Here is a 230686-nt window from a genome sequence, read left to right as displayed (position 1 = left end):
ACTGTTCAAATGAAACACTGGTTTTTCTTTTAATCCATATTGCAACAATATTTCAAAGAATCTTACCATTATATATGCAAGACTTGTTCTTGGCAAATATGTCTTTACTTTTGGGTTTCCATTGATGGTTCAATTTAGTCAGGATCGTTTTGGTTCAGGAGGACCACAATGCGGGTTCCATGAAAAAGAAGCAAATTATTCAGGATAATCAACCCTAGTCTCCGGCAAAAAAATGATATTTTTTAGAATAATGGTCAATCCATTTTGCTGAGGCTTAAAAATAAATGAGCAGGTATAATTCAAAATCCTTTGATAAATCATTTAAAATCAATTCATAAACACTGATATAACATCTATCAAATTGATGGAAAGGATCATTTCATGATTGTTATAAAATTAGCACTAAAGCAAAGAAATTAACCTCATTCATTCCCAACTTTCTTAAAGGAACGTACAAAAGAACCTTGGGTATTGCCTACTTCTTTGAGATACCTTTCGAGCAGTTCTTGACTGATTTGGGAAGAGTCGCCATATTTAATTCTAAGGGCTTTCAATTGTCCATGAAGCGTCTTTTTTATAGAAGCATAGGCAGGATCTTCATAGACGTTTTTCATTTCCTTTGGATCATTTTTCCTGTCATATAATTCCCATTCATCCACATCATAATAAAAATGGATCAACTTATACTCCTTGGTCACAATGGCGTAATGCCTTTTGACCATGTGGATAGAGGGGTACTCGTAATAATGATAGTACACGGCATCCCTGTCCCACTTATCCGACTGCCCTATTAGCAAAGGCATCAGACTTTCTCCTTGCATGTCTGATGGTGCTTCGATATTGGCTGCTTCGAGAAAAGTCTGAGCAAAATCAAGGTTCTGAACCATTTCATCTGACTTGCTTCCAGGCTTGATTTTTCCATGCCATGAGATCATCAATGGGGTTTTGAAAGACTCATCATAGACAAACCTCTTATCAAACCAACCATGTTCTCCTAGATAAAATCCTTGATCCGAAGTATAGACGATGATGGTGTTTTCCATCAAACCATTTTCCTCAAGGTAGTCCAAAACCCTTCCGACATTTTCGTCGACAGCGGCAATGGTTCCAAGGTAATCCTGCATGTACCTTTGATACCGCCATTTCATTTTATCTACCTCATTCATAGAGTGATATGATTTGACAAATGAATCATTCATTGGGCCATAAACTTTGTCCCAATTGGCTCTTTGAGCAGGACTCATCCTCCCAACCTCTCTTTGAAAAGCTCCTTTGTCCCAACCCGATGCATCCGGAATTCCCAACTGATCCATCACTTCCGGATACAATTTGGAATCCCCTGACCAATTCATATGGGTCAAAAGATTCATTTCAGCCTCTTTTGCAGCAGAACCTCTTCCAGAATAATCATCAAAAAGGGTGGCCGGCTCAGGAAATGTTTTTTTGGAGAATTCCTCTAGATGGCGCTCAGCAGGTAGCCACTCCCGATGAGGGGCCTTGTGGAGATACATCAAAAAAAACGGATCTTCCTCCTTCCTTTCATTCTCCAACCAATCCAAAGTAAAGTCTGTAATCAAGTCAGTGACATAGCCCTCTACCTCGATGGTACCTTCGTTTTTGGTGATAAAAGTCGGATTGTAATAAGCCCCCTGTCCCGGCAAAATCTTGAATTGATCAAAGCCCTTTGGATTGTTACCAAAATGCAGTTTCCCAAACATGGCAGTCTGATAACCATTGGCTTTTAGCAGTTGGGGAAAAGTGACCATGGTCGTATCAAAGGGGAAATGGTTGTCAGTTTTGCCGTTGAGATGGGAATGCTTCCCTGTCAAAATCGTCGCACGAGAAGGTGCACAAATGGAATTTGTGACGCAGGCATTGGAAAAAAGCATTCCATTATTGGCAATCCTGTCAATATTTGGGGTCTGGATCAGCCTGTCATCGTAGGCACTGATGGCCTGATAGGCATGGTCATCCGACATGATAAAGATGATATTTGGTCTTCCTTTTTCCTGATTGGACCCAAGGCTGTCCATCTTTGCGGTTGTTTCCGTTACCATCAAGACTACAATCAACAAGGCAAATATTTTATTCATAGCATCTTTTGTTTTTTTTCAATCCACTCTTTTCAAAATAACTGACTTTATCTCAAGGTTGGCATCCGCTCCGCCTTTTGTCCCTAAGGCAAGTTTCAGCGGTCCTTTTTCAAACCTCTTTTTACCTAAAGGGACAAGAGGCCATTTTTTTTCTGTTACTTCCCCCCGGGGAACTCGGTCCGGACTCGAAATTTCTTCAGCAAAATAGGCTTTTGGCACTTCTATTTCCCATTCATCTTCATTCATTTCAAGTATTATTTGGAAAGGAGCTGCATTTGAAAGTTGGAGATAAATCTCATAGTCACTGTCCTGCACCGTCTCAATGTCCCAAGATACCCGATCGGCTTCTGATGAAAATCCCACAAACCAATCATTGGCCCAACCCATTTTTCCTTTGAACATGACTCCTCCCTCCATTTTTCCATCCGGTGCAGGGAGTTCTATTCGGGGAACATGCGCATGTCCCACTTGGATCAAAGGCGGAGTTATTCCTTTTTTTGTTACATTTTGAAACCAAGCCAAATATTCCTTCTCCATCAATTCTGCCAATTGGGTATTTTCAACAAGGATGTTATGGTTTTGGGAATAATCATTTTCCAGATCGTAGAGCTCTTTTTTGTTTTTTTGCAGGGTCAAAAGATACTTTTGATTTCGAATCGCTCCAGGAATCGTATCAAAATCCTGATTGACATGATGAGTAAAAAAGTACCTGTCCTCCCATTGCGGATTACCCTTGATCAACGGCAATAGACTTTTGCCGTGAACTTCAATTTCTTCAGCGATCTTTATTTCCAAAATATCCATCAAAGTCGGAAGCACATCAATGTGTGCTGCCCAAGGTTTGATCACTTGAGTATCTTGACCGGGAATCCGCATAAAAAAAGGAACCCTCACCCCTCCTTCATCCAAATGGGCTTTGGTCCCTTTCATGCCACCGTTGAATCTCACGCCATTGGGTCCATTGTCTGTCATAAAGATGACTATGGTATTGTCAAGTTTCCCGCTTTGTTTGAGAAAAGACATCAGCTTACCGATGTTGTCATCAATATTCTCAACCATTCCGTAAACCGCAGCGTCCTTGTCACTGAGGCCTTTGACTTTGTATTTGTCAAAATAACTGTCAGGAACCTGAAAAGGACTGTGGGGAGTATTAAAAGAAATCATCGCAAAAAAAGGAGCTTCTCCTTCCATAAAATCCACCGTTTTGTCAGTCAGGAAATCCGGCAAATAACCTTCAAAAGGGACTTCTTCAAAATTATGGGTGAGTTTGCTGTCAAAGTAATTGTTGAGATGGCCTTCCGTAAATCCCAAAAACTCCTCAAAACCCTGACCGATAGGGTCATGGGGGAATTGTTTCCCCTGATGCCATTTACCGAATAAGCCTGTCCTATACCCGTTGGACTGAAGGATCTCAGCAATGGTCAATTCTTCCTCCCGCATCACTTCCATTCTGTGTGTCACCCAAGTGGTGCCGGTTGCAGGATGATATCTTCCTGTAAGAAGACTTGCCCTTGTAGGTGCACAGACCGGGGAAACATAAAACCTGTCAAAAACTATAGATTGGGAAGCCAAAGAATCAATATTGGGGGTTTCAATCAGCTTATTGCCATGGAATGATAAATCTCCCCAACCTTGGTCATCCGTGATGATGAGTAAAACATTAGGTTTTGGAGGGGTGGGTTTTACCTGACATGAACTGAAGAATAACCAAGCAAACAAAAGTAAAAAACATAATGAGGGCGTGAATTTCATGGTCATTCAGGTTTTGGATCTTACAATCAAGATACCTGAAATTATTGAAAAACATCAAAGAATATCAATGCTTATCCCTATTTTTAGAGGTCAAAAAACCTATAACCTATGAAAACAAGATTAGAAAAAACCCTTCTACTTACCGCTTTACTTCCTTTTGTGATTTTTTCTTGTGGACCAAAAACAGAAGAAAAGGCGGTAGAATCAACAGAAACCTCCAAATTTTTAAATCCACCATTAATTAGTGATTTGTTTACCGCTGACCCTTCTGCCCATGTATTTGAGGGAAAAATCTACATTTATCCTTCCCATGATGTGGAATCTGATGTAAAAGAGGATGATATGGGTGCTCACTTTAACATGGTGGATTACCATGTATATTCTATGGAAAAGCCCGGTGGTGTGATCACAGATCATGGCAAAGTATTGGATGTGGCAGACGTGGCTTGGGCAAAAAGACAAATGTGGGCCCCTGATGCAGCGGAAAAAGACGGAAAGTATTTTCTCTATTTTCCTGCAAAAGATGCCAATGACATATTCAAAATCGGAGTCGCAGTTTCTGATGAACCTTATGGTCCTTTTGTTGCCAATCCCGAACCGATGAAAGGTACCTTCAGTATAGACCCTGCAGTTTTCAAAGATGACGATGGCAGCTATTTTATGTATTGGGGAGGAATCTGGGGTGGACAATTGCAGCAATATCGGGACGGTAAGCACCAACCTGTCGGGGCAGGACCTACAGATGGAATTCCTGCTCCTGACCAACCTTCGCTCATGCCCCAAATGGCAAAGTTGGCTGATGACATGATGGAACTAGCAGAGGCAGCAAAACCTGTTCAGATTTTGGATTCCTTGGGAAATCCAATTTTGGCAGGTGATAACAACAGAAGGTTTTTTGAAGCAGCGTGGATGCACAAGTATAATGGGAAATATTATCTCTCCTACTCAACAGGTGATACCCATTTCATTGCCTACGCAACAGGTGACAATCCTTATGGACCATTTACTTACCAAGGAGTGGTTCTTAATCCTGTTCAGGGATGGACCAACCACCATTCGATAGTAGAGTTCGAAGGCAAATGGTATCTCTTCTACCATGACACCGAACTCGCAAACAAAACTCACCTCCGCAATATCAAAATGACCGAATTGGTACACAATGAAGATGGCACGATCCAGACCATTGAGCCGATGAGGAAGTAATGGAGATTTGAGATGTGAGACGTGAGATTTGAGAAAAAAACACCGTCAAGTGATTCTTGACGGTGTTTTTTTATTTATGATTGCACTTTTCAACAATCAAATGGGAGGGAAATATTCTGATTTTAGCTCCTTCGACAAACAGCCCCGAAGCGGGCGGAATATCAGTAGCCCCGTGCAAGGCGCTTCTCTGATTTTTATACCCAAACAAATTTCCATGCACCGCAGCTCGGGGTTTCAGAAAATGAGTTGCCTTTGGTTTTTGGAAGCAAAAAAGAAAATATTGGAATTGGTTTCCCACCAAAAACAGGGAAGGTTCAATTAATTTGGAAGGTCGTCTTTCTCTTTTTCAATTATTTGACTAAATCTCGACGATCTTTTCTCGTGTCACTTTTTGTCCCCGATAAATACGGGGCAGGCTTTACCACAAAAAGTAACCAAAAAAAGGCAAGTGGGCGGAATCCTATCCGCGCGCAGAGCCACCGCCGGCCCGGTCCGCCGACCTCCTCCCCACAGTTGTTCCAATAAAAGATTTCTCTGAAGTATAAGATTCTTTATTAGTAAACCATTTAAATTTCTATTCTAGGGTCTCCTTCGACCAACAGCCCCGAAGCGGGCTGAATAATATTAGCCCCGTGCAAGGTGTTATAGAAAATGGATGTCGTTAGTTTTTGGGAGCAAAAAGGGAAAGTCAGGAATTGGCTTCGCACCAAAAACAGGGAAGGTTCAATTAATTTGGAAGGTCGTCTTTCTCTTTTTCAATTATTTGACTAAATCTCGACGATCTTTTCTCGTGTCACTTTTTGTCTTACCACAAAAAATAACCAAAAAAGGCAAGTCGGTGGAATCCTATCCGCGCGCAGTGCCACCGCCGGCCCGGTCCGCCGACCTCCTCCCCACAGATGTTCCAATAAAAGATTTCCCTGAAGTATAAGATTCCTTATTAGTAAACCATTGAAATTTCTATTCTCGGGGCTTAATTGCATCCCGCAATTTTCGCGGATCCGCCTATCGGTTACGCCTAGCACCAAATAAAAAAACCGTCTAGTTGACACTAGACGGTTTTTTCATGTATGATGGGTTAAATCCTAAATGAATTCATTCAGGATATTTTCGTACAATTCCTGCTTGCCGCTTGTTTGTTTTGGTTCGCCGTTGGCAACTGCCAAGCTTCTCAAATCCTCCAAAGTCAGCTTTCCTTCTTCGAATTCTTTTCCTTTTCCTGCATCAAATGAAGCATAACGCTGCTTTCTCAGATCTAGGTAAGCTGAGTTTTCCAAAATATCATTTGCGATCAACATGCCTCTTGCGAAAGCATCCATGGAGCCAATATGTGCCAAGAAAAGATCTTCAAGGTCTGTGGAATTCCTTCTTACTTTCGCATCAAAGTTTACTCCTCCACCTTGTAAGCCTCCGCCTTGAAGGATCACCAACATCGCTTCAGTCAATTCCTGAAGGTTGATGGCAAATTGGTCGGTATCCCATCCGTTTTGCGCATCTCCTCTGTTGGCATCGATGGAACCCAACATCCCTGCATCAGCTGCTACCTGTAGTTCATGTTGGAAAGTATGGCCCGCCAATGTCGCATGGTTGACTTCGATATTCAATTTGAAATCCTTATCCAACCCAAAATGTCTCAAGAAACCGATCACTGTGGCGGAATCATAGTCATATTGGTGTTTGGTAGGTTCCATCGGCTTTGGCTCGATAAAGAACGTTCCTTTAAATCCGTTCTTTCTTGCATAATCCCTAGCCATGGTCAAAAATCTGCCAAGATGCTCGGTTTCACGTTTCATGTCGGTATTCAAAAGAGACATATAACCTTCTCTTCCTCCCCAGAACACATAATTTTCTCCGCCTAATTTGATGGTGGCATCGATCGCATTTTTCACCTGAGTTCCTGCCCAAGTCACGACATTGAAGTCGGGATTGGTAGAAGCACCGTTCATATAGCGTGGATTGGAGAATACATTGGCTGTCCCCCAAAGCAACTTCACCCCGGTTTCACTTTGTTTTTGCTTGGCATAATCAGTGATGATCTGCATCCTGTTTTCGTATTCGGAAAGGGAATTTCCTTCATCTATGAGATCGATGTCATGGAAGCAATAGTAAGGAGCTCCGATTTTGGTGATGAATTCAAAGGCCGCATCCATTTTGTCTTTCGCTCTCTGAACCGCATCTGGATTGGCGTCCCAAGGTCTCTCCATCGTGCCCGGTCCAAAAGGATCAGCACCTGTGGCACAGAAGGTATGCCAATAGGCAATTGAAAACTTAAAATGTTCCTTCAGGGTCTTCCCTCCAATGATTTTATTTTCATCATAATATTTGAAAGCAAATGGATTTTTTGAGCCTTTTCCTTCAAACTTGATTTTGTCGATGTTTGGAAAATAGGTTTTTGACATGGTATTTATAGGTTATTTTTAGATTTGAGATTTGAGATGTGAGATTTGAGTAAGCAGTGTTCGGTATTCAGTGGTCAGTTGGCAGTGTTCAGTAAGCAGTGTTCAGTGATCAGTAAGCAGTATTCAGTGTTCAGTAAGCAGTATTCAGTAACTGGTATGTACTCAATATACGCTGGGACTGCACACTGTAAACTATGTACTGTAAACTGCAAAAACCGATCACTGCACTTTTTTTAATGCATCCAACCAACTTTCATAGACTTCCTTATAGGCAATGACCAAAGAAGGGTCAGGTTCTTTTGATGCTAATTTTTCAAGACCCTGAAATGCTTCTTTTGGAGAGGCATAAATTCCAGCCCCGATCCCGGCACCTCGGGCTGCACCTTGCGAACCGTCAGTATCATAGAGTTCTAGAGTGACATCGTTCATATTGACAAAAGCCTCTCTGAACAATGGACTCAAAAACATATTTGCTCTTCCCGCTTTGACAGTGTTGAGATTTAGGCCCATGTCTTTCATGATGCTAAAACCATAAGTCAGCGAAGCAACTATCCCCTCTTGCCCTGCCCGGAGAACATGTCTCTTGTCATGCTTGAGAAGATTGATGCCTGAAAGATGCGCATCCACGGATTTGTTTTCCATGATCCTTTCCACACCGTTTCCAAATGGAATGAACTTCAGACCTTCAGATCCTATCGGAACCTGCGCTGCCATGTCATTCATTTCAGGATAGGAAATACTTTCACCTCCCAGTAGTTTTTTGAGCCAGGAATTCAAAATTCCTGTACCGTTGACACAAAGCAAAACACCATATTTTGGATCTTCCTGCTTGTGATTGACATGGACAAAGGTATTTACTCTGGATTTCGGGTCATATACCGCTCGTGTACTTACTCCATATACTGTCCCGCTTGTACCTGCAGTCGTTGCCAATTCGCCTTCTTCCAATACATTTAGAGAAAAGGCATTATTGGGTTGGTCGCCGGCCCGGTAGGTAATCGGTACGCCCGTTTCTATTCCCAAAATTTCCGAAGCTTCGGAATTCACCTTTCCCTGAAAAGAGAAAGAAGGTACCACGTCTGCGATCAGGGATTCGTCGATCCCGTAGTATTCCAATAGCTTTTTAGACAATCCATTTGATTTGAAATCCCAGAAAATCCCTTCTGAAAGACCTGTCTCCGAAGTTTTGATTTCACCGGAAAGCTTCATGGCGATGTAATCACCGGGAAGCATGATTTTATGAATTTTGGCAAAAAGCTCAGGCTCGTTTTCCTTGACCCAATTCAGCTTAGATGCCGTAAAGTTTCCCGGAGAATTCAACAAATGGGGAAGGCAATATTCCTCTCCCAATTCCTCAAAGGCTTTGTTTCCTATCCCTACAGCCCTGCTGTCACACCAAATGATGGAAGGACGGATAACTTTTCCATTTTTATCCACACAAACCAATCCATGCATCTGATAGGAAATTCCGATTGCTTTCAGTTCTCCCTTTTGGATATTTCCTCCCTTGACTATGGCATGGGTGGTATCAATAATATACTTCCACCACATGTCAGGGTCTTGTTCCGCCCAGTCTTTTTGAGGGGCGGAAATGGTCATTTCAACTTTAGGCAAACCTTCTGAGGCAACGACTTTGCCTGTATCCGCATCCAGAAGGGTTGCTTTTACTGAAGAACTTCCAATGTCATACCCAATCAATAATCTTCTCATACTTTATGGTTTTTACCAGAATACAGTGTAAAGAGCTGCTAAGATTCCCACTATAAGTATTGCACCGATTTTAAAGGCCATACTTGTTCGGAAAAGTTCCTTGTTAATCTCAATACCTTTTGGATGGTCTTTTCCTTTACCCTCTATTAAGCTGATAATAATAATCAAGGCAGAAATAATCAAAAACACCACGCCCATTCTATCTAAGAATGGAAGGTTTGGCATTCCAAATTTCAAAGCAGTGGACAATGGAATAGTCAGAACAGCTGCTGTCAATGCTGCATTTGAAGTGGCTTTTTTCCAGAAAACACCAAAGAAGAAAATCGCCAAAACACCCGGAGAAACAAATCCTGTATACTCCTGGATAAACTGAAATGCCTGATCAAGTGTCCCCAATGCCGGGGCCACAATGGCAGCTATCACAAACGCGACCAAAGCAGTTATCCTGCCGACCTTCACTTGCTTGGTTTCAGATGCACCTTTATTAATATATTGATTATAGATATCCATCGTAAAAATCGTCGATGTACTATTGGCCATAGAAGCCAAGGAAGAAACAATAGCTGCAGTCAATGCTGCAAATGCCAAACCTTTCAAACCAACAGGCAAAATCTGAAGCAAAGTAGGATAAGCCCTATCTGATTTGATCAACCCTGTAACAGGGTCATTCATAGATGCAATAAAATCTGCATCAATTCCATTCTTTACAATTACCCAAGCAGCGATTCCAGGAATCACCACGATCAATGGCATGAGTAATTTAAGAAAACCAGCAAAAATCATCCCTTTCTGGGCTTCATCAAGATTCTTTGCTGCCAAAGCACGCTGGGTGATGTATTGGTTAAATCCCCAATAACTCAGGTTGGTAATCCACATTCCACCTACCAAAACACTGATACCTGGAAGATCAAGATAAGCATCTCTCATGCCACCTTTTCCATCGGAAACCATCATTTCACCTTCGGACAAAATCATGGAAAAATGACCTGGGACTTCTCTTCTCAATAAACTCAAACCGTCCCATGCATCACCGCTCCCAACGATTTGAAGGGCTATATAAGTTGTGGCAAGACCACCTGCGATCAGGAAAACTACCTGCACCACATCTGTCCAAGCAACCGCTTTTAATCCCCCATAAATAGAGTAGACCATTGCAAACAAAGCCAATCCTATAATTCCATAGGTCATAGGAACGTCAAGGATGGTATTCAAACTCAAAGCACCCAGATAAAGTACTGTAGTCAGGTTAACGAATACATACAACAACAACCAAAATATGGCCATGGTGGTCCTTACCCTGGTATCATACCTGTCGAGCAAAAAGCCCGGCATGGTATAAATTCCTTTTTTGATATATACAGGTAAAAAGAAAATAGCCACTACCACGAGTGTAGCTGCAGCCATCCATTCATAGGTGGATATTGCCAATCCCAAAGCAAATCCAGAGCCTGACATACCGATAAACTGCTCAGCAGATATGTTTGAGGCAATAAGGGATGCCCCTACCGCCCACCACGGCAGCGCTTTGGAGGCAAGAAAATAATCTTTTGAATCTTTGATATGGCCTTTCTTCTCCCGGGAAACAAAAAGGCCCATGCCAACTATCAGCAAACAATATCCGATAAATACGGCGAGGTCTAAGGGTTCTAATAACATAGGTTATGGTTTATTGTAAATGATTTTTATTCGTAATCGATTGCAGAAGATAATTTCAATTTTTAAGCGAATTAATTTCAAATATAATGTTTTCGGCCAATCTCAATACTGTTTTTGAATATTTATACCTGCGGCAAAAGGAAAGGTTAGGTTGTCTGTTTCTTCCTCCTTTGTCAAAAAATGAAAAGCTTTTGGAGACCGAAGTATTAAAATTTCCATTAGCTCTAAAAAAACTAATTCTTAATTTTATTTTTTTTATCAATAAGAAAAACGGATAACTTGAAATTTTATTAGAATCCAAATTCAGACAAAAATATCTCTTATTTTTCTTTTTGTGTACATTTTTGCCTATTTGGTTTGGTAGAAAATCATTTTAAACTAAATAATTTAAATAAAGAATTAATTTATTGTTTAGAAACCCGAGAATTTTTTTGCAAAATTCAATCATTTTTTTGCTTTAAGGGTATAGAACTTTAATAAAATATTTATAGTTTTAAGGGAAGCCTGAAATACTCTTTTAAAATTTTGGGAAATTAATAAAACCAAATCACCATAAATTTTCATAAGGTGAAAACAAATAAATCTGAGGTGAATTTTGAATTACTTTTTCAAGACAACCCTGCACCCATGTTTATATGGGAATTTTCTTCAGGCAATTTTATGGAATGCAACCCTGCAGCCCTATTCCTTTACGGATATCAAAAGGAGGAATTTTTGTCTTTGAACGTGAAAGACATCCGTCCAAAAGAGGAAATTAATAAAATTGAATCCATTATTTCTGATGAATCAGCCTTTTCAAACATGGGCGGTTTAGCACATAAAGGATATTGGACCCATCAGAAAAAGAACGGACAAAAAATCCGGGTAGAAATAAAAGCAAACATCATTGAGTATAATGGGGTAAAATCCTGCATTGTTGTAGTCAACGATATCACCGAGGCAAAAAAAATAGAGGAGGCCTTAAAAACATCAGAAAAAGAATACAAAAGATTATTCAATGCAGGCCCTCTCCCCAAGTGGATTTATGATCCGGAATCTTTGCGGATTCTCACAGTAAACGATATTGCAATAGCTCATTACGGTTACAGCAAAGAGGAATTTTTAAATATGACACTTTTGGATTTGAGACCAAAAGAAGAATACCCAAAGCTTTTTTCAGCTATTCAAAATAGAAATGGAGAAGGGGACAACAAAAATTTTGGAGTATTTACCCATATAAAAAAAGATGGCAGCAAGATCAAAGTTGAAATTAGCAGCCAATATGTAGAATACCTGGGTAAAAAATGCAGGATGGTTTCCTGTCATGATGTCACCAAAAAGGAGCGTCAGAAAAATCTTAACAAACTTGAAATGGATCTTTTGGAGAGGTCCATTTCCCAAAAATCAAACAATGAAAATTACCTTTTTGATTATCTGGCAGGATTGGAAATCGAATTCCCTTACATCAGGGCATCTTTACTCAAAGTAGAAGATGGAAAAGTATGGAACCTGGTGGCTCCAACATTACCAAAAGCTTATATGGATGCCATCCATGGGGCACCGATTGGCCCAAAAGCCGGTTCATGCGGTACAGCAGCCTACCTAAAAAAGAGAATAATTGTATCTGATATCAGCAAAGATCCACTTTGGGAAGATTACAAAGATTTGGCTTCGTCTTTCGGTTTGAAGTCCTGTTGGTCTCAGCCTGTTTTCAATTCTGAAGATAATGTAATAGCGACATTTGCCTGCTATACCTCCGAGGTATGGACCCCATCCGAAGAAGAATTGGATATTTTGAGCCGCTCTGCCTCTTTACTGAGCCTGATATTGGAAAATCACCAAAAAACCAATGAGATTAAGTCAAGCAATGAAAGATATAAGTATGTCACCCTTGCTACAAAGGACGCCATTTATGATTGGGATATTTTGACCGGCAACATTCTTTGGGGTAAAGGATTCCAAGACCTGTTCGGATACACTTTAGATTCTACACCTTTTGAAATCAACCAAAAAGAAGACCTGATTCATTCTGCAGATCTTGATGAAGTCAACAGATCATTGAAAAGTTTTTTTTCAGATAAAAAGCAGGAAAACTGGAATTCAAAATACCGGCTCAAAAAGTCTGATGGTGTATATTCCTTTGTGGAAGAAAGAGCCTATGCCGTAAGAGACCCAAAAGGCAAGGTAGTGCGAATGATCGGAGTTTTGAGTGACATTACCAAGGAGACCTTGGAAGAACAGCAGTTGAGATTGGCCGAAAGTGTTGTCAAAAATACAAGCGATGCTGTGGTGATCACGGACGTAGGAGATTATGAAGGAAAAGATATAAAAATCATCTATTCCAATATTGCTTTTACCAAAATGACCGGATATTCCTCAGAGGACGTTATTGGTAAATCACCAAAATTAATAATAGATAAAGGTCTCGATCAGTCGGAAGAAGAAACATTAAGGGAAATGTTGAAAAGTGGGGAACCTTTCGAAACCACTATAATTTCATTTAAAAAAAATGGGGATGAATTTTGGAATAACCTTTCTGCCAGTCCTGTAAGGGATGACAGCGGTAATATTTCCCAATGGATATTTATTCAAAGAGACATTACAGAAACTCAAAACGAACTCATTCAAAAAAGCTTGTTTTCAGAACTTGGTCTTATTTTTAATAAAAATGAAAATTTGTTGATTACCCTCAACATGGTTTTGGAGCACCTTACAAATTTTGGAAATTTTGGCTATTCTGAAGCTTGGCTGATTTCATCAGACAAACAAACAGTAAATCTCGTGTCCACCTTTCCTATAAAAGATGAATATGACATATTCCGGGAAGATACCAGAAAAATCAAATCTTTTGATTTTGGTCAAGGATTACCGGGGATAATCTGGAAACAAGGAAAATCAGAAATTTGGGATAATCTAGATAAGCATCCAAACTTTGTAAGGAAGGAAGCGGCGCAAAAAACAGGTTTGAATAAGGCATTGGGAATCCCGGTAAAATTCAACAACGAAGTTATCGGTGTGATTCTGTTTGCCGGGGGTGAAAATTTTAAAAAAATCACATTTTTTACCTCTTTGTTCGCAAAATTAGAAACTTTTCTTGGATCTGAGCTTAGGAGAAAACAGGTTGAACATCAACTCAGCGGGGTATTCAATGCTTCCCCAGACATCATTTGTATTGCGGGTACAGATGGGTATTTCAAAAAAATCAATCCTGCAGCAGTTGAACTGACCGGATACACCGAGGAAGAATTATTGGCAAGACCTTTTGTAGAATTTGTTTATCCCGAGGATTTAAAAATATTCCAAAGTGAATTTGAAGGTTTATATAAAACAAAAACGAATCCATATTTTGAAATCAGGGTAATTTCAAAATCTGAAAAACCAATCTGGCTAAGTTGGTCTGCGATACTTTCTGAGGAAGAGGGTCTTATATACGCTGTCGCCAAAGACATTTCTAAGCAAAAGGATCTTCAGGAATTACTTGAAAATGCCACCAAATTATCAAAAATCGGGGGATGGGAGGTAGACCTGATCAAGCAAAAAATAGTATGGTCATCAATGACCAAAGAGATCCACGAATTGGAAAGTGATGATGTACCTCCGACCATTGAAGACGGTGTCAATTTTTATCATCCTGCCTATAGGAAACAGATTTCTGAAATATTGGAAGAAACTATAAAAAATGGCATACCCTTCCAATTTGAATTTCCATTAATTACAGCCAAAGGAAATGAAAAATGGGTACGTGCGATAGGAAGACCTGAATTCAAAAATGGAATATGTGTTAGGTTATTGGGAAGTTTTCAGGATATCCATACTCAAAAAATGGCTGAAATCAATCTTAATAAATCCATACAAGCCATCAAGGATTATAAAACTGCCCTTGACCAATCCTTCAACGTAACCGTAACGGACCTTCAGGGAATTGCTCTTGAGGTAAACGACCATACATGCACACTGTCAGGCTATACCCGTGAAGAGCTCATCGGAACCCATACCCGAATCAATAAGTCCGAATACCATCCCAAGTCCTATTACAAAGAGATGTGGCAGACAATCTCGAAAGGAGAAATATGGCGGGGAGATTTGAAAAACAAAACCAAAAAGGGAGATGAATATTGGGTAGATACCATTATTGCACCCTTGAAAGATGAAAAAGGAAAGATCAAGCAATACCTTGCTATCAGGATAGACATTACCGAAAAGAAAATAGCAGAAGAATCTCTTTTGAAATCCTATGCAGAAAAAGAAGATATTCTTGAAAGTATCGGTGACGCATTTTTTAATTTGGACGAGGATTGGAATATTACTTATTGGAATAAAAAGTCAGAAGAAATTTTCTCAGTCAAAAGGGAGGAAATCTTGGGTAAAAATATTTTTAGTGAATTTCCGGATGCACTTGATCTGGGAGTAAAAGAAAAACTAAAGGATTCAAAAAATCAACAACAAACCTTTCATTTTGAACACTTCTTCCATCAATTAAATTTATGGATTGAAGTCAGTGTCTATCCAAACAAGAAAGGACTTTCTGTCTACCTTAGGGATATTACCCCACAAAAAAATTATCTTGAGGAAATCAAAGAGTCAAACAGCAGGTTTGAAAAAGTTGCCGAAGCAACTAACGATGCTGTTTGGGATTGGGATATTGAAGGTGGAAAAAGGTTTTGGGGAGAAGGATTTAAGAAACTTTTTGGACAGGAAACTGCAAGGGATAAGATAAAAGTTGAAAATTGGATCAATAGTATTCATCCTGTTGATTATTCCATTGTTCAATCAAGTCTTAAAAATGCACTCGACGACAAAGATGTCTTCAAATGGAAAGAGGAATATCGATACAAAAAGAAAAACGGAAAATATGCCTTTGTAGTCGATAGAGGAATAATCATCAGAAATCCGAAAGGTAAGGCAATCCGAATGGTCGGAGCGATGTCGGATTTGACCAAACAAAAAGAATATGAAGAATCATTACAACTATTAAATGAAAACCTGAAAAAACAAGCCAGAGACTTGGAAGTTTCAAATTCCGAGCTTGAACAATTTGCCTATATCGCATCGCATGACCTTCAAGAACCCTTGAGGATGGTTTCGTCGTTTTTGACCCTATTGGAAAAAAAATATGCCGATACACTTGATACCAAAGCACTACAGTACATATCTTTTGCTGTAGATGGTGCAAAGCGGATGAGGCAAATTATCCTTGACCTTTTGGATTATTCCAGAATAGGAAAGGAAGACACCAGGCTGCAGAAATTTGACTTGGATGATATAGTGAAGGAAGTTATATTGCTTCAGAAAAAAATCATCAACGAAACCCAAGCCACGATTATTACTACAGACCTTCCTTCGTTGACTTTCTATCCCTCACCTTTTATCCAGGTTTTCAATAACCTGATCAACAATGCCCTTAAATATTCCCGTGAAGGAATTCGGCCTGAAATACATATTTCAGGAGAAGAGTTTGAAAATGAATGGGTTATTTCTATTAAGGATAACGGTATCGGCATAGAAAAAGAATATTTCGATAAAATCTTTGTCATATTTCAGAGGCTTCACAACAAAAACGAATATGCAGGAACGGGAATAGGTCTTTCAATCGTCAAAAAAATAATCGAAAACCTCGGCGGGAAAATATGGGTGGAATCAACCGGTGGTGAAGGAAGTACTTTTAAATTTTCCATTCCAAAAATCAAATAAAATTTATTACCCAAATATAAAAACCTAAAACAAAATGAAACCCATCCACATACTATTAGTCGAAGATAATGAAGGGGATATCTTTATGACTCGGGAGGCATTTGAAGACTTCAAAATAAAAAACAAAATATCTGTAGCCCGTGATGGGAAAGAGGCTATTGATTTTCTTTTGAAAGAGAACAAATACAAGGAAATTGAAGATCCGGATTTGGTAATTTTGGATATAAATCTGCCTAAAAAAAGCGGGCATGAAGTCTTGAAATCCATAAAAGAAAATCCAAAAACCCAGCACATCCCTGTTATCATGCTATCGACATCCTCTTCGGAAAAAGACATTACATTATCTTATCAAAACCGCGCGAACTGTTATATTACCAAACCGGTAGAGGCAGATGAATTCATGAAAGCCATCACTTCCATAGAGGAGTTTTGGTTGAGTATTGTTTCCCTTCCTCCCGTTAAATGATTTAAATGGAAAAGGACAAAAAGAAATATCGAATCTTGTTGGTTGAGGACAATCTTGGAGATTATGTACTTGTCGAGGAGTATTTGGATGATATGATTTCTGATCCACAAATCTACAGGACAGAAAATTTTAAAGAAACCAAAGAGGTTTTGACTGATAATCAGAAAGTATTTGATGTCATTCTTCTCGATATCACCCTACCCGACAAAAGCGGTGAGCAGCTGATTTCTGAAATGATGGACATAGCAGTACATGTACCTGTCATCGTGCTGACCGGCTATTCTGACGCCAAATTTGCCATCAAGTCTTTAAATATGGGGGTTGCGGATTATCTGCTAAAAGATGAACTGAACCCACCCATTCTCCACAAAAGTATTGTTTATAATATCGAGAGAAACAAAACAATTGTCAGGCTGCAGGAATCCGAGCAAAGGTACGCTGACTTGTTTCAACTTAGTCCCCAACCCATGTGGGTTTTTGATATGGAGACTTTGGTTTTTTTGAATGTCAATCAGGCTGCAATCCAACATTATGGTTACAGTTTGGAAGAATTTATGCAAATGACTATCATGAATATAAGGCCTGTGGAAGAATGGTCTTTTACAGAAAAAATTCTGAATTCTATCCGAATTGAAAATCCCAGCCACTTAAAATATATTCTCAATCACATTAAAAAAGATGGGACAAAAATAAGGGTTGAAGTTCTTTCCAATCCAATAGAATTTCAGGGACGAAAATGTAGAATCATTTTAGCCAATGATATCACATCCAAGCTTAAATACCTTGAAGCCATAGAAACCCAAAATGAAAAACTCAGGGATATAGCCTGGGTCCAATCCCACATACTAAGAGCGCCTCTTTCGAGAATGATGGGCATCATAGAAATGATAAAAAGGGAAGATATGGAGTTATCGGAGATCAAGGAATATCTAGGTCATATTATCAATTCAGCATATGAACTGGATGAAATCATCAAAGATGTGGTAGATAAAGCGCAGCAAATCAATTTTCAGGACGTATCAAAGCAAAACTGAATCAAAAAGATATTTTTTGATCCAGTTTTTTCATTTTTAAGCCTTCTCAAACACGATAAATTTTTAAGGTTTAAAAATCATTGAAAGCAATAGATATTTTACCCCAAATAATTTTTACTGGTTACGATTCAGGTTAACTTTATACTAACCCTCTGCCACAACTTTTTGCATCTTTTTCCAAACCCAAAATACCATGAGAGATTCAAAAAAAGTCAACATCATAGGCGGTGGTGTCGCAGGCCTCGCTGCCGGAATTTACGGAAGGCTAAACGGATTCGAAGTTACCGTTTTTGAAATGGGAAAGCGTACCGGCGGGGTCTGTACTTCTTGGAAAAAAGCCGGATTTAAAGTCAATGGGTCTATTCATTGGCTGATCGGTTCAGCTCCAGGGATTGATTTTTATAGTATGTGGTCCGATCTTGGAGTTTTGGATGAAATTGACTTTTATTATCATGATAGTTTTATTGAATTCAAAGACATTGATGGTGTCGAGGTTCATTTCTATACCGACCCAAACAAACTTCAGCAGCATTTATTGAGTATTTCACCTGTAGACTCAAGGTTGATCGGAGAGTTGATCCACCATATCAAATTACTGTCAAATGCCAATTTCACGATGGATAGGGCATTTGGTTTGCTGCATGCATGGGATTGGAGCAAAGTCTTCATGGACAACATGCCTGCAGTGGTTGCTTTGGGAAAATACAACAACATGTCGGTATGGGAATTTGCAAAAAAATTCAAATCCAAAATCCTGAGAAAAGCTTTCCGGAATTTTTGGTCACCCGATATGTCTATGAGTTTTTTGTTGCTCCAGCTGAGCTATGCGGCAAACAGAATTGGAGGGTATCCTATCGGAGGTTCCGGTAAATTTATGGATGCACTTACCAAACGTTATTTGGACCTTGGGGGCAAACTGGAATTGGGACAAAAAATCAGCAAGGTCATCGTTGAAAAAAATAAAACCGTTGGTATCCAAAGCGCTGATTCAAAATTCCATTATTCTGATTTTGTGGTCTCTGCCTGCGATGGATACAGTGTACTGTTCAAGTTGTTGGATCCGGGCTATATTGACAATGAGACATTGGACGCCTACAGGACTTTAGAAACTTTCCCATCTCTGGTATTTTTTTCCGCAGGGTTAAACAGGACCTTTGAGGATCTTAGATCATCTATTATTGGACTCAACATCCCGTTTGACAAAAAGCTTCAGGTGGGGAATTTTCTGCACGAAAGGGTCTCTTTTCAGATTTATAATTTTGATAATACAATATCTCCCATTGGAAAAACTTTGGTTACTGCCATGCTTGATACCGATTTTGAATTTTGGCAAAAACTCCATCAAAAGGGAGAAAAACCTTACAGGGAGGAAAGGTCACACATCGAAAGGGAATTACTAAAAACTTTAGAGAAAGAATTTCCCGGAATATCAAAAAATGTGGACTTCATGGATATTGCCACTCCCATTACTTTTGAAAACTGGACCGGAAATCACAATGGCAGCTATAAAGGTTGGCTTCCTACCCCCGGGTCTATCAAAACCAAAATCTCAAGCCATTTTGAAAACCTTAAGGGATTTTATATGGCAGGGCATTGGGTAGCAACAGGAGGTGGCTTGCCACCGGCTGCTTATTCAGGCCGCGAGGTCATTAGACAAATATGTGCATCGGAAGGAATAAATTTTGAACATGGACAATGAGTATCCAGAGACAAAGACTCATTTGGCCGGATAAAATGAACTCCGCTTATCAAGATTGTAGATTTCTTTTGTGGGATTTTTTTTAGCTTTCTATCCAAGAAACCAATTAAACCTATTATTCCACAAATGAGCATCAAAAAATCAGGGGCCACGATTATATTTTTTATATTGATAAGTGTTGGCTATGCCAATGATGGCTATAAGCTTTGGCTTCAATACCTTCCATTTGAAAATAAAGCAGTCAGTGACTATTACAGAGATTACCTAGAAAACATATCCATATCAGGCGAGTCCCCTACCCTAGACATCATACAAAAAGAATTGATTATCGCATCAAAAGGTTTTTTTGACCAACAAGTCCTACCCGAATTTTCAAAAACCACGGATTCCAATTTGACTTGGATCATCCGGTCAGAAGATTTGCCCGAAGAAATCAAAGGTAAGCTCGGGACCAAACTTTCTGAAGTCAAAGAAGAAGGATATTGGTTGAAATCCTATCAGGGAAAAATCATCATCACAGCCAAAACTGATATCGGATTGCTTTATGGAACATTTGCTTTTTTGAAGGCCATTCAGACAAGAGAAAAACTGGAAAACCTTGACCGGCTAGAAAATCCAAAAATCCAAAAACGGCTTCTCAACCATTGGGATAACCTCAATAGGACGGTAGAAAGAGGATATGCAGGATTTAGCATCTGGAACTGGCACAGGCTACCCAATCATATCGACCAACAATACATAGACTATGCCCGTGCAAATGCATCGATTGGAATCAACGGGACTTCGATCTTCAATGTGAATTCCAATGCATTGATTTTGACGCCTGAATACCTCGAAAAAGCCAAAGCCTTAGCAGATGCATTTAGACCATATGGTATTAAAATATACCTAACAGCAAGGTTCAATGCTCCAATGATCTTGGACAGTTTGCCCACTGCCGATCCTCAGGATCCGGCTGTGCAGGTCTGGTGGAAAAAGAAAACCAAAGAAATATATTCCTATATCCCTGATTTTGGAGGATTCTTGGTCAAAGCAGATTCCGAAGGACAGCCCGGTCCTCATAATTATGGGCGTACCCAAGCAGACGGAGCAAATATGCTGGCAGATGCTGTCAGACCTTTTGGAGGTATTGTGATGTGGCGTGCTTTTGTTTATAATGAAAAAACGCCTACAGACAGGATCCGACAGGCTTATGATGAATTCAAGCCTTTGGATGGAACGTTTAGGGACAATGTAATCGTGCAGGTCAAAAACGGTCCTCTGGACTTCCAACCACGAGAACCATTTCATCCATTATTCGGAGCCATGCCTAAAACCCCTTTGATGATGGAATTCCAGATTACAAAGGAATATCTAGGCCAAGAGACGCATTGGGTCAATCTCGCTACCATGTGGAGAGAAATCCTACAATCTGATACTTATGCCAAAGGAAAAGGAAGTACCGTCAGCAAAGTGATTGACGGAAGTCTTCACGGATATAAACTCACAGGAATAGCCGGCGTTGCCAATATAGGAACAGACAGAAACTGGACAGGGCATCAGACTGCACAGGCGGATTGGTATGCCTTTGGCAAACTCGCTTGGAATCCTGATGCAAACATTGATGAAATCGCTGAAGATTGGTTAAAAATGACATTTTCCAATGATGTTGATTTTGTCGCCACCTCCAAAGAAATCATGCTCCGATCCCATGAAATCCTAGTCAATTACATGACTCCTTTGGGATTGCACCACATCATGGCAAGAAGCCATCATTGGGGTCCCGGTCCTTGGGTTACAGGCGGCGGAAGAGAAGATTGGACAGCCACCTATTATCACAAAGCTTCTGAAGAAGGGATAGGATTTGACAGGACCGAAAAAGGCAGCAATGCATTGGCCCAATATGCGCCTGAATGGAAAAAAACATGGGGAGATGCCGACAAAATTCCATTAGAATATTTGCTATGGTTTCACCGTGTTTCTTGGGACAAAAAACTTTCGACAGGAAATAACCTTTGGACAGAAATGGCTTTGCGTTACCAAAAAGGAGTGGAAGGTGCTAGGTGGATGCAATCCCAATGGGCCAAAATGGAAGGAAAGATAGACCAGGAAAGATATGAACACATCAGTTCATTTTTTAAAATCCAGGTATCCGAAGCAGAATGGTGGAGAGATTCCTGTCTGCTTTATTTTCAGCAGTTTTCCAAAATGACATTACCTCCAGGAGTTGAAAAACCAAAACATGACCTGAAATACTATCTGAATTTTAAAAGAAATTTTGTACCCGGAATCTAAACCATTTTGCCATGAAACCAATACTTTTAATTTCGATCTTCTTGTTTGTCTTTCATTTATCCTCCCATGCCCAATCGGGAATGAAGGATGCTTTTGAAAAATCCTTTCATATCGGTGCCGCCCTCAATTACAGACAAGTCAATGGACAGGAAACAAAAGCTTTGGATGTTTTGGAAAAGCATTTTAACAGCATTACAGGAGAAAATCTCATGAAATGGGGGCCCATTCACCCTGAGCTTGATAAATTTAATTTTGAACCGGTGGATAAATATGTGGCCTTGGGAGAAAAATTAAATGCCTTCATCGTGGGCCATACCTTGGTATGGCACAGCCAAACTCCAGATTGGGTTTTTGAAGATTCGGATAAAAATCTCCTAGAAAAAGATGCCTTAATAAAAAGAATGGAAGACCATATTGAAGCGGTGGTTGGCAGATACAAAGGTAGGGTCAACGGTTGGGATGTAGTCAATGAGGCTATTTTTGACGATGGGAATATGAGAACCTCCAAATGGTACAATGCAGCCGGAAAGGATTTTATAAAACGTGCTTTCATAAAAGCTAACCAAATAGATCCTGAAGCAGAACTGTATTATAACGATTACAACATGTGGAAACCTGAAAAAAGAAACACTGCAATCGCACTGGCAAAAGAACTCCGTGCCGAGGGGATTCGGATAGATGGGATAGGTATGCAGGGACATTATGGACTTGAATCTCCGACCATTGAACAGATAGAGGCTTCTATCATAGCAATTTCTGAAGCGGGATTTAAAGTGATGTTTACAGAATTGGACATCGATGTGCTACCCAATCCCGCCAACAGATCCGGTGCCGACATAGACGCTACTTTTGCTTCAGATGAGAAATACAATCCGTTTAAAGATGGTCTTCCACAGGAAATGCAGGAAAAACTTGCCAAGCGATACGGGGAATTGTTTGCACTTTTTAACAAACACAGTGACAAAATCACCAGAATAACCTTTTGGGGAATCCATGATGGAGGAAGTTGGTTAAATAATTGGCCAATGAGAGGAAGAACTGCCTATCCCTTGCCATTTGATAGAAATTATGATGAAAAATCTGATGTTATCAAGGAAATCATAGAAAGCAGATCGGTCCGCTGATCGTAAATTACCAATTCTCCTATTGGAGGAATTCAGATTAGGTACAAATTTTTAGAAGGGATTTGGCAAAATCAATTTTGCCAAATCCCCATTTTTATGCAATCAATTGAAGATTAAACAAAACAATACATTTTTAAGTACTAGGAATAATCAAATTTTATTCTGATTTTTTCATTAAAGTAACACTTTACAATAAGGAACTTTAACTCTGATTCGAATAGTATAGCCAACTATTTAGAATTATGAACTTAAGCAATGATTCCAATCCGTTCAAAAAAATGAAAGATTCTCTATGGTCTTTCTTCGACAAAGCTTCAATCGATTTTTTTCACTAACCTTTTCTATTTAAAATTTATGGAAGAAAATGACTCAAAAGTAGGTTCGATCATCGAAACCTTTCAATCCGGAAGTCAGCTCATTACTGGAGGAGAAAATGCAGAACCCAGGAAAATGACTTTCCTGAATGCCTTTTCGGCAATATTCAATGGATTGGGAATAGGCCTGTTGTTGGGAATATTGTTGTCCACCACTTTATCGCCTGTTGTCAGTGGAGTCATTGCGACGGTTTCTTCTCTATTGGCAGTTTTGATAGGATTAAACGAGAAATATTTGGATCCGGTCAAAAGCCTCAGGATAGGGTCTTTTGGGCTTTTCACGGTAGCGGGGATCATTGCGGGACTTTACCTGAGGGCAAACAATCCCTTTGCCCCAACCCTAAAAGACAAAATGGAGGAATACAAGTCCATAGGATTCTCGGACGAAGAAGCACGAAATCTGATTATAGGATTCATCAAGTCCGATACCTCCAAAGCCCAACGAGAGGCAAGTCTCTTGTATTCGACCATTGTCAATTCTTCGGATTGCGACGTACTTTACTACATGACAGCTGAAACCCCCGTACCGGAAATGGTCAACACATTCAGGTCAACTGAGGGGATTTGGAGAAAATTTGCTGATACTTTTCAAACCGAACTTCCGGATGAAATGAAAGGGAAATCTCTTCTATTGGTCAGAGACAGTTTTTGTAATTCTTCTTCTTCAGAACCATACACGATTTCAAATACTGAGAAAATCAAAGCAATCAATCCAAAATTTTCACTTGAAGAAATGGAAACACAAATTTCAGCTTCCGGTGAAAATTGGAAAAACCTTATTTTAATGGCCCAAAGTCAGTTTTCTGAATCCGAAAGACTCCAAATTTATAAGGCAATTCTAAAAGTTTTTGAGTGATGAAAAATGCAACACAAATTTTCCTGATCCTCATGTCCTTTTCATTTTTTTCCAAGGGACAACAGTTTGATCCTGATCAGATCAAAAATTCCCTTGTGAGGGTGGTGGTCACAGTCAATGAACGAGAATCTAAAGTATTGACAGGCTTTGTTTGGAAAACACCCAACCAAGTCGTGACCTCTCTTCATGGGATGAGCAAGACAGGGAGTATAAAAGTGCTTTATATGAATCAGGCCTGGAGGAAAGTCAAAATAAAAAAGGTATACCAAAAAGCCGATTTGGTATTGCTTGAAGTACTGCCAGGCGAGCCTGCCGTCCCCATCGGGGTAGCTCCGATCAACAATTTCCACGTTGGACCCATCAAATTTGGCTCAGACGTGTATGCTTTTGGATATAACAGTGGAGCTCCGGGAAGTTCTTCGAGAATTCTCAGGAAAGGAGATGTCAGTCCCGAAACATTAAATAGTCTCATACCGGCAAAAGATAAAGCTGCCTTGGCAAAAATTGGATTTCCTGCTTTGGACCTCAACATTCTCTATCTTGAAGGAAGTTTATTACCCGGATTTTCAGGAGCACCTGTATTTGATTCTCAGGGGCGGTTGATCGGTGTTGGAGACGGAGGTTTGGAAAAAGGTGCAAGCAATGTCAGTTGGATCATTCCGGCAAAATACATTTCCGAACTTGAAAGTTCTACGATCACTTCCCTCCCTCCTAATTTTGAGACTTTGTCACAGTTGTTTTCTGCAGATGTGAGGATTGAAACGGTTGCTGAAAACACTGATATTGTTGAAGAAAAATTGTTCAAGCAAACTTATGCAGAACCTGTAGAAACGGATGAATTTGAATTTTATCCTACCAAAAACAGGTCGTTGATGGAAATGGTCGAAACTTCTGATGATCCCGAAAACCTGATGAAATTTGCGGATGAGTTGGAAGATGATATCAAAATAACCTTGGACTATGAAAGCATGCGGTTCAATATATTTGAGGACATCAATAACGGCGTAGTATTGGCTATTCCGGAAGAACAGGAACTGATCTACAGTAATGAGGAAGAAGCTTTTCAGGTTGTTTCGGGAATTGATGACGGCATCAATATTTATCATATAGGCTTGAAAGATGATTTTTCAGAGACTGATTTCGATGAATTGCTTACTTCTGTCGGAGCGCTGATCAATGCAAATTTTGCGGAACGGTATGGTTTGAGCGGATTCACAATAGATGAAGAATATTCCTATACCTTGGATTTTGGCCCTGACAGAAAAATCGCTTGGGTGCTTTCTGCAGCTAATGAAGGAATTACAGGGCAGGATGGGCTCACCTACGTTGTTTATGTCTATATGACTGTATTGATGTCAAGGGAAAAAACTTTTATGTCCATAGCCACAATCCCGATTCCTGCGGAATTTATCATCCTCACAGCTACATTGGGAGGTTTGGACTGCACCAATCCGGGCATCTATGGGCAACAATGTGAGTATATGGAAAAAGTGTTCGAAACATTTTCAGCTACGCATTTGACCACCTTTGCCTATTAACCTTCAATTAATTTTGATTCAGATTACCTGAACCTTCCTTAGGAATTTTCCTATTTCAGGTTACCTCAGATCAATTGTATGATACCACCACCATTTCTTTTTGCCCGTTTCTAGTGACATTGATCCAGAAGCTTTTTCTGATATCCATGATTGCGTTTGCGCTTGGCAAATCTTTAAACTCTTGGGTCAAAATAGCCTCAAGTGCGCGCTGAAGGTAATTTTCAGGAAAATATTCTTCCAGTTCCCCTTTTTGATTCATCAACACATATTTCATAAAATAGGGAATTTCTGCGATATCACCGTTGGGATAGGATGCACTAATTGTTTGTATTTTCTTCCTTGAAGTGACAAACTTGTTTTCAAATTGATGATGAGTTGTCAAAGTCAGTTGATATTTTTCAGGCTTTAAAAATTTCTTTTTTTCAATTCCACGAACTTCATATAATGCAAAATCATTTAGTGAATAATTGCTGAGAATGGAAATGTCTTCGTTCTTATCATCCAATATGACTTCCACATTTTTAGACTTTATCCAATTGGTCCAAACCTCGTCAGGAATGCTCATTTTTTTGGGAGGGGGCGAAAAGTTGATTCTAACCTTGATGCTGTCTTTTGCATTCTGAAGTCCTATCAAATAGGTCAATGCGCCATCTTCTAAGATTGGAAACTCGGTAACTTTGGCTTTTTCATCTTCTGTCAATTTCAAATAAGCCGCTTTGGCACCTTCTATGTCCAATTTTTCCAATTCAACAACAAAGTCAGATTCTTCGCTCAAAGCCTCAAGTATATAACTTTCAAAATCTTTAACAGGATAGCCCTGAGAAAAAAGATTGTTGCTTTGGCTTGCGGTGGTTTGACTGAAAGACCCAAGCAAAAACCCAAAAATTGGAATCAGGGATAAGCGAAGCAGAAAGGATTTTTGTTTTGAAGTGGATTTTTTCATCATGATCAACCTATTCTTTGTCACCGAATAATTGATCGGGCTACTTAGATTGTACACAAATTCTTTTCCCAAAACCTTTGAAATCAAGAGTTTTTGGTAAGGAAGCACATCATCAGAACATGCAACAACTTCTCTATCTGCCAAAAACTCATGGTTAAGCTGAATGGCTTTTTTGTAGAAAAGAAAAATTGGATTAAACCAGAAAATGATTTTTAAAGCCTCTACAAAAAGAATATCTATGCTATGCTTTTCCTTAATATGGGTCAATTCATGTTGGAGAATTTCTTGCTCTAAGCCATCAGTGAGGTAGGTTATTTCATTTACAAAAAGGTAATCCAAAAAAGTAAAGGGCATAGTTTCAAGGCCAATTAAAACCAATCGATACCTTTCTTTTTGGATTACTGCCCCTTTTTTTACCAATCCGGATAAGCTGAAGATTTGAAATATGAACCTCATTATAAAAAACACCAAACCAACCAGGTAAACCGAAACCAAAAACCAAGACCAATCTAGAACTTGCTTTTCATGTTTTGGCTGAACAGAATTTGGTGCGATGACAGGATTTTTTTCATCGGAAGGCTGAATAACTGGTTTCAAAAAAGCCTGTTGAATTTCGACACCTGCATTTTGGCTGGAGGAATTTAAGGTTGGAAAAATAGGAGCCAAATTAATCAAGGGAATCGTCAAAGAAAAAACCAAACTCCCAAGGAGAAAAAACCTATTGAATACAAACATGCTTTCCTTCCTTAGCACAAAATGATAAAAAAGAAGCAAAACTGAAAGACAAATCGTCGAGCTGATGAGAAAAGAAATCATGGTGTTTTGTTTTTAAGTTGATCCTCAATTATTTTTTTCAAGGATTCTAATTCCTTTTGTGACATATCAGTTTCTTGGGTGAAGAATGAGGCAAACTGGGAAGGGGAATTATTGAAGAAGTTTTTTACCAACTCATTAACTTTAGTCGAAAAATAGGTCTTCTTCTGGATGAGGGGATAATATTCTCTCGAATTACCAAATACGGTGTATCCTATTGCTCCTTTGTCAGAAAGTCTTTTGAGAAGGGTAGCAACAGTAGTAACTGCTGGTTTTGGTTCAGGAAGGGATTCCAAAAGATCCTTCATAAATGCTTTTCCTTTTTCCCAAATTATATTCATCAATTGTTCTTCACCGTTGGAAAGGTTCATGTTCTATATATATAGAGGTTATTCTACAAATATAGAATAAAAAATAAAAATTCATAAGAATTTCAAAAACACTGTCACAATTTCCTTTAGTCCCACCTTGGATTCAGAATAGAATTCACGTTTATAACAATTTTTCAAGGCTTTCTTTGAGCAAAATAAAAATCATCAATAAAAATCATTATTCATCAGTAAAATCAGGAGATCAAAAAAGATCAAATACTTGGATATTAAATTTTAATACTTTTATTTTTATAAAAAAACTTACTAACATTTAAAAAAACTACAACCAAATGAAAAAGACATTACTGATTCTTGCATTATTCTGCTTTTCAAGCATTGTAAAAGCACAAACTGTCGATGAGATCATTGCACAATATCTTGAGAATACAGGAGGTGCATCAGAATGGGCCAAATTATCCTCAATAAAAATGGAGGGCAAGGTAAGCACCCAAGGAATGGATATTCCGATAGAAATTGCCCAAACCAAGGAGGGTAAAATGTATATGAAATTCCAGCTTCAAGGCCAGGAAATGGTTCAGCAGGCTTTTGATGGCAAAGAAGCATGGGGAGTCAATTTTATGACAATGAAACCTGAAAAAAGCGACAGTGAAACTACCGAAAACATGAAGCGTGAAATAGGCGATTTCCCTGATCCTTTTTTGAACCTTAAAAGCAAAGGATACAAAGCCGAATTGTTGGGAAAAGAAAATGTAGAGGGAACAGAATGTTTCAAAGTTAAATTGACAAAAAAACCATTATTGGTGGATGGTGCGGAAGTTGAAAACATCTCGTTTTATTTTTTTGATACCGAAAACTTCGTTCCTATCATGGTAGAAAAAGAAATGAAAACCGGTCCTGCAAAAGGTATAACAACCCAGACTTTGATGAGTGATTATCAAGAAGTCGAAGGATTATATTTCCCTTTCTCCATCACAGAAAAAGCTAAAGGTACACCTCAAGGTCAGGCCATTAATATCACCAAAGTAGAATTGAATCCCACTTTGGATCCTTCTGCATTTGCCTTCAAGGATTGATCTTATTAATTATTTGAAGATATATCATGACAAGGAAATTTATTTACAGTTTCTTATCGGTCTGCTTTTTCATAATTGCGAGCATTTCATATGGGCAGGAGAGCATTACTTTAAAAGGAAATGAGCTATTTGGGTCTTTGTCAGCTAGACAAATCGGACCTGCTGTGATGAGTGGGCGGATCACTGACATTGCCGGTCACCCTTCCAACAACAGAATTATCTATGCAGGTACAGCAGGTGGCGGAGTCTGGAAATCAACAAATGGTGGTGCCAGCTTCAAATCAATTTTCGATGATTACAATCAGTCTGTTGGAATTATTGAAGTTGATCCAAACAACCCTGATAATGTGGTATGGGTTGGAACAGGTGAAACATGGGTAAGGAACAGTGTTTCGTACGGAGATGGCCTTTACAAAACTGTCGACGGAGGAAATACCTGGAACAAAATAGGATTAGAAAACTCCGATAGAATCAGTGGTATTGCCATCAATCCCAATAATTCAGATGAGGTTTATGTGGGGGTGTTGGGAGCTTTATGGGGTGACAGTGATGACCGTGGTGTATACAAAACCTCCGATGGAGGTCAGACTTGGACCAATATCCTCGCAGGAATGAAAGATACCGGCTGTTCTGATTTGTTTATGGACCCAAAAGATCCCAACACCCTATATGCTGCTTTCTGGCAGGTAAGGAGAACGGCATATTCCTTTAGTTCGGGAGGACCTAAAAGTGCCCTGTACAAAACAACAGACGGGGGCAAAACCTGGGACAAAATCCACAATGGTTTCCCAAGTGGGGATTTGGGAAGAATAGCAATTGGAGTAGCACCTTCAGATCCCAATATTTTATATAGCGTCATTGAATCCAAAGAGAAAAAGGGCCTATACCGCTCAGAAGATGCCGGTATATCCTGGACATTTATGAACGGGGATTTTGAACTTGCTGTCAGGCCATTTTATTTCTCAAGAATAGTAGTTGACCCTAAAAACTCTGATGTACTGGTCAAAGCAGGTTTGTCAGGAAGTATTAGCCGAGATGGAGGAAAAACTTTCAAGAATCTAGGTGCCATGCACTCAGATATTCATGATGTATGGTTTGATATCCATGATTCTGACAGGTTTTATGTAGCTACCGACGGTGGATTGTATAGGACATGGGACGGAGGAACGACCATGGAAATGGTCGAGAGTTTGCCGGTTTCACAGTTTTATCATGTCAGTTTGGACAATGATGAGCCTTATAAGATTTATGGAGGGCTTCAGGATAATGGTTCATGGTTTGGCCCATCTTCAAGTCCCGGAGGAATTGAGCCAGGAGATTGGGTGTCAGTGGGCGCAGGGGATGGATTTAGAGTGTACAGACATCCAACCAAAAAAATTGTTTATTCCGAAATGCAGGGAGCTGACAATATCTGGCGCTATGATGTTGAAAAAAACACCATCAAAAATATCAGACCTTTTCCAGGAAAAGATGAGCCTAAATACCGCTTCAACTGGAACACACCAATACAAATAAGCCCCCATCATCCAGATCGGATTTATGTCGGCAGTCAGTTTTTGTTAAGGTCAAATGATATGGGAAACAATTGGGAAAGGATATCTCCCGATTTGACTACGAATGATCCTACTAAACAAAATCAGTCGTCTTCAGGGGGGATTTCCACGGATAATTCAGGTGCAGAAAATCACACCACCATATTTACCATTGCAGAATCACCAATTGACGAAAATATTATTTGGGTAGGCACCGATGATGGCAATGTACAGGTCACTCAAGATGGGGGTAAGACTTGGACAAATGTTGTTGCCAATATTCCGGACTTACCAAAAAACACTTGGGCTTATCATATCCAGCCTGGAAATTTTGGTAAAGGAACTGCTTATGCGGTATTTGATGGACATGCCCAAAATGATTTTAAGCCTTATGCTTACAAAACGACGGATTTTGGATTGACCTGGACTTCTGTGATCAGCAAAGATATACATGGTTTTGCAAGACATATCCTTGAAGATCTTGAAAATGAAAACCTTCTGTTCTTAGGAACTGAATTGGGCCTTTTTATAAGTATTGACGGAGGAAAAAATTGGTCAAAATTTACCAATAATATGCCTTCTGCTTCTGTACACTATATGGCCATTCATCCAAAAACCAATGATTTGGTCTTAGCCACTCACGGTCGAGGAATCATTATTATAGATGATATCAGCCCATTAAGGCAGATTAGGCCCGAAATGCTTAATGAAGAGGTTTATTTTCTCAAATCTCCTTCTATGGTGATGTGGGAAGAAAGTGATTTCGGTGGATCAAGTCAGGCCGTCACTTTCGTTGGGCCTAACCCTGACAAATCCGGGAAAATCATCTATTACCTCAAGAAGCGACATACGTTTGGAGCAATGACGCTTGAAATCTTTGATGAAAATGATAGTAAGATCATCAGTCTGGACCCGGGCAAACAAAAAGGGATAAACATCGTCAGGTGGGGTTTTACAGGAAAAGCTCCCAAAGTGGCCAAAGGAAAAACTTTCTCTTTTGGAGGATTTGGAGCACCAAGAGTACCTGCAGGCACCTATAAAGTTGTGATGAAAAAAGGCAAGGAACAATTTGAAACCACCCTAGAACTGGTTTATGACGAAAGGGCAGGGATTTCTCTAGAAAGTAGAAAAGCCCAAGGGAAAATGGCCAAGGAACTGTTTGATATGACTCAGGATCTGGCTTATTTGGTTTATCAAGTGGATAGTTACTTGGATTATGCAGAAAAAATCAAAGCTTCAGATATAAAATCAAGCAAATCTATGACTGCATTCATCAATGAACTAAACAAACTCAAAGAAAGATTGGTCATTACAACCGGTGATAATTATGTAGATACTGCAGAACCTGAATTAAGGGAAAAAATATCGCAATTGTATGGAATAGTGATTGCCAATTATGACCGGCCATCTGCGATTCAGGAGGAAAACAAAAATACCTTGAATGAAAAACTGAAAGAGTCGCAAAATAAATTCACTTCCATCATTTCCAAACACGAAAAAAATCTCCTTAGATATGCCAAAAGTGCCAATATCGAAAATTTGATTTTGGATGATTTCGCAACATTTATTGAAAAATAGCTTTCCGAAATATCATACCGATTTTTGAAAAAAGTCTCTGAATAAAAATTGTTCAGAGACTTTTTTTATTCATTGTTTTTACAGCCCATTCTCAAGCTCCTTAACCGAAAATCACTATTTTAGCCCTAAATAAGCAAATCCAATTTTCAAAAATTCGGAATAAATCAAGCCATAATTAAATAATAAAATGTTTCGAAAATTTTGAATCTGCTAAAACCCAAATTATACCAAAAAGAGAATGATGATGACCAAATCCGACCTTGAAATTGCCCATGCATCCAAAATGCAACCGATTTCCAAAATTGCTGCCAAGCTTGGTATCCAAGAAGATGACCTTCGCCCCTATGGGAAATATGTAGCCAAACTTCCTCTCAGGCTAATCGATGAATCCAAAATCAAAGGAAAGAAACTGATCCTTGTCACTGCCATTACCCCTACTTTGGCCGGGGAAGGCAAAACTACCGCAAGTATAGGGTTGGCAGAAGGACTCAACAAAATCGGTGTAAAAACAGCAGTCGTACTCCGCGAACCCTCTTTAGGGCCTGTCTTTGGGATGAAAGGTGGAGCCGCAGGTGGCGGTTATGCCCAAGTGCTGCCTATGGAATCCATCAACCTCCACTTTACAGGTGATTTTGCTGCTGTCGAAAAAGCACATAATCTTTTGTCAGCTCTGGTGGACAACCATATCCACAATCAAAAAAACACCCTGAACATTGATCCTAGAAAGATAATCTGGAAAAGGGTAATGGACATGAATGAGCGTGCCCTGCGGGACATTGTGATTGGACTTGGAGGATCAGCACAAGGAATTCCAAGAGAGTCGGGTTTTGACATCACCGCTGCTTCGGAAGTTATGGCTGCTTTATGTCTTTCCAATGACCTGATGGACTTAAAACAGAAACTTGGAAATATCATCATAGGTTATACTTATGACGATGAACCGGTTCGGGCCTATCAACTCAATGCACAGGGTGCTATGACTGCATTGATGAAGCATACCATCATGCCAAATCTTGTCCAAACCATCGAAGGCAATCCTGCAATTATTCATGGCGGACCATTTGCAAATATAGCCCAAGGTTCTAATTCGATCATTGCGACTAAAATGGGGCTTTCTCTGGCGGACTATGTCGTGACCGAAGCCGGTTTTGCCTCGGATCTTGGAGGTGAGAAATTCCTTGATCTGAAATGCCAATACGGAAACCTTAAACCCGATGCTGTAGTAATTGTGGCAACGATCAGGGCCTTAAAAAGCCATTCGGGCATCCCTTTCCCAGATCTGAAAATCCCGAATGCTGATGCAGTTGCTTTTGGTCTCCCTAACCTCGAAAAGCACATTGAAAACATGAGGCATTTTATGCTTATCCCTGTGGTGGCGATTAACAAATTTGCAACTGATTCAGTAGAAGAAATCCAGGTGGTTATTGACCGATGTGAAAAATTAGGTGTAAAAGTTGCTCTCTGTGAAGCTTGGGAAAAAGGCGGAGAAGGTGCAACAGATCTTGCATTGGCCGTAAAAGAAGCTGCAGAATCAGGAAAAAGTAACTTCACTCCTCTTTACCGATTTGAATGGAGCATAGAGCAAAAAATAGAAATCATAGCAAGAAAAATCTATGGCGCTGCGGAGGTTGAATATAGCGTAAAAGCAAAACAGCAAATCAAGCTTTTCAAAAAAATAGGATTGGATAAGCTTGCAGTTTGTATCGCCAAAACTCAATATTCCCTATCTGATGATCCTAAACTCACCAACCGGCCTTCGGGGTTTACCATAAAAATAAGAGAATTCGACATTGCGGCGGGTGCCGGTTTTATCATTCCGATCGCCGGAACGATCATGAGGATGCCGGGTCTTCCTTCCAAACCTGCCGCAGAAAGTATTGATATTGACGCAGATGGAAATATTACAGGTTTGTTTTAAACTTTGCATTTTGGAAAATTTAAACACAAAAAATCAACTATTATGAAAAAAGTATTGATTTTACTTTCGATGGCCATATTCATAGCATCTTCCATTTCCTGTAGTTCAGAAAAATCAATCGAGCAGGGAGAATCCGTGGAAATATCTTCTTCGATTCCATTAGGTGACAACAGTCAAACAAGCCTCGATTGGAAAGGCGTGTATAAAGGAACTTTGCCCTGTGCAGATTGCGAAGGAATAGAAACGACTATCATTCTGAAATCGGATGATACTTTTAGGAGATCCCTAAATTATCTTGGAAAAGAAAATGGGGTTTTTTCAGACGAAGGAGCATTTAAGTGGAATGAAAATGGTTCGAAAGTTTCACTACAGCCTGAAGAAGGAGACAGCCAATTGTATCTTGTAGGTGAAAATGCATTGTACCATTTGGATAAACAAGGAAATAGAATTACCGGCGATTTGGAAGATAAATACCGCCTTTTAAAAAATCTGACTGACCCTAGGCTTGAGGATAAAAAATGGGTTTTGGAAGAGGTAAGGGGAGTTCCGGTAACAAAAGGACAAGGTTTAAAAGAAGCTTTTATATTATTTGAAATGGAAACTGCATCATTCAATGGCAACGGATCCTGTAACAATTTCTTTGGTCCTTATGAACTTTTGGAAGGCAACAAGATTGCCTTCGGAAATACAGCCTCAACCATGATGGCTTGCCTGGATATGCAGGTTGAAAAGGAATTTTTGGAAGTTTTGAGAATGGTAGACAATTATAGTGTTGGAGACAGTACATTGTCAATTCAAAAAGCCAAAATGGCACCATTGGCACGATTCACACTAGAAAAACAGGAATTACCGAAGTAAATCAATTAAATATGAAGCAGTTGGGGTGTTTTTGTGAATTTTTAAAAAAGTATTTTTTTGTATTTCAGAAAAACACTTTTGTATGTTAATTCGAATTTTCACTCAGGGGTTTACATTGATAAACCTAGCCTTAGCGAACTACTTTGGATTATGAAATTCAAATCTTGTATATTCGTGGTCAAAATCAACATGAGGTTATTTATGCCAAGAATTCTTTTTACTCTTATTTTAAGTTTTTCTTTTATTGGGTTGTTAAGTGCCCAAGGCTCGCGTGACAATATCACAGGCGGATTTGGTTGGGGAATGATTTATGCCGAAAACGCAGGAATTTACAAATACATGGAATTCAAATTGGAGCCGACATTTTCTTTATCTTACAGCAAAGAACTTTCTGAACGATTTGATCTCAGGGCCACTGCCGGTGCGCAAATGTTAAATAGCGGTGAATTTAGACCTTTAAACAATCCAATCATTATCCAATGGGGAGATAATGGTCAAGCGTATTACTTCAAAGGTGTGGGATATTTTCTAGATGTGATGCCGGTTTATTATTTCAACCCCAATACTTCAGGCGGAGTGGGTGAGCCGGTTAATTTTTATTTTGGATTGGGTCTTGGTGCAATGTATTCAGAAAGAGCCCAAAGAGTAATGCGAGATGGAGTTCTTGAAAACGGAATGTATGTTCAGGGATTTGTAGAAAGAAGCACCCAAAACACCGTGGCAGCTTATGTGCCATTGAAATTTGGTTTTATTTCCAATTTTGAATATGAATGGGATTTGGGTCTTGAGGTCTCATCAATGTTCCTTACAAACTCAAATGTGGATGGAAACAACATGCAAAACAAATTAATCTATCCTGATGTAATGGTCAATTTTCAATTCATTGTCAGAAGATACATCAATAGATAAATGAATCATTTTACCAAAAAAAAGCCATTGGAAATTTATCCAATGGCTTTTTCGATATCAGGAGTAGGCAACATTCTAGTTTCCTGAAAGCTCATATTTTAAGGTTCTACCCTTTTCTACTGCTGGAAGCCCTTCAGTCATCCAAAGCGGTGCCGGGGCTCCCTTTAAATAATAATCAAAGAATTGGGCCATACGGATGGAAAGGTCTTTTCTGTTTTTTCTCAATCTGAGGTTATGATCTTCGCCGTTGTATTGGAGTAGCCAAGCAGGCTTATTCAATCTTTTCAAAGCCATAAACATTTCTATACCTTGGTACCATGGAACTGATCCATCTTCATCATTATGCATGATAAGAACAGGTGTATTTACCCTATCCATAGTAAATAAAGGAGAATTTTCAATGTAATAAAGTGGTTTATCCCAAAGGGTCCCACCTATTCTGGATTGGGTTTGCTCGTATTGAAACATCCTGCTCATTCCGGTACCCCACCTGATGCCACCATAAGCCGAAGTCATGTTCACAACAGGTGCTCCCGCGCCTGCGGCTTTGAACATATTGGTCCTGGTAATTAAATAGGCGACTTGGTAACCTCCCCAAGATTGGCCTTGAATGGCCATATTTGAGGCATCCACGAATCCCCTTGATACCAAAGCCTGAACGCCCGGAATGATGCAATTATAAGCGCTTGGTCCCGGTAAGCCCAAGTCATACTTGATATCCGGTACAAAAACCAAGTAATCATTACTCACAAAATAAGGGATGTTGATGGTCGATGCACTTGGAGCAGGGGCTCTGTAGGAGTGCAATCCGTCAGAATTCCTTTCATAGAAATAAACCAACATGGGATACTTTTTATTCGGATCAAAATTTTCCGGTTTGAATAGGAGGCCTTGAAGCGGAACACCATCATTTGCGAGGTAATTGACCAATTCTACCGATCCCCACTTAACTTGGCTTTGTTGAGGGTTGGCATTCGAGACACGATTCAAAGAGGTCAAGTTCAAATCAGAAGCATAGATATCCGGATATTCCCTGAACGTAGATCTCCTGATGATAATATTGTCTGTTTCCTCTGCCTTGGTCAGACCTGAATACCTATGGTCTGAGAAAATGATCGATTGTGGAGAATTTGTTCCGTTGATATCTCCTTTAAAAAAACCGTTCTTTTTGTTTATTTCATGAAAAGCAGATAATATCAGAGGCTTTGTGGGATCAATGCTTTCTTCCTCATTGTCAACCTGTTCTCTTCTGAAAATAATCTTTTGCTTTTTTCCCTCACCTTTTGTCAAATTGATGGGGGCCGACTTGCCTGTTGGATCAATTTTCCAAATATCATATCTGTCATATACCAAAAAAGCCAAATCGCCTTTGACCCATCCCGCCGCACCATTGCTGGAAGGCAAAGACGGGGAATCATGGAGTTCATCATAAAAATTGCTTTCAATGGTTTGCGTCAGGTTACTGAAAGATTTTAATTTGATATCGTATGCCACCCAAGAACTGTCCCGCTCATCATACCAATAGGCATATTTACCCTCAGGAGAAAGCCTTGGATTTCCGGGTACATCTTTTTTAATGAGACTTTTGGATCCTGTCGTCAAATCCACCAAATACAAATCACTTCCTATCTGGATGTCCCAACTGTAATTTCTTCGGTATGGGTTATCGTCAAAACCGAGTGCAAATTGATTTTTAACTTTTTTATCAATAGCAAACTGAGAAACGGATTCATCCCCAACCGCTGTGATAGACTTGGATTTAATGTTATAAATAGTGAGAAAAGATTTGTTCTGATCTCTGTCTTTATTCTTCAACTGCATTGGCTGAATCTCGTTGTCTTGCCATCCCCATATATCCAAACTGACTCTATCCTCATCCAAAATGGTAATGTCATCTTCATATTCAAAAGCTAGGTAATCCGGTGCACTACCAAAAAACAATCGTTTTTCATCACTTGAAAAGAACAATCGGCCATTTTTACTTACCATTCCATTGATCCCGGTCATTCCTTTTGATGCAATTTTCTGATTCTTTTCCTTGACAATATCAAAAAGATAAAGGTCGTAATATGGCTTTTTGGATTTGGCGGAATCCTCAGTTGTCAAAAATGCCAAGTACTTGTTTTCGGGGGAAAAAACCGTAGAAACATATTCTGTTTTTCCTTCATCTATTAATTTAGAAACGCCGGTTTTTAATTCCAGCAAGAAAATCCCTGCATTTTTCAGGGTATCTTCTTGGGCTTTTGTATAGAATAGATAATCACCGTTTTCAGAGAAACCGTAAGATTTAATCCGGTCAAATTCATAAGATTGACTTCCGTCAAGATCTTTTACCAATAATTTTGTGCCATCAGTTTTCTTAGGCTTTTCGGGTTTTGGCCCATCTACTTTTGTGGTATCGCCTGTCTCTTTCTTTTCTGCTTTTTTTGGCAAATCCTTTTCAAAGTGGACAGCTACCCAATTTCCTTTCTTCGAAGGAATAGCGAATGATTTAACCCGAGCTAGTTTATCTAATTCCCCACTTGCCAGGTTCATAATAAAAACACTGTCCTTAGGCAATTCATCTGATTTTTTCTTCTTCAACTTGAGAAAACGTACCGTATCCGCTTGTGGGTTGATTTTGCCTATGGCAAATTGGCTATTATTAGAAAAAACCCACTGGCTGCCTCTTGGAACTATGAATCTTTGATCCTGATTTTGGTGGGATACGATTTCCAGCCTGCCATCACCATCTTGAGGATTAACAGTATAACCTATCCATTTGCCAGATTTGGAGATCTTTTCAGAAGAAACTGATTCCCATCTATCATAATCCTGATGGTTAAGAGCTCTTTTTTCCTGAGCTAAAGCAAAAGCTGAGATGCAGCAAAGAAGTATGGTGAAGTGAAATTTGATAAGGTTTTTCATTATAATCGAAATTTGATTTGATTCAAATAAAAGAAAGAACAAGAAAGGATTACTTAAGTTTTATTCCAATGGAATACTGATGTTATAAAAAAAGCCACAAATCAGATAATGAAGCAGAGAAAACCTCTAATTCACTCGTGATTTGTGGCAATTTAAACTCTAATTAAACTAACTGTTAGTTCCCTAAAGTAAATTCTCTTTCAAGGTATCCTCCTCTGGTTGACATCAGTTTCAACTTTCCTTTTACAGGCTCTTTTTGGTTGACTTTTACTTTAAATACTGCTTCTTTGGTCTCTCCTGGCTCAGTATATCCTGAATAAATTGTTTTTTCATAAAGTTCAGGGGTCGTTATCTGAACTTTTGCATTTTCAAAACCCTTTGTAAGCTCTTTGTCAAACTCTAACAACAACCTATCTTCCTGTACGATTTTGACCCTTTTTGCCTGATCCAATGCCACAGGAAGTTTGCCTGAATTGGTCCAGGAAACTTTGATTTCAAAGACATCTCCGGATTTTGAAATATTTACATTTTTGATTTCAATCTGAGGAAGGTCCATCGCCATCGCAAGATTGAAAAGAGATTGCTTTTTGATCCAACTTTCAAGTTGCCAAGGAGGTCCGTTTTGGCTGAAAAACTTAGGATGAGATCCCCCTATTTCAACTTCGCCTAGCTGAGGATGGTTGAACTTTTCCCAATTCTTGAAACCTTTGGAGCCGTTTTCTTCATCATCCCATCTCATCCCGTCATAGTCATCCCGCTGTCCATCACCGTCATAATCTTTCATGGCCCCGTTATTCCACAACTCATCACCATACCAGACAGCACCATAATAGAAGTAACCAAAGTCAGGTCCATGGCCAAACAAAGGAGTTGGCTTCAAAGGATCTCCTGTGAGTCGGTTTGTACCGCCACGTGTGCTATATGTTTCGTATACATCACCTGCCCAAGGATACCCTGTTATGGTCATTCCAAGGCTGTCATAATATTCATAAATCAACCTGTCCTTGAGGAACATAGACTCTACACTTGAAGAGGTGGAAGGTGGTCTAAGGTGCATAGGAACCCTCGTATCCAAGGAATTGACCACAGAAATGTTTGGATGAGAAAGCAACCAAAGTACCGTTGAGCGGGTCTCTATTTCGCTTAATGGATATTCACCTGCCCCAAACTGTGTATATCCCCTCCCCGTCTCATCACCGCCCGTGTCAGGTCTCCAATTTTCAGGATAATTTCTGTGCAAGTCCAATCCACCAATACCATCTTCATTATATTTACCATCTCCGTCATTGTCGATTCCTTCGGTATACATCAGGTATTCACCCTTGCCTTCAAAAACCCTTTTCATTAGGCGCCCTTTTGGATCCCTTGGGTCAATGATTAAGTTTGCCTGTTCCTTTTCCTTCTCAGTTACAGCTTTTTTTCTCATCATATGGATAATACCGTCACCGTTTAGATCTTCTTCAGGATCTTCATCCAGCAGACCATCGCGATCTGTGTCATGAGGACGAACAGTACTTCTGTTTCTCTGCTCAGAAAAGAGATACATATTGGTCCCGTCAGGGTTATTTTGAGGCCTTACATAAACAGTTTTTGTATCTATGAGCTTCGTGATTGCCGGGTTTTTTCCATAATTCTCAAGAAGATACTGTGTCAACCAAAAAACCGATTCACTAGCGGTCACTTCCCCACCATGCCTTCCTCCTTCAAAGTATGCCGCTGGTTTGTCGGTGTGCTTTCCTGTTTTTTTGTTAGTAATGGTCATTTGAAGAATTGGCCGTCCTTCGTAAGATTTAGCCACTTCGTAGAGTTCTGTAATTTCAGGATATTTTTCAGACCATAATTTGTACCAATGATACATTACATCCGGAGTGTGATAGATATCGAAAGTAAGTTTTTCGCCCGGGATATATTGTACCTCCGGAAACTCATATTTCTTAAAAAAAGACTGTCCATGTCTTTCTCCGGAAATTGTATAGGATTTTGACTTTTTATCCTGTTCAGGCCATTTTTTTTCAGGGGACAGAGATACCTCCTGTGCCATCAAAAAGCCTGTCAAAACAAGCATCCCAAAAGCAAGCATGAATATGTTCTTTTTCATTTCTAATTAAGTTGATGATCAGGTTAAAATTAGGATATGAAGCACCCCATTCCTAACCGCTCAAAAAAAATCCCCGTCAAATAATTGACGGGGAAAAATTAACCGAAGAGTTAATCTGAACAAATATCAATAACCCATGACAAGCTCAAATTCCATAGATTCATATGAATTGAATCCGGGAACAGGTATGGCATCAGGCATTTTTCTTACAACGTGGGCAACCCTTTCTCTCAACCCTTTATCAACTGACTCATTGAGGATTTTGTAGGCAATAACTTTTCCAAATTCATTGATGGTAATCACAACTCTCAGTTCATCAATCGCAGATGAACTCTTTTTTGTCCTAAAAATAAATGGAGCATAACCATCGAGCATTGAAAATGTCTCTTCGGACCAAAACCAAGGGGCATAGTCAGAACCGAATCCTTCAACAGGATCAAGGACATCTATAATCAAATCACTAGACAATCCTGAATTTTGATTTTCTCCGGAAACCCCAACAAAAGGTTTTAAAGTGACAAGAGCCTTTTCATTTTCTTTTGCAAGGCTTTTTATTTCTTTATCATTTTCTTTTTCAGAAAAAAGAGATTCGGCTTGAACCTGTGATCCAACTAGTGAAACACTTACGAATAATGCGAGGATGAAAGAAAGTCTGTACATATGCGAGATATTTTTTTCAAATATACAGATAAATATTTTTCATATGCAAATTTTTGCATTTTAAATTTTTCTAAGGGCACAAAAAAGTCTTGCCATCAGCAAGACCCTTTTCAGAATATAAACCCAAATATAACTTTAGAGATTAAAAGTTTCGATGTGAAGATTGTTCGAAATAAAGTAAAACTTATATTTTCAAACATTTATTTGATCAAAGGATATAATAACCAAATATTATATAACTTGTAATCGAACGCACCAAAGTAACCTCATTTTACCGAATTTTACAAATTGAAAAATTTATTTTGCAATTTTTTAACTATTTCATAATTTGTGACCACATATATTAACATAGCCTCAAATTAACCCGAAAAAAATGGACAAAATTTTAGATATTGACAATGTTGACCTTAAGATTATTTCATTGTTGAATGATGATGCCAAAACCCCATATACAGAAATAGCCAAAAAAGTTTACGTTTCTTCGGGAACAGTGCATGTGAGAATGAGAAAACTTGAGGACATGGGAATCGTGAAAAGCGCCACACTCAATATTGATTTTTCAAAACTTGGATATGATATTTCTGCCTTTTTGGGAATTTACTTGGAGAAAAGTTCTCTATATGATACTGTCATAGGAAGGCTCAAAGAAATTTCGGAAGTAATCAATGCCTATTACACTACGGGAAACTATAGTATTTTTGCAAAAATTATCTGCAAAGACACGAATCACTTAAGAACCGTATTGGACAAAATCCAAAAAGTTGATGGGATAGACAGAACAGAAACCTTGATTGTCTTGGAAGAAAGTATCAATAGGCCAATTCAGTTTTTTGAAAAATAAGTGCTAAAACACCCAAAAAAATGATATTCCTCATATAAATTGATTATTTAGATTAAATCCATTTTAATAAAAATTATAACTTAAACAAGATATACTTTGCTTTTTATCATATAGCTGAGAGGGTAAATCTCAGCTATATTTATTTTTAAATAATTGAATTTCTGAGAAATAAGCTCACTATTCAGCTTGAATGATCAATTTTTCATATTGATTTGAACATTATATTTTGGTTTAATGTTGTATCTTCGCCTCACAAACTATAATTAGTCTAAATTACTCAAACAAATGAGCAAGGACAATAAGATATTAGAAGAATTAACCTCCAAAGACTACGAACACGGCTGGTCGGTCAATCTAGAAGCGGATGAAGCTCCAATTGGTTTAAATGAAGATATCATTCGTTGGATTTCTGCAAAAAAGGAAGAACCGGAATGGCTTCTCGAATGGAGGTTAAAAGCTTTTAATAATTGGTTGACAATGACCGAACCGGTATGGGCCAATGTGCATTATCCCAAAATCGATCTTCAGGGACTCAGATATTATTCTGCACCTAAAAAAAGTAACAAGCCAAAAAGCTTGGATGAAATTGATCCTGAACTGCTTCAAATCTATGAAAGGCTCGGAATCAATCTCAACGAACAAAAAAGACTTCAGGGAATTGCTGTTGATGCGGTATTGGATTCGGTTTCGGTGGGAACGACTTTTAAAGAAACGCTATCCAAATTGGGAATTATTTTTTGTTCATTCAGCGAAGCTGTCCATGAACATCCCGAACTGGTCAAAAAATATTTGGGATCAGTAGTCCCAATGACAGATAATTATTATGCAGCCCTTAATTCTGCTGTTTTTTCTGATGGATCTTTTTGCTACATCCCTTCAGGTGTAAGATGCCCCATGGAACTTTCTACATATTTTAGAATCAATGCTGCCAACACCGGACAGTTTGAAAGAACGCTGATAGTGGCAGACGAAGGTTCTTATGTTTCCTATCTAGAGGGATGCACAGCACCAAAAAGAGATGAAAATCAACTCCACGCAGCAGTGGTTGAAATATATGCTGCCAAAAATGCAGAGGTGAAATATTCCACAGTCCAAAACTGGTATCCCGGTGACAAATCAGGAAAAGGCGGTATCTACAATTTTGTAACCAAAAGAGGAATCTGTGCGGGTGACCATTCCAAAATATCTTGGACACAGGTTGAAACAGGGTCTGCGGTAACCTGGAAATACCCCTCTTGTATTTTGAAGGGAGATTATTCTATCGGGGAATTTTACTCAGTAGCAGTCACAAATAACTACCAGCAGGCTGATACAGGTACCAAAATGATCCATATCGGAAAGAATACAAGATCAAGGATCGTTTCCAAAGGCATCTCAGCAGGTAAATCACAAAATTCTTACAGAGGTCAGGTTCAGGTAATGAAAAGGGCATCCAATGCTAGGAATTTCTCCCAATGTGATTCATTATTAATGGGTGACCGTTGCGGGGCGCATACATTCCCATACATAGATATTCAAAATCCGACAGCTAAGGTTGAGCACGAAGCTACTACATCCAAAATCGGAGAAGATCAATTATTCTATTGCAACCAAAGAGGAATTAGTACCGAAGACGCAGTAGCCCTCATTGTAAATGGTTATGCAAAAGAAGTGCTAAACCAACTTCCAATGGAATTTGCAGTAGAGGCACAAAAGCTACTTGCATTAACTTTAGAAGGAAGCGTCGGATAAAAGATTTCAAATTTCAAACTTCAAATCACCAATGTTAACAATCAAGAATTTGCATGCCTCTATTGAAGGCACTCCTATATTAAGAGGTATAAACCTGGAAGTAAAAGCAGGTGAAGTTCATGCCATCATGGGTCCAAATGGTTCAGGAAAATCAACCTTGGCTTCTGTTTTGGCAGGAAGAGAAGAATATGAAGTAACCGAAGGTGAGGTTATATTTCAAGGTAAAGATCTCCTGGAATTGGCTCCCGAAGACAGGGCAAGGGAAGGTGTTTTCTTAGCGTTCCAATATCCTGTTGAAATCCCGGGAGTGAGCACAACAAATTTTTTGAGAACTGCTGTCAACCAGGTTCGTGAATACAGAGGCTTGCCTGCTTTAGATGCAGTCAAGTTTCTTTCTGTAATGAAAGAAAAAATGAAATTGGTAGAAATAGATCAAAAACTATTGAGCCGTTCTTTGAACGAAGGTTTTTCCGGAGGCGAAAAAAAGAGGAATGAAATATTTCAAATGGCCATGTTGGAGCCGACACTTTCTATATTAGATGAGACTGATTCCGGACTCGATATTGATGCATTGAGAATTGTTTCTAACGGTGTAAATAAATTAAAATCAGATAAGACCGCTACTATAGTTGTAACTCATTACCAAAGGTTGTTAGATTACATTGTACCTGATTTTGTCCATGTTCTTTACAATGGTAGGATTGTAAAATCAGGAACCAAGGAACTGGCGATGGAATTAGAAGAAAAAGGGTATGATTGGATCAAAGAGGAAGTGAATGCCGCTTCTGTTTAAATCCATTTTTTTACCAAAATCTTTTAAAATCAATGACGACAACATCAAAAAATAAAATACTTGACACTATTTTAAGCCAAGTATCCGGCAAGCCATCTTTCATGGATATGAGAAATTCAAGTATCGAATCACTCCAAAGAACAGGACTTCCGGCTATCAAAGATGAGGAGTACAAATTCACTTCCATCACTAAGAAATTGGAGAATTCAATCTCTGATTTTTCTGTTGCAAAAAAGACCAATTTGGATTCTGACCTTGTAAAATCACATGTTTTCGAAGGATTTGAGGGAGATCTTGTTGTGTTTAACAATGGTTTTTTCGAAACGGAGCTTTCCTCCCTCTCTAATAAAGGCTATGTACTTTCATTGATCAGTGAATCCAATCCGAAACTATTGGGAAAAATTGCCTTTTCAGAAAAAGACCCTTTTGTAGCACTTAATAACATTTCTTTTGAGGACGGTATTTATATTAAAGTTCCAAAAAACCAAAAAGTAGAAAAGCCGATCATGTTTTTTTTCCTAAACCAATCAAATGAAGGTCAGGTTATTCAACCAAGGATTTTGATTGAAGTTGAGGATAATGCTGAGGTGACATTCTTGGAGGACAGCATTTCATTGGATGACAATGTTTATTTCAGCAATACAGTGACTGAAATTAAAGTTGGACAAAATTCACAAGTCCATTACAACAGGCTTCAAAATGAAGGCAAAAACGCAATTTCTGTGAATAATACTGAAACTGATATCCACCGAGATGCAGTTTTTACTTCTGTGGTTATTTCCCTTTCAGGAGATATGGTGCGAAATAACCTCAGTTTAAATCTTCTCGACTCAGGTTGCGAAGGAAATATGTATGGTCTTTATCTTTTGAATGGGAAAACGCACGTAGATAACCACACAAACGTGGATCACACCAAGCCACATGCCCAATCTAATGAATTGTACAAAGGAGTATTGGCTGATAGTTCAAGAGGGGTTTTCAATGGTAAAATCTTCGTAAGACAGGATGCTCAAAAGACAAATGCCTTCCAGCAAAACAACAATATCCTTTTGTCAGAGGATGCAATTGTCAATACCAAGCCGCAATTGGAAATCTGGGCGGATGATGTCAAATGCTCTCATGGCTGTACCACAGGTCAATTGGATGAAGAAGCTTTGTTCTACCTAAGAGCAAGAGGATTGGGAAAAGAACAGGCTAAAGGAATGTTGCTATATGCTTTTACAGGTGAAGTCATGGACCATATCGCAGATGAAGCTTTTCAAAACCATATTGTAAGTATCGTTCAAAATAGGTTGGGCAGTAACTTCTAAATCAATCCATGTCATTGAATATCGAAGAAATCAGAGCAATGTTTCCTGTCCTCCATCAAGAGGTCAACGGCAAACCTTTGATTTATTTTGACAATGCTGCCACCACCCAAAAACCCCAATCCGTATTAGATGCACTTACGGGATATTATGAACATGACAATTCCAATATCCATAGAGGTGCACATACCTTAGCAGATCGTGCAACAAGGTTTTATGAGGAAACAAGGGAAGGTGTAAGGGATTTTATCAACGCCAAAGAAACAGCGGAAGTAATTTTTACAAAAGGTACTACAGAAAGTATCAACTTGGTCGCTTCCTCTTACGGTAGAAAATTCATAACCAAGGGAGATGAAATCATTATTTCTACTCTAGAGCATCACTCCAACATCGTTCCTTGGCAAATGCTATGCGAGGAAAAAGGAGCAATATTGAAAGTAATTCCGATCAATGATCGAGGCGAAATCCTATTTGAGGAATTTGACAAAATGCTTTCTGACAGGACAAAATTTGTCAGTATTGTTCATGTTTCCAATGCTTTGGGTACAATCAATCCAGTCAAAAAAATAATCAAATTGGCGCACCAAGTTGGTGCAAAAGTGCTTTTAGACGGTGCTCAATCTACCAATCATTTGGAAATTGACGTTCAGGATTTGGATTGTGATTTTCTTGCATTTTCTGCACACAAATTATACGGACCAACAGGATTGGGGATTCTATACGGAAAAAGAAGTATTCTTGAAACAATGCCTCCTTATCAAGGTGGTGGTGAAATGATCAAAGAAGTCACGTTTGCCAAAACTACATACAATGATATCCCTTTCAAATTTGAAGCAGGAACCCCAAACATAGCTGATGTAATAGCATTTCAGAAAGCTTTGGATTTTATTTCCTGCTTTGGAAAGGCAAATATCAAAAAGCATGAAGATGAACTTCTTGACCATGCTAATATTGCTTTTGGACAGATTAAGGGATTTGTTCCTGTGGGAACAGCTGCTGAGAAAGTAAGTGTCTTGTCATTCAACATAATGGGGATGCATCCTTTTGATGTGGGGGTGATGTTGGACGCTAATGGAATCGCTGTGAGGACAGGACACCATTGTACACAGCCGTTAATGCAGAGATTAGGTTTGGAAGGAACTGTCAGGGCCTCTTTTTCTGTTTACAATACCAAAAAAGAGATTGATCAAATGGCGATAAGCCTTTCCAAAATAGCCAAAATCAAAAATAAATGAGTAGTATAAAGGAAATACAAGACGAAATCATAGAAGAATTCGGCATTTTGGGGGATGACAAAGAATCAACCATATACTACATCATGGAACTCGGCAGCCAACTTCCTGAATTTCCGGAAGATCAAAGGGTGGAAGAAAATATCATCAAAGGATGCCAATCCAAAGTGTGGCTGACTACGGTGGAAAACGGAGATAAAATCAAGTACTTGGCTGATTCAAATACCGATATAACCAAAGGATTAATCAGTTTATTGATAAGAGTTCTTTCGGATAGGACTCCCCAAGAAATCATTAAGGCCGAACTTGCCTTTATTGACAAAATAGGAATGGGAAACATCATTGGTTCCCAAAGGTCCAACGGCTTAACAGCCATGATCAAACAGATGAAATTATACGCTTTGGCTTATCAGGCGAAGCAAAATGTATAAAAATATGTCAGAAACCACAGAAGAAATAAAGGAAATACCTTCGCAAGAACTTAAGGATAAAGTAATCAATGCCATCAAGCAAGTGTATGATCCTGAAATTCCTGTAGATGTTTACGAATTGGGACTGATCTATGAAATCAGTGTTTATCCTGTCAACAATGTATATATCATGATGACACTTACTTCGCCCAATTGTCCATCTGCTGAATTCATTCCTTCGGAGGTAAAAAATAAAATCCAACAGATTCAGGGCATCAACCATGTTGAGTTGGAGCTGACTTTTGACCCTCCTTATTCTCAGGACATGATGTCCGAAGCAGCAAAACTTGAATTAGGTTTTCTTTAAAATAAAAAATCAAAACATATGTACCCAGAGGAATTAATTGCTCCCATGCGTTCTGAATTGACCAACGTTGGCTTCCAAGAATTCAGAACAGCCGAAGAAGTAGAAAATCATTTGAAAGACCACAAAGGAACTACTTTCATTGTTATCAATTCAGTATGTGGATGCGCAGCTGGCGCAGCTAGACCAGGTGTCAGATTTGCATTGGACCAAAGTGACGTCAAACCGGATGTGCTCGCCACGGTATTTGCGGGTAATGATGCCGCTGCTGTCGCAAAAGTACGTCAACATCATTTACCTTACCCTCCCTCCTCACCTGCTATGGCATTGTTCAAAGACGGGGAGTTAGTACACTTCATTGAAAGACACCACATCGAAGGAAGAAATGCCAAAATGATAGGCGAACACCTCGTTGAAGTTTTTGAACATTTCTGTAAATAATAATTAGCCCTTCGGGGCTTTTTTTTTGTTAAAAAAAATGACCTTCAAACAAAGTGAAAAAAATATTAATTTGAGTAATATATCATTGAGCAATAAAAATTACGTATTTCGAATATAAATTTAAAAAAACCTTTGAAGTTTTTAAATTTCAAAAAAGAAAGCATCTAATAAACTCATAATCTTTAATTCGCTATTGATGTAATTAAACATGTAAAAAATACACGTTTTTACTAACTTAAGCGCAGTAAAAGAAGTTAATCACTTTGAATCTATAAACAGATAAATTAAAAACAATACTTATGTCCGAAACCGCTAAGTTTTCATACGGAGGAAAAGATTTTGAACTCCCAATTATTGAAGGAACTGAGAATGAAAAAGCTATTGACATAGCAAAATTGAGGGCTCAGACCGGATTGATTACAATAGATCCAGGATTTAAAAACACAGGTTCAACAACCAGTTCGATCACTTTTTTGGATGGTGAGCTTGGCGTTTTAAGGTACAGAGGATATAATATTGAAGAACTTGCTGAGAAGTCTACATTCCTTGAAGTAGCTTATCTGTTGATCTATGGTGACCTTCCTACACAGCATCAATTCGAGAAATTTACAAGAGAAATTACTACCCATACTTTGGTACATGAAGATATCAAGAAAATCCTTGATGGTTTTCCTTCCAATTCTCATCCTATGGGGGTGCTTTCTTCATTGATTTGTTCTTTGACTGCATTCTATCCTGAATCCTTGGATCCAACTAGAAACGAAGATGCAGTAAATCTGAGCATCATTAGGTTATTGGCTAAAATGCCAACCTTTGCAGCTTGGGCATTTAAAAATGAAGTGGGACATCCTGTAAACTATCCTGACAATAGCCTTGATTATTGCTCCAACTTCCTAAAAATGATGTTCGCATTGCCTGCTGAAAAATATGATGTGGACCCAATAGTATCAAAAGCATTGGATCAACTCCTTATTTTACATGCTGATCACGAGCAAAACTGTTCAACTTCAACAGTGAGAATTGTAGGTTCATCACAGGCTAGCATTTATGCTTCTATTTCTGCCGGGATCAATGCCCTTTGGGGACCACTTCATGGTGGTGCCAATCAGGCTGTAATTGAGATGCTGGAAGCCATCAAGGCGGACGGAGGGGATACCAAAAAATTCCTTGACAAAGCAAAAGACAAAAACGATCCTTTCAGATTGATGGGATTTGGCCACAGGGTTTATAAAAACTTTGATCCAAGGGCAAAAATCATCAAAAAAGCGGCTGATGATGTACTTGCTAAACTAGGGGTAAAAGATCCGGTTCTGGAAATTGCCAAAGAACTTGAATATGCAGCGCTAAATGATCAATATTTTGTAGAGCGAAATCTTTACCCGAATGTTGATTTCTACTCAGGCATTATATATAGGGCATTAGGCATTCCTACAGATATGTTTACAGTGCTGTTTGCCATGGGACGTCTACCGGGTTGGATTGCACAGTGGAAAGAAATGAGGCAAAACGGTGAACCTATCGGTAGACCACGTCAAATCTATACCGGTGCTGTAGATAGAAATTATGTTTCTATGAATAAGAGAGGTTAACAATCCCTCTTAATTATTAAATAATCCAGACTTAGGTTTTATCCCTGAGTCTGGTTTTTTTTTGAGAAAAATCAAATTGTTGTTACGTCAAATTTTCCAAATCACCTCTCAAGTATAGATTCTTTAATTATATTTGGAAACTAAAAATCAAAATTGAGTTTACATATGGAAGCAAATACCTTAGAATCAGCGATCGCTTTGACCAAAAAATTTACAAGTAAACCTTCAAATGAGGAATTATTAAAATTATATAGCCTGTATAAGCAAGCAACAGAAGGAGATAACCATGAAGACCGTCCCGGAGGATTTGACTTTGTAGCTGCTGCTAAATATAATTCTTGGTTGGCATTAAAAGGAAAATCAAAAGACGACGCCTCCTTAGAGTATGTTAATTTAGTAAATCAGCTTGCAACAAAGTATATGTAACGGATAAGAATAACTCCAAAAACAGAATAAAAAATTAAAAAACAGTTGATTTTTTTAAGGATATTCTAAAAATATTCAATCCATCCTTGCAAATCAATATTATTTATTTTACCTTTGCACCCGAATTAATTATATAACATTTTTCTAACCGTGGGTTTCCTTACTGTCGCTTGACTTGGGTTGCTTCAAAGAAAATCATGGTCTAGAAGAAGTAAGGAAACATTTCATGGAAAAAGAATTAACATTCTCAGACCTTGGGATTTCAGAAGAAATCCTCAAGGCGGTGGAAGACATGGGTTATACCCAACCTTCTACAATTCAATCACAATCTATCCCTTTCTTATTAGAAGGTAAAGACGTCATCGGACAAGCCCAGACGGGAACCGGTAAGACAGCGTCTTTTGGTATTCCAATAATTGATAAGGTTGATGCAAGCATTAAAAAACCACAGGCACTTATCCTTTGCCCAACCCGTGAGCTTGCTGTTCAGGTGGAAGGTGAAATTGTAAAACTCGCCAAATACAAAAGAGGTATTTCCTCAACCTGTATATATGGTGGAGATTCAATGGATAGACAAGTAAGAGACCTTAAAAGAGGTGTTCAGATTGTCGTAGGTACTCCCGGAAGGATCATGGACCACATGGACCGTGGAACTTTAAAATTAGAAAACGTGGGAATCATCGTTTTGGATGAAGCGGATGAAATGCTGGATATGGGTTTCAGAGATGATATCGAAAACATCCTAAGCGAGTGTCCTGAAGAAAGACAGACGATCTTTTTCTCAGCGACAATGCCAAAGCCTATCATGGACTTGACGAGAAAATATCAGAAAAATCCTGAAATCGTCAAGGTTTTGAGAAAAGAACTGACAGTAGAAAACATCTCTCAGGTCTATTACGAAGTAAAATCACCCCTCAAAATTGAATTGATGACAAGGTTGATTAGCTTGAACCAATTCAACCTTGGCATAGTATTCTGTAATACCAAAAGGGTAACAGACGAAGTTACTGAAGAACTTTTGGCCCGTGGGATTACAGCTGAAGCACTACATGGAGACCTTTCTCAAGCACAGAGAACCAAAGTAATGAACAAGTTCAGAAAAGGACAGGTTTCTGTTTTGGTGGCTACAGATGTGGCTGCAAGAGGAATTGATGTAGACAATGTAGAAGTTGTCTTCAATTTTGACCTTCCTTTGGATGAGGACAATTACGTACACAGAATTGGAAGAACAGGCCGTGCTGGAAAGTCGGGAGCTGCTATCAGTTTTGTAACAGGCCGAAAAGACATGTTCAGGATACGTGATTTGGAAAAATTCATCAAAACCTCAATCACAAAAATGGCTCCGCCATCTGTTGCTGATTTGGTCGAGTTGAAAAAGAACCAATTGATCAAAGACGTATACCGTCAGTTAAATAAAACTGAAGACAATAGCTTCTATGAAGATACTATTGGTCAGATGCTCACTGAAGGCTTAACCATGGAGCAGATTGTCCTTGGTCTTGCAAAAATCCAAATGGCAGATGCTGTCCATGAAATGGAAGACCAAAACTTCGATCTTGACCTCGGAAGAGGTGGCGAAAGAAGTGGTGACAGAGACAGAGGAAGAAGAGAAGGAAGAGATTTTGGTAGGGATTCAGGAAGAGGTAGAGAAAGAGATTCAGGAAGAAGCGGCAGCAGAGAACGTGGAGGAAGATTTGAAAGAAGCGAACGCGGAGACAGACCTGAAAGAGGCGAAAGAAGCGAAAGATCTTTTGACAGAAGTGACAGAGGCGAAAGAGGTGCTTCAAGAGAAAAAGGAGTTAGAGAGCCGGGAATGGCCCGTCTTTTCCTTAATCTTGGTAAGAAGGACAGAATCAGACCAAACGATATCGTCGGTGCCATTGCAGGTGAAACCGGTGTTCCGGGAAGAAGCATTGGTGGAATCGATATATTTGACAACTTCTCTTTTGTAGATGTACCTTCTAAGGATGCAGAACACGTAATCAAAGTGATGAAAAACAATACCATCAAAGGTATTACTGTTAATATGGAAATCTCTAAAGCTTAATTATTCAATTAATCAAAAGCTTTAAATTCAAAAATTGAAAGCGCAGTCTCCACGAGACTGCGCTTTTTTTATGGATATTTATAAAGCCCACAAGATGAATATGTATTTTAGCAAATAATTCTAAACTTATTCAATGCAGTTGTTTTTCCACGAAAATATCGCCGAAGATACCTTCCACCTAGATCAGGAAGAATCCAAACATTTGATCAGGGTATTGAGAAAAAATCAGGGAGACAAAGTGGTATTCACAGATGGACTAGGATTTTTGTATCACTGTATCATATTGGATGCTAACCCAAAAAAAGCAAGGATTAAAGTTGTTGAAAGGTTTTTTGATCCGGAAGATGATTATTATATCCACCTGGCAATCTGTCCTACAAAAAATCCAGATCGAATGGAATGGATGATTGAAAAAATAACAGAAATAGGAGTCCACGAAATCACCTTGATGGAATCTGAACATTCAGAGCGGTCCTTTTTAAAACTTGACAGATTAGAAAAAAAAATTGTAGCGGCTTGCAAGCAAAGCTTAAAAACAAGAATCCCAAAATTAAACCCCATTTGTAAAATGGAAGATTTGGTTGTAGACAAAAAATTTGACAGTTACCAAAGGTTTATTGCATACGTAGATAAGGAAAACCGCCAACATTTGTTTGAAAAGGCCAAATCAAATTCAGCTTATATAGTACTCATTGGGCCTGAGGGGGATTTTTCGCCAGGAGAAATCGACCTTGCATTTAAAAATTTCTTTCTTCCCTGCTCCTTGGGAAAAAGTAGATTGAGGACAGAAACTGCAGGTTTAACAGCTGTACATACTTTGCAATTACTCAATGGAATTGAAACAAAATGATCAATTCCAATCTCAATATCCGATAAAATATTTTGAGTGAAAAGGAAGAATTCTATACAAGAAAAATGAAAATTCTTCTTTAATTGCCCCATTCAAAAACCTATTTTTACTAATTTAGATCAAAAGAAAATAATTAAAACAACTCGGATGGAGTGTGATGAAAATACGATAGTGAAGAAGGAAGAAGCCAAAGAGTTAGAAGGCCTGACGATATTACTCTCAACGGATGAAGACGATGACCGGCCTGTATACCTTTCAGGGAATTTCAACCAATGGATAACCCAAGACAGGAAATATCAGATGTCAAAACAGGCAAAAGGAAAGTATACATTCACCTTTCCTGCCGACTTTTCGTACCCTGAAGAACTGATTTACAAATTTACCAAAGGGGATTGGTCAGAAGTCGAAATTGATAAATTCGAAAACAAAACCCCAAACAGGCATTCTAAGAAAAGATCAGGAATACAAAAAGAACATGTGTCCAAATGGCGTCAAAACTGGCTTCCCTACCGACCAAGCCAACTGCCACAGGTGCACTTGATTTCAGAAGAATTTGAGATTCCTCAGCTCAATAAAACCAGAAAAGTATGGGCTTTACTACCCCATGATTATAATACATCTGAAGAAACATACCCTGTCCTATATCTTCAGGATGCCCAAAATCTTTTCAATGAAAAATCACCTTTCGGCAATTGGCAAATCGACAAAAAGCTCGCTGTGATGTCTGATTATGGTATTGGAAAGATCATAATCATTGCCATAGAACATGCTGAAAAAGAAAGGGTTTTGGAATACAATGTAGGCAAAACATTACTTGGTGAAGGCCAAGGAAAACAATACATCCGGTTCCTGACAGATACTCTCAAACCATTCGTTGACAAAAACTTCCGGACCAAACCTGAAAGGGAATTTACAGGTATCGGAGGGAGTTCTATGGGTGGTTTGGTAAGCCTTTTTAGCGGCCTGATATACCCCGAGGTATATGGAAAACTTATGATCTTCTCCCCTTCTCTTTGGGTAATTCCAAAGATCAAATTTTCATTTTTGGATTTTTTCGAACCTAAAGAAACTAAGATCTACTTATATGCAGGAGGAGAAGAAAGTGCTACAATGGTCGCTCATATAAAAAAATTCAAAAAAAGACTCCTCAAAAGAGATTCCCTCCGTGAAAAAATGGAAATACAACTCAGTATCAACGAACAAGGCCGGCACAATGAAACCTACTGGAGTGATGAATTTCCAAAAGCAATAGAATGGCTCTTCTTCAGCAACCGAAAAGGGGATGTTTAGGAAAGCTTAAAAAACGGTATCAGAATAAATAATATTGAAGAATTACTTGAATATTTTATTATCCTGAAAAATCAATTTATCTTGTTTCTATTGTTCAAAACAAAACTGACATCAGATTTTCCTAAAAAATCCTCTATTTCCATAATCATATTTTTCCCATTTACATATGAAAATATCCCCAATAAAATCTCCTGAACAATTTAAGGGCTTGGTAGTCATCCCTTTTTTTGAAGTAGGAGAACGTGATCCTGCTATTAATTTTGAATCATACTCCATTTCAAAAAATCTGTTTTTGGGCAAAAAAGACAGTCAGTTCGTTTTTGAGGATAAAGATTCAGATAGGATTTTTCTTTTGGTAGGACTTGGAAAAGAGCCTAGTTACAAGACAGTCAAAACATCATTTCGCAGACTGACTGCCAAACAGGAAATGCTTTTTGAAAAAAAAGTTTTGGTTTGGCTGGAAGACAAAATGGATGCTGACTTATTAGAAGCTGCAGTTTCGGGATTATTGCTTGGCACTTACCGCCTTGGACATTACAAAACTCCAGATAAATCCCCAAAAAACTGGTCAAAGGTCAACATCTCAATATTGTCGGGAATTAAAGAACCAAAAAAAACCATCGAAAAAGCCCAAAAAATTGCGAATGCTCAGATTGAGGCTTTCCAATTGGTAGATCTTCCACCCAATAAAGTAACACCTAAATACCTTGCTGATTGGGCATTTGATGCGGGAAAAAAATTTGGTTTCGATGTCAAAGTCTTGGATAAAAAGAAAGCAGAAAAAGAGAACCTCAAGGCATTTTTGGCTGTCGGTCAGGGAAGTCAAAGGGAACCCCAGTTTATTGTCATGAAATATAGGTCCAAAGCAGCTGAAAAGCATGTTGGCTTGGTTGGAAAAGGAGTCACCTTCGATACCGGAGGTCTAAATATCAAAACCCAAGGGATGGTCCATATGAAATGTGATATGGGAGGCGCCGCTACCGTTTTGGGCGCTATGCAGCTTATCGCAGACCTTGGATTGGATATAAACATTACTGCGGTAGTTCCTTGTGTTGAAAACGCAGTCGATAACCATTCCTTTTTGCCCTCGGATATCATAGGTAGCTACAGCGGCAAAACCATAGAAGTCATAGATACAGATGCAGAAGGAAGGCTGATTTTAGCAGACGGCCTCTCCTACTTGATCCAAAATTTCAAACCTGACACTATTATTGATTTTGCAACTTTGACCGGAAGTGCAGTGGGGACATTTGGCTATGAATGCGCGGCTTTATTTTCCAAAAACGAAGAACTTTCAAAAAGACTGCAACAAAGCGGAGAATTCATCGGCGAAAGATTATGGCCCCTTCCGATGTGGGATGAGTACAAAACTGAGATGGATTCAGAAATCGCTGACATCAAAAACTACCATGGAAAACCCTTTGCCGGTGCTATCACCGCAGCGAAATTTCTTGAGTTCTTTACTGAAAACCATCCCTCATGGGCCCATATAGACATAGCAGGCACCGCATTTGGAGATTCTGAGTTTGCAAAAACAAAGCATGCCACCGCTTACGGCGTACATTTATTGATTAAATTGATAGAAAATCTTTAAACTATGGTAGATAATCACAAAACCTTTTTGTGCATTTCCAATTATTTCAAGGGAAGCGCTTTTTTGATTGCTCTGAAAAAAGCCGGTAATCAGGTGTATTTGATCACTTCAGAAAAACTGAAAGAAAACAATTGGCCGAGGGAATATATCGATGAGATTTTTTTCATGCCCGGACAAGATCTTGATTGGGATCTTGAAACATTATTGGTTGGGGTAGGCGGATTGATGAAAGGCGTAAAAATAGATGCCATTGTTGCTTTGGATGATTATGATGTGGAAAAAGCTACCTTTTTGAGGGAAAATCTCCGCATTCCGGGAATGGGCCAGACTACAGGAAGGTATTTTAGAGACAAACTTGCCATGAGAATGAGAGCGCAAGAAGCCGGGGTCTTGGTACCTTCTTTTTCAGCTCTATTCAATGATGAGGAAATCAACCACTTTGCCGACACAGTGCCTCCACCCTGGGTATTGAAACCTAGATCCGAAGCCTCTGCGCATGGAATTATTAAAGTATACGACAAAGAAAGTCTTTGGCAGAACATCCATGAAATGGGTGATAATAGATTAAGGTACCTTGTAGAACAATTTAAACCCGGAGATGTCTACCACGCTGATGGACTGAATCTTGACGGGAAAAACCTTTTTTGTACAGTTTCAAAATACCTAGCAACACCAATGGAAATCTCTCAGGGAGGAGGAATATTCAGAAGCGCCAATGTTCCTTATGGCTCAGAAGATGACAATTCGATGCGGGAAGCCAATCAAAAAGTAATGAAGGCATTTGGGATGAAAAATGGAGCAAGCCATACAGAATTCATCAAAGGGCGGGATGATGGCCAAGTTTACTTTCTAGAGACCTCTTCAAGAGTAGGCGGTGCCCACCTTGCCGAAATGGTAGAAGGAGCTACCGATATCAACCTATGGACTGAATGGGCAAAAATCGAAGATTCTGTAGTTAAAGGTCAAAAATATACTTTGCCAAAAGTGAAAAAAGGTTATGCCGGAATTGTACTGACATTATCCAAGTTTCAGGATCCGGACCTTTCCTCATTCAACGATCCGGAAGTTTGCTTTAGAGTTCCCTTAGATTACCATGCAGGAATGATAGTCAAATCAGAAAAACATGCCCGGATAAGGAAATTGCTGGATGATTATGCAGAAAGGTTGAGCAAAGGTGTTTCTTCGGTGGCCGAACAAGAAAAAATCAAAAAATTCCATTAAAAACTTCACTTCAGCCTCAGGAAACCATTTTAGATCCTGAGGCTTTTTTCTTTGTTTTTATTTTTGATTTTACTCCTTATGTAAAATGTTTTTGATTTTTTGGTTCTCTAAGGTACTTTTCAGAAAAACTACCCATAATCATGATCAAAAAAATTTCTTTGACAAGCTGGATCTTTCTCCTTTTCCAAAACATTCTTTTTTCACAGGTTGACACCATTGAGGTCTTTAGCCAGGCAATGAACAAATCACTTAAAGCTGCTGTCGTTAAGCCTGAAGGATACTCAGAAAATAACAAATCATATCCAACAATATTTTTACTACATGGAGGTTCCGGAAGTTTTTCTGATTGGCATAAAAAAACGACTGAGCCCAATCTCTTGAACAAGCTGGCAAATCAATATGAAGTGATTATCGTGACTCCGGGTGTAGGTCCTTCATCCTATTATTATGATAGTCCGATTCTTGATTCTGTCAAATATGAAACTTACTTCATTGAGGAACTGATCCCATTTATCGACAAAAACTATAGGACAATTAATAACCGGAATTCACGTGCCATTACCGGCTTGTCTATGGGAGGCCACGGTTCCTTGATGCTGAGTGCAAAACATCCGGAGTTATTCATTGCAGCAGGAAGTATGAGTGGTGTAATGAATATTGATACGAGGATGTGGAAGGTAAGTGATGAATTCAGAAAACTTAGGCTTTCAGGTCAAAAAGCAATGTTGGGGGAAATCAACTATGATTCCCCCTTCACTGAGTACACGGTGGTAGGCTTGGTAGAAAAAATGAAAGACAATGGGATCTCTTTGATAATCGATTGTGGGGTGGATGATTTTTTGTTGGAAACTAACAGACAGATTCATCAATTGCTTCTTCAAAACCAAACTCCTCACGAATATACCGAGAGACCTGGCGCACATACCTGGCAGTATTGGACCGAGGCCTTACCTTACCACTTATTATTCATCAATCGGGTATTGATTAAGCAACCATAGCTGCGTTTTGTGATTCTTTTTCTGCTGATATACTATGCAGCAGATCAGGGATTTTATCAAAATCATTTACCTTGTCTATCACGAAGTCAAATCCTTGGTGGAGGTAAAGTTGCCTCAATAAGGGACCTATATGTGATTTGCAAAGAATGATTTTCGCCAATGGATTCAGTGTTTTAATTCTTTCGATAACCTGATCCGGTGAAAATTTTCCTGATCTCATTTTGTAACATATATTAACAAAAACCAGATTGGCTTTATGCTCAATTATTTTTTCTTCAATAGAATCCTGAGAGTAGACTGTCCCCAGATTTTCCACAAAAGGCAAATTATTAATCATGTCCAAAATTTTTACCGTATTGCTTGGGGCAAAATCATAAACAATTGCTTTGATGCGAGATTCGTTGGCTTGTAACATATGAGCTATTTTATGAACTCAAAATTACGCCATGACCTAAGCCTACATTATAGTTAAAAAAGCTATTCTTATGTAGTGGTTTGTACTACAAAAAATTACTTCAGCCCATTTTCAAAAACATACCTCAAAATTTCAGCATTATTATGAAGGTGGAGTTTATCCAAAATCCTCAATCTATATGTGCTTACTGTACTGACACTTAGATTAAGATCACTGGCGATATCTGACACTGCTTTTCCGGAAGCTATAAGCATCATTACTTCCATTTCCCTATCAGATAATTTTTCATGGATAATTTCAGGCTCCTCCCCCAGGTTTTCCGCGAGAATTTCAGTTACTTTTGGGCTGATGTATTTTTTACCTTTCATCACCCTTTCTACTGCCTTTACCAATTCATCTCCGGCACTTTCTTTACTCACATATCCTGAAGCTCCGGCTTTTAATGACCTCAATGCATAATGCTCTTCTGCCTGCATACTCAAAATAAGTATTGGAGTCTTGACTCCCGAGTTTCTGGCATGTTTCAAAACTTCGATTCCATTTCTTCCCGGCATGGAAATATCAAGAACAATAAGGTCCCATACTTCCCCATTTATCTTTTTGACAGCTTCAATACCGGAATTTACTTCTTCGGTTTTTATCTTTGGAAAAGCATCTTTCAACAATTGTACTATTCCTTTTCTTACTATCGGATGGTCGTCTGCGATCAATGCTTTCATTTTTGAATATTAATAAGGTATGGTTAAAATGGTTGTTGTTCCTTTACCGGGAGCACTTTGAATATTGAAATTTCCCCCAAAACTTTCCGTTCTTTCCCGCATTCCCAAAATACCAAGTGATTTTGTGTTTTTTAGGATTTCTTGATCAAAACCTGCCCCATCATCTATAATGGTGATCATTATCGATTCAGAATCAAATACCACCTCGACATTAACATGGGTACTTTTTGAATGTCTCATGATATTGGTCATGCATTCCTGAAAAATCCTGAAAACCGCAGTTGCTTTTTGATTTTCCATTGATCTTTCTTCACCCTTATATTTAAAGAAAACCGGAATACCTGCTGATTTGGTAAATTCATCTGCCTGCCATTCCAATGCTGCCAAAATACCAAAATCATCAAGAATGCCTGGACGCAAATTTCTTGATATATTCCGGATAGTTCCGACGGTCCTTTCTATCTGCTTGAGGATTACCTGAAGTTTCTCTTTTGCAAAATCATCCAGATGGTTACTTTTTTTCAAAATATATTCAACTTCCATCTTCATCCCCGTAAGCCGTTGCCCTAATTGATCGTGAATCTCACGCGAAAGTAAAGACCTTTCATCCTCTCTGATTTTTTGGGAATGAGAATTCAGATTTCTGATGGATTCGTATGAGGCCTTATACTTTTCCTCAACTTCCTTTCTTTTTGTTATGTTCCTTAAATAAAGAATCAAAGCTTCTTCCTGACTATGGATTTTAACCTCAATCCAAAATAGATTTTGATCAATTTCAATCTGAAGCTCAGTACATGAAGGCAAAAAATCTCTTTTAAATTCTTCAACCAAATTATAGATCAACCCATTTATTTTCAGGGTATTAAAATCCAAACCACGAGAAGATATTGGATCAATCCCCAGAAAAAAAGCAGCTGTTTTATTGATGTAAATAATTTCCCCTATGTTATCCAACAACAAAATTCCACCCGACAAATTATCCAGTAAATGAATCACATCAGAACTTCCTTTTTTAGCTTTAGCCATATTTTTTGTTCGTTTTTAACTGATTTCCTCTTAAGAAAACGATCTCATCATCATTGATTTTAAATGATAATTTAACTATTAAATTGATTATATAAAGTAAAAAATTAACAAGATTAATTTTATCAATCGAACATTTATTGTTTTTCAAAATTTCTCTCGCAAATGTTGAATAATTTTGAAAGTAACAAAAAAAGGTTTTTCGCATTCATACATTTTATCATTGATAGAAAAAGTCAATTACCTATTTTAGCTTTTGTAAAAATAAACCCCAAAATGATAAAAAAAGCAATACTGATTATTTCCCTCTTTGGGCTTTATTTTAATTCTTTCTCCCAAAACGATATTTCAAAATGGCAGCTTAGGGCCCAAAATACTGAAATCATCAGGGATCAATGGGGCATTCCGCATGTCTATGGAAAAACAGATGCAGATGCGGTTTTTGGGTTGGTTTATGCCCAATGTGAAGACGATTTCAACCGGGTGGAAGTCAACTTTATCAATGCCATGGGAAGAATGGCGGAAGTGGAAGGAATCAACCTGCTTTACAATGATTTTAGGATGAAACTGTATATTGATGAGGAAGTATTAAAATCAGAATACCAAAACTCCCCTGATTGGCTTAAGGAATTGATGAATGCATGGGCTGCCGGGATCAATTATTTTCTCCACACCCACCCTGAAGTCAAACCAAAACTGCTTACCAAATTTGAACCTTGGATGGCTTTGGCATTCAGTGAAGGCAGTATCGGAGGTGATATTGAAACCATTTCTACCAACCAACTCAAGGCATTTTACGGGAAAGAAATGCTTTCCGACCTTGTGTTGGAGGAAAGGGATTGGGATACTGAACCAAGAGGCAGCAATGGCTTTGCTATCGCACCAAAGCTTTCGAAAAGCGGAAATGCGCTGTTTTTGATCAATCCACACACTTCCTTTTATTTCCGTCCTGAAATACACATGGTCAGCGAAGAAGGACTCAATGCCTACGGCGCGGTGACTTGGGGACAGTTTTTTATCTACCAGGGATTTAATGAATACAACGGTTGGATGCATACTTCCAGCAAAGCAGATGCGATAGACCATTTCGCTTTAACGGTGGAAAACAGAAAAGGAAAATACCATTATCAGTTTGGTAAAATGTGGTTGCCATTGACTGAGAAAGAAATCAAACTCAAATACAAAGAAGGTGATCAAATAAAGGAACATTCCATCACCGCTTACTATAGTCATCACGGTCCTGTCATTCGGGAAGAAAACGGAAAGTGGATCGCCATCGCCCTGATGGTAGAAAGGCAAAAGGCCCTGATTCAATCATTTTCAAGAACAAAAACCAAAAACCACCGGGAGTTCAAAGCTACCATGGCACTTAAAACCAACTCTTCCAACAACACGGTCTATGCCGATAAGGATGGAAATATCGTCTACTACCACGGCAATTTCATCCCAGAAAGAGACCCTAAATTTGATTGGAGAAACACAGTGGACGGCAGCAATCCGGCCACAGATTGGAAAGGCCTGCATGAAGTCGACGAAATGCTTTTGATTGAAAATCCTGAAAACGGATGGATCCAAAACTGTAACTCAGATCCTTTTACTGCCGCAGGGCCCTTTTCTCCAAAGAGGGAAAGCTTTCCTGCCTACATGGCATGGGATGTGGAAAATGCACGGGGACTGAATGCTGTTCGGGTTTTGACTGGCAAAAAGGATTTTACCCTAGAATCATTGATAGCCACTGCCTATGACCCCAAGTTGATGGCATTTGAACCATTGATTCCTTCGTTGGAGCAGGCTTATGGGAAGTTGCCGGAAACAGATCCCCGAAAGGGAAATCTAAAAAAGCCTATGGAAGTCCTTTCCGATTGGGATAGAAATACCGGAGTGAGTTCTGTGGGAACATCCTTGGCGGTATTATGGGGAAACCAACTCCTGATGGAAGCCCGAGATATGGACAGACCTTGGGATGTTTATGTTTTTGATTTTCTCGCAAAAGAAACTTCAGACAATATGAAGATCACTGCTTTTGAAAAAGCCGTGGACAAATTGACAGAAGATTTTGGAACATGGAATACGCCTTGGGGAGAAATCAACAGGTTTCAGCGGGTTACCAATGACATCCAAGGAAGGTACGATGACAACCTCCCAAGCCTCCCCATCGGATACAATTCATCCCTTTGGGGTTCCTTGGCGGCGTATGGCAGCAGGGCATATCCCAATACCAAGAAATGGTACGGCAATGTCGGTAACAGCTTTGTGGCAGTAGTTGAATTCGGACCTAAAGTCAAAGCCAAAAGCCTCCTTGCAGGTGGCCAAAGCGGCAATCCCTTTTCTCCGCACTTTGTAGACCAAGCCGAAAGATATAGCAGGGGCGAATTCAAAGACGTCAGTTTCTATCGGGAAGATGTATTGAAAAATGCAAGGAAAAGGTATAGACCGGGTGTGAGGGAGTAGTTATCAGTTATCAGCTGCCAGTTGCAGTTGGCAGTATCTTGACAATTCCTCATCTAACTTTAAAAAATTGGATTAAAACTAAAAAAGATAGCAAGGCGTATTTTCATATTTCGCCAAGTGCTTGATTAATCTTTTGTCAGTCAAATAATTCTTCCAAATCAAAGTCTTGGAAACCCGTATTTAAAGAAGGCAGCTTTATCAATTTGGATGAAAAATTTAACATCAGAATATTTCTATCTAGGAACCAATAATTCTATATTTAGAACAAAATCAGACTTTTATGAACCAAAACTTCACCTCCACCACCCTGACGGAGTCGGCGGCATTTGACACCGCCACGGTCACCCGAGTGATTCCGACTTATGTCTATGCGACCGTTTTTGCTTCCCTGTGCATCGCGGTGGGATTGCAGTGGGACATTTCATGGCACATGAGTGTGGGCCGGGATGGCTTGTTTTCTCCGCCACATATCCTGATTTATTTGGGTGCAGTGATTGCGGGGGTGTTTTCGGGGATCAAAGTGTTGAAAACCAGCTTTTGGGGTTCCAAAGAAGAAAAGTCCCAAAGCATCAGATTTTGGGGGATATTCCATGGATCCTTGGGAGCGATGTTTTGCAAATGGGGGGCATTTGCGATGTTGACCTCCGCTCCTTTTGACGATTGGTGGCACAATACCTATGGTCTTGATGTAAAAATTCTCTCTCCTCCCCATGCTTTGTTGGGACTCGGGATGATGATGATTCAATTCGGCGCCATGATTTCAGTGATTGCAGCCCAAAACAAATTGGGAGAAAAAATGGATGCCCGCACCAAATCCCACCTCCAATGGATGTACGCCTTGTCCGCAGGGTTTTTGTTGGTGATGGTCTATACCTTGGTGTCTGAGTATTACTTTTTGAATATGCTGCATGGGGTCTTGCCGTATCAGATCGCCGCTTTGATGTTTCCGCTTTTTTTGATTTCTATATCATTTGCTTCCCCTTATCGATTTGCAGCAACCAAAATGTCATTGATTTATACTTTGGTCATGGCTGCTATGGTATGGATTATGCCTTTGTTTCCTGCCGAACCCAAACTCAGTCCGGTCTTCAATTACATCACACGGTTCCAGCCTTTTCATTTTCCTATCCTCCTGATTGTTCCTGCTGTGGCAATCGACTTTGCCATTGAAAAGTGGCGGAATTCCAACAAGTGGCTTTTGGCAGTCCTGCTTTCCCTGATCTTCGTGGTCAGTTTCACCCCTGTACAATGGTACTTTTCTGAAGTTTTGATTTCTGAGATCGGTAGAGGTTGGTTCTTTGGGAGGTTCTCTTGGCCTTATTTTGCCAATCCGGATTATGAATTCAGGTTCCGGTTTCATCCCGATTCCATATCTCAGGGTTGGGATTTGATCAAAGGTTTGTTGATAGCGGTAGGGATAGGAACGTTGACTTCAAGGGTTGGACTTTCATGGGGAAATTGGATGAAGCAGGTCAAGCGATAAGATATGAAAAAAAGAATCCTTTTGCCTTTTTTATTGCTACTTTGGTTTACTTCGAGCAGCCATATAGGAAGTCCCGGAGTCATCTATGAAGGTCTTTTGGGACCCTACAGAATTCTTGCCAATATCATCCCGGCTGAAGTTGTCCCAGGAATAGCAAAGGTGACCATCATCCTTCCCGAAAACCCTGAAAACATCACTTTGGAAGTCCGTCCTGTTTATTGGTCCGCAGGCCTAAAAGGTACCCCCAAAGCAGATCCGATGTTTGCCGTACCTGGTGAACCCGGAAAATATGAAGGCGAATTGTGGTTTATGAATTCGGGAACTTCGAGTGTTCAGGTGATGATGCAGGCCAATGGGCAAATTTTTGAAGCAATCGTTCCGGTTATGGCTTGGCCTACAGCCAAGAATTCCATGACCTCCGAATTGGGCATTCCGCTGACAATCCTGGGAATATTTTTGGTCATCCTGATGGTGACCATCATCTCTTCCGCCATGAGTGACAGCATCAATGATCCTGGTAAAGAAAGAAACCCTGCAGCTGACAAAAGAAGAAAAATTGGCATTATCATCGGATCCACAATCATGCTATTGATCCTTTGGGGCGGAAAAACCTGGTGGGACACAGAATCCGAGCAGTACAACAATTTCCTGTTTAAACCGATCGAAGCCAAATCACGCCTTAAACCTGAATCCGATGGAAATTACCTTCACCTCGAAATAGATACCAATACACTCAGCCAAGGTCAAACAACACGAAAACTCAGCTTTATCGTGCCTGACCATGGCAAGTTGATGCATTTGTTTTTGATCAGAAAGGGAGATTTGGATGTGTTTGCACACCTGCATCCGGAGCGGATTGACTCCCTAAACTTCAAGGTAAAATTGCCTTCCATCCCTGCCGGGGATTACCATGTGTATGCAGACATTACTCGCTACACAGGTTTTTCAGAGACGATCATCTCAGATTTTACCATTCCTGAAAATTCAAATTTCCAGCTCATATCCAATACAGATGTCGCATTGGGACGGGACGATACCTATACCTTTTCCAATCCTATTTCGGGCAAAAAGACCTCCTTGGATGGAGATATCATGATCTGTGGCAAGCCGGGAATCAAAACCGATTTGCCTGAAGGATACTCGGCAGTTTGGGAAACTGATGGAGAAAATTTTGAAACCGGCACCCTCTACAACCTTGATTTTGCACTTTTTGATGCCGAAGGAAATCCGGCCTTACTTGAGCCTTACCTTGGGATGATGGGTCATGCTGTGGTTTTGAAACACGACGGATCTGTTTATATCCATCTCCATCCCACCGGTAATTATTCCATGGGTTCGCAGCAGATGTTGCTCGATAGATTTGAATCAGGCAAAATAGGCTTCCAAAACTTGCCGACAGGGCTAAGCTTTAAGGACAGCATTGACGGCGTAATCAAGGTTTTGAACCAATTGCCTGAACAGGAACGTGACAGTCTTCTGATGGGAAATATGGTCCACCTTGACCCTACCGATCCTGAACATATCGAACACAGCATGGTAAGCTTCCCCTATGCCTTTCCCCAACCCGGCAATTACAGGATCTGGGTACAGGTAAAAATCGATGGAAAAATCGTCAACGGGGCTTTTGATGTGGAAGTGGATTGAGAAATTTAAAAATCCAGCTCAACCCATCAAAACCTGTTTGTCCCAAGCAAACTTTACCAATTTACTTCCGAAGAAAATCAGGATAAATCCTACCAAGATATTGAGCCTGAACATCAGTTTTGGGGTGACAAAACCGGAAAGCTGCTTGGCAATAAAGGATTTTAGCAGGTCAATGCTGAATACCGTAAGTAAGATCCCTGCATAGTAGAACCAAATATCAATCCTCCTATACTCCTGTTTGAGGTTGACAAGACTGGCAATCGAGACCCAGAAAAGTAACACAAAAGGATTGATGCCGTTGATGCCAAAACCCTTCATAAATCCGTTTCTTTTTTTGGCTTTGGGCAATGGAATGCCTCCTGTATTGGGCCGGTTTTGGTTTTTTTTCAGGATACTGGAAATTCCAAAGCCTATCAACACCGTCCCACCGGCATAACCGAGGATGATTTCGAAGTAAGGATATTGCGCAAAAAAAGAAACACTGAAATAGGTAATCAACACATAAATCAAATCTGAAAGCAGAATTCCCAGCGCCATGATAGCTGCATACCTAAAGCCGTTTTCAAGGCTTTTTTGGACCAAAGCAAAAAATACCGGACCTATCATTGCCGACAATACCAGCCCCATGCTGATGCCTTCCCAAAGCGCCTGACTCATTTTATGATGCCGTTTTCTTTTAAGAAACCCATCCATTGCTCCGCCTTCTCCCCTTTCAATACTCTCGGAAATTTATTCTGTCCTCCTTCTTTTCCTTTGGATTTGAGCCAGTTGTAAAAAACAGAAGGAGAAAGCACCGTCAGCTTTACATCCTTCAATGCATGCTTCCGCTCCACCACATAGTCATCGTTAAGTTGCTTGAGGCTATCATCAATCTTTTGGAGAAGCAATGCCTTATCTATCAGGTCATCAGTCCCCACAAACCAATGGTGCATAAAGAGCGAACCATGTGGCAGACCGATCACGGTAAATTCTCTGATATTCAAGTTGAGTTCTTCGGAGACCAATTCTACGGCCCTGTTCATATTGTCCATCGAAAGGTGCTCCCCACAAAGGCTCAAAAAATGCTTGGTCCTACCTGTGATATAAATTTCACATTCATCTTTGGACGCGAAGCGGATGACATCACCGATCAAATAACGCCATGCACCGGCGCATGTGCTGATGAGCAAAGCATAATCGACTTCCTCTTCTACTTCATCGATTTTAAGTGTTTTGGCATTTGGAAGTATTTCTCCGTCAGCATCAAAATTATCTTCGTTGAAGGGTATAAATTCATGGAAAATCCCATTGTTCAGGACCAGCCTCATTGTTCTCCTGTCGGGTAAAGCCTGAAAAGCCAAAAAACCTTCAGAAGCCAGATAGGTCTCCATGTATATCAAAGGTTTCTCAAGAAGTCTTTCAAACCCGTGTTTGTATGGCTCAAAGGAAACCCCGCCATGAACAAAGATTTTGAGGTTTGGCCATAGGTCATGTATGGTCTTGAGCTTATACCGCTTGATGATTTTTTCCAGTAAAATCTGAAGCCAAGCTGGCACACCTACGATGATACCAATATCCCAATCAGGCGCTTTTTCTACTATTTGATCGAGCTTATCACCCCAGTTTTTATTTTTGGAAATTTTTTTTCCGGGTTTATAAAAGCGCTGAAACCATATCGGCAACCTGCCTGTCGTGATTCCGCTGAGGTCTCCCGAAAAGTAAGTGCCGTTAAACTCCAGGTCAGTACTGCCACCCAACATCAAAATCCCTTTGGTAAACAATTTGTCAGGAAGGTCATATTTGGAAAGGGATAAAATCTGCCGGACTCCGGTTTTCCTGATGGCTTTTACCATATCCTTGGTAATCGGGATATATTTGGAGGCAGCACCCGAGGTTCCTGAAGTCAACGCAAAATGACGGATTGCTCCAGGCCAGGTGATATTCTTCTCCCCTCCTTTGAGCCTGTACCACCATTCATTGTATATTGTATTATAACTGTAAATAGGAATCTGCTTGGAAAATACGCTGTAGAAATCAGTATCCCCTTTTTTAAACTCCCTCAAAATGAGATCAAAATTTTGTTTTTGTCCAAATTCGGTATCCTTGGCTTTGATCAGTAACTTTTTCAGTTCTTCTTTTTGAAGGTCAAGAGGAGAGCTGTATTCCTGAACCAAAGATTCCCTTAATCTGATACCTTTTTTTAGCAATGTACCCAATATCGCCATATCTTTGTTTGAGTTGAATAGTCCAAAAATACAGAATGAGTATCAAAGAAAACCTCCTATCATTAAAAAATACATTTGTCAATCCACATTGTCTTTTGGTGGCAGTCAGTAAGACCCATCCCGTAGATGCCATCAGGGTAGCATATGACCTTGGAGTTAGGGATTTTGGGGAAAACAAAGTACAGGAACTGGAAGAAAAACAAGCTGTGCTTCCCAAGGATATCCGTTGGCACTTTATCGGACACCTTCAGAGCAATAAAGTAAAGTACATTGCCCCGTTCATATATCTGATCCATGGCGTGGATTCCCTGAAGCTCCTCACAGAAATCAACAAACAGGCTGAAAAAGCAGACAGGGTTATCCATTGTCTACTACAGGTTTACATCGCAAAGGAAGATAGCAAGTTTGGCCTTGACGAAAATGAACTGGAGCAACTCGTCCAAAGTGAGGAAATAAAATCCCTTTCCAATGTGAAAATAATCGGATTAATGGGCATGGCAACTTTTACAGACAAGGAGGATGTTATAAGGCAGGAATTCCGGTTTTTGAAATCAATATTCGACAAATTAAAATCCAAGGAGCTTCCGTCAAACTTTGATTTGAAGGAAATCTCCATGGGTATGAGCGGGGATTATATCATTGCGCAGGAAGAAGGGAGTACCATGGTCAGGATCGGAACTGCCATTTTTGGCGAAAGAGAATACAAATAAAGATGAAAGTTAATTTTATTCAGATAGCTGCTATAGTTGGAGCACTTGCAGTTGGCATTGGGGCATTTGGTGCACATGGTTTGGAGCCGATTTTGGAATACAATGGAAGGTCGGACACCTTTGAAACGGCCGTCAAATATCATTTTTACCACGCCTTGACCATATTGGCAGTAGCTGTTTGGTATCATTTTCAACCAGAAAGAAAAATATTAGTGAAAGCCATGTGGTCCTTTCTATTAGGAATCCTCATTTTTTCAGGTTCGCTGTATGTCCTTTCACTGACCGGAATCACTTGGCTTGGCGCCATTACGCCTTTGGGCGGAGTTGCGTTTATTGTGGGTTGGTTGTTTTTGTTTTGGGCAGGAAAAAAACAAGGAATCTGATTTCAATGGAAATTAAAAAAACCATCCTCCCGTTATTCATCGCATTGTTCTTCCTCTCCCCTCTTTGGGGACAAGAAGCTGATTTCAGGGCTAAATACGCTGGCTTGGATAGTCTTCTCAATGAGAAATCATTTTTTGGAAATCACCTGACAGGATTCATTCTTTTTGAACCGGACAGCCAAAGGGTCATTTTTGAAAAAAACAGCCATATGAATTTCATCCCGGCTTCCACCACGAAACTCCTGACTTTCTATGGAAGTATCATGCTGCTGAATGACAGCCTACCTGCATTCCGCTATGTAGAAAACGGAAAGAAAATTACAATTTGGGGAACAGGCTATCCGGGATGGAAATACAGTAAACTCCCACAACCTGATATCGATGAATTTCTTACAAAATTTGATACCATCAATTTCTCTGACAAAAACTGGAAAGACGAAGCTTTTGGCTACGGTTGGCAATGGGACGATTATTATTATTCCTATTCTGTCGAGAAATCCCCATTTCCCATCTATGGAAATTTTGTCACTTTCTTGAATCAAAAAAGGGTCCCCAAGGCCAATATCCCCTCTTTTGGGAAAGTCTCCATCAACCCGGATAAAACAAACAAAGGCGTAGAAAGGCAATTGCATGAGAATGCCTTTTATTTCAATCCCGACACTTATACAGAAACCAAGTCTGAAATCCCTTTTATCACTTCGGCTGAGACATTTGCATTTTTAGCTGGGGAAGGACTGAAAAAAAGCATCACTGTTGCGGGTGAAAGTCTCCCAATGGATCATCAGGTGTTTTATGGAGCAGCCCTTGAACCGCTTTGGATAGAAATGCTTCAGGAAAGTGACAATTTCATTGCCGAGCAGCTGCTCTTGATGATGTCTGACAAACAGTTTTTGGACCTTAATTCGGAAAGAATTATTGAATATATTCAGAAAACTTATTTGTCGGATCTTGCTGACAGACCAAAATGGGTGGATGGTTCGGGTCTTTCCCGGCATAACCTGATTACGCCGCGTTCGATGGTTTCCCTTTTGGTCAAAATAGAAAAAGAGATGTCGAGAAATCAGGTCATGCAACTCCTCCCTCAGGGTGGTATCAGCGGCACATTGAAAAACAATTACAAAGCACGAACTCCTTACATCTTTGCAAAGACAGGTACCGTGGCCAACAACCATGCCCTTGTGGGCTATATCAAAGTTGACTCAGGAAAGGTGTATGCATTTGCCTTTATGAATAACAACTACCTCAACAAAGCCCCGGAAGTACGGAGAGAGATGGAAAAGGTCATGTTGTATATCAAGGAGAAATTCTAAACTCTTACATCCAATTTCGTTTTCTAGATATTTCTCATTTTGGAAAAAAAGTTACTTATCAATAGCTTAGAATAAAGAGATTTAATCTCAAACAAAATAACCTCAATTCAATGAACAAACGCCACTTTATAAAATCAGCCCTCCTTGGTGTCGGTACTTTACCTCTTGTTTCTTTCCTTCCCAAATCTGAGGACCCGAAAAAAAGTCTTCATCCAATGCCATTTGGTAAAGGTGATTTGGTCGGTTTGATCAGTCCTTCTGCCGCTACCTCAGAGCGTATTCAGTTTGAATTTGCAAAAGAGTCTTTGGAAGCTTTAGGCCTTCAGGTTAAACTTGGGGAAAACCTCAAAAACCGGAGAGGCCACCTTGCAGGTTCAGATCAGGAGCGCGCGGATGACCTCAACGGAATGTTTGCCAATCCGGAAGTCAAAGCCATCATCTGCATTCGGGGAGGTTCGGGCGCTGCGAGAATCCTGGACCTGATCGATTATGAAGTGATCAAAAAGAACCCAAAACCTATAATGGGTTACTCTGATATCACGGCCTTGCATTGTGCCATCCATTCACAGACAGGTTTGATCACTTTCCATGGACCTAACGGTACCGGAAGCTGGAACAATTTTAATGTCACCCAATTCGATCAAATATTTTTTGAAAAAACACTGCCTGTTTTTCAAAATGAACAAATAAAAGGTGACGACTTAATCGTGAAGCAAAACAGAATCCAAACCCTAATGGGAGGTAAAGCTTCGGGAAAGATCATGGGTGGAAACCTCACCGTGTTGAGTTCCTTGTCCGGGACACCTTATTATCCTGATTTCAAAGATGCTATCCTTTTTGTTGAAGATATCGGAGAAGATCCATATAAGATCGACAGGATGTTTAGCACATTAAAACTCAACGGGACATTGTCCAAGATCAAAGGATTCATTTTTGGGCAATGTACGGATTGCAATCCCGGAGGAGGATATGGTTCGCTGACTTTGGATGATATTTTGGATGACTATATCCTTCCTTTGAATATTCCATCCTACCGAGGTGCGATGATCGGGCATGTTGCGAAGCAGTTTATTGTTCCCTGCGGCGCAAATGTTGAAATGGATGCTGATGCTGGGACATTTACCTTGACTGAAGGTATTTTTAAATCTAAATAATCTTTACATGAAACCATTCGCACTCATTATTTTAATGATTTCAGGCCTTTATCTAGGCTGCATAGAAAAAGAAAAAACAGATATAATGGAAGAAAAAACATACACCTATCTGGCTTTGGGGGATTCCTATACAATAGGTGAGGGAGTCGAAGAATCAGGAAGATACCCAAACCAAGCTGTAGAAATCCTGAAATCAAAAGGTCTGATTTTTGATAAACCAACCATCATAGCAAAAACCGGGTGGACGACAGACGAATTGGACCAAGGTATTGAGGCAGGAGGGATCCAAGGAAAAACCTATGATTTGGTCACGCTTTTGATCGGAGTCAACAACCAATACAGGGGGCGACCTGTCTCTGATTACGAGACTGAATTCAGGAAAATGCTGACCAAAGCCATTCGATTTGCCAAAGGAAACCCAAAGCATGTCGTGGTTATTTCCATTCCCGATTGGGGAGTTACTCCTTTTGCAACTGACAGGGGTACAGACAGGGAAAAAGTAGCCAAGGAAATTGATGCTTACAATATGGCCAAAGAACGAATTTCCAAAGAATTGGGCGTGTATTACATCAATATCACGGAAGAATATAGAAAAATAGGCGCTTTGCCCGAAATGGTCGTCGAAGACAAGCTCCATCCAAGTGAATTGGTTTACAAATCTTGGGCAGAGAAACTGGCAAAAGTGATTCTCACTGATATGACCTTCTAAGGAAAATCGCATTTAGGACTTTTTAACTTTCTGAAGGGTAAAATCTTCAATTAAAAGAGTGGTAACCTTCGTCTTGGATCAAGAACAAACCAAATAGCATAAAAATGAAACGTCTTCTGATCTTCTCTTTTGGAATATTTCTCATTACAATATATTCCTGCAAATCCACTAAATTATCTGAAAACCAAAATACAGAAGAAAAAGTATTTTGGATAAACAGCACAAAACTTCCTTGTCAGGGAGTTGGCCCGATGACTTGCCTTCAGATACAGGAAAGTCCGGAAATTGAAGATGGAAAATGGAATAATTTCTACAGCAATATTGAAGGTTTTGAGTACAAGCCAGGTAACATATACCGCATCAAAGTTAGGGTAGAGCAACTCCCTCCCCCCATTCCAGCAGATGCATCAAGTCTCAGGTACACTTTGATAGAGGTAATTTCTGAGAAACCAGACCTTACTTTAAGCATTACTGGTATCTGGAAAGTGGAAAGTCTTGGCGAAATCCAAAACCCAAAGGGAATGGGGAAAGCGTTGACCATAGAGTTAAATGCCGCGGAAAGAGGTGTTTTAGGATTTTCAGGCTGCAATACCATAAGAGGCTTTATTTCCAAATTGACAGAGACAGAGATTGAATTTGGAAACCTGTTGAGTACCATGATGGCATGTTCCCAAACAGAAATGATTTTGGAAAGGGGGGTGACTCAGGCACTGGAAAAGGTCAAAAAATACAAGATTGAAAACAACAGGCTTTATTTAAACACAAGTGACGGCACTCGTTTGATGATATTACGAAAAGCGGATTAAAAAATCATAAAAAAAGCCGATAGCATTCTTTGCTATCGGCTTTACATTTGATATTTAAAATCACTTAGGTTTTAGGAAGCACATTTACTTTCAAAGATACCTTTTCGATAGGTTCTGAAGCATTGGAATAGATCCTGATAATAGGATTTTGTGTTCCCATTTTTCCTGCAGAGTTATAGACTACTTTCAGCTCTCCCGTTGCTCCGGGAGCAATGGCATCCTTAGGCCAGTTTGGAGCGGTACAACCACATGTAACTGCCACATTTTGGATTTTGAGAGGTGAATCCCCCGTGTTCTTAAAAGTAAAGACATGCTCCACTTTGTCACCTTGGGTAATGCTGCCAAAGTCTTTTTCTTTGACTTGGAACTCGATTACGGGTCCTTTTTGATCTTGCGAGTAAACGGTGAATGTCATCAGGACAGCCACCACGAATAAAAGGGTCTTTTTCATTTTTAATTGTATTTAGTTGTTATACTTCTAAATCATTTACATTAAGGTAAAATTTCGGATGAAAGTTCACCATAAACAGCTCTTTCTTTGCCCTCGTCATTGCTGTATAAAGCCATCGGATATAGTCTTGATTTACCATGTCTTCGGTCAGATAACCCTGATCTACAAATACGGCATCCCACTGTCCACCCTGTGCTTTATGACACGTCAATGCATACGCAAACTTGACCTGTAAGGCCGAAAGATAAGAATCTTTTTTTATCAATTCCATTCTTTCAGTCTTGTTTGCAACATCTGCATAATCTTCCGAAACCTGTCTGTACAATTCCCTGTATTGGTCCGGACTCAAAGCGGGATGTGGGCTATACAAGGTATCAAGGACTACTTTTGCTTCAAAATAAGGTTCATCGGGATAATCGATAAGCCTCAATTCCAAGGTAGCAAATCTCAGACCATACATTTCTTCAAATGACCTGATTTTGACTACCTCAGCAAAATCGCCGTTTGCAAGAAAGTTCACTTTCTCGGATTCTGCCATGTACACGTAATTGTTTTTGACTATCATGAGCATGTCTCCGGCAGCTATTTCATCCTCGTAAAAGTGAATGGTCCTTCTTATATATTGATTGTATTGGACGGCAGATTTATTTGATCTGGTAATGATCGTTGTATTTTCGATCCCGTATTTTTCATAGGCATACCGAAGACCATCTTCCAATCTTTCCCCGGTCATCCTATAAAAATCCCTGAACCCTGAAGTCACCATTTCAACAGAAGGTGTTTCTTTGGTGAGTGTTTGTCTAAGTTGTGTGGCATTATATAGAATCCCCGAAGTCAACTGCTGCCGCATTACCTCCTTCAACTCCACTTCATTTACCTCTAGTCTGAAGTTTCTGACTAAGTAATCTTTATCCAATCCAGGACTTGATGAACTTCCCACAGGGGGCAATTGGGCAATGTCTCCAACCAATATTAAAAGATTGCTTGATTCCTGAAATATAAATTGGATCAAATCCCGCAACAAACTCCGCCCTGAGGTGGAATCATCGGAAAGCATGGAAGCCTCATCGACAATAAACAGCGTATCTTTGAAATAATTTTTCTGAAGCAAAAATCCCTGTCCCAAATCACCCGCCTCCCCTTTAGGCTTATAGATGATTTTGTGGATGGTAAATGCTGCTTTATTGCTGTAGTTTCCCATAACTTTGGCTGCCCTTCCTGTGGGTGCAAGCAAAAGTGATTTGAGTTTGATCCTAGGGAGGGTTTTGACCAAGGCAGAAACAAGGGATGTTTTTCCCGTACCGGCATATCCCCTTAGCAAAAAAGTCTTACTTCCGGCAGACTTTAGGGTTAAAAATCCATCCATATGCATGAAAAAATCCATTTGACCCGATGTAGGCTCAAAAGGAAAATTTCTTTTTAATAAGGCGGAAGGCTTTAAAGTGTCTTGATTATCTTTACCCATCATCAGAGACGAAGCTAAGGCTAATATGACAATTTCGGAAAAGGAAGTTCATGAGAAATTTGGGGGCAGGTTGAGGACAAGAGTCAATGGGGTTTTGATACATGATGAAAAAATCCTGATGATCAAACATGACATGGGTAACGGAAAGTACTTTTGGAATGTCCCTGGAGGAGGAATGAAATATGGTAGCTCAAGCAGCGAAAACTTAAAGCGGGAATTTCTTGAAGAAACAGGTATTGAAATATCTGTTGAAAATTTTTTATGCAATTACGAATATTTAAATCCACCACTCCATGCGGTTGAACTTTATTTTGAAGTGAGGCAAACAGGAGGAAAACTGATAATTGGCAAAGATCCGGAGCTGCCAAATGACAAGCAGTTGATCACTGAAATACAGTTTCTCGACATCGATATATTGTCATCCATCAAAAATGAGGAGAAACACCGCCTTTTTTGGGGAATAAAATCCGTGAATGATGCGAGATTATGGAAAGGTTATTTTAATTTTGAAAATAATTCTATAAAATAGCATCTTGATTATACACCATCAACCTAATTAAAAGTTCTAATCAATCCAAAAAATGACACTATCCAGAATTTTATCGATTGTCTTCTTAATTTCCGCTCTTGCCCTTGGGTATTTCCTCTACAAAAGTGTGGACGATGTAATGCAGCAAGAAAAACTGATCATAGCTACCGAAGCTAGGATTATCGAAAAACTTCAGATGCTCAGAGATGCCCAAGTCGCATATTTGGCATCAAACGGCGTATATGCCGGAAACTGGAATGATTTAAAGAAATTTATCGAAGAGGGTAAAATCTGGCTTGTTCAAAGAACCGAAACAACCAAACTTCTTGAATACGGTAAAGAAGAAATTTCGGTTCAATATGACACCCTAGGATCCGTGGAAGTAATTGATTCCTTGTTCAATGAAAGGAAATATCCGAATTTCAATATTGATAACATGCATATTGTGCCGGGTTCAGGCGGAAAGCAGTTCGAGTTTTTTGCTGACAAAGTAGAAAGAACCCAAAGAGAAATCCCTGTATTCGAAATTAGGGATCCTGATCCAATCAACCCCAAAAGAAGACTGAACAACAAAGAAAAAGCACTTCGAGTTGGATCTAGAACTGATTCTTCTACTTCAGGTAACTGGGAGTAATTTTGGCCATCCAGACTGAATATAGTATCCAACAAAAAATTCAATGCGATAAATTTGATGCCCAAGCGGTGTCAAGTTTATCGCTTTTCTTATTTGATGGTTTTTATTTTTATTTTGCCAAAGACCAAAACGGGAAGATTTTAGCCATTCATAGCCAATCTTTCGAGAGTCCAAGGCTTTTGGCTTTCAAACTAAAGGACGAAAAACTACTTAAACTTGACGTTCCAATCAAAGTTTTTAATCACCTTGCCTCATTTTCTTTGGTACCTGGAGTAGTGTTTGAAAGTTCTTTGTCTTCGATTTTTCTTTTTTTTGCCGAAAAACCAAAGGAAAACACCCATGTATTCGAAACCACACTTTCGAGCAATAACCTCCATTTAGTAGGTAGCATTCATAAAGACTTGGCTGATATATTGTCTCAAGACAAATCAGATATCACTTTCCACCACGGTGCTTCCTCCTTCCTTTCCTTTGCAGTAAAAGAAAAATTCAACTTACTTAACCAAGAAATCATGGTTTTGGTACAAAAAGGATTTTTCTACCTAATAGCTTTCACCAATCAAGAACTATCGTTATTCAATAAATTTGAAATTCAAAACAAAGAAGATTTTTTAAAATACTTATTTGGAGTGGTACATCAACTCAATTTCAATAGGGCTTTTTGTCGGATTTCAGTGTTTGGTGATTCTATGCGTTATGGCATTGATGAACTTTGGGGGAATTTATATTTCAAAAATTTTAAAATCTCTACCCCATTTTCAAATATCCAGTACCATGAAGGTGCCGAGATTTTTCAAAAACCTGAGATATTTGAATCCTATTGGGAATTACCCTAAACTAACAACAGATGAAAAAAATTGCCCTGTTTCCAGGTTCATTTGATCCTTTTACCAAAGGCCACCATGATATTGTTTTAAGGAGTCTGAAGCTTTTTGATGAGGTAATCGTTGCTATCGGTTACAATTCTGCCAAAAAAAACAGGTATTTCGAAATTGACATAATGGTGGAAAAAATCAGCAGTCTTTATGTTGGAAATGATAGGGTAAAAGTTTTGGTATATAATGAACTCACCTCATCACTTGCAAAAACCCAAGGAGCAAATTTTTTGGTCAGAGGATTAAGAAATATAATTGATTTTGAATATGAAAATACTATCAGCCAGATGAACCGCAACCTCAATCCTGATTTGGAGACTGTTTTTCTGATCACTTCATCCAAGTATGCTGCTGTGAGTTCTACCATCATCCGTGAAGTCCACCGATACAATGGGGATGTATCAGAATATCTTCCCTATCAATTGTGAATTTTAGGGATAATTTTCAAAAATTGCTTATATAAATACCGCATAGAAGGATAGGAATTGACTAAGGCTGTTTTTGCTTCCTGATGTCCCATCCATCTTATGTCAACGATTCCCTCTTCTTTCTGAGGTTTCATGCCTGAATCATTGGTACTTTCCATAACATACCAATATGTCTTTTTCAAGATACTTTTCCTGTCTTGGGTATAGGTATGCCAAGTATTGATGATTTTGGGTCCAAGTTTGACTTTGATACCACACTCCTCTTCTACTTCTCTGAGAGCGCATTGAGCGGGAGTTTCTCCTTTGTCAAATTTTCCTTTTGGCAAATCCCATTTGCCCAACCTGAAAATGAAAAGTGCCTTATCATCTTTGACCACGATACCTCCTGCAGCCTTAATGACAGTAAACCTGCTTTTGATAAATGATTTCATCGCGGGTTTATCATTACAGACAAGGCTGACAGAATCGAGGTTTTTGAGTTTTCTTGTTCTTAGCAGATAAAGTAATTTGATGATCACATCTTTGGATGGTTCGACTATCAACACATCATCGTGAAATTCTCCTGTACCGGGAATATCAGCGGGGTGGTCATATACTACTTCAAAAGTTCTGTCTTTTGGAAGTTCCTCAGGAGTAAAAAGCTCAAGTGGTTTGTCGTTGATGAAAATTCTCATTTGATGAAAATCCTGTTCCTCGGTTTTGAATGTAAGTTGGCCAAAAATGCATAAAATTTTTAAGCCTGCACAATCCCCGCTTGGAATTTATACCTTAATTTTAGACCATGGAAATATTTGACAAAAAAACAGCCTCAGAAGTGGCTGCAAAGCTTTTGGAAATTGAGGCAATCAGACTTCAGCCAAACAATCCCTTTACATGGGCTTCGGGATGGAAATCTCCGATCTATTGTGACAACAGGTTAGCCTTATCCTATCCAAAAGTCAGGAAATTCATCAAAAACAAGCTCATTGAAGCGATACAGGAATATTTCCCCAATGTGGAAGCCATTGCAGGAGTAGCAACAGCCGGCATACCACAAGGTGCCCTTCTTGCCGACAAAATGGATCTTCCTTTTTTGTATGTAAGATCCAAGGCCAAAGGACACGGAATGGAAAATATGATTGAGGGAAAAGTCACTCCCGGTCAAAAAGTAGTAGTCATCGAAGACCTGGTATCCACCGGCGGAAGCTCTTTGAAGGCTGTGGCAGACTTGAAAGCTGCCGGTTTTGAGGTTTTGGGAATGATGGCGATTTTCACATATGGATTTGATGTAGCCAAGCAAAACTTTGAGGAGGCAGGAGTGAAATTGGTTTGTCTAAGTGATTATTCTTCAATGCTTCCCCAGGCTCTTGCAGATGATTTTATTGATGACTATACATTAGCCTCTCTTGTAGAATGGAGAAAAAATCCGGCTGAATGGCCTAAATAAAAATAGATTTGAGGGGAAGATTTTTAAAACTTCTCCTCTACTCCCAATCCAAACAAGGCAAAGTCATATTTTACAGGATCAACGGGATCAAACTCTCTGAGCTTTTTGGTAAGTTCCAAGGCAGTACCCCAATCCGTCTGCTTTCTGGTAATCAATCCCAATTTTCTTGCTACCCTATCTACATGTAGATCGCAAGGGCAAATCAGCTGATAGGGTTGGATGGTATTCCAAAGTCCAAAATCCACCCTTTTCTCATCTTTTCTCACCATCCATCTTAAAAACATATTCAACCGCTTACAAGCAGAATTTCGATCAGGAGTGGCGACATGCTTTTTGGTTCTGTTTGGAGCAAATGGATGCCGGAAGAAATACTGATGAAAATTCTTCAAAAGAATTGACATGATTTCTACATCTTCATTCCATCCAATGACAAAAGCACTTTCTAATGATTGATGTTCTTTGTAAAACGAAGAGAAAAACTGAATAAAATACAGCGTATCCAGATCATTGAAAGTTCGGTGCTTGAAATTCAAAAAAGGCTTCAGGTCTGATTCAGAATGATGAATCATGAATTGATATGGCGAATGATCCATCATTTCCAATAACTGAAGGCATTTGCTGATGATGGTTTTTCGCTGGCCCCAAGCCAAGGTGGCTGCAAAAAATCCCGCTATTTCAATGTCCTGTTTGCCAGTATATCGGTGTGGGATAGAAATAGGGTCGAGCTCAATAAATCCCAACCTATTGTATTGATCTGTTTTTTGATCCAAAAAAGATTTTAGATCCATCTTAGAGTGCCACTTTGACCTCTCCGCCCTGAATACCATCAAACCATTTAAAAGAAAGATTATTGTTTTCTTTTTCGGATAGATGCCAATCAAAACATTTAATGTTGGTCAGGGAAGTAAGGCTGTCTTCATCAGGATTATAAAGGCAGATATCAAAATCAGGCAATTCCTTGGAATCAGTGCTGTTCCATTTCTCAAGTATAATACCCTCTTCGATGAACCTGACCTTATTCCCAAAATAATGGTCCTGAAGGACTGAGGGCACTCCGTCTATCCTTCTTAACTGAAAGCAAGATGGTCCAAACATGATTTGTTTATACATTTTAGCCTCCAACAAACCATCTGTCTGAGGCAAAACAAGCCAATCAGAGTTCATTAGAATTTCAGTTTTTTTACCTTTTCTAATTCCGGCAAGAATACGCGACAATAAGGAAAAAATGTATGTTATCCCGATAAAGACCAATCCAAATGAAGCCAAAATGGGATATGTCAACACAAATATTGTGTTCCATATGAACCTGAAAAAATGATGGAATATCAGTTGGAATTTGTTCATGCAATATCAATAAGAAACCTCAACCGGAAATCTTGGATTAACCGCTCTAAGTTGGTCATATGCTGCTTTTGACAACTTCACCACTAGCTTGCTGTTGTCGCCTGTATCCGGAAGTTTTCCCACCACCCTTGCAAAAATAGTGATGTCATTTTCCTCGTTCCTTACTCTCATGATGGTACCCACAGGAGCTTCCTTGTGTAAGACAAGGTATTTTTTATGGTTGGCTGTTCCCTCTATGACTTCAGCTAATCCTGTTTCTTTGATGTTTTTATAAGCAGTACTTGCCTCAGAGTTACTTTCCGCTGATTTTGTAGTACTCAATGTGGCATTGGTTTTCTCATTGTTGATGATAACAGGAACGGAGGAAGTGACCACCGGAACGTTTGAATTTGCTTCTCTCCCTACTTTGAGTTTTTGCCCTATCGAAATGCTGTTTGAGCCCAATCCATTCCAAGATTGGATATCTTTTACGTTAGCATTATATTTTTGAGAAATGGAAAAAAGTGTTTCTCCCTGAACCACTGTATGGGTTATCCAATCACCTGGCAAATTTGTATTAATATTCGTCTTTACAGGAGCTGTTGAGTTTGTCGACGCAGGTATAGGCTCTTTTTTTATTTCAGGCTTGGCTTCTGTTATTGTTTTTGCCGGAGCAGGAGTCGTGGTTACAGCAGGAGTTGTTTTTTGCTCCTTGGGTAGTGCAGCAGGTAAAGTTTCCGCCTGCATAGGCGCTGGTTTTGGCTCTACACCTTTGATTACAAGAGATTGTCCCACACTCAGGTCAGCTCCTTGGAGGCTGTTCCAGCTCAAAATATCATTTACAGATACCCCATATTTTTTTGAAATAGAAAACATTGTTTCTCCGGGAATTACTTTATGAAGTGTTGAACCCGAAGGAATTGCTGATTTTGTGATAAAAGGAATTCTGATACGTTGACCTATTTTTATTCCTTCAGAAAGAAGCGGGTTGCTTTCGACAACATCGTTGACTGCTACTTGATACCTTCTTGATATCCCAAAAAGTGTTTCCTTTTCCTCAACCAAGTGGATGATAAATGTCTTATCCCCTACCTTTTCGATCCCTACTGAGTCCCTTGATACTAATTCTTTTGCATTGACCTGAAACCCAAAAGCCAGACAAAATCCTAAAATTGCAATCTTCTTCATGTATGTGTAACCTACTTATTTGCGTACAAAGTTCAGATTTATTTTTTCATTTGCAAGGAAACTTACACTTGCCAAGGACAATCTTTCCCATGGATCATCAACGGTTAAACTTAGGTTTATTATAGGAATAAAGGCAAAAAAAATGAAAATGGAATATCTTTTTCCTTCAATAAAAACTTGTTTAGGAATCCTTCAAAATTCAATTTCCTTGTATATGATCCTTGAATAAAGAAATCCGCCGGTAATTATTTTGGCAACGGAAAAATCAATCCTCCATCCATCAAACCATTACCCCCCTTGTATCAAAAGAATATTTTACCTGAATGATTTGGATTTATTTAATATCTAGAAAACAAAATTTGTCCCTATGAAAAAAAGAATACTAACCCAAATGGGCTTTCTGAGTTTGTTGATACTGCTGATGTTCCCCTTTCAACCGGCGTTGTTTGCCCAGAAGGTGGACATGGATCAGTTCAAATCCATGAAAGCCAGAAGTGTGGGGCCTGCTGCCATGAGCGGTAGGATCACAGCCATAGATGCGGTTGATGAAAATCCTCAAATTATTTATGCCGGTTCAGCGTCAGGTGGGCTTTGGAAATCCACATCCGGTGGAATCACCTGGACTCCGATATTTGATGAAGAAAAAGTACATTCTATTGGCGCAATTTCCATTTATCAAAAAAACCCAAACATCATTTGGGTTGGAACAGGTGAAGGAAATCCAAGAAACTCTCTCAACATGGGTCTTGGTGTTTACCGATCCATGGATGCAGGACAGACTTGGCAGGCTATGGGACTTGAGAAGACCAAAGCTATCCACAGGATCATCGTGCACCCTGATGACCCCAATACAGTATACGTCGGGGCAATAGGTTCTCCATGGGGAGAACAGGAGGACCGTGGCCTGTACAAAACCACCGATGGTGGTAAAACCTGGAAAAAAATCCTTTACATAGATACCAAAACAGGTGTTGGTGAAATGATCATGGATCCGAATAATCCCAACAAGATTTTTGTCAATATGTGGGAACACAGAAGATATCCTTGGTTTTTCAAATCAGGAGGTCCTTCTTCAGGACTTCATGTTACCATCGACGGAGGAGAAACCTGGAAAAAACTGGATGACAAAAATGGTTTGCCAAAAGGTGATCTTGGCAGAATGGGACTGGCCATGTCCAAAGCCAACAGTCAAAAGGTTTATGCTTTGATTGAGTCTTCCAAAAATGCATTATATGTATCTGAGGACGGTGGAAGCAACTTTAAGTTGGTCAATGACAAAGCCGAGATCGGAGACAGGCCTTTTTATTATTTTGAAATCCATGCAGATCCAAAGAATGCTGACCGTATCTATACGCTATATTCAAGAGTAGGAATAAGTGAGGATGGTGGTCGTTCATTTACACAAATGCTATCCTATGAGGGTGTTCATCCAGATCACCACGCTTGGTATATCAATCCGAACGATCCAAAATTGATGATTGATGGAAATGATGGGGGATTGAATATTACCCGTGACGGAGGGAAAACCTGGTATTTTGCTGAAAATATTCCCGTTGGGCAATGGTACCATGTCAATGTAGACAATGAAGTACCTTACAATATTTATGGCGGACTTCAAGACAATGGCAGCTGGGTTGGTCCAGCATATGTTTGGAGAAGAGATGGGATCAGAAACACTTACTGGCAAGAAATCATGTTTGGCGATGGATTCGATGTAGTACCAGATCCTGCTGATTCAAGATACGGATACGCCATGTCCCAAGGAGGAAATGTAGGACGATATGACAAAGAAACAGGGCATACAAGAACTGTCAGACCGACCCATCCTGACAAGGATGTCTTTTTGAGATTCAACTGGAATGCGGCAATTGCGCAAGATCCCCATAGCAACACCACGGTTTATTATGGAAGTCAGTTTTTGCACAAAAGCAGTAACCGTGGCGAAACCTGGGAGGTTATTTCTCCAGATTTGACTACCAATGATCCTGAAAAACAAAAGCAACAAGAAACAGGCGGTTTAACCTTTGATGTGACTGGCGCAGAAAATCATACCACCATCATTGCCATTGCTCCAAGCCCGGTGGATCCAAATGTGATATGGGTTGGTACAGATGACGGAAATGTACAGGTAACCAAAGACGGTGGAAAAACCTGGACCAATACAGCAGCCAAGCTTACCGGACTTCCAAAAGCAAGCTGGATTCCTCAAATCCAAGCCTCCAAATACGATGCAGGCGAAGCTTGGATCATTGCGAATAACTACAGGAACAATGATTTCTCCGCATATGCCTATAGAACCAAAAACTATGGTACGTCTTATGAAAGGATTGCTGATGACAGCAAAGTCTGGGGTTATACATTATCCATTGTTCAAGACCCTGTTGAACCAAATCTGGTTTTCTTGGGAACAGAATATGGTCTTTATGTGAGTTTTGACAATGCCAAAACATGGAACCAATGGCGACATGGTTATCCAAATGCTGTTTCTACCTATGATATGGTCATTCAGGAAAGAGAAGCAGACTTGGTGATCGGAACCTTTGGAAGGTCAATTTATGTCCTTGATGATATCAGACCTTTAAGGGAATTTGCGAAAAATATGGGAAAAACCCCTACAAATAAGCTTACCGCTATCTCCTCACCTGATGCCTACCAAGCAGAAATCCATCAACCTCATGGTGAAAGATTTCCTGCTGATGGTAAATATGCAGCTGAAAACAGGGATTTTGGCGGAAGGTTGAGTTTTATTCTCAATGATCCCGGCAAAGAAAAACTTGATTCAGTAGTAGTATCTATTTTCAATGAACAAGGTGAACAGATCCGAACAATCAAGCGACTTCCAAATCAAGGAGTAAATAGGGTTTCTTGGAATCTTGACAGAAAGTCCTCAGTTGAAACACCTTCATTTGGTGGCGGTGGCGGAGGCCAAGGTGGTAGGTCCCGTGGATTCTATGAAGCCAGTGCCGGCGATGCATTACCCGGCAAATATAAAATAGTATTCAAATATGGAGAAGACACGGCCGAAACTTCTATCATGGTGTATTCAGACCCTAGAATCCAACCAAACTTGGCGGACCTGAAAGCAAGAGAGGAATTTATCAAACAGACCGAGGCCCTTACTGGAGAGGTCATGAAAGCAACCAGACAATTGGATGATGCCAAAAAAACTATAGACAAGCTATTGGCTTATGCCAAAGATGTGGATAATGAGGAAGTGAAAGCTTTGGTCAAATTAGCCAATGAAACGAAAAAGAAAGTGGATTCTACAAGGGAAGAATTCTACGGACCAACAAGAGAAGGCCAGGGAATTGTGCGAAACCTTTATCCAAGCACCATGACTAGGCTGTATGCCCCAAGGAGTTATGCCAATTCTTCAAACTCTGCTCCTGGACCAACTGAAATGAGGTTATTGCAACAGGCTAAAGAAAGTGCAGAGTCCGCAATGAAAGTCTGGACTGATTTCTTCGAAAATGACTGGAAGCAATTTGAGGAAAAAGCAAAAGCCACTCAGATTGATATCTTCAAGGAAATCGAAAAAGTTGAGATAAAGTAAAAGCAACTTATCCTTAAAACGAAAAACACCCGGCCAAATGGCCGGGTGTTTTTCGTTTATAGTCAAATGGGAAAATCATTTGCCATAATGGTCCTGATAATATTTTTGGTAATTCCCCGAGGTCACATTATCAAGCCAAGTTTCATTCTCCAAATACCATTCTATGGTTTTACTGATTCCTTCCTCAAACTGAAGACTTGGCTCCCATCCTAGTTCTTTCTGAATTTTGGAAGCATCTATGGCATACCTCAGGTCATGTCCTGCCCGGTCTTTGACATAAGTGATGAGTTTTTCGGAGGTTCCTTTTTCCCTTCCGAGTTTTCCATCCATCTTTTGACAGAGAAGCTTCACAATGTCAATATTCATCCACTCATTAAAGCCGCCGATATTGTAAGTTTCTCCACTCTTACCATTGTGAAATACCATGTCAATGGCTCTGGCGTGGTCGACGACATATAGCCAATCTCTGATATTTTCACCCTTTCCATACACCGGGAGAGGTCGGTTATTTTTTATATTGTTGATACAAAGCGGTATCAACTTTTCGGGAAATTGGTTTGGCCCGTAATTATTGGAACAGTTGGTAATGACTGTTTTTAATTTGTAAGTATTGCTGTAAGCCCTTACAAAATGATCCGAGGCTGCTTTTGAAGCTGAATAAGGAGATTGAGGATCGTAAGGTGTAGTTTCAGTAAAGAATCCGCCATGATCCAAGGACCCATAAACCTCATCTGTAGAGACATGGTAGAAAAGGTGGTTTTCCAGATTTTTCCAATATGACTTGGCGACATTCAGTAGATTTACGGTGCCGATGATATTTGTTTTGACAAATGCCAAAGGATCGGTAATAGACCTGTCCACATGGGACTCTGCTGCCAAATGGATCACGTCTGTGATTTGATGTTTTTCAAAAACCGAAGTCAAGGCCTCCACATCCAAAATATTCACTTTCTCAAAAGTGTAATTTTTAGAATTTTCAATCTCGCTAAGATTTTCAAGATTGCCGGCATAAGTCAGACAATCGAGGTTGATGATATGATACTCAGGGTATTTTTGGACAAAAAGCTGCACAACATGACAGCCAATAAATCCTGCGCCTCCAGTGATGAGGATGTTCTTTTTCATACTTGCGAATTGAAAAGTTGGAAAATTGGAGTAGAGACAATTCCTTTCTCCAAAGCTTATTGATTAACAGCGAATTACTTGAACAGGTTTATTTCCCGTAGGATTTTTTATACCAAGCTACAAATTTTGCAACGCCATCTTCTACCGAGGTCTGTGGCTGATATCCGGTATCACGTTTAAGATCGGTGACATCAGCATAAGTAGAAGGCACATCTCCCGGCTGCAAAGGAAGCATGTTTTTGATGGCTTCTTTTCCCATGGCTTTTTCAAGGGCACCGATATAATCCATCAATTCCACAGGTTGGGAATTGCCAATATTATATACTTTAAAAGGGGCATAAGATGATCCCGGATCAGGATCTTGGCCTGTCCATTCCGGATTTGGCTTGGCAGGTCTATCAGCTACCCTGATAATTCCTTCTACTATATCATCAATATAGGTGAAATCCCTTTTCATTTTTCCATGGTTAAAGACCTGAATCGGTTGTCCTTTTTCTATGGCTTGTATAAACAAAAACAAAGCCATATCCGGTCTTCCCCAAGGTCCATAAACCGTAAAGAACCTCAGTCCTGTAGTCGGAATATTGAACAAATGGCTATAGGTATGCGCCATCAATTCGTTTGATTTTTTGGTAGCGGCATACAAACTTACAGGATGGTCAATGTTGTCAGAAGTTGAAAAAGGCATCTTGGTATTGGCCCCATATACCGAACTGGAAGAAGCATAGACCAAATGTTTGACAGGATATGCCCTGCAAGCTTCAAGTATGTTCAAAAATGATTGAATGTTGGCAGTGATATAGGCATCAGGATTGGTCAGTGAATATCTTACTCCAGCTTGTGCAGCAAGATTGATGACTACATCAATTTTTTCCTTTTCAAAAATATCCATCAAAACAGCCTTATCTGCAAGGTCCATTTTATAAAATGAATATTCAGGATATTTAGAAGAGACTGCTTTCTTGTTATCAGAAACATTTCCCCTGTCGATTCCACATTCGGCAAGCCTTTGATACTTCAGGTTGACATCATAATAATCATTGATATTATCAACCCCTACTACAGACTCTCCCCTATTAAGAAGATACAACGCGACATGGAAGCCGATAAAACCTGCAGTACCTGTAACAAGATATTTCATTTCCTTTTGCTTAATTTAATTGCTAAAAAACGAATAAAATTTAAATTAATTTACCTAAGTCCTCTTTATTTCTAAGGATTTTTACTTTTAACAAATTTAATTTCCTTCGATTAAGTGCAAAGAATATTGATATTCCTTCAAAATCAACTGATGCATTTTCTTCCTCTGATACTTTTCCTCCACTTCAGCGTACAAATTATCTGCCAATTGCTGCATAAAATCACGCTTGACATAGGCAAATTCCAAAGCGTCTTTTAAAACCTCTTTGTTTTTAACAGGAAATACCAATCCTGTTTTTTTGTTGGTCACGATGTCGGTATTTCCGATGATGTCCGAACAAATAATCGGAACCTGCATGGCACCGGCTTCCAAAAGCACATTGGGAAATCCTTCTCTGTGCGACGGGTGAACCAAAACATCAGCCAATGCAAGGTAATGCGCGACATGATCTGTCCATTCGATTTGGACAATTCTTGGATGGTCTTTGATCTTTCGGACTATTTCCTCATCTATTGGATTTAGATCCTGTTCAAAAGAACCGAGTAATACAAGCTTAGACCTTTCGGAGATTTTTGATTCCAAAAACGCAGTGACGAGTTCCTCTATTCCTTTGTCCTTCACCAGCCTTCCAACGGCAAGGATGATATATTCATTGTCTCCGGGCATGATTCTCATGGTAGCTGCTACGAGGTGGTTTTCTTTCAAGACCCCACGGTTAAATTTCTCCAAATCAATGCCATTAGAGGAACCAAATCCAATTACCTTCAATTTTTCCTGTCCGACCAATTCTTCTTCGACAATGAATTTTTTCAAAGAAGGGGAATTAGGCCACACTTGGGTTGCCCATGAATAGGTAAGCTTTTCGATATTGACAAGAAGGCTCTTTTTCTGCTTTTCGGCCACCATATACGGCAAGCCGGCTACAGTATGAATCCTTGTTTTGACCCCTGCCATTTTAGCTGCCAACATTCCCAACAACCCAGCTTTTGGAGTATGGGTATGGACAATATCAGGCTTTTCTTTTTTGATCAGATTGTAGAGCTGCCACAAGCAGACGAGGTCATGAAACGGAGTGATTTTTCGTGTAAAAGGAATCACAACATGCTGGCATCCTTCCTTTTTGACTACCTCATTTATTTCTTTGCCATCAGCACTGACCATCAATACCTCCCATCCGGCATCCTTCATGAACTTCATTTGTCCTGAAAGTAAAAGCTTTAATGAAATAGGTACTGTGGTGATTCGGATGATTTTTGACATTCAGTTTTTTGCGTTTAAAATGCCAAATATAACTTTTTATTGCTTTGGGACAGGAAAAAATCTCAAAAAAGTCAAAAGGATTGTTTCAAAATCAAAGTGTTTATTCTTTGACTTTCATTACCACCAACACATATTTTTCCTCCTTCAGTTTTTCTTTATTGTTCCTAAAAAAATCATGAATATCGCCTTTTTTTACTGTGACTTTCTTATCATTGAAGGTTTCGACGTAATCGTTATATAACTGCTTAGAATCCAGGGCATAAACGATCTCATTTTCTGAATAAGCCCAAGACCACATTTTAAGCTTCATTCCATCAAAATCATTTTCAAGTTCATTGACATGATAGATAATTTCAAAGTTGTTATCCAAAAACAGGAAATGAGAATTTCTGATGCCTGAAAAAAAGTGTACAAAAATTTTATTCTTGAAGGGAAAGAATGAATTGATAGATTGAACAATTTTATTTTCAATCAAGTAGGTATTTTCCCCATTTGGATCTTTTGTGAATTGAATCCTTCTTTTAGTTTCAAAGTTGTTTTTACCAAAATCAAAATTGAGTTTTTGTTTTAAAAATCCATCTCCATCCATCAACGGTATTTCATAAGTATTCATACTTGTGAGATAAAAGGAATCACGGAAAGGATCATATTGAAATCCTTGAATATTGTTATATCTCAAAAAATCCTCATTTCCTTGTTTTAATGGTACAAAACCATCTACCTCATTCTCTTTGCCCTTCCTTATAATTGTATATTTCTCAGGCCCTTCCCCTTTTTGAAATTGGAAGAGTGAAAAATCCTTCCCTATATAACTTCGATCGGCAATTTCGTCCAATTTTCCTTCCTCAATTAATTCTCCCTCTAAATTGAAAATCAAATACTTTTTCAAATATGTACAATGAATTCTTACCAAATTCCCTTCCAAAAACATGTCATCAATCAACCGGAATTGGCCTGGCCCTTCACCATAATTCCTGATAACATTCTGAAGATTCCCTTTTCTGTCAAAAACAAAAACCGCTGCGGTTTCCCTGCTTTCGACCAAAATCCGATCATTTGCCAATTTCATTTTGAAAAGATTGACAATCGGAAGGCTGTCTGGGTAATCCAAGAGGATATATTCAATGGATTCGAAATGATCTGATATTTTTCCTTTTTGAGCAGCATCCACATCCACTTGTATAATCTTAGCATCCCCTTTGGTTTCTGATTCACAAGAAATCAAGATCGGAATCAGCAGGAAGGTCAATAGGAAAAAAGTGATGGCTTTGTTTTCTTTCATAAAACTAAATTATAAAAATCACCTAAATCCGCAATATAAACTTTCCTGTTTTCTCACTATTTTTTAGTCAGAGGGGAGATTCAAATACCAATTTCTCCATACTGCGACTGCCAACTATCAACTAATTAATCCCCTTCCTCCAATTCAAAAATCAATTCCAATGGCGTCTGAAACACACGCCCTATTTTGAGCGCAAGGACAGTAGACGGAACATACTTTCCCGCTTCAATAGAATTGATCGTCTGCCGGGAGACACCGATCTTATCCGCAAGGTCCTGTTGGGTCATGTCTTTCTTGGCACGTTCTACTTTGACTGTGTTTTTCATATTGCCAAGGTTAAATCAAAGTAAGGGTTTCCTGTTGTCTATACATCACCCATCTGAACCTGATGATAAACACCAACTGAATTGAAAACATATTGAATCCCATGAATTCGAGGTAGCCTACACTGTAAAAAACCAAAGTTCCAAATACTGTAAGCAGTCCATAAACATAAAATGCGATCAACAAACTATCCAGCCTAATCTTCTGAATGTATTCATCCTCTTGTTTTTCTTTGGAAAAGGCAATAAAAAACAAGGACAGGAAAGTTCCGACAATAGATATTTCATTTGTGAAATTTTCGTTTGAGGAATTTAAAATATCTCCCGAACGGAAATTATTCCATGTAAGCCAATTTATTTCGTAATCATAAAATCCATTTAAAACCAATAAAATAGCCAAAGGGAAAAAGAGAATCCATCCTATCATCTGAAATTTATGAGGCAATAATATTTTCGTCAACATGTTCTTAAGGTTTTTAAAGTTCTTTAGATGCTTTCCATTTTTGATATTCAAATGCTGCAAATACATAGCCGTTGAGAAGAAACAAGACCAATGGCGCTGAAAATATTTCTTGTCTAATATCTTCAAAACGAAGGTAATTGACCACCATGATAGCCACCAAGCCGCACATCAACCAAAAAAATCCGGTTTGAAATGCCTGTAACCGAAAGGTCTTGACCATCTCATCCTCTATTTTTTCTTTGGTAAGGTTCAAAAGCGTGAAACCTACCGCCCAACTTCCATAGATAATTTCGGCTGCATTGTCAGGACTCAATCCCACTTGCAACAAAGCCAAGACAATCACGATAACCACCGGCAATGGAAAAAACAGAAACGACAAGGGTCTCCATTTCCTTTCCAACATCGGCACATACAATAAATCATCATTTTTCATATTTGTAAAGATATTTTTACCAAATGTAAAGTTTGTTTTACATATAGTCAAATAAATTTGATAAATTTTTTAAAATTATCCTTTATGCGAATAATTAGACTTAAGGCTTTTTAGTGATCATTTTTATAAATGAATGGAAAACACCAAAAAAATACCCATTCCTATTTACCTTTAGTCTTCAAACCTAAACACCGGAAAAGCCACATGTTGAAAGATATCAGAATCGCAATCATAGGTTGCGGAAATCTCGGAACTTCCATCGCAAATGGCCTGTTGGAACAGGCTGATTTTTTGCCACAAAACCTCCACGTCACAAAAAGAAACCCGGCCAACTTACTTTATCTCCAAGACAAAGGCATCCGCGTTCATTCGGACAATTTGATCGCTGCCAAAGAAGCGGACATCGTTATTCTTGGCGTGAAACCATATAATGTCTCGGCTATTTTAAAAGAAATAAATCCCGTTCTTGATCCCAAGAAACAGATTATCGTGTCTGTCGCGACAGGAATCACTTTGGATGAAATATTTGGAGAAATTGATGCAACAACTGTGGCATTCAGAGCCATGCCCAATATCGCAGCGGATATCCGTGAATCTGTCACCTGCATATGCGGAAGGAATATCACCGAATCGACTGAAGCTCAAGTAAAGGATTTATTCAACAGTGTAGGATTTAGCATCACCATTGACGAAAGTCTAATGGAAGCGGCGACTGTGCTTGGTGCCTGTGGAATTGCTTATGTACTGAGATTTATGAGGGCGATGATTCAGGGAGGAATTCAGATTGGATTTGATGCCAATACCGCTAGCAAAATCGTAAACCAAACGGTAAAGGGAGCGGCAGAATTAATGATCCAAAAAAACATCCATCCCGAAGAAGCCATCGACAAAGTCACTACCCCTAAAGGTTGTACGATCGTCGGGCTGAATGAAATGGAGCACCAGGGTTTTTCAGCAGCAATGGTCAGGGGGGTTTTGGCTTCCTATGAAAAAATTGAAAAGAAATAATACTAAAATTCCCTGCCTCTTATTTTAGAAGCAGGGAATTTGTTTTAAAAGCTGAGCATTCTCCTAGGTTTACTTTTTCAATAATACATCAGCAGGAGGTGCTTTCCTGTTTGCCCTGACATTGGGATGAACGAATGTTTAAAAGAACATCCTCAACTCATAATTATCTTTTGTAACAAAAACATTACTCATGCCATCAGTAATATCATTGATGGTTGACATGTCCTGTTCTTCAAGCCAGTTTTGATCCAGACTTTTGAATATGGTATTTAAGGGTACAAAAGTCATATCATCTTTTTGGATCATCACCGGATTTGTAAATTTTCCTCCTTTGACTGTTGCTTTACCAAGATAGCATTCACTCTTTCCTTGGTGGATGACAGATATGACCACATCATGCTGTCCATCTGTTACAGGGTTGGCGCCTCTTTCGGTGAAGGCAATGTTATAATCTGTATAACAACCCTCTATTCCTTTGGCATGGAAACTGACATCTGTCTGTGCAAATGCATTGTGTAGGGATATTAAAAAGAGAAAAGCTAAGAGTCTGGATTTCATAGAATTTTTTAGGGATAGAGGATTAGAGGATTTAAAAGAATATTTAATAATCAGGCACCTAAATTTGGTAAAAAATTCTAAATTCTTCAGTTTCATCTGCCAAAATTCCCTAATTGCTCAAGAGTTATTCTTCCTTCATAATAAGCTTTCCCGACAATAGCCCCATAAACTCCGATTTTTTGAAGTTCTTCCAAATCCCTTATTCCTGCAACTCCACCACTTGCTATCAGTTTGATACTAGGAATTTCAGCCAAAATATCCAGATACAATTCCACTGAGGGACCCTGTAATAATCCGTCTTTTGCCACGTCAGTGCAGATTACATATTGGATTCCTTTGGCGTGGTAAGATTTGATAAACTCGATCAGGTCCATCGCTGTGGTTTCCTCCCAACCTGAGATTGCTATTTTCCGGTCCTTGGCATCTGCACCCAAAATGATTTTTTCTCCACCAAAGTTTGCCATCCAGGATTCGAACAAAGTAGGATTTTTGACAGCTATGCTTCCACCTGTAACCTGATTTGCACCGGATTCAAATGCCAGATTGATATCAAAATCGGATTGGATACCCCCACCGAAATCCACTTTCAGGGAAGTTCCTTCGGCAATACTTTTCAAGACTTCAAGGTTGACGATTTTCTTCGCCTTTGCACCGTCAAGATCCACCAAATGAAGATGTTCGATTCCGACTCCCTCAAAACGCTTTGCCATCTCCAAAGGACTGTCATGGTACTCTTTTTTTTGGCTGTAATCTCCTTGGGTTAACCGGACGCATTTGCCGCCGATGATGTCTATGGCTGGGATGATTTTCATGGGGAAGTTGGGAAGTGGGAAGTGGGAAGTAAGTTTTCAGTAGCCAGTTTTCAGTCGCAGCGGTGATGTTGTTTTAGTCGAGGAAAGAATAATGGAAATAGTATTTCACAAATTCGGATATATAGGTTTACAGAATTTTCTAATTTTTAAATTTTCAAATTTTTCAATCTTGCAATTTTTCAATCTTGCAATTTTTCAATTTTCAAATCCTCAAGAAATTCTCCAAGATCCTTTCCCCTACTTTACCGCTTTTCTCGGGGTGGGCTTGCATGGCGTAGAAATTATCCTTGTGCATCAATCCCGCAAAATCAAGCACATAGTGGGTTTTGGCAATGGTAAAATCGCTCAATTCGCAGTAATAGCTGTGGACATAATAGACAAAAGATTCGTCATTCAAACCCTCCAACAATGGGGTTTTCAAATCAAAAAGGTTGTTCCAGCCAACATGAGGAACTTTGAAGTCTACGTAGCTTTCGGGGATAAACTTTTTGACTTTAACGGGAAATACTCCCAAACAAGGCGTGTCATTTTCTTCTGAATAATCACAAAGCAACTGCTGTCCAAGACAAACGCCAAAGAATGGTTGGGTAAGGTTTGGAATAAGTTTGTCCAACTGCTTTTCCTTTAGGTAGCGCATGGCAGTACTCGCCTCTCCCTGTCCTGGAAAAATCACTTTGTCAGCTTTGGCTATTTCTTCCAAATTATCGGTAAGAACAGCCTCCGCCCCTAACCGCTCCAAAGCATAAAGGACGGACTGCACATTACCTGCATTGTACTTGATGACTGCTACTTTCATGTTGAGATGTGAGACATAAGATTTGAGATGTGAGACATCCCTAAACTGAGCCTAAATTTTAATTTTATTAGATTTATATTCTTGAGGAAAACACCAAAGAATTTACTCTGCGTTTAAAGTGACAAGGACTGGTTTTTTTCATTGATAGGCGAATTCTTAACTTCCACCGAATCAATTCCTAGTACCTTCCACCTCTTACCATTTTACTTATTTCGTCGTACTTTTCACTTCTTTCCAAAATTCAGAATTCATCATTCTTAATTTTTATTCATTTCTTCTGACACCATTTCCTCTAAGACTTCTTCAATCTCAGGCAATGATTCGAACAACTGCTCATAGCTTTCAATGATAAAGTATTTGTCCTGGAATTTGTCCTTCCAATAAGGGGTGTTCAAAATCTTTTTGACATCATACTCATAGTGGGCGGGTTCATCGGATAGGCTGTATTTGGTTTCTCCTGCGGAACTCAGGATTCCTGCCCCATAGATTTTGATTTGGCCTACTTCGCGGATCAATCCAAACTCAATCGTAAACCAATAGATCCTCGATAGCAATTCGATCGCCCATTTGTTATCGATATGCTTGAGTGCCAATCCGCTGAGATTTTCAAGAAAATCCACATATGGTTGGTTGGTCAACATCGGCATGTGGGCAAAGGCATCATGAAACATGTCAGGCTCTTCGAGGTAATCCAACTGCTCCATTTTTCTCAACCATGTAGAAGAACAAAATCTTTTGTTGTTCATCAGGCCAAAGAAAAGGTCATCGTCAATCAAACCAGGAACCACTTGGATTTGCCAGCCTGTGGTGTTGGCCAGTCTCCTGTTGACGTCTTCAAAATCCGCAATCTTGTCTGCAGTGAAGTTGATTTCTTTGATTCCTTCCAAATAGGCTTCCGAAGCCGCTTTGGGAAGATTGACAATCTGTCTTTCGAAAAGAATCCGCCATACTTCAAAATCCTCCTTTCTGTAAGCAGCATAATCCTGCTCCAACTTTTGTAATCTCGGGTCTGAAAAGACCCAGTCTTTGGGTTTATTCATTATTCTATATTTGGGTTGTATATTCTTTTTGTAAGATAATCCGCAATTCTGAAATCCAATAATTGCCCATAGCTTTCAGTCAATAGTCCATAGGAACCTATTTCGAACTTCAAACAATTCACTATTCAATCTAACTTGATTCCTTTTCAAAATTAACAAAACCTGTAACCTTACCCAAAAGCAGAATGATGGCCAATTAAATTAAAGTGAAGGATTTGCGCATAGCAAAAGTCTTCCTGATCCAATCCGCCAACAAGGCACTTTGTGCAAAATCCAAGGTTTGCTGCCCATCTGAATAGGCTTTTTCAGGAATCTCGTGTGTTTCATAAATGATCCCGTCTGCTCCTGCCATCACACCTGCAAGTGCCATTTGGGGTACATATTCCCTGATCCCAATCCCGTGCGAAGGATCCACTATCACAGGTAAATGAGATTTTGCCTTCAAGATCGGAACTGCATTCAGGTCCAATGTATTTCGGCTTGCCCTTTCGTAGGTACGGATTCCTCTTTCGCAGAGAATCAATTTCTCATTTCCTCCCGAAAAAACATACTCCGCAGATTGGAGCAATTCCTCGATGGTACCGGAAATACCTCTTTTGATCATTACGGCTTTGTCCACTTTTCCCAATTCATCCAATAGATTGAAGTTTTGGGTATTTCTCGCCCCTACCTGATACACATCCACATAAGGGTACATTTCCTCGATCTGTGAAACCTGCATGACTTCGGTGACGATTTTGATACAGGCTTCTTTGGCCAAACCAAACCATAATTTCAAACCGTCAATTCCCAATCCCCGAAAGGCATAAGGACTTGATCGTGGTTTGAAGACACCGCCACGCATCATGGTGATGCCGGTGGCCTTGAGGTGGTTGATGATTTTGACAATTTGGTCCTCAGACTCAATAGAACAAGGTCCTGCCATGATCGCCATATCGCCATCTTTGATGAAAATGCCATCGCCAAGGTCAATCGAAGTCGGTTTAACTTTCCACTTTTTGGAGACAAGTTTGTACTCGTCCGAAACGATATGAATGTCTTTGATACCCTCCTGCTGACCGATTTTGCGGATGTCAAAATCATTCTTACCGATCCCGATCAGGTAATCTCCCAATTGGGTTTTGACTTCTGTGATCTTATAGCCGATCTGACTGATCTCGTTGATCAGTTTGTCTTTTTGCAAATCTGTAATTTCTTCTTTTAACTGGACAATCATAATTTCAATGGATTACGGACTGTATGTAAGATTCAATGTCAGATTTTAGGTCCTGACTTTCTTTGATTTTTTTGATAAAAGCACTGCCAATGATGGCTCCGTTTCCATATTTGGAGGCGGTGGTGAAAGTTTCTGATTCGGAAATCCCAAACCCGATCAATCTCGGATTTTTAAGGTTCATGGCCTCCAATCTTTGGAAATAGGCAATCTGTTCTTCTGAAATCCCTGTCCTTGCGCCGGTAATGCTATGCGCAGAAACCATGTAAATGAACCCATTGGAGTGGGTATCAATTTCCCGGATTCTCTTTTCACTTGTTTGCGGAGAAATCAAAAAGGTATTGCGAAGGTCATACCTGTCAAAGATTTCCTTGAATTCATCTAAGTATTGCTGCATGGGCAGATCAGGGAGAATCAGCCCATCTACGCCGATTTCCTGACATTTTTTACAAAAAGCCTCCATCCCGTATTGGATGATCGGGTTCAAATATCCCATCAAGACCACCGGCAAAGAAACAGTTTGTCGCATGTCCTGCAATTGCTCAAAAAGCTTTTTTAGGCTCATGCCATTGTCCAAGGCAATCTGATTGCTGTCCTGAATGGTAGGGCCATCTGCGATCGGATCAGAATAGGGAACTCCAACTTCGATAATGTCAGCACCGGCCGACTCAATGGCTTGCATGATAAGAAGCGTATCCTCGAGTTTTGGAAAACCTGCAGTAAAATATATAGAGAGCACCCGCTCTTTTTTGGTTTGAAATAATTTATCTATCCGATTCATAGTTAAGACGTGAGACGTGAGACAAAAGACATGAGATTGGTTTTTGTTAAAAGTTGGAAATTAAGTGAAAAGGACAAAGGATTGAGAAGAGGGTTTAAAAACTTCTGTCTTCTGTCTTCCGACTTCTGTCTTCTTCGTACTTCACACTTCCTCCTTCATCCTTCCTAATATCCTCCCCATTTGATATACGTATCCAAATCCTTGTCTCCTCTTCCTGATAGATTAATTACAATGATGTCATCTTTGCTGTATTCTATCAGGTTCAAAGCATGGATCGCATGTGCAGTTTCGATCGCGGGAATGATTCCTTCAGTACGGCTGAGTTCGATTCCGGCCTTCATGGCATCCTCATCCTCCACAGCCACAAATTCCGCTCTTCCAATATCGAACAGGTGCGCATGAACTGGTCCGATTCCGGGGTAATCCAATCCTGCTGAAATAGAATGGGGTTCTACCACCTGCCCATCTTCTGTCTGCATCAACAAAGTCTTGCTGCCATGCAGGATTCCTGAAGTTCCCAAAACAGTCGTAGCAGCAGATTTTCCTGATGTCACTCCCAAACCTGCGGCCTCTGCAGCCACCAATCTTACTTGGGGAACATTATAATAATGGAAAAAAGCTCCCGCAGCATTACTACCTCCACCCACGCATGCGATGACCACATCAGGATTTTCGGTTCCCTCTTTTTCTTTGAGCTGCCATTTAATTTCCTCGGATATAACAGATTGGAACCTTGCCACCATTTCAGGGTATGGATGTGGACCGACTACCGAACCGATGATATAATGTGTATCGACAGGATTATTGATCCATTGGCGCATCGCTTCATTGGTAGCATCCTTGAGGGTTTGGCTACCGGAAGTCGCAGGAACAACCTTAGCACCAAGGATTTTCATTCGCTCGACATTGGGCCGCTGTCTTTGGATATCCACTGCACCCATATAGATCGTACAGTCCATCCCCATCAACGCACAGACTGTAGCTGTAGCGACTCCATGTTGTCCGGCACCGGTTTCTGCAATGATGCGCTTCTTTCCAAGTTTTTTGGCCATGATAATCTGACCCACTGTATTGTTCACTTTATGTGCACCGGTGTGGCAAAGGTCTTCTCTTTTGAGATAGATTTTGGCGCCATACTTCTCGGAAAGCCTAGAGGCAAAATACAATGGAGTCGGTCTTCCGACAAAGTCTTTGAGCAAGCCTCTGAATTCCTTTTGAAATTCCGGTGTGGCCATAATTTGCTCATAGTTTTCTCTGAGTTCCTCAATATTGGGATGGAGCATCTCCGGGATATACGCCCCGCCGAATTTTCCATAAAAGCCTTTTTCGTCGATTTTGATCATTTTTTGTTCAGATTTTAGACACAAGACACAAGATTCAAGACAATCCAAGCTTGCGATTCATTTTAAAATTTTAATGACTTTTTGAATTCAGAGACCAAGTCGATGTCCTTTAGTCCTGGTTCGATTTCAAATTTGGAGTTGATATCTAAACCCTGCAATTGGGGAACTTTGGACTTCATATCCCCAATGGCATCCAGGTGTCCTAAGGTTAAACCACCGCTGAGCAAAAAGGGTTTGTCGAATGGGTAATCTAGGAGGATTTGCCAGTTAAAGGTTTTGCCGCTGCCACCGTAGGTATGGGTGAAGGTATCGAAGAGGAAATAATCCACATGTGGAAGATAACCCTCCAAATGCTTCCAATCGATATTTTTGTCAATGGAGAATACCTTGAAAACCTCTAAACCGGTTTTTTCCTTGATTTCTCTTACTTCCTCGACACTTTCATTTCCGTGAAGCTGGATTGTAGAAAGCCCAAACTTTTGAATTTTCTCAGCAATATCTGTAAGAGACGCATCAACAAATACGCCTACTTTCCTGATCTTTGTATCTCTGATCCAATCTGCTTGGATATCGTCCACAAACCTTGGGGAAGCCGGGTAGAAAATCAACCCCATCCAATCCGGTTGGACTTGGTCCAACAGATTTCGGACGTTGGCGGATTCTCGCATGCCACAGACTTTTAGCTTCATTTTATTGAGAAATTGCTTGATTTTCTACCAATAATCTTCTGTATTCATGCATAAAATTATATGCAGCCTGCTCAGGACGCGCGGATTTCATAAAATTTTCCCCGATAAGAAATCCATCAAATCCTGCATTTTTCAGTGATATCAAGGTCTCGGGCCGGGAAATGCCCGATTCTGAGATTTTGATAAATTCTGCGGGAATCCTATCCACAAGACCAAAGGATGTTTCCAAAGAAACTTCGAAAGTCTTCAGGCTTCGGTTGTTGACTCCGATCAGATCCAAATGCTCGTTGATTGAAGCATCCAATTCCTCAATATCATGAACTTCCATCAACACTTCCAATCCCAAAGAATGCGCAAAAACCGCCAATTCCTTAAGCCTTTTTGACTCCAATGCCGCTGCAATCAACAAGATGCAATCTGCTCCAATTGACTTGGCTTCGATGATTTGGTATTCATCGATGATAAAATCCTTCCGAAGGATGGGACAGAAATTGAATTTCCTGGCTGTGGTCAAATCCTCATTTTTTCCGCCAAAAAACTCTTTGTCGGTCAAAATTGACAATGCAGAAGCACCTGCCTGCATATAACCAATACTGACTGTCTCCACCGAGGCATTGGTATTGATGGCTCCTTTGGAAGGGGATTTCCTTTTGAATTCTGCGATGATGCCTGTTTTGTCTTCGTGCTTGATATACTTTTTCATCGACACGACATTGCTGTCAAAGTAGACACTTTGTTCAAGCAACTTTACAGGTACCAAACTGCTTTTTTCAGCAACTTCTAATTTTTTGTGGGCAATTATTTTATCTAAAATATTCATCATGATCAGTTTGAAAATGAAACAGTTGTTTTTGGATTGACCAAGGCATTGAAAACTTTCAGCGCACTACCTCCATAAAGGGAATCCTTTGCTTTTTCCAAAGCAGATTCAAATCCCAATTCAGGATCTGCCGTTACCAGCGCCGCAGCGGCATTGGCCAGGACAACAGAATTTTGTGGAACTGTACCTTTTCCTTTCAATATATTGTCAAATATTCTGGCGGACTCTTCGACGGTTTCTCCCCCCAAGATGGAATCTGGAGAGATTTTGGGCAAACCAATGCTCTCCGGACTGAGGAGTTTTTCTCCCGAATTGGAAATCATTTTGAAATCCCCAGTGAGGGAAATCTCATCATAGCCGTCCAAGGCATGCAAAATACTGAAGTTGCCATCGTGCTCCTGATAGAGGTAGGCATAGAGTCTCGCCAACTCAAGACTGAAAACCCCTACCAATTGTTTTTTAGGGAAACTTGGATTGACCATCGGACCCAACATATTGAAAAATGTTTTTACCCCCAATTCTTTTCTGATTGAACCGACATTTTTCATGGCAGGGTGGAAAAGCGGCGCATGCAAAAAACAGATTCCTGCTTCATCAAGGCTCTTTCTGATCTTGCCGATGTCATTGGTAAACTCATATCCAAAGTGCGCCAAAAGGTTTGAAGAACCACAGATCGAAGACACTCCGGTGTTTCCATGTTTGGCTACATTTTGTCCTGCACCTGCTACGATAAAGGAGGCAAGGGTAGAGATATTGAAAGTATCCTTTCCGTCACCGCCTGTGCCGCAAAGGTCCATGGCATCGTATTCGGATATCTCCACCGGAATGCACAACTCCAACATCGCTTCTCTAAATCCTCCCAATTCCTCTACAGTAATGCTTCTCATCAGGTACACTGTCAGAAAAGCCGCGATCTGACTGGAGTTGTATGAACCTGATGTGATTTTTTTCAAAACTTCCTTTGCCTGGTCTTTCGAAAGGCTCCGGTGTTCTATCAGGTGGTTGAGTATGTCTTTCATGGATGTTGGTTAATGGTTTATAGGTTATTTGGTTAATTGGTGAAGCGGTTTTAGTTGTTGTATTGGTTGTAGTTGTTGTAGTTGTTGTAATGGTTGTAGTTGTTGTCAGGTTAATGGTTATTGGTTAATGGTTATCTGGCTGGGTCTAATTTTTGGACACTTCGTACTTGGTACTTGGTACTTCCTACTTCCCGACTTCCAAACTTCCAAACTTCCATCCTTCCCACCTCCCTCAGCTTTCCAGCCAATTTTTCATCATGGCTACGCCATGTTCTGTCAACACAGATTCAGGATGGAACTGGAGACCGCGGACTTTAAATTCTTTGTGTCTAACACCCATAATTTGACCATCGGGTGTTCTGGCGGTGACTTCCAAATCAGGGGAGAGTGTCTGTTCATTGATCACCCAAGAATGATATCGGCCTATTTTGAATTTTTCGGGAAGCCCTTTGAAAATCAGATCATCTGTGACTTTCACTTCAGAAGCAAGTCCGTGAACCACCTCCGAAAGGTTGATCAAAGTCCCTCCAAATGCCTCTCCGATCGCTTGATGTCCAAGACAGATTCCGAGGATATCCTTGGTAGCGGAATATGTTCTCAGCAATTCCGGCATTATCCCCGCTTCAGCAGGAACTCCCGGGCCGGGTGAAAGGAGTATTTTATCATAATTGGAGACTTCTTCAAGACTGATTTTATCATTCCGGAAAATATCCATCTGTGGACCATAGCCCAAAGCTCTGATGATGTACACCAGGTTATATGTAAATGAATCGTAATTATCGAGGACGAGGATTTTCATTTTTTTGATTGGAAAATTGAAAGATTGAAAAATTAGAAAATTTAAATTCCGTTTATTCTAAGCTTTCCTTGGTTAAATTTCAACTTTTTGGATTTTGATCTTTTACTTGTTTTGGATCTTTGTTCTTTTCAAAATCGCTCAGGTATTTGATAAACCCCTTAATCTCTTTGGACAATTCTACTAATTGAGGATAGAGTTTGTCATAGTCTTCTTTTGTTATCCTTTTTGTGAGCATCAGGACATAAGCTTCACTTCTCACCTCTCCTGCTGAACCTTTGGCATAAGTCAAATATTTCATAAAAGCACGGTTACTGTTATATTCAAATCCTTCAGCAATATTGTTTGAAATGGATAGTGCTGCAGCTATAATTTGACTTCTTGACCGATAATCAGAGGCTAAAATTCCTTTATCTGCCAATTCATATACTTGGACAGCGATTTCAACCCCCTTTTTCCAAATCCCCAGATCTTCAAACCTTTCTATTTTACCCATATCTAATGTTTTATTTAAAGATCATTGAATCAGTCTTTAGTATATGAATTTTACAATTTTTCAATTTTGTAATTTTCCAATCTTCCAATTTTTCAATACCCTAGATCCCCTCCGCTGCTTTCAGCGCCACCCTGAGTGCTTCGAGTTTGTTGGCGACTTCCTGAAGTTCAGAAGGAATGGAAGATTTGGCTACGACTCCGGCACCGGCTTGGAACCGCAGTCTGTTGTTTTGGGAGACAAATGACCGGATCAAAATGGCATGGTTGAAGTCACCGTTGAATCCTAGGAATCCGATAGCGCCTCCATAGAATTTTCGGGAAGTATTTTCGAGTTGGTCAATGAGCTCCATCGCTCGGTACTTAGGAGCACCGGACAGTGTGCCTGCAGGGAATGTATCGGCCACCAACTGCAGTGGGTTTGTGCCTTCGGGAAGGATACCGGTCACTTTGGACACCAAATGGATTACGTGGGAATAGTATTGGATTTCTTTAAAAACCTCTACTTCCACTTTTTCGGAGGACCGGCTGAGGTCATTTCTCGCAAGGTCTACCAACATGACATGTTCGGAGTTTTCCTTTGGATCGTCATAAAGTTTCCTTGCCAAGTCTGCGTCAGCCATGTCATTTCCTGTCCGCTTGAAAGTTCCGGCAATAGGATAAATCGTGGCTTTGTTGTTTTTGACCACAATCTGTGCCTCGGGTGAACTCCCAAAAACCTTATAGGATCCATAGTCAAAATAGAAGAGGTAAGGCGAAGGATTGACCGAACGGAGTGCACGGTAGACATTGAACTCATCTCCTTTGAATTGGGTGGAGAAGTTCCTCGAAAGCACAATTTGGAAAACATCGCCACGGAAGCAATGCTCCTGACCCTTTTTGAGGATATCCAAAAATTCCGAATCGGTATAGTTGGAAGACTCCTCTCCTACCAATTTGAAAGAATAAGAAGGAAGGTTTTTATTGTTGAGAAGGGTTTCCAAAAGCGGAAGCTGCACTTCTGTTTCGATTCCCTCCACCTGATGTTCAAAGAGATGCATCTCATTTTTGAAATGGTCGACTACGATCACATTTTGGTACACCGCATAATGTAGCATCGGACTCGAATCCGGAGAGGAATTTTCCAGCTTGATATCTTCAAAATAAGCCAAAGTATCATACTGCATATACCCAAAAAGGCCATTGCTGATGAATTTGTGCTTCCCGTTGTCATCCTGAAATCTCCCCGAGAACTTTCTCAATGCATCAACAAGGTTCAATTCAGGCCCAACAGGATAGGAAATGGACTCGCCAAAAGGAAGTCTTTCTTTTACCAACCCTCCATTAAATGAGAATGAAGCAATCGGATTGAAACAGATATAGGAGAAACTGTCCTCTTGCCCATGGTAATCAGAACTCTCCAACAAAATGGGATTGGCAAACCTGTCCCTAATCTGAAGGTAAATGCTGACTGGCGTGATGGTATCAGCCAAGCGCTTTTTATGATGGGTAATGATTTTGAACTTTTCCATATCAATAGGTTTAAGAAATAAAAAAGGGCTTACTGGAAAAACCAGTAAGCCCTTTCGATATGTTATAGAAACACAAAATTCAGGCAACAACAACTGGTTCTTCTATTTTAGAAGTCCAATGCCACCACCAATATGTGTTTTGAGTTGTTTTCATTTTTTTCAGTGGGACAAAGTTAAAAATGCATTTTGCTTATCAAAAAGATATTGAATAAAATTATGGGTAATTTTGAATAAAAAATTGACGCTATGGGTACGATGCCAAAATATTTCAAAAGGGTGTTTGACGATTACCAGGTTTTGGTCAAGGTCAATCCTGAGGATTGGACTGGGACTGAACTGATTATCCATCCCGACGGGAAAGTGGAAAAAACCGAAATGGAGTTTGATGATGAAATCATGGAAGACCTCGCTGTGGATGAATTTGTAGCCGGCAATGCCTTGGAATTCAACCTTTATCTTGCCAAATCATAACCGGTTTTATTATTACAAAAAAGAAAAACCGGTTTCAATCTTTAAAAATGGCTCTTCTTCACCATCCAACACCACCCCATATCTGGACAGGTCGTCCATCTGAATCCATTCAATATTGGCATCAGGCTGTGACCTGTGTGGATAATCTGCATATCGATCAACCTGCAAATGGAAAAGGGGTTGCAATCCTAGGTTATGCAGGAGACGAAGGAGTCCGTAGAAATCTTGGGAGAACGGGTGCAGCCAAAGGCCCGGAAGCTATCAGGAAAATGATGGGCCCGATGGCCTTTCACCTGCCTGAGGATGTTGGGATTTATGATATGGGGGATATTATCACAGAAGGTGAAGACATGGAATCGAGTCATTCGCTTATCTCCAAAACCGTAACCGAATTACTCCAAAACAACTATTTCCCTGTTTTATTGGGCGGTGGACACGACCTTGCTTTTGCCCATGGTCGCGGGATACTGGAGTATTTGATTCCCAAAAGCGAAAAATTAGGCATCATCAATCTGGACGCCCATTTTGACCTCAGGGAATTGAACAGCGGCAAAGGACATTCGGGGTCACCATTTTTTCAGTTGGCCAATGATTACCAAAGCAACTTCCATTACCTATGCCTTGGTATCCAACAATCATCCAATCCAAAAGTACTTTTTGAAACTGCCTTAAAACACAAAGTCCGATGGTTGGAAATGGAGGAATTCACTTTGGCCAATTGGGAAACCATTGCACAAACTTTGGATGATTTTTGTCTTCAAGTCAATAAAATATACCTCAGTGTAGACCTTGATGGTTTTTCATCAGCATATGCTCCCGGGGTGAGTGCGCCTTCTCCTTTGGGATTTTCACCTGAGTTGGCTTTCAGGATATTCCATTATTTGGCCAAAACAGGTAAGCTGATAAGCATGGACATTGTTGAACTAAATCCGGTTTTTGATAACGACAATATTACCGCAAGACTTTCCTCCAAATGCATTGAAAATATTGTAAGGAAGCTTTTTTGACTTGCATTTTTTGAGCATAATCAGTTGGTTATGTGACTATTATCATGTGATTTTTATTTGGATGATATTAACTTAGCGTCGTTAAAAAAATCCAATTAACCTCTAAATTCTAAAAGCCATGGGATTACTAACTAAGCAAAACGGAAGCGCCTGGCCAAAATTGGTTCAGGATTTCTTTGGGACAGAAAACCCATTTGATTGGGACGAAAAATTCTGGCTTCCTGAAAAAGGCGTGGAAATTCCTTCCACCAATGTGATTGAAAATGACAAAGAGTTCAAACTTGAACTTTCTGCACCGGGCTTTGACAAAAAAGATTTTAAAGTCGAAGTTGTAGACGGAATGCTGAATATCAGCGCCGAAAAAGAAGAGAAGAAAGAGGAGAAGAAAGAAAATTACCGTAAGAAAGAATTCTCGTATTCAAGTATCAGGCGTTCATTCAGCCTTCCCGAGAACGTGATGGACGAAAAAATAGATGCCAAATATGATAATGGCATTTTGAATGTAGTCCTCCCAAAGAAGGTTATTGAAAGTGACAAACCCAAAAAAGCCATTTCGGTAGGTTGAGATTTTTTCCTACGTATGCAAGTCCCCAGTCTATTGAGATTGGGGCTTTTTGTTTTTATTTAATTTCAATCTCCTCCAAAGTTTTAGTGTTTGGAATTCAGCTATAGAATAAATTCCTTTATTTTGAGTAAAATTTGACTCTGGACATTCGTATTTAATGATGAAATGAAAAAAACCACCCACATTTTCTTAATGTTTACTTTTTTTTGTGCTTTCGCAATCCTAAAGTCCAAGGCGCAAACTTTCCGAATATTTGACAAGCCAATAGTTTTTGACCAAGAAAGGGAAAACCTTTCTCTTCAATATCTTAAAAGCAGGCATGGCATTGAGAAAGAAACTGCAACCATTGAACCCACTATGGTCGTGGTGCATTGGACGGCGGTCTATTCATTGGAATCGACTTTTGAGGTATTCAATCCCGTTCATCTCGGAGGCAGACCCGAACTGACTGCCGCGAGCAACCTCAATGTTTCGGCGCATTTTTTGGTTGACAGGGACGGAACTATCTTCAGGTTACTTCCTGACACGACCTTTGCAAGACATACCATTGGACTCAACTATACTGCAATAGGTATCGAAAATATCGGGGGCCCGGATGCGCCACTGACCAAAGCACAGGTCAAAGCAAACGCTGATTTGATAAGGTATCTTAACAAAAAGTATAAACTTACTTATGTGATAGGCCACCACGAATATTATGCATTTCAAGGGACACCAATTTGGAAAGAAACTGACCCTAACTACCTGACCCAAAAACAGGATCCCGGTCCAAAATTCATGAGAAAATTGAGAAAAAGGTTGTCAGACCTGAATTTCAAAAGCAAACCTTAACCAAAGACTAACCCTTACTTTAAATTGAAAAATTCAAGAATATATTATTTCGCATTCCTATTATCTATGGTCATTGGTGTTCAGTCCTGCAAGACAATGACACCAATTACCAACACAAGAACAAGACCTAACCCTCAAGTAACGGATCCTACCAAACCAAACGGAAACAACGAGTATCCTTCCAAAACTGCAACAGTTCCAAATCAACCTCCATTTTATAAACCATTGGAGATCGAATTGGGACCGAGTCCGAGGGAATTCAGAGGAGTTTGGATCGCGACAGTCGCCAATATTGATTGGCCAACATCTTCTACAGACCCGTATTCAAAGCAAAAAGAAGAATTCATCAAACTGCTGGATTATTACAAATCCCTCAATTTTAATGCGGTGATTGTTCAAGTAAGGACATCAGGCGATGCATTTTATCCATCCAAATATTCCCCTTGGTCCAAATACCTGACAGGGAAACAAGGCCAAAAACCAAATACCATGGAAGATCCTCTTTCTTGGATGATATTGGAATCGCACAAACGGGGATTAGAATTCCATGCATGGTTTAATCCTTACCGGGCTACCATGACTATGGAAACCAAAGACCTCAGCCCAAACCATGATTTTGTCAAGCATCCCAATTGGATGATCAAGTATGCCACGAAGTATTATTACAATCCCGGTTTGCCCGAAGTAAGGGCTCATCTGGTAGAAATCATCAAAGAAGTAGTCCAAAATTACAATATTGATGCCATCCACTTTGATGACTATTTTTATCCTTACAAAGTGGAAAAGGAAGTTTTTAATGACGCAGCATCTTTTAAAAAGTATGGAAAACCCGGACAAAAACTCGATGATTGGCGAAGAGAAAATGTCAATCTTTTGGTCAAAGAAGTAAATGAAACCATCAAAGCCGAAAAGCCTTGGGTTCAATTCGGAATCAGTCCTTTTGGCGTATGGAGAAACATCGACAAAGACCCGTCAGGATCCAAAACCAGAGCCGGACAGACCAACTTCGACGATCTTTATGCCGATGTCCTGACATGGATGAAAAACGGATGGATTGACTACCTCATTCCCCAATTGTACTGGAGCATGGATTATAACCTTGCTTCACACAGGGAATTGGTAAACTGGTGGTCCAAAAACCACTACAACACCAAAATTTATATCGGAAACGGCCCCTACAAAATCCGGGACAATGCGGACAAAGCCTGGGAAAACCCAATGGAAATCTCCAATCAGGTGGGACTGTCCAAGATCACTCCAAACATATCCGGCAACGCTTACTTCAGCGCCAAATCGATGTATGTAAAAAATAAAGATGTCGCCGATTTGCTGCACAAAAACCATTACCACTTCGCAGCATTGCCTCCTGATGTACTTCCAAATCCCAATGGCAATCCAACAGGCCAAACTCCCATTCTGATCCCACATGGCGACGGATTTGCTTTTCAGTTTGAGCGGGGTATACAGCCGGATTTTCGGTTTGCATTGATCTACACCGCGCCGACCCTCCCTGATCTCCAAAAACGCAAAGAAAATGTTTCCTCCCAAAGGATATATCTGGATGAAAGCAATAGGATGTTGCTTCCTGTTTTGAATTCCATCAGTCAAAAATACATTGCCATCAGTTTCTTGGATCGATTTGGTAAAGAAACAAAACCAAAGGTTTTCGAAATTCAGGCCAACCCAAAAACCCAAATCCCATGAAAGACATGCTTGTCCGCTTGATGGAACTCCCGGATATTTCTGAGAATGAAGCCATTTTGGCTAAGGAGAATATCGTGTTTCGAAAACCGATACCTCCTGAAAAGTCATTTGTCAGGGAATGGGTGTTTGAAAATTTCGGTATTTACTGGGCAAATGAAGTGGAGTCAGCCTTTAGTCATCTTCCGGTAAACTGTTGGATTGCGCAAAAAGGAAATGAGATTTTGGGTTTTGCATGTTTTGAATCTACTGCAAAGAACTTTTTTGGGCCAACAGGAACTCTGGAAGCTATGAGGGGAAAAGGAATAGGAAAAGTCCTTTTGGTCAAAAGCCTTCAATCCATGAAAGAAATGGGATATGCCTATGCCATCATAGGTGGTGTGGGACCTGCTGATTTTTATAAAAATACTGTTGGGGCAAGTATCATTGAAAGTTCTGAAATCAGCATTTACCAAAACCTCATCAGAAAGAAGCCATGAGCAAAACCCTTAAAAACAATCCATGGTACTGGATTCCGCCACTATACCTAACCGAAGGAATTCCCTATGTATTGATCATTACGGTTTCTGTCATCATGTACAAAAAACTCGGAGTGGACAATTCAGACATCGGACTTTACACCAGTTTCCTTTATCTGCCCTGGGTCATCAAACCCCTTTGGAGTCCATTGGTAGACCTTTATGGAACCAAACGGAAATGGTTTTTGGCCATGCAGCTGGTTTTGTCTTTTGCCTTTCTATGCATAGGCCTCAGCGTACCTACGAGTCAATTTTTTGTACTGACTCTGGCTTTTTTCTGGTTGGCCTCTTTTGCATCTGCGACGAATGACATTGCTTCAGATGGGTTTTATCTCTTGGCTTTGAAGGAAGAACAACAATCGTTCTTCATCGGTCTGAGAAGCACATTCTATCGCGTGGCAATGGTTACAGGGCAAGGATTGTTTGTCATCGTAGCAGGATATCTTGAAGTCAAATACGGAGACAATGCCAAAGCTTGGTCTCTGACAATGGTGATGGTTGCCGCTTTGATGTTCGTATTGACGCTGATCAACCTCTTGACCACTCCCAATATTGAAAAAAGCAGTACTTATGTCAAAGAGGTGCAGTTGACATTTTGGAAAGTCTTCAGCTCTTTTTTTAAGAAAAAAGAAATCTGGGCAGCATTGGCCTTTATCCTCTTTTACCGCTTGGGAGAATCACAACTTGTAAAAATGGCCTCCCCTTTTCTTTTGGACAGTAGACCTGAAGGCGGACTCGGACTCAGCACCACGGATGTAGGTTTGATATATGGGACATTTGGGATTATCGCACTTTCTCTTGGAGGCATCATCGGAGGTGTCGTTATCTCTAAAGATGGCTTGGGAAAATGGATGTTGCCTATGATTTTGGCATTGAACGTGCCCAACTTCTTCTATTACCTTTTGGCTTATTTCCAACCTGAATCCGCCTTTTGGGCTGGATCGGTGGTTGTCGTGGAGCAATTGGGCTATGGGTTTGGATTTGCGGCTTTTATGATGTATTTGATTTATGTTTCCGAAGGTCCTTCCAAAACTTCCCATTATGCCATCGCAACTGGATTTATGGCCATGGGAATGATGCTTCCCGGTATGGCGAGTGGCTTTGTTCAGGAATGGTTGGGTTATGAAGGGTTTTTCCTTTGGGTTGTTGCGGCTGCTTTACCTGGAATTCTGATGATCCGATATGTTAAATTTCCGAAGGAATATGGGAAGAAGAAGGTTGAGGAAATTCAGAATGAAAAATGATGAATTAATTAGAAATTATCTCAAAAATGACTTTAAAAGAAAAAATTGGTCAGCTTTTTTCGCCGGCAGCATTTATCCATGACACGGAGGAGAATTATTTGAAGATCGAGTCGTTGATCAAAAACCAATATATCGGTGGACTGACTTTTTTCCATAGCCGCCACAGTGCTGCAGCCAATTTTGAGAAGAGACAGGAAAAACTGACTTATGAAAATACGCTTGAAAAACTTCGGGCATTGATCGTGCGATATCAATCCATTTCAAAATATCCACTTCTGATCAGTATCGATGCAGAGTTTGGATTGGCCATGCGGATAGAAAAAACGCCTCAATATCCATTTGCCATTACATTGGGAGCACTTTCGCTTGAACATGAGGATTTGGTCTTTGAAACAGGTTACCGCATCGGCAAAGACCTCAAGCAAACAGGTATTCACTTGAATTTTGCCCCTGTTGCGGATATCAACACCAATCCCAAAAATCCTGTGATCGGATACAGGTCATTTGGTCCTGACAAAGAGAAGGTGAGCAGATTTGCCTTGGCTATGTATCAAGGTATGGAGAAAGCCGGAATTGGGGCATGTTACAAGCATTTTCCGGGACATGGAGATACTGACACTGATTCCCATCTTGGACTTCCTGTGATTAATAAAACAAAAGAAGAATTGATTTCCGAAGAACTTTATCCATTTGCCAACGGGATCAAAGCGGGCATCGACATGATCATGGTTGGGCACTTGGCTGCACCGGCGCTTTCAAACGGAAAAACCATTCCCGCATCCATTTCCAAAGAAATCATTACCGACTTATTGAAAGAGGAAATGGGATTTAAAGGAATTGTAGTTTCTGATGCTTTGAATATGAAAAGTGTCTCGGACCTTTTTCCCGAACCTGGGCGATTGGAATGGGAAGCATTTAAGGCAGGAAATGACCTGCTTTGCTTTTCTGAAAATGTGGCAGCAGGAATTGAAATGATCCTCAGGAATGGATCTGAGGAAATGATTGAGGAAAGTTTTCAAAAAGTAAACAAATTCAAAGAAAGGCTTGGCATATTTGGAGATCACCTTCCTAAAGAATCCGGATTTGATTGGTCAGGATATCAGTCATTCAATGAATTGCTTTCATTGAAATATATTACGGAGATTTCCAATAAACCTAAATCAAAAACAAAATTCACAGATTCCAATTTTGCCAAAGTATCTATTTTTCAACCTAAAGAAAATACCTTTTTTAGAGAGTTGGATAAAGAATTAGGTTCAGTCTCATTTGACATTCAATCTAAGTCGGATGGGAATTGGGGAAAATTAAATGGTTTTGACAACATTTTGATTGCTCTTTTTGTGCCTTCCGCCAAACCTATCAACCATTTTGGGATGGAAAAAGAGGTGCTTGACAAACTTCAGGAATTGATAGAAAACAAAAACTGTCAGCTTTACCTTTTCGGTTCTCCACTTTCATTGAATGAAATCGGAAATTCTGAAAAATTCAACAGGATCATCTGTGCTTTCCAAGCTTTCGATACTGCTCAAAAAGCAAGTGCCCTCCACTTCCTTGGAAAAATGGAAGCAAAGGGCAAATTGGATTGAGAAAGTCTAATTTCTTGTCAATAACTTAAATTGGTCCATGACACGGTAAGTGGCTTTGGTCAATTCTGTATTGACTTCAGGTGAAAACAAATCAAAGCTTGCTGCAGTATATCCCTGCCAAATGGTGTTTCCTCTTTTGTTGTCAATTACAAATATGACCAACATCCCGTTATTTTCAGTGAATTTGACCTGATTGTAATTCTCATCTTTTTCCCGGTTTTTCTTTTCTTCCTCCTCTGTGAGTTCAAAGTCGGCACTTCTTCTCTGCACCCAATAATCAAAATTTGGCTGCTCATACCCCCTGTATTTTACCTCGTCCAAGAAAAGTTTATAATTGATCAAAATATCAGGTTTGTCGGCCTGTAATTTAAAGCCCTGAGATCCGAGTCTATTGGTAATTGTCCTTTCAATCGCTAAATGATGGGATGTCGTATCCGGAAACGGATTGTTTACAAAACCAAAAGTTTTGTATTTTTTGAAATTTCCCGCATAATTAAAATCATATTCTGCAAGGTAATCTTTTTGGCTCATGCATGCGGAAAACGCCAATGCAAGGAGGAAGAGCATAAAAACGGATTTTTTCATAACAAACAACCTTTAGGGGAATTGAAATCGTTTAAATATTTATTGGATGGGAATCAATTTTTGATTTATATGAGGTCACATTAAAACTTAATTTGGTCAAGAATGTTTATTAGATATAAAATTGATTATGAAGTGATTATAATTAAATTTATTGAACAGAACAAGTAAATAATTGAATCATTTATTGGTTTTTTTACAATTTTAAAATGTCCGTTAGTTTTTAATCGTTCTAAGTATATGGGAATATTTATTGTTGGAGATGTCCACGGGTGTCTCAATACATTTTTAAACCTTTTGGACCATTGGGATCCAAAATCTGAAACCTTAGTTCAGGTAGGCGATCTAGTAGATAGAGGGGCATTTTCTCCCTCAGTCATTCATCTGGCTTTTGAGTTGTAGATGAATTTTAAAAAAGAAGCTCACTTTTTGAGAGGAAATCACGAGCAGCTGATGATCAACCATATGAAGGGAGAAGATCCGAAGGGTATTTGGCTTTCCAACGGAGGTGGCAAAACACTTAGACAATTTGAAGTAGACCAAATAGATCCGGACAACTACTCCACTTGGTTGACAGATTTGCCTTTACTTTGGGAAAATGATTTTGTCCAGGTAAGTCATGCGGGATTTTCAGGACTTGGGGATCCCTACGACCAATCCAATACAAACGGCCTTTTGTGGAATAGAAATCCCCTGATCAACACGGGGAAGTTACAGGTGATTGGACATACTCCAAGGTGGGATGGTATTCCGAAATACAGTCAAGAATCCAATTCTTGGAACATTGATACAGGAGCTTATGGGGGTATTTGTCTGACAGGTATCAGGCTCGCAGACGACGGGACTTTTATCGAAACAGTTTCGATTCCCACAGAAACAGATGATATCCTCTAATTATCAAAAAACCACTTTCCCATTACTTAACCTAAGAATTTTATCAACGCATTTTGGAATGTCTTCCTCATAGTGGCTGACATAAACCATAGCTAGGGGAAAGATCTTGCTTACAATATCTATGGTCTCCCGGAACCTGACCCTTTGCAAATCGTCCATACCTTGCGAAGCCTCATCCATTACCAATAATTTCGGTCTTTTGATCAATGCCCTTGCAAGCAAAATAAACCTTTGGTTTTCCAATGGAACTCTGTTAAACAAAATGTGGGCGACATTTTCAAGACCAAACAAAACCAACCAATCTATGGCTGATTTTTCCTGTTCCGGAGAAACTTTCTTAAACAATCCCATTGTATCAAAGAGCCCAGAAAGAATAACCTTAAGACAGGTCTGATTGGAAGGAAAAAATCTTGAAAGCTCCGGTGCAACAAATCCGATTTGCTTTTTGATATCCCAAATACTTTCACCGGAACCTCTTTTCTTGTCAAAAAGGTAGATCTCATTACTATATGCTTGTGGATTTTCTGCCAAAATCAAGCTGAGAAGGGTAGATTTTCCTGCACCGTTTTGGCCTTTAAGTGCCCACTTTTCATTGGGCAAAATGGTCCAATCGACACCTTCAAGGATCTGTTTATTACCATACTGAATAGAAACATTCCTTAATTCAACTATTTTCTGAAAGTTTTGATCCTCCTCTTTTACCAAAAGGCTATTTATTGTTCCAGTATCAATTTGATTTTCCGAAAGCCAATTTTGATGACTTGAATTGAGATTTTCAAAATTGCTTACAATGGAAATATTCTTGTCTGATAGAAAACCTACATGGCTAATCGAAGACGGAATTTCATCATGGTGTGTACTCATCAGGACGTGAATTCCCGAGGCAATGATATCGGAAACCATTGACCCAAAATCATCCCTAGTCCCTTTATCCAATCCTGTCAGAGGTTGGTCCATCAGCAAAATTTTTGGATTTTTGATCAGCGCAGAGGCAAAAGACAGACGGCGTGTTTCCCCATTAGACAATTTGATCAGCGATTTGTCTTTGAGATGCTCCAAATTCATGAACCTGATTACTTTTGATAAGCTCCAGGGACCAGGCACTTTTACTTCTATGTTTTTAAGATAATCTTTCACAGTCAGGGCCTCATCCGACTCCATGGAATTGAAGCGTTGCTGATAATAAAAATTCTGAATATTGGACTTATTCTTGAAACTGTATTGCTGAGAAACAGTCGCTATCAAATCCCTAAATGAGTTAACTTCGCCTGCTTCTGACTTTTGCTCTTGGTATTCTTTGGCAAAGGCCCTTTGGATAATACCAGATGTCACCATGGTTTTGCCTAATATCGTATCCAAAAATGCTGTGAGTTCTACACCAGATTGACCCAAAATTGCCCAATGTTGCCCCCTCTCCCATTCAAAGTCCAGGTTTTCAAAAACTACTTTATCAAATTGTCTGACAGTGGCTTTTTGGATGGAAATTAGCGAGGACATGAAGGGGGTTGTGTTGGTTGTAGTGGTTGTAATTGTTGTCAAGTTATCACGTTGTCGAGTTTTTGGGTTTTGCCAAACTGCCTACCGCGACTGTTAACCGTTAATTCTTACTTCTTCAAACTTTATTTTTGCTGTCCATAATGATCGTGACCGGACCGTCATTGACCAAGGCTACTTTCATATCGGCACCGAATTCCCCTGTTTGGATAGGTTTTCCCAAATCCTTTTCAAGGTAACTGATAAACTTCTCGTAAAGCGGAATGGCGATGTCAGGTTTTGCGGCTTTGATATAAGAGGGTCTGTTGCCCTTTTTGGTACTTGCATGGAGTGTGAATTGGCTGATAAGCAAAATATCTCCTAAGGCCTCAAGAATGCTTCTGTTCATCACCTCATTTTCATCAGGGAAAATTCTGAGGTTAACGATTTTTTTACTCAGCCATTCTATATCCTCACTGCCATCCGCCTCTTCTATTCCCAATAAGACCATCAATCCTGTCCCGATTTGGCCTTTGATCTGTCCTTCTATTTTGACTGTGGACTCAGATACCCGTTGAATCACTGCTATCATACCTCAAAAATCCTGCATTTTCTTAGAGGAAATAACCTCAACTTTTACCGGTTTGGTTTGGTTGGCATGATGAATCATTGCCTTCGAAACCTGATTGTCATTGATGGGTCGGAAAGATTTTCCAATCTTTAGCCATACCAAAGGCTTTGTCAATATTTTAGCAACTTCTTCCCCAAACCGGAATTCCTTCCTGTTTCCAACCAATAAGGATGGCTGAAACAGACCTAAATAATCAAAAGGGATGACTTTCAGATCTTCCTCCACTTCTCCTTTCACTTTGTTGTAAAAAACCGAAGATTGGGGATTGGCCCCCATGGCACTCACATACAAAAATTTATTCGCCCCCAAACCATAGGTCCATTTCGCAAATCCTATGACATAATCATGGTCAATTTCGTAGAATTTATCCTTTGATCCGGCAACTTTGATGGTGGTTCCCAAGGAACAGAAAGCATGCATTTCGCAGGATTTTTTATTGATGGCATCTACAATGGGAAAAAACAACCCTCCCAAGTCCTCCTCCCGGAGTTTGGATTCTATGTCCCAACTCTGAATTTTGCTGAAATCGCCTTCCACCTGGACCAACTTGTGATGCTTTAAAGCAAGCTTGCGTCGACCAACCGAAATGAGGTAATCGTAAGAATTATCTTGTAGTAATTGGTGAAGCAGCTGCATGCCGATCAAACCCGATGTACCTGCGAGAAATGCTATTTTTTTCATATCAGGTAAAGTACGCCCAAAAAGATGAAAAGCAAAAGTTCAAGGTCATTAAGGCTTCGTCTTTTCCCAATTCAAAAAATCTTCCACTTCGTGCTTTACCGAATTAAAAACAGCTAAAATCACTGAAAGGTCATCGGTAAAACCCAAAATCGGCATAAAGTCAGGAATAATATCTATTGGGGTGACAAAATACACCAAACCCAAAACAATGAGACCTAGGGTTTTGGATGAAACTTTAAACTTTCCACTTCTGTGGGCCTGGATCATCCTTTTGAAAATCATGATCGGTTCCAAGGCTGTCTGAACTTTAGGGTTTTGGGAAACAGCATTCAATCTTTCGCCGACATTTTTCAGGAGCTTTTGGAGCTTACCGTCTTCCCCCGCAATATCATTTGCTTTCTCCAGGTAAAGCAGTTTGGCTTTACCAAAAAAATCAACTGTCTTTTCCCTGAGTGAAGCCATATTTTTAGAAGAATATTCTTATTTCAGACTTAACGGATTTTAATGCCGATTGGATGGCATCATTCTTTTGGTCAAGGGTAAGCTGAAAGACACGCTTGGCAAGATCAATGCTTCTCGCCTCATCCGGCATATCCTGCATGGCTGTATTGATAATAGTCACGACGCTTTCAGCTGCCCGGCGGACACTTTCCCAAGTCTCATCAGAGAAGTAAACCTGCTGCGATAAGTTATGGTTAAACTCCTCTCTAACCTCATGAAGCAGTTGGCTGTAAAATTCTTTGGCAGAATATTCAGGATTATTCATCCTTCTGACCAGGTTGTTTGGAGTGATTCTTTCCAATAAAAGACATAATCTTTCCCCGGCTTGAAGCCTGATGGGAAGAACCGTATTGGTATTTTGGGTTTTTAAATCCAAGAGCATTTTTTCTCTCTCTTTTTTCATAAAAGACATGATCGTCAGGTACATGCCATAAATAACCAAACCAGCCGGCAATACTATTTTTAATAAATCTGCGAGATACGCCATATAATTACAATAATTTGATTCGAATATCAGAAATTAATAGACGCAATAAAACATTGACAATTGATATTTTTAAAACTTAAATTTGAACTTCCCAATCAAAATTCGGATTAAATAGGAATGTTGATTCCCATACAAATCACTGAAAAAGCTCAAGCTGAGATCAAAGATATCATTGCCAATAAGAACATACCCATAGATTATTCTCTCCGAGTGGGTGTCAAAGGGGGCGGATGCGGCGGCATGTCCTTTCTTTTAGGATTTGATAAGCCTAAGGAAGGAGACCAACAATTTGAGTTGGATGGAATTAGGGTATTGATTGAAAAAAAGCATTACATGTTTTTGATGGGAATGCAGGTTGATTTTTTTGAGGGGGATGAAGCAAGGGGTTTTACTTTTGTCAATCCGGATATCCCCAAAAGACACGATGCGGACAATAAATAACTTTTGTTAAAAAATTCTTATTCCCTTCTTTTTAAACCCATCACTTGGTTTTTTTCATCTCCTTTCAGTTTCAAAGCCCTGATTATCCTTTCAGGTGTAGGTTTGGCTGATGAAAAAAACACCAAAGTCACCGCAAAAGCAATCGTATAACCTGCATTGCCAAACAAAAACAAACCTGCTGCAGCGACCAATCCAGAAACAAATAAAATCCTAAACCTATTAAATGAAGCTTTGGAGTAAGCTTCAAGCTTTTTTTCAAGACCAAAGGAAGATTTTTCGATATTTTTTGAATCTTTTTGAAAAGCAAAATATTGGGCAATCAAAAAAGTAAAAACCAAGCCCAGTCCGAAGTATTCCCAAAAACCCGTTAACTGAGGCACTTCAAAAAAAAAGATGGGATTCTCGGTATTTAAGTAAACAAAACCAAAAAATGGAATCGGAATGGCGATCATTATCAGAACATTCCGCTCCATTTTATCATATATTTTTCTTATTTGGGAATTTTCCAAGAGCCTATTCGATTACAATTTTGATATCAGAACTTGCAGGTTTTGAAGAGCAACAGAGAATGTATCCTGATTCTATTTCGCTCGCACTCAAACCTGCATCTTCAATCATATCCACTTTACCGGAGATCAGTTTTCCCCTACAAGCGGTACAAAGTCCACTTTGGCAGCTATATGGCATGTTGATGTCTTTGTCAAGACCTGCTTCTAATATGGTTTTACCGGCGGGTACTTCAAAAGAATATGATTGGCCTTCTACAACAACTTCAATTTCCCTTGTTAATTCGGGAGATAATTTGCCTTTAGATTTGAGATCTTCTTCCTTTGCCTCCAAGTCTAGGTAGAAACTTTCCTTATGGATAGCTTTTTGATCAACACCAATTTCTTCCAAGGCCAAGAGAGCTGTTTCCATCACGCCATCAGGCCCACAGACAAAATATTTAGTATTTGCCAACTCGGAGAAATTTGATTCAGAAAGGATAGTTTTGACTATTTCTACATTTAAACGTCCCTTTAATCCGGTCCAAAGAGGAGACGGTTGGCTAAGGTTATGGATCAGATTCAATTTCTCTCCATACTTTCCTTTCAACGCATCGAGTTCTTTTTTGAATATAATCTGCTCTTCGGACCTGCTGCAATAAATCAGGGTAACTTTTGAGTCAGGTTCATTGACAAAAACCGATTTGGCGATGCCCATGATCGGGGTTATGCCACTACCACCTGCCACCATTACGAAGTGGTTTTTATTTTTGGAATGAAACTCAGTGGTGAAATTCCCCAAAGGCTTCATAATTTCAATGGTTTTTCCCGGTCTGATTTGGTCATTGAGGTAATTGGATACCAAGCCACCATTGACTCGTTTGACAGTAATTCCCGGATGCGGATCTGTAAACGGAGAGGTACAAAGGCTATATGACCTTCTGACTTCTTTACCCCCCAACTCCAAAATCACTGTGAGGTACTGACCAGGCTTATAGTCCAAATAAGGCTCAGGCTGCTCAAAATAGATAGTGACAGTATCAGGGGTTTCTTTGACTACTTCCCTTACTTTCAAAGATAAATAATGGTCCCCCCTTTTATTATCCTCTTTCTTTTTCTTAAATAAATTAAACATTCTCTAAATCTGTTTAAAAACGTAATATTTTGGCTCGGTCAAAATTAAGCTACTGTTTGGTATTAATGTAACTCTATGACTGAATAATCACCAACATCACAACAAATTAATGGGAAACAGGTTCGATTCTGCCAGCTGGATTTTGAAAAGAATTTAAATTACTTCAAAATAAAGTGAATTTATATAGCAAAATCCGGCCTTTGATGCTGATGTAAAACCAATAATTGAAAAATAAAAAGAGTATTTCATGCTGAAAACCTAAATTGCAAGCCTAATTCAAAAACAACTCTTATGGAATTGACAAATCTGACAGCTGTAAGCTCTATTGACGGAAGGTATGGAAACAAAACTGCAACCTTGCGTCCTTATTTTTCTGAGTTTGCTTTGATAAAATATAGAGTTCATGTGGAAATAGAGTACTTCATCGCGCTATGTGAACTGCCCCTGCCCCAACTGAAAGATTTTGACAAATCACTTTTTCCTGCCTTAAGAAATATTGTTTCAGGATTTCAGATGGAAGATGCTGAAGTCATCAAAGAAACAGAAAAGACCACCAACCACGATGTAAAAGCCGTGGAGTATTTTATCAAAGAAAAGTTTGACAATCTGCAACTGCAGGAATTCAAAGAATTCATTCACTTTGGCTTGACCTCCCAGGATATCAATAATACAGCAACGCCTTTGATGCTAAAAAACGGACTCAATGAAGTCATTTTACCTTCTTTGGATCGGGTTATGGCGAAATTGGTTGCACAGGCGGAGGATTGGAAAGATATCCCGATGCTTGCCAAAACCCATGGTCAGCCTGCATCTCCGACGAGATTGGGTAAAGAGATCAGGGTATTTACAGTGAGACTGGAAAAACAATTGGAATTACTTGGTCAAGTTCCTTATTCAGCAAAATTTGGTGGTGCTACCGGGAATCTGAATGCCCATTTTATAGCCTACCCTACTACTGATTGGCATGGGTTTGCAAATAATTTTGTGTCAAATTATCTGGGTTTGGAAAGAAGTTATCCAACAACCCAAATCGAGCATTATGATAATCTGGCGGCCCTTTTTGATGGGCTAAAAAGGATCAACACGATCCTTTTGGACCTTTCAAAAGATATCTGGCAGTATGTGGCAATGAATTATTTCAAGCAAAAAATCAAGGCTGGCGAAATCGGGTCTTCTGCCATGCCTCATAAAGTCAACCCGATCGATTTTGAAAATGCGGAAGGAAATCTTGGGATTGCCAATGCATTATTGGAGCATCTTGCAGCCAAACTCCCCATCAGCCGCTTACAAAGAGACCTTACTGACAGCACAGTGCTGCGCATAATCGGAGTTCCATTGGGACACATGTTGATTGCCCTGGAATCTTTGGAGAAAGGATTAGGCAAACTCGAGCTAAACCGTGCTGCTATCGACGCGGATTTGGAGGAAAACTGGGCTGTAGTAGCTGAGGCAATCCAAACAATCCTAAGGAGAGAAGGATATCCAAAACCTTATGAAGCCCTCAAGGAATTAACCCGAACAAACGAAAAAATAACCGAAACTTCGATCAAACAATTTATCGGAGTGCTTAATGTTTCTGATTCAATCAAAGCAGAATTGAATGAGATCAGTCCATTTAATTTTACAGGAAAGTATTAGTAAAAAGATGTTTGTATTGGTAATTGAGATTGGATTTTAACTTTCAAGTATTTTCTTTAGACGACCTAGCGGTTCATTTAATAAAAAATGTACGTTGAGATTTAGCTAAAAATGCTATTTTAGCTTTAAGGTTATAAAAATTCATCCCAATCCAATGCAAAAAAATATTTTTCCAACCCTAGGTAATGATATACCGGCAGGTTTGGTCGTTTTTCTGGTAGCACTCCCGCTGTGTCTTGGGATTGCTCTTGCTTCAGGTGCGCCACTTTTTTCAGGGATTATTGCAGGGGTCATCGGAGGTATTGTTATTGGTTCATTATCAGGTTCGCACACCTCAGTATCAGGTCCTGCCGCAGGATTGACGGTCATAGTTCTCAATGCCATTACCGAGCTTGGAACATTTGAAGTTTTCCTTTCGGCTGTGGTTTTGGCAGGAATTATACAGATTGGTTTTGGAATATTGAAAGCAGGGGTAATCGGATACTATTTTCCGACTTCGGTGATTAAGGGTATGCTTGCAGGCATAGGTATTATATTGATTATAAAACAGATACCTTATGCATTTGGAGTCAATGAAACAAAAGATTTAGAAAAGTATATCCCTTTTGTAAATGACTGGGATGCTGTCCTGAGTTTGGGAAATTTATCCAAAACATTTGATTTCGGGGCAATAATCATTTCAGCTGTATCCATTGGCATCCTTATATTTTGGGAACAATCATTCATCAAAAAACTTTCATTTACCAAATTGATTCCCGGTCCTTTGGTAGTGGTCTTATTGGGCATTGGTCTAAATAAATATTTTAAATTTTTTGTCCCCACTTTGTACTTAAGTAATGAAGATAAAGTGGTCCTACCCGTTGTTGATTCCTTTATTGGGTTCACCGATTTGTTCACATTTCCTGATTTCTCACAATTGGGCAACAGCGATGTTTGGCTTGCGGCAGTAACTATAGGGATCATAGCGAGTTTAGAAACCTTATTGAGCTTGGAAGCTGCCGACAAAATAGACCCGTTAAAAAGGATTTCTCCACCAAATAGAGAACTTTTGGCACAAGGCGTGGGAAATGTAATCAATGGATTTATAGGCGGACTTCCCGTAACAGCTGTCATTGTCAGGAGTTCAGCTAACGTAACAGCAGGAAGCAGGACAAAAATATCGGCAGTATTTCATGGGATACTGCTATTTGCAAGTGTCATATTTATCCCCGGACTACTCAATCTGATCCCATTAGCTTGCTTGGCTGCGATATTGCTGATGGTAGGTTATAAGCTTACAAAAGTATCCCTTTTCAGACATCAGGCCAAACTAGGTTGGGACCAATTTCTCCCTTTTATCATTACCATTTTGGGAATCGTTCTATTCGACCTACTGATAGGAATAGGATTGGGGATGGGAATAGCTATGGTATTTATCCTTTTAAGAAATTATCAAAATTCATATCTACTCGATGATAAAAAGGAAGAACTTGACGGCTCCATCAGAATCGTGCTTTCAGAAGAGGTGAGTTTCCTCAATAAAGGTGCACTGATCAAGGCCTTAGAAGAAATCCCTGAAGGAAAACATGTAATTATTGACGGATCAAAATCAAGGGTTATTGATTATGATGTTTTGGAGGTAATTGAGAATTTCAAAACCAATGCAGGTTCCCGAAAAATAGATGTGGACACCATCAAAATAAAATCAATAAAATCAAAGGGGTTACATTAAAGGGAGAAATATCTCTGCCATCATACACCTGACACTTCCACCGCCGATTTTTTCTATTGTCGGTATTTTTGGAATAATGATTTCTGAGTACCTCCTTATAGTATTGATCTGAACATCTCCAAGGGATTGAAAAGCTGAATCTGACATCACTGTAAATTTATCTCCTTTATTGTTCCGGATTTCTAGCATATTTCCGGCAAACTGAAATTTCTGCTTTGCAGTAATCGGAATCATTTTCTTTCCCGTTTTTTCAAGATATTGCTGTACTTTCAATTTTTCAGAAGCAAGCGGAATGCTGTCAAGACATACCACGGATATTTCAGTGCCGATATGCATCATGACATTGGTATGATAAATAGGTGAAACTGCACCGTTGATTACCTGAGTTGAGTCAAAGTCAACAATTTCAAAACCCATTAATTTTCCAAAATATCCCAAGGGTATTTGATGAGTCCTTTGTGACCTGCAGGCATAAGCTACTTTATTTATTCTATCCAAAATCAAGCTTCCCGTACCTTCAAGAAATTGATTATCCTGTTCAAAAAAAGTCAAATCCACTATTTCACTGATCCTAAATCCTTTCTTAATCAATATTTCAATGATATCCTTTCTCCGTTCCAATCTCCTCGTAGGTGAAAACATAGGATAAAGAACCAATCTGCCATCTTGGTGGGTACTAAACCAATTGTTTGGGAAAACAGCATCAGTTTTTTTTGGCAAATCTGTATCCTCGACAACCAAAACATCAATCCCCTTTTCTTCAAGCAGTCCAACAAAAGCATCAAATTCCTGCCTAGCCAGAGTATTTATTTCAGTTGAATTACGATCATCTTTTTGTTGGTAAAAATTATTTTCTGCTGTTTCAGCATTAAACCCAAAATTGGCCGGCCTGACCATTAAGATGTGGGAAGTAGTTTGATTTGTCATAACGGTATTTTTATTAAAACTACATTCGGTTGTATCGATACAAGACCGGTTCGATATTGAATCTTTTCTCACTGAGTGTAAAATAACTTTTTCCATTTGGATGGAATCCGATTGCCTCCCCCTGTGGCTCAGGTTTATAAGGTAAAATCAAAGGGTCACGGGACAGCGCCTGCTCAACTGTCTCATTTTCATTTCTTGTCCAATAATAAACGGTGAAGTAATTTTTGATCAAAATCTCACGGCCATCTACCGAAATATCCCCTGCAACAGACATGGTTAAGGGCAGCTCCATCAATTTCTCCAAGACAGCCTCTTTCTTTTCAAATGCCTCTTGGGTAGTCTTATATAGGATATTTAAACTGTCCCTTTTTGAAAGAATATAGATATCTTTTGAAATGGGGTCTACCATTAAAGTCTCTGCATCTTTTGCGCCATCAGGGTAAGTCAGCTTCAAAATTTCAGGTGCCACTTCCATTCCTTCTAAAAATTGCTCTGGTTCAGGAAATCGATAAATGAATATATTCGTGTATCTCTCTTGGTTATCACCAATCTCCCCCACATAAACATAATTCATCTTTGGGTCAGGACCAGGACCTACGGCTATATCTTCCCAATCTCTGTTCCAAACTCCTTTGAGTTTGAATACACCTAAACCTTTTCCTAAGGAATCAATGACAAAAACCTTTCGTCCTCCTCCACTGTCGTTATGGGTGTAGATCAAACCATCATGAGTTCTTGAAAAGGCCATACCACTCGCTTCATCTATTTCTTTGTTTTCTAAAAGCCCAATGTTTATTTGGTTGGTAAAAATATTTTGGACAGATTTTTTTTCAAGTTGGACCAAATCAGGTTGTGGAATATTCAACATCAGCATGGATGGGAAAAAATATAAAAACAATAGCAATCTCATGTAATGACTCATTTCTTCAGTCTTTCTTTATTGATGTTAACAAAGGTCAGGCTTTTTGGGGTACTGCAAAGTTAATTATTGTTATGTTTTAAATCAGTTTTGTAGGATAGTTTAACAAAATCCTTCTAATGCTTACCCTTTAACAAAACCAGCTGAATTTAATTCAACCAATCCTAAGGATTTTTCTTTTTATAATAATTCAGATCCGGAATGATGTCATTGGTTAATTCGCTAAGAGTGAAGTAACCACCTTGGTCATCAAAACAAATTGCCTCACCTTGTTCTTCTTTTTGGTAAGGAGCGATTAATGGTTTTGTAGCCAATAGATCAGAAAAAGACTGATCAGATGATCTTTTCCAATAAAAAATCAAATCGTAAGTTTTAATCAAAACCTCATTTCCATCTCCGGAGACTGTTCCTGCAGTTGCTATTCTAAAAGGAAATGTACCTTTTAGTACCGCATTGTTCAATCCATCTGTCTTTTGGGGATACGGCAAAGTAAAAAGCAAAGAGTAAAGGTCTCTTTTAGTAACCATAAAAATATCTCCTGATTTTGGATCAACCAACAAAGTTTCCACATCATGGCTTTTATCAGGATATTCAAAAACTATTTTATCAAAAGCGGTTTCCAATTCAAGCGTTAGGTTTCTATGATTTTCTTCAAACTTAGGCTCTTCTATTCGATAAATGGTATAATCTTCATAGTCAAGGTTATTGTCGCCTGTATCTCCAATGTATAAATAGGTTTTTCCCGGTTCGGGGCCGATACTGATTTCGATATCCTCCCAATCCCTGTTCTTCGTACCTTTGATTGTATATTCCGCGACAGTTTTGCCAGTATTGGCATCGAGAAGATATAGACTGTTATTGTTTCCTCTGTCTTGAAGAGTCCAAACAAATCCTGGGTTTTTTCTACTAAATGCCAATCCTGAAGCTTCTCTTAATCCAACTTTTCCCATTACTTCAGGTATTGATTCAAAAATTTCGGTGGTCTCTAATTCACTTAATTTATAATCTGTTTTGAATGGAAAATTTCCAATTGTATCGTTTTCAGGAGCTTCTTTATCATTGCATGAAAAAACAAGAATTGCCAATAGTGTTAAATAAAAATTGAATTTCATCGGGTTTTCAAGTTGAATTATAAATGCAAGGTATGAAATAAATTCCAGTGACTTTCTGTGGATTTTATTCTGATAATTAGGTATTTCCAAAAAAAATAGGCGAACATCAAAATGTTCGCCTATTCAAAATTAAAGTTATTTTTAATTATCCGGCCTTCTCTTTTTTATCAACTGTGATGGTCAATTCATCACCTTCACCGGAATAATCTGCCATAATAATATCCCCTTCAGAAAGCTCTCCTTTGAGTATTTCCTCAGCCAATGCATCTTCCAAATATCTTTGGATAGCTCTGTTCAGTGGTCTTGCTCCATACTGTTGGTCATAACCTTTGTCAGCTAAGAAATCCTTTGCTTTCTCAGTCAACTGTATGGAATAACCCAAATCAGTGATTCTTTTGAAGAGTTTGCTTAAGCTGATATCAATGATTTTATGGATGTGCTCTTTATCAAGCGAATTGAATACTACCACATCGTCCAACCTATTTAAGAATTCAGGACTGAATGCCTTTTTCAATGCACTTTGGATAGTAGACTTCATCACATCATCCATACTCGTTGTTTTAGCTTTGGAAGCAAAACCAATGCCCGCACCAAAATCCTTCAAGTCTCTGACACCTATATTGGATGTCATGATAATGATGGTATTTCTGAAATCTACCCTTCTTCCCAAACCATCCGTCAGAATACCGTCATCCAATACTTGGAGCAGTATATTGAATACATCCGGATGGGCTTTTTCGATTTCATCAAGTAGAACGACTGAATATGGCTTTCTTCTGACTTTTTCAGTAAGCTGTCCACCTTCCTCATATCCTACATATCCCGGAGGAGCTCCCACAAGTCGGGAAACGCTGAATTTCTCCATGTATTCGGACATGTCAATTCTAATCAGTGCGTCATCTTTATCGAAAAGATAGGTGGCCAACATCTTTGCCAGCTCTGTTTTTCCCACACCTGTCGGGCCAAGGAAAATGAATGAACCTATAGGCTTTTTAGGATCTTTCAATCCCACCCTAGTTCTTTGGATAGCTTTTGAAAGTTTTTTGATGGCATCTTCCTGACCGATTACTTTGGCTTGAAGTTCCTCGTTCATATTGAGAAGTTTCAAACCTTCGTTCTGTGCAATTCTCTTGGCAGGAATACCTGTCATCATAGCTATCACTTCAGCTACATTGTCCTCTTCAACGGTATACCTTTTAGTTTTGCTGTCTTCTTCCCACTTGACTTTGGCATTTTCGAGTTGCTCAAGGAGTTTTTTCTCTTTGTCTCTCAATTGCGCAGCCTCTTCGTATTTCTGACTTTTGACTACCCGATTTTTTTCGACCTTAATTTTCTCAACTTCTTCTTCAAGTCGGAGAATATCTTCCGGGACATGGATATTGTTGATGTGAACCCTCGCACCTGCTTCATCAAGGATATCGATGGCTTTGTCAGGAAGGAACCTGTCAGATATATACCTGTCAGAAAGCTTCACACAGGCTTCAATAGCCTCAGGAGTATAGATTACATTGTGGTGGTCCTCATATTTGTCCTTGATGTTATTGAGGATTTGGATCGTCTCCTCAGGTGTAGTAGCATCTACCATCACCATTTGGAACCTCCTGGCCAATGCGCCGTCTTTTTCGATATATTGTCTGTATTCGTCTAAGGTAGTAGCACCTATACATTGAATCTCTCCGCGAGCCAAAGCCGGTTTGAACATATTGGATGCATCCAATGAACCACTAGCGCCACCCGCACCCACAATGGTATGGAGCTCATCTATGAACAAGATCACATTGGGAGATTTCTCAAGCTCGTTCATAACGGCTTTCATTCTCTCTTCGAATTGACCTCTGTATTTTGTCCCTGCCACCAACGATGCCAAGTCCAAAGTAACTACGCGCTTATTGAACAATACGCGGGAGACTTTTTTCTGTACAATTCTCAAAGCAAGTCCCTCTGCAATGGCTGTCTTTCCAACGCCGGGTTCACCGATTAAGATTGGATTGTTTTTCTTTCTTCTTGAAAGAATCTGAGCCACTCTTTCTATTTCTTTTTCTCTGCCAATGATTGGATCTAGCTTGTCATCCTCAGCCATTTTGGTAAGGTCTCTTCCGAAATTATCCAATACAGGAGTTCTTGACTTTTCACCTGTGGTTTTGGATACTCCGGAAGCACCGCTTGATGATGAGCCAAAGAGTTTTGATCCATCCTCATCCGGGTCATCTGCTTCTGCTTTGGCTCGGGGTGCAGAATCTGTCTGGAATTCCAACATCTCTTTCACAGAGTCATAGTTGGTATCAAACTTATGAAGGATCTGGGTAGCAATATTGTCTTCATCCCTGAGGATAGACAATAACAAATGCTCAGTTCCGATAAGTTGGCTCTTAAATATTTTTGCTTCCAAATAGGTGATCTTCAAAACCTTTTCAGATTGCCTTGTCAACGGTATGTTGGCGAGGTTTTTTACATTATGCGTTGCGGTTCCCTTGACAGCCCTTTCAATTGAATTGCGAAGCTCATCAAGTGGTACACCCAACTTCTTCAATATGGAAACAGCCACTCCTTCCCCTTCTCGAATCATACCCAGCAAGAGGTGCTCTGTACCGATGTAATCATGTCCCAACCGCAATGCTTCTTCACGACTGAGAGAGATCACCTCTTTGACCCTGTTTGAAAATTTTGCTTCCATGTATTTCCTTTCTAAATTTTATTTTAAATCTGTAATAATGTTACCGAATTTGTTTTAAAAACACAATCTATTTGCAGATTGTTCAATGATTTTTTTTTGAATGAAGGAGTACCTGTAAAGATTCCGGACCCATGCAAAACAACAAATCCAATATGCTGAGATTTGGAACAAAGTCTAAGCCAAACATTTGAGGGTAATGGTAGGGTGTCATGATGTCTCTTTGGGTAAATTCTTCCTTAGTGCGTATTACCCCTCTTAAATCGATCGATTCCTGCTCCAAGTCACAATCTCTTATCAATTTCAAATTTGCTTTTACCCGTAACAGTTTCAGACAAACTGTCAGTAGGTCATGATTTAAGTCAAACAAAAACGTCAGGTTTTTTTCATAAATCTGATCAAAATACGGATAGAAATATTCGAAAAAGGGAGCCTTTCCGTAAGCACTTTGAATTCCCCGCAGATGGACATTTTTCCACTTTTGGTTATAATCTATTTTTACATCTTTATAAAATTGTTTTTTACTGCTTCCAACGACAGGAACAGATAGCACTACTATTTTATTTGCCAATAAAATATTAGCCCTGTTTCTTAAAGTCTGCTTTTGAAATCTCTCTGTTTGGTCTATCTGAATTTCTTCAAAACCCAAAGTAGCAACGAAATATTCGATGGGTGGCAAATAAAAAAGGTTACTAATTATTGCTTTTTTCTGATTCAAAAGATCCCGGATTTTAAGGTTTGATAGTTCATTGGGTAAATTTCAGGCATGTTTTCCAATCTTTTGGATGAATCCATGAATCACATGATATCCTCCACAGATCCCAAGCCTTGCCTCACTACTTCTATTTCATCTCCGGTACAATCCAGTATCGTCGATGCCACATTATTTCCATATCCTCCATCAATGACCACGTCGACTAAATCCCTAAATTTTTCATAGATCAATTCCGGATCAGTGCTGTATTCTATCACATCATCTTCATCATGAATTGAAGTTGTCAAAATAGGAGATCCCAACTCCTTCACCAAAAGCCTTGGAATGGCATGATCAGGAACCCTGATGCCTACGGTTTTCTTGTTGCTGTTGAGAATTTTTGGAACAGAATTATTGGCTTCCAATATAAAGGTATACGGCCCGGGCAATGCCTTTTTCATCATTTTAAAAACCGGTGTACTCAAGGCGCGGGTATATTCGGAAATATTGCTCAGGTCATAGCAGATAAATGAAAAATTATGCTTTTTCACTTTTATGCCTTTGATCAGGGCAATCCGCTCCACCGCCCTGAGGTTATGGATATTGCAACCCATACCATAAACAGTATCAGTGGGATATATGATCACGCCGCCATCATGAAGGATGTTGACGATTTTCTGGATTTTCCTTGGGTCAGGATTTTCAGGGTATAGCTTGATAAATTCGGCAGCCATGGCAGCTATTCAATTCGTTGGTAAGGTCAATGGTTTGGTTTAAACCATTCCATAAAGTCATTCACAATAGGAACATCAGCATCTGCCCAATCAAGAATAAGAAGATTTTCAGGCTCAATCCACCGGATTTGCTGATGCTCTTTGACAATCAAATGTCCACTTATATAGCCACAAAGAAAAGGAATAAGTTCAATTTCCTTTCCTCCAGCATAGGAATGGAAGTTACTTTTGAAAGCCTTCTTTACTTCAATGCGGAGATTCAACTCCTCCTTGATTTCCCTTTTCAAACAAGCCTCAGGAGACTCATCGGCCTCTATTTTACCGCCAGGGAATTCCCATTTCAGAGGTAAATCCATATTTTCAGACCTTTGGGCAACGAGGATTTTACCCTTATCATGGATGATTGCACATGTCACTCGAATGGTTTTTGCCATAGGTATAAAGGAATTGCCAGCCCTTGAACAAAAATCTCTATTTTTGCGGTTATACTGTAATTGGTATCAAAATTTATGTTCAAAGACAACAAAACAAAGTATTATCTCATCGCGGTGGTTACCTTTTCGGTACTACTCACATCTTTGTCCTTTTATTTTTATCAGGCATTTTTCAGCCCCAATGCCCTTACCGACAAAGAAGATTCATACACCTTGAAAATCCCAAGTAATGCCACTTTTCAGATGGTTTCTGACAGCCTTTACCAAAATGAGGTAATCCATGATCTGATCACCTTCAGCTTTGTAGCAAAAGTCTTGGGTTATCAAGAAGCTGTAAAGCCTGGATTATACACCATCCCTGCCAAAATGAGTAACCTCAACCTGGTTAGGCTCCTAAGGTCCGGCAGACAGACGCCTGTAAAACTGACTTTCAACAATGTAAGAACAAAAGAAGATTTAGCAGAAAAAATCACCAAAAACCTTGAAATCAGCCCTGAAACGTTTCTTGCTTTGCTAAAAGATTCGGCTTACATCCGCAAATTTGGATTTGAGGAAGAAACTGTAATGGGAATGTTTATCCCAAATACCTATGAAATCTGGTGGAATACCAGTGCTGAAAATCTCTTTGACAGAATGTATAAGGAATATGGGAATTTTTGGACGGAAGCGAGGTTGCAAAAAGCCAAAAATTTGGGTTTGACCCAAAATGAGGTTTCGGCATTGGCATCAATCGTACAGGCAGAAACCCAAAAAGCAGATGAAAGACCCAAGGTAGCAGGCGTCTATCTCAACAGACTTAGAATCAATATGGCGCTTCAGGCTGATCCCACGCTGGTATTTGCCGTGGGAGATTTCAATCTCAAAAGAGTATTGAATGTCCATAAAGAAATCGACAGCCCTTACAATACCTATAAGTATCCCGGATTACCACCCGGACCTATTAATCTGCCTGAGATATCAGCCCTCGAGGCAGTATTGAATTATGAAGATCATGACTATTTGTATTTCTGCGCAAAAGAAGATTTTTCAGGTTATCATGCTTTTGCAAAAGATTATAATGAACACATGAACAATGCCCGAAGGTATCAGGCAGCATTGAATAGATCAAAAATATACTGAAATGTTCCGAGCAGAAACAAAAGTAAGGGTACGGTATGCAGAGACAGATCAAATGGGATATGTTTATTATGGAAACTACGCCATGTATTTTGAAGTAGCCAGGGTCGAAGCACTCCGGACAGCAGGCTTTTCATATAAGCAAATGGAAGATGATGGAATCATCATGCCTGTATTGGACCTCCATACCCAATTCCTCAAACCGGGAAAATATGATGAGCTTCTGACCATTAAAACCTGTATTCCGGAAATGCCCGGAATCAGAATAAAATTTGAATATGAAGTAGTAAATGAAAGTAATGAGGTAATTACCAAAGGCTGGACTACACTGACTTTTTTGAAAAAAGAAAGTCACAAACCCTGCAGACCATCCCAATATTTGTTAGATTTATTACATCCATATTTCCAGTAATCCATTTTTAAGTGAAAAAGAGGATCCGCTTACTTTCAATCAGGTTTACAAGAAAAGCTAAGTTTCTTAGAAAATTCCACCTTGGAAATCCTGACCAAAACCTGTACGATGTGGGCAGAATCTTCATGTTTCAGATGCGGAAGGATGAAATTACTGAAAGAGCTGGTGCCATGGCTTTTAGCTTTACAGTTGCGATGTTTCCGCTTTTGTTATTCCTTTTGAACATGATCCCCTATGTGGGGTTGTTTTTTCCAAATGTAACTACCCAAAACATCCTGCTTTTCATCGCAGAATTTATTCCATCGAGTGTCTATCAGGAAGCTGAAGCCACCATTATGGATATTGTCAGCAAGCCACGACAAAGTTTGTTGTCCTTGGGTTTTTTCCTTGCATTATTCTTATCGACCAATGGCGTGGTTTCTATGATGAATGCTTTCAATGCAGTCTATAGGACCAAAGAAAACCGATCCTTCTGGGTGACTAGGCTGATAGCAGTAAGCATCGTTTTGGTTTTGGTTTTGGCGATATGCGGTGCAGTCTTGATTATGATTCTTGGGGGAAGTATTCTTTACCGGATTTCGGAATGGGACATGGTATCGAGCAATCTATATGTTTATATGCTGACATTTTTTAGATTCCTGGTTTTGCTTTCTGTATTTTTGATAGCTACGGCATTTATATTCCGGTTTGCACCGGCGGTGCATGACAAGTGGAAGTTCTTTTCTACAGGATCGCTTACAGGAGGTATTTTGATTACGTTTGGGTTTTACCTGTTTTCATTTTACCTGAATAATTTTGCCACATACAACAAACTCTATGGATCCATAGGAGCCATGATTGCGGTTATGCTTTGGCTTTTTATCACTTCCCTGATCATCTTGGTAAGCTTCGAAATAAATGTCAGTTTGGACAAAGCTGCCGGTCGGCACCTTGTGACCAAATCATCTTCTGAAGATAATTCATGATTTTTATCATGATTGAATGACATTTTCATCAAGTTTGGAGTCCTTACGCTATTCTAATTTTGCACCGATTCAAAACCGATTTCTATGGAAACCAACAAAAGTATTTTTATTGCCACGACTCAGCCCTTTAGCGGAAAATCAATAGTAGCCCTTGGATTGGTGGATATGCTACTCGCCAAAGCACACAAAATCGGGTATTTCAAACCCATTATCAACAACCCTCCTGAAGTAAAAAAAGACTCCCCTTTTGAAACTTTGATCCAACATTTCAAACTGCCTATCCAATATGAGAAATCATATGGCTATACCAAAGATCAGGCAAATCAGCTCATTGAATCGGGATTGCAGGGAGAAATAATAGACACCATTATCAGCAAATACAAAGTTCTTGAGGAAGAAAATGATTTTACCATCATTGAGGGAAGTGATTTTTTGGGAGAGGGGACGGCATTTGAATTTGATGCCAATCTGGCAATCGCAAAAAATCTAGGTTCCCCGGTAATCATAGTCTTGTCAGGAGATGGCAAATCAGTTTCTCAGGCTGTCACTTCCGCTGTAGTGACCATCAATAATTTTCTTGACAGGAAAGTTAAAGTATTGGCTGTGGTAATCAACAAAGTGGAAGAAGGGGACAGAAAAGAAATCAAAAAGAGCTTGCAAAACCAGTTGAACAAAGACATCATCTTGGCAGTAATTCCGAAAATCCAGGAATTGAAAAGTCCTTCAATGAAAGAAATCAAAGAACATCTCGGTGCTGAGGTCATGTTTGGCGAAAATTTTCTCTCCAATCCTGCGGACCATTTCATCTTTGGTGCCATGCAGATTTCAAACTTTCTAAAACATATCAAGAAAAACGTATTGATCGTAACGCCGGCGGATAGGGCTGATATCATTTTGGCTTCTTTGCAGGCCAATCATTCTAAAAACTTTCCAAGAATTGCAGGCATGGTACTTACAGGAGGTTTTGAAATTGCCGAATCAGTAATCAAACTGATAGATGGTTCGGATGTGAACCTTCCTGTGCTGACTGTCGATGATCCTTCATTTTATGCGGCGACCAAAGTAGCAGGTATTCATTCAAAGATAAGCCCTGATTGTCCCGACAAAATCCTGGGGGCAATCAATACTTTTAGAAAATACATCGATACTGAAGCCCTCGAAAAAGAAATGATCAATTTCGTCGGGGTTGGAATGACGCCAAGGATGTTTCAGTTTCAGTTAGTCAAGTGGGCAAAAAACAAGAAAAAACACATAGTACTGCCTGAAGGCAAAGACGATAGGATTTTAAAAGCCGCAGATAGGCTTGTCAAGCAAAAAATCGTAAAAATTACCCTCCTTGGAGATGTGCAGGAGATCAATGCAAGTATCAGCAGGCTTGGGCTGAACCTCAACAAAGACAATTGTCAGATCATCAACCCTCAGGATTCTTTCTATTATGAGGATTACAGCAACACACTCTATGAGCTAAGGAAAGGCAAGAACATGCCTTTGGAAGTTGCCAAGGACCTGATGACTGACGGAGCTTATTTCGGCACAATGATGGTTCATAAAGGGCATGCAGACGGAATGGTCTCAGGAGCAATCCACACCACCGCACATACCATCAGGCCTGCACTCCAGTTTATCAAAACCAAACCGGGCATCTCGTTGGTTTCTTCCGTATTCTTCATGTGTCTACCTGACAGGGTTACAGTTTTTGGGGATTGTGCGATCAACATCAACCCAACCTCTGAGGAATTGGCAGAAATAGCCATTTCCTCTGCAGATACAAGCAAAAGATTTGGAATAGAACCACGAGTAGCCATGCTTTCCTATTCATCCGGAGCATCAGGCTCGGGGGAAGACGTGGAGAAAGTAAGGAAAGCCACCGAAATCGTCAAATCCAAAAGGCCGGATATCAAGGTGGAAGGACCTATCCAATATGATGCTGCTGTAGATCCTGTGACTGGCCGCCAAAAAATGCCAAATTCGGAAGTAGCAGGAAATGCTTCGGTACTTATTTTCCCGGATCTAAACACAGGAAACAATACCTATAAGGCCGTCCAAAGAGAAACAGGCGCAGTGGCTATAGGCCCAATGCTTCAAGGTCTGAACAAACCTGTCAATGACCTCAGTCGTGGTTGTACTGTTGATGATGTGTTCAACACCGTTGTCATCACCGCAATACAGGCCCAAGAATAGTATTCCATTTGATTATTTTTGGTTTGGGAACCGGTTTTTATCGATTCTCAGACCTTTTTAATTATGTTTCCTAATGAATTCCCAACAATCCATTTACGAAGCTCTCGGAGAGGAAAAAATTAAATCTATCGTACAAAATTTCTACAGGAATGTGGAGAATAGTGATGGATTGAGAAAGCTATATCCTGAGGATTTGGCACCTGCAGAAGAAAGACTATTTTTGTTTCTCATCCATGTTTTTGGTGGACCACATACTTATTTGGAGCAGCGGGGACATCCAATGTTACGAAAAAGACATTTCCAATGGCCTATTGACAGTGAAATGCGAAATTCTTGGCTTAACTGTATGCTATCAGCTTTGGATAAGGTAGAAATGGAAACAGAGATAAAAGAAGCAATGCAAGGATATTTTGTCAAAGTTGCTAACCATATGATCAATCAATAAGCTATGACAATACTGAAGAGGTTATATTCTATTTATGCTTTTTTGATTTTCATGCTTACTTTTCTATTCCTTCTCCCTCTTTTTCTGGTTTGTATCTGGGTTCCTAATTGGGAAAAATACGGTCGGAAAATCAATCAGTTTTGGGCAAATCTTTTTTTCTTCCTGATCTTGATGCCCATCAAAGTTGAAGGTAAGGAAAACATCAAACCAGGACAGCCTTATATTTTCGCAGCCAACCATTTCTCTTATCTGGATATTGCCATGATGGGTTTTATCCCGGGAGATGTGGTCTATGTCGGCAAAAGTTCGATCAGGAAAGTCCCTCTTTTTGGGTATTATTTTAAGAAACTACATATCGCTGTCAACAGATCCAGTATCAAAAGCCGAAGTGAGGTTTTAGTAAGGGCAAAAAATGCCATTTCAAAAGGAAGCAGTATTGTGATTTTTCCTGAAGGGGGAATCACCACAGGAATGCCTCCACATATGAATATGTTCAAAGATGGCGCATTTAGTCTCGCAATAGACAAACAAATACCATTGATTCCTGTCACTTTATCGTTTAATCATTTAATTTTGCCCGACGATGGAAAGCTCTTATTGAATTTCAAAAAAGGAAAAATCGTAATCCATCCTCCCATCCAAACAATTGGATTGACTGTCAAAGACCTACCAAGCATAAAAAACAAAAGTTATTATACCATTCAGGACCAACTTTGGAAGGACAACAACCTTTTGGATTCTGAAAAAACAATAATTCAGACTTTATGAAAATTGATTTGAATACCGTAAAGAAAATCTCCCACCTTGCGAGACTTGAGTTTAACGAAGAGGGAGCAGAAAAAATCCAAAAAGACATGACTCAGATCCTTGATTGGGTCGAGCAACTCAATGAGGTCGATACAACCGGAATAGAGCCTATCACCACCATGTCTTCAGAAGTCAATGTCATGAGAGAAGATGTCGTTGGCGAGCACCTTTCGCATGAAGCAGGTTTGCTCAATGCCCCACAGCGGGATTCGGATTACTTCAGGGTTCCAAAGGTGCTTGAATAATGCCTGCAAAAAGCGACTTAAGAATCAGCACATTCATTTTGAAAGGCCTTCCGATATCACTAGCAGTGGCAGGAGGCCTTTTCCTATTGTACAGCAGCTTCATTTGGGACAGAGCCATCATGCCCGTCCTGCCGGGAATATTTTCCGAAACCATTTCTGTTCCGGTGAAATTGGTGCAGGTGGGAGGAGAATTGGTAAGGATTGAAATGGACAATTTCCTTTTGTTCCAAAACTTTGAATCCCTGCCCGCTTTGTCCTATCCTTCTCTCAGTATCCTTTTTGGAGGCTTGGTATGGATTCTGGTTGCCTTGGGGCTTGCGCTGATCAGCACCCTCAAAAAACTTTATTTTACCGCTGCATCAGCATTGGTGATTTTTTTACTTGCATTCAGCGGGATCAACGGATTGAATATCGGAGGTATTTCCAGTAACTATGCCTTGATTGGATTAATGGTTGGTATTTTGACTCCATTGATAGGAATATCATTCTTTGCGCCCTCATGGGGGATTTTGAAAAGGTTTCTCCTAATCCTTTTTTCAGGATCTGTGACACTATTCCTTTTGACAGAAATTTCCGAAATACCTTCTCCATGGCTTTGGTTGGGTGAAAACAGTGTTTTCCCAGCGTCAATGGTTTCGGTTATTTTCCTTCTGCATATTGGCCATGCATTTATCTCAGGGAGTTCAATTCTCCTGATCCAATTAAACAAGGGCACAGGAATCAAAATTACTTGGCATATCCTGTTTATCTTTCTTATCTATTTTTCTTTGGTCTTCTTTTCATTCCTTGACCTTACAGGAGAAGTGCAACTCCCCTTCCCTATTCTCCCACCTGCAGTTTTGATGCTTTTAGGAGGTTTGTTGGGTTATTATGTTTTAAGCTACAAAATCGACCAAACAGATCAATTCTATAACCATCCTGACATCGGAAAATCTTTTTTCTGGACCGGTTTTGCACTTTCGACAATGACTTGGGCTTGGGTAATTTTTAAAGAAAACCAATCCATGATTGAATTTTTTAACCATGTTTTCATCTATGGGCAGGTGGCCTTTAGCTTGCTGTTTTTTCTTTACTTAATGGCTAACTTTTCTGAAATACTCAACTCCGGTAAGGATATTGAGAAAATAATTTTCAAACCTCAGTTTTTCGCCTATTTCCACATGCGGATCGGAGCGATCATGGCTGTGGTTGTTTTGACAATATATGCAGATGGAATTATTGGGGTGCAGTTGGCATCCGGAAGTTCTAACATCAATGCAGAATATTATTACCAAACTGATCGTCCGCTTCAGGCTGCCATTCTTTATGAAAGTTCATGGACACAATACCGAAAAAACGACAAAGCCAAAAATACAGCTGCCCATTTGAGATTTTCCCTAAACCAAACCAACCTCGGAATGGAAAATCTTTACCAGGCATTTGACAATTCTCCTTCCATAATCAATACCTTATTGCTTTCCTCAAAACTTCATCAACAGGAAAAAATCTTTGATGCTGTTTTTTATTTGGAAAGGGCTTTGAATTTCTTCCCTGACAACCCTTATCTAGTCAATAACCTTTCCCTCCTATATTCCAAACTCAACAAACCTGCCGAAGCAATATCCATGATGGATGCCGTTGCTGATAAAAATACGGTGCTTCAGTCCAATCTTCTTGCTTTAAAAGTCAAACATCATGCCGGGCAAGAAGAGGTTGAACCAATTCCGGAAGATCAGATTTTTAGAATCAATTACTTGGTTTTTGAAAATAAGAAAGGAAATTTTGCTCCTTTTGAATTGAGCACAGAAAACCTTTCTGAAAATTATTCCTTGAAAACAGCTATTCTCAGAAACCAATGGACCAATAAGGTTACCACGCCATTGTCATCAGACCTTAGCATCATTGATTCGCTTGTGGTCAAATCGCAGATAAGTGCTGAAGAGATGAATTTTCGCGAAACAAGAATTCTGAGGACACTTCAGGATAATTACATCAATGAAACATTGAAATACCTCAATGGAACTGCTATGGCACTTCCAAATGCTGCAGGGTATTACCATTCCCTTTCAGCGAAAATTTTGTTTGGAGAATTGGATTTTGAAAAATCTGCTATTGATATTATGGTTGCTCAGGAAAGAGGTTTTCAAAACTTTCAGCCCATTCACCTGGCTATTCTTTATTTTGGTGGAAAGCCTGCCGAAGCGCAGTTGATTTCTCAAAAATATACTGTTCCATTTCCGGATTGGATGGTCTGGGATGAAAACGGGAATTTGGCAGAAAATCCCAAGACAGACTATTTTGATAAATCAGCAAAATTGCACCGAGCAATGCCTGTTGATTTTCTGAATCATCTGGAAGAAATCCAAGACCCTAAATTCAAGTCGGAATATGCTTTCAAAGTTTTTTTACACAAAATGCATTGGCTGAATGCCTCTGATTTTGAGAAAGTCAAGAATATTCTGCTTCAAAACCTTGGAGAGGTTTGGACTACAGAAGATCTGGACTCTTGGTATTCTTTTGTGACAAAAGAAGAAGCCACAAAACCTACCGAAAAAATCAACGCTTTGATCAAACCCGAACTCGATCTAGGGAGAAATGCCTATTGGGTGCCATTGGTTTTGAAAAAAGTCAATGCTGAACCTGATGACCTGAAAAAATATGAAATCCTTCAGGATGCTATACAGTTTTCCAAAGATCCAATGATTTGGATTCAATATGTAAAGCAAAGCAGGAAACTGGGATTAGACAGCTATGCAAGCAATGCATTGATGGAAATGCAAGGATGGCTGACAATTTCTGAAATTGAAAAACTGCAATTCGAAAACTTATAGCACCTTTTGTCGTTATTTGAAAGTAAAGTTTTTAGCTCTAAATCTTTTCCATTAATTTAAGACTTTAAAATATTCCACCGATGACTAAGATAATTGAAACCACCGCAATCAGTAAAACCTATAAAATGGGCGCAGAGATAGTAGAAGCGCTCAAATCCATTTCAATCACGGTCAACAAAGGTGAATATGTTGCATTTATGGGACCTTCAGGATCAGGTAAATCCACTTTGATGAATATTATAGGATGTTTGGATTCTCCCACTACCGGCTCCTATGTTTTGAATGGAAAAGATGTCAGTGACATGACCGAAAATGAGCTTGCAGAAATCCGAAACAAAGAAATAGGATTTGTTTTCCAGACTTTTAACCTTCTGCCTCGCGCAACTTGCCTAGATAATGTGGCCCTTCCACTGATCTATGCGGGTTATAATAAGTCTGACAGACAGGAAATGGCAAATCAAGCTTTGAAAAATGTAGAGCTTGGTGACCGGGTCCATCACAAGCCAAACGAACTTTCAGGTGGTCAGAGACAAAGGGTGGCCATCGCCCGTGCTTTGGTCAATAACCCAAGTATCATCTTGGCCGATGAACCTACCGGTAACCTGGATTCCAAAACTTCTTATGGAATCATGGAGCTTTTCCACGAACTCCACCAAAAAGGTAATACCATCATCATGGTGACACACGAGGATGACATTGCACATTATGCGCACAGGATTATCAGATTGAGAGACGGACTTGTAGAATCGGATACGCTGAACCCCAATCCGACCAGGGGAATTTCCATGCTTGTCCAAGAGTAAATTCCTGAAGATTTTATAAATTCTTTATGTTATTTTTGTGGCTTGATTGAAAAAAGGTCAACTTAAATACAATCTTGCTTCCATGAAAATATATACCAAAACCGGAGATACGGGAAAAACATCATTGTTGGGAGGCCGGAGGGTTTCAAAAGCGGATTTAAGGATCGATGCATATGGCACTGTAGATGAACTGAACAGTTTCATCGGTTTGCTCCGGGATCAGGAAATCAACAAAAAAAGAGAGTCTCTTCTCAAAGAAATACAAGACAGACTTTTTACAATTGGAGCAACACTAGCTACTGAACCAGGAAAAGAAAATGTTAAAAAACCTGATCTTCATGAAGATGATCTGGTTTTGTTGGAAAAGGAAATTGACGAAATGGAATCCCAATTGCCACAATTGCGGCATTTTATATTACCGGGAGGACACCAAAGTGTATCTTTTTGCCACGTGGCCAGGACAGTATGCAGGAGAACGGAGCGCTGCGTTATAGACCTTATGGAGATAGAGCACGTAGATGAAATAATCGTAAAATATTTAAACCGGCTTTCTGATTATCTTTTTGTTTTGGGAAGATTAATTGCCCAAGAATTAGGAGTTGAGGAGGTTACTTGGAAGCCTAGAATCTAATACCATGAAAACAACAATTCAAATAGACATTACCAAAACTCAAGTATCCAGACTCCAAGAGACTGATTTTAACAATTTGGTTTTCGGAAAAACAATAAGTGACCACATGTTTGTGGCTGATTATGTAGATGGCGAGTGGACAGACCTGCGCATTGAGCCATATGCACCACTTTTGCTTAATCCATCCAATGCTACACTCCATTATGGCCAATCAATTTTTGAAGGAATGAAAGCCTACAAAAATGAAGAAGGAGAAATATTGCTTTTCAGGGCAGATGCCAACCAAAAAAGGCTGAATGAATCGGCAAGAAGAATGTGCATTCCTGAAGTTCCTGAGGAGATTTTTATGGAAGGACTGATGACACTTTTGGATCTGGACAGATCCTGGATTCCGAATAAACCCGGCTATTCACTTTACATCAGGCCTTTTGTATTTGCCACGGATGACTATATCGGTGTCAGACCATCAGAAAAATATAAGTTCATGATCTTTACCTGCCCTGTTGGAAACTACTATTCCAAGCCTGTGGCAGTAAAAGTGGAGCAGAAATATACAAGGGCTATTGAAGGCGGTACAGGTCAGGCAAAAGCTGCTGGTAATTATGCCGGTTCGCTTTATCCCGCTCTTTTGGCTCAAAAGGAAGGCTACGACCAACTGCTTTGGACGGATGGAAAAACCCATCAATTCATCGAGGAAAGCGGAACGATGAACGTGATGTTTATGATCAATGACACCCTCATCACAGCACCGACCCACACCGGGACTATCCTGAAAGGCATCACAAGAGACTCTGTTTTGACTTTGGCCAAAGAAATGGGATATGGTGTTGAAGAAAGGTTTTTGAGTGTAACAGAACTTGAAAAAGCCGTTGTTGAAGGAAAGCTTCAGGATGCTTTTGGTACGGGTACCGCAGCAACAATTGCGCACATCTTTAAGATCAATATAAATGGACAGGATTATCTTCTTCCTGAAAAACCTTCAAACGCCTTTTCGAATCAGGTACTAAAAACCCTCGATGACATCAAGTATGGCAAAAAAGAAGATAACCATGGATGGATCATAAAATTTTAGATGATGTTTTATGCTAAATCATAATTTGAAAACCACCAACGGGTGGTTTTTTTATGCGAAAAAAAATCATCTAGCCTAAGGTTAGGATATCTGAAAGCCATCTTAGCCAAACCGAAAAAAATAATCTTTCAAAATTTTTTGGGGAAAAAATCACTACTTAAGAAGAATAACATTGATACTTCACCAATTTTTGTTTCAAAAATTATTCAGGAATCTATATCTCTTTCATTTACTTATATTAGCTTAAAATCATCTTTATAAAATAAGACTAATGTGGGTTTTATCGTTTTACCAAATACCGCCAAGAGAGCTATTTATATGAAAAGCACTTTTTCAAAATCGGGAATATTCTTGATGCCTTTGATCCTATTAATTTCAATAGCCAATAATTCCTTTGCCCAAAAATTCCTCCTTCTTCAAAAGGGTTCAAATACCAAGACAGCACTCAGATTCCAAGTCGGTGAAGAAATTACTTACAAATCCACCAAGTTTGATTATTATGTCACTGATTTGATCGTAGATATCAAAACAGACATTATCGTCCTTTCTGAAAATGTGCTCCAACCAAAGGATATCACCGTTGTCGACATCCGCAACAAAGACCCAAGAAACCAAACGATCAAAAACCTTTCATTTTTAAGTATGGGGGCAGGAGTGGTTTTTCTTTTGGTAAACACTGTAAATAGTTTGTATCAGGAAAGGGACCTGTCACGATTAGAAGAGTCTTGGGCCTTATCCGCAGGGCTTATGGCAGGGGGATATGTTATTTCAAAACTGAAGTACAAAGAATTCCGCCACAAAGGGGATAACAAAATCCAAATTGTAATTCTATATGGAGATTGAAAAGGAATAGGTAAAGCGGGGATTTTTTACGACTTTTGCACCTCAAAAACTAAATAAATTATGACATCAGACCAGTTGAAAGACTTGAGAGCCCGCGTTTCGGCTTTGAGGAGGTATCTTTGACTACGATAAGAAGAAAGCAGAAATAAAAGATTTGGAGGCTGTTTCGTCACAGCCCGGTTTCTGGAATGATTCTGATGAAGCGGAGAAGACCATGAAGCAAATCCAGTCCAAAAAAGGATGGACTGCTCCATACGAAAAAGTAGAAACCAGCCTTCAGGATCTGGAAGTTCTCTTTGATTTTTATTCTATGGACGAAGTTTCTGAAGAGGAAATGAAGTCCGAATACAAAAAAGTTTTGGGAGAGGTGGAAGACCTTGAACTCAAAAAAATGCTCAGCAGCGAGGAAGACCAACTCAATGCCGTACTTGAAATCAATCCCGGTGCAGGCGGAACAGAAAGTAACGATTGGGCCTCCATTTTGATGAGAATGTACATCATGTGGGGTGAAAAAAATGGTTACAAAGTTCGTGAGGTGGATTTGCAGGAAGGTGAAGTCGCTGGAATCAAATCCTGTACCTTGGAGTTTGAAGGGCCATTAGCTTACGGATTCCTCAAATCCGAGATTGGTGTCCACCGCTTGGTTAGGATTTCGCCTTTCGATAGCAATGGCAGAAGACATACTTCATTTGCCTCAGTATACGCCTATCCCGAGGTGGATGACACCATTGAGATTGACATCAATCCTGCGGATGTGGAGCTCCATACTTCCCGATCAGGTGGCGCCGGTGGACAAAATGTCAACAAGGTCGAAACCAAAGTGCAGCTGACCCACAAACCGACAGGAATCGTGGTTGTTTGCCAGATTGAACGTTCACAGCTAGCCAACAGGGAAAAAGCCATGCAGATGTTGAAGTCTAGACTTTACCAAATGGAAATGGAAAAAAGGAATGCCGAGAGGGCGAAAGTTGAATCCGGAAAATTGAGGATTGACTTTGGTTCACAAATCAGAAACTACGTCCTTCATCCTTACAAACTGGTAAAAGATGCCAGAACGGGATATGAAACTTCAGATACACAAAGTGTTTTGGATGGCAATATCAATGAATTCATAAAGGCTTTTTTGCTTGCCCAAAGCGAAGAAGAAGCCAACCAAGATTGATCTTTTTGATTACAAAATCCTGATTCAGACTTGTTCTGGATCAGGATTGTTTTATCTCTAACCGAACTCCTTCATGAGATTTTTGCCTCCATTCTTTACGTTGGATTATTTTCTTCTCTGCCTGAGTTCGTTTTTGTTTTTTTCAAGTTTCAATATGATCATCCCTGAGCTCCCCTCCTACCTGAGTTCTTTGGGCGGTGAGGATTACAAAGGATTGATTATTGCCTTATTCACACTTTCAGCGGGACTTTCACGTCCATTTAGCGGTAAGCTTGCAGATAAAATCGGTCGGATTCCGGTAATGGTTTTTGGAGCTGTGGTATGCATCATCGCAAGTTTGGCTTATCCTATTGTCACCTCAGTGGCAGGATTTCTTTTCTTGAGATTTATGCATGGATTCTCTACAGGGTTCACTCCTACTGGCACTTCTGCTTACGTGGCAGACATCGTACCCTTCAACAGACGAGGCGAGGCTATGGGAATCCAATCTTTATTTGGCTCATTGGGAATGGCAGCCGGTCCTGCAACAGGAGGATATATCGGATCAATTTGGGGGATTCAGCCACTGTTTTATACTTCAGCATTTACAGCTATACTTTCCATTTTGATATTGTCCAGACTCAAAGAAACCGTCGCCCAACCCGAAAAATTCCATCCGAAGTTATTGAAATTGAATCGTGATGAATTGATCGAAAAAAGGGTATTGGCCCCATCTCTCGTTTTGTTTTTAACCATTTTTTCTTTCGGAGCTGTTCTTACGATTATCCCTGATTTTTCTGAGCATTTGGGGATTCTTAACAAAGGGTTGTTCTTTGCGGTATTTACACTTTCTTCTTTAGGAATCAGAATCATAGCCGGAAGAACCTCTGATAAATTTGGAAGAATTCCTGTAATGCTAATAGCTACTTTTTTCATGGCTTTATCTATGTTTCTGATAGGTTTTTCCGAATCAAAAACTATGTTTCTCTTTGCTGCTGTGGTTTTTGGTTGTTCTGTAGGAATGAATTCTCCCACCATTTCGGCATGGACTATTGATCTTTCTTTGGATAAATTCAGGGGACGGGCTTTGGCTACTATGTATATTGCAATGGAATCCGGAATAGGCGTTGGAGCGTTAATTTCGGGATTTGTCTACGCCAACAAATCAGAGAATTTCCCATTGGTTTTTTCGATTGCAGGGATATTTTCAATGGCCGCTTTCGGCATTTTGGTTTTTTTGAGAAATATGCAGAAAGACTTGTCCAAAAATAAATACTAATAATATTCTAATCCTAAATTTAAAAAGTGCCATAAATTTTGAAATAGTATAAAAAAATATAATTTATTGGTAAAATGTAAATTATAAAAATTTTTTAACAATTTATTTTACAATTAAAGTATTTAATTTTGTTTTTTAAGATTATTTTTAGGATTGGTTAATAATTGAATCTCTGAATGTTTGTCTGGAACAAAAAGTTTACCGCCTTTTATTTTTCTACCGTAATCCTAGCTGTGACATTCCTAATGTTGGACATCAAAGCTTTTTTCTTTTTGTTCAATTTATTGACATTACCGATCCTAATTTTTGGACTATGGTTAAAATTTAAGAAGCATCCACATCCCTTGATGCCTTTGATGATTGTGGCCTCGGTTTTTTCATTTTCAGGAGATTTTTTGATGTTGCTCGATATTGAAGAAAGCCTTTTTAAAACTATAGGTATATGCACATTTATAGTAGCCCAAACTTGTTATGGATTATTATATATCTACTCTACTCAATTCACTGAAATTAAAATAAAACCAACCCTCTTGAAAAGGTGGCCTGAAATTCTCACTTATGTTTTATTGGGAATTTATGCCACCATTGTTTTGAAATATACCAACGAGTTTTTCTTACCCGGATTACTTTACTCTTTCTTCGGCATTTCTACGTTTGTATTGGCTATTAACAGAAGGTTTTTTGTAAGTAGACGTAGTTTTGTTTTGGTGATTTTTGGAGCTTTTATGTTTATTCTAAGTGCCTCACTTACAGGATTTGATCTATACGCAACCAATAAAATCAGATATGCAGTGGCAATCCTCTTTTATTCCGGAGGACATTACCTTTGCAGCTACGGCATCCTAACCCAAATTGGAGAGATTATTAAAAAAGAAATACCGGTAAAATCTATTTTTGAGTAAATCTTAAGGATTGTTCAAAAAACCGTTTTTCCTCGGAATGGGCATGATCTCAACTTGTCTTCCGTTTAGGTAGGTTACTTTTTCCCCATCAAAAAAAGCTCCTTCCTCTAGCTGAACCCTTAACTCCTTATTCCACTCTTTTAGGAAAACGACTGCATTTAATTCAATGGCATAAACAGTGTTGGGATACAATGGATAATCCCCTGCTCCGGGAGTATCTCCCTGATTGTCCCACATGCCGATAGTAGGTCCTGAAGCATGTCCGTGCATGCCTAGGGGATGCGAGTAAATGCTCCCCTTTATCCCCTCCGTATTCATTGTTTTTCTTGTTTCTCTAAGGATTTGATTTCCTGTCCGTCCTGTCACAAACTGAGATGTAAGTATGTCTTGCAGTCTATTACCGACTTTCATTGCGTCTTTGAGATATTGCGGTACCTCATTTTCTCCAAGTTTGAGAACATAAGCGAGTTGTTGGGTATCAGTATTTAACCTCAGGTAAGAAATACCAAAGTCAATGTGAAGCATATCGCCGGGCATGATGACTTCCGAGTCCGCTTTGACTGCAAATGACCTCAATTGCCCCTGAGATGCCGGATCCGCTCTTTGGATATCTACAGAAGGGTGAAACCAAGTATCTAATTTCAGTTCCTTGATTCTTTCCCTATACCACCATACTACATCATCAGTGGTGGTGACACCAGGCGTAATCACTTCCTCAGAAAGACCATCGGCGATGATGTCATTGGCAATTGTTTGGAGATGGCGATAAGTGGCCATTTCGGAAGGTGTCCTTGTCTCTAACCATCCCACTGCCAGATTTTGTGCGGAAGTTATTTTACTGTGAAAATTCTCAGGTAAATAGGATTTTAGGGTATTGTATTCTGTAACATTGAGTCCATCAGCATGACCAAAATCCTTGGCGATATTCAATCCGATTTTCTTGGGGTTTTTCTCAACGATCAATTCTGAGAGCCGCTTCCATTGGTCTGGCTGGGTATCTGGATCCCAAGCTTTTTTGAAAGATTTGCCCACATCATACCTCGCCACCGCAAACGTCTCAACAGTCGATGAGCCAGGAGCTTTGTATAATACCAACATGGTCCTTCTTCTTGCAGCATGCCATGTTGCAGGCAAAAAAGTTTTGATTACCGGATCTTCATTGTACTCCCTAGAAATGATTACCCACATATCTATCTCGGACCTGTCCATCAGTGAAGGCAAAAGCGTCTGTATCCTTTCCTCCAACCATTGATCGATGACGGCTGCCTGTTCTCTTTGACTCAAGATATGTGGTGATTGGGCAAATAGGATTCCGCCGAATCTAACAAACAATACAAGGGCAATCAAGAATTTATTCATGTCAGTTTCCAAATTTAATTTCGGAAAATAGGAAGAAATCTCAATAATAAAAAGACAAACTATTTGACAGAAATATTGCTTTCCTGCTTGTCCAATATCCTTTGGCTGAGTTTATGGAATCTATAAAGCAACATTATTCCTGTTACTGTAAGTCCTATCAAAAGTCCGACCCATATGCCAATTTCTTGCATTCCAAGTGAAAAAGCCAATATATAGCCCAAAGGCAACCCAATTACCCAATATGCAATTAAAGTCACAATTGTAGGAACCCTTACATCAGACATGCCACGGAGTGCCCCAAGTCCAACTACCTGAATTCCATCAGATAATTGGAAAAACCCTGCAATGACCAACAAAGTAGCACTCATCTGAATCACAGAGACATCATCAATGTAGAGAGAAGGCAAAAATTCTCTGAATAAAATGAAGATAACTGCTGATACACTCATAAAAATGGCAACCATCACAAAAGCAGTGAATCCAGCTTCCCGTAGAGTTTTTATGTCCTTTCGACCCAACTGATTACCAACTCTTACCATAGCTGCTGTAGAAAGCCCTGATGCCATCATATAGCTGATTGACGCAAGGTTGATGGCAATCTGATGTGCCGCCAATGCAGTAACCCCAATCCATCCCATCATGATAGCAGCTGCACTGAATGCTCCTACTTCAAAAATAAACTGAAATCCGGTTGGCACACCGATTTTAATCAGTTTGGAAAACATAGGGAAGCTTAATTTTTTAAATCCCAAACTTAGGTTGTACGTGCTGTATCTCTTCGAATTCCAAACATAATATGCCATCATCAATCCCATCATAATCCTGGAAATCAAAGTAGCCCATCCTGCTCCGTTTAATCCAAGGGCAGGAAAACCAAGATTTCCGTAGATCATCACCCAATTGAGAAAAACATTGATGGCATTACAAAAAATCGTAATGTACATGGCTTGTTTGGTTTGCGATAAGCCTTCGGCAAATTGCTTGAATGTTTGAAAAAACATGAATGGAAGTAATGAAAAAGTGATGATTGCCAGATATGGGATGGCCAAGATGACAACTTCTTCCGGCTGATTAAGATGTTTGAGAAAAGGAGAGGTCATCAAAATCAAAAAAAACAGGATAACCCCACCGACCATATTGATGGTAAAACCATGGTTGAACAAACGGGCAATCCTTTTTCCTTTGTTTTTCCCATCTGCCATCGCTACCAATGGTGTCATTGCCATAGATATCCCTATTCCAAACATCAAAACCACAAAGAAAATACTGTTAGCCAAGGAGGCAGCGGCCAAAGGGACTGCACCAAGCCGGCCAACCATCATGCTGTCAGCCACTCCTACCAACACCTGCCCCAACTGACTCAGCATCACCGGGTAGGCTAGGTAAAAAGTCTTTGAAAAATTATCCTTGAAATTTGGAATGACCATTTTAAATATATCGCATATCAGAGATTAAGAATTCTTGCAACTTTCAAAAGACCTGCCACAGAAATTGCATCTGTGATTTCACCATCCATTACTTTCTGAATGGCTTCTTTCAATGGTAATTTTATAATTTGGAGTTGTTCTGTTTCTTCAAATTCTGTTTCGCCCTGCGCAAGGTCTTCGGCTAAAAAAACAAAACCTTCCTCATCTGTCACAGAATTGGAAGTATGGATTCTCATTATTTGCGTCCATTTATTTGCAGAAAGCCCTGTTTCCTCTTTCAATTCTCTTTTTGCCGATTCAATAATATCTACCTCCAGAAGTCCACCACCCATAGGGATTTCCCAGGAATATTCATCTAAAGTATATCGGAACTGACCCACAAGCCAAGTATTGAGATCATTGTCTACAGGAACAATTGCCAAAGCTTTATTCTTGAAGATTACTTTACCGTATATCCCGTCTTTTCCTGAAGGAATCACTACCTGATGTTCCTCCACCTTGATCCATGGATTTTGGTAAATTGTGGCTTTGGACTTAGTTTTCCAGGGATTTTCCATATATGGCTCTAAATAAAAAAAGGGTGACTTTTGGCCACCCTTTTGATTTATGTTTTATAAATATTAAGCAGGGATAGGCAAAACTTTACTGTCCTTAAAAGTAGAAAGAATCACCATGGATTGCATAGAATCAACCTCTTTAATTTCACTGACTTTCTCAAGCATCAGTTTTTGGTATGCGGTGATGTCTTTTGCAATAATTTTCAGAATAAAGTCACCTGTTCCGGTGATATGGTGACATTCAATCACTTCTTGGATTTCATTGATTTCTTTCATGAAAGCATCAATGTTTCCTTTGTTGTGACCGATAAGGCTTACCAAAACAAATGTACTTACACCAAGTCCGATTTTTTCGGGATCCAATTTGGCATGGTAGCTTTTGATGATTCCTGATTGTTCTAATTTCTTAACCCTTTCCAATGTCGGAGCAGGTGAAAGACCGATGTCTTTTGAAAGTTGGGCATTGGTTATTTTGGCATTAGCCTGAAGTATCTCTAGTATCTTACGGTCTATTTTGTCGAATTTCACTTTGATGCTATTATCCATGATTCTTGAATTTTCAAAATTTTATGTTGTGCAAAGTTAATATAATTTGATATTGTTTTAAAACAATTAATTACAAAATAAACCCCTGTTTGCAAAATATTGTTTAACAATTAACAACTTTTCAGAATATTTGCATTGAATTGTTTTCAACTTAGCGAAGTTATTCAAATTATCTCCTGAATTTGATACAACCTATACGGAAAAATTTTATTAAAGTTTATTCTTTTTGATATAATCTCTTGCTTCCTTGTGGGCGGGGTGTTTTCGCTTGGCGTATTTCTTTACCTGATTGAAATAGCTCTTGGCTAAGGGTTTGTTTTTTTCCTGATTTGCCATCTTTCCTAGAGCAATCAAAGAATATAGATAGTACCCGCTTTCCTGACTTTCAGATTCCTCGCCATAGGAAAGGGTTTTGAGATAATACTTCTTTGCTTCTCTTTGGTCTCCAATCCTATCATAATATTGGGCAATATAGAATGCCGCATATCTTCCACTGTTTGATTCATAACCTGTCCATTTTTCATCGATCCTTTGGAGAATCTGCTCTGACATTTCTTTGGCCTCGGTAATTCTTCCTACAGTATAAAGATGCCTGGCATACGACCTATGGAAATATGGATTATTAGGAAATTTACTGTGTAAATAATCTGTTATCGCTAGTGCTTTATAAGGTTGCTTTTCTTCTGAAGCATAAAGTCTGAACAGAAAATACTGCGCTTCAATTCTGGCATAAAACGCGTTTTGGGCCACATCTTCCAATTGTTTTAGCCCAAGGGCCTTATTTCCTTTTGGAAACATGGCCACCACAGGTTTTAGCAAAGGGTAATTCTCAGGAATCCATACTGAAAAATAATTGAACAAAGCATCTCCCAAAAGCAATTCGGGTCCAAGTTCTTCCTCACCCCTGCTCAGGTTTAAATATTTGAGTGCATTTTTCCCTGCAAAAGTTGCCCTAGTCCAGCTCTTCCTTTCACTGTAAAGCCTTCCCTGAAATCCATATGCTCCGGCCAAGAAAAAAGCCGCTTCTTTGTTTTTTGGATCCTTATCCAATAATTCATCCGCCTTATCGATGACGACATCCATTTGCTCGATAAAGAGGTCATCATACTTATCATTTTCGACATCTGGGGCAATCTTCCACCAAGTGCTCAATCCCAACAAAAAATATGGTAGCGGATGATCAGGATATTGGTACTGCATGACCCTAAAACCGCGTTCAGCTGTCTCAAAATCAAAATTGTATAAGGCGTTTACATTTTCTGTGATCCTGAACTGCAGTCCTTTGTCCAATAATAAATAGGGAGATTGGCTCTTGCCAACCTGATCCAAAGGCTGATCTTGCGCATATGTTAAGTTTGCAAGCAACACTACTATCAATACAGCTGAAAATTTTCCTTTTCGCATTCTTATTCTAAATTTCCTCCAAAATTATATGCAATTCCAAACAATCATTTAGATTTGGCTATAATTATTTCAAATTATGTCACAGACTTCAAGTCCTATCTCCCAACGTATCGAAGCCAATTTAGATTTCGATAAAAGGTTGTTTTTTTTGATCTTGGTGATTTTGTATCTCTTGGTCAGGTATGTGACAAATGACCTTATCCTACAATCTATTCCCGGTTATGAAAAATTGGAATCTGAAGGGTCATTCATGATTTTTCATATTTTCAATGCCCTGAACTATCTGTGGACTCCTTTTGCATTACTCTGGAAATTTACCGCAACCTCATTTGTGATTTGGTTAGGGGCATTTGCTTTTGGCTATAAGGCGCCATTTGTTCGTCTATGGCAATTTGTGATGGTAGCAGAGTTTATATTTATTTTCCCTGAACTGATCAAAATGCTGGTGTATATCAAACCATCAGATTCGGTCAGCTATGAAGAAATCAGAGATTATTACCCACTTTCACTTTTTTCTTTGGTAGACCCTGAAAGTATAGCCCCAAAATATCATTATCCATTGAGAGCCATCAATCTATTCGAAGTTATCTACATTGTGTTTTTGATCTTTGGATTTCATACAGTAAGCAGAAGAACCATTGCAGAATCCACCTTAGTGGTTCTTTTTAGCTATGTTTTGATGTTTTTGCTTTGGCTTTTGTTTTATACCATGGTGTATAAATAGAGATCTATTTTGAATTTTAAAGGCTAATATTTCAGCATTTTTTGCACTATATTTTCCCGGTCTTGGTTTCAAACTTGATTACATTTACAGACGTAAAATTCCATATTTTTAAAAACCAAAAAATCTATGAATCCATTATTGGACAAATTCAATACTCCATTTGAGACCGCACCATTTGACTTGATAAAACCGGAGCATTATTTACCTGCCATTCAGGAAGCCATAAAAAAAGCAAAAGAAGAAATTCAGGAAATAAAGGATAATCCGGTTCCGACTTTTGAAAACACCATCGTGGCTTTGGACCAATCGGGTGAAAAACTGAATATTATTTCTTCCATATTTTTCAATCTCAACAGTGCCGAAACTAACGATCAGATTCAAGCTTTGGCAAGGGAAATCTCACCACTTTTGACAGCACATGGAAATGATATATTGCTGGATGAAGACTTGTTCACTAAAATACAATTGGTCTATGACCAAAAAGAGAACCTTACACTCGGTGAAGAGCAAAAAACTTTGCTGGATAAGACATATAAAAGTTTTGTTCGAAATGGCGCCAAACTTGATGTAAGACAAAAGGAAAGACTTAGGGAAATTGACAGGGAACTTTCCCAATTAGGTTTGAAATTCGGAGAAAACGTTTTGGCCGAAACAAACAAATATGAGCTTGTAATTTTAAATGAGTCTGACCTTGCAGGCCTTCCTGATGCAGTTAAGGAAGCTGCCCTGCAAACCGCAGAGGAAAAAGGCAAACCTGGAAATTGGGTTTTCACCTTGGCTTATCCAAGCTACATCCCATTTATGATGTATTCAGAAAAAAGGGAGTTGAGAAGAGAATTGTTCATTGCATCAAGTACAAAATCTTGCAAGGGAGACGAATTGGACAACCAACAGCATATTAAAGATATGCTGAGACTCAAAAACGAAAGAGCAAATCTCCTTGGATATCCAAGATTCTCAGACTTTGTCCTTGAAGAGAGAATGGCCAAAAGTGCTCCAAAAGTGATGGATTTTCTGCATAATTTATTAGAAATGGCAAAACCCAAAGCAAAGGAGGAAATCAAAGAACTTGAAAAGTTTGCAAAGGAACTCGATGGCTTAGAGAAAATAGAAAAATGGGATTTTGCATACTATTCCGAAAAACTCAAAAACCAAAAATATGAAGTAAGTGATGAATTGCTTCGTCCATATTTTAAACTGGAAAATGTCATAGAGGGGGTTTTTCTAACAGCAGAAAAATTGTTTGGTATCCATTTCATAGAAAATCAAAACATCCCAAAATACCATCCTGAAGTCACTACATATGAAGTCATTGACACCGAAGGCAATCATGTGGCGGTTTTTTACGCTGATTTTTTTCCAAGGGCAGGAAAAAGAAACGGTGCCTGGATGACGAGTTTCAGGGGACAAAAAACAGTGGAGGGAAAAGAATTCAGACCTCATGTTTCGATAGTTTGCAATTTTACCAAACCTACCAAAACCAAGCCTTCCCTTTTGACATTCAATGAAGTGACTACCCTTTTCCATGAATTTGGACATGCACTCCATGGCATGCTGGCACAGGGCAATTATGAATCGCTGACAGGCACGAGTGTTTATTGGGACTTTGTAGAACTTCCCTCGCAGATTTTTGAAAATTGGAGTTACGAGAAAGAATGTTTGGATCTATTTGCAAAGCATTATGAAACAGAAGAAATTATACCTTCTGAGTTGATCCAAAAAATAAAAAACGCAGCCAATTTCCAACAAGGTTATCAGACAGTCAGGCAGATCAGCTTTGGCCTACTTGATATGGCTTATCATGGAACAGACCCATCTTTGAATTCAGATGTTTTCTCATTTGAAAAAGAAATTCTAAAACCGACAGCCCTTCTTCCTGAGGTGGAAGGTACACTGATGAGTACTTCCTTTTCCCATATTTTCCAAGGTGGATATGCTGCGGGTTATTACAGCTATAAGTGGGCAGAAGTTTTGGATGCAGATGCATTCGAAATGTTTCTCGAAAAAGGGATTTTCGATAGAGAAACAGCCACATCATTTAAGGAAAATATCTTGTCAGCAGGAGGAAAAGAACATCCAACAGTACTTTACAAAAGGTTTAGAGGAAGAGATCCAAAACCTGATGCTTTGCTCAAAAGAGCAGGATTGGTTTAAGATAAACCCAGCCTTCAAATTAAATTGAAGGCTGGCTTTCACTTTTCGATTAACTGCTTCTTTGCATTAAAGAAAAGGTTGCTTTTAATCGGAATATCAAAAGGTTTTGATCCTACTTGGTAACATTAAAATCGAGAGGAACCACTTTGTCGCCAACTAGCGCTTCATATTTTAGACCTCCCAATCTTTCGTCAAATTCTTTTTTTGCTTCTTGGATGATAAGCGGATTTAAAATCAAGTCCTTTCCTGTCAAGGCCATAGTTTTTGCTGCAAGCATCATTCCCTTAAATCCTATGCTCATTCCGTCGGCAGCAACAGCCTGCCATGTATGTGCGGCAGTTCCAGGAACCCAAGTAGCTGTTCCCAAACCGACTGTTGGCACTACATAACTTACATCACCAACATCAGTGGATGCTGGAAAGAAATTTAATGCATAAGGCTGGACTTTCTTTGCGACATCCAAAGAAGGTACTTTGGGGGAGTTAAAGGTTTTTTGGATTTCTGTAGCCCATTTAATTTCTTCCTCATCATACTCAACTCCTCCGAGTGAGCTCAGGTTTTTATGCATCTGCTTTGCCAAAGTTTCATTTGGCAGTAAGCCATAAAGCCCTGACGCCAATTCAATTTCTACTCTTGTTCCTGTCCCCATGGCCGCACCTTCTGCAGCTTTTCCGATTCGGGCCCACATATCTTTCAATTCTGTAATATCAGGATGGCGGATCATGTACCTCACTTCAGCAAAATCCGGAACAACATTTGGTGCTAAGCCTCCGCTCGAAATAATATAATGGATTCTACTTTCTTGATCCACATGCTCACGCATCATGTTTACCATCATGTTCATTGCCTCTACTGCATCTAAGGCAGACCTTCCTCTTTGTGGAGAACCTGCTGCATGGGCTGTCTCTCCGTAAAACCTGAATCTCCCACCGATTACTGCATTACAGGTAGAGGCGTTAGCTGCATTTCTATCGGACGGATGCCAGTTGATGACAGCATCCACACCATTGAAAATGCCATCACGGGCCATGTAGACTTTCCCTCCTCCAGTTTCCTCAGCCGGGGTACCAAAGATTTTAATGGTTGCTTTGATATTGTTTGCATCAATCCATTCTTTTAAAGCCACACCTGAAGCAACTACTGCGGTCCCGAAAAGATTGTGACCACATCCGTGCCCATTACCTCCCTCCACAATGACTGACCTGTAGGGAACTGCATCCTGAGACAATCCGGGGAGTGCATCATATTCAGCCAAAAAACCAATGACAGGACCGCCCTTATCATATGTTGCAACAAAAGCCGTAGGCATTCCTGCAACACCAACCTCAACGTTAAAACCTGAAGCTTTTAATTCGTCGATCAAAACCTTTGAGCTAGTAACTTCCAAAAACCCCAATTCGGGATTTTCCCAAATCTCTCTGGCCGCTTTGGAAAACCTTTCAGTATTTGCATCCAATTGCTTTACAATAAATGCTTCATGTGATGGTTCTTGAGCTAGAATTGGAAACCAAATTATTAGCCCAAATAATCCAAGTAATATTCTCTTCATACCGATTATGTTTATATAAAATTTGTTTTGATTAAGTATTTTAAAAATAAGTATAGGGGAATTAAAACGAAACAGAAATCGCCAAAATAAAAAAATAAAAAAAGGATATGTTTATACATATCCCTTTTTAAACTCCTTAATCCATTTGAAAAGCATTCGCTGTATGAGTAGGTACAGCTTAAAACCTTAATATCTCGTTAGATTATGATTAGAACTCCAACTAGAATTAACCATACGACGGAAGTTACCGCTAACAGTACCCGAAATTGTTTGTCCTCGTTCATAGCTTTTTTTTTGTTGAATATACTAAGTTAATTGTATTCTTGAAAATAGACATAAAATATTTTAATTTTTTTTACGTTTTAGAATTTTATTGCTTGATTATGTCATGATAGTGCTTTTGATTTTTAGACATATTCAAAGAAGTCCATTCAATTTTTGTGTCAATCGGAATTTTTCTAACATGACAATCTATGATTTGACAATAATGGCAACATTTATCTGGAATACAAGGGTCAGCATGAACAAACACTTCCATGATTCCTGGCCAGGCATCCTCCAAAGCATGTTCTAGCTCCTCAACTTCATCATGCACTTGTTTAAGGTCATAATAGTAAGGCAATGTCAGATGCAAATCAATATGTCTATCCCCACCATATTGCTGCACTCTCATATTGTGAATATCTATCCAACTTGGCTTTCGTTTTTGATTGATTGTTTTAACTGTAGAGTCAATAGCAGTTGGATCTAACTCATCCATAAGTCCTGCCACTGATTTTCTCACTAATCCATAACCTGAAAATAAAATGTAAAAAGAGAAAATTACAGCTATAATCGAGTCCAAAAACTGATAACCTGTCACTAATATAACCAAAACCCCCAATATCAATAAAAAGCTTGTCAATGTATCTGTCATCAGGTGCTTGCCACTTGCCTCCAAAGTTATGCTATTGAGGCTTTTCCCTCTTCTTTGAAGTATCAAACCCAAAACTCCATTGACTGTACCCGAAATCGTAATCAGTAAAATACCTTCAAACAGATTGTCCAAAGTACTTGGAAAAAAAAAGCTATAAATAGATTGATAAATAATAAATAGGCCTGCCAATATTATTAATGTTCCCTCAACACCGGCGCTAAAAAATTCAATTTTTCCATGTCCATAAGGATGATTTTCATCCCTTGGTTTCGAACTAAGATAAATGCTATATGTTGCAAATCCTGCCGCCACTACATTTACAATGCTCTCCAAAGCATCGGTAAGAATCGCGGTAGAATTGGTAATGTAATAGGAATAAAATTTAATTATCAAGAGTACAAAACTGACAATAAATGAAATCCTGATCCAAATAGTCTTTTCTCTTTCCACTTCAATGTTTTTGAACTGTTAAAAATAGAATTAAATTTAATGGGTTTTCATTTTCATAATTGATTTGATTGTTTTTAATGAAAAGAAACTACCATAAGCTTTATCTATATCCTTTAATTATTTCATTTATAATATTTTATGAGCCAAAGCAATATAAATTTACCGCCCTACCTTAAGGCGCTTGCAGTTTTGATGCTGATAGTAGTTTTAGTTTTTATTTTGATAATTGGAAAAAGTCTCTTAGTGCCCTTATTTTTGGCGGGACTGATATCTATTTTACTCACACCAATGTCAGATTTTTTTGAAACAAAAAAGATCTCCCGGGTATTTAGTACTGTCATATCATTGGTATCGGGCTTGATTTTGTTTTTAGGGCTAATGGCTTTTATCGTTTTTCAAATTGCTTCATTCAGTAAAGACATTGGAAATGTAAGGGAAAAACTTAATGTCTACCTTGCTCAGATTGATCAGTATATTTTGGAAAATTTTCAAATAGAATCCGGAATTGGAAATGGAATAGACAAGCATTATTTGATAGATTGGATACAATCCCACGGTTCAAGTTTAGCTGAATTCGTGTTCGGAACAATTGGATCATTGTCTATAGTAATTTTGTTACCTGTTTTCAGCTTCTTTTTCCTTCTTTATCGTGACCACCTTACTTTGTTCCTAGCAGGGCTCTTCCCAAGACACGATAAGGAAAAAGTGAAAAAGGAAATACTAATTTTGAGAAAAGTTGTTCAGAGTTATGTAGTTGGCGTATTAAAAGTAATGGTGATTTTGGCCATCTTAAACACGTCAGTGTTACTTGGACTAGGAATCAAACATGCGATTTTTTTCGGGGTATTTGCAGCGGTACTTAATATCGTTCCTTACTTGGGACCCTTTATTGCTTTGATTTTACCTGTTGTCTTTGCATTCTTAACCAAAGATGGCCTATTTTACCCAATTGCTATAGTTGTGAGCTTCCAATTGATCCAGACAATCGAAGCAAATTTCTTAACCCCAAAAATTGTAGGTGGAAATGTCAACCTGAATGCATTTGCTACTTTTTTGGGTCTTTTGGTGGGTGCATCAATTTGGGGTGTAGTCGGAATGATTCTTATTATACCTTCTTTGGCGGTTTTAAGGGAAATATTTGAACTTACTGATGCAACAAAACCTTATGCTTTATTATTGGGCGAAGAAAAAAACAACATTGAATCCATTAAAGAATAAACTCAAAATAGCCACCATCTTTCTTTTAGGGACGTTGCTAGCGTTTTCATGTGATAATGTAGAAACCAAAAAAGGAAGGTTTCTACTTAAAGGAAATGAAAAACTGAAGGAAAATGACCTTCAAACTGCCATCGATTTCTATTCAGAAGCACTTTTGATTGACCCAGAATACAAAGACGCTTTGTATAATAGAGCTTTGGTCTTTCAACAGCTCAACAAATTTGATGAGGCAATCGCTGATTATTCGGCAATATTAGAGAAAAATCCCGGCGATTCTTTGGCTCTTTTTCAGCGAGGAGTAAGCCTAATGGATAATGGTGAATATTATAAAGCTTTGGAAGACAGTAAAAATCTTCTCTCAATTCTTCCCAAAAGTTGGAAAGGTCATTTTTTAACCGGTTTGGTATTGGAAAAAATGAAAAATTACGATGAGGCACTTGAGGAATTCGAGAAATCACTTGAACTGCAACCCGAAAATTATGAAGTCTTGATCAACAAAGCCACACTCCATTATTATTTAAAAGAATTTGATGCTTCCTATTTTGCTCTGGATCGAGCAGAAAAACTAAATCCCCAAGAACCAAACATTTATAACCTCAGGGCTATGCTTTCTTTTGAATCAAAAGATTTTGAAAAGGCAATGGTATGGATAGAAAAAGCTATCAGCTTAAATCCAAAAGAAGCTTTTTATTTTAATAACCGTGGACTGTATCATATATATTTGGGGGAATATGAAAAAGGGCTAGAAGACATCAATTACAGTTTGAAGCAAAATCCCAAAAACCTGTATGCCATTAGAAATAAAGGGATTTACTATTTTTATAAAGGTCAAAAAGAATTGGCTTTAACTTATTTTGATGAGGTAAATAAAAAAGATCCTGACATGGAAATGGTCAAAGAATATATTGCAAAATGTAATCAAGATTGATTTAAGACCTCTTTTATTTTCTTCAATAATTCAGAGGCATCGATAGGCTTTGAAACATACCCCGTAAATCCACTTTGGTCAATTTTTTCAATTAAATCCTGTTTGGCTGCGGCTGAAAGTGCAAGAACTGGAATATTGGAAATAGTTTTAATGATTTTGGTTGCTTCAAAACCATCCATGACAGGCATTTGAATATCCATTAAAACACAGTCATATTTTTCATTTTTGACAGCATCCACAGCTTCTTGACCATTATTTACCCTATCATAATCAATGCCCCATTTTTTGATGATTTTCCCGAGCACAAGAGCGTTTACATCATTGTCTTCAGCCATCAATAATTTGATTTTACTGAAAGGCAATAAGGAAACGTTTTCCTTCTGTTGTATTGGAATTAACTGTTTTTTGGTTTTTTCAAAAACAATTTCAAAGAAGAAAGTAGATCCCAAACCTAATTCCGATTCAAGCCCTATCTGACTATCCATCTGTTCAAGCAATCTTTTGGTGATGGAAAGCCCCAAACCGGTACCACCATATTTCTTGCTGAATGAATGTTGGATTTGATCAAACTGATTGAAAATTCTGGACTGATGTTCTTTGGCAATTCCTATTCCTGTATCTTTTACAGAAAAATATGCTTTAATTTTTTCTTCAGAATTTTCACTGAGCCTTACATTTATCTCGACTTCTCCATTATTGGTGAATTTTAGGGCATTAGTCACCAGATTATTTAAAACCTGGGCAAGCCTTACTTTGTCACCTTTGACATCTTGATTCAATTCTTCCTGAATGTTCAAAACAAGCTTATTTCTACTATCTTTTGCATGGAATTCAAGACCTTTGACCACCTGATTGACAACCTCTTTCAAATTCATCGGGTTATTTTCTAAGGTAAGTTTCCCGGCTTCGATTTTTTGATAATCAAGTAGATCATTGATCATAATGATTAAGTTATCGACCGCAAAATTGATCGTATTCAATGCTGAGGCCTGATGGGAAGTGTGGTCATCCTGAAGTAGGGTATATACGGAACCAGATATTGCATTGAGTGGAGTTCTCAATTCATGGCTGATCATCGATAAAAATTCCGATTTGATCTGACTTGCTCTTTCTGCCTGTTCACGGGCACTTTTTAGATTTTCTTCAAATTTTTTCTGATCGGTGATGTCTGTCAGATAACCGTACCAAACCACATCTCCACTTTCCAATTGCTCTGGTTTAGCTGCACCATATACCCATTTGAATTGACCATCGGTTTTTTCCCTTACTCTAAATTGACAATTCCATGGCTTTAAGGTCCTTGCTGAAGTAACTGTCGATGTCAGGACAAGAGCAATATCTTCCGAATGAACTTTGTTGATAGCAAGACTGATATCGCTGAAATCCTTCAATTCACCTTCCTTTATACCAAGCAACTCTTTGATGCCCGGACTCAGGTAAGAGAATTTCATCTGTCCTTCTTTATCAAGAACAAACTGATATAGAGCTCCCGGAACCTGTTCTGTCAAATGAAGTAAAAATTCAGAAGACTCTTGGAGTGTTTTTTCTAAACCTACCCTCTCAGTGATATCTCTTGCAAATGAAAGAATATATTTTATTTGGTTGATTTCCACAAGACAGGAGTTCACCTCCATGTGAATTTCTGTTTTGTCCAGATTGGTATATTGGGTTTTATAAATGAGGTTATTTTCATTTGTCAATTGGTGAATATGACTCTCCCAATCAGCCTCTACACTAAACTTGGTTTCAAAATCTCCAATTTTAAAGGAATATCCCGATTTTGGAACAATTCCCAACTTTTGATTGGCTTCTTGGTTTGTAAAAATAATCTCTCCAGAAATGTTGGATATCAAAATTGATTCAGGTGAATGTTCAAACATTTCCTTATATAGCCCAAGTTCTGTTAATAAGTCATTTTCATCAGAAATATCTCTTATTGTGCCAAATACTTTGGAAACGGAATTTTCTTTGAACTGCCCCTTACCGATAATTCTTACCCACTTTTCAGTTGATGAATTGGTTTTTATCTTGAGTTTTAAGTCAAAATCCTTTCCAATTGCCATTAATTCGGTTAATGATTTTTGAAAAACAGACCGGAATTCCGGTAAGAAAAAAGTAATAATTTGATCTATATTAAAGTTTCGCCCCTTTTCAGTCTCAAAAATCGCATAAAGTCCATCACTTAAAATTACATTGTTTTCAGGTATAGCTATCTCCCAAACACCTGATTTAGAAACAATTTCACCTAAATTGGTCAATTCATTTTTCCAATCATTTTTTTCTTGGGCAAGTTTTTCCTCGGTGATATCCCTTCCTACTGCATAAAATTCACCCGCAACAAAATTGACATTCCAGTCTATCCATTTATAATCTCCACGCGATGAAAGCATTCTCGCTTCAAAATGACTATTTGTGATTTCATTTTTACCGGCCAATACCAGTTGATGAACCTTTGGTAAATCTTCGGGATGAAAAAATTGACATAATTCTACGTTGGTCATTTCAGCAGGAGAATATCCAAGAATGTCTTTTACTGAATTGCTTATCCATGTCAGAAAATTTTCTTGGCCAATCCCAATAAGGTCTTGAACGTTTTTGAAAAATAATCCTGTCTGCTTTTTAGTAGGCATTCCTTGAGCCCTCATTTCTTTTCCTTTGTAAAAAAGAAAATAATTTGACCCATTTTCCTGAGGCAATTCTATATTGAATACAAATTCTTGATCTAGAAAATTGATGATCATTTCCTCACTGAAAATATAAGAGTTGATGTCCAATCCCAAACCGACCAAAGTATTGTCCTCTAATTTTTCTCCAATTGTTTTATCAAATGCTTCATTGGTATAAAAAATATTGTAAGGGTAAGTATCATCAGCCAAGAAAACCATCTCCGAGGATTCGTATATAATCTTCTTGAATGTATTGTTTATACCTCTTTCCTTCATGAGAAACAATGCGCTGGAAACTTAAATAATTTTTCTTTGTAATGGGTGTTAAGCTCTTTTGGAACTCATGCTGTAAACATACATTAAATTGTTTTTTGACACAAATAAATTGTAATTAAATATATAAAAAAATGTTGTTTACATCAGTAACAAATATTTTCGGAACAAACTAAATCAAGGATCTTGTAACATTCAGAGGCTAAAAGCTCTACTAGCCATCTATAATCGATATTTCATAGCATCAATATTCAATTGCTAAGCTTAGAATAATTAATTACAACATAACCGTCGGTTGCATTACTTGGAAATTCTTAGATTGACATTTACAGAATCAAACATGAATTTACAAAAAATCCCATTTTTCTACCTCCTCAATTTAAAAACAAATAGACCAGAAAATTTACTGCTTTACTTGATTTGTTTCAAGCATTTATTTGCCTTGATTTTTGAGGAAATTTTGACAAATAAAAAGGCTGTAGAATTGAATCTACAGCCTTATTTTATTTTAATTTTTTGAGATCAAATTTCTTCCTTAATCAAATTCAATGCAGATCCTGCAACAAACCAACCAATCTGACCTTCATTATATGTATGATTGACTTCAATTTCATTTTTGGTTCCATCAGAATGATTTAACACAACTGTCAATGGAACACCGGGCTGAAAATCAGCCAAACCTACAATATCGATCGCATCATCCTCTTGGATTAAATCATAATCAGATGGATTGGCAAATGTCAAGGCCAACATTCCCTGTTTTTTGAGGTTAGTTTCATGAATACGGGCAAATGATTTAACCAAAATTGCCCTAACACCCAAGAACCTTGGTTCCATGGCAGCATGCTCTCTTGAAGATCCTTCTCCATAATTCTCATCTCCTACTACTATTGAGCCAATCCCATGCTTCTTGTAATGACGCTGTACGGCCGGAACCTCACCATGTTCTCCGGTAAGTTGATTTTTAACTTTGTTTGTCTCTAGGTTGAAAGCATTGACTGCACCTATAAGCATGTTGTTAGATATATTGTCTAAATGACCTCTAAATCTAAGCCAAGGTCCGGCCATGGAAATGTGGTCAGTGGTACATTTTCCTTTCGCTTTGATCAAAAGCTTTAAACCTTTCAGGTCAGTTCCTTCCCATGCTTTGAATGGTTCGAGCAACTGTAATCTTTCAGATTTTGGATCTACAAGGACACTTACTTTTGAACCGTCTTTTGCAGGAGCTTGATAACCTGCATCCTCTACCGCAAAACCTTTGGTAGGTAATTCAAGTCCGCTTGGCTCTTCCAATTTGACTGAATTTCCTTCTTCATTGACGAGTGAATCTGTCATTGGATTGAAAGTCAAGTCACCTGCAATGGCCAATGCAGTTACTATTTCAGGAGAAGCTACAAATGAATGTGTATTTGGGTTGCCATCCGCTCTCTTAGCAAAATTTCTGTTAAAAGAGGTTATAATGGAGTTTTTTTCTTGCTTCTCAGCACCATGTCTTGCCCACTGACCGATACATGGCCCACAAGCATTAGCCAAAACTACTCCACCCATATTTTCAAATATACCTAGGAATCCATCTCTCTCAACTGTAAATCTAACCTGTTCCGAACCCGGAGTTATGGTGTACTCAGATTTGGCTTTTAGTTTTTTATCTACTGCTTGTTGGGCTAATGAAGCTGCTCTAGAAATATCCTCATAAGAGGAATTGGTACATGAACCAATCAAACCAACCTCTAATTTGGAAGGCCATCCATTTTCTCTTACAGCTGCCGCAAATTTTGAAATTGGCCAAGCCAAATCCGGAGTAAATGGTCCATTGACATGAGGCTCAAGTTCAGAAAGGTTAATTTCAATCACTTGATCAAAATATTTCTCAGGATTGGCATACACCTCTTGGTCGCCTGTTAAGTGAGCCTTAATGGTATTTGCCATATCAGCAATATCGCCTCTTTCGGTACCTCTCAAATATGCTTCTGATTTTTCATCATAACCAAAAATTGAAGTCGTAGCACCGATTTCAGCTCCCATGTTACAGATTGTGCCTTTTCCTGTTGCGGATAGGGACCTTGCACCATCTCCAAAATATTCTACGACAGCACCTGTTCCACCTTTAACTGTAAGAATGCCCGCTACCTTAAGGATAACATCTTTGGCTGAAGTCCAGCCTGAAAGTCTTCCGGTCAATTTAACTCCAATCAGTTTTGGAAACTTCAGCTCCCAAGGCAATCCGGCCATGACATCGCAGGCATCTGCACCACCTACCCCTATTGCGATCATCCCAAGACCACCTGCATTCGGAGTATGTGAATCAGTTCCGATCATCATTCCACCGGGAAAGGCATAATTTTCCAAAACCACTTGGTGTATAATTCCTGCACCGGGTTTCCAAAATCCTATACCATATTTATTTGAAACAGATGAAAGGAAATCATAAACCTCTTTATTTTTGTCGTTTGCCTTTTTCAAATCTGCCAAAGCCCCAATTTCTGCTTGGATCAGGTGGTCGCAATGCACGGTTGAAGGTACCGCCACCTTGTATCTTCCGGCCTGCATAAATTGCAAAAGTGCCATTTGAGCAGTAGCATCCTGCATGGCTACCCTATCAGGGTTGAAATCAACGTATGACACACCCCTTTCAAAAGGCGAATTTGCTTCGCCTAAAGTCAAGTGTGCATATAATATTTTTTCGGTCAAGGTCAGTGGTTTTCCTACTGCTATCCTGGCAGCTTCTATCCTTGAAGGAAATTTGGAGTAGACCGCCTTGATCATTTCTATATCAAATGCCATTGGGAATTGTATTTAAATGTTGAAAAGGTTATTTGAATCGTTCGCAAAGATAAAAAAACAGGGCAAAATTGGAAGTGTTTTCATGTAAGCTGTTCTTTTTATTTAGCCAAAAAATTTCAAAACACTAGGTACCCACTGAATAAGTTTTTGGTCTGTCTCCTATCCAAGCGTTACTACACTTACGGCTGTAAACTTTGTTCGTTGTGGAGTTTTTAAGTTTTTGCCAAAATCCCTTTCCCGTTTATCAAATTTTTAATATTAATTCTATCTTAAAATGAGAATAAATTAAAGAATGGGGTTTTTAAATTTAATTTTAAAAATACCTTTTTGGTATTTGGATAAATGTATTTTATCAAAAAATTGCCAAACATTTCTAACTATATATCTTTTCCTGAAATAATAATTCTTAAATTAGGTTTTGAAAATTCCTGTCCTTTGGTTCTAAAAATGTTTACATTTCTAGTAAAATCAAATCCAAATAATTTTGGAATTAAATATTTTTTCTGTAACCCTCCTGTTTTCGGGAATCATTGTAGCAGCAATTTCAACTGTAATCATTTACAGATTGGGGGATTCTGTGAGGTGGTTTGCATTTACCATGCTATTTGTGTCCATTTGGGCGCTCGCATATGGTTTTGAATTATCAAGCAAAAACCTCGAAACCATGCTTTTTTGGATAAAAATCGAATATATAGGGATCGCTTTGGCTCCGGGGGCTTGGCTTTGGTTTTGCCTGAAATATACCGGATTGGAGAGGTATACCCACACAAAGTTTGCACTATTGGTTTTTGGAATACCGGTAATTACCTACTTCATGGTCTTTACCAATTCTTTTCATCATTTACACTACAGGAATGTAATGGTAGATAATTCTGGCCCTTTTCCATTGTTAGCTATACAGCCGGGACCATGGTATTTCATACATCTTTCCTTTTTTTATATCTCTCTTTTTTTTGGAATAATTATTCTGCTGTACAAATTCAAAAATGCAGATCCGGTTTTCAAGAAACAAAACAACCTTTTACTCTTGGCCGGTCTGTTCCCATGGGCTTTCAATATTTTTTATCTGCTTGGATTTAGGCCTTTCGGCCACATTGACCTTACACCTTATGCCTTTTTGATCATGTATATTTTTGTCGGGATAGGCCTGATCAGATTTGATCTTTTCAGTATAAAACCGATTGCAAGGGACAAGGTTTTTGAAGTAATCAGCAAAGGAATACTTGTATTAGATCCTAATTCCCGAATCATAGATTTCAATCCCTTCATGACAAAAATTCTTGAGCGTCCCGTTTCAAATTTTATTGGAAAAAGGCTTGAAGATATTTTTGGAAAAGATTCTCAATTTGAAATCCAGCTGAACGAGCAAAAAAAGATCAGCATAGAATCTTCTTTGAGTTTAACTTCCGGGCAAAAAGACCTTTCCGTAGAATATGTGCCTATAAACGATAAAAAAGGAAATTCATTGGGAATGATGATTATTTTTGAGGACATCACCCAAAAAAAATCAATCCAAAACCAAATAAAAAACCAAGCTGAAGAACTCAAAAATCTAAATTCGCTTAAAGACAAACTTTTCACAATCATCTCTCACGACTTAAAAGGTCCGATTTTCGGAATCAGAGAATTGATCAAACTTTCTTTTGAAGGTGTCATCAGTCAAAAGGAATTTTTAGACATCCTGCCCGAAATCAATAAAAACATGGACTCAGTTTCCATTCTTTTGGAAAACTTGCTTGCATGGACAAGCAGTCAATTGAAAGGGGAATTTTTGGATAAAAGGACTTTTGAACTTGATAAATTAGTAGACCAACAGGTTTCTCTTTTTGAGAAAAAGACCCAAGAAAAGGGGATTACACTTTCACTTCAGAAATATGGTAACCTTCAGGTATATGCTGATAAAAACATGATTGATTTGGCTATTAGAAATCTTATCAGTAATGCCATAAAATTTTCAGGCAAAGGTGATTTGTTGACTGTTTTTCTAAAAGAAAATGAGGATAATGTCACAGTAAAAATCAAAGACACAGGACTTGGTATTTCAGAAGAAAATCTGGAAAAACTTAGAAACCGTGAATCGTTTACTACGATCGGAAAGGACAAAGAATCAGGAACAGGCCTTGGAATGCTTTTGGTGCATGATTATGTCATAAAAAACGGAGGGGAATTAAAAATTCAAAGCCAACATGGAAAAGGAAGTGAATTCAGCTTCAGCCTACCCAAAAATGAAAATTCATAGATTTTTCAAAAACGCCATGGTGTCAATCCCATCGGCATATTCATCCAAAGCAGGACATTGGGCTTTGCCAAACGGTAGACTACCTTGAAACCAACCGTTGTTGGACACAATGCATTGAATTTTGTCATTTACAGAAAAAATCAACTCATTGAGATCATTTTGACTCTCATAAACTTCATAAAAAAGAACCGAAATAGGAGAAACAAGTCCTTTGCTTTCTTGAAGTATTAGAAATCCATTATCTAGGTGCATTTCTCTGTTAACCAGCAAAATGGACTTGTTATACTCATAATTATGAAAGTATTTATGGTTGCTTGCAACTTCTCTAAAATCCTCAATTGAATCCAAGAATGAGATAAGAATTTCCCGGTTGGGAACAAAGATTTTGGAAACATTCCTACATCCCAAGCCATAATATTGGAAGACATCTTTGGCCAATTCAAGAAATTCCTCCTTTGTCTCACTTCCATCCAAGATTCCTACAGATATCCTGTTTTTTCTGATGATATTGGGATATTTTCCAAAGTAATAATCAAAATATCTAGCAGAATTATCACTACCTGTGGCGATGTAAGCATCTTTATTCTTAAGCATTTCTTCCACAAGAATAAATTGTCCAAATCTTGGTTCAATTGAAATTAGCTTATTAATTAACCAATTGATCAGTATTTGATCCGAAGAACTTGTTTTGACATTTGCACGATGTCCGCTTAAAAGGACACACATCATGTCATGAAACCCAACTGCAGGTATATTTCCAGCCATAAGAATTCCTACAGATTTGGGATTTCTTACTTCAGACAGGTCATATTTAAAAAGCCAATCCGCTAATTTTTCTTTATTTAGAAAAAGCAAAAGAGCGTCAAGCGAATTTTTTACCTGCTCAGGAGTAAACCAATTGTTGTTGTTTTCTACCCTTCTGTATAAATCGGATAATTCCTCTGATGAAATTTTTTCGATAAAATCTCCCAGCCTTGCAAATGCGTCAATTCTCTCCTCGAGGGTCATTGTTTTTGGTAATTTTGGCAAAGATATCCAATTCAATATAAAAATGATTTTTGCTGTGTTGAAAATAAATTACTTAGCATAACAACTTTTTATTGCAGGATTGGTTATTTGATTGTTAATTTTGGGCAACAAAAAATAAGGATTATGGCTATAATGATAACCGATGAATGCATCAATTGCGGTGCATGCGAACCAGAATGTCCTAATACTGCCATTTACGAGGGTGGAATTGAATGGACTTGGGCAGGCGGTACCAAGTTAAAGGAAGTCACACTTTCCGATGGGACTGTAGTAGATGCCAATGAAAAGCAAGAACCCGTATCAGATGAGTTTTACTATATAGTCACTGAAAAATGTACAGAATGCACAGGATTTCATGAAGAACCTCAATGTGCTGCAGTTTGCCCGGTAGATTGTTGTGTAGACGATCCGGATCACAGAGAATCAGAGGAAGATCTGATGTCTAAAAAACTTTTCATGCATGGTGAATAAAAGAGGGAGATTCCCTCTTTTTTTGTTCAAGAAATACTCAAAGTTTATCAACTTCCCGGAAGAAATATTCAAATAAATCGCTACAACTTTTCATTACTGGGCGGCCAAAGCCATCTTGATAATCCCTGGCAATTTAATTTCGAAGCAAAGAATCACCTGAAACTGCCTAAATAATCAGATAATGGTCGGGTTCTGTTAAAAAAATCTAGATAATCCCTTGAATATGATTTTTGAATTGATTTAACTTGTCCTCAAAATAACAGCTTAATCAAACAAAAACTTTGGCAAGTGGAAGATCACAGAGGAAATGACAGAGAAGAAATCTTCTCAAAAAGAGTAAAAGCAGGTAAGAGAACTTACTTTTTTGATGTAAAGTCAACAAAGTCAAACGACTATTACCTTACGATTACTGAAAGTAAAAGAAGAATGCAGGGTGATAACTTTGTTTTTGAAAAGCATAAAATTTTTCTCTACAAAGAAGATTTCGGGAAGTTCATTGAAGCTTTGCAAAATGCCGTAGACCATGTCAAGCATGATTTGATGCCTGAGGTTGATTTCTCACAATATGATGTCGAGGAATCCGAAACCGAATTAGATGACGAGTTAAAGTGGGAATAGTCCCAACTTTTTTATAAAAAGGAAAAAGAATCAGCTGTAGCGGGATTTTAAAGTCGTTTGCATTATTCCATAATTGCAGATGCCCTAGTGGTTGTTTCTTTTTCCTATATTTCGTCTACATATGAAAAAACCTGTTTTTATCCTTTTATTTTTTATAGCTATTTTAGGCATTGTTGGCTGGTATTTTTCAAACATCACATTCTATTTTATTTTTGCATTGGTGTTAGCAGCCATTCTTCGGCCTTTGACCAATAGGATTAATTCATTCCATGTCATTGGACAGCATACTCCCAGGTGGCTTGCAATTTTATTGTCATTTGGGATGGTCCTGACATTGATTTTTCTGATAAGCTTACTTTTCATTCCCTTGATAAGTGCCCAAATAAAAGTCATTTCATCCTACGACCTTGATTACCTATATGAACAAATCCAAAATCCTGTTGGAAAAGTTGAGGATTTATTGATCAAATATGAAATTGTAAAAAGTGATCCGGGATTTTTGATTTTGCAGGTGCGGGAGACACTGATTTCAAGTTTTGGATCAATTAATTATCAAGGGATAGTCAATACCATTGTCAATACCACAAGTTCATTTTTGGTAGGAATCATGGCGGTAGGTTTCATTTCTTTTTTCCTATTGCTAGAAAATGGACTTTTGAGAAGGAATATCATGGATTTGATTCCCAATCCTTATTTTGAATTATCTGTTTCCACCTTCAATAAGGTTGAAAGATTGCTTTCCAATTACCTTGTAGCGCTTTTGATACAGATCACCTGCATTTTTTCCCTTGCAGCAATTGGGCTTACATTGATGGAAATTGATTACGCATTGACTATTGCTATGTTTGCTGCTGTGGCCAATTTGATTCCATATGCAGGACCGATCTTGGGTGCCACATTTGGGGTAATCGTCGGACTTTCGACTGGAAGTTTTGAAAATTCAAACGAGATTACCTTTATGGTTGTTAAAATTCTTTCCGTATTTGGAGTTGTTCAATTAACAGATAACATCATTTTGCAGCCATTGATTTTCTCCAAATCTGTAAAAGCACATCCGCTTGAAATTTTTGTGATTATCTTTGCCGGTGCGAAAATCTCCGGTATCCTTGGGATGATCTTTGCAATACCGGTTTATACCATATTCAGGGTATCTGTATTGGAATTTTATAGAGGTTACCGAGAATACCGAATCTTTAAAATGTAAAAAAAATATTAATGGCTTTACAATGTGGCATCGTTGGCTTACCCAACGTTGGAAAATCAACCTTATTCAATGCACTTTCTTCTGCTAAAGCTGAAGCTGCTAATTTTCCTTTTTGTACAATAGAACCCAATGTCGGGGTAGTGACTGTTCCTGATGCAAGATTGACCATTTTGGAAAAACTTGTCAAACCAAATCGTGTCGTTCCCACAGTCATCGAGTTTGTGGACATCGCAGGCTTGGTTAAAGGCGCAAGTAAAGGAGAAGGCTTGGGCAATAAATTCCTGGCCAATATCAGAGAAGTGGATGCTGTCATCCATGTAATCAGATGCTTTGATGACGAGAACATTGTCCATGTGGCAGGTGGTGTGGATCCGGAATTTGACAAGGAAGTAATTGACACTGAATTGCAGCTCAAGGATTTGGAATCAATAGATAAAAAAATAGCAAGGATTGAAAAAATAGCAAAATCCGGAGATGCAAGGGCAAGAAAAGACCTTGAAGTCCTCCAAACATTCAAATCTGAACTCGAAGCCGGAAAAAATGCAAGAGCGGTTTCAATTGACAAAGAAGAATTCGAAGCTGTAAGAGACCTTCATCTTTTGACCATCAAGCCTGTACTCTATGTTGCCAACGTCGATGAAAAAAGCCTCCTGACAGGCAACAAATATGTAGATCAACTGAGAGAGAAAGTGAAAGAAGAGCATGCTGATGTCATCATTCTTTGTGCCGCCATTGAGTCCCAAATCGCTGAATTGGATGATGCAGAAGAAAAATCAATGTTCTTGGGAGAATATGGTTTAGACGAAAGCGGTTTAAACAAATTGATCTCAGGAGCGTACAAATTACTTGACCTGATCACCTATTTTACTGCAGGTGTCCAAGAAGTCCGGGCATGGACCATCAAAAAAGGATGGAAAGCCCCTCAAGCTGCGGGTGTAATCCATACTGATTTTGAAAGAGGATTTATAAAAGCTGAAGTAATCAAACTTTCGGACTACGAAATGTATAAATCAGAAGCAGGATGCAGGGAAAATGGAAAAATATCGATTGAGGGCAAAGAATATGTAGTTCAGGACGGGGATATCATGCATTTTAGATTCAATGTATAACAAAATTTGTAAAATTAATTTGTACTTTTGCAAGAACCGTGATTAGTGTGAATATCAAATAAAAGCAAAATTTAAATTATTGTTTCATTTCTATTTTTATTAAAACCGTGAGAATAAGATTAATATTTTCGTTAAAAAACAAAGGGGCTTACTTACCCTTTCACCATCAGTACATCTTGGCCCAATTCCTGAAGGGATTGATTGTCAAAGGTGGAAGGGAGGAGTTTTTTAACTACAATTACTTCAATTTCTCTGGTCTAAAAGGTCAGACCAAAGTTAGTCGAAGCGGACTTCACTACTACTCGAGCTTAGTCACTCTAGTGCTTTCATCACCCAATGAAGAATTTATGGACTATTTGCTGGAGCAGGTATTCGAAACTCCTAAAATTGAGTTAGGAAACCTAATCCTTTCCCCTGAGTACACTGAACAGGAAACAGAACCAACATTAGAGGTATCAAACAAATTTGTTTGTATTTCTCCTTTGGTATTGTTGACTCCTGCTTTCAATGATGAATCAGGGAAAAGATTTATCAACCCGGATACAGATGAATTTTCTGATCTGTTGTATGAATCTACCCTTACTAGGATGGAAAGATCAGGATGGTACAACCAAGAACAAATGGAATCTTTTTACAAATTCCAAGTTGTACCTGACATGAATTATGTTAATAAGCTGAGAGAGCAGCAAAAGAAATTTGCCAGAATCTACTCCGTTTACGACATGGATGTGAAATATGAGGTACGAGGGTATACACTTCCCTTTACTTTGTATGCCGCTCCAGAGGTACAAGACTTCGTGTTTAAGTGCGGCTTGGGTGCTTTCACCCACAAAGGATTTGGTATGCTAGACCTTGCAAACCACGCTCCTAACCAACGTGCTGAACCATATAAGTTCAAAAGAGAAGGTTTCATCCCTTACAAAGCCCAAGACAGACCTAAGTCCGGGGAAATGGAAGAAGGACAAGAGGAACTTTAAAATAACAAAAAACCGGTCTCAAGCCGGTTTTTTTGTTTTATCCATCTGATAATTTCTTTTAAATTCCTTTTCAATCTTTTTCAAATCTGACTGTATTCATCAAGAAGGAGCCCCAAATATCCACACCGGTTTCTGTTTTAAAAACGAAATACACATCATCCCTACCAGTCATTGGCTCTAATTCCAAGCTGTAATCAAACCATTTGTTTCTATTGTCCCTTGGTCGGTTTGCCTCACTTATAACAGGGGTTTTTCCGATGATTCTTCCTTCCTGACCTCCTACCCTTACTTCCAACCAACCTGTTTTCTGGTTAGGATCGATAGAAAAAACCAATTTTTTAACATCTGAAAGGTCAATACCAGAAAATCCTATGTAAGATTGATGTTCAGTGAATTTGACCATTTTCGAATCCTGTAAATTTACCTTTGCGGTCCCTTCAAAAAAATCAGCTTCAGCTGCCAAGAACAAAGGGTTTTTGAGCACTATCTGCTCCCTTCTTAAAATTGGAGAAATCCCATTTGAACCATTATCCTGATAGCTCACTGTCAATAAATACGTCCCGTTTTGATTCGTTTTGGAATGTTGGTCTAGTTTTAAACTACCCTGAGCCGCAATTCGGTTTTTGGGACTTGATTGCTTATTTGGAGATAGGGAAAGCACATAATCTACCATCGCTTCAATGTCTCCTTTTGGAACATGGGAGTGGCTTGGCATTTGGCGCTCACCCCATACTCCACCCCCACCATTTGTGATTTTTTGAATCAAGTAATTTTTCCCTTCCTGATCACTTTCATATTTGACCGCCACCGAAACATAACTTGGTCCTATGGATGGGTTATCGATACCATGACAGGCGTTGCAGCCACTCTTTACGGTAAGGTTTTGTCCCATCAAAGTAGCTGAAGGTAATTCTATTTGATGCCCTTCTGCGGCCTCAACCCTATCGAAACCATTTTCTAAATAATCCCAAGTTACCAAGATCTTTTCCTCTTGGATTTCACCATCCTCTTTATCCATAACCATTACTTGGTAATCAATCGATGGATTTCCCCAATAAAACGATTGGTTATGGTCCATTTTTACCGAAATTAGAGGAGGATCATTGCCAACTGTTACTTCCAATTGATAAGTATCAGTTTTGCCATCACCATCACGGACAGTTAAAATCGGCTTGAATATCCCTGTTTTTTCAAAGGTAAATGATGGATTTGGGTCACGGGACTGCACTTTGCCTGTTCCTTCAAAATCCCATTCATATACCAACAAACTATCCTCCTTATCAAAATCCATGCTTCCTTCACTCGAGAATTGAACGGTAAAGGGCGCTGCACCTTGGTTTTTTTCAACAGAAGCTTTCGCTATAGGTTTTCTGTTTCCGGCACTGAATTCTATTTTGTACAATCCTGAATCATCGTTTTGAGCAGACCAATACGTGCCATATTCAAGCACATAAAGTGCACCATCAGGCCCAAACTGCATGTCCACCGGCTTATCAAAAACTACACTGGGAAGAAATCTTTCCATGGAATCCAAATCGGAATTCTCATCCATTGTGACAGTAAAGATCCAATTCCGCATCCAATCATAAATAAACAATTTGCCATGGTAGTATTTTGGAAATTTCACTTCAGTTTTTGGAAACATATCGTGGTAATAAACCGGTCCTGACATGGCATTGCGTCCTCCTGAACCCAATTGGGGAAAATCCTCAGAATCAGCATAGGGATACCAGATAAATGCCGGTTGGGCAGGTGGAAGTTGCTTGACTCCGGTATTGTTTGGAGAATTGTTGACTGGTGCATTGGGATCATATTCAAAAATGCTTTCCTGTTTTTCAAAATCATAATACCAATAAGGCTTATTGTTGGCAATCAGATAAGGCCATCCAAAGAAGCCTGCTTTCTTGGCTTGATTAACTTCATCGTATCCTCTTGGCCCCCTTCGAAGGCTATCATTAGATGCATCAGGTCCAACTTCTCCCCAATACAAATTCCCGTTTTTTTGATCTACCGAGATTCTGAATGGGTTTCTATTTCCTTTGACATAAATCTCTGGACGGGTATCCGGAGTTCCAACGGGAAAAAGATTGCCTTCGGGAATGGTGTAAGTACCGTCAGGTTGAGGTGTGATTCTCAAAATACCTCCACGCAGGTCATTGCTATTGCCAGAACTTCTCTGCGCATCCACATTTTCAGGTCTTCCTTTTCGTTCATCAATGGGATTGTAATTGTCAGATTCAAAAGGGGTGGTATCATCTCCTAGAGAAAGAAAAAGATTTCCTTTACTATCAAATTCAAGGGATCCACCGCTATGGCAACAACCTCTATAATGCGGGATCTCCAACATGATTTTTTCTGAAGCTATATCAATCATGTCATTTACAAGCGTAAATCTCGACAGGCGGTTGATACTGATTGAACCTGAAGGCGAATAATAAAGGTAGATCCACTGATTTTTATCAAATCCAGGATCTTTGGCCAAACCTAACAATCCATCCTCGCTTTCATAAAAAACATCAAGAAAGCCTATTTCTTTGGTGCCGCCATTTGATGGCTCATACATTTTTACTTTGCCTTTTCTTTCAATGAAAATTACCCTGCCATCACTGAGAACTTCCAATTCCATGGGTTCATCTAGTTTTTCCACCAAGGGGACTTTGGTAAAACGGCTGTCTTCAGGTTTTTCGGTGACAAATTTTTCCTCTTCAATTTGGCAGGAGGCAAAAACAGTAACCATCGCTGAAAAAAGAATAATGGACAAAAATGATTTCATGGGCCTTATGGGTTTGAGATAAGACCAAGATATAGAAAATAAGGTTTAAACAAATAAAAAAATCCCCTAGAGGCTAGGGGATTTAACAAATGGATTTTGGAGTAATTAAAATTTAAATGATAGGCCGAGCATCAATTGTTGGTATCTGAAATCACCATCTCCTGTAAAGACATTATCAATGTTTACGGTTTGCCCGTTGAGCACTCTCTCATACCTGAGATCCAATCCGACATTCCCAAGATTGAGTCCGATTCCAAATTGATACCCTGCATTGAATTTGTCAAATTCGAAGTCCCGCAATTCGTCTTCTATGTAGTAATGGAAAGATGGTCCTGCAAATACCGAAACCAGAGGCCCGAGAAGATTGATTCCTACCAAAACCGGAGCATCAAGTCGTTGGGTTTGCAATTGGACCGAATTGATTTCTGATTTTAAATTGGTATAATTGAGTTCCGGTCTGAGAAAAACAGGTCCTGCATTTACCTTCCCGAATAATCCCAAATGGTAACCAAGGTTATTTTTTGGAGATCCCCAAATCGCCTCAGCATCCTTAAAATACTGTCCGTTTGAATTGTAATTTAATCCTCCTTTGATTCCAAACCCTCCACCGGTTTGAGAATACCCTGAATGGAAAAATACCATCAGGACAAACATGAGTACGCTGGTTTTCAATGTAGTTTTCATAATAGTTGGTTTATGTGAATTGAAATATATTTTCAGCAAATGATGTCATGGTTGACGCATATCTGACAAATCTTTTTTGAGCAATTGTTAATCTTTGCAAACACATTCATCTGATTTGCTGTTAGTAAACGTATATCTTCCGGATTCTTGTATAATTTGAATGTCAATAAGATGTCCGTCATTCAATTGCCTTCATAGACAGCAACCGAATCCCAAGTATGCCAATTATCTAAAATCATGCCCCATTCAAATTCAATAGTCAAAACAGTCAATAAGATCATGGCCTTTTCAAAAAAAATCCTTTATCTGGTATTAATACCTACTTTCAGTCTTTTGGTGTTTTCCTGCTCACAGGCAGAAAATGGAAAACAAAAAAGTGAAAATTCCGATGCTCCTGAAGAAATTTATGATGGACCAACAGCTTTGGCCACTTTTGCGGGTGGATGCTTTTGGTGTATAGAAGCTCCTTTTGAGGGAGTTGACGGTATTGTATCTGTGGTTTCCGGCTATGCCGGTGGCAAAGAAAAAAACCCAACCTATTCGGATGTATCAGGAGGAAAAACAACCCACAGAGAATCTGTACAAGTCACATTTAACCCTGATATCATCAGTTATTCGGAGATATTGGAAATTTTCTGGCAGCAATTTGACCCTACGGACGAGGGCGGTTCCTTTTATGACAGGGGATTTCAATATACTTCTGCAGTATTTTACCATGACAAAATTCAAAAAGCGGCTGCAGAAGCTTCCCTTCAAAAGCTTTCCCAATCAGGTAAATTTGACAAACCCATCGTAACTCCTTTGATCAAGTTTACTAACTTTTATCCGGCGGAAGATTACCATCAGGATTATTATAAGAAGAATCCGACCGAGTATTATGCTTACAGAACAGGTTCGGGAAGGGATGCATTTATTGCAAAACATTGGCCAGTAAAATTGGAAGACAAATACAAAAAACCTTCTGATTCAGAACTGAAAAAAAGACTCACAGAACTTCAATACCAAGTCACCATGCACGAAGAAACTGAGCGGGCTTTTACCAACGATTACAATGAAAACAAAGAAGAAGGAATCTATGTCTGCATTGTTTCGGGAGTTCCTTTGTTCAGTTCTTCGGATAAATATGAGTCCTTTTCAGGTTGGCCGAGTTTCACCAAACCGATCGATGCCCGCGTCATCGGCAAACCGACCGATACCGCTTACGGAATGATGCGTGTGGAAGTGAGGAGCAAACTCGGTGATTCCCATCTTGGGCACGTATTCAATGACGGACCCGAACCTACCAAACTTCGGTATTGCATGAATTCAGCCGCCATGAAATTCATCCCAAAAAAGGACATGGAAAAAGAAGGTTATAAAGATTGGCTTTGGGTGGTCGATTAAAAATATGCTGCACAAAGTTGAGTCAAGCCCAAAAAAATCATCGATTGATAACCAAATCCTTGACGGAGTCAAATGTCTTATGCTGCGACTGGGTGGGATTTGCCTACCCTGCACCTGGCCCAAGGCTAAAACGATCCTAAGGGATCATTTCCAAACGCCTTGTCCTACCCTTCTATCCCTACCAATTTGCAATTAGACTATTCAACCAAACACCATAGCGAAAGGTAATTCTTGGTAAAATGAATTACAAATTCATATAATAGAAAAGGGTAGTTACAAACTACCCTTAGCGGTTACGCCATCCTACTCCCAGATGGGGATTCCCTAACTGGTAAGCGAATTAATGTCTACTTAAATTGTCTATAAAATACTCCAAAAATAATGATGTTCTATGTTTCACATCTGAAGCTAAGTTGGTTGAGTTTGCCCTTAGAAATTCTTCAACACGAGTTACATCCTGTCTTTGAAGCTGATTGTTCTCGAATTTAAACAACAATTCAACCAATTGTATTCCCAGTTTCTCCTCTGCCAGCAATTTGTCTTCGGAAAATTGATCGCATGAGGATAATGAAAATTTTGCAAACTCAACAAAAATATCCCTGCAAGATGGATCTGATTGGAAAGCCAGTGCTATAAAGCATATTGCTCGTCTTGTTCTCATTCTTCTTTCATCAATTGAATCATCATATTCAGACCTTCCGTTCTCATAGAGAGTTAATAAAATCTTCTCTTTTTCTTCATTGACTGCGCTTTCATTTTCTAAATATTGTTTGGCTGAATTTTTCAGGATTTCATTAATTTTTTGAGACTCATATGTCTCAATCGGGTTTAGTTCATGCAACATTAGCAGAGAAATAAAAAATTGTGTTGCTTCATCTAAGGTGGAAACCTTCTGAGAGAATGCCGCATTCACATGAAAAATCAAAAGTATGATTAGTGTGTATTTCATCGTTTGTTGGTTTCTCTATAATTAAATATTCCGTCAGCTATTTGATTTCCTGCCCACCCTTGAAGTAGTCAAACCTCTGATGCTTCGACTGGATGGAATTTGCCTACCCTTAGAGATTAAGCCACTCTACTCCCAGAATGGGACAATCATCGGCACAAATAGGGAAAATTCTCACAGAAGCCTGGAAACCGATCACAAAAAGAAGGGTAATATTCGCAAAAGGGCTCTTTAGTAAATAGGTGCAGCAGCGCTAAAAATGCCAACATAATAGTTCCTCCTGCAGTTCTAATTTTTTCGATCTTTATACCTTCTCTTTTATCTTCTGGTTTGACCTTTTTTAGAACATCCTTAGCCAAAAAGTAAACTCCCACTAACATAATAATTCCAATTATCTTGTTCATAACCTTTAGTCTTTTTAGATTGATCTACCGCGAATTTGACGCCAGAATTGAGTTTTTTTTATTTGGGCATCAAGAATATAGTGGGCTCGTCTAGGCCAGATTTAAGTATCATTCTTTCGACCCCAACTAGGTGTAGTTTAATGCCTGATGCTGCGACTGGTATGAATTTGTAATTCAACCCTTCTATCCCTACCAATTTGCAATTGGACTAATCTACCAACCAAGCAAACGAAAGGTAATTCTTGGTAAAATGAATTGCAAATTCTACTAAATAAAAAGGTATAGGCAGAGTCTACACCTAGAGATCACCTTTCTATGCTCAGGGATTAATGATTTTTGGCTTTGGATGATGTAAAAATAAATGCCAAAACAAATTGTTGTTTAATTGAAGCATTTATGAGAAATTGGTTTTCAGATTTATAGTTTAAATTGCACAATTTCTGTAATTGTTTAAAGCATCTAAAAACCAACCAACATGAACAAATTCGTAAAAATCGGCATTTTTGCCCTCATCATTATCCTTGCAGGAGTATTCTATTGGAGGTATTACTTTGTGTTCAGTGAAGGTGTCAAAGGCGGCACGCTCAATTATTTTGAGAAAAAAGGATACGTCTTCAAAACCTGGGAAGGCCGTATCGTTCAGGAAGGTTTCCAAAGTCCTACTGCCGGTGCCCTTCAAAGCAACGAGTTTAGATTCAGTGTTCAGAATGAAGCTCTTGTTGAGCAGCTTGAGCGTGCAGGTGGAAAATTTGTAGAATTGCGTTATAAGGAATACCTCAATTCATTACCTTGGAGAGGCGCAAGCGAAGTTGTAGTCTATGAAATCATCGAAATAGGCGGAAGGGGCGAGGTCAATACCGAGTTGCCCATGAATAAAAACTGACCTGAGAATCTAAATTTTCCAAAAAAATCAAATAAAAAACTCCAACAGAAATGAACCTGTTGGAGTTTTTATTTTTCTACATTCTGACTATTTAGTCCAATAATCCACTACCAATACTTTGTCCAAATGTGGCCCCAATACTGCACCAAAAGCCTTATGGTCAGGATGTGGAAGGTAAATGTCTCTGTCTGCTTCAGAGGCAAAAGTTAGAAAAAAGCAATGCGTAAAGCCTTGATCCAATCCTTCAGGACTGTTATTGGTTCCCCATTCGATTGACTTGATGACATCAATCTTTGATGGAAGTGCGGTGAAGGCATCTACCACTTTCTGAATATCCTCCTCAGCGGTACCATCTTTGAACTTAAATAAAACAACATGTCGCAGTGCTTTGTCCATAGTCACTATTTCTTTTTCGATTACTTTTTCAATAATTTTCTCTTCTTTTTGGGGAGCTTGGCAAGCTGCAAACAACAGAAGCGAAAAAGCCAAAATCATTAAGTTTCTCATGGTTGAAGGTTTTTGGTTATGGTGGCAATTTGAAAAATAAAGATGAATGGTTTCGACCGTTTATCCAATTTTCTTATTGGATTCAAAATATTTTCAGAACTTAAAAATGACATTAAAACTCCCTGACCATTTATTTGTATCAGGCAAGAAATTAAGAACAATGAGAAAACTCCAAAAACAACCAAACATCTTATTTATACTTCTCCTCTTCATAGTAATAAACCAAAATTCTTTTTCACAACAACTCAGCATAAAAAATCTGCACGGGGAAGTCGAAGTATTTCGGGACAGTAGCGGGATCAACCATATTTTTGCCAAAAACGAGCATGACCTTTTTTTCACCCAAGGCTACATGGCTGCCAAGTACCGCTTATTCCAATTTGAAATCTGGAGAAGGCAGGCCACGGGAACCATGGCAGAAATCTTCGGGGAAAAAGAATTGGATCGGGATAAAGGAGTCAGGCTTTTCAAATTTCGAGGAGATAAAAAATCCGAATTGGCCCATTACCATCCAAGGGGTGAATTGATCATTGATTCCTTTGTGGAAGGAGTCAACGCCTACATTGCAGAAGCCCTCCAATCGCCGGAAAACCTTCCTTTCGAATTCAGGCTTTTGGGCATTTTGCCTGAATTATGGACTTGGGAAGTAGTCATTTCCCGCCATCAAGGACTGCTCGAAAACGTCAGGGATGAACTGAATTTTAGCAGGATAGTAAGTCTAATCGGCGCTGAAAAAACAAAAGAAATCCACTATTTCCACCCCAATGAACCCATTTTGGATCTTGACAAGTCTATCCCGAAGGAATTACTGTTCAAGGATATTCTTGCTCCCTACAATGCTTTTCGCAAAAGCCTGACCTATTATCCTGAATACATCATCCCGGAAGCCCGAAACAATCCCGAAAAATTCATGACCCAATTACTGGAATATGAAACAGATATTCAGGAAACCCTCGAGACTGAGAAATTCTCCATAGGAAGCAACAATTGGGTAGTCAGTGGCAAATTAACTGAAAGTGGTTATCCCATCATGGCAAATGACCCCCATAGACTGATCGCAGTTCCTTCTCTTAGGTATATGGTTCACCTTCATGCGCCCGGTTGGGATGTGGTGGGCGCCGGAGAACCTGTGATTCCCGGAGTATCGATAGGTCATAACCAATTTGGAGCTTGGGGTCTGACGATTTTCGAAACAGATAACGAGGACATGCGCATCTATGACATTCATCCCGAAAACCCGCAACTATATTTCCATAAAGGAAAATGGCATGAGATGGAAGTAATTACCGACACTATCAAAGTAAAAGGGAAATCCGATGCTGTTGTGAAACATTTCTATACTATCCATGGTCCGGTGACATTCGTAGATCAGTATCTGAAAAAAGCAGTTGCAGTACAGTGTGCATGGCTTGAAAAGGGCGGCGCACCCTATTTGGCAAGCCTGAGAATGGACCAATCGACTACTTGGGAGGAGTTTCGGGATGCTTGTACTTACAACCACATTCCCGCCGAAAATATGATTTGGGCAGACAGGGAAGGGAATATCGGTTGGCAGGCAACAGGAATCTCACCTATCAGAAATGGTTTTTCAGGTCTGGTTGTGACGTTGGGAGATGGCAGTAAGGAATGGGACGGCTACTTACCCATTTCGGAGAGACCACATGATTATAACCCTGAAAATGGTTTTATAGCCACCGCCAATGAAAACGTAACTCCGGCGGACTATCCACACAAAAATGCCCTAGGTTATGAATGGTCTGACTCGTTTCGCGGTGACCGGGTCAGAGAAGTTCTCGGAAAAGGAACCAATTTTTCTGTTGAAGAAATGGGAAAGCTTCAAAATGACTACCTGTCGCTTCCTGCAAGAACCTTGGTCCCCTACTTAAAGGATCTTGTTTTCGAGAAAAATGAAGCTGGGAAATTGAGGGGTATGCTATTAGATTGGGATTATAAGTTGGAAAAGAACTCTATTCCCGCAGGAATTTATGTCATGTGGGAAAGAAAAATCAGAGAAAAAATAAAGGAAATATCAGTTCCCAAAGAGGTGATGGATTTGGTGGGCAGTATACAGATGACCCGTGTGATAAGTTGGATAGAGCATCCTGACCACTTATTTTCAAGGAATGCTGCTATTGAAAGGGATAAGTTTCTCGTAAATTGCTTTGAGTTGGCAATTCAGGAACTCGAGTCAAAACTTGGAAAAAACAGTAACAACTGGCAATACGGTCAGACTTCCTACAAACACGCCTACATCACTCATCCTTTGAGCCCGGCCTTGTCGGATGAATGGAAGGAAAAATTGGATGCAGGTCCGGTGGCGAGAGGAGGCTACAGTTTTACCCCCGGTGCAAATGCCTATGGAGACAAAAATACTTCAGGTGCTTCATTCAGGATTGTAGTCGATACCGGCGATTGGGAAAAAACCATTGGCATCAATACTCCCGGACAATCTGGGAATCCAAATAGTCCATTTTATAGAAATCTATTTCCTATTTGGGCGGCAGACGAATTTGTCAACATACCATTCGACTATGAAAGAGTCAAAAAAAACGCAATGGAGCGAATCTACTTAAAACCAATAAACCCATGAAAATCCGACATATTTTTATTAGCTGCCTGCTTGCCTTATCAGGTGTCTTTTCATGCAATCAAAAAGAGGTTGAAATCCTTGTTTTTCCATATGACAGCCACATTGAACTCCAATGGCCAAAAATTGAGGGAGCAAATTCTTATTTGATTTTTGCCAGAACCGAAGGAAGCGAATTTGCACAAAGGGCAGAAACTTCAGACACATTGCTGATGGATTTTTGGATGAATAAGGAAGATGGAAGAAAGCCAATAGACTATAAAATTGAAGCAGTCACCAACAAAGGGAAGAAGGAAATCGCACAGATTACCACCCAAACCCGTGAAATGAATGAGGAAGAATTATTGGACATGGTTCAATTTTACACCTTTAGGTATTTTTACTATGGTGCAGAACCCACTTCCGGTATGGCGCCTGAAAGGATTCATATCGATGGCGAATACCCTGAAAATGATGCCCATATTGTCACCACAGGTGGAACAGGATTTGGGATTTTTGGATTGATAGCAGGAATTGAAAGAGGTTGGATAAGCAAAGAACAGGGACTTGCACACTTTGAAAAAATGGCTACTTTTTTGGAAAAAGCTGACCGATACCACGGTATATGGGCACATTGGATCGATGGCCAAACAGGCAAAACCAAACCTTTTTCCCCAAAAGACGATGGCGCAGACTTGGTGGAATCCGCATTCCTGATGCAGGGACTCCTAGCGGTAAGGGAATATTACCGAAACGGGAGTGACGACGAGAAAGCATTATCACAAAGAATCAACAAACTTTGGGAAGAGATGCAATGGAATTTTCATACCAAAAACGGGGAAAACAAATTGTATTGGCATTGGTCCCCCAACTTTGGATGGGAAATGAATTTCCCCTTGGAAGGATACAATGAATGTCTGATTACCTATGTCCTGGCGGCCGCTTCACCAACTTTTACTATCGACCCTACCGCATACCATGAAGGATGGGCACGGTCCGGAAGTATCAAAAACCCGGTAGAAGCTTTTGGATTGCCTTTACAGCTTAGACACAATTATGCCGAAAAAATGGGAGGTCCTTTGTTTTGGGCCCATTACTCTTACATGGGCTTGGATCCAAGGGGATTGAATGATGAGTATGCCGATTATTGGGAGGAAAACCAAAACCAAACCCTGATCAATCGGGCATGGTGTATTGCAAATCCGGGAAACTTTAAGGGATATGGAGAAGACCTTTGGGGATTGACTGCCTCCTACTCCATCAATGGCTATAATGCCCACCATCCGGGAAATGATACAGGGGTTATTTCTCCGACTGCGGCACTTTCTTCCATTCCTTATTCCTATGAAGAATCTATGAAAGTCTTGAAAAACCTATATTTCAACTACGGTGACAAGGTTTTTGGAAGATATGGTTTCTATGATGCCATGAGTCTGGAACATGAATTTTTCCCAAAAAGATATCTTGCAATTGACCAAGGACCAATAGTGGGCATGATCGAAAATTACCGCACAGGCTTGGGTTGGAAGCTCTTCATGCAGGCTCCCGAAATCTCCTCAGGCTTGGAAAAACTCGGATTCTCAGTCAACAAAAATGGATGGGAAGAGCAATGACAGATTGAAGGAAAAAAAAATCCATCGGTCAGTTGCCTGCCGATGGACTTTAACACCATTCAACCCAATCAATATTTTAAACGATTTCGTAAGGCCATCTGATAATTCCTCCGGCCATATTATAAGTGTGTTCAAATCCCATTTCACTCATGATTTCACAAGCCTGTCCGCTCCTGTTTCCACTTCGGCAGTAGATATAATACTTTTTATCCTTGGGAAGATTTTGGATTTGGGACATAAAGTTTGGACTCATCATGTCAATGTTCCTTGCGCTTTTCAATTTTCCGGAGTGAAACTCTCCTGCTGTCCTTACATCAAGGATAACAGCATCTTTGGCAGTCATACCTTTTTGGAAATCTTCACAAAATAGGTCTGTATATTTTTTTGGTTTAGTTCTAAAGAAATCAAACATGTTTTTTTCGTTTTATTATGATTACAAAGTTATGGTCAGAAATATTGCCAAACCGTAACCAAAATCACATAGGATTCTTTGCTTCTGTTCGATTCTCTACCGGTTTTGGGAGCTTACCGGTCAGTTGGAGGATGGAAAGTCTGATCAACAATGCCCAAGGAATGGCATGGTATACAAAATCAAACCAATCTAAAGCAGCCATCCCTTTGGCACCACCTGCTATCCATTTGATCTGTCCCCATATATGTGGCTCAGGGACAAAAGGGGCCAAACCCAAAGTCAGGCTGAGGATAATGACAAATCGCCAATTATTGAGGGTTGCTTTCATGTTGCTTTTTCTTTATAAATGGGTAAGTGATCTGTTGGAAGAAAGTCTTGGGAAATTCTTCCATTCCTTCAAAACCCAGTGGTTCATCTTTGCCTTCATGGGGAATATAATTGGTACCAAAAAGGTAATCCCATACACTGAGGGTGATGCCGTAATTGACTCCGTAAGGCCTGTCTTTTGGCAAAACTTTCACATGATGCCATAAATGCATGATGGGATTATTCAGAATATATTTCAGAGGACCATACGTGATTCTTAGGTTGGCATGGTTCAAATGGCCAATGGCTGTGGTGAAAATATGCACGATAAAAAAATCCTCTAATCCAAACCCAATCATGGCCAGAGGGATATACTGGGCAGATTTGTAAAGGATGGTTTCCATCCAATGGAATCTCAAATGTGCCGCAAAACCCATTTCTTCTACAGAGTGATGGACTTTATGGAACTCCCAAAGGATCGGAACCCTATGCAACACCCTGTGGACATTCCATTGAATAAAATCCGCAACCAAGAATAACAGCAAAAATTGGGACCATCTTGGCCAGGTTTCAATATGTAAGGCCACCATATTTTCAATCCCGAATAATCCCAAGAAGTCATTGAATGCTTCTACCGCAACATTGGAAATGGCATTGTAGGCGATCAGGGAGAATAGGAAATAGTTGAAAAACATATAAAAACCGTCCAGCCAAAAATCCTTTCTGAATACTGATTGATTTTCCCTCCAGGGACGAAAAATCTCCAATAACCAAACCCCAACAGATAGTCCTAGCAGCCACCAAAAGTAATTGTGCCAAGAAGGGTAAAACATTTCGCTGATGAGGTAATTCCAATAACCATAGTAAGAATCCCCGATGATTTTGATGTATTTCTCCAATTCCATATTCCAGCTTTTTTCATTTAAAAGAAAAAGGACAATCCACATGATTGCCCTCTTTCGATACTCCCATAAACCACAACTAATTATCTTTGTTTTCAGCTTGGGGGGATTTTCACCTTTTTCCCAAGCTTACTTTTTTTTGACCAACTTAGAATTCCAATTAACTTATTCGGAAATAATAAAAGCCAATTTCCAATTACCCAAAACTCAGAGTCTGAAATATTAACTGTTTTATTATTACAATTCAAAAGTAATCACAAGCACCACAAAAAAATGTGACGAATGTTACATTTATTCATGATTTTAATCCGAAAAAGTACCTTTTATTACTGAACTCATGAAAATTTTTGGAGTTATTTGGGCAAAAACTAAAAATGAACAATATTTTCTGGAATGATAAATTTTTACAATCTCCTAATTTATACGGAGAACATCCCAATGAGTTTGTAAAATCAAATATCGCTTCTATCGTACCTGGCAAAATCCTTTTTCCGGGTGAAGGAGAAGGCAGGAATGCCCTGTATGCGTCTTCATTGGGTTGGAGGGTAACGGCAATTGACCAAAGTGAGATCGGAAAAAAACACTGTCTGCAAAAAGCTGATAAACTCGGACTTAAGATCGATTACTATGTATGTGATGCCTTGGTCTATATGCTCGAACCGGAATCTTTTGATGTTGTGGCCTTGGTGTATTTTCACCTTCCAGAAGAGATTTTGGCTGAAGTTTATTCCAAATTTGAAAAAGCCCTGAAAGTTGCCGGTACATTGATCATTGAAGGTTTTGGGAAAAACCAGCTCCAATACCAATCAGGTGGTCCAAAAAATCTTGACATGCTTTATGAACTTTCAAGTTTAAAATCAATTTTTAAAAACCTAAAATGGGAAATCGAATTTGACGGGATAATCCAACTGAATGAAGGTATCGGCCACGTCGGTGAGGCACATGTTATCAGATTGGTAGGGAAAAAAATCAAATTATAAACTGATGAATATCAGCTTTTTGTTTTTTAAATTCTCTTAAATTGAGACCAAATAAAAAACCTGAAAGTACAAAATGTTTTACCTAGACCAGGAATAGCCATGAAAATCCTTGTTCCCACCGACTTTTCAGATAATGCAAACAATGCGCTCGAATTTGCGAAGAAAATTGCTTTGAAAGAGAAGGCTTCGATCATGCTGATGTTTGCCTTTTATGCTGTTTATGATTTTGCTGCTCAGGCGACCGAAATAGTAGGGCAGATAGAAGCTGATGCAAGAAAAGCCCTAAAAAAATCCTCCGAATTAGGTCGAAAAGAAGGAATTGAATTTGATTATAGAATTGTCCAGGGAACTGTGGCATCTACTGTAACTGCCTTGGCGTATAGGGATGATTTCGACCTTATTGTAATGGGAACCCAAGGAGCAAGCGGAATAAAAAAGGCTCTTATAGGTTCAAATACAGGTCATGTTATCAAGGAAAGCAAGGTTCCTGTGTTGGCAGTCCCCCAGAATGCGAAATGGGAAAACTGGTCAAAATTCTCTATAGGTCTTGAGTTGGATAAAGAAGATGAAAAATTCTTCAATTTATTGTTCAACCTTACAGGTCACATGAACTTGCCTTACGAATTTTTTCATGTCAAGACTGAAAATAGTTTTGAAAAAGACCTTGGATTGATTGGACTTGAGGAGTTGTTAAAAGAAAAATTTGGGGGTAAAGAAATCAACTTTGTGGTGGAATCTGCTGCCGATGTCAATACAGGAATGGAATCTTACCTTAACAAAAACAAAGGCGCTATTTTGGTGATGTTTTACAAAAACAAATCTTTTTTTGAATACCTATTCAACAGAAGCACGAGTCTGGAGATGGCTTACCATACCCATGTGCCGCTTTTGGTGATCAAGTGAAAAAGGTGAATGGTTAAAGGTAATCGGTTTCTACCTCTTACCTTTTACTTCTTACCATTTTAACCAATAATCTTTATCCAAGAATTAAGCATCCACCCTCTCCTCAATCCACTTGACAATATCTCCCATGATTTCCTCCTTTTCATATTCATTGACCAATTCATGGAAAAGGCCTGGATATTTATTGAAGGATTTATCATGAGATGAGATTTTCCCAAAAAACTCCTCCGATCCTTTTGGATTGGTCAGCATGTCTCCTGTTCCGTGGAGCAACAAAACCGGAAGTTTGAATTCTTTCGATTTTTGATCAATTTCTTTCATCATCCTGAGCAGTTCATAGCCTGTCCTTGCTGGAATTGCCTCATGGTAATTCAACGGATCTTCATCATATTTTCTAACTTCTGCAGGATCGTGTGAAACTTTGCTGCTATCCAATTTCAAAACCTTCAACCTTGGAGCTAATTTACTGACCACCGAGGAAGCTGCTATAAGTAATTTGGAGACATCATCAGCAGGCTTCAAAGCAGCAGCACTTAGGACAATCCCTTTTGCATTGGGCTGGTATTTCAACACAAAGGCGGCAACCAATCCGCCACCCATACTGTGTCCAAAAATAAATGCAGGGACATTGGGAACGTAAGTTTTTACTTTACCAAACAAAGCATCGATGTCTTTGAGGTAATCCTCATGATCGGAAAAGTAGGCATCCGGCTTTGGAAGACAGGATTTGCCATGTCCCCTCCCATCGAAAGTAAAAACGGCAATATCTTTATCTGCAAACTTTTTGGCTAAATGGGCATACCTGGAAGAATGTTCCCCCAAACCATGAACAATCAGGACTGCTGCTTTGGGTAATTCCGGCATCCAAGCCTGTAGGTAAAGCTTCAAGCCATCATGTGTCGAATAACTTGTCTCCAGATGTTTCATTAAGGGATCCATTTGATGTCTTTGAAATTCGGTTTTCTCTTTTCCAAAAAGGCATTTCTTCCCTCTTTTGCTTCCTCTGTGCCGTAGGCCAACCTCGTCGCTTCCCCTGCAAAAACCTGTTGTCCGACCATACCGTCATCTGTCAGGTTCATCGCAAACTTCAACATTTTGATGGAAGTGGGAGATTTGGCTAATATTTCCTGCGCCCATTCAAAGGCGGTATCCTCCAATTCGGCATGTGGAATCACGGCATTGACCATTCCCATATCATAGGCATCCTGTGCAGAATAGTTTCTGCCGAGGAAAAATATCTCGCGGGCTTTCTTCTGTCCCACCATTTTGGCAAGATACGCCGAACCATATCCACCATCAAAACTCGTCACATCCGCATCGGTCTGCTTAAAAATAGCATGTTCTTTACTCGCCAAAGTCAGGTCACAGACCACATGTAGGCTATGTCCTCCTCCTACCGCCCAACCGGGGACTACGGCAATGACGACTTTTGGCATAAACCGGATCAAACGCTGAACTTCCAGGATATTCAGTCTGTGGTAGCCATCCTCCCCGACATAGCCCTGCTGACCACGGGCCCTTTGGTCACCACCAGAGCAAAAAGAGTAGATCCCGTCTTTTGGAGAAGGACCCTCCGCTGAAAGTAAAATCACACCTATCGAGGTATCCTCCTGAGCATCATAAAAAGCATCATAAAGTTCTTTGGTGGTTTTTGGGCGAAAAGCGTTCCTTACCTCAGGCCGGTTAAAAGCAATTCTTGCCACGCCATCACATTTTTTATAGGTTATGTCTTCGTATACCTTAGCGGTTTTCCAATTGATCTCCATGCTGTTTTTTGGTTTAATTATTTTACGCAAGATAACAGCCTTAAAGGAATTTTGTTGATTTTTGAAAAGGCAATGCTTACAATGGGAAAAATCATTCTTGAAAAAAATGCATACAGTTTTGACCAAATCCTAAAAGGAAATTGGGAGGAAGGGGATACTTATTTTAATGAAGCACTTCACTTTTGCCAAAGTTGGTTGCAGGGGCAGGATTCCTTTTTGCTCCAAACCTCAGGTTCGACAGGAATCCCAAAGACCATTACTGTAGACCGGATACAGATGGAGAATTCAGCAACAGCTACAAGAAAATTCTTCAGAATGGCAAAAAATCCCCGCCTGCTTTGCTGCCTCAATACCCAAATGATAGCCGGCAAAATGATGTTGGTGAGGGCAATGATGTGGGATGCGGACTTGATATTGACCAAGCCAAAAGAAAATCCTCTCGAAGAAGAATTGGTGGATGGCGAATTTGACTTAGTGGCAATGGTCCCGATGCAGGTAGCTTCATGCCTTTCCCAAAACCCCTCCCTCCAAAAACTGAGAAAAATCAAAACTCTTCTGATCGGCGGAGCACCTTCTCCTAAATCACTTCTTGAACTTGTTTCGAAGGAAAATATCTCTGCTTTCCAGACTTACGGAATGACCGAGACTGTTTCCCATATTGCTTTGGCCAAAATAGCAGGAACTGAGTTGGTTTATGAAACACTTCCCGGGGTAACCATTGGTATAGATCTGGACAAAAGGCTTTGGATAGAAGCGCCCATGTCAAAAGAAAAAAGGTTGCAAACAAATGACTTGGTAGATATCGTGGATGAGAAGCATTTCATGTGGATCGGGAGATCAGATTTCACCATCAATTCCGGAGGATTCAAAATCCAACCGGAAAACTTGGAGTCCCAAATTGCTCCTACTATTGAAGCCTATTATGGAAAGGTAGAGTTTTTTCTTTTCGGACTGGATGACGAGAAGTTGGGTCAAAAATTGGTCTTGGTCATCGAATCTAACCGGACAGATAATGAAAAGGCAGGAAAATTGCTGTATTCCATTTCCGACTTGGTCCACAAATACCAAATCCCAAAAGAAGTCATCTTCGTTAAGGAATTTGTTAAGACCCCTTCCGGCAAAATCAATAAATCAGAAACCATTAAATCCGCAAAATGAAACTGCTAATTCTTTTTTTGATCATGTTCCCATTTTTGCTCGTAAATCAAAATCCAACAACACTTTCCCTTCAGGTCACCCACGTCAAAAGCGACCAAGGATTAGTCAGGGTCTTGCTTTTCAAAGGTGAGTCAGGATTTCCTGATGATGAAGCTAAAGCCTTCAAAAGTGCCTCTGTCAAGATCAAAGACGGGAAGGCGGTGGTTGATTTTGGACCTGTTCCGGAAGGGACTTATGCACTTTCGGTATTTCATGACAGTCAGAATACAGGCAAATTGAGAACCAATGCATTTGGAATCCCAAGGGATGGATATGGTTTTTCAAATGACGCGATGGGCATGTTTGGACCACCTCATTTTGAAAAAGCTGCCTTTAAAGTAACCGCCGGTAAAAATAATGTCAGCATCAAGCTGAGATGAAATTACTTTTGCGTCAATAAACCCTTTCAAAATGATCCTGCTTGATTACCCTTATGTATCAGATTTCCTGCTACAGACGATTATTGAAAATAAATTCCCGGTCATCGCCACCAAAGAAGCAAAGCAAATTGGAGGCAACAAAGCCATCAATTGGGTGGCTGAGGAAGATGCGGCCCGCATTCTCAAGGATAATCCCCACACTCCTATCTACACCAATTCGGAGAACAGCATCAGTTGGATCCAACAAAATACCCAAGGAACGGATCTTCCCGAAATCATAGACCTTTTCAAAAACAAGTATAAGTTTAGAAACCTTATAAAATCGGCTTATCCTGATTACTTTTTCGAAGCTGTGGCAGCGGAAAATCTGAGAAGTATGGATGTTTCCGGATTCAAATTTCCGTTTATCATCAAGCCTGCAGTGGGTTTTTTCAGCATTGCGGTATACAAAGTGGATAGCCCCGAAGCGTGGACAGGCACAATTGCAAAAATTGAACATGACATTATCAGGACTCAATCTCTATATCCCAAGGAGGTCATAGACAATACCGAATTTATCATAGAACAATACATCAGGGGAGAAGAATATGCTTTTGATTGTTATTTTGATGGAGAAGGCAATCCTGTGGTTTTAAACATTCTGCACCATGTCTTCACTTCAGAAAATGACGTCAGCGATCGGGTTTATTCAAGTTCCCCCGAAATCATCCAAAAACTTCAAAGTCCTATTTTGGACTTTCTCGGAGTTATAGGGTCAAAAGTGAAACTCAGAAATTTCCCTTTGCATATTGAAATCAGGATTGACGACGAGGGAAAACTTTTTCCTATTGAAGTCAATCCAATGAGATTTGGAGGATGGTGCACTACCGGAGACCTTTCATGGTTTGCATATGAAATCAATTCCTATGAACATTTTTTTTACTCCAAAAAGCCGGATTGGGAAGCCATCTTCAAAACAAGAAAAGGAAAAAAATACAGTTTGATCCTTTTGGACAATACAACCGGCTTTGAGACTCAAGAAATCGCAGGATTTGATTATGATGTGCTACTGTCAGATTTTGAAAACCCGCTGCACCTGAGAAAAATCGACTTGGACAAGTTCGGCGTTTTTGGGTTTTTATTTAGCGAAACTTCTGAGGGAAATGAATCCGAGCTGACAGAAATTCTTCATTCAGATCTCAAAAAATATATCCAACTCAAACCGGAGGTCAAAAACAAAGAACTGTTGGCATAATCTTTCTGATAAATATTGACAAGAAATTATCATAGAAATATTAAAAATCAAGGAATAAATGTGCTATTGAACCAATTCATTTTTATTAAGGGTTATTTCCTTCATACCCAAAATCAAAAGAATCCCTTAATTTTGGAGTTAAGTAAATCCCTAAATTGAATCCAAAAGCAATGCATCTCAGAACAGAAGACTTGACAAGAATCGAAATTGAATATGATTCAGGCGTAATGCCCCCGCCATACAGTCATATATTCAAGTTAAAAATCGGTTTTGGAAAGAATTTTATGGATACCCAATTGGATTTGGTGTATACCGACCGTGAAGATATCACTGAGGATGAAATTCTTAATGAGGGTTTTTCAATAGATGATGATTTTCATTTTCAGGGAGAAATTCCAAAAGTGTGGGAAAAACCACTCAGGGACTTGTATGCAAAGTCCAAATGGTCCAATAAAAAACTGGACGAAGAGGGTGGCATCAAACTCCTAGTAAAAGATTCGCAGGGACAAATTGTTCGGACCGTACCTCTAAATCAGGAAGAATGGCAATTTCTTTCGCAAGATTACATTCAGGCTATTTATGAAATCACCCAAAAAGAAGCCCCACTTACCATTCATTACCTGATCCGGGAAAAAGACTTGTCATATGAAATCAGTTTGACAGTGAAATTTTCGATCAGAAAAATTGAGGCAACTGTGAATGGAAAAACCAAAGAAGCCGATTGGGACCAAACCAAAGAATTGCTTTCATTTATTTTTTTACCTGACTATGATTATGGAATCGCAACCGAGTCAAAGCCAACCCAAAAAGGTCATTTTATCGAGTGCGGAGATGGGTATTGGCATGATATGCAAAAAGGAGTCTTCAATATTGACGACTCCTTTGATGCAGTAAGTAAAATTAAACAAGGCTTTCTCAGACTGATTTGAAATCAGGATTGGCATTGATGTAAAAATCCCTCACAAAGGCCAAGAGTTGGTTATCGGTAAGCTTATCACTCGTCTGTACAGATAGCCATTTCCCATCAAAAGATTTGTTTTCGCGCAGGCGATTCCGCATTTGTTCTTTGGCTACACCAGGACCAAACAGAAGAATATCATCAAAAGAATGAAGTTTGGTTTCCATCATTTTGAAATATTCGTTAAGTTCTTTTTGAGAAATATTGTGTTTTTTATGTTCGTTGTTGGAGGAATGTTCATTGGAGGAAGAAAACCGAGTTTTGTCGCTTCCTTCCCCAACTTCCCGCTTCATACTTTCAAAAGGGGATTCTAACGTTTCGATCAAAACGGTGTTCCCATCATTGAATCCAACAAAATGTGCTTTAGAATGGTCTATCCACACACCTACTTGTTTGAATGAATTGCTGTTCATATTATTTGGGTTTTATTGATATAAATGTTCATTGCTTGGTTTTAAATTTATTTTAATTTCCGAAATTAAGTTACTGTTTTCGGGTCAATGTTCCTTTAAATTGAAGCGCTTAATTTTTGATTTTCATATGTTTTTTTGATTCTGCAAGTGCAATGTTTTCTATTCCTTTCAAAAGCGCATCAGGATTGAAAGAAATGCTGTCAATGCCTTCGTCCACCAAAAAACCGGCAAATTCCGGGTAATCACTTGGTGCCTGCCCACAAAGACCGATTTTGACTTTGGCTTTTTTTGCTGATTGGATTACCATAGATAACATGCTTTTGACGGCCTCATTGTTCTCGTCAAAAATGTCAGAGACTATTTCTGAATCCCGGTCAACGCCAAGTGTAAGTTGGGTAAGGTCGTTTGAACCTATAGAAAATCCATCAAATATCTTCGCAAACTCTTTGGCAAGGATGACATTACTTGGAATCTCTGCCATTACATAGACTTCCAAGCCATTCTTGCCTCTTTCCAATCCAAATTCTCTCATGGTCTCCAGGACCTTTTTTCCTTCCTCTATCGTCCTGCAAAACGGAACCATCAGCTTTACATTAGTGAAACCCATATCTTCCCTGATGACACGCATCGCCTCACATTCCAATCCAAAACCTGCTTTGTACCGCTCATTATAATACCTGGACGCACCGCGGAATCCGATCATGGGATTCTCTTCTTCCGGTTCAAAAACCTTTCCACCAATCAGCTGCGCATATTCATTTGATTTGAAATCACTCATTCTGACAATCACATCTTTGGGGTAAAAAGCAGCTGCCACCATCGCAACAGATTCGGATAATTTCTCAATAAAATATTTCTTTTTATCGGGATATTGTTGGGTGATGGCGGCAATGGATTTTTTGTCATTGGAATCATGAAGCTTATCAAAATCGGCCAAGGCCATGGGGTGAATCCTGACTTCATTGCTGATGATAAATTCCATTCTGAGCAATCCAACTCCCTCATTGGGATAAAACGAGAATCGAAAAGCCTTGGAAGGGTCGGCTAAAATAAACATCGGCTTGGTTTTAGTCGGCGGCACTTTCTGAAGGTCAATAATTTTTTCTGACCATTCCAACTTCCCATCATATACCATTCCCTCATCTCCTTCAATGCATGAAACGGTAATCATTTGTCCATCCTTGAGTTTTTGGGTTGCATCTCCCGTACCTACCACGGCATGGATTCCAAGTTCCCGGGCCACAATGGATGCATGGCTTGTCCGCCCTCCCTTGTTGGTCACGATACATATCGCCTTTCTAAGCATGGCATTCCAATCCGGATTGGTAATATCGGCCACGATGACGTCGCCATCTTTTACCTTACCCACATCCTTGACAGAATGGATGAGACAAACCGGTCCGCTTGCAATGGACCTTCCTACTGCTTTTCCCTTCGTGATCGGGTCAGTTTTGGAGAGCAACTTGTATTCTTTGGTGGTGATTTTTTGATCCTTACCATGGATGGTTTCGGGCCGGGCCTGCACAATAAACATCTCGCCTGTCAAACCGTCTTTTGCCCATTCGATATCCATTGGAAGCTTGTAATGTTTTTCAATTTGGAAACACCATTCGGCCAATGACTCTACTTCCTCATCGGAAAGAGAAAAAATGTTTTTCTCCATCGGGCTGGTTTTGACATTGACAATAGGCCTTTCTGTACCGACAGCATAGACCATCTTGTTTTCTTTTGCCCCTAATCTCCTGGAAAAAAGGGCTTTTTTACCTTTTTCTATAGAAGGTTTAAAAGCATAAAATTCATCGGGATTGACCGCGCCCTGAACAATGTTTTCACCTAATCCCCAAGCTGAGGTAATATAAATCACGTTTGCAAATCCTGACTCGGGGTCAATAGTGAAAGCGACGCCGGCGCTGCTGATATCCGATCTGACCATTCGCTGCACACCGGCCGATAAGGCCACCTGCATATGGTCAAATCCATTATCAATCCTGTATTTGATGGCTCGGTCATTGAAAAGTGATACATAGCAACCATGGATGGCCTCAAGGATTTTTTCTTCACCAGCCACATTCAAAAAACTGCTATGTTGCCCGGCAAAACTCGCCGTCGGTAAATCCTCTGCCGTAGCAGAACTACGGACAGCAAAAGAGAACCCTTGACCATTGTTCAATTCTTTAAAAGTAGAAAGAACATCTTGCTTCACTGCTTCCGGAATCTTTCCTGAAAGCATCAGTTTCCTACAGGCTTTTCCTATCTCGGGTAAATTATCCAAGGATTTGGTATCAAGTTTTTCCAATTCCTTGTTCAAGGAATCGATCAGGTTGTTGTCTTTTAAAAATAGCCTAAAGGCTTTTGCTGTCGTCGCGAAGCCATCCGGAATCCTGATACCAAGCGGACCCAATTCGTGGATCATCTCTCCCAATGAGGCATTTTTACCTCCTACTATTGCAATATCTTTGTTTCGGATATCTTTAAAAGGAATGGCGTACCTCATGGTCAGGTTGTTTAAGTTGGTGTATTGATGAGGATAATTTACTTTGTATATCCAAAAAATAATATGACAGAAATCACTTAGGCTTCTGACTTTCATTTTTATTCTAAATGCCTGTTCTTTGCAGACTCAAATCAAAGCTAAAATGACCGAATCCAACGGCACGCGCATCAATAAATACCTTAGTGAAGTGGGGTTTTGTTCTAGAAGGGAAGCAGACAAACTCATTGATGCGGGAAGGGTGACCATCAACGGAAAAGTTCCTGAAATGGGAACAAAGATCAATCCTGGAGACCAAATCAGGGTAGATGGGAAGCTGATTTCCGAGCCGGAGGAAGAACATGTTTACATTGCATTCAACAAACCAATAGGCATTGTCTGTACGACAGATATCAAAGCCGAAAAAAACAACATCATCGATTATATCAACCATCCAAAGCGGATTTTTCCGATAGGCAGATTGGACAAGGAAAGTGAAGGACTTATCCTGCTTACCAGCGACGGTGATATTGTTAACAAAATCCTCCGCGCCAAAAACAACCATGAAAAGGAATATGTGGTGACAGTGGACAAACCCATTACCAAAACTTTTATCCATAAAATGGGGAGTGGGATTCCCATCTTGGACACCATCACCAATAAATGTGAAGTTCGGCAGATCAATACTTACAAATTCAATATTGTTTTGACCCAAGGACTCAACAGGCAGATCAGGAGAATGTGCGATTACCTTGGATACAAAGTCACCAAACTCAAGCGCATCCGCATCATGAACATCATCCTCGATCAGCAAATCGGCAAATGGCGCGACCTGAGCAAAAAAGAAATGGCTGAAGTGAACAGATTAATTGCGGATTCTTCAAAAACATATGAAGACTAGTACTTGGTGTTTGAACCAATTGTATTGGCAGGATTGACCATATTTGATTCAAACAAAACCCCTATCTCAATCGGATAATTTCTGTCTTCAAATCCAGGATCATCTGAGAAATATCATCCAAGCTTACCGGTTTGGCTTTGTCTTTTGGATTGGGGAAGTCCGTACTGATAAATGCCTTAGCTTCCCATATTTCAACAACATCTTCTGCTTTGACTTCATAAGGCTTGTAATGTTCATTGTCCGAAACCAAAAATAATTTGCCATTTTCTTCGAGGTAATTGAACACCCTTTTGTAAACCACCCCTTCGGAAGAAGTGACAAGAACGTATGTCTTGCCGCTTTTAATATCTCTCAATTGCTCGATATAAGAACCGATAATCACCGTGCCGGCCACCAAGGGAAGCATGCTGTCTCCGCTGAGTTCAAAGGCCCGGTAAGTCGCACTTCTCGAGAGGGTCGGAATATGAAACTGCGGCAAAGATTCCATGTACTCAGGATCAGCAAAACCATTCAGATAACCCGCTGATGCCTTTTGTCCCACCATCGTGATGTTCTCGCGATCGCTTTCATCGGCAGCAATTGTCAAGATTTTGATTTCTTTGTTTTTCGATGCCTTTCTTCCAAACTGTTGGATATCGTGGTGGAGCAATTCATCTATACTCACCGCAAACAGTTTCGAAAAGATATCCAAGGCTGAAAGCTTTGGTTCGGATCTTCCGTCTTCATATGCTGAAATCATGGTGCGCTGCACACCAAGCTTTTCGGCGAGGTCAGTTTGGGTCAATCCCTTTTCTGTCCTGAGAAATCTAAGATTCTTGGCGAGTATCATATGAATTCTTTTAAGCTGAATACAAATAAAAATTGTTATCCTCTTTTTGTTGGTGCATTACCGAGAATGGGTTCAAACCCGAGGTTGCCATCCTTCTTCTCTCCAACCGCTCTTGGATTTCGGCGATGATCTCCCCTACCGGCTTGGGTTCGTTGACCAAAAGGTAACCGTATTGAGGCTTCCTCTCATCTTCGATAAAAAACTTCACCTGACAATTTCCCGAAGGAAGTTCTTTTTGAGTTACACTGATTTTGTCGATAGCTTCCATGTCCATAGCGTTTTAACAGGAGCTAATATAAAAATGTTATTTTAAATAACATATATATGTTTATAAAAATGACCTTTATTCGACATATACTGTCGGAGTAATTGGAAGATTGGGATTGGAAAAATTGTAGAAATGATGGTTAGGTTTTATTAGAGAATACTTTCCTTACCATTCGATAACCCAAATAAAGGATTACAATAAGAATCCCTAACCTAAAATACATTCCTAAATCAGGCCCTTCAATAAACTTGTCTTTTACTATTGAATCGAAACCATTTTCGCTTATTTCCAAAGTATCCAAATCCTCTTTTTGGAAAGTAGTATCATGAGCCTGAAGTTCTGGTTTAATGGAATCAATGGATTCAAAAGAGTATATTTTGACAGGACAAATAATTAAAATTAACGAAAAAATAATTGTTAAAAGAATGGTTGATTTGAGATAATCTGTGTTTTGTAACATAAAATGATTTAATCAACTAAAACAATCTAAATAAATTAAAATTCCTATTATTTCAAATTCCCATCACAAATTCTCTGAAATTGTCTCTATGGATGACTTTAGTCTCTGCCTGATAGGTTTCTATAAATGAGGCAGGAAAATTCACTTTTTGTTTGGGATTCCATTTAAATTCGAATCCAAGCACTTTTCCATCAAATGTTTCGACAAAATCTATTTCCTGTTGAAATTTGGTTCTCCAGAAAAATATATCCCTGTTCATTTTATGGTATTCCAACAATTTTACCCGTTCACTTATCAGAAAATTTTCCCATAGTGCACCGATATCATTTCTCAGTGAAACAGGTTGGAAATTATTTATCAAAGCATTTCTAACTCCGTTGTCATAGAAATATATCTTTTTATTTGTTTTTATTTCATTGTGTAGGTTCCTGCTGAAGGTTCCTAATCTGAAAATCACAAAAGCCTGCTCCAATAATTCTATATAACTGATAACAGTCTTGACATCAATTTTCAAAAGATTACTTAACTCATTGAATGAAACTTCATTTCCAACTTGGTAGGCCAAGGCTTGTAGCAATCTATGAATGGCATCAGGTTTCTTGATAAGCCCCAAGGAAAAAATGTCTTTATATAAATAGCTCTCTGAAAGTTCCAAAAGCAACTCCTTTTGGTCAGGCACGTTTGTGAGGATCTCTGGATACATACCAAATACCAATCTTTCCTCAATACTCTGCTCAGCCCTCACATAGCCTACTTGTTTTTCCCATTCTTCCCAACTGATCGGATATAAAAAAAATGTCCATTTTCTTCCGGTTAAAGGTTCTTGGGTTAATCCTGAAAGCTCAAAAGAAGAGGACCCGCTGACCAATAACTGTACATCCTTAAACCTGTCATGGATTATTTTAAGGGTAATTCCAATGTCTTTGATTCTTTGCGCCTCATCTATAAAAACCAAGGAATAATTTCCCAAAATACTCTTCAATTGTTCAGTGTTAGGAGAATTAAGAAGTTCCCGAACGGTCGGGTCATCCCCATCCAAAAACAAAAAGCTCTCGGATTTCAATAATTCATTGACCAAGGTGGTTTTTCCAACCTGTCTTGGACCAATGACAATTATGACTTTCCCTTTATGAAGCTTTTCTCCAATCCAATGTCTTTGTAACCTTTCAATATCCATTATTCCCGGGATTTTATATAGTGGCCAATCATGCTATTCCAAATATAGCTACTTTTATGGAATACGGTCCACAAAAGTAGCTACTTTTATGGATTACGATCCACAGAAGTAGCTACTTTCATGGATTACGGATCTTTTGAAACAAAAAAGCCTCTGCTTCCAGAGGCCATTTTTCAATTTTTCAATCTTTCAATTTTCCATTCCTACCGAAACCTCCCCTTCAAAAGCGCCAACTTTGCAGCCAAATCACCATCTACTTCCACTTCTTTCTTTTTCTTTTCTTCAGGTTTTTCTTTTGGGCTGAAAGTTCCCTTAGCAGCAATTGGATCCGATTTCATACTCAAGGCAATCCGCTTTCTGGAAATGTCTACCTCCATGACTGTGACCTGTACTTTTTGATTGACAGAGACTACCGTTGCAGGGTCAGTTACAAACTTATCCGCCAAATGACTCAAATGCACTAAACCATCCTGATGAACCCCGATATCTACAAAAGCGCCAAACTTGGTGATGTTGGTAATGATACCCGGAAGTTTCATACCTACTTTGAGGTCTTTCATTTCATTAACACCATCCTGAAAATTGAATACCTCAAAACTTTCCCTTGGATCTCTTCCCGGTTTGGAAAGTTCAGCCATGATATCCTGCAAGGTCGGCAAACCAACTGTCTCAGAAACGTAATTTTTCAAAATGATTTTTGACCTGAATTCCTCTGAGGTCATCAAATCAGCCACTTTGGCACCGATGTCTTTTGCCATTTTCTCGACCATCTCATAGCGCTCAGGGTGAACAGCTGAAGCATCCAATGGATTTTTGGCGTTTCGGATTCTTAGGAATCCTGCTGCCTGTTCAAATGCCTTTTCGCCCAACCTAGGAACTTTCCGGATTTCACTTCTGCTTTTAAAAGGACCGTTTTCCTCTCGGTAACTTACAATGTTCTGTGCCAAAACCGGACCTAGACCCGAGACATAAGTCAGCAATTGCTTGGAAGCAGTATTGACCTCCACTCCTACGCCATTGACACAACTCATTACAGTATCGTCCAAAGAATTCTTCAACGCTCCCTGATCTACATCATGTTGGTATTGGCCGACACCGATTGACTTTGGATCGATTTTCACCAGTTCTGCCAAAGGATCCATCAACCTGCGACCTATAGAAACTGCTCCGCGGATGGTAAGATCGTGGTCCGGAAATTCTTCCCTTGCCACATCGGAAGCGGAATAAATAGAAGCGCCGCTTTCATTGACCATGGTGACGATGACGTTTTTTGGCAAACCCAATGATTTGACAAAAGTTTCCGTCTCGCGGCTTGCGGTACCATTTCCGATGGCGATGGCTTCCACATGGTGTTTTTCTACCAAATGTCTGATGGTTGCGCCGGCTTCAGCAGTCCTCTTTTGTGGTTCATTGGGATATATAGCATCATAACTCAACAACTGTCCCTGCGGACCCAAACAGACGGTTTTACAGCCTGTTCTGAATCCGGGATCAAGTGCCAAAACGGATTTTTCTCCCAAAGGTGCTGCCAATAGCAATTGTCTTAAGTTGTCCGCAAAAACCTTGATAGCCTCCTCATCGGCTTTCTTTTTGGTAAAAAGCCTTACTTCTGTTTCCATCGACGGCTTCAATAATCTTTTGTAGCAATCCTTGATGGCAAATTTCACTTGCTCGACCGAGGAGTTTGCGGCATTTTGAAGAATCTCTTTTTCCATCAATGCTATGGCTGAGATTTCATCAGGACAGGTATCCAACATCAGGAAAAGCTCTTTTTCTCCCCTTCTCATTGCCAAAACCCTATGGGAAGGCGCAGATTTGACAGGCTCAGTCCAATCGAAATAATCCTTGTATTTGATTGCTTCCTCTTCTTTGCCGGGAATTACTTTGGAAACAAACTGTCCTTCCTTGATAAAAAGGTCACGCATCTTTTTCCTCAGCTCTACATTTTCATTTACCCATTCGGCAATGATATCTCTCGCTCCCTGAAGTGCTTCTTCTGTAGAATTTACTTCTTTTTCTGTATCAATATATAAGGCTGCTTCTGACTCAAGGTCAAATGGAATTTGCTCAAAAATCTTGGATGCCAATGGTTCCAATCCTTTTTCCCTGGCGATTGTGGCTTTCGTTCTTCTTTTTGGTTTGTAAGGCAGATACAAATCCTCCAAAAGCGACATGGTTTCTGCTGCAAGAATTTTTTTCTCCAGTTCGGGAGTGAGTTTTCCCTGCTCCTGTATTGATTTTAGGATTGCCTCCTTGCGTTTTTCCAAGTCCCTTAATTGTTGAATTCTATCGCGGATAGCAGCCACTTGAACCTCGTCGAGGCTTCCGGTAACTTCTTTTCTATACCTGGAAATAAAAGGAATTGTGGCTCCTTCATCCAATAATTCTATTGTGTCGGTGACTTGTTTGACTTTGATTCCGAGTTCCTCGGCAACTTGAACAAAATGATTTGAAAGCATTACTGTTTCGAAAATGAAGATAAGCCTGCAAAGTAGCAAGCTTTAAAAAATACTCCTATGAATGATTCATAAAATACGGCCTTCCTTCTTCTAAGTTTTTGATACTTTGGGAGAATGTTTTTTTTTCTTGGACAATAAAAAAACCTGCTTGTTACCAAGCAGGTTTTTCAGAGATGTACCTCATTTATTCTTTCTGTAATCTTAAAATAATACCTCCTGTAAATCCAAACTGAACTATCGGCGAAAATGTAGAAACACCTACTGCTGTCCCTCCTCCCGGGCTCCACCACAAACTACCCCCTGCAGCCAATACCGGCATCATTAAGTTTGCCTGCAACCTGATTCCAACCCTTTCTGAAGCGAAATATTTCATACCTCCTTGAAGTCCTATTGAAAACTTGGTGATGTTTCGGTATTCCCCGTCAGGGAATGCTAATGTACCTGTTCCCATTTTCATGCCCGCAAAAAATGTCATGGCATCTGAAGTCGGAAACAACCTGTTTGCTCCAATCATTGCATAGTGAACTTGAGTCCTTACATCAACCCTGTCATTTAACAAAGGTGAGGAGGCTGTTGCCCTAGTAGCCATGTAGTTATAGGAAACTTCGATTTCCATAAATTCATTAAGTGAAAATCCAAGATTACCTCCCCAATTTTGGCCATCACCTAACCTAGCAGTCCCTGAACTGATGCGGTAAGATGCAGGAAAAGTATAACCGGTAATTGGCGTGATCTCGACACCTTGTGCCCGGACCTCCATGATAGAGATTACTATTAGAAAGGATAAAATCAATAATTTTTTCATAGCAGAAGTCAGATTTTAATTGCTGTATAAACAAAGATTAGAATTTTTTTTCATTCCCAAATGCATAAAATATCAAATTTAGTTATACTGTCAATCTTTGGCAATTATCACATTACAGGAAGTGCTGATTTATGAAGGATCAATCTTATTTTTCCGTCATCTCCCTTTTTGAAAACAAAGGTCTTGTCAACAAAAATTTCATTTCCGTCTTTGTCTTTGAAGTAAACAGATCCCATAGCAATACCGATATTGCCCAAAATCATCACCTCTTCTGCACCTCTTTCATCATTGTCATACCTGACTTCAACCCAAGGCTTCAAAGCAAATCCATTGTCATTTGGGTATTCCGGATCACCTCCTACAAAGTAAGCCAAAGCTCCTTTTTTTGTTTTTCTGAATACTTGATCTCCTGTAGTCAAAGTAGGTTTGAAAAATACCCTTCCTTCGTCGTAATCATAAGCATCTGTCAAAACCTGTTCTGCAAAAGCCTTGTAATCTCCACCTGTAGAATGCAACCTGCCAATTTCTACCAATGCATCACACCAAGCCTGCTGCGCTGCGTTTATTTCTGCAACTGTCAAGGTGGGCTCAGCTACTTCATTAACTGTAACTTCCAATTTGGTTTCCGGCTGAGGGTTACAGGAGCTAAACACAGTCATTGCTCCTAAAGCTGTGGCAATCATCAATTTGTTTTTCATTTTTTTGATAGTTAAATCAATTGATAAACATTTAAAAATTCTTTGGTAAGGAAATAAGATTGGTTCGGTTGAAAAAATTGGAAAATCTATCTAAAAACATTTTTGGGGAAACAATATGATTTGATTGTTCCAAATTTGAAATTTTGATTTTCACGCCAATTGATCCCAAGAACAACTCTTATTGGCTATTTAAGAATTAGATAAAAATATATATTATTTTCAACTTAGCAACTATCAAATAAATATTAAAATACTGCTACTGGCTTACCCGGAAAATAGATCATCTACCTTTGTACCGCAAGTCACTAAGTATTTCAATTGTCATTGCATAAATTTGCAATGAATATTTAATTGAATTCTCAATTAGTAGTATCTCAAAAATTCACTTTGTTATGTTCAATAAGAAGATTTTATGGCTCGTTTTAGGGTTTTTATTGGTGGGAATCAGTTTTTTCTACTTTACCGAAAGAGGAAAATCGATCAAAAGGAGAGTCAGGTTGGAACTTGTGGGAATGAACTTAATCGGTCCAAAAAATGAACCGCAAAAGGATAAAGAAACTGAATTTGACTACTCAGGAACATTTTTGGACATGAATGGTAACAGAGTGAGTTTAGATCAGTTTAAAGGAAAAACTTTGTTCATCAATATATGGGCTTCTTGGTGTGGTCCATGCCGCATAGAAATGCCATATATTCATAGTCTTTATGATAAACTGAAAGACAACCAAGAAATTGCTTTTTTGATGGTAGCTACTGACAATGACTTTGGAAAAAGCAAAACTTTCATCCAAGACAAAGGGTACACTTTCCCTGTTTACCACGCCGATGAGGGTTTGAATTCCTCACTTTATACCAAAGCAATCCCTACGACTGTGGTGGTAAGCCCTGAGGGAAAAGTCATTTATTACCTCAACGGAACCAATAATTTTGATACCGACCATTTTAGAAATTTTCTTATTTCTTCGGCCCAATAATTGAATAATTAATACCTTCAACCAGATTTCAAACCGGATTAATTTACCTTGCTGGAAATCAACAATTCAAAAGACCCAAATTAAACAGGCCATTAAATAAAAAAGACCCATCATCCCTAAAAACTTTGTGTTCATAATCACAAACTTTCCTTTCTGTAGATTTTATTTTTGCAGAGTCGGATAAAAAGAAAAACCAAAAATGGATTGGAAAAAGGAATTGAAAAGTTGGGGATTGATACTTTCAGTGTTTGCATTCCTTTATTTTACAGGGTTGATTACACCGATAATGGGAGGACTGCAGTCGCTTCTTTTGGCCACAGGAATCAAAAAACCAAAAATCACTTTGGTCAATAAGGAAAACCAGACTTTTGACTATGCTGGAAGGTTTGTCGATATGGAAGGGAATCCCGTCATACTGGAAGATTACCGGGGAAAAACCGTTTTTATCAACCTGTGGGCCACTTGGTGTCCACCCTGTAGGGCAGAAATGCCACATATTGAAGACATGTATGCCAAAGTCAAAGACACCAAAAACCTAGAGTTTCTGATGATTGCTCTTGACAAAGAATTGGAAAAAAGCAAGTCATTCATTGATAACAAAGGTTTTACTTTCCCTGTCGTCCATGCGAGCTATGGCATCAATAATTCTCTTCAAAGCGAATCAATCCCTACCACTTTGGTGGTCAACCCAAAAGGAGAAATCATTTTTTATCAGGAAGGAATGAGCAATTTCGATACGGAAGAATTTAGAAATTTCCTTACCGGTCAAAATTAATCCTTTGGCTTGTAAACACTTAAAAAGTCAAAACCAAAAGCAAAAAACTAAACAATCAATTTATTCGTAAACGGGGTATTGTTCACTAAAACTTATCTTCTATGAAGAAATTGTCTATTTTATTCCTATTCCTTTGCGCATTCCTCACCCAAGTCTCTGCACAGGAATCCAAAGAAAAAACCGTTTTTGACTATTCAGAAACCAAACATGAATTTTCCTTAGATATTGCTCCGATTATCCAAGGGAATTACCCCAGTAGCCTTCTCTATAGAAATCATTATGTAAGTGAGAATGGCAAAAATGTGGCTTTAAGGTTGGGTGCTATCATTAATGCTGATTTCAGTTCAACAACTGGAACTGGAAGCCTAAATGATTTGAACAGAAACAATCAAGGGATCAATCTCTATGTTGGAAAAGAATGGCAAAAAACATTTCATCCAAGAATTATAGGCTATTACGGAATGGATTTTGGGGCTGGATTTGGACGGAATGAAATCAGGAATACATACCAAGGCAACAATACGATCAATAGCACTTCCTTCAATTTGAACTCGACAGGTTTTCTTGGTATGCGATATCATTTTTCAAAACACTTCTCATTATCAGCTGAGACCTCGGTTGCTTTGAATTTTAATACTGGAACAAACAGAATCGAAAGGCCCAACTTTCCTACCATCAACGAAAACTTCAATAGTGTAGGCTTGTCTATGTCCCCACTAAGGGCTATCCGATTTGCTTTCCACTTTTGATATTAATGCTTATCAATCTCGTTTTCTTAATTATCAAGAGACCTCCTGTGGATCAGGTTTGAATTCAGAATCCAATACCCAAATAACAGGAGGTCTTTGACTTTTTTGCCCTTAACTAATTCGAGATAGGCCAATACCTCACCTTTTCAAAAGTTTGAACCCTATATCTCTTCCCTGTCCCTGCATCATGGCGAGGTTGATCCAAAAAAATGCAAACTGCTCCATCAGTCCAAATTTATCATTGCCTCCGATATCGTAGCAAGCTGCAAATCCGGCGTCTTTTGCCAATTGAATAGCCATGGTTTTTCCTTTTATGCTGTCACCTGCTGTAAACAAATCCAAAGTCATGTCACCATAACGGGGATCGGTCATGTTGTTGAATCCTGTCGTATTGAAACTTTTTACCACATCTTTAGTCGCCGTATGTGCAAGGATGGCATCCGCAGTATTGGAAAACCCCTGTGGGCCTCTTCCCATCACCACATTCATTGTATCAATGATCACCTTTCCTTCTGTATCTCCGAGTGATTGTGCGACTTCCACCGCTGCTGTTGCCGGTACGGCAACCAAAATGACCTTAGCTGCTGAGACAGCTTCTTTGATGCTATGCAAGGAAGTATTTGGATTGGAAAGCAGTTCTTTCCCTTTAAAATTTGATGTATCCTTGACTCCCAAATAAATCCTGTGGCCTGATTTCGCCCATTTGGTAGCTAAAGTGCCGCCTACGTTTCCTGTTCCTATGATGGCTATATTCATGATGTTATGTTATTTTACTTCAATTAATTTAAACATAAATCCTCAATTTCTAGAAAAGGTATCCATTTTTAGGAACAAGCTTTTCAGGCAATTTTTTCTCCTCCAGCATTTCCAACAAATCCCTTTCAATGGTATTGCACAAAGCGCTCATGGGAATATCGGTAATCTGATTTTCAAATGGGTTTTCGTTGGCAGCACCTGTTTTTTCCATAATGATAAATACCCCTGAAATAATCACAGAAAGCGGGATCACTAACTAGGAAAGATTTGGAGTATTTGTGAAAAAACCCATTACTCCAAATGGCAATAAAGCTGAAAATACCAAAACAAACATCCTTGTGAAAAAATCATATTGCCGCGGAAGAGGGGTGTTTTTGATTCTTTCACAGCCTCCCTGATAGTTGGCCAATGCGAGTAATTGTCCTTCCATCTGAAAACTGTCAAATCCGCCCAAAATGCCATTTGCCATCCCTCCGTAGATTTTTCTCCCAATCTGCAATTGAAGGAAATTAGGCTTGTTCTGGACAGAAATCAATTGCTGGAAATCAGCCTCATCCATAAAGGTTTCCAATTGCTCCCAATCGTGTTGGTTGCGGAGATGAAGCCTCAGAGAATGTACCCATGCGATGGATAATTTGACCAATTCTTTTTTGAAGTCCTCGCTCCTTTGTTTTTCATAATTGGGCTGATGGGAATGGCTGTCTGTAAATGTGATGACCAATCTCGCCAAAACCCTGCTTGAGTTGACAATTCCACCCCAGATCGTGCGAGCTTCCCACCACCTCGCATAGGAAGAATTATTTCTGAAAGCTACAAAAATCGCCAATGCCGAACCCAATATTCCTACAGGAGCAAAGTTTAGGTTGAGAAATTTCCAATTGAAAATGTAAAAAAACATCCAAACTGCAAAAGACCAAACCAAAACAAAATACATCGGTGATTTGATGTATTGCCATATTTTGAAAGGGCTGAAATTCTTCTTTACTATCATTTTCTATAATTTTTTTATTTGGTAGCTTAATCCAAAGCTGAAAATTGAATCTCTTTGAAGGACTTTTTCAGCCACCACATTTTCAAATCCCAAAAGATAATTCACATTCAGATTAAAACCTTTCCATACAGGAAAGTCTAGACCGATATTGGCCTGATACCTGAAATTCTTTGTTCTCAGTAAATGTGGTTGCCAAAAAGCATCATAAAATACCGTCAGCTTTTTTTCAAAAATCCGGTGGATTCCCCTCAAATAAATCGATTGACGCCAAAGCCGGATATTATCCTTCCCGTCAAATTCCGGAAAATTGAAAACTTGGCTATCAAAAACAGTCGATTCATAAATGGTATTGGTCGACAACTTGACCGAATGCAATCCAGTCAGAATCATTTGCCAGGTAACACCTATTCCGGCAAAATACCTGTGGTCGATCCTTCTTCGAAAATTGGTGGAGACATAACCGATGGCATAGGGATAAAATCTGTTTTGGGGTTTGAAATAAAGATAGTTTCTGCTGAAAATATCCCGGTCGGCTTTTTTCTCAAAAAACTCCTGGTAAAGCAGGCTGTTTTGGGTTTTGAAAATGAAGTCAGGATTTATCCGAAAAAGAAAATCCATTCTCCCCCTGACCATTGCAATATTTACATTTCCTTTTTGTCTGTTGCCATTCAAAACAAGCCTTACCTGGTTTTTTGCAGAGTCGCTTTCATCCAATTGGGCTTTGGATATATTGACAAAACAACAAAACAGAATCAGAAACAAAAACCATGTCCTCATAATCATGGTTTACCATCAAGCATTCCCACAACCAATTCCGCTGCCGCAGCGCCGGAGTTTTGTTGCTGACCTGTCACCAAATTCCCGTCTTTTATAGCATAAGAGGAAAATGGAGAAGCTACTTTAAATGTTGTTCCCTGAATTTTCCTTGCTTCTTCTTCAATCCTATAGGGTTGGATCTTCATTCCTACCGCTTGATCTGCATATTCTTCCTCTGCATCAGCAAATCCAGTCCAAGTTTTGCCTTTGACCAAAAGCTTTCCATTGGATTTTTTTAAATCCAAAAGCATAGCTGTAGAATGACAAACTGCTGCAGAAGGTTTCCCAGATTCATAAAAAACAAGGAAGAGTTGCTCAAGTTCAGGATTGGCTCTAAAAGTATACATTGGGCCTTGACCGCCAACCAAAAAAATAGCTACATAGTCTTCAGGGTTGACTTCCGTTAGTTTTTTGGTTTCAGACAACATTTCATTAAACCAATCTTTTTGCAGGTAGCCCAATGAAATCACATCATGTGCTGAATAACCGCTCGGATCAGTTGGATTGGAGTATCCGTCCATTTCAAGCTGTCCTCCTTCTGTAGACACTAATCCTATCTCATATCCTGCTTCCTGAAAAACGTGGAGTGGATGGGTCAATTCTGCAGCCCAAAATCCAATCGGCCATCCAGTTTGTTTTGAAACAAAGGGACTGCTTGCTACCATAAGGATTTTACCTTTGGTTGGCATTCCATGACTGTGGACATAATGCTCTAATTCTTTTACCTGTGACATAAGATTATTATTTGTATGGGCTTTGATTTTAATGATTATATATCAAATTTGATTTTATATACTGTCCCAATCAATATACTTACCGATAAGAGCTATACTCACTTTTTGGAAAGTAATGGGAAATCTAAACTCTGAAGCCTATGCCAGATTTTATTTTCGATAAAAAACTATATTACAATCCTGTGGAGTTTGCCATGGACAGAATCGGAGGAACTTGGAAAATGCCGATTTTATGGAGACTGAAAGAAAAAACAATGCGGTATGGAGAACTCAAAAAAGACATACCGCACATTACCCACAAAATGCTGACGAGTCAGCTAAGGGAATTAGAGAAAGAAGGTTTTATCTTTAGAAAAGTCTACGCCGTAGTTCCACCAAAAGTAGAATATTCCATCACCGAAAGGGGGCTGAAAGCCATACCGGTTATTGAGGTAATTAGAAACTATGGTTTGGAATTGATGGAGGAAATGACAGTTCCAAATCAATAACAGGTACTTTTCAAAAGATATTGTAATTCAATTCATGTTTTCAATGATCAAGCTTTTCTTATACATCCTCAGCATTTTCATCCTTCTAGCCGGACTGATTCCTTTAATCAAAAAAGACAATTGGGCTTATAGGATTTTTGATTATCCCAGATTTCAAAAATTAGCCATCTGTGTGACTTTGATTATTATTTGGTCATTTCAGATCAGTGAATTCGGATTCAACAAGGAAACTATCCTGTTTTATTTATTGGTGGCAATGTCAATTCACCTTGTCTATGACATTTATCCCTTTACATTTTTTGGAAAAAAAATGGTAATGAAGACAAAAAAATTGTTTGAAAATAGACCAAAAATCTCGGTTTTAATAATGAATGTATATCAGTACAATACGGATTATCATAAAGTTATTGCCCTGGTTAAAAACGTTCGGCCTGATGTGGTCCTTTTGGTAGAAACTGACGATAAATGGAAAAATGGTTTGGCCGAATTGGACAAGGAATACCGGTATTCGATAAAGAAACCTCTTGAAAACACCTATGGCATGCTGTTTTTTTCAAAACTGAAGATCTTATCTTCAGAAACACATTATTTGATTGATGAAGAAATACCTTCTATGGAAATTGATGTTAAACTCTCAGATGGCAATCCTTTAAAGATTTACGCCATTCACCCTACTCCTCCTGTACCGGGTGAAAATCCCAAAAGTACAGAAAGGGATGCCGAAATACTTTTGGTAGGAAAGAAAGCCAAGGAATATGGGAGACCTGCTTTGGTCATGGGAGATTTGAATGACGTAGGTTGGTCTTATACTTCAGAACTTTTTCTGAAAACAAGTGGCCTGCTAGATCCAAGAAGAGGCAGGGGAATGTTCAGTACTTTTCATGCAAAATATTTCTTCTTGAGATGGCCTTTGGACCATATTTTCGTCAGCCGCCATTTCACGTTGGACAAGATCAAAGTCGAAAAATCCATAGGTTCAGATCATTTCCCAATCAGTGGGAAATTTTCACTTCAACCTGACAATGATAATGAGAAACTTCAATCTGATGCTGAATCGGAAAATGAGGCAGTTGAGAAAATCAAAAATGGCAAAGAGTCATGATTGCGACATATTCTATCAGAGAGAACTTTTCCAATAAAAACAAAGGCCTTATTATCTTCACTACAAAAAATATGAAGTCAAAAAAATCCCCTCAAATGAATCATCTGAGGGGATTTTGTTTTTAAAGGCTATCAAAAGGTTAATTTCCTGCGGCTTTGGCATCTGCCTTGGCCTTCTTCTTAAAGCCTTTTCTAAATGGCCAAGTATATTCCAAAGCTTCTAAGCCTCTATTAAGGTTCAATGCTGAACTGTCAACATTGACCATGGTGCTTTTTAGATTTCGGGCAAACTCAGGGTCGTTCAATAGCATTCCGACTGCGTTATTCTGATCATCAAGTTTTTCAGAAACCTTGTTCAGGTTATCAGTCAGGGTTTTAGTGTTTTCTGCAGTCGCCTGCAACTCACCGACTGTAGCTTTAAGGTTGGCAAAAGTTTCCCTGTCATTGGTAATATCATAAAGCAAAGTTCCTTTTTGATTTAATCCGGAAGTAAATTTCCCAATATCTCCCATCATTTTATTGCTTTTGGCTGAAGCGGCCTCAAGGTTGGAAAGTGTATTTTTGAAATTCTCAGCAATGACACTGTCCGTCATGACAGCCCCTACGATACCTTTCCCCTCAGCGATTTTGGTTGTCAAAACTTTTAGATTTTCTGTGATAGTAACTAGATTTTTATTGTTTTCCTGCAAAGTTTCCATCATTTTGTCTGTATCCAGAGGCATTTCTGCTGTGAGTCTGTCCCCATCCTCTACAGCGGGTGCATTGGTAGTCCCTCCATAGATGACGATGATTTTATTCCCTATAAGACCATCAGAACCGATGGTAGCTTTGGAATCTTTACGGATGTAGTCTTTTACCTTTTCCTCCACACTCATCACAATTTCTACCTGGGATTCCCCATAAAAATTGATCTTCCTGACTGTTCCGATTTTGACACCCGAAAACCAGACATTGTTTCCAGTCTGCAATCCGCCGATGTCATCAAAAACCGCATTCAATTTGATACTTCTCACAAATTTCTTCTGTTGCCCTCCCATAGTAAGGACCCCTGCTATAAAGATGATGATCCCGATCAGGACAAACACACCAACGATCACGGATTTTTTATTGTCATTTCTCATTATCTGATAAAATTATAGTCGTAAAATGATTTCACTTGTTTGTCGGTAGCTTCTTCAAAAACTTCCTCAAAAGTTCCGACTGCTTTAAAATGCCCTTTGATCAATACAGCCATCCTGTCTCCGGTTTGTTTGGCACAGGTAAGGTCGTGTGTGATTACAATAGAGGAAGTCTTATATCTTTCCCTCACTTCATTGATGAGGTTGTTGATTTCTATACATGTCACAGGATCCAAACCTGCCGTAGGCTCATCGTAAAGCATGATTTCAGGATTCAGTATCAGTGTCCTTGCGATGCCTATTCTTTTTTTCTGACCTCCGGAAAGTTCCGACGGCATCTGATTGATTGTATTCGGCAAGGCCACGGCATCAAGCAATTCTTCCACCTTGAAATCTATTTCCTTCCTGGTCAGGTTTTTGACATTACGCACCAATGGAAACTCAAGATTTTCCCTTACTGTCATACTGTCGTACAAAGCAGACGCCTGAAAAGAAAACCCTATTCTCAACCTGAGTTTGTTGAGTTCTTTCAAATTGAGCTTAAGGGTATCAATGCCGAATATTTTGATACTTCCTTCATCTTGCCTGAGCAAACCCACCATCAATTTGATCAGAACTGATTTACCACTTCCTGATTTGCCCAAAACGACAAGGTTTTCTCCTTTATATAAATCCAGATCCACATTTCTGAGCACATGGTTTTCTCCAAAAGATTTGACCAAGCCCCTGATCTCAACAACTTTTTCTCTTTCACTAAGCATATCGGATCGCATTTACAATTTGCATGATCAAAAGTTCTTCCACAAAAATCAAAAACATCGACATGACAACTGCCGCATTAGCCGCCTGTCCTACCCCCTCAGTACCCCTGGATGAATTATATCCTTTGTAGCAACCAACAATACCAATTGTAAACCCGAAAACCACGGACTTAATCACCGAAGAGAAAATATCCAAAAAGGAAACGGCCTCGAATACCTGTACAAAGAAAGTTGACAAGCTGACCAACTCATTGGCATTGACACTTGCAAAAGATCCCATCAATGCCACAAAATCCGTGTACATGACCAATACAGGTATCATGAATGTCGCTGCCAAAGTTCTTGTAATCACCAGGAATTTAAAGGGATTGATAGCGGAGACTTCCATGGCATCGATCTGTTCGGTCACGTTCATGGAACCGATTTCGGCCCCGATACTTGAACCTACTTTACCTGAGGCAATCAAAGCTGTCACCAATGGACCCAATGCCCTGACCACAGCAATGGAAATCAAAGAAGGCAACCAAGATGTAGCCCCGAATTCCGCAAGCGATGGCCTTGATTGGTTGGTAAATACAATGCCAATGATAAATCCGGTAAGAGAAATCAGAGGTAGGGACCTGTAGCCGATTTCATAGCACTGTCTCAACACTTCCTTAAACTCATACGGTGGAAACCATACCTCCTTAAAAAACCTTTTGACGAATGCAAAAGCCTTTGACAAGCCATTAAAAAACTCATCCAGATTTTTGGTAATTACAGGTTTGTCTACCTTTTTGATTTTTGACATAAACAGTTAAAATTCATTTGACTAATCTAAACAAATCCAATCGGATCTTAAGATTAAATTCCCAATATTTCGGTTAATACCTCATTGCTCAAGGGCTTGACCAAGAAACCTGAAACCTGTGGATAAACTTGGCTTTTCACCACATCCATTGGATCCATCGAGGAGGTTAGCATTTTTACCTTGGTGGTCTTGTTCATCTTGTTGAGCTCGTCGAGAAAATCCCAACCTTGCATTTCGGGCATATTTACATCCAAAATCAAAAGGTCTGTGTCATTGTCCTTGAGCCAGCCCAAAGCTTCATAAGGATTTTCAAAAAATAGGAGGTCGATTTCAGGGTTGATTCTTAAAATATTTTTTCGGTTGATCATATGCTGGATCTTGTCATCATCCACAAAAATCAATTTGCTAATTGGCTTCGTCATTTGGTAAAAAGATTAATCTAAACAAGAATTAACCATTACAAATCCGATTTCCAAACTACGCGAGTCTTTGAAATTTTGACAGTGTCAGGAAACGGATTGGGTTATGCACAAATATAACAACATAATCTACTCGTCATGGAAAGATTTTGATAAATTGAATTTTTAGATTAATCTAATTTTTTTAGGGTATACAAATTTAGATAAATCTAAATTTGTTTTATTGCATTTAAAATGAGATACTTACATTATTTTATGTAATCTTATTATTTCAATTTTGCTATCCCCACTAACGCCCATATTTTAGTGCTTTCGAATTATTTTTTATATGAAGCGAAATTCTGAATTCACTCAGATGAAAAGAAATAAATCCATTTTCCTTGATTTATTTTTCTTAGATTGCTCTTTAAATCAACCCCATTATTATGGAAGAAAGCCCAAAACCTACCAGTCGAAGGAACAGGATTTTTTCGCTTCTGATTTTTTTTAAAGACAGGTTTGACCTCCATGAAGGCAAGGAGGATGAACTGGAAACCATCGACTATATTGGTAAAAATGTAGAGTTCAAAGGTGCCAATCTCTGGATTTTGATCTTTGCAATTCTTGTAGCTTCTGTAGGTTTGAATGTCAACTCCACTGCTGTCATCATCGGCGCCATGCTCATCTCCCCATTGATGGGACCGATCATGGGTGTTGGTCTTGCGGCAGGAATCAACGACTTTGAACTGCTCAAAAAATCACTGAAAAATCTTGGAATAGCTATTGCCATAAGTATCATCACCTCCACCATTTACTTTTCATTTACCCCTTTGAATGATGCTCAATCTGAACTTCTTGCCAGGACTGAACCTTCGATTTGGGATGTATTGATTGCTTTGTTTGGTGGCTTGGCCGGCATCGTCGCAGGTTCAAGAAAAGAAAAAAGTAATGCCATTCCCGGAGTGGCCATAGCGACGGCCCTTATGCCCCCACTCTGCACTGCCGGTTATGGCTTGGCAACCGGTAATGTCTATTACTTCTTTGGGGCATTTTACCTCTTTTTTATCAATTCTGTTTTTATCAGTCTTTCTACTTATTTGATTGTAAGGTTTATGAAATTCCCCAAAAAGGAATTCATTGATGCCAAAAGAGAAAAAACAGTTCGAACCTATATTTCAATCTTCACATTGCTGACAATTATTCCAAGCATCTACCTTGCCTACAATATTGTCACAAGGACCATTTGGCAAAAATCCGCCACTCAATTTGTTAAAACTGAATTTGACCTATCTGGGACACAGGTGATTGCCAGCGATTATTTCTACAATTCAGACAGCAGCTTGATTGAGGTTTCATTGATCGGTGAAAGAATCGAAGAGGAAAAAATCGCCGAGATCGAAAAAAAGCTACATAACTTCAAACTTGACAGAACTTTCCTCAAAGTAAGACAAAGTGGAGATAAAGGAATGGACATCAATATCCTTCGTTCTAACATCCTCAAGGATTTGTACGAAAGAAACGAAGCCTTGATTAAAGATAAGGATATGCGAATCGCTTTGTTGGAAAGAGAATTGAATGAATATAGCTTTAGCAACAGGCAGGTGACGGACATCGCTAAAGAAGCAAAAGTACATTATACAAACCTTGACCATTTTACCATCAACAGGTCAATCATAGCCAACCTCAAAGACAATAGGCAGGACACCTTGCTTTTGGCAGTTGCCAAATTCAATAAAGCCCCTTCGACTCAAGAAAAAAACCTGTTTCTGATTTGGCTTAAATTAAGAACTAAAGCAGATACCATTTCACTCATTATCCAATAAAAAAATACAGCTATGAAAAAATACTGCTTCTTTCTATTCATTCTCTTTTTTTCTGTGCTTTATACAGAACTGAAGGCCCAAACTGGAAATTATGATGCCCAACTAGCCGAAAAACTCAAGGCAGATGATCTCGGAATGAAAAAATATGTCATGGCATTCCTTTATTCCGGAGATCGAGTATCCGAATATTCCAAAGAAGAAAGGGCTGAAATCCAAAAAGGACATATGGCAAATATTACCAAATTGGCAGATATGGGCAAACTTATTTTGGCTGGTCCATTTTTCGGGACCGACGCCATGCGGGGTATTTTTATATTTGATGTCACTTCCATCGAGGAAGCAGAATCGCTCACCAATACCGACCCTGCCATCAAGGCCGGAGTATTGAAAATGGAATTGAAAGAATGGTATGGATCGGCGGCTTTGGTTATAATTCCTGAAATCCACCAAAAAATCCAGAAGACAGGATTTGATTAACCTTTTGAAATCCCATACTTCTGTTTAGTTTTAAACAGCAAACCCAACAACCTATTTATGCAAAGTAAAAACTACGTATTGTTCTTATCCATCACTGCAGCATTGGGTGGATTTTTATTCGGATTTGATACTGCGGTGATTTCAGGAGCTGAGCGCGATATCCAAAAACTTTGGAACCTTGACGATTGGAGCCATGGAATGGCTGTTGCTGTCGCGCTGTATGGGACAGTTTTCGGAGCTTTGTTTGGTGGAATCCCGGCTGATAAGTTTGGCCGTAAAAATTCCCTGATTTGGATCGGTGTCTTTTATTTTGTTTCAGCGGTAGGTTCGGCATTGGCAAACGATGTCAACACATTTATGTTTTACCGTTTTCTTGGTGGTTTGGGAGTAGGTGCATCTTCTGTTGTTGCCCCTATGTACATATCAGAAATCGCCCCTGCTAAGAGAAGAGGACAATTGGTTGCTTTGTACCAATTCAATATTGTCTTCGGAATCCTGATGGCTTATTTTTCCAATTACCTGATCGGTACCGCCAATCTCAATGAAGCGTGGAGATGGATGCTTGGAGTGGAAGCCATACCTGCTTTGATTTATAGCGTGCTGATTTTGAAAGTACCCAAAAGCCCAAGGTGGCTGATCGCCAAAAAGCAGGATTATGAAGCTGCTAGAGAAATTCTCACGAGGACGGACCCTGAAGGTGTAGATGAAGCCATGGAACTCGCTATCGCCGAAAGTAAAGAAATCAGAGGAAAAATCTCCGTCTCTGCCCTTTTCAATTCAAAGTTTAGGAAAATCTCATTTTTCGCTTTCCTGATGGCTTTTTTCAATCAGATGTCAGGAATCAATGCGATCATATATTTTGCCCCACGGGTATTTGAATCAGCAGGGATTTCTACTGAAGATGCATTATTTTCCACAATCGGGATTGGCGTTATCAATCTTGTGGCAACAATGCTTGGGCTTTATCTTATTGACCGGATAGGAAGAAAAATGTTGATGTACATCGGTTCAGTGGGCTATATCATCTCACTTTCATTGATGGCATACAGCTATTTCGGTGGGTTCATTCCCCCACAGCTCCTCCCCTACTTCGTTTTTGGCTTTATTGCCTCTCATGCCATAGGCCAAGGATCAGTGATTTGGGTGTTTATTGCGGAGATTTTCCCCAACGAACTCAGGGCATTTGGTCAGTCATTGGGGTCATTTACCCATTGGATCTTGGCTGCTGTCGTTGCTAATGTTTTCCCGTATTTTGCCAACACCTACGGAGCAGGAAATATCTTCGCCTTTTTTGCCTTGATGATGGTATTACAATTGCTGTGGGTTTTCTTTAGAATGCCTGAAACCAAAGGAAAATCATTGGAAGAAATTCAAAAAGAACTACAAAAAAGCCATGTCTAAAAAAGTCATATGTTTTGGGGAAATGCTTTGGGATTGCTTTCCTGACCACGAAATCCCAGGTGGCGCACCTATGAATGTCGCCCTTCATCTCAATCAGCTTGGACTTGATGTACAGATGATCTCCCGATTGGGAAAAGATGATTATGGAACAAAGTACCTTGATTTCATCAATTCGTATGATTTCCCCACAACATTGGTCCAAGAAGATTTGGAGCACAAGACAGGGACAGTGACGGTCCATAATGAAGACCCGGAAAATATCAAATACACCATCGTTTCCCCGGCTGCTTGGGATTTTATAAGTTTGACTGACGATAACAAAAACGCCGTAAAAGATGCCGATGCATTTATATTTGGATCTTTGGCTGTCCGAAATACCGTGAGCTGGGAAACTTTGTACCAATTGCTGCACCTGCCAACTCTGAAAATTTTTGATATTAACCTCAGGGCACCGTTTTTTGACTTTGAAAAAATTGAGCTCATGCTCGGATTTACAGATATCTTAAAGATCAATGAGGATGAATTGGAGATTGTCTCTGACTATTTTAGCGTACCTTCTGATGTCGAAAGTTGCTGTAAGCTTTTGACAACCCACTTCCCGATCAAGATGGTATGCGTGACCCTAGGTTCTAAAGGGGCAATGATCTACCAAAACGGAGAAATCATCAAACATCCAGGCTACAAGGTAAAAGTAGAAGATACTGTCGGTTCGGGAGATGCTTTCCTTGCGGGATTTGTCAAAACCTATCTGCAGGGTAAATCACCCAATGAAATATTGGATTTTGCCTGTGCCATGGGGGCTTTTGTGGCTACCAAAAAAGGTGGAACTCCGAGGTATGAGGAGAGTGAGGTTTGGAGGGTGGTAAGAAATCAGTGATCACTGAATCAAAACCCCTTCCTGATTGTCTCCCCAATTTCTGCCAATTCCTCTTTGCTTAGCTTAAGTTTAGGCCTTGTGAAATTGATATCATCCATCGTTCGTAGCGGGACAAGATGGATATGAACATGTGGCACTTCCAACCCGATCACTGCGACGCCCACCCTGGTACATTTGATGGTTTTGTCTATGGCTTGGGCTACTTTCTTTGCAAAAACATTCAATCCTGAAAGTGTAGTATCATCCAGATCAAAAATATAATCTATTTCCTGTTTTGGGACGACTAGTACATGTCCTTTGACTAAGGGCATAATATCCAAAAATGCAATATAATTATCGTCTTCAGCGATGATTTCTGCAGGGATTTCCCTGTTGATGATTTTGGTAAAGATGGTTGCCATGGGATAAAAATAAAAAATCCCGAAGGAGAATCCATCGGGAGTTGGTTTTTTTAATAGGAAATATCCAGGATTTCAAATTGCAATACACCCGCCGGCGCCTTGATTTCGGCTATTTCTCCGACAGCTTTTCCATTCAATCCTTTTCCGAAAGGCGAAGCCAAAGAAATCTTACCCGCTTTGAGGTCTGCCTCTTCTTCTGATACCAATGTATAAGAAACGGTCATGCCGTTTTTGATATTCTTGATTTTTACAGTACTGAGAATCCCAACTTTGGAAGCATCCATTTTGGAATTATCCATGACACGGGCATTGCCGACAACAGCCTCCAATTTAGCAATCTTCAGCTCAAGCAATCCCTGCGCATCTTTGGCGGCATCATATTCTGCATTTTCGCTCAAATCCCCTTTGTCCCTTGCTTCAGCGATCTGCTTGGCAATATCTGTCCTGCCTTTTGTTTTCAATTCCTGAAGCTCATCTTTTAGCCTTTTCAAGCCTTCTTCAGTGTAATACTGTATCTGTCCCATGGTATTCTAAATTTTACTATGCCTATGAAAAATAAAAGAACGGTCTCATTGCTGAAACCGTTGCTTCTAATCTAATTTCTTATGTGATGGTACAAATGTAATTAAATCAGGCAGAGAAAGCAATCCATAAGCAAAAAGAAAACTTTTTGGATTTTATAAATGAAAACTTCTATTTCAATGATTGTCTTATCTTATCCACCAGTACCTTATTGATTTTGACATAGGACTGATGTGTCCATCCTGCGATATGGGGACTGAAAATCACATTGTCCCGGGCAGCCAGTTTTGAAAATTCCGATTTTTGGTCAACAGTAAAGGTGTTGAATTTCTCGTTTTCCAACACATCGAGAACTGCACCTTTAAAAATCCCGAGGTCCAAAGCTTGATTCAATGTCTCAAAGGAAATGATTTCTCCCCTCGCTGTATTTATCAGATAAATTGGTTTTCTGAACTTCTTGAGGACTTCCAAAGTCAAAAAATTCCTTGTTTCGGGTGTCAATGGCACATGTAAACTGACTATATCTGATTCCTGAAGGAGTAACTGAAAATCAGCCTCTTCCACGAATTCATTTCCAAAACCGGTTTTGTATCTGTCATAGGCCAAAATCCTGACATCGAATCCGGTCAATTTTTTAGCCATTGCCGAACCCATATTGCCATAGCCAATGATGCCAACTGTTTTACCCTGAAGTTCCTCCCCACGGTTTTCCTCCCTTTTCCAGATTCCTTTTCTTACTTCCTGATCTGCTTTACCAATATGGTTAAATAAAGCCAAGAGCATCCCAATGGCCTGTTCTCCTACGGCATCCTTATTGCCTTCGGCAGCATGAAACAGGTGGATTTCTCTTTCTTTGAGGTATTCCAAATCTATTTTATCCAGTCCAGCACCTGCCCTGCCGATAAATTGGAGTTTGACAGCCTTTTCCAACAATGGTCGATCCATCGGGGTTTTGGACCGAATGATCAATCCCTCATATTCATGGACAATTTCCATGATCTCCTCTCTTTTGATCACAGGCTTATAGTCCACCAAATACCCTTCTTTTTCCAACAATGGAATAATGCTCAGGTGCATTTCATCGATAATTAGGACTTTCATTTGGAGGTTAAGGATGCGATAATGGTTATAATTGTTATAATTGTTGTAGTGCTTGAGAGCTTCCCACTGAGACCGCCTACTGCTATTTCCCTTCTTTGAGTCGTGGATTCAATTTGACCGGTTTTTCGGTTCCTTTTTTCCTCATTCTCATATTGACTATTTCCACCGCCAAGGAGAAGAAAACAGCAAAATAGATATAGCCCTTAGGCACTTCTACATGGAAACCTTCTACGAGCAACATAAATCCAATCAAAATCAGAAAGGAAAGAGCCAAGATCTGTAACGTCGGGTGTTTGTTGATAAATCGGCTGATTTTCCCTGCAAATGCCATCATGATTCCAATAGAAATGGTCACTGCTATGATCATAATCAGCACTTCTTTGACCAATCCAATAGCTGTCAAAATACTGTCGAAGGAAAACACCAAGTCCAATAGGATGATTTGAAAAACCACTTTTGCAAAATTATTGGCTGAATTCGGTTTGACTTCCTCTGCTTTGCCTTCCATCTTATGATGGATTTCGAGGGTAGATTTGAACAATAAAAACAATCCTCCACCTGCAAGAATCAAATCCCTGCCGCTCATGTCAAAACCCCAAACCGAAATAAGTGGTTGGGTAAATTGAATGATATAGGAAATCCCCAAAAGGAGTAAAATCCTAAAAACCAATGCAAATGCCAAACCCAAGGTCCTAGCTTTTCCCTGTTGGGATTCCGGAAGTTTGTTGGATACAATGGAGATAAAAATAATATTGTCAACCCCGAGGACTATTTCCAAAAAGGTCAAAGTCAATAATGCAATCCAGGTTTCGGTTTGAAGAAAGATTTCCATGTGTGGTTTAGTTTAGAATGAGCCAATAAGACGTGCGAAGTTATACAGAGTTGGGAATATTTGATTAAAGAAATTTATGAAAGTAATCATCGGAGATCCAAATGCAAAAGTTGAATCAGGTCTGAATTTTATCAAGAGACCTGGCATAAAAAGATTTCTATAATTCAATCAAGCCTTACAGGAAGCCTCGCATTTGTTTCGGCAAACCAGGTATTCAATTTCCCAATAAGTTCCTCCGCAATTTTAGGATCGGAATTGATCAGGTTTTGGCTTTCCTTCGGATCTTTTTTTAGGTCAAAAAGCTCAGCTTCACTTCCATCAAAATAATGGATCAATTTAAAATCGCCCGACCTGACAATGGCATAAGGAACCACATCTGAACCCCTGTAATGTGGAAAATGCCAAAATAAATCCCTTGGAATGGTATGTTCGGGGTTTTGAAAAACATCAACCAAGCTCTTTCCGTCCAAAGTTCCTTCGGTGGTTTTTTCTCCCACATACTCCATGATTGTCGGAATCCAGTCGATTGAGATGATGGGAGTATTTCTTACCTGACCGGGTGCAATTTTTCCAGGCCACCTTACAATCGTCGGAACTCGGATTCCACCTTCATAAGGATATCCTTTTTGTGAACGGAGGGGAAAATTATTTGTAATGGGTTCAGATGTATTCCCGATCAATCCACCGTTATCAGAAGTGAATATGACCATTGTCTTTCTTGTCAAACCCAATCTTTCCAGCTCTTCAATTACCTTCCCTATGTTTTGGTCAAGACTTTCTACAAGAGCAGCGTATACAGAATTGCCCTGATTCCCTTTTTGCTTCCGCTTGTATTTTTCAATCAGGTCAGCTTTGCCCATGATGGGAGTATGGACAGCATAGGGCGCCCAATGGATAAAAAACTTTTTATCCATTTGTTTTTGAATAAAAGCCACCACCTCATCGCCTTCTCTATCCATCAGGAACTCTCCTGTTTTTCTGGGTGGAAGATTTTTGAATTCATAATATTGAATCGGTCTTTCGGGAAGGTAGGGATCAAAGTAACTCGGTGGCTGTCCCAAATCATTTCCTCCGACATTTAAATGAAAACCCTGATCTTCCGGATAATATCCTTCTTCCCCCAAATGCCATTTGCCCACATGAAGATTGGTATAGCCATATGGCAGCAGCCTCTCAGCCAAGGTGATTTCCTCATGGACGAGAAAGCCCTGATTTTTTGGTATCTTCCATTCTTTTCCCTCGTTTTCTTCATAGTCAGAGGGGAGGGCCATCCCGCTTCCCCCTTGGAACTTGGCCCGAATCCAATCCGTGATACCTGTCCTTGCCGGATATTTTCCTGTCAACAAAGCTGCCCTAGTTGGTGAACAGATTGCAGCAGCGGCGTAAGAATTCGAAAACAATACCCCCTCCGCAGCCAACCTGTCAATATTTGGCGTTTCATAAAAATCACTCCCTAATACACCAATATCGGTCCAACCCAAATCATCTACATGGATCAAAAGGATATTGAAATTTTCGTCCGCATCTTGGGCAAAGCTGAAATTCCCCATGGAAAACACAACCACAAGAACCATTTGAAATCCCATTAATTTCAAAGGCTGATGAAAAAATAAACTCAAGGAAGTCACAGTCTTCTTGCGTTGAATGTATCCCCCAAGCTTACGTCGCCTGTATCAAAGCCAAGTTTAAACCATCTTGCCCTTTGTTCGGAAGTTCCATGGGTAAATGAATCAGGGACAATCCTACCTGTTGCCTGCTTCTGAAGTCTATCGTCACCTACCGAACTTGCGGCATTCAGCGCTTCTTCCAGGTCTCCCGGCTCCAGTATTTTTGCTACTTTTTGGGTATGATGTGCCCATATTCCTGCATAAAAATCAGCCTGCAATTCCAACATAACCATCAGTCTGTTAAATTCAGCTTCGGGGAGCTTACCACGCTGAGACTGTACTCGCTCCAAAGTCCCATCCAATCTTTGGACATGATGGCCTACTTCATGGGCAATAACGTATGCTTGGGCAAAATCTCCATGAGCGCCCAATTTCTTTCCCATATCCTGAAAAAAGCTGAGGTCAATATATACTTTCTCATCTCCAGGACAATAAAAAGGCCCGGTAGCAGCTGAAGCATTGCCACAGGCAGAACTGACCTGGCCTGTAAATAATACCAAGCCGGGTTCCCTGTAATTCTCCATCAACCTTTGCCACACATCCTCTGTTTCGGCTAGTACCACAGCGGTAAACTCTGCAAGCTGCTCTTCTTCTGCGCTCGGAGCATAGTCAGAGGCAACTTGTGACATTTGCCCCCCACCTGTAAATTGTGAAATTAACTGTATCGGATTGGTACCCATTATCCACATGACCAAAAAAAATCCTCCTACAATGACCAGACCGGCTTTGGAAAAAAGCAACCTTAAAAGTGGGGCCAGTAACATCGGATTGATTCCTCCCCCACCTCCGGATGATTGTCCCCTTCTGTCTTCGACATTGCTGCTCTTACGTCTTCCTTGCCATTTCATATTTTTTTGATTTGATTTTGAATAAAAACCGGAAACAATTTACCCCTTTTGGAAGCAATTATAAAGTTCTTGGAAATAGTTAATGAAAATTGTGGATTTCTAAGGAATCTTTATTTATCGAAGACTTCTTTGAATAAGAAGGAAAGTGGCTTATTTAACTCCCTCCACAAAATACATATCGACCTCCCCTTTGTTTTTGGCCATGATTTTACCCCGGTAGGTGCAATCAAACCTGTCTTTGACAAGTTCATATGTTGTTCCCGAAATGTTGATTTTTCCTGGTTTACTGCTGCTTTCCATCCGTGAAGCAAGGTTTACTGTATCTCCCCAAATGTCATAGGCGAATTTTTTGAGTCCCACTATTCCTGCGACCACATTTCCTGTGTGGACCCCGATTCGGACTTCAAAAACCGGTTTGTTTTGAGCTATCTTTTTCTGTTTGTAGGCTTCAATAAAATCCTTTATTTCCAAGGCTGCATTGATGACATCGACCGCATGGGAATTATTGGTTACAGGAAGACCACCCACTGCCATGTAAGCATCCCCGATAGTTTTGATTTTCTCAATGGGGTACTTCTGAATAATCCTGTCAAATTCTTTGAAACAATAATCGATCTCTGAAACAAGCTCATCTGCACTCATGTTTTCGGCTATGATCGAAAACCCGACAAAATCGGTGAAGAGTACGCTGACACTTTCAAACTTTTTGGCTTGTGCAGTCCCTTTTTCCTTGAGTTCACGGGCTATGTCCATTGGCAGGATGTTCAACAACAATTCATCTGTTTTCTCTTTTTCAGACTGGAGGTCTATGGTCCTTTCATTGACTTTGTATTCAAGGTTGGCATTATATTCTTCCAGCCTTTTTTCATTGATCCTTAGATTTTCTTCAACAGCTTTCCTTACCTCTACTTCCTGTTTCAATTCCCTGTTGAGTCGGGTAGTCTGGTCCAAAAGCATGGCATTTTGTAATGAAATGGCTGTTTGGGTTGCCATCACTTGGAGAATTTCGATTCTTTCTTTGGTAAATGCACCGGACAGCAGCCTGTTTTCCAGATATAGGAATGCAAATCCTTCTCCTGCATGCTTCAAAGGCAGGCAGACCACTGATTTGATTTTATTCCTCAAAATATATTCGTCATTGGAATAAGGCAGTCTTGTACTAGCATCATCCAAGACGAGGGTTTCTCCTGTCCTCATGACGTAATTGACTACCGAATGGCTGATTTCATCAAACGTATCAAAAGAAATATCCTGCAAAACCTGTATTTCATTGTTTGAAATATCCAAAGAGGCTTTGATGACTTTTTTGTCTTTTTCGCGGGTGACCAAAAATGCCCTTTCAGCTCCTGCATTTTCGGTAACAAGTTTCATCAGTCCGGTAAGGATGTTTTCCAATACCATTTCTCCCGAAATCAGGTTGATAGTCTTTAGAATGGTATCCAAGTCGAGGTTATTGGATTTGAGTCCGATTTCTTCAAGCGAAATAAAACCTACATACTCCTCTTTCATCTGCTCCAGCTTTCCTTTTGCACCCCATTTTGCATAGGCCTTGTAGGCATTGGAAAAATAGAATTGGGCTGCCTCGGGTTGGTTTTGTGATTTGAAAAACAATCCTGCCCTCTCCCATATCAAGGCCTCTTCATGGATATACTTGTTGAGGCGAGCATACCTGATAGCATAGGTATAGGCTTTGACTGCTGTGTCAAAGTTATTTTTCAGGTTTTCGTACTCTGCATTCATCAATTCATACCTGTGCCGGTAATTGACCTCTGAATATTTCAACAACCCTTTGATCAATTTGATGTTTTTCCTGCAGATTTTGAGTAATTTTTTACGTTCTTCAGATTCTTTGGAAGAATAAATGGGAGTAATGCAGAGATTTTCATAGAAATAAAACAACATCTCTGTCACTGAACCTTTGACCGGAATCAAATATTCTTTTTCCTTGCAACAGAATTTCCAAGCGGCCTCATTTTGGTTATAGACCATTGCAAGAAATTTTTTCTGGGCATATAGGTTATGGAAATAAAGTCCAAAAGCCGGTTCATTTGGAAAATCTATTTTTTGCTCATCAAAAATTTCGCCTGCCAAGACCTCAAAGTCTCTGACTCCATCCACCAGACCCAAAGTGGATTGCCTGAACAGGTCAATTCGCTTGATCTGCATGATTTGATTGAGAGGGGCTACTTGCATGCTGAGGAGTTCTCCTCTTTTGAGGACTTTGTCGACTGGCTCACCTCCGTAAAAATTCCAATAAATGATCAGCTGCCCAATGATAGAGGTAAATTCAAAATCTCCGGTTTCAAGGCCTTTTTTCAATGCCTCCTCCAAATCAGGAATCGTCCCTGCCAAATGCGTCAGCCATTGGGAAATAAACATCACATAGACCTGCTTGAGGGATACAAACTGATCTTCGTTATTGAGAATTTCACCAAGCCTGTTACCAAGCTGACCCATTTTGAGTCCCTTCTCCATTTTCCCCATAAAGGCAATATTGATATAGCCAAAAACCACAAAAGCAAAGGGGGTCTTTGGACCCAAACCAAATTTGAGTGTAAGCCGGATTAGCTCAAACATAATAAGGGGTACCATATTGGGCTCTAAAAAGTAGGCTGCCAAAGACATATGGTGCATGATGGACATGCTGATGATCAGTTTCTCATCTTCAATTTTGGCCAGTTTTTCGATGTCGTCTTCTTTAAAAAAAGCCAAGCGCGCATTGGTCATCAGGTACCCAAAGAGCACATCAAGCTGAGTCGGGTGAAGTTTTAAATGGATATTGGCAAAATGAAGGGCCTCAAGTCCGATTTCAATCACCCGCTTTTGGTCATTTTCAACATTTGCATTTTGGATCTTGAGCTCAGCAAGGCGTAGCTTGTCCAAAATATCCGTGGCATTGGCATCAAGCAGGAGTGTAAATTCCTTAAACCGGTCACGCTTGTTGGATTGGTTGGCAGCGATAGCGGCATTCAAATACAGGTTGTAAGTGAATTTCTTATCTTTTTCCCATGCATCTGCGGGAAGAAACTGGATCGCATTTTCAAAGTACTGGATTGCCAGCAAGTAGGCGGTGGCGCTTTGAGAACGCTGACCGGCAATGATATTGAGCTCGCAAAGTTTCTTTGATTCCAAAGGATCCGAAACCAGATCCTTTGCAAAGTTGAACTGGTTTACAATATCAAATATGCTTTCCCTGAGGTCTTCCTCGTGCGTATTTTCTAAAAGAAGTCTGCCAATCTTGAGGTGGTATTCCTGCCTGCCAAGGTCATCGTTTAATGAATAAAAAGCTTGCTGAACCCTATCATGAACAAAATACAGGTTACCATCACGGCTTTCTATGATCAAGTCAAGGTCAAGTGCGGGCTTTAGTGCTTGGTAGACATTGTATTTGCCTTCTCGGGTGATGATCGCCAATTCGCCCAAGCCAAATTTGTTCCCGATACAGGAAGCTAATTTTAAGACATCTATACATGCTGAGGGTAATTTATTGATGGTTTCCAAAAAGAGATTGACAATATCCCCTTCGACATTATAACCCATCAATTCATCCACATCCCATTTCCAACTTCCCTCTGCACTGTCAAAATGAAGCATTTCATTTTTGTAAATGGCTCTCAAAAACTGGTTTACAAACAATGCGTTTCCAGCAGATTTTTTGTCTACAATCTTCACCAATTCATCCAAAGGGCTTTTGGATTTTCCCAAAGTATTGGAAATCAGCCGTTGTATGTCCTCATACTGAAGATTTTCCAGGTAGATTTCTTCAGGTTGGATTCCAAGCTCTTCGATTTCCATTTTGAATTGAAGAAATAAATGACCCGTTGTGATTTCATTATCCCGGTAAGCCCCAATGATCAAGATGTTTTTCAGGTCTTTGTTGGTGAGAATATTCCGGATGAGATTAAGAGATGAAAGATCACACCACTGCAGGTCATCAATGAAAATAACGAGGGGTTTGCTTGAATCTGAAAACGCCTGAAAGAAATTGTTAAGGGCATAGTTAAATCTCAATTGTGCTTCCACACCGTTGAGGACCGGTAATTCAGGTTCATTTTCCAGAAGCCTTTCCAATCCGGGAATGATATCAAACAAAACCCTTCCGATAGGATGGAGCAATCTGTGAAGCTCATGCTTCCAATGTCCAAGGTCTTTTTCATTCAACAGCAATATCTGACTTACGAGCCTTCCCAAAGCCTGGGAAAAAGCTGAATAAGGAACATCAGTTCTCAATTGGTCAAATTTACCGGAAATGAAAAATCCTCCATCTTTGATTACAGGCCTGTAAAGTTGGTCTACCAAGACTGACTTCCCTACTCCGGAATTCCCGAAGACAAGCATGAGGATTTTTTCATCTTCCAAAACCCGTTGGAATGCATCCTTCAGCTGAACAATTTGCTTTTCTCTACCATATAGCTCATCTGAGAATCTGAGTACACCCGAAGAATCATTGGTCCCAAGTTCAAAGCTGGGTGCAATTCCCTTTCTCTGAAGACCATTCAGGACCAATTCCAGATCATACAAAACACCAGTTGCAGACTGATACCTTGTCTGAATATCTTTTTCAAGCATTTTCAGGATCAGGTCTGAAATGATTTTTGGGATATCTACCATATCTGCGGGACTTCTTGGAGTCAGGGCGATATGGGCGTGGATTTTGGAGGAACCTTCCTTCGATCCAAATGGAAGCTTTGAGGTAAACAACCAATAAAAAACAACCCCCAATGAATATATATCTGTATAATAACCGATGTCGGTACTGATTCTACCTGTCTGTTCGGGCGCTATAAAATCATAGTCAGCCTCCGAAAAAATTAACCTGCTCTGTACCCCTATTTTTCTCTGAATCCGGGTAGCCAATCCTAAACTGATAAAGAAAATCTTGTTTGTCCCCGATTCAATCAGGATATGCTCGGGATTAAGGTTCAAATGAACAATTTCCTGACGGTGAACTTCCGCAAGTCTTTTGGTGATGGCAATACAGATTTTTAATTTATCGATAACGCTTAGCGAATTTGAATTATGCTCCCTAAGATTTTGTCCTTTTATAAACTGTAATTTTAGATGAGATTCTGAATTGCTGTTTTCAATAGCCAGAACTTTTCTGAATCCTTCAATTGACTCGTCTACAAAAGAGGCTTCGTTTCCTGATTTTAGAAAATCTATTTGGGATAAGGAAGTAAGGGAAGCTTTTTTGATGACAAAATTTTGCTCAAAAAACGATTCTGACCTCAGAATAGAATGAATTTTTCCTGCATACAAAACATGCCACTCCATTTAGGATAAATTTTTGATGGTAATTTGAAAAGAAATTATTTTCAAAGAAATCGGGTAATTATCTTCAAAAGGCATCAATAGGTTTTGTCTTAAATATAATACATTTTTTAATATCCAAACTACCTAATAATATTTTGTTTTCAAGAAACTTTACCTTATTTTTAATTACTTTCAGATTGTTTCATTTCACAGTTTTATTGAAATTTCAATTCTAAAACTCTTAAATTTTATGTCAGATATACTTTCAGGTAAAAAATTAGGGCATGAATATGTGACTGCTGACGAAGACAGCATTGCCGCTCAGATGGTCAACGAATTTGAAGCCCAGGTCACCAGGATGTATAAGGACAAAAAAATGCTGCGACAAGTCCATACCAAAATGCATGGCTGTGTCAAAGCTACATTTACCGTAGAGAAAGACCTGCCTGAAGAATTGAAAGTCGGGGTATTTAAGCATGAAAAAGAATACCAGGCATGGGTTAGGTTTTCAAACGGCAACACCCAAACTCAGAAAGACAAGAAAAAAGATATCCGAGGTGCCGCCATCAAACTGATGGGAGTGCCAGGGGAAAAGATTCTAAACGATGCCCATTTTCAGGAAACTCAGGATTTTCTGCTGATGAGCAGCGAAACTTTTTTTGCAAAAACCATCAAAGAACTTAACACCCTTCTAGCTGCCATCACGTCTGCGAGTAAACTCAAATCGTTGCTTTACTTTCTAAATCCTTTTCACTTACCGACCCTTATGCGGATCAAGAAAAGTATGGTAGCCTGCGACAATCCACTCAGTATCCCTTATTGGAGTACACAGCCTTACCAGTTCGGGACAGTGGATAGAGCTGTAAAATACCATCTCAGACCTTCTCCAAGCAATATTACTATAGTAGAAAACACAAAGGATTATGATTACCTGCGTTACAATCTAGCACAAACTCTATACGGCAATGAAGCCAAATTTGACTTTTTTGTCCAATTCCAAACCGATGCAGATGCAATGCCGATAGAGGACCCAACCGT

At 39.4% G+C, this 230686-nt stretch carries 206 protein-coding genes (1 of these 206 running past the window's edge); 106 read left to right on the top strand and 100 right to left on the bottom strand.

Translation table 11 applies throughout. The features are described 5' to 3' along the window. Positions 1-422: 422 nt before the first annotated feature. Both NU887_RS03685 and NU887_RS03680 read right to left on the bottom strand, forming a co-directional pair. Positions 423-2057 (bottom strand): sulfatase family protein, encoded by a 1635-nt coding sequence (locus NU887_RS03685; protein WP_258422053.1) that lies wholly within the window; start codon positions 2055-2057, stop codon positions 423-425. Between the two features lie 54 nt (positions 2058-2111). Next, positions 2112-3845, bottom strand: coding sequence for an arylsulfatase (locus NU887_RS03680; protein ID WP_258421995.1), 1734 nt, complete (start codon positions 3843-3845; stop codon positions 2112-2114). 108 nt (positions 3846-3953) lie between these two features. Here NU887_RS03680 and NU887_RS03675 point away from each other — a divergent pair, with 108 nt between their 5' ends. Together NU887_RS03675 and NU887_RS03670 are read left to right on the top strand one after the other, a co-directional pair. Continuing rightward, a complete protein-coding gene (locus NU887_RS03675) occupies positions 3954-5048 on the top strand; it encodes a glycoside hydrolase family 43 protein (protein ID WP_258421994.1) in 1095 nt (364 codons plus the stop codon). Positions 5049-5076: 28 nt separating this feature from the next. Continuing rightward, positions 5077-5370, top strand: coding sequence for a hypothetical protein (locus NU887_RS03670; protein WP_258421993.1), 294 nt, complete (start codon positions 5077-5079; stop codon positions 5368-5370). Between the two features lie 763 nt (positions 5371-6133). Here the strand turns inward: NU887_RS03670 and xylA are convergent. From xylA to NU887_RS03655, 3 genes are all read right to left on the bottom strand, one after another. After that, positions 6134-7447: a xylose isomerase gene (gene xylA, locus NU887_RS03665; protein WP_258421992.1), complete on the bottom strand. Its 1314-nt coding sequence runs from the start codon at positions 7445-7447 to the stop codon at positions 6134-6136. A gap of 219 nt (positions 7448-7666) precedes the next feature. Further along, a complete protein-coding gene (locus NU887_RS03660) occupies positions 7667-9157 on the bottom strand; it encodes a xylulokinase (RefSeq protein ID WP_258421991.1) in 1491 nt (496 codons plus the stop codon). A gap of 12 nt (positions 9158-9169) precedes the next feature. Then, entirely contained in the window at positions 9170-10813 is a 1644-nt protein-coding gene (locus tag NU887_RS03655) for a sodium/sugar symporter (protein WP_258421990.1), read from the bottom strand. Positions 10814-11380: 567 nt separating this feature from the next. Here NU887_RS03655 and NU887_RS03650 point away from each other — a divergent pair. The 8 genes from NU887_RS03650 (at position 11381) to NU887_RS03615 (ending at position 25848) form a co-directional block, all read left to right on the top strand. After that, positions 11381-16483, top strand: a complete 5103-nt coding sequence (locus NU887_RS03650; protein WP_258421989.1) for a PAS domain S-box protein — start codon at positions 11381-11383, stop codon at positions 16481-16483. A 34-nt stretch (positions 16484-16517) separates the two neighbouring features. Then, on the top strand, positions 16518-16949 hold the full coding sequence (locus NU887_RS03645; protein ID WP_258421988.1) for a response regulator: 432 nt from the start codon (positions 16518-16520) through the stop codon (positions 16947-16949). A 5-nt stretch (positions 16950-16954) separates the two neighbouring features. Then, on the top strand, positions 16955-17983 hold the full coding sequence (locus NU887_RS03640; RefSeq protein WP_258421987.1) for a PAS domain S-box protein: 1029 nt from the start codon (positions 16955-16957) through the stop codon (positions 17981-17983). A 193-nt stretch (positions 17984-18176) separates the two neighbouring features. Then, a complete protein-coding gene (locus tag NU887_RS03635; protein ID WP_258421986.1) occupies positions 18177-19682 on the top strand; it encodes a phytoene desaturase family protein in 1506 nt (501 codons plus the stop codon). A gap of 126 nt (positions 19683-19808) precedes the next feature. Beyond that, a complete protein-coding gene (locus tag NU887_RS03630; RefSeq protein WP_258421985.1) occupies positions 19809-21956 on the top strand; it encodes an alpha-glucuronidase family glycosyl hydrolase in 2148 nt (715 codons plus the stop codon). 11 nt (positions 21957-21967) lie between these two features. Continuing rightward, complete coding sequence (locus NU887_RS03625) at positions 21968-23080, top strand: endo-1,4-beta-xylanase (RefSeq protein WP_258421984.1); 1113 nt, start codon at positions 21968-21970, stop codon at positions 23078-23080. A 354-nt stretch (positions 23081-23434) separates the two neighbouring features. After that, the gene (locus NU887_RS03620) at positions 23435-24310 is read left to right on the top strand and encodes a hypothetical protein (RefSeq protein ID WP_258421983.1); all 876 of its coding nucleotides are present in this window, start codon (positions 23435-23437) and stop codon (positions 24308-24310) included. Continuing rightward, a complete protein-coding gene (locus tag NU887_RS03615) occupies positions 24310-25848 on the top strand; it encodes a trypsin-like peptidase domain-containing protein (protein WP_258421982.1) in 1539 nt (512 codons plus the stop codon). The genes NU887_RS03620 and NU887_RS03615 overlap by 1 nt, the downstream gene beginning before the upstream one ends. 70 nt (positions 25849-25918) lie before the next feature. On the opposite strand, the gene NU887_RS03610 is transcribed toward NU887_RS03615, so the two are convergent. Both NU887_RS03610 and NU887_RS03605 read right to left on the bottom strand, forming a co-directional pair. Further along, the gene (locus NU887_RS03610) at positions 25919-27607 is read right to left on the bottom strand and encodes a M56 family metallopeptidase (protein WP_258421981.1); all 1689 of its coding nucleotides are present in this window, start codon (positions 27605-27607) and stop codon (positions 25919-25921) included. Next, positions 27604-27975: a BlaI/MecI/CopY family transcriptional regulator gene (locus tag NU887_RS03605; RefSeq protein WP_258421980.1), complete on the bottom strand. Its 372-nt coding sequence runs from the start codon at positions 27973-27975 to the stop codon at positions 27604-27606. Before NU887_RS03605 ends, NU887_RS03610 begins: the two co-directional genes overlap by 4 nt. A 290-nt stretch (positions 27976-28265) precedes the next feature. Here NU887_RS03605 and NU887_RS03600 point away from each other — a divergent pair, with 290 nt between their 5' ends. The 5 genes from NU887_RS03600 to NU887_RS03580 all read left to right on the top strand — a co-directional run bounded on the left by NU887_RS03600 (position 28266) and on the right by NU887_RS03580 (position 35804). Then, a complete protein-coding gene (locus tag NU887_RS03600) occupies positions 28266-29009 on the top strand; it encodes an outer membrane lipoprotein-sorting protein (RefSeq protein WP_258421979.1) in 744 nt (247 codons plus the stop codon). 26 nt (positions 29010-29035) lie between these two features. Next, positions 29036-32119: a VPS10 domain-containing protein gene (locus tag NU887_RS03595; RefSeq protein ID WP_258421978.1), complete on the top strand. Its 3084-nt coding sequence runs from the start codon at positions 29036-29038 to the stop codon at positions 32117-32119. Between the two features lie 238 nt (positions 32120-32357). Further along, positions 32358-34037: a formate--tetrahydrofolate ligase gene (locus NU887_RS03590; RefSeq protein WP_338080963.1), complete on the top strand. Its 1680-nt coding sequence runs from the start codon at positions 32358-32360 to the stop codon at positions 34035-34037. A gap of 42 nt (positions 34038-34079) precedes the next feature. Beyond that, positions 34080-34895: a copper resistance protein NlpE N-terminal domain-containing protein gene (locus NU887_RS03585; RefSeq protein ID WP_258421977.1), complete on the top strand. Its 816-nt coding sequence runs from the start codon at positions 34080-34082 to the stop codon at positions 34893-34895. Between the two features lie 150 nt (positions 34896-35045). After that, on the top strand, positions 35046-35804 hold the full coding sequence (locus NU887_RS03580; RefSeq protein WP_258421976.1) for a hypothetical protein: 759 nt from the start codon (positions 35046-35048) through the stop codon (positions 35802-35804). 75 nt (positions 35805-35879) lie between these two features. Here the strand turns inward: NU887_RS03580 and NU887_RS03575 are convergent, their stop codons facing one another. The 3 genes from NU887_RS03575 to NU887_RS03565 all read right to left on the bottom strand — a co-directional run bounded on the left by NU887_RS03575 (position 35880) and on the right by NU887_RS03565 (position 41469). Continuing rightward, positions 35880-38711: a S9 family peptidase gene (locus NU887_RS03575; RefSeq protein ID WP_258421975.1), complete on the bottom strand. Its 2832-nt coding sequence runs from the start codon at positions 38709-38711 to the stop codon at positions 35880-35882. A 175-nt stretch (positions 38712-38886) separates the two neighbouring features. Continuing rightward, positions 38887-40809, bottom strand: coding sequence for a M14 family metallopeptidase (locus NU887_RS03570; protein ID WP_258421974.1), 1923 nt, complete (start codon positions 40807-40809; stop codon positions 38887-38889). A 126-nt stretch (positions 40810-40935) separates the two neighbouring features. Then, positions 40936-41469, bottom strand: coding sequence for a hypothetical protein (locus NU887_RS03565; protein WP_258421973.1), 534 nt, complete (start codon positions 41467-41469; stop codon positions 40936-40938). A 373-nt stretch (positions 41470-41842) separates the two neighbouring features. Between NU887_RS03565 and NU887_RS03560 the strand changes: the two genes are divergently transcribed. The 16 genes from NU887_RS03560 to NU887_RS03485 all read left to right on the top strand — a co-directional run bounded on the left by NU887_RS03560 (position 41843) and on the right by NU887_RS03485 (position 58603). Then, entirely contained in the window at positions 41843-42310 is a 468-nt protein-coding gene (locus NU887_RS03560; RefSeq protein WP_113924546.1) for an Lrp/AsnC ligand binding domain-containing protein, read from the top strand. 285 nt (positions 42311-42595) lie between these two features. Beyond that, complete coding sequence (sufB, locus tag NU887_RS03555) at positions 42596-44041, top strand: Fe-S cluster assembly protein SufB (RefSeq protein WP_258421972.1); 1446 nt, start codon at positions 42596-42598, stop codon at positions 44039-44041. A gap of 31 nt (positions 44042-44072) precedes the next feature. Further along, entirely contained in the window at positions 44073-44834 is a 762-nt protein-coding gene (gene sufC, locus NU887_RS03550; protein WP_258421971.1) for a Fe-S cluster assembly ATPase SufC, read from the top strand. 32 nt (positions 44835-44866) lie between these two features. Continuing rightward, positions 44867-46144 (top strand): Fe-S cluster assembly protein SufD, encoded by a 1278-nt coding sequence (gene sufD / locus NU887_RS03545; protein ID WP_258421970.1) that lies wholly within the window; start codon positions 44867-44869, stop codon positions 46142-46144. An 8-nt stretch (positions 46145-46152) separates the two neighbouring features. Beyond that, positions 46153-47376, top strand: a complete 1224-nt coding sequence (locus NU887_RS03540) for a cysteine desulfurase (protein ID WP_275982329.1) — start codon at positions 46153-46155, stop codon at positions 47374-47376. After that, a complete protein-coding gene (locus tag NU887_RS03535; RefSeq protein ID WP_258421969.1) occupies positions 47373-47804 on the top strand; it encodes a SufE family protein in 432 nt (143 codons plus the stop codon). Before NU887_RS03540 ends, NU887_RS03535 begins: the two co-directional genes overlap by 4 nt. 4 nt (positions 47805-47808) lie before the next feature. Beyond that, positions 47809-48150 carry a DUF59 domain-containing protein gene (locus NU887_RS03530; protein ID WP_258421968.1) on the top strand — a complete coding sequence of 114 codons (342 nt, stop codon included), beginning with the start codon at positions 47809-47811 and terminating at the stop codon, positions 48148-48150. Positions 48151-48168: 18 nt separating this feature from the next. Then, a complete protein-coding gene (locus NU887_RS03525) occupies positions 48169-48588 on the top strand; it encodes a BrxA/BrxB family bacilliredoxin (protein ID WP_258421967.1) in 420 nt (139 codons plus the stop codon). A gap of 299 nt (positions 48589-48887) precedes the next feature. Continuing rightward, a complete protein-coding gene (locus NU887_RS03520) occupies positions 48888-50177 on the top strand; it encodes a citrate synthase (protein ID WP_258421966.1) in 1290 nt (429 codons plus the stop codon). Positions 50178-50342: 165 nt separating this feature from the next. Then, positions 50343-50603, top strand: a complete 261-nt coding sequence (locus NU887_RS03515) for an acyl-CoA-binding protein (protein ID WP_258421965.1) — start codon at positions 50343-50345, stop codon at positions 50601-50603. Between the two features lie 226 nt (positions 50604-50829). Then, complete coding sequence (locus tag NU887_RS03510; RefSeq protein WP_258421964.1) at positions 50830-52650, top strand: DEAD/DEAH box helicase; 1821 nt, start codon at positions 50830-50832, stop codon at positions 52648-52650. Between the two features lie 133 nt (positions 52651-52783). Continuing rightward, entirely contained in the window at positions 52784-53500 is a 717-nt protein-coding gene (locus NU887_RS03505; RefSeq protein ID WP_258421963.1) for a 16S rRNA (uracil(1498)-N(3))-methyltransferase, read from the top strand. Positions 53501-53647: 147 nt separating this feature from the next. After that, on the top strand, positions 53648-54790 hold the full coding sequence (locus NU887_RS03500; protein ID WP_258421962.1) for an alpha/beta hydrolase: 1143 nt from the start codon (positions 53648-53650) through the stop codon (positions 54788-54790). Positions 54791-54956: 166 nt separating this feature from the next. Next, positions 54957-56384: a leucyl aminopeptidase family protein gene (locus NU887_RS03495; protein WP_258421961.1), complete on the top strand. Its 1428-nt coding sequence runs from the start codon at positions 54957-54959 to the stop codon at positions 56382-56384. Between the two features lie 3 nt (positions 56385-56387). Next, a complete protein-coding gene (locus NU887_RS03490; protein WP_258421960.1) occupies positions 56388-57605 on the top strand; it encodes an ATP-grasp domain-containing protein in 1218 nt (405 codons plus the stop codon). A gap of 140 nt (positions 57606-57745) precedes the next feature. Then, positions 57746-58603, top strand: coding sequence for an alpha/beta hydrolase (locus tag NU887_RS03485; RefSeq protein WP_258421958.1), 858 nt, complete (start codon positions 57746-57748; stop codon positions 58601-58603). Here NU887_RS03485 and NU887_RS03480 read toward each other — a convergent pair. The 3 genes from NU887_RS03480 to NU887_RS03470 form a co-directional block, all read right to left on the bottom strand. Continuing rightward, positions 58590-59018 (bottom strand): hypothetical protein, encoded by a 429-nt coding sequence (locus NU887_RS03480; RefSeq protein ID WP_258421956.1) that lies wholly within the window; start codon positions 59016-59018, stop codon positions 58590-58592. The two genes, NU887_RS03485 and NU887_RS03480, sit on opposite strands and share 14 nt — an antisense overlap. A 95-nt stretch (positions 59019-59113) precedes the next feature. Beyond that, positions 59114-59737, bottom strand: a complete 624-nt coding sequence (locus tag NU887_RS03475; RefSeq protein ID WP_258421955.1) for a response regulator — start codon at positions 59735-59737, stop codon at positions 59114-59116. Positions 59738-59746: 9 nt separating this feature from the next. Next, entirely contained in the window at positions 59747-60763 is a 1017-nt protein-coding gene (locus NU887_RS03470; RefSeq protein WP_258421954.1) for a PAS domain-containing sensor histidine kinase, read from the bottom strand. A 273-nt stretch (positions 60764-61036) separates the two neighbouring features. On the opposite strand from NU887_RS03470, the gene NU887_RS03465 reads away from it, so the two are divergent. The 3 genes from NU887_RS03465 to NU887_RS03455 all read left to right on the top strand — a co-directional run bounded on the left by NU887_RS03465 (position 61037) and on the right by NU887_RS03455 (position 66338). After that, the gene (locus NU887_RS03465; protein ID WP_258421953.1) at positions 61037-63211 is read left to right on the top strand and encodes a penicillin acylase family protein; all 2175 of its coding nucleotides are present in this window, start codon (positions 61037-61039) and stop codon (positions 63209-63211) included. Between the two features lie 280 nt (positions 63212-63491). After that, complete coding sequence (locus NU887_RS03460; protein ID WP_258421952.1) at positions 63492-64694, top strand: hypothetical protein; 1203 nt, start codon at positions 63492-63494, stop codon at positions 64692-64694. 3 nt (positions 64695-64697) lie between these two features. After that, positions 64698-66338 (top strand): hypothetical protein, encoded by a 1641-nt coding sequence (locus NU887_RS03455; RefSeq protein WP_258421951.1) that lies wholly within the window; start codon positions 64698-64700, stop codon positions 66336-66338. A gap of 18 nt (positions 66339-66356) precedes the next feature. On the opposite strand, the gene NU887_RS03450 is transcribed toward NU887_RS03455, so the two are convergent. Both NU887_RS03450 and NU887_RS03445 read right to left on the bottom strand, forming a co-directional pair. Next, a complete protein-coding gene (locus tag NU887_RS03450; protein ID WP_258421950.1) occupies positions 66357-66995 on the bottom strand; it encodes a LysE family translocator in 639 nt (212 codons plus the stop codon). Continuing rightward, positions 66992-68542 (bottom strand): GH3 auxin-responsive promoter family protein, encoded by a 1551-nt coding sequence (locus tag NU887_RS03445; RefSeq protein WP_258421949.1) that lies wholly within the window; start codon positions 68540-68542, stop codon positions 66992-66994. Before NU887_RS03445 ends, NU887_RS03450 begins: the two co-directional genes overlap by 4 nt. 35 nt (positions 68543-68577) lie before the next feature. Between NU887_RS03445 and NU887_RS03440 the strand changes: the two genes are divergently transcribed. From NU887_RS03440 to NU887_RS03415, 6 genes are all read left to right on the top strand, one after another. Further along, on the top strand, positions 68578-69252 hold the full coding sequence (locus tag NU887_RS03440; protein ID WP_258421948.1) for a YggS family pyridoxal phosphate-dependent enzyme: 675 nt from the start codon (positions 68578-68580) through the stop codon (positions 69250-69252). A 2-nt stretch (positions 69253-69254) separates the two neighbouring features. Then, positions 69255-69635: a DUF423 domain-containing protein gene (locus NU887_RS03435; protein ID WP_258421947.1), complete on the top strand. Its 381-nt coding sequence runs from the start codon at positions 69255-69257 to the stop codon at positions 69633-69635. Positions 69636-69640: 5 nt separating this feature from the next. Next, entirely contained in the window at positions 69641-70945 is a 1305-nt protein-coding gene (locus NU887_RS03430; protein WP_258421946.1) for a D-alanyl-D-alanine carboxypeptidase, read from the top strand. 110 nt (positions 70946-71055) lie between these two features. Next, the gene (locus tag NU887_RS03425) at positions 71056-72099 is read left to right on the top strand and encodes a S66 peptidase family protein (protein ID WP_258421945.1); all 1044 of its coding nucleotides are present in this window, start codon (positions 71056-71058) and stop codon (positions 72097-72099) included. Between the two features lie 7 nt (positions 72100-72106). Further along, positions 72107-72808 carry an SGNH/GDSL hydrolase family protein gene (locus tag NU887_RS03420; RefSeq protein ID WP_258421944.1) on the top strand — a complete coding sequence of 234 codons (702 nt, stop codon included), beginning with the start codon at positions 72107-72109 and terminating at the stop codon, positions 72806-72808. 104 nt (positions 72809-72912) lie between these two features. After that, positions 72913-73614 carry a DUF4377 domain-containing protein gene (locus NU887_RS03415; RefSeq protein WP_258421943.1) on the top strand — a complete coding sequence of 234 codons (702 nt, stop codon included), beginning with the start codon at positions 72913-72915 and terminating at the stop codon, positions 73612-73614. Positions 73615-73678: 64 nt separating this feature from the next. Here NU887_RS03415 and NU887_RS03410 read toward each other — a convergent pair whose 3' ends face one another. Together NU887_RS03410 and NU887_RS03405 are read right to left on the bottom strand one after the other, a co-directional pair. After that, positions 73679-74065, bottom strand: coding sequence for a DUF1573 domain-containing protein (locus tag NU887_RS03410; protein WP_258421942.1), 387 nt, complete (start codon positions 74063-74065; stop codon positions 73679-73681). A gap of 19 nt (positions 74066-74084) precedes the next feature. Beyond that, positions 74085-75530 (bottom strand): ATP-dependent DNA helicase, encoded by a 1446-nt coding sequence (locus tag NU887_RS03405; protein WP_420839710.1) that lies wholly within the window; start codon positions 75528-75530, stop codon positions 74085-74087. A 25-nt stretch (positions 75531-75555) separates the two neighbouring features. On the opposite strand from NU887_RS03405, the gene NU887_RS03400 reads away from it, so the two are divergent. From NU887_RS03400 to coaD, 4 genes are read left to right on the top strand one after another with little or no spacing between them, the layout of a single operon-like run. Next, the gene (locus tag NU887_RS03400) at positions 75556-76059 is read left to right on the top strand and encodes an NUDIX domain-containing protein (protein WP_258421940.1); all 504 of its coding nucleotides are present in this window, start codon (positions 75556-75558) and stop codon (positions 76057-76059) included. A 52-nt stretch (positions 76060-76111) separates the two neighbouring features. Next, complete coding sequence (locus NU887_RS03395; RefSeq protein ID WP_258421939.1) at positions 76112-76693, top strand: hypothetical protein; 582 nt, start codon at positions 76112-76114, stop codon at positions 76691-76693. Between the two features lie 2 nt (positions 76694-76695). Then, positions 76696-77529, top strand: a complete 834-nt coding sequence (locus NU887_RS03390) for a DUF3822 family protein (RefSeq protein WP_258421938.1) — start codon at positions 76696-76698, stop codon at positions 77527-77529. Positions 77530-77540: 11 nt separating this feature from the next. Further along, positions 77541-77996 carry a pantetheine-phosphate adenylyltransferase gene (coaD, locus tag NU887_RS03385; protein ID WP_258421937.1) on the top strand — a complete coding sequence of 152 codons (456 nt, stop codon included), beginning with the start codon at positions 77541-77543 and terminating at the stop codon, positions 77994-77996. Here coaD and NU887_RS03380 read toward each other — a convergent pair. After that, a complete protein-coding gene (locus NU887_RS03380) occupies positions 77987-78670 on the bottom strand; it encodes an NUDIX hydrolase (RefSeq protein ID WP_258421936.1) in 684 nt (227 codons plus the stop codon). The genes coaD and NU887_RS03380 overlap by 10 nt on opposite strands. A gap of 107 nt (positions 78671-78777) precedes the next feature. Between NU887_RS03380 and pyrE the strand changes: the two genes are divergently transcribed. Further along, positions 78778-79422, top strand: coding sequence for an orotate phosphoribosyltransferase (gene pyrE, locus NU887_RS03375; RefSeq protein WP_258421935.1), 645 nt, complete (start codon positions 78778-78780; stop codon positions 79420-79422). A gap of 23 nt (positions 79423-79445) precedes the next feature. Here pyrE and NU887_RS03370 read toward each other — a convergent pair whose 3' ends face one another. The 3 genes from NU887_RS03370 to NU887_RS03360 form a co-directional block, all read right to left on the bottom strand. After that, the gene (locus NU887_RS03370) at positions 79446-80210 is read right to left on the bottom strand and encodes a TIGR02757 family protein (RefSeq protein WP_258421934.1); all 765 of its coding nucleotides are present in this window, start codon (positions 80208-80210) and stop codon (positions 79446-79448) included. Between the two features lies 1 nt (position 80211). Beyond that, a complete protein-coding gene (locus tag NU887_RS03365; protein WP_338080962.1) occupies positions 80212-80586 on the bottom strand; it encodes a hypothetical protein in 375 nt (124 codons plus the stop codon). A 186-nt stretch (positions 80587-80772) separates the two neighbouring features. After that, positions 80773-81933 (bottom strand): LysM peptidoglycan-binding domain-containing protein, encoded by a 1161-nt coding sequence (locus NU887_RS03360; protein ID WP_258421932.1) that lies wholly within the window; start codon positions 81931-81933, stop codon positions 80773-80775. Positions 81934-82324: 391 nt separating this feature from the next. Here NU887_RS03360 and NU887_RS03355 point away from each other — a divergent pair, with 391 nt between their 5' ends. After that, entirely contained in the window at positions 82325-85486 is a 3162-nt protein-coding gene (locus NU887_RS03355) for a VPS10 domain-containing protein (RefSeq protein WP_420839709.1), read from the top strand. A gap of 75 nt (positions 85487-85561) precedes the next feature. On the opposite strand, the gene rfbB is transcribed toward NU887_RS03355, so the two are convergent. The 7 genes from rfbB to NU887_RS03320 all read right to left on the bottom strand — a co-directional run bounded on the left by rfbB (position 85562) and on the right by NU887_RS03320 (position 91513). After that, entirely contained in the window at positions 85562-86611 is a 1050-nt protein-coding gene (gene rfbB / locus NU887_RS03350) for a dTDP-glucose 4,6-dehydratase (RefSeq protein ID WP_258421930.1), read from the bottom strand. A gap of 88 nt (positions 86612-86699) precedes the next feature. Continuing rightward, complete coding sequence (locus tag NU887_RS03345; RefSeq protein ID WP_258421929.1) at positions 86700-87752, bottom strand: NAD-dependent epimerase; 1053 nt, start codon at positions 87750-87752, stop codon at positions 86700-86702. Positions 87753-87848: 96 nt separating this feature from the next. Next, positions 87849-89012: a glycosyltransferase family 4 protein gene (locus NU887_RS03340; protein WP_258421928.1), complete on the bottom strand. Its 1164-nt coding sequence runs from the start codon at positions 89010-89012 to the stop codon at positions 87849-87851. A gap of 100 nt (positions 89013-89112) precedes the next feature. Further along, entirely contained in the window at positions 89113-90294 is a 1182-nt protein-coding gene (locus tag NU887_RS03335; protein WP_258421927.1) for a 6-bladed beta-propeller, read from the bottom strand. Positions 90295-90419: 125 nt separating this feature from the next. Next, complete coding sequence (locus NU887_RS03330) at positions 90420-90620, bottom strand: helix-turn-helix transcriptional regulator (protein WP_113924503.1); 201 nt, start codon at positions 90618-90620, stop codon at positions 90420-90422. 10 nt (positions 90621-90630) lie between these two features. Then, positions 90631-91080, bottom strand: a complete 450-nt coding sequence (locus NU887_RS03325) for a hypothetical protein (RefSeq protein WP_258421926.1) — start codon at positions 91078-91080, stop codon at positions 90631-90633. 13 nt (positions 91081-91093) lie between these two features. After that, positions 91094-91513: a hypothetical protein gene (locus NU887_RS03320; protein WP_258421925.1), complete on the bottom strand. Its 420-nt coding sequence runs from the start codon at positions 91511-91513 to the stop codon at positions 91094-91096. Between the two features lie 204 nt (positions 91514-91717). Here NU887_RS03320 and proC point away from each other — a divergent pair, with 204 nt between their 5' ends. Continuing rightward, positions 91718-92521 (top strand): pyrroline-5-carboxylate reductase, encoded by an 804-nt coding sequence (proC, locus tag NU887_RS03315; protein WP_258421924.1) that lies wholly within the window; start codon positions 91718-91720, stop codon positions 92519-92521. A 138-nt stretch (positions 92522-92659) separates the two neighbouring features. On the opposite strand, the gene NU887_RS03310 is transcribed toward proC, so the two are convergent. From NU887_RS03310 to NU887_RS03250, 13 genes are all read right to left on the bottom strand, one after another. After that, on the bottom strand, positions 92660-93079 hold the full coding sequence (locus tag NU887_RS03310) for a hypothetical protein (RefSeq protein WP_258421923.1): 420 nt from the start codon (positions 93077-93079) through the stop codon (positions 92660-92662). Between the two features lie 92 nt (positions 93080-93171). Beyond that, positions 93172-93891 (bottom strand): 1-(5-phosphoribosyl)-5-[(5-phosphoribosylamino)methylideneamino]imidazole-4-carboxamide isomerase, encoded by a 720-nt coding sequence (gene hisA / locus NU887_RS03305; protein WP_258421922.1) that lies wholly within the window; start codon positions 93889-93891, stop codon positions 93172-93174. Positions 93892-94093: 202 nt separating this feature from the next. Next, on the bottom strand, positions 94094-94687 hold the full coding sequence (gene hisH / locus NU887_RS03300; protein WP_338080961.1) for an imidazole glycerol phosphate synthase subunit HisH: 594 nt from the start codon (positions 94685-94687) through the stop codon (positions 94094-94096). A 257-nt stretch (positions 94688-94944) separates the two neighbouring features. Then, on the bottom strand, positions 94945-95727 hold the full coding sequence (locus NU887_RS03295) for a phenylalanine 4-monooxygenase (RefSeq protein ID WP_275982328.1): 783 nt from the start codon (positions 95725-95727) through the stop codon (positions 94945-94947). Positions 95728-95923: 196 nt separating this feature from the next. Next, positions 95924-96943, bottom strand: coding sequence for a 3-deoxy-7-phosphoheptulonate synthase (gene aroF, locus NU887_RS03290; protein ID WP_258421921.1), 1020 nt, complete (start codon positions 96941-96943; stop codon positions 95924-95926). Positions 96944-96947: 4 nt separating this feature from the next. Next, positions 96948-97721 carry a tryptophan synthase subunit alpha gene (gene trpA, locus NU887_RS03285; RefSeq protein WP_258421920.1) on the bottom strand — a complete coding sequence of 258 codons (774 nt, stop codon included), beginning with the start codon at positions 97719-97721 and terminating at the stop codon, positions 96948-96950. Between the two features lie 164 nt (positions 97722-97885). Beyond that, positions 97886-99064 carry a tryptophan synthase subunit beta gene (gene trpB / locus NU887_RS03280; RefSeq protein WP_258421919.1) on the bottom strand — a complete coding sequence of 393 codons (1179 nt, stop codon included), beginning with the start codon at positions 99062-99064 and terminating at the stop codon, positions 97886-97888. Positions 99065-99126: 62 nt separating this feature from the next. Then, on the bottom strand, positions 99127-99753 hold the full coding sequence (locus tag NU887_RS03275; protein WP_258421918.1) for a phosphoribosylanthranilate isomerase: 627 nt from the start codon (positions 99751-99753) through the stop codon (positions 99127-99129). A gap of 1 nt (position 99754) precedes the next feature. After that, positions 99755-100573, bottom strand: coding sequence for an indole-3-glycerol phosphate synthase TrpC (gene trpC, locus NU887_RS03270; RefSeq protein WP_258422049.1), 819 nt, complete (start codon positions 100571-100573; stop codon positions 99755-99757). A 5-nt stretch (positions 100574-100578) separates the two neighbouring features. Then, a complete protein-coding gene (gene trpD, locus NU887_RS03265; RefSeq protein WP_258421917.1) occupies positions 100579-101592 on the bottom strand; it encodes an anthranilate phosphoribosyltransferase in 1014 nt (337 codons plus the stop codon). Positions 101593-101824: 232 nt separating this feature from the next. Continuing rightward, on the bottom strand, positions 101825-102391 hold the full coding sequence (locus tag NU887_RS03260; RefSeq protein WP_258421916.1) for an anthranilate synthase component II: 567 nt from the start codon (positions 102389-102391) through the stop codon (positions 101825-101827). Positions 102392-102470: 79 nt separating this feature from the next. Next, complete coding sequence (locus NU887_RS03255; RefSeq protein ID WP_258421915.1) at positions 102471-102884, bottom strand: four helix bundle protein; 414 nt, start codon at positions 102882-102884, stop codon at positions 102471-102473. Between the two features lie 100 nt (positions 102885-102984). Further along, positions 102985-104391 (bottom strand): anthranilate synthase component I family protein, encoded by a 1407-nt coding sequence (locus tag NU887_RS03250; protein ID WP_258421914.1) that lies wholly within the window; start codon positions 104389-104391, stop codon positions 102985-102987. Between the two features lie 246 nt (positions 104392-104637). Here NU887_RS03250 and NU887_RS03245 point away from each other — a divergent pair, with 246 nt between their 5' ends. The 8 genes from NU887_RS03245 (at position 104638) to NU887_RS03210 (ending at position 112314) form a co-directional block, all read left to right on the top strand. Continuing rightward, a complete protein-coding gene (locus NU887_RS03245; RefSeq protein ID WP_113924491.1) occupies positions 104638-104862 on the top strand; it encodes a hypothetical protein in 225 nt (74 codons plus the stop codon). A 47-nt stretch (positions 104863-104909) separates the two neighbouring features. Next, positions 104910-105869, top strand: a complete 960-nt coding sequence (gene hutG / locus NU887_RS03240) for a formimidoylglutamase (RefSeq protein WP_258421913.1) — start codon at positions 104910-104912, stop codon at positions 105867-105869. 118 nt (positions 105870-105987) lie between these two features. Continuing rightward, on the top strand, positions 105988-106434 hold the full coding sequence (locus NU887_RS03235) for an Hsp20/alpha crystallin family protein (RefSeq protein ID WP_258421912.1): 447 nt from the start codon (positions 105988-105990) through the stop codon (positions 106432-106434). A 192-nt stretch (positions 106435-106626) separates the two neighbouring features. Next, positions 106627-107265, top strand: coding sequence for an N-acetylmuramoyl-L-alanine amidase (locus NU887_RS03230; protein ID WP_258421911.1), 639 nt, complete (start codon positions 106627-106629; stop codon positions 107263-107265). 96 nt (positions 107266-107361) lie between these two features. Next, a complete protein-coding gene (locus tag NU887_RS03225) occupies positions 107362-108969 on the top strand; it encodes a glycoside hydrolase family 10-like protein (RefSeq protein ID WP_258421910.1) in 1608 nt (535 codons plus the stop codon). After that, on the top strand, positions 108966-109445 hold the full coding sequence (locus NU887_RS03220) for a GNAT family N-acetyltransferase (protein ID WP_258421909.1): 480 nt from the start codon (positions 108966-108968) through the stop codon (positions 109443-109445). Before NU887_RS03225 ends, NU887_RS03220 begins: the two co-directional genes overlap by 4 nt. Further along, positions 109442-110728, top strand: coding sequence for an MFS transporter (locus tag NU887_RS03215; RefSeq protein ID WP_258421908.1), 1287 nt, complete (start codon positions 109442-109444; stop codon positions 110726-110728). Before NU887_RS03220 ends, NU887_RS03215 begins: the two co-directional genes overlap by 4 nt. Positions 110729-110754: 26 nt before the next feature. Beyond that, the gene (locus NU887_RS03210; RefSeq protein WP_258421907.1) at positions 110755-112314 is read left to right on the top strand and encodes a glycoside hydrolase family 3 protein; all 1560 of its coding nucleotides are present in this window, start codon (positions 110755-110757) and stop codon (positions 112312-112314) included. A 6-nt stretch (positions 112315-112320) separates the two neighbouring features. Here the strand turns inward: NU887_RS03210 and NU887_RS03205 are convergent, their stop codons facing one another. Next, complete coding sequence (locus NU887_RS03205) at positions 112321-112881, bottom strand: DUF4136 domain-containing protein (protein ID WP_338080960.1); 561 nt, start codon at positions 112879-112881, stop codon at positions 112321-112323. Positions 112882-113136: 255 nt separating this feature from the next. Between NU887_RS03205 and NU887_RS03200 the strand changes: the two genes are divergently transcribed. Beyond that, a complete protein-coding gene (locus NU887_RS03200; protein ID WP_258421905.1) occupies positions 113137-113298 on the top strand; it encodes a metallophosphoesterase in 162 nt (53 codons plus the stop codon). Positions 113299-113325: 27 nt separating this feature from the next. Continuing rightward, entirely contained in the window at positions 113326-113790 is a 465-nt protein-coding gene (locus NU887_RS03195) for a metallophosphoesterase family protein (protein ID WP_258421904.1), read from the top strand. 3 nt (positions 113791-113793) lie between these two features. Here NU887_RS03195 and NU887_RS03190 read toward each other — a convergent pair whose 3' ends face one another. From NU887_RS03190 to NU887_RS03170, 5 genes are all read right to left on the bottom strand, one after another. After that, the gene (locus tag NU887_RS03190; RefSeq protein ID WP_258421903.1) at positions 113794-115287 is read right to left on the bottom strand and encodes an ATP-binding cassette domain-containing protein; all 1494 of its coding nucleotides are present in this window, start codon (positions 115285-115287) and stop codon (positions 113794-113796) included. 115 nt (positions 115288-115402) lie between these two features. Then, on the bottom strand, positions 115403-115855 hold the full coding sequence (dtd, locus tag NU887_RS03185) for a D-aminoacyl-tRNA deacylase (protein ID WP_258421902.1): 453 nt from the start codon (positions 115853-115855) through the stop codon (positions 115403-115405). A gap of 3 nt (positions 115856-115858) precedes the next feature. After that, positions 115859-116575 (bottom strand): Rossmann-fold NAD(P)-binding domain-containing protein, encoded by a 717-nt coding sequence (locus tag NU887_RS03180; protein WP_258421901.1) that lies wholly within the window; start codon positions 116573-116575, stop codon positions 115859-115861. A gap of 48 nt (positions 116576-116623) precedes the next feature. Beyond that, positions 116624-117037 carry a YkvA family protein gene (locus tag NU887_RS03175; protein WP_258421900.1) on the bottom strand — a complete coding sequence of 138 codons (414 nt, stop codon included), beginning with the start codon at positions 117035-117037 and terminating at the stop codon, positions 116624-116626. Positions 117038-117041: 4 nt separating this feature from the next. Continuing rightward, positions 117042-117563 carry a DUF7935 family protein gene (locus tag NU887_RS03170; protein ID WP_258421899.1) on the bottom strand — a complete coding sequence of 174 codons (522 nt, stop codon included), beginning with the start codon at positions 117561-117563 and terminating at the stop codon, positions 117042-117044. Positions 117564-117680: 117 nt separating this feature from the next. On the opposite strand from NU887_RS03170, the gene NU887_RS03165 reads away from it, so the two are divergent. Further along, complete coding sequence (locus NU887_RS03165) at positions 117681-118004, top strand: HesB/IscA family protein (protein WP_258421898.1); 324 nt, start codon at positions 117681-117683, stop codon at positions 118002-118004. Between the two features lie 17 nt (positions 118005-118021). Here NU887_RS03165 and NU887_RS03160 read toward each other — a convergent pair whose 3' ends face one another. Then, on the bottom strand, positions 118022-118477 hold the full coding sequence (locus tag NU887_RS03160) for a hypothetical protein (RefSeq protein WP_258421897.1): 456 nt from the start codon (positions 118475-118477) through the stop codon (positions 118022-118024). 40 nt (positions 118478-118517) lie between these two features. After that, positions 118518-119624: a ferredoxin--NADP reductase gene (locus tag NU887_RS03155; RefSeq protein WP_258421896.1), complete on the bottom strand. Its 1107-nt coding sequence runs from the start codon at positions 119622-119624 to the stop codon at positions 118518-118520. Positions 119625-119915: 291 nt separating this feature from the next. Here NU887_RS03155 and purB point away from each other — a divergent pair, with 291 nt between their 5' ends. Together purB and NU887_RS03145 are read left to right on the top strand one after the other, a co-directional pair. Beyond that, entirely contained in the window at positions 119916-121262 is a 1347-nt protein-coding gene (gene purB, locus NU887_RS03150) for an adenylosuccinate lyase (protein ID WP_258421895.1), read from the top strand. 154 nt (positions 121263-121416) lie between these two features. Further along, entirely contained in the window at positions 121417-122973 is a 1557-nt protein-coding gene (locus NU887_RS03145) for a SulP family inorganic anion transporter (protein ID WP_258421894.1), read from the top strand. Here NU887_RS03145 and ctlX read toward each other — a convergent pair. The 7 genes from ctlX to NU887_RS03110 all read right to left on the bottom strand — a co-directional run bounded on the left by ctlX (position 122965) and on the right by NU887_RS03110 (position 130464). Next, complete coding sequence (ctlX, locus tag NU887_RS03140; protein WP_258421893.1) at positions 122965-123900, bottom strand: citrulline utilization hydrolase CtlX; 936 nt, start codon at positions 123898-123900, stop codon at positions 122965-122967. The two genes, NU887_RS03145 and ctlX, sit on opposite strands and share 9 nt — an antisense overlap. A 19-nt stretch (positions 123901-123919) precedes the next feature. Beyond that, positions 123920-124822, bottom strand: a complete 903-nt coding sequence (locus NU887_RS03135) for a hypothetical protein (RefSeq protein ID WP_258421892.1) — start codon at positions 124820-124822, stop codon at positions 123920-123922. Between the two features lie 161 nt (positions 124823-124983). Next, the gene (locus tag NU887_RS03130; RefSeq protein ID WP_258421891.1) at positions 124984-125931 is read right to left on the bottom strand and encodes a hypothetical protein; all 948 of its coding nucleotides are present in this window, start codon (positions 125929-125931) and stop codon (positions 124984-124986) included. 145 nt (positions 125932-126076) lie between these two features. Beyond that, on the bottom strand, positions 126077-128605 hold the full coding sequence (locus NU887_RS03125; RefSeq protein WP_258421890.1) for an ATP-dependent Clp protease ATP-binding subunit: 2529 nt from the start codon (positions 128603-128605) through the stop codon (positions 126077-126079). A gap of 82 nt (positions 128606-128687) precedes the next feature. After that, complete coding sequence (locus NU887_RS03120; protein ID WP_258421889.1) at positions 128688-129320, bottom strand: WbqC family protein; 633 nt, start codon at positions 129318-129320, stop codon at positions 128688-128690. A gap of 80 nt (positions 129321-129400) precedes the next feature. After that, a complete protein-coding gene (locus tag NU887_RS03115; RefSeq protein WP_258421888.1) occupies positions 129401-130030 on the bottom strand; it encodes an L-threonylcarbamoyladenylate synthase in 630 nt (209 codons plus the stop codon). A gap of 26 nt (positions 130031-130056) precedes the next feature. Next, a complete protein-coding gene (locus tag NU887_RS03110; RefSeq protein WP_258421887.1) occupies positions 130057-130464 on the bottom strand; it encodes a (deoxy)nucleoside triphosphate pyrophosphohydrolase in 408 nt (135 codons plus the stop codon). Between the two features lie 75 nt (positions 130465-130539). Here NU887_RS03110 and mltG point away from each other — a divergent pair, with 75 nt between their 5' ends. The 15 genes from mltG to NU887_RS03035 all read left to right on the top strand — a co-directional run bounded on the left by mltG (position 130540) and on the right by NU887_RS03035 (position 146116). Continuing rightward, the gene (mltG, locus tag NU887_RS03105; RefSeq protein WP_258421886.1) at positions 130540-131583 is read left to right on the top strand and encodes an endolytic transglycosylase MltG; all 1044 of its coding nucleotides are present in this window, start codon (positions 130540-130542) and stop codon (positions 131581-131583) included. A gap of 1 nt (position 131584) precedes the next feature. Then, the gene (locus tag NU887_RS03100; RefSeq protein ID WP_258421885.1) at positions 131585-131992 is read left to right on the top strand and encodes an acyl-CoA thioesterase; all 408 of its coding nucleotides are present in this window, start codon (positions 131585-131587) and stop codon (positions 131990-131992) included. Between the two features lie 11 nt (positions 131993-132003). Continuing rightward, positions 132004-132957 (top strand): YihY/virulence factor BrkB family protein, encoded by a 954-nt coding sequence (locus tag NU887_RS03095; RefSeq protein WP_258421884.1) that lies wholly within the window; start codon positions 132004-132006, stop codon positions 132955-132957. A gap of 84 nt (positions 132958-133041) precedes the next feature. Next, a complete protein-coding gene (gene pta, locus NU887_RS03090; protein ID WP_258421883.1) occupies positions 133042-135138 on the top strand; it encodes a phosphate acetyltransferase in 2097 nt (698 codons plus the stop codon). A 73-nt stretch (positions 135139-135211) separates the two neighbouring features. Next, positions 135212-135583: a globin domain-containing protein gene (locus NU887_RS03085; protein WP_258421882.1), complete on the top strand. Its 372-nt coding sequence runs from the start codon at positions 135212-135214 to the stop codon at positions 135581-135583. Positions 135584-135586: 3 nt separating this feature from the next. Next, on the top strand, positions 135587-136351 hold the full coding sequence (locus NU887_RS03080; protein ID WP_258421881.1) for a lysophospholipid acyltransferase family protein: 765 nt from the start codon (positions 135587-135589) through the stop codon (positions 136349-136351). Further along, positions 136348-136635, top strand: coding sequence for an Asp-tRNA(Asn)/Glu-tRNA(Gln) amidotransferase subunit GatC (gene gatC / locus NU887_RS03075; RefSeq protein ID WP_241142641.1), 288 nt, complete (start codon positions 136348-136350; stop codon positions 136633-136635). The genes NU887_RS03080 and gatC overlap by 4 nt, the downstream gene beginning before the upstream one ends. Beyond that, positions 136635-139445 carry a hypothetical protein gene (locus tag NU887_RS03070; protein ID WP_258421880.1) on the top strand — a complete coding sequence of 937 codons (2811 nt, stop codon included), beginning with the start codon at positions 136635-136637 and terminating at the stop codon, positions 139443-139445. The genes gatC and NU887_RS03070 overlap by 1 nt, the downstream gene beginning before the upstream one ends. 80 nt (positions 139446-139525) lie before the next feature. Next, positions 139526-140248, top strand: a complete 723-nt coding sequence (locus NU887_RS03065; protein WP_275982327.1) for an ABC transporter ATP-binding protein — start codon at positions 139526-139528, stop codon at positions 140246-140248. A gap of 82 nt (positions 140249-140330) precedes the next feature. Beyond that, complete coding sequence (locus tag NU887_RS03060; protein ID WP_258421879.1) at positions 140331-140879, top strand: cob(I)yrinic acid a,c-diamide adenosyltransferase; 549 nt, start codon at positions 140331-140333, stop codon at positions 140877-140879. Positions 140880-140883: 4 nt separating this feature from the next. Further along, a complete protein-coding gene (locus NU887_RS03055; protein WP_258421878.1) occupies positions 140884-141951 on the top strand; it encodes a branched-chain amino acid aminotransferase in 1068 nt (355 codons plus the stop codon). 354 nt (positions 141952-142305) lie between these two features. After that, positions 142306-142794, top strand: a complete 489-nt coding sequence (locus tag NU887_RS03050; RefSeq protein WP_258421877.1) for a hypothetical protein — start codon at positions 142306-142308, stop codon at positions 142792-142794. Between the two features lie 60 nt (positions 142795-142854). Continuing rightward, positions 142855-143956 (top strand): peptide chain release factor 2 gene (prfB, locus tag NU887_RS03045; RefSeq protein ID WP_258421876.1). Its coding sequence is split into 2 segments (ribosomal slippage): positions 142855-142914 and positions 142916-143956, totalling 1101 coding nucleotides; the frame shifts between segments, so codons are not numbered across the junction. A 73-nt stretch (positions 143957-144029) separates the two neighbouring features. Next, positions 144030-145214, top strand: a complete 1185-nt coding sequence (locus NU887_RS03040; RefSeq protein ID WP_258421875.1) for an MFS transporter — start codon at positions 144030-144032, stop codon at positions 145212-145214. Between the two features lie 176 nt (positions 145215-145390). Continuing rightward, entirely contained in the window at positions 145391-146116 is a 726-nt protein-coding gene (locus NU887_RS03035; RefSeq protein ID WP_338080959.1) for a lysoplasmalogenase family protein, read from the top strand. A 3-nt stretch (positions 146117-146119) separates the two neighbouring features. Here the strand turns inward: NU887_RS03035 and NU887_RS03030 are convergent, their stop codons facing one another. The 5 genes from NU887_RS03030 to NU887_RS03010 all read right to left on the bottom strand — a co-directional run bounded on the left by NU887_RS03030 (position 146120) and on the right by NU887_RS03010 (position 151409). Then, a complete protein-coding gene (locus NU887_RS03030; protein ID WP_258421874.1) occupies positions 146120-147475 on the bottom strand; it encodes a M24 family metallopeptidase in 1356 nt (451 codons plus the stop codon). A 59-nt stretch (positions 147476-147534) separates the two neighbouring features. Continuing rightward, positions 147535-148902, bottom strand: coding sequence for an MATE family efflux transporter (locus NU887_RS03025; protein ID WP_258421873.1), 1368 nt, complete (start codon positions 148900-148902; stop codon positions 147535-147537). A gap of 17 nt (positions 148903-148919) precedes the next feature. Beyond that, positions 148920-149459 carry an NUDIX domain-containing protein gene (locus NU887_RS03020; protein WP_258421872.1) on the bottom strand — a complete coding sequence of 180 codons (540 nt, stop codon included), beginning with the start codon at positions 149457-149459 and terminating at the stop codon, positions 148920-148922. 63 nt (positions 149460-149522) lie between these two features. Beyond that, positions 149523-150005: an Lrp/AsnC family transcriptional regulator gene (locus tag NU887_RS03015; protein ID WP_113924451.1), complete on the bottom strand. Its 483-nt coding sequence runs from the start codon at positions 150003-150005 to the stop codon at positions 149523-149525. A gap of 210 nt (positions 150006-150215) precedes the next feature. Next, complete coding sequence (locus tag NU887_RS03010; RefSeq protein WP_258421871.1) at positions 150216-151409, bottom strand: tetratricopeptide repeat protein; 1194 nt, start codon at positions 151407-151409, stop codon at positions 150216-150218. A gap of 76 nt (positions 151410-151485) precedes the next feature. Here NU887_RS03010 and NU887_RS03005 point away from each other — a divergent pair, with 76 nt between their 5' ends. Together NU887_RS03005 and NU887_RS03000 are read left to right on the top strand one after the other, a co-directional pair. Next, a complete protein-coding gene (locus NU887_RS03005) occupies positions 151486-152133 on the top strand; it encodes a sulfate ABC transporter permease (protein WP_258421870.1) in 648 nt (215 codons plus the stop codon). A gap of 126 nt (positions 152134-152259) precedes the next feature. Continuing rightward, the gene (locus tag NU887_RS03000; protein WP_258421869.1) at positions 152260-154287 is read left to right on the top strand and encodes a M3 family metallopeptidase; all 2028 of its coding nucleotides are present in this window, start codon (positions 152260-152262) and stop codon (positions 154285-154287) included. A gap of 112 nt (positions 154288-154399) precedes the next feature. Here the strand turns inward: NU887_RS03000 and NU887_RS02995 are convergent, their stop codons facing one another. Further along, positions 154400-155836 (bottom strand): amidohydrolase, encoded by a 1437-nt coding sequence (locus tag NU887_RS02995; RefSeq protein WP_258421868.1) that lies wholly within the window; start codon positions 155834-155836, stop codon positions 154400-154402. Between the two features lie 370 nt (positions 155837-156206). Further along, a complete protein-coding gene (locus tag NU887_RS02990) occupies positions 156207-157202 on the bottom strand; it encodes a cation diffusion facilitator family transporter (protein WP_258421867.1) in 996 nt (331 codons plus the stop codon). A 138-nt stretch (positions 157203-157340) separates the two neighbouring features. On the opposite strand from NU887_RS02990, the gene NU887_RS02985 reads away from it, so the two are divergent. Both NU887_RS02985 and NU887_RS02980 read left to right on the top strand, forming a co-directional pair. Then, positions 157341-158420: an AI-2E family transporter gene (locus NU887_RS02985; protein ID WP_258421866.1), complete on the top strand. Its 1080-nt coding sequence runs from the start codon at positions 157341-157343 to the stop codon at positions 158418-158420. Next, positions 158401-159348 (top strand): tetratricopeptide repeat protein, encoded by a 948-nt coding sequence (locus NU887_RS02980; RefSeq protein ID WP_258421865.1) that lies wholly within the window; start codon positions 158401-158403, stop codon positions 159346-159348. Before NU887_RS02985 ends, NU887_RS02980 begins: the two co-directional genes overlap by 20 nt. Here NU887_RS02980 and NU887_RS02975 read toward each other — a convergent pair. After that, complete coding sequence (locus NU887_RS02975; protein ID WP_258421864.1) at positions 159339-162290, bottom strand: PAS domain S-box protein; 2952 nt, start codon at positions 162288-162290, stop codon at positions 159339-159341. The genes NU887_RS02980 and NU887_RS02975 overlap by 10 nt on opposite strands. 519 nt (positions 162291-162809) lie before the next feature. Continuing rightward, on the bottom strand, positions 162810-165071 hold the full coding sequence (locus NU887_RS02970; protein ID WP_258421863.1) for an aconitate hydratase: 2262 nt from the start codon (positions 165069-165071) through the stop codon (positions 162810-162812). A 484-nt stretch (positions 165072-165555) separates the two neighbouring features. Between NU887_RS02970 and NU887_RS02965 the strand changes: the two genes are divergently transcribed. Beyond that, on the top strand, positions 165556-167310 hold the full coding sequence (locus NU887_RS02965) for a sensor histidine kinase (RefSeq protein WP_258421862.1): 1755 nt from the start codon (positions 165556-165558) through the stop codon (positions 167308-167310). On the opposite strand, the gene NU887_RS02960 is transcribed toward NU887_RS02965, so the two are convergent. Next, entirely contained in the window at positions 167305-168318 is a 1014-nt protein-coding gene (locus NU887_RS02960) for an acyl-CoA reductase (protein WP_258421861.1), read from the bottom strand. The two genes, NU887_RS02965 and NU887_RS02960, sit on opposite strands and share 6 nt — an antisense overlap. 144 nt (positions 168319-168462) lie before the next feature. On the opposite strand from NU887_RS02960, the gene NU887_RS02955 reads away from it, so the two are divergent. From NU887_RS02955 to cas6, 5 genes are all read left to right on the top strand, one after another. Continuing rightward, on the top strand, positions 168463-168810 hold the full coding sequence (locus tag NU887_RS02955; RefSeq protein ID WP_258421860.1) for a 4Fe-4S dicluster domain-containing protein: 348 nt from the start codon (positions 168463-168465) through the stop codon (positions 168808-168810). Positions 168811-169098: 288 nt separating this feature from the next. Beyond that, positions 169099-169428: a DUF3276 family protein gene (locus tag NU887_RS02950; RefSeq protein ID WP_258421859.1), complete on the top strand. Its 330-nt coding sequence runs from the start codon at positions 169099-169101 to the stop codon at positions 169426-169428. 121 nt (positions 169429-169549) lie between these two features. After that, entirely contained in the window at positions 169550-170632 is a 1083-nt protein-coding gene (locus tag NU887_RS02945; RefSeq protein WP_258421858.1) for an AI-2E family transporter, read from the top strand. A gap of 11 nt (positions 170633-170643) precedes the next feature. Next, positions 170644-171741, top strand: a complete 1098-nt coding sequence (gene ychF / locus NU887_RS02940; protein ID WP_258421857.1) for a redox-regulated ATPase YchF — start codon at positions 170644-170646, stop codon at positions 171739-171741. Positions 171742-171848: 107 nt separating this feature from the next. Continuing rightward, a complete protein-coding gene (gene cas6, locus NU887_RS02935; RefSeq protein WP_113924433.1) occupies positions 171849-172718 on the top strand; it encodes a CRISPR-associated endoribonuclease Cas6 in 870 nt (289 codons plus the stop codon). Between the two features lie 70 nt (positions 172719-172788). Here cas6 and NU887_RS02930 read toward each other — a convergent pair whose 3' ends face one another. After that, complete coding sequence (locus NU887_RS02930; RefSeq protein WP_258421856.1) at positions 172789-175491, bottom strand: PQQ-dependent sugar dehydrogenase; 2703 nt, start codon at positions 175489-175491, stop codon at positions 172789-172791. Positions 175492-175596: 105 nt separating this feature from the next. Continuing rightward, positions 175597-176175 carry an outer membrane beta-barrel protein gene (locus NU887_RS02925; RefSeq protein WP_258421855.1) on the bottom strand — a complete coding sequence of 193 codons (579 nt, stop codon included), beginning with the start codon at positions 176173-176175 and terminating at the stop codon, positions 175597-175599. 237 nt (positions 176176-176412) lie between these two features. Here NU887_RS02925 and msrB point away from each other — a divergent pair, with 237 nt between their 5' ends. After that, complete coding sequence (gene msrB, locus NU887_RS02920) at positions 176413-177558, top strand: peptide-methionine (R)-S-oxide reductase MsrB (RefSeq protein ID WP_338080958.1); 1146 nt, start codon at positions 176413-176415, stop codon at positions 177556-177558. A gap of 340 nt (positions 177559-177898) precedes the next feature. Here msrB and NU887_RS02915 read toward each other — a convergent pair whose 3' ends face one another. Next, the gene (locus NU887_RS02915) at positions 177899-178507 is read right to left on the bottom strand and encodes a hypothetical protein (protein ID WP_258421854.1); all 609 of its coding nucleotides are present in this window, start codon (positions 178505-178507) and stop codon (positions 177899-177901) included. 876 nt (positions 178508-179383) lie between these two features. Between NU887_RS02915 and NU887_RS02910 the strand changes: the two genes are divergently transcribed. Beyond that, positions 179384-179791 (top strand): hypothetical protein, encoded by a 408-nt coding sequence (locus tag NU887_RS02910; RefSeq protein WP_113924426.1) that lies wholly within the window; start codon positions 179384-179386, stop codon positions 179789-179791. Between the two features lie 87 nt (positions 179792-179878). Here NU887_RS02910 and NU887_RS02905 read toward each other — a convergent pair whose 3' ends face one another. Continuing rightward, positions 179879-180298, bottom strand: a complete 420-nt coding sequence (locus NU887_RS02905; protein ID WP_258421853.1) for a Dabb family protein — start codon at positions 180296-180298, stop codon at positions 179879-179881. A 106-nt stretch (positions 180299-180404) separates the two neighbouring features. Here NU887_RS02905 and NU887_RS02900 point away from each other — a divergent pair, with 106 nt between their 5' ends. Both NU887_RS02900 and NU887_RS02895 read left to right on the top strand, forming a co-directional pair. Next, on the top strand, positions 180405-182888 hold the full coding sequence (locus NU887_RS02900; RefSeq protein ID WP_258421852.1) for a penicillin acylase family protein: 2484 nt from the start codon (positions 180405-180407) through the stop codon (positions 182886-182888). Beyond that, positions 182885-184477 carry a glucoamylase family protein gene (locus NU887_RS02895; RefSeq protein WP_258421851.1) on the top strand — a complete coding sequence of 531 codons (1593 nt, stop codon included), beginning with the start codon at positions 182885-182887 and terminating at the stop codon, positions 184475-184477. The genes NU887_RS02900 and NU887_RS02895 overlap by 4 nt, the downstream gene beginning before the upstream one ends. A gap of 76 nt (positions 184478-184553) precedes the next feature. On the opposite strand, the gene NU887_RS02890 is transcribed toward NU887_RS02895, so the two are convergent. The 3 genes from NU887_RS02890 to NU887_RS02880 all read right to left on the bottom strand — a co-directional run bounded on the left by NU887_RS02890 (position 184554) and on the right by NU887_RS02880 (position 186094). Continuing rightward, positions 184554-184889, bottom strand: a complete 336-nt coding sequence (locus NU887_RS02890; RefSeq protein ID WP_258421850.1) for a rhodanese-like domain-containing protein — start codon at positions 184887-184889, stop codon at positions 184554-184556. A 64-nt stretch (positions 184890-184953) separates the two neighbouring features. Next, complete coding sequence (locus tag NU887_RS02885; protein WP_258421849.1) at positions 184954-185217, bottom strand: hypothetical protein; 264 nt, start codon at positions 185215-185217, stop codon at positions 184954-184956. Next, entirely contained in the window at positions 185198-186094 is an 897-nt protein-coding gene (locus NU887_RS02880) for a sterol desaturase family protein (protein ID WP_258422045.1), read from the bottom strand. Before NU887_RS02880 ends, NU887_RS02885 begins: the two co-directional genes overlap by 20 nt. Before the next feature lie 377 nt (positions 186095-186471). Here NU887_RS02880 and NU887_RS02875 point away from each other — a divergent pair, with 377 nt between their 5' ends. Together NU887_RS02875 and NU887_RS02870 are read left to right on the top strand one after the other, a co-directional pair. Then, the gene (locus NU887_RS02875) at positions 186472-187077 is read left to right on the top strand and encodes a class I SAM-dependent methyltransferase (RefSeq protein ID WP_258421848.1); all 606 of its coding nucleotides are present in this window, start codon (positions 186472-186474) and stop codon (positions 187075-187077) included. Positions 187078-187176: 99 nt separating this feature from the next. After that, on the top strand, positions 187177-187980 hold the full coding sequence (locus tag NU887_RS02870; RefSeq protein ID WP_258421847.1) for a universal stress protein: 804 nt from the start codon (positions 187177-187179) through the stop codon (positions 187978-187980). Positions 187981-188064: 84 nt separating this feature from the next. Here the strand turns inward: NU887_RS02870 and NU887_RS02865 are convergent, their stop codons facing one another. Continuing rightward, a complete protein-coding gene (locus NU887_RS02865) occupies positions 188065-188907 on the bottom strand; it encodes an alpha/beta hydrolase (protein WP_258421846.1) in 843 nt (280 codons plus the stop codon). Further along, positions 188907-189746, bottom strand: coding sequence for a 1,4-dihydroxy-2-naphthoyl-CoA synthase (locus NU887_RS02860; RefSeq protein ID WP_258421845.1), 840 nt, complete (start codon positions 189744-189746; stop codon positions 188907-188909). Before NU887_RS02860 ends, NU887_RS02865 begins: the two co-directional genes overlap by 1 nt. An 81-nt stretch (positions 189747-189827) precedes the next feature. Here NU887_RS02860 and NU887_RS02855 point away from each other — a divergent pair, with 81 nt between their 5' ends. The 4 genes from NU887_RS02855 (at position 189828) to NU887_RS02840 (ending at position 193486) form a co-directional block, all read left to right on the top strand. Next, positions 189828-190904 carry an AMP-binding protein gene (locus tag NU887_RS02855; RefSeq protein ID WP_258421844.1) on the top strand — a complete coding sequence of 359 codons (1077 nt, stop codon included), beginning with the start codon at positions 189828-189830 and terminating at the stop codon, positions 190902-190904. Further along, on the top strand, positions 190901-191323 hold the full coding sequence (locus NU887_RS02850; protein ID WP_258421843.1) for a DUF2141 domain-containing protein: 423 nt from the start codon (positions 190901-190903) through the stop codon (positions 191321-191323). The genes NU887_RS02855 and NU887_RS02850 overlap by 4 nt, the downstream gene beginning before the upstream one ends. Positions 191324-191354: 31 nt before the next feature. Beyond that, positions 191355-192557 carry an ATP-grasp domain-containing protein gene (locus NU887_RS02845; protein ID WP_258421842.1) on the top strand — a complete coding sequence of 401 codons (1203 nt, stop codon included), beginning with the start codon at positions 191355-191357 and terminating at the stop codon, positions 192555-192557. A 170-nt stretch (positions 192558-192727) separates the two neighbouring features. Further along, entirely contained in the window at positions 192728-193486 is a 759-nt protein-coding gene (locus NU887_RS02840; RefSeq protein WP_258421841.1) for a hypothetical protein, read from the top strand. Here the strand turns inward: NU887_RS02840 and NU887_RS02835 are convergent. Then, positions 193473-193928, bottom strand: a complete 456-nt coding sequence (locus tag NU887_RS02835; RefSeq protein ID WP_258421840.1) for a hypothetical protein — start codon at positions 193926-193928, stop codon at positions 193473-193475. The genes NU887_RS02840 and NU887_RS02835 overlap by 14 nt on opposite strands. A 109-nt stretch (positions 193929-194037) precedes the next feature. Further along, the gene (ppsA, locus tag NU887_RS02830; RefSeq protein WP_258422044.1) at positions 194038-196422 is read right to left on the bottom strand and encodes a phosphoenolpyruvate synthase; all 2385 of its coding nucleotides are present in this window, start codon (positions 196420-196422) and stop codon (positions 194038-194040) included. A 142-nt stretch (positions 196423-196564) separates the two neighbouring features. Between ppsA and rluF the strand changes: the two genes are divergently transcribed. Then, complete coding sequence (rluF, locus tag NU887_RS02825; RefSeq protein WP_258421839.1) at positions 196565-197299, top strand: 23S rRNA pseudouridine(2604) synthase RluF; 735 nt, start codon at positions 196565-196567, stop codon at positions 197297-197299. A gap of 61 nt (positions 197300-197360) precedes the next feature. Here rluF and NU887_RS02820 read toward each other — a convergent pair whose 3' ends face one another. The 7 genes from NU887_RS02820 to NU887_RS02790 all read right to left on the bottom strand — a co-directional run bounded on the left by NU887_RS02820 (position 197361) and on the right by NU887_RS02790 (position 203995). Then, positions 197361-198128 carry an XRE family transcriptional regulator gene (locus NU887_RS02820; RefSeq protein ID WP_258421838.1) on the bottom strand — a complete coding sequence of 256 codons (768 nt, stop codon included), beginning with the start codon at positions 198126-198128 and terminating at the stop codon, positions 197361-197363. Between the two features lie 10 nt (positions 198129-198138). After that, positions 198139-198396: a hypothetical protein gene (locus NU887_RS02815; protein WP_113924905.1), complete on the bottom strand. Its 258-nt coding sequence runs from the start codon at positions 198394-198396 to the stop codon at positions 198139-198141. 139 nt (positions 198397-198535) lie between these two features. Next, positions 198536-198856, bottom strand: coding sequence for a hypothetical protein (locus NU887_RS02810; protein WP_258421837.1), 321 nt, complete (start codon positions 198854-198856; stop codon positions 198536-198538). 52 nt (positions 198857-198908) lie between these two features. After that, a complete protein-coding gene (locus NU887_RS02805; RefSeq protein ID WP_258421836.1) occupies positions 198909-200033 on the bottom strand; it encodes an ATP-binding protein in 1125 nt (374 codons plus the stop codon). Between the two features lie 203 nt (positions 200034-200236). Continuing rightward, positions 200237-202492 carry a Tex family protein gene (locus NU887_RS02800; RefSeq protein ID WP_258421835.1) on the bottom strand — a complete coding sequence of 752 codons (2256 nt, stop codon included), beginning with the start codon at positions 202490-202492 and terminating at the stop codon, positions 200237-200239. Positions 202493-202676: 184 nt separating this feature from the next. Beyond that, positions 202677-203297: an outer membrane beta-barrel protein gene (locus NU887_RS02795; protein WP_258421834.1), complete on the bottom strand. Its 621-nt coding sequence runs from the start codon at positions 203295-203297 to the stop codon at positions 202677-202679. A 107-nt stretch (positions 203298-203404) separates the two neighbouring features. After that, complete coding sequence (locus NU887_RS02790; protein ID WP_258421833.1) at positions 203405-203995, bottom strand: hypothetical protein; 591 nt, start codon at positions 203993-203995, stop codon at positions 203405-203407. A gap of 392 nt (positions 203996-204387) precedes the next feature. On the opposite strand from NU887_RS02790, the gene NU887_RS02785 reads away from it, so the two are divergent. The 3 genes from NU887_RS02785 to NU887_RS02775 all read left to right on the top strand — a co-directional run bounded on the left by NU887_RS02785 (position 204388) and on the right by NU887_RS02775 (position 206493). Then, positions 204388-204969, top strand: coding sequence for a TlpA family protein disulfide reductase (locus NU887_RS02785; protein ID WP_258421832.1), 582 nt, complete (start codon positions 204388-204390; stop codon positions 204967-204969). A 199-nt stretch (positions 204970-205168) separates the two neighbouring features. Next, positions 205169-205744 (top strand): TlpA family protein disulfide reductase, encoded by a 576-nt coding sequence (locus NU887_RS02780; RefSeq protein ID WP_258421831.1) that lies wholly within the window; start codon positions 205169-205171, stop codon positions 205742-205744. A gap of 101 nt (positions 205745-205845) precedes the next feature. Continuing rightward, the gene (locus NU887_RS02775) at positions 205846-206493 is read left to right on the top strand and encodes a hypothetical protein (protein ID WP_258421830.1); all 648 of its coding nucleotides are present in this window, start codon (positions 205846-205848) and stop codon (positions 206491-206493) included. A 138-nt stretch (positions 206494-206631) separates the two neighbouring features. On the opposite strand, the gene NU887_RS02770 is transcribed toward NU887_RS02775, so the two are convergent. The 5 genes from NU887_RS02770 to NU887_RS02750 are packed head-to-tail and all read right to left on the bottom strand — an operon-like array spanning position 206632 to position 209790. After that, positions 206632-207249 (bottom strand): NADPH-dependent F420 reductase, encoded by a 618-nt coding sequence (locus tag NU887_RS02770; RefSeq protein ID WP_258421829.1) that lies wholly within the window; start codon positions 207247-207249, stop codon positions 206632-206634. Positions 207250-207298: 49 nt separating this feature from the next. Next, positions 207299-207502 (bottom strand): bestrophin family protein, encoded by a 204-nt coding sequence (locus tag NU887_RS21235; RefSeq protein ID WP_258421828.1) that lies wholly within the window; start codon positions 207500-207502, stop codon positions 207299-207301. A 3-nt stretch (positions 207503-207505) separates the two neighbouring features. After that, positions 207506-208240 (bottom strand): bestrophin family protein, encoded by a 735-nt coding sequence (locus NU887_RS02760; RefSeq protein WP_258421827.1) that lies wholly within the window; start codon positions 208238-208240, stop codon positions 207506-207508. Positions 208241-208243: 3 nt separating this feature from the next. Then, a complete protein-coding gene (locus tag NU887_RS02755) occupies positions 208244-209023 on the bottom strand; it encodes a DUF481 domain-containing protein (RefSeq protein WP_258421826.1) in 780 nt (259 codons plus the stop codon). Further along, the gene (locus NU887_RS02750) at positions 209020-209790 is read right to left on the bottom strand and encodes a type 1 glutamine amidotransferase domain-containing protein (RefSeq protein WP_258421825.1); all 771 of its coding nucleotides are present in this window, start codon (positions 209788-209790) and stop codon (positions 209020-209022) included. Before NU887_RS02750 ends, NU887_RS02755 begins: the two co-directional genes overlap by 4 nt. Positions 209791-209930: 140 nt before the next feature. On the opposite strand from NU887_RS02750, the gene NU887_RS02745 reads away from it, so the two are divergent. Both NU887_RS02745 and NU887_RS02740 read left to right on the top strand, forming a co-directional pair. Continuing rightward, positions 209931-210278 (top strand): winged helix-turn-helix transcriptional regulator, encoded by a 348-nt coding sequence (locus NU887_RS02745; RefSeq protein WP_275982326.1) that lies wholly within the window; start codon positions 209931-209933, stop codon positions 210276-210278. Between the two features lie 43 nt (positions 210279-210321). Beyond that, entirely contained in the window at positions 210322-211380 is a 1059-nt protein-coding gene (locus NU887_RS02740) for an endonuclease/exonuclease/phosphatase family protein (RefSeq protein ID WP_258421824.1), read from the top strand. A 139-nt stretch (positions 211381-211519) separates the two neighbouring features. Here NU887_RS02740 and NU887_RS02735 read toward each other — a convergent pair whose 3' ends face one another. The 4 genes from NU887_RS02735 to NU887_RS02720 are packed head-to-tail and all read right to left on the bottom strand — an operon-like array spanning position 211520 to position 214470. Then, a complete protein-coding gene (locus tag NU887_RS02735) occupies positions 211520-212500 on the bottom strand; it encodes an MlaD family protein (protein WP_258421823.1) in 981 nt (326 codons plus the stop codon). Further along, positions 212500-213258: an ABC transporter ATP-binding protein gene (locus tag NU887_RS02730; protein ID WP_258421822.1), complete on the bottom strand. Its 759-nt coding sequence runs from the start codon at positions 213256-213258 to the stop codon at positions 212500-212502. The genes NU887_RS02735 and NU887_RS02730 overlap by 1 nt, the downstream gene beginning before the upstream one ends. Continuing rightward, complete coding sequence (locus NU887_RS02725; RefSeq protein WP_258421821.1) at positions 213251-214048, bottom strand: MlaE family ABC transporter permease; 798 nt, start codon at positions 214046-214048, stop codon at positions 213251-213253. The genes NU887_RS02730 and NU887_RS02725 overlap by 8 nt, the downstream gene beginning before the upstream one ends. A gap of 53 nt (positions 214049-214101) precedes the next feature. Continuing rightward, the gene (locus tag NU887_RS02720) at positions 214102-214470 is read right to left on the bottom strand and encodes a response regulator (protein ID WP_258421820.1); all 369 of its coding nucleotides are present in this window, start codon (positions 214468-214470) and stop codon (positions 214102-214104) included. A gap of 422 nt (positions 214471-214892) precedes the next feature. On the opposite strand from NU887_RS02720, the gene NU887_RS02715 reads away from it, so the two are divergent. The 4 genes from NU887_RS02715 to NU887_RS02700 are packed head-to-tail and all read left to right on the top strand — an operon-like array spanning position 214893 to position 219024. Beyond that, the gene (locus tag NU887_RS02715) at positions 214893-216269 is read left to right on the top strand and encodes a TIGR00341 family protein (protein ID WP_258421819.1); all 1377 of its coding nucleotides are present in this window, start codon (positions 214893-214895) and stop codon (positions 216267-216269) included. Positions 216270-216281: 12 nt separating this feature from the next. Then, the gene (locus tag NU887_RS02710; RefSeq protein WP_258421818.1) at positions 216282-216746 is read left to right on the top strand and encodes a YciI family protein; all 465 of its coding nucleotides are present in this window, start codon (positions 216282-216284) and stop codon (positions 216744-216746) included. Between the two features lie 57 nt (positions 216747-216803). Further along, on the top strand, positions 216804-218147 hold the full coding sequence (locus NU887_RS02705) for a sugar porter family MFS transporter (protein ID WP_258421817.1): 1344 nt from the start codon (positions 216804-216806) through the stop codon (positions 218145-218147). Then, positions 218140-219024, top strand: coding sequence for a carbohydrate kinase family protein (locus NU887_RS02700; protein WP_258421816.1), 885 nt, complete (start codon positions 218140-218142; stop codon positions 219022-219024). The genes NU887_RS02705 and NU887_RS02700 overlap by 8 nt, the downstream gene beginning before the upstream one ends. Before the next feature lie 8 nt (positions 219025-219032). Here the strand turns inward: NU887_RS02700 and NU887_RS02695 are convergent, their stop codons facing one another. The 7 genes from NU887_RS02695 to NU887_RS02665 form a co-directional block, all read right to left on the bottom strand. Continuing rightward, the gene (locus NU887_RS02695) at positions 219033-219425 is read right to left on the bottom strand and encodes an HIT family protein (RefSeq protein ID WP_258421815.1); all 393 of its coding nucleotides are present in this window, start codon (positions 219423-219425) and stop codon (positions 219033-219035) included. Positions 219426-219475: 50 nt separating this feature from the next. After that, positions 219476-219949, bottom strand: coding sequence for a transcription elongation factor GreA (gene greA, locus NU887_RS02690; protein ID WP_258421814.1), 474 nt, complete (start codon positions 219947-219949; stop codon positions 219476-219478). A gap of 169 nt (positions 219950-220118) precedes the next feature. Continuing rightward, positions 220119-221048: an NAD(P)-dependent oxidoreductase gene (locus NU887_RS02685; RefSeq protein ID WP_258421813.1), complete on the bottom strand. Its 930-nt coding sequence runs from the start codon at positions 221046-221048 to the stop codon at positions 220119-220121. Between the two features lie 82 nt (positions 221049-221130). Further along, complete coding sequence (locus NU887_RS02680) at positions 221131-221880, bottom strand: TerC family protein (RefSeq protein WP_258421812.1); 750 nt, start codon at positions 221878-221880, stop codon at positions 221131-221133. Between the two features lie 164 nt (positions 221881-222044). Beyond that, entirely contained in the window at positions 222045-223466 is a 1422-nt protein-coding gene (locus NU887_RS02675; protein ID WP_258421811.1) for a sulfatase, read from the bottom strand. A gap of 38 nt (positions 223467-223504) precedes the next feature. Then, entirely contained in the window at positions 223505-224395 is an 891-nt protein-coding gene (gene ypfJ / locus NU887_RS02670) for a KPN_02809 family neutral zinc metallopeptidase (protein ID WP_258421810.1), read from the bottom strand. A 150-nt stretch (positions 224396-224545) separates the two neighbouring features. Then, on the bottom strand, positions 224546-229669 hold the full coding sequence (locus NU887_RS02665; protein WP_258421809.1) for an adenylate/guanylate cyclase domain-containing protein: 5124 nt from the start codon (positions 229667-229669) through the stop codon (positions 224546-224548). A 229-nt stretch (positions 229670-229898) separates the two neighbouring features. Between NU887_RS02665 and NU887_RS02660 the strand changes: the two genes are divergently transcribed. Continuing rightward, on the top strand, positions 229899-230686 hold the 5' portion of the coding sequence (locus NU887_RS02660) for an SRPBCC family protein (RefSeq protein ID WP_258421808.1). It continues 772 nt past the right edge of the window; 788 of the gene's 1560 nt are visible here — the first part of the coding sequence; the start codon lies at positions 229899-229901; its stop codon lies beyond the right edge, outside the window.

The organism is Aquiflexum gelatinilyticum (assembly GCF_024741135.1).
Lineage (GTDB): Bacteria > Bacteroidota > Bacteroidia > Cytophagales > Cyclobacteriaceae > Cognataquiflexum > Cognataquiflexum gelatinilyticum.
Note: the sequence above shows the minus strand (reverse complement) of the source record. Positions and strands in the feature narration are given on the sequence as shown.

What these genes read in the sequence shown, in the direction of transcription:
- NU887_RS03685 (WP_258422053.1), bottom strand. Translation starts at nt 2,057, where the DNA reads ATGGTAACGGAAACAACCGCAAAGATGGACAGCCTTGGGTCCAATCAG.
- NU887_RS03680 (WP_258421995.1), bottom strand. Translation starts at nt 3,845, where the DNA reads ATGAAATTCACGCCCTCATTATGTTTTTTACTTTTGTTTGCTTGGTTA.
- NU887_RS03675 (WP_258421994.1), top strand. Translation starts at nt 3,954, where the DNA reads ATGAAAACAAGATTAGAAAAAACCCTTCTACTTACCGCTTTACTTCCT.
- xylA (WP_258421992.1), bottom strand. Translation starts at nt 7,447, where the DNA reads ATGTCAAAAACCTATTTTCCAAACATCGACAAAATCAAGTTTGAAGGA.
- NU887_RS03660 (WP_258421991.1), bottom strand. Translation starts at nt 9,157, where the DNA reads ATGAGAAGATTATTGATTGGGTATGACATTGGAAGTTCTTCAGTAAAA.
- NU887_RS03655 (WP_258421990.1), bottom strand. Translation starts at nt 10,813, where the DNA reads ATGTTATTAGAACCCTTAGACCTCGCCGTATTTATCGGATATTGTTTG.
- NU887_RS03645 (WP_258421988.1), top strand. Translation starts at nt 16,518, where the DNA reads ATGAAACCCATCCACATACTATTAGTCGAAGATAATGAAGGGGATATC.
- NU887_RS03640 (WP_258421987.1), top strand. Translation starts at nt 16,955, where the DNA reads ATGGAAAAGGACAAAAAGAAATATCGAATCTTGTTGGTTGAGGACAAT.
- NU887_RS03635 (WP_258421986.1), top strand. Translation starts at nt 18,177, where the DNA reads ATGAGAGATTCAAAAAAAGTCAACATCATAGGCGGTGGTGTCGCAGGC.
- NU887_RS03630 (WP_258421985.1), top strand. Translation starts at nt 19,809, where the DNA reads ATGAGCATCAAAAAATCAGGGGCCACGATTATATTTTTTATATTGATA.
- NU887_RS03625 (WP_258421984.1), top strand. Translation starts at nt 21,968, where the DNA reads ATGAAACCAATACTTTTAATTTCGATCTTCTTGTTTGTCTTTCATTTA.
- NU887_RS03620 (WP_258421983.1), top strand. Translation starts at nt 23,435, where the DNA reads ATGGAAGAAAATGACTCAAAAGTAGGTTCGATCATCGAAACCTTTCAA.
- NU887_RS03615 (WP_258421982.1), top strand. Translation starts at nt 24,310, where the DNA reads ATGAAAAATGCAACACAAATTTTCCTGATCCTCATGTCCTTTTCATTT.
- NU887_RS03610 (WP_258421981.1), bottom strand. Translation starts at nt 27,607, where the DNA reads ATGATTTCTTTTCTCATCAGCTCGACGATTTGTCTTTCAGTTTTGCTT.
- NU887_RS03605 (WP_258421980.1), bottom strand. Translation starts at nt 27,975, where the DNA reads ATGAACCTTTCCAACGGTGAAGAACAATTGATGAATATAATTTGGGAA.
- NU887_RS03600 (WP_258421979.1), top strand. Translation starts at nt 28,266, where the DNA reads ATGAAAAAGACATTACTGATTCTTGCATTATTCTGCTTTTCAAGCATT.
- NU887_RS03595 (WP_258421978.1), top strand. Translation starts at nt 29,036, where the DNA reads ATGACAAGGAAATTTATTTACAGTTTCTTATCGGTCTGCTTTTTCATA.
- NU887_RS03590 (WP_338080963.1), top strand. Translation starts at nt 32,358, where the DNA reads ATGATGATGACCAAATCCGACCTTGAAATTGCCCATGCATCCAAAATG.
- NU887_RS03585 (WP_258421977.1), top strand. Translation starts at nt 34,080, where the DNA reads ATGAAAAAAGTATTGATTTTACTTTCGATGGCCATATTCATAGCATCT.
- NU887_RS03580 (WP_258421976.1), top strand. Translation starts at nt 35,046, where the DNA reads ATGAAATTCAAATCTTGTATATTCGTGGTCAAAATCAACATGAGGTTA.
- NU887_RS03575 (WP_258421975.1), bottom strand. Translation starts at nt 38,711, where the DNA reads ATGAAAAACCTTATCAAATTTCACTTCACCATACTTCTTTGCTGCATC.
- NU887_RS03570 (WP_258421974.1), bottom strand. Translation starts at nt 40,809, where the DNA reads ATGAAAAAGAACATATTCATGCTTGCTTTTGGGATGCTTGTTTTGACA.
- NU887_RS03565 (WP_258421973.1), bottom strand. Translation starts at nt 41,469, where the DNA reads ATGTACAGACTTTCTTTCATCCTCGCATTATTCGTAAGTGTTTCACTA.
- NU887_RS03560 (WP_113924546.1), top strand. Translation starts at nt 41,843, where the DNA reads ATGGACAAAATTTTAGATATTGACAATGTTGACCTTAAGATTATTTCA.
- sufB (WP_258421972.1), top strand. Translation starts at nt 42,596, where the DNA reads ATGAGCAAGGACAATAAGATATTAGAAGAATTAACCTCCAAAGACTAC.
- sufC (WP_258421971.1), top strand. Translation starts at nt 44,073, where the DNA reads ATGTTAACAATCAAGAATTTGCATGCCTCTATTGAAGGCACTCCTATA.
- sufD (WP_258421970.1), top strand. Translation starts at nt 44,867, where the DNA reads ATGACGACAACATCAAAAAATAAAATACTTGACACTATTTTAAGCCAA.
- NU887_RS03540 (WP_275982329.1), top strand. Translation starts at nt 46,153, where the DNA reads ATGTCATTGAATATCGAAGAAATCAGAGCAATGTTTCCTGTCCTCCAT.
- NU887_RS03535 (WP_258421969.1), top strand. Translation starts at nt 47,373, where the DNA reads ATGAGTAGTATAAAGGAAATACAAGACGAAATCATAGAAGAATTCGGC.
- NU887_RS03530 (WP_258421968.1), top strand. Translation starts at nt 47,809, where the DNA reads ATGTCAGAAACCACAGAAGAAATAAAGGAAATACCTTCGCAAGAACTT.
- NU887_RS03525 (WP_258421967.1), top strand. Translation starts at nt 48,169, where the DNA reads ATGTACCCAGAGGAATTAATTGCTCCCATGCGTTCTGAATTGACCAAC.
- NU887_RS03520 (WP_258421966.1), top strand. Translation starts at nt 48,888, where the DNA reads ATGTCCGAAACCGCTAAGTTTTCATACGGAGGAAAAGATTTTGAACTC.
- NU887_RS03515 (WP_258421965.1), top strand. Translation starts at nt 50,343, where the DNA reads ATGGAAGCAAATACCTTAGAATCAGCGATCGCTTTGACCAAAAAATTT.
- NU887_RS03510 (WP_258421964.1), top strand. Translation starts at nt 50,830, where the DNA reads ATGGAAAAAGAATTAACATTCTCAGACCTTGGGATTTCAGAAGAAATC.
- NU887_RS03505 (WP_258421963.1), top strand. Translation starts at nt 52,784, where the DNA reads ATGCAGTTGTTTTTCCACGAAAATATCGCCGAAGATACCTTCCACCTA.
- NU887_RS03500 (WP_258421962.1), top strand. Translation starts at nt 53,648, where the DNA reads ATGGAGTGTGATGAAAATACGATAGTGAAGAAGGAAGAAGCCAAAGAG.
- NU887_RS03495 (WP_258421961.1), top strand. Translation starts at nt 54,957, where the DNA reads ATGAAAATATCCCCAATAAAATCTCCTGAACAATTTAAGGGCTTGGTA.
- NU887_RS03490 (WP_258421960.1), top strand. Translation starts at nt 56,388, where the DNA reads ATGGTAGATAATCACAAAACCTTTTTGTGCATTTCCAATTATTTCAAG.
- NU887_RS03485 (WP_258421958.1), top strand. Translation starts at nt 57,746, where the DNA reads ATGATCAAAAAAATTTCTTTGACAAGCTGGATCTTTCTCCTTTTCCAA.
- NU887_RS03480 (WP_258421956.1), bottom strand. Translation starts at nt 59,018, where the DNA reads ATGTTACAAGCCAACGAATCTCGCATCAAAGCAATTGTTTATGATTTT.
- NU887_RS03475 (WP_258421955.1), bottom strand. Translation starts at nt 59,737, where the DNA reads ATGAAAGCATTGATCGCAGACGACCATCCGATAGTAAGAAAAGGAATA.
- NU887_RS03470 (WP_258421954.1), bottom strand. Translation starts at nt 60,763, where the DNA reads ATGGCTAAAGCTAAAAAAGGAAGTTCTGATGTGATTCATTTACTGGAT.
- NU887_RS03465 (WP_258421953.1), top strand. Translation starts at nt 61,037, where the DNA reads ATGATAAAAAAAGCAATACTGATTATTTCCCTCTTTGGGCTTTATTTT.
- NU887_RS03460 (WP_258421952.1), top strand. Translation starts at nt 63,492, where the DNA reads ATGAACCAAAACTTCACCTCCACCACCCTGACGGAGTCGGCGGCATTT.
- NU887_RS03455 (WP_258421951.1), top strand. Translation starts at nt 64,698, where the DNA reads ATGAAAAAAAGAATCCTTTTGCCTTTTTTATTGCTACTTTGGTTTACT.
- NU887_RS03450 (WP_258421950.1), bottom strand. Translation starts at nt 66,995, where the DNA reads ATGAGTCAGGCGCTTTGGGAAGGCATCAGCATGGGGCTGGTATTGTCG.
- NU887_RS03445 (WP_258421949.1), bottom strand. Translation starts at nt 68,542, where the DNA reads ATGGCGATATTGGGTACATTGCTAAAAAAAGGTATCAGATTAAGGGAA.
- NU887_RS03440 (WP_258421948.1), top strand. Translation starts at nt 68,578, where the DNA reads ATGAGTATCAAAGAAAACCTCCTATCATTAAAAAATACATTTGTCAAT.
- NU887_RS03435 (WP_258421947.1), top strand. Translation starts at nt 69,255, where the DNA reads ATGAAAGTTAATTTTATTCAGATAGCTGCTATAGTTGGAGCACTTGCA.
- NU887_RS03430 (WP_258421946.1), top strand. Translation starts at nt 69,641, where the DNA reads ATGGAAATTAAAAAAACCATCCTCCCGTTATTCATCGCATTGTTCTTC.
- NU887_RS03425 (WP_258421945.1), top strand. Translation starts at nt 71,056, where the DNA reads ATGAACAAACGCCACTTTATAAAATCAGCCCTCCTTGGTGTCGGTACT.
- NU887_RS03420 (WP_258421944.1), top strand. Translation starts at nt 72,107, where the DNA reads ATGAAACCATTCGCACTCATTATTTTAATGATTTCAGGCCTTTATCTA.
- NU887_RS03415 (WP_258421943.1), top strand. Translation starts at nt 72,913, where the DNA reads ATGAAACGTCTTCTGATCTTCTCTTTTGGAATATTTCTCATTACAATA.
- NU887_RS03410 (WP_258421942.1), bottom strand. Translation starts at nt 74,065, where the DNA reads ATGAAAAAGACCCTTTTATTCGTGGTGGCTGTCCTGATGACATTCACC.
- NU887_RS03405 (WP_420839710.1), bottom strand. Translation starts at nt 75,530, where the DNA reads ATGGGTAAAGATAATCAAGACACTTTAAAGCCTTCCGCCTTATTAAAA.
- NU887_RS03400 (WP_258421940.1), top strand. Translation starts at nt 75,556, where the DNA reads ATGACAATTTCGGAAAAGGAAGTTCATGAGAAATTTGGGGGCAGGTTG.
- NU887_RS03395 (WP_258421939.1), top strand. Translation starts at nt 76,112, where the DNA reads ATGACACTATCCAGAATTTTATCGATTGTCTTCTTAATTTCCGCTCTT.
- coaD (WP_258421937.1), top strand. Translation starts at nt 77,541, where the DNA reads ATGAAAAAAATTGCCCTGTTTCCAGGTTCATTTGATCCTTTTACCAAA.
- NU887_RS03380 (WP_258421936.1), bottom strand. Translation starts at nt 78,670, where the DNA reads ATGAGAATTTTCATCAACGACAAACCACTTGAGCTTTTTACTCCTGAG.
- pyrE (WP_258421935.1), top strand. Translation starts at nt 78,778, where the DNA reads ATGGAAATATTTGACAAAAAAACAGCCTCAGAAGTGGCTGCAAAGCTT.
- NU887_RS03370 (WP_258421934.1), bottom strand. Translation starts at nt 80,210, where the DNA reads ATGGATCTAAAATCTTTTTTGGATCAAAAAACAGATCAATACAATAGG.
- NU887_RS03365 (WP_338080962.1), bottom strand. Translation starts at nt 80,586, where the DNA reads ATGAACTCTGATTGGCTTGTTTTGCCTCAGACAGATGGTTTGTTGGAG.
- NU887_RS03360 (WP_258421932.1), bottom strand. Translation starts at nt 81,933, where the DNA reads ATGAAGAAGATTGCAATTTTAGGATTTTGTCTGGCTTTTGGGTTTCAG.
- NU887_RS03355 (WP_420839709.1), top strand. Translation starts at nt 82,325, where the DNA reads ATGGGCTTTCTGAGTTTGTTGATACTGCTGATGTTCCCCTTTCAACCG.
- rfbB (WP_258421930.1), bottom strand. Translation starts at nt 86,611, where the DNA reads ATGAAAAAGAACATCCTCATCACTGGAGGCGCAGGATTTATTGGCTGT.
- NU887_RS03345 (WP_258421929.1), bottom strand. Translation starts at nt 87,752, where the DNA reads ATGAAATATCTTGTTACAGGTACTGCAGGTTTTATCGGCTTCCATGTC.
- NU887_RS03340 (WP_258421928.1), bottom strand. Translation starts at nt 89,012, where the DNA reads ATGTCAAAAATCATCCGAATCACCACAGTACCTATTTCATTAAAGCTT.
- NU887_RS03335 (WP_258421927.1), bottom strand. Translation starts at nt 90,294, where the DNA reads ATGAAAGAAAACAAAGCCATCACTTTTTTCCTATTGACCTTCCTGCTG.
- NU887_RS03330 (WP_113924503.1), bottom strand. Translation starts at nt 90,620, where the DNA reads ATGAAAAACACAGTCAAAGTAGAACGTGCCAAGAAAGACATGACCCAA.
- NU887_RS03325 (WP_258421926.1), bottom strand. Translation starts at nt 91,080, where the DNA reads ATGTTGACGAAAATATTATTGCCTCATAAATTTCAGATGATAGGATGG.
- NU887_RS03320 (WP_258421925.1), bottom strand. Translation starts at nt 91,513, where the DNA reads ATGAAAAATGATGATTTATTGTATGTGCCGATGTTGGAAAGGAAATGG.
- proC (WP_258421924.1), top strand. Translation starts at nt 91,718, where the DNA reads ATGTTGAAAGATATCAGAATCGCAATCATAGGTTGCGGAAATCTCGGA.
- NU887_RS03310 (WP_258421923.1), bottom strand. Translation starts at nt 93,079, where the DNA reads ATGAAATCCAGACTCTTAGCTTTTCTCTTTTTAATATCCCTACACAAT.
- hisA (WP_258421922.1), bottom strand. Translation starts at nt 93,891, where the DNA reads ATGAAAATCATCCCAGCCATAGACATCATCGGCGGCAAATGCGTCCGG.
- hisH (WP_338080961.1), bottom strand. Translation starts at nt 94,687, where the DNA reads ATGAAAGTAGCAGTCATCAAGTACAATGCAGGTAATGTGCAGTCCGTC.
- NU887_RS03295 (WP_275982328.1), bottom strand. Translation starts at nt 95,727, where the DNA reads ATGAATAAACCCAAAGACTGGGTCTTTTCAGACCCGAGATTACAAAAG.
- aroF (WP_258421921.1), bottom strand. Translation starts at nt 96,943, where the DNA reads ATGATTGTCCAGTTAAAAGAAGAAATTACAGATTTGCAAAAAGACAAA.
- trpA (WP_258421920.1), bottom strand. Translation starts at nt 97,721, where the DNA reads ATGAATCGGATAGATAAATTATTTCAAACCAAAAAAGAGCGGGTGCTC.
- trpB (WP_258421919.1), bottom strand. Translation starts at nt 99,064, where the DNA reads ATGATCAAAATCGACGAAAAAGGCTTTTATGGAAAATTCGGCGGGGCG.
- NU887_RS03275 (WP_258421918.1), bottom strand. Translation starts at nt 99,753, where the DNA reads ATGAAGCTAAAAGTCTGTGGCATGCGAGAATCCGCCAACGTCCGAAAT.
- trpC (WP_258422049.1), bottom strand. Translation starts at nt 100,573, where the DNA reads ATGAATATTTTAGATAAAATAATTGCCCACAAAAAATTAGAAGTTGCT.
- trpD (WP_258421917.1), bottom strand. Translation starts at nt 101,592, where the DNA reads ATGAAAGACATACTCAACCACCTGATAGAACACCGGAGCCTTTCGAAA.
- NU887_RS03260 (WP_258421916.1), bottom strand. Translation starts at nt 102,391, where the DNA reads ATGAAAATCCTCGTCCTCGATAATTACGATTCATTTACATATAACCTG.
- NU887_RS03255 (WP_258421915.1), bottom strand. Translation starts at nt 102,884, where the DNA reads ATGGGTAAAATAGAAAGGTTTGAAGATCTGGGGATTTGGAAAAAGGGG.
- NU887_RS03250 (WP_258421914.1), bottom strand. Translation starts at nt 104,391, where the DNA reads ATGGAAAAGTTCAAAATCATTACCCATCATAAAAAGCGCTTGGCTGAT.
- NU887_RS03245 (WP_113924491.1), top strand. Translation starts at nt 104,638, where the DNA reads ATGGGTACGATGCCAAAATATTTCAAAAGGGTGTTTGACGATTACCAG.
- hutG (WP_258421913.1), top strand. Translation starts at nt 104,910, where the DNA reads ATGGCTCTTCTTCACCATCCAACACCACCCCATATCTGGACAGGTCGT.
- NU887_RS03235 (WP_258421912.1), top strand. Translation starts at nt 105,988, where the DNA reads ATGGGATTACTAACTAAGCAAAACGGAAGCGCCTGGCCAAAATTGGTT.
- NU887_RS03230 (WP_258421911.1), top strand. Translation starts at nt 106,627, where the DNA reads ATGTTTACTTTTTTTTGTGCTTTCGCAATCCTAAAGTCCAAGGCGCAA.
- NU887_RS03225 (WP_258421910.1), top strand. Translation starts at nt 107,362, where the DNA reads ATGACACCAATTACCAACACAAGAACAAGACCTAACCCTCAAGTAACG.
- NU887_RS03220 (WP_258421909.1), top strand. Translation starts at nt 108,966, where the DNA reads ATGAAAGACATGCTTGTCCGCTTGATGGAACTCCCGGATATTTCTGAG.
- NU887_RS03215 (WP_258421908.1), top strand. Translation starts at nt 109,442, where the DNA reads ATGAGCAAAACCCTTAAAAACAATCCATGGTACTGGATTCCGCCACTA.
- NU887_RS03210 (WP_258421907.1), top strand. Translation starts at nt 110,755, where the DNA reads ATGACTTTAAAAGAAAAAATTGGTCAGCTTTTTTCGCCGGCAGCATTT.
- NU887_RS03205 (WP_338080960.1), bottom strand. Translation starts at nt 112,881, where the DNA reads ATGCTCTTCCTCCTTGCATTGGCGTTTTCCGCATGCATGAGCCAAAAA.
- NU887_RS03200 (WP_258421905.1), top strand. Translation starts at nt 113,137, where the DNA reads ATGGGAATATTTATTGTTGGAGATGTCCACGGGTGTCTCAATACATTT.
- NU887_RS03190 (WP_258421903.1), bottom strand. Translation starts at nt 115,287, where the DNA reads ATGTCCTCGCTAATTTCCATCCAAAAAGCCACTGTCAGACAATTTGAT.
- dtd (WP_258421902.1), bottom strand. Translation starts at nt 115,855, where the DNA reads ATGATAGCAGTGATTCAACGGGTATCTGAGTCCACAGTCAAAATAGAA.
- NU887_RS03180 (WP_258421901.1), bottom strand. Translation starts at nt 116,575, where the DNA reads ATGAAAAAAATAGCATTTCTCGCAGGTACATCGGGTTTGATCGGCATG.
- NU887_RS03175 (WP_258421900.1), bottom strand. Translation starts at nt 117,037, where the DNA reads ATGGCTTCACTCAGGGAAAAGACAGTTGATTTTTTTGGTAAAGCCAAA.
- NU887_RS03170 (WP_258421899.1), bottom strand. Translation starts at nt 117,563, where the DNA reads ATGGCGTATCTCGCAGATTTATTAAAAATAGTATTGCCGGCTGGTTTG.
- NU887_RS03165 (WP_258421898.1), top strand. Translation starts at nt 117,681, where the DNA reads ATGTTGATTCCCATACAAATCACTGAAAAAGCTCAAGCTGAGATCAAA.
- NU887_RS03160 (WP_258421897.1), bottom strand. Translation starts at nt 118,477, where the DNA reads ATGGAGCGGAATGTTCTGATAATGATCGCCATTCCGATTCCATTTTTT.
- NU887_RS03155 (WP_258421896.1), bottom strand. Translation starts at nt 119,624, where the DNA reads ATGTTTAATTTATTTAAGAAAAAGAAAGAGGATAATAAAAGGGGGGAC.
- purB (WP_258421895.1), top strand. Translation starts at nt 119,916, where the DNA reads ATGGAATTGACAAATCTGACAGCTGTAAGCTCTATTGACGGAAGGTAT.
- NU887_RS03145 (WP_258421894.1), top strand. Translation starts at nt 121,417, where the DNA reads ATGCAAAAAAATATTTTTCCAACCCTAGGTAATGATATACCGGCAGGT.
- ctlX (WP_258421893.1), bottom strand. Translation starts at nt 123,900, where the DNA reads ATGACAAATCAAACTACTTCCCACATCTTAATGGTCAGGCCGGCCAAT.
- NU887_RS03135 (WP_258421892.1), bottom strand. Translation starts at nt 124,822, where the DNA reads ATGAGTCATTACATGAGATTGCTATTGTTTTTATATTTTTTCCCATCC.
- NU887_RS03130 (WP_258421891.1), bottom strand. Translation starts at nt 125,931, where the DNA reads ATGAAATTCAATTTTTATTTAACACTATTGGCAATTCTTGTTTTTTCA.
- NU887_RS03125 (WP_258421890.1), bottom strand. Translation starts at nt 128,605, where the DNA reads ATGGAAGCAAAATTTTCAAACAGGGTCAAAGAGGTGATCTCTCTCAGT.
- NU887_RS03115 (WP_258421888.1), bottom strand. Translation starts at nt 130,030, where the DNA reads ATGGCTGCCGAATTTATCAAGCTATACCCTGAAAATCCTGACCCAAGG.
- NU887_RS03110 (WP_258421887.1), bottom strand. Translation starts at nt 130,464, where the DNA reads ATGGCAAAAACCATTCGAGTGACATGTGCAATCATCCATGATAAGGGT.
- mltG (WP_258421886.1), top strand. Translation starts at nt 130,540, where the DNA reads ATGTTCAAAGACAACAAAACAAAGTATTATCTCATCGCGGTGGTTACC.
- NU887_RS03100 (WP_258421885.1), top strand. Translation starts at nt 131,585, where the DNA reads ATGTTCCGAGCAGAAACAAAAGTAAGGGTACGGTATGCAGAGACAGAT.
- pta (WP_258421883.1), top strand. Translation starts at nt 133,042, where the DNA reads ATGGAAACCAACAAAAGTATTTTTATTGCCACGACTCAGCCCTTTAGC.
- NU887_RS03085 (WP_258421882.1), top strand. Translation starts at nt 135,212, where the DNA reads ATGAATTCCCAACAATCCATTTACGAAGCTCTCGGAGAGGAAAAAATT.
- NU887_RS03080 (WP_258421881.1), top strand. Translation starts at nt 135,587, where the DNA reads ATGACAATACTGAAGAGGTTATATTCTATTTATGCTTTTTTGATTTTC.
- gatC (WP_241142641.1), top strand. Translation starts at nt 136,348, where the DNA reads ATGAAAATTGATTTGAATACCGTAAAGAAAATCTCCCACCTTGCGAGA.
- NU887_RS03070 (WP_258421880.1), top strand. Translation starts at nt 136,635, where the DNA reads ATGCCTGCAAAAAGCGACTTAAGAATCAGCACATTCATTTTGAAAGGC.
- NU887_RS03065 (WP_275982327.1), top strand. Translation starts at nt 139,526, where the DNA reads ATGACTAAGATAATTGAAACCACCGCAATCAGTAAAACCTATAAAATG.
- NU887_RS03060 (WP_258421879.1), top strand. Translation starts at nt 140,331, where the DNA reads ATGAAAATATATACCAAAACCGGAGATACGGGAAAAACATCATTGTTG.
- NU887_RS03055 (WP_258421878.1), top strand. Translation starts at nt 140,884, where the DNA reads ATGAAAACAACAATTCAAATAGACATTACCAAAACTCAAGTATCCAGA.
- NU887_RS03050 (WP_258421877.1), top strand. Translation starts at nt 142,306, where the DNA reads ATGCCTTTGATCCTATTAATTTCAATAGCCAATAATTCCTTTGCCCAA.
- NU887_RS03040 (WP_258421875.1), top strand. Translation starts at nt 144,030, where the DNA reads ATGAGATTTTTGCCTCCATTCTTTACGTTGGATTATTTTCTTCTCTGC.
- NU887_RS03035 (WP_338080959.1), top strand. Translation starts at nt 145,391, where the DNA reads ATGTTTGTCTGGAACAAAAAGTTTACCGCCTTTTATTTTTCTACCGTA.
- NU887_RS03030 (WP_258421874.1), bottom strand. Translation starts at nt 147,475, where the DNA reads ATGAATAAATTCTTGATTGCCCTTGTATTGTTTGTTAGATTCGGCGGA.
- NU887_RS03025 (WP_258421873.1), bottom strand. Translation starts at nt 148,902, where the DNA reads ATGGTCATTCCAAATTTCAAGGATAATTTTTCAAAGACTTTTTACCTA.
- NU887_RS03020 (WP_258421872.1), bottom strand. Translation starts at nt 149,459, where the DNA reads ATGGAAAATCCCTGGAAAACTAAGTCCAAAGCCACAATTTACCAAAAT.
- NU887_RS03015 (WP_113924451.1), bottom strand. Translation starts at nt 150,005, where the DNA reads ATGGATAATAGCATCAAAGTGAAATTCGACAAAATAGACCGTAAGATA.
- NU887_RS03010 (WP_258421871.1), bottom strand. Translation starts at nt 151,409, where the DNA reads ATGCGAAAAGGAAAATTTTCAGCTGTATTGATAGTAGTGTTGCTTGCA.
- NU887_RS03005 (WP_258421870.1), top strand. Translation starts at nt 151,486, where the DNA reads ATGTCACAGACTTCAAGTCCTATCTCCCAACGTATCGAAGCCAATTTA.
- NU887_RS03000 (WP_258421869.1), top strand. Translation starts at nt 152,260, where the DNA reads ATGAATCCATTATTGGACAAATTCAATACTCCATTTGAGACCGCACCA.
- NU887_RS02995 (WP_258421868.1), bottom strand. Translation starts at nt 155,836, where the DNA reads ATGAAGAGAATATTACTTGGATTATTTGGGCTAATAATTTGGTTTCCA.
- NU887_RS02985 (WP_258421866.1), top strand. Translation starts at nt 157,341, where the DNA reads ATGAGCCAAAGCAATATAAATTTACCGCCCTACCTTAAGGCGCTTGCA.
- NU887_RS02975 (WP_258421864.1), bottom strand. Translation starts at nt 162,290, where the DNA reads ATGAAGGAAAGAGGTATAAACAATACATTCAAGAAGATTATATACGAA.
- NU887_RS02970 (WP_258421863.1), bottom strand. Translation starts at nt 165,071, where the DNA reads ATGGCATTTGATATAGAAATGATCAAGGCGGTCTACTCCAAATTTCCT.
- NU887_RS02960 (WP_258421861.1), bottom strand. Translation starts at nt 168,318, where the DNA reads ATGACCCTCGAGGAGAGAATTGACGCATTTGCAAGGCTGGGAGATTTT.
- NU887_RS02955 (WP_258421860.1), top strand. Translation starts at nt 168,463, where the DNA reads ATGGCTATAATGATAACCGATGAATGCATCAATTGCGGTGCATGCGAA.
- NU887_RS02945 (WP_258421858.1), top strand. Translation starts at nt 169,550, where the DNA reads ATGAAAAAACCTGTTTTTATCCTTTTATTTTTTATAGCTATTTTAGGC.
- ychF (WP_258421857.1), top strand. Translation starts at nt 170,644, where the DNA reads ATGGCTTTACAATGTGGCATCGTTGGCTTACCCAACGTTGGAAAATCA.
- NU887_RS02930 (WP_258421856.1), bottom strand. Translation starts at nt 175,491, where the DNA reads ATGAAATCATTTTTGTCCATTATTCTTTTTTCAGCGATGGTTACTGTT.
- NU887_RS02925 (WP_258421855.1), bottom strand. Translation starts at nt 176,175, where the DNA reads ATGAAAACTACATTGAAAACCAGCGTACTCATGTTTGTCCTGATGGTA.
- msrB (WP_338080958.1), top strand. Translation starts at nt 176,413, where the DNA reads ATGCCCCATTCAAATTCAATAGTCAAAACAGTCAATAAGATCATGGCC.
- NU887_RS02915 (WP_258421854.1), bottom strand. Translation starts at nt 178,507, where the DNA reads ATGAAATACACACTAATCATACTTTTGATTTTTCATGTGAATGCGGCA.
- NU887_RS02910 (WP_113924426.1), top strand. Translation starts at nt 179,384, where the DNA reads ATGAACAAATTCGTAAAAATCGGCATTTTTGCCCTCATCATTATCCTT.
- NU887_RS02905 (WP_258421853.1), bottom strand. Translation starts at nt 180,298, where the DNA reads ATGAGAAACTTAATGATTTTGGCTTTTTCGCTTCTGTTGTTTGCAGCT.
- NU887_RS02900 (WP_258421852.1), top strand. Translation starts at nt 180,405, where the DNA reads ATGACATTAAAACTCCCTGACCATTTATTTGTATCAGGCAAGAAATTA.
- NU887_RS02895 (WP_258421851.1), top strand. Translation starts at nt 182,885, where the DNA reads ATGAAAATCCGACATATTTTTATTAGCTGCCTGCTTGCCTTATCAGGT.
- NU887_RS02890 (WP_258421850.1), bottom strand. Translation starts at nt 184,889, where the DNA reads ATGTTTGATTTCTTTAGAACTAAACCAAAAAAATATACAGACCTATTT.
- NU887_RS02885 (WP_258421849.1), bottom strand. Translation starts at nt 185,217, where the DNA reads ATGAAAGCAACCCTCAATAATTGGCGATTTGTCATTATCCTCAGCCTG.
- NU887_RS02875 (WP_258421848.1), top strand. Translation starts at nt 186,472, where the DNA reads ATGAACAATATTTTCTGGAATGATAAATTTTTACAATCTCCTAATTTA.
- NU887_RS02870 (WP_258421847.1), top strand. Translation starts at nt 187,177, where the DNA reads ATGAAAATCCTTGTTCCCACCGACTTTTCAGATAATGCAAACAATGCG.
- NU887_RS02865 (WP_258421846.1), bottom strand. Translation starts at nt 188,907, where the DNA reads ATGAAACATCTGGAGACAAGTTATTCGACACATGATGGCTTGAAGCTT.
- NU887_RS02860 (WP_258421845.1), bottom strand. Translation starts at nt 189,746, where the DNA reads ATGGAGATCAATTGGAAAACCGCTAAGGTATACGAAGACATAACCTAT.
- NU887_RS02855 (WP_258421844.1), top strand. Translation starts at nt 189,828, where the DNA reads ATGGGAAAAATCATTCTTGAAAAAAATGCATACAGTTTTGACCAAATC.
- NU887_RS02850 (WP_258421843.1), top strand. Translation starts at nt 190,901, where the DNA reads ATGAAACTGCTAATTCTTTTTTTGATCATGTTCCCATTTTTGCTCGTA.
- NU887_RS02845 (WP_258421842.1), top strand. Translation starts at nt 191,355, where the DNA reads ATGATCCTGCTTGATTACCCTTATGTATCAGATTTCCTGCTACAGACG.
- NU887_RS02840 (WP_258421841.1), top strand. Translation starts at nt 192,728, where the DNA reads ATGCATCTCAGAACAGAAGACTTGACAAGAATCGAAATTGAATATGAT.
- NU887_RS02835 (WP_258421840.1), bottom strand. Translation starts at nt 193,928, where the DNA reads ATGAACAGCAATTCATTCAAACAAGTAGGTGTGTGGATAGACCATTCT.
- ppsA (WP_258422044.1), bottom strand. Translation starts at nt 196,422, where the DNA reads ATGAGGTACGCCATTCCTTTTAAAGATATCCGAAACAAAGATATTGCA.
- rluF (WP_258421839.1), top strand. Translation starts at nt 196,565, where the DNA reads ATGACCGAATCCAACGGCACGCGCATCAATAAATACCTTAGTGAAGTG.
- NU887_RS02820 (WP_258421838.1), bottom strand. Translation starts at nt 198,128, where the DNA reads ATGATACTCGCCAAGAATCTTAGATTTCTCAGGACAGAAAAGGGATTG.
- NU887_RS02815 (WP_113924905.1), bottom strand. Translation starts at nt 198,396, where the DNA reads ATGGAAGCTATCGACAAAATCAGTGTAACTCAAAAAGAACTTCCTTCG.
- NU887_RS02810 (WP_258421837.1), bottom strand. Translation starts at nt 198,856, where the DNA reads ATGTTACAAAACACAGATTATCTCAAATCAACCATTCTTTTAACAATT.
- NU887_RS02805 (WP_258421836.1), bottom strand. Translation starts at nt 200,033, where the DNA reads ATGGATATTGAAAGGTTACAAAGACATTGGATTGGAGAAAAGCTTCAT.
- NU887_RS02800 (WP_258421835.1), bottom strand. Translation starts at nt 202,492, where the DNA reads ATGCTTTCAAATCATTTTGTTCAAGTTGCCGAGGAACTCGGAATCAAA.
- NU887_RS02795 (WP_258421834.1), bottom strand. Translation starts at nt 203,297, where the DNA reads ATGAAAAAATTATTGATTTTATCCTTTCTAATAGTAATCTCTATCATG.
- NU887_RS02790 (WP_258421833.1), bottom strand. Translation starts at nt 203,995, where the DNA reads ATGAAAAACAAATTGATGATTGCCACAGCTTTAGGAGCAATGACTGTG.
- NU887_RS02785 (WP_258421832.1), top strand. Translation starts at nt 204,388, where the DNA reads ATGTTCAATAAGAAGATTTTATGGCTCGTTTTAGGGTTTTTATTGGTG.
- NU887_RS02780 (WP_258421831.1), top strand. Translation starts at nt 205,169, where the DNA reads ATGGATTGGAAAAAGGAATTGAAAAGTTGGGGATTGATACTTTCAGTG.
- NU887_RS02775 (WP_258421830.1), top strand. Translation starts at nt 205,846, where the DNA reads ATGAAGAAATTGTCTATTTTATTCCTATTCCTTTGCGCATTCCTCACC.
- NU887_RS02770 (WP_258421829.1), bottom strand. Translation starts at nt 207,249, where the DNA reads ATGAATATAGCCATCATAGGAACAGGAAACGTAGGCGGCACTTTAGCT.
- NU887_RS02760 (WP_258421827.1), bottom strand. Translation starts at nt 208,240, where the DNA reads ATGATAGTAAAGAAGAATTTCAGCCCTTTCAAAATATGGCAATACATC.
- NU887_RS02755 (WP_258421826.1), bottom strand. Translation starts at nt 209,023, where the DNA reads ATGATTATGAGGACATGGTTTTTGTTTCTGATTCTGTTTTGTTGTTTT.
- NU887_RS02750 (WP_258421825.1), bottom strand. Translation starts at nt 209,790, where the DNA reads ATGTCACAGGTAAAAGAATTAGAGCATTATGTCCACAGTCATGGAATG.
- NU887_RS02745 (WP_275982326.1), top strand. Translation starts at nt 209,931, where the DNA reads ATGCCAGATTTTATTTTCGATAAAAAACTATATTACAATCCTGTGGAG.
- NU887_RS02740 (WP_258421824.1), top strand. Translation starts at nt 210,322, where the DNA reads ATGATCAAGCTTTTCTTATACATCCTCAGCATTTTCATCCTTCTAGCC.
- NU887_RS02735 (WP_258421823.1), bottom strand. Translation starts at nt 212,500, where the DNA reads ATGAGAAATGACAATAAAAAATCCGTGATCGTTGGTGTGTTTGTCCTG.
- NU887_RS02730 (WP_258421822.1), bottom strand. Translation starts at nt 213,258, where the DNA reads ATGCTTAGTGAAAGAGAAAAAGTTGTTGAGATCAGGGGCTTGGTCAAA.
- NU887_RS02725 (WP_258421821.1), bottom strand. Translation starts at nt 214,048, where the DNA reads ATGTCAAAAATCAAAAAGGTAGACAAACCTGTAATTACCAAAAATCTG.
- NU887_RS02720 (WP_258421820.1), bottom strand. Translation starts at nt 214,470, where the DNA reads ATGACGAAGCCAATTAGCAAATTGATTTTTGTGGATGATGACAAGATC.
- NU887_RS02715 (WP_258421819.1), top strand. Translation starts at nt 214,893, where the DNA reads ATGGAAGAAAGCCCAAAACCTACCAGTCGAAGGAACAGGATTTTTTCG.
- NU887_RS02710 (WP_258421818.1), top strand. Translation starts at nt 216,282, where the DNA reads ATGAAAAAATACTGCTTCTTTCTATTCATTCTCTTTTTTTCTGTGCTT.
- NU887_RS02705 (WP_258421817.1), top strand. Translation starts at nt 216,804, where the DNA reads ATGCAAAGTAAAAACTACGTATTGTTCTTATCCATCACTGCAGCATTG.
- NU887_RS02700 (WP_258421816.1), top strand. Translation starts at nt 218,140, where the DNA reads ATGTCTAAAAAAGTCATATGTTTTGGGGAAATGCTTTGGGATTGCTTT.
- NU887_RS02695 (WP_258421815.1), bottom strand. Translation starts at nt 219,425, where the DNA reads ATGGCAACCATCTTTACCAAAATCATCAACAGGGAAATCCCTGCAGAA.
- greA (WP_258421814.1), bottom strand. Translation starts at nt 219,949, where the DNA reads ATGGGACAGATACAGTATTACACTGAAGAAGGCTTGAAAAGGCTAAAA.
- NU887_RS02685 (WP_258421813.1), bottom strand. Translation starts at nt 221,048, where the DNA reads ATGAAAGTCCTAATTATCGATGAAATGCACCTGAGCATTATTCCATTG.
- NU887_RS02680 (WP_258421812.1), bottom strand. Translation starts at nt 221,880, where the DNA reads ATGGAAATCTTTCTTCAAACCGAAACCTGGATTGCATTATTGACTTTG.
- NU887_RS02675 (WP_258421811.1), bottom strand. Translation starts at nt 223,466, where the DNA reads ATGGGATTTCAAATGGTTCTTGTGGTTGTGTTTTCCATGGGGAATTTC.
- ypfJ (WP_258421810.1), bottom strand. Translation starts at nt 224,395, where the DNA reads ATGAAATGGCAAGGAAGACGTAAGAGCAGCAATGTCGAAGACAGAAGG.
- NU887_RS02665 (WP_258421809.1), bottom strand. Translation starts at nt 229,669, where the DNA reads ATGGAGTGGCATGTTTTGTATGCAGGAAAAATTCATTCTATTCTGAGG.